We start from the raw sequence: 230,686 nt of genomic DNA on the forward strand, positions 1-230,686 counted from the left end.
AGATGTTGCCGCCCTCGAACCGGCTGAACCGGCCGAGGTCCTTCAGCGGCGCCTCTTCCGCGGCCGGGAACCCCAGCCAGCTGTTCTCGTAGCCGAGCTGCGCGTACTTGCCCAGGATCAGGCCCTGCACCCGGAACACCCCGGTGGCGGGACTGTAGTAGAACGGCCCGCCCTCGAACGCCTGGACCGCGCCGTCCTTGTTCGGCGTCCTGACCTCGGGCGCGGTCGGATAGCCCGCCGGTCCGCGCTCGAAGCCCTGCCTGCCCCACTCGTCGAAGATCGCGCCACGCACCACCTGGGCGCCGGTCTGCGGCGTCCAGTACAGCGCGCCGTGCTGGAAGGGCTGCATGCGCCCACGGCCGTCGCCCAGGTCGCGCTCGCCGCCGGTCGGCAGCCCGAGGGCGCCGCCCGGCCCACCGGCGGCCTGGTAACCACCGCCGATCATGCCGCCGACGGCATGCGCGCCGGTCTCGGCGGAGTAGAACACACGGCCGCCGTGGAAGTCCTGGGCCAGGCCGCCGGGCACCGCGTACTCGCCGGTCAGGCAGTCACCGAGCCAGCCGTTCGCGGCGGCCAGCGCACCGATCGCGCCGCCCGCCGCGCAGGCCGGCTTGTCCGGTTCGACACCGAGCGCGGCCGCGGCCTGCGGCCAGGACTGACGCATCTCGAAATCCCAATAGGGCCAGGAGTGGGTGCCGGACGCGCGATAGTTCACCGTCGCCGGGATCTGGAGTTCGCCCAGCTTGGTCACGAAATTCTGCGAGGTGAGCCTTGACAGGATCTCGAGCCCGGTACCGGCGTAGTTGGTGCTCACCCCGGGGATGCCGGAGGCCTGGTCGAACGGCCCGGTGGTGCCGCTGCCGCTGGAGATGTAGAGGCTGACCCCGCGCAGCTTGTCGGCGAGCAGATACGGGTCGTGCGCCTCCCACTCGGGGCTGGTCGGCGGCCCCCACATGGCCGCGGAGTCGAATCCGCCCGCGTCCCGCATGGCGAACTGGATGGCCTGCGGCATGCCGAGGGTGGTCGTGGTGAGGAAGCCGGAGTAGGACGCGGCGTAGCGGACGAAACCCGGGTTGCGCCCGGCCAGGAACATCGCGGCGGTGCCGCCCATCGACAGGCCCTGCATGCCGCGCACGTCGGTGGCGCGCCACTGGCTCTCCAGCAGCGGCGGCAGTTCCTTGGTGAGGAAGGTCTCCCACTTGTAGTTGCGGCCGTTGTTCGGCTGCATCCAGTCGGCGTAGAAGCTGGACTGGCCGCCCACCGGCAGGACCACGGTGACGTTCTTGTCGGCGAAGAACTCCTCGGCACCCGCGTCCTTCGTCCAGCCGCTCTCGTCGTCGGTCGCGCGCAGTCCGTCGAGCATGATCAGCAGCGGAAACCTGGCCTCCGGCTTGGCATTCCAATCCCGCGCGAGCAGCAGCTGCACCTGCACCGGCGCACCCATCGAGGGCGAGTTAACCCACAGCGCAACACGGCGGTCGGTCAGCCAGATCGCCTGCTGGACGGTTGCGGAGGCGGGTGTCGTCGCGGGCTGTGCCACCGCGGTCGGCACGGCCGGTGTCACTGTGGCGCCGATCGGCACCAACATCGCCGCCGCTATCAGCGCGAATCGGCCGAGCGCCGCCCGGCCGCCCCGTCTGGAAGGCAGACCTGGTTTACCACAAGCAACTCCAGCCACAAGAGGTTTCTACCCCGCTCCAGGCCGGATTCCGGGTAAGGCGCGCCGCGCAGCAAACAACGACGGCCGGGAAAACGAGCGAGGCCGTCGCTTCCGGGCGGAAGCGACGGCCTCGAGGGTGTTACGCGGCGGGTGTCGGGATCACCAGGCGCCGAGCGCGTCCAGGATGCCCTGGCGCGAGTTCCACAGCTGGCCCTCCCAGTACTTCCAGGAGTGGGTGCCGGTGGCCGGGAAGTCGAACTGGGCCGGGATGCCCAGCGACTTCAGCCGCACCTGGAAGGCGCGGGTGTTCACCAGCGACAGGGCCTCCAGCGCCATCGCGTTGCCGGTGTTGAACACGCCGACCGGCGAGTTCGGCCGGTCGTGCTGACCGGGCAGGCCGCTCGCGGCCGAGATGTACATCGGCAGGCCACGCAGCTGCGGCGCGAACACGAACGGGTCCATGCGCAGCCACTGCGGGCTCCACGGGGCCGCCATCGAGTCGACGTTGAAGCGACCGGCGTCCAGCATCGCGATGCGGATGGCCTCGCGCATGCCCGGCGCCGAGATGTTCAGGTAGCCCGAGTAGGAGGCGGCGTACTTGAACTGGTCACGGTGGTAGGCGGCCAGGGCCAGCGCGGCGCTGCCACCCATGGACAGGCCGGCGACGGCGTTGTTGGTCTTCGAGACGCCGTAGCCCGCCAGGAAGTTCGGCAGCTCCTGGGTCAGGAAGGTCTCCCACTTGTAGGTGGTCTTCTGACCGTTGGTGTTGCTGGGCGCGTACCAGTCGGTGTAGAAGCTCGACTGACCGCCGACCGGCATCACCAGGGTGATGTTGTCGTTCTTGAACTGCTCCATCGCGTTGGTCTCGAAGGACCAGGCGTTGCGGTCGTCACGCGCCCGCAGGCCGTCCAGCAGGTACAGCGCCGCGTCACCACCGCGCGATGCCCACTGCACCTGGACCTTGATCGGACCCATGACCGAGGGCACCATCAGTTCTTCGTACCCGCCTGCCGGCGCGCGCAGCACCGGGGCGTGCACGGGAGCGGCCGTAGCGGCGGTCGGGGCCGCTACCCCGGCGGCGATCGGTAGCGCTAGCGCAGCGGCACCGACAGCCAGAATCCGATGACGCCAACCGCGAGGTTCGCCTCGCCGACCCGACTTGACTCTCTTCGGCGCGGCGGCCCTGCCGAATCGCATGAATGTCGCTCTCTTTCTGCTGTTGTGGTGACACCACGCCGAGCCGGCGCGGCACCACCCGTGCTGCCAACGAGACGCACGTCACAATGCGCCGGATCCCGACACTCCGGCGCACAATGACGGCGCTACAACGATCTGGTCACACTTGTGCTCGCGGAAGAATATTCCACCGCGGATTCCCGGGCAAGGCCGAGACATTTCCGTGATCGGGAAATCCCTACGCGCGCGAAGTGTGATCGTGCGGTGACCATACCTTGTCCACGCGGCGATGTCGTCCCGGAGCCCGAGTTCTGGGCATATCCCAACGCGCACACCGGCATCGGCGTCCCGCGGCACTCCGCGAACACGACGAACCGCCGGGTGCCCGAGGGCGCCCGGCGGTTCGTCGACGGCAGCGTGCGCTATCCGATATTCGCCGACAAGTCCGGCATCATCCGGACCGCCTCGTCACGCCAGTTGTTCCAGGCGTGGATCCCGAATGGCGGGAAGGAATACACCGCGTTACCGCCGCCCAAAGTCGCCATACGCACCTGGAACGCGCGGGTGTTGGCCAGCGCCAGCGCCTCGAGCCCCATGCCGTTGAGGGTGTTGAAGCTCGGCGGATCGGTCGAGGTGGGCAGGCCGCTCGCGGCGGCGATCCACAACCGGGTGCCGTTGCGGATCAGGTTGGGAGCGAACACGAACGGGTCCATCCGCAGCCACTGCGGGCCCCACGGCGGCGCCATCGCGTCCACGTTGTAACCACCGGCGTCGAGCATGGCGACGCGAATCGCCTCGCGCATACCGGGAGCGGAGATGTTCAGATAACCGGAGAACGATCCGGCGAAACTGAACTGGTCCGGGTGGTAGGCGGCCAGTGTCAGCGCGGCCGAACCGCCCATCGACAGACCGAACACGCCGTTGCGATTCGGATTGAACCCGAGCCGATCGCGCAACGCCCAGCGCAGCTCATTGGTCAGGAAGGTTTCCCACTGGTAGCGGTAGCTCTTGCCGGGACCACCGGTGAAGGCGTTCAGCGCGCCGGAACCCGAACTCGAACCCGAACCGGCGGGGATGCCGAAGAATTCGCTGGGCGCGTTCCAGTCGGCGTAGAAACTCGACATACCGCCGACCGGCATGACCACGTTGATGTTCCAGCTCGCCAACAGGGCCGGAACGTCGGTCTCGATTTCCCAGCCGTTGAGCGTCTCGGGTGCGCGCATGCCGTCGAGCACATAGACCACACGATTGGTGTTGCCGTCGGCCGCGCGCAGAATGCGGGATTTGATGGGGCCCATTCCCGAATCGACCCAGAAGTCGAAGGCCGCGGGGTCGAACGCTGCCGACGCCGTCGCACCGGTGCCCGCGACCGTGACGCCCAGGGGCACGAGTACCGCGGTCGCGACGGCCAGTGCCGCCCTGCGGGTCCAGGACTTGGCCCCGGACGCTCTCGTCGGCCTGCGTTTCCAGCGGAGACTTCGCATTCAATCGACCTTTCCTCTGGACGACCGGCTACTACGGAGCTATCCGACCGGTCTCCTCATCGGGGCACGAAGACCTGCCGTCCGGCAAGAATCGGACGTTTCGACCTCAGTGCATGCTCACGGTGTATCAATCGGGAACGAATGCCTACATGTTGCTGGAAAGTGATCCAGCCCACAAGAAGACGCCGCCTCCGCTATTGATTCGTTGCCGAAAGCACCGGGGACACCCTCCGGTCACGGGCAGGAAAAAACCGCCCGCGGCGACGCGCCGCGGGCGGTTCTCCTCGACTCGTGCCCGGTGTTAGCCAGGCGGCCGCTGATGGGGCTCGGGCGGTATCCGAGCCGGCTCAGCCGATGTTCGCCGAGAGGTCCGGGATCATCCGGTAGACCTCGGTCTCCCAGTAGCGCCAGTTGTGCACACCCACGGCGGGGAAGTCGTAGGTGACGTTGTTGGCGCCCAGCGTGGCCATGCGCACCTGGAAGGCGCGGGTGTTGGCCAGGGCGAGCACCTCGAGGCCCATCGCGTTCACGGTGCCGAAGTTGAAGCCGTCGGCCGGGCCGGGCAGGCCGCTGCCCGCGGAAATCCACAGGCGGGTGTTGTTGGCCTTGAGCCGCGGCGCGAACACGAACGGGTCCATCCGCAGCCACTGCGGGCCCCACGGCGGTGCCATCGCGTCGATGTTGTAGCCGCCCGCGTCGATCATCGCCACGCGCAGCGCCTCACGCATACCCGGCGCCGAGACGTTCAGGTAGCCGGAGTAGGAACCGGCGTAGCTGAACTGGTCGGGGTGGTAGGCGGCCAGCGTCAGCGCGGCCGAACCGCCCATCGACAGACCGAACACGCCGTTGCGATTCGGATTGAACCCGAGCCGGTCGCGCAACGCCCAGCGCAGGTTGTTGGTCAGGAACGTCTCCCAGGTGTAGCGGGTGCTCTTGCCCGGACCACCCGCGAACATCTGCAGCGCGCCCGAGCCCGAGGACGAGCCCGACGCCGAGCCGCTCGACCCGCCGCCGATACCCAGGATGGTGCTCGGGGCGTTCCAGTCGGCGTAGAAACTCGACATGCCGCCGACCGGCATGACGACGTTGATGTTCCACTTGGTCAGCTCGCGCGCGACCTCGGTGTCGATCTCCCACCCGCTCAGATCGTTGCGCGCGCGCATGCCGTCGAGCGCGTAGACCACACGGTTGGTGTTGCCGTCGGCGGCGCGGAAGATCCTGGACTTGATCGGACCCATGTCCGAATCGACCCAGAAATCGAAACCGTCGGGGTTGAACGCCGCCGAGGCGGTGGCACCGCCGCCCGCCACCGTCACGCCCAACGGCATCAGCACGGCCATCGACAACAGCAGCGCGCGCTGGAACCAGCCGCGGGCTCTTCGACCTCGCATCGTTATTTTCGGCCTTTCCTTCGAGCGGCCGGACTCGACCGCGTCCGACGCCGGATGGCCGCCGGAATGTACAAAGTCCAGTAGACGCCCGCGGGCGTACCGGATGAGCCTAACCTCTCCCCGACGCGCCGACGTTACCGAATCGAGATAAAGCGGCGCAGGCCACTACCGCGATGCGACCACTGAGCCAAGCGTGCACGCCTGTGGCCGGTGTGACAACTCGAAGAGGTTTCATCGCGGCGGCTGTGGGAACGGATCGACCAATCCGCATCGCTGGATCTCGTACTTCGGCACCCGATCGATCCGGTACTTCGCGAAGTCCAGGGCGTTGCGGAGGTTGTGCCGGAACCGCTCGAAGGTGAGCGGGTCACGCGAGGAGATGAGCAGCGCCTGGGTCTGCGGGCACGACATCGCGACCCTGGCCTGGGTCACCCACTTCTCGTCGAGATACCACGGCATCCACGGTTTGCGGTCCACCATGCCCGCGTCCACGATCACCCAGTCCGGGTAGAGGTTCTTGTCGTGGCCGATGCGCCCGTTCTCCAGGCGGTCGGTGTGCGCGGCCAGCGGATACGCCAGCCCCATCTGGTCGATGACGCGCACCTCCAGCGGCACGTTCATGCTCGTCATGCCCAGGTTGAGGAAGAACACCGTGTGCCCGGCCCCGCCCGGCGGGATCGGCTGCGGCGGCGGCGCCACGTACCAGAACATGAACGACGGCGAGTTCAGCAGCAGGCCGCCGTTGGGGTTCTCGGCGATGTTGTTCACCATCGCCCGCATCCGCGGGTAGTCGAGGTAGTCCTCGGCCCGGATCGGGTGGTCGTGGCCGGTGTTGAGCACGTAGTAGACCCGCTCGTCGACGATGCCCGACTCGCTGATCTTGGTGCCGGTCTTGATCGCGGTGGTATCGGCGGCGAACAGCGCCCAGCCCATCGCCCCGGCCCAGGCCAGCAGCACGGCGGCCAGGGTGCGCTGCCCGGCCACCGAGCGCGGCACCGGCAACCGCACCGGCAGCACGGCGACCGGCAGCAACAGCAGGAACAACTGGGGCAGCAGCATCCGTCCGTGCATGAAGTCGCCGCCGACGCGCAGCGCGTAGACCGTCAGCAGCAGACCGCTGACGAGCACCAGCGCGACCACGGCGGCCGGCGAGCGCAGCCACCGCCGCACCCGCAGCAGCCGCGACTCCCCGGCACCGCCGGGCGCTTCGCTACCGTCGCCCGCGGGCGACCAGGCGGGCAGACCGCCGCCACGCACCGCGACGATCGCGGCGGCCAGCAGGATCAGCAGCGGCAGCCACAGCAGGTAGGGACCGACCAGGTCCCACAGATAGGTGAAGCCCTGGCTCCACTTCGCCCCGCCGGCGTCCTTGGCCACGGCGGTGTTCGGGTAGGGCAGGCCGTAGTAGCCCATCCGCCAGATCTGGTAGCCCAGCGGCACTAGGCCCGCGACCGCCACGATCAGCGCGCGGGTCGCGACCGGGCCGAGCCGCCACTGCGGCATCGGGGCGAAGAAGATCATCACCAGCGCGAGGCCGCCGACCAGCGTCATCTCCGGCCGGATCAGCGGCGCGAGCCCGGCCAGGAAGACCAGCCCGGCCAGCGCGCCCGGCCGCACCCGCTCGGCCCGCGCCCAGCGCATCAGCGACCACCACAGGACCGCGAGCCAGCAGATGACCAGCCCGCTCTCCAGCCCCGAGGTCGCGTAGTCCCGCGCGGGCGGCACCGCGATGTAGACCAGCACACCGGCGGGCAGCAGCAGCGCGGTCCGCGGCCCGCCCCACAGCCGCGCCGCGCCGAGCATCGCGAAGACCATCGCGATCAGCGAGAGGGTCAACGCCACCGCCAGCACCACGTACTCGAGGCGCATCTGGGTGAGCCAGCTGAAGAACCAGACGATGTAGGTCCAGGCGGCGCTGGTGTTGGTCTCGACCCGCTCGTCCATGTTGAACACCGGGCCGTTGCCCGCGAGCAGGTTGCGCACGGTGCGCAGCACGATCAGGCCGTCGTCGGCGATCCAGCGCCGCTGCCAGGCGCCGATCGCGAACAGCACGACGGTGAGCACGATCCCACCGACGAAGGTGGCCGAGGACAGCCGTAGCGACGACGAGGCGGACCGCGCCCGCTCGGCAGGGCGGTCCGCCTCGTCTTCAGTTCGCTCCGCTGTATCGACCAACGCTTCGTCAGGTGAGATAGACAGCGACACCTACCGCTCCGATCCAGGCGATTGCGAGGAACTGCAGCACGCGGTCCCCCAGGGCGATCTCTTCGGGTTCACCGGCCTCGCCGCCATCGACGTCGACCGCGTATCGCAGGATTGCGATGGTAAACGGAATCATCGAGATCGCGAACCAGGTCGTGTCGTTGTCGCGATCCTGCTCGAACGCCCACAGGCCGTAGAAGACCACGACGGCGGTGGCCGCCAGCGTCCAGATGAAGCGCAGGTAGGTCGGTGTGTAGTACTCGAGCGACTTGCGGATCTTGGCGCCGGTGCCCAGCGCGATCTGCAACTCGGCGTAGCGCTTGCCCGCGGCCATGAACAGCGAGCCGAACGCCATGATCAGCAGGAACCACTGCGACAGCGAGATGTCGGCCGCCGCACCGCCGGCGACCGCGCGCAGCAGGAAGCCCGAGGAGACGATGCAGATGTCGAGCACCGCCTGGTGCTTGAGCCCCAGGCAGTAGGCCAGCTGGATGCCGATGTAGACCGCCATCACCACGGCCAGATTCCACGAGGCGAGGAAGGAGACGAGCACCGAACCGACCAGCAGCACGGTCGCGAGCACGTAGGCCAGGTTGACCGGCACCACGCCCGCCGCGATGGGCCGGAACCGCTTGGTGGGATGGGCGCGGTCGGCCTCCACGTCGAGCGCGTCGTTGACCAGGTAGATGCCCGAGGCAGCCATGCAGAACACCACGAAGGCGATGGCCACGTGGCTGAGCACGGTCAGGTCGCTGACGGTCTCCGGGCCCGCGGCCAGCGGCGCCGCGAGCACGAGGACGTTCTTGACCCATTGGCGCGGCCGGACCGCCTTGATCAGCCCGCCGGCCAGGGTCTTGGGCGGCCCCTTGACGACGGCTTCGGCCAGATCGGCGCCGGTCGGCTCTTCACTCATCTCACCCAAGGCCTTTTCTTCTGCGGTCACTGTCTCTGCGGTGCGGTGCGCCCGGTCCCCGACGTGGCTGGGCACGCTATCGCCTCCGGGCCCGCCGCGCGGCCCGCCGCTTCTCGGCGGCCAGCACGACGCTCGCGGACGCCGCGCCGAGCGCCGACCCGGCGAGCACGTCGGAGGGATAGTGCACCCCCAGCACGACCCGGGAGAGCAGCATCGGGGGGACGAGCACCGCAGGCAAGGGTAGCCCGGTGAGTCTGCCGAGCAACACGGCCGCCGCCGTGGTGGAGGTGGCGTGCGAGGACGGGAAGCTCAGCTTGCTCGGCGTTCCCACGTTGACCTGCACCGACGGATCGTTCGGGCGCGGGCGCCGCACGACACGCTTGATCACGATGGAGGCCGCGTGCGCGCCGACCGCGCCGACCGCGACCCCGGCCCATTGCCGCCTGCGCGGCTTGTCGACCAGCCAGCCCGCCGCGGCGATGCCGACCCAGCCGAGCGCGTGCTCACCGAAATGCGACATGCCGCGTGCGGCCGAGATCACCGCCGGGTTGGCGCCGATGCTGCCCTGCACGGCGTTGATGACGGCGACCTCGGGCGGCCGGGTACCGGTGTCGCGCAGGCTCGGGTTGACGGCGTTCACGGGCGCTCGCTTCCGGTCTGTTCGATGCCGAACGCGTTCTCCCAGGCGGCGGCGCCGGTGAGCCGCGGATGGGCGGCCCGGTAGCGTTCGCGCAGCTCGGGGAAGCGCGCGGCGAGTTCCTTGCGCAGGCGCATCGCCTCCTTGAACAGGCCCCAGGCCTGCCGTGGATCGCGCTTGCGGTACACCACGCCACGCCCGTCGGCGGTGGTGACGGTGACGCCGTCGACCTGCGAGAGCAGGAACCATCGCGCGTCCAGGGTCGGCACGTTCAGCTGCGGGGTCTCGTGGTGTTCGGGGCGGGCCGGGCGCAGGTTGTGCACGATGCCCTTGGCCAGTCTGCCGATCTTGGACACCGGGTTGGCGGGCTCGCCCACCGCGCCCACGTCCAGGTGGCTGGCCAGCGGCAGTTCGGTGGAGGAGGGCAGGATCACCGCGTCCGGGTACTGCTTGCGCAGTGCGTGCACCGCGCCCAGCGCCGAGGGCAGCAGCTGGAACAACCGGTCCGGTCCGGCCAGGAAGTCGCGGATCGCCAGGTTCTGGATGGCGACGGTCGAATACTCCAGGCAGAGCAGGTGTTTCAGGGTCGCCTTGACGGTGTTGACGATCATGCCGCGGCCCTCGCCCGGCAGGTGCAGCGCCGCGACGACCAGGCGGTTGCGCAGGTGGAAGTAGGCCTGCCAGTCGATCGCGTCGTCCTTGTCGCTCCAGGCCATGTGCCACACCGCGGCGCCGGGCAGCGTGACCGTCGGGTAGCCGGCTTCGCGGGCGCGCAGGCCGTACTCGACGTCGTCCCACTTGAGGAACAGCGGCAGCGGCTGGCCGATCTGCTCGGCCACCTGGCGCGGGATCACGCAGGTCCACCAGCCGTTGAAATCGACGTCGATGCGCCGGTGCAGCAGCTTGGAGTTGTCGCGGTCGCGCAGCGGGTACTTGGCGAAATCGTGGTCGTACTCCACGTTCGGCGCGGCGGTCCACATGAAGATCGACCGGTCGACGACCTCGCCCATGACGTGCAGGTGCGAGCGTTCCTGCAGGTTGAGCATCTGCCCGCCGACCAGCACGGGCGACTTCGCGAAGCGGGCGAAGGCGAGCGCGCGCAGGATCGAATCGGGCTCGATCTCGATGTCGTCGTCCATGAAGACGATGTACTCGGCGTCGGTGGTCTTCAGCGCCTCGTACATCACCCGGCTGTAGCCGCCGGATCCGCCGAGATTGGGTTGGTCATGGATGGCGAGCCGGTCACCGAGCACCGCCGCGGCCTCGGCGAACCCGGGTTCGTCGACGACCTTGCGGGTGCCCTGGTCGGGGATGATGACGGCCGCGACCTTCTCCAGCACCAGCGGGTCGGCGCCGAGCGCGGCCAGCGTCTTCACCGCGTCGGTGGGCCGGTTGAAGGTGGGCATGCCGACGGCGATGCTGCCCTCCCCCGGCGCTTCCAGCGGCGCGTACCAGCCGCCCGCGAGCAGCGTCACCGCGGTGTCGGTGGTGATGTCGAACCAGATCCAGCCGCCGTCCTCGAACGGCGCCAGCTCGGTCTCGAACTCCACCGTCGTGGACTCCGCACCGGCGGGCACGGAGAACTCCTTGCCCTGCACGTGGATTCGCGAGCCGTCGGCCTTGGAGCGGTAGACGTCCACCCGCCCGTGGCCGGCCAGCTCCAGCCGCAGCACCACGGAGGTCAGGACCGTCCAGCGCCGCCAGTAGCTGGCGGGCAGCGCGTTGAAGTAGGTGCAGAACGACACCTCCGACTCCGCGCCGATCGAGAGCGAGGTGCGGGTGGCCGCGTGCGCGCGGCGGGCGTTGGTCGCCGATTCCTCCAGATAGAGCGTGCGCACGTCGAGCGGTTCACCCGGCCGGGGCAGGATGATGCGCTGCAACAGCGAGGTCGCGCGGGTCTGGGTCGTCATGTCTTCCACTATCGACTGGGTCATCGTCGGCTTTCGGTGTTGGCGCGCCTGGTCAAGGGCCTCAGTCCTGCTCGTCGACGAGCGCCGCGCCCGCTTCCAGGTGCGGACGCAGCACGTTGTCGAACATGCTCAGCGCCGAACCGATCGCCATGTGCATGTCCAGGTACTGGTAGGTGCCGAGCCTGCCGCCGAAGAGCACCTTGGCCTCGGCGGTCTCCCGCTTGGCGCGCTCCCGGTAGGCCAGCAGCTTGGCGCGGTCTTCGGGGGTGTTGATCGGGTAGTACGGCTCGTCGCCGGTCTGGGCGAAGCGGGAGTACTCCCGCATGATGACCGTCTTGTCGTTCGGGTAGTACTCGCGCTCGGGGTGGAAGTGGCGCGGCTCGATGATGCGGGTGAACGGCACGTCGGCGTCGTTGTAGTTCATCACCGAGGTGCCCTGGTAGTCACCGGTCTGCACCACTTCGGTCTCGAAATCGATGGTGCGCCAGCCGAGTTCGCCCTCGCTGTAGTCGAAGTAGCGGTCCAGCGGGCCGGTGTAGACCACCGGCGCGTCCGGATTGGCGGCCCGGATCTCCGCACGCACCTCGAACCAGTCGGTGTTCAGACGCACCTCGATGAGCTCGGAGGCCGCCATGTTCTCCAGCCACTTCGTGTACCCCTCCTTGGGCAGGCCCTCGTAGGTGTCGTTGAAGTAGCGGTTGTCGAAGGTGTAGCGCACCGGCAGGCGGGTGATGTTGCCCGCGGGCAGTTCCTTGGGGTCGGTCTGCCACTGCTTGGCGGTGTAGTCGCGGATGAACGCCTCGTAGAGCGGGCGGCCGATCAGCGAGATGGCCTTCTCCTCGAGGTTCTGGGCGTCCTTGGTGTCGATCTCGGCGGCCTGCTCGGCGATGAGCTTGCGCGCCTCGTCCGGGGTGAAGTAGCGACCGAAGAACTGCGAGATCAGGCCGAGGCCCATCGGGAACTGGTAGGCCTGCCCCTTGTGCATCGCGAACACCCGGTGCTGGTAGCCGGTGAACTCGGTGAACTGGTTGACGTAGTCCCACACCCGCTTGTTGGAGGTGTGGAACAGGTGGGCACCGTACTTGTGGATCTCGATCCCGGTCTCCGGTTCCGGCTCCGAGTAGGCGTTGCCGCCGATGTGGTGGCGCCGGTCCAGCACCAGCACCCGTTTGCCCAGCACATTGGCCGTGCGCTCGGCGATGGTCAGCCCGAAGAAGCCGGAGCCGACGACGATCAGATCGAACTGTGCGTTGACGTTGGCGGAGTTACCGGAGGACGATGCGACGGTCACGGGAGCCCAGAGTATCGGAAGTCCCGACCGGGGCAGGGTGCAGTCATACCCTCGGCCCGGCCGCCCCCGACAGGTCCGGTTTTCCCGCTGGTGAGCGGATCGGGGCTGGTTCCGGGCACGGCCGGGGTCACCGTGGATGCGGGTTTCCGCCGTACCCGTGCGGCACGCCCGGACCGGGCTGTGGATGAGCGGGGTGCGGGGGATGAACGGTCCCCGCACCCCACCCGGGAACCACCGGACCGGGCGCGACGGACGGATGGGCCGGGCCGCGCCATCCATACGGTGGCGGGCCCGCGGGGGCAGGCCCCGGATACCGAGCCGACGTGCGGTTCCGCCCCGCATCGACCCAGCGCATCGTGGAGCGGGCCGCGGCCAGGGACAGCACCAGTGTCGCCAGGCCGAGGCCGACGGCACCGCTCCCGACGGCGACCGGCGTGCCGCTACCGAGCCCGACGGCGAGCCCGGTCGCGCTGCCGATCACGCCGAAGAAGGAGACCACGATCAGGATCACCCGCCCCGCGTTGACACGGGCGGCCAGCATCGCACCGCCGAGGAACCACGTGCCCGCGCCGATCAGCTGTGCCCAGCCGAGCAGCCAGAGCCATTGAGCACTCTCGCGCGCGGCCGCCCCTGCCCGGCCGTGCCCGGCGTTGTCCAGCTCGACCGCCGCGTGCAGGGCTAACCCGGCCGCGGTGCCTGCCAGCACCGCCAGGACCATCGCCAGCACGGCCGCGGTCCGCGCGGTCGCGCCGCTCGGCAGGGGTGCGGGTGGGTTGTTCGGGCGGCCGTACTGCGGCGCTGCCCACGGAGGCTGATGACCAGGCGGGTACACCGCAGTCGAGGCTCCAGCGCGTCAGGAGGTGGGCGCGGTGGCGAACCAGCGGGCCGTGGCCGGGACGGCGGCGACGGCCGCGATCACCAGTGGCACAACCGAACCCACCAGGCACGGCAGCCAGTCGCCGTGCACGAAGGCGGTGACCACGCCGGGCAGGCCGGTGGTCGCGGTCGCGATGTCCACCCCGGTGCCGCCTTCGGTGGACCAGTGGATGCCGTAGTCGGATCGGTACCCGGTCAGGGCGGCGAGCAGGCCGAGGGCGGCGAAGGCGAGCCAGGCGCCCGACGCGAGCAGCACCATCCAGCGCCCCTCGTCCGCGCGCCGGAGCATCTGCAGCGCACCGTATCCCAGCGCGACCGCCAGCAGCGCGGCCCCGAGCGCCGTGGCGACGGCCAGTGAGTTGTCGTAGCGGCCCGGGTCGGACACGAACGACGCACCCAGGATGAGCAGCCCCAGCACGTTGGCCGCCGCACCGACGGCGGCGAACCCCGCGCTCACCGTGGCGGTGACGCTCGCGGTGGTGGTGGCACTGCCTGCCCTGACCTCGGGGGCGCTCATGGTTCCTCCTCGTGCGCGCGAACGACACGCCAAGTATGCGCAGCGCCGACGCCGGATGCGCGACGGCGCCCGCGCGGATCGCTCCACGCGGGCGCCTGTCCGAGATCGGCCTACCGGAGGTTCGCCTCGGCGTAGACCTTCATCGCGTCGCGGACGTAGGCCGCGGTGCCCTCGCCGTGCACGTCGTAGTTGGCCGCGAAACGCGGGTCGGCGACGTACATCTCACCGAGGTTGACGAAGGCGTCGGCGGTGACGGGCTTGCCCTGCCAGCCGAGCGCGATCCAGTCGCGGTGCCGGGCCGCGATGGCCTGCACCTCGTCGCTGTCGACGGGCAGGCCGGCCGCGTGCGCCCGGCCGTAGTCGGCCGCGATGTCCAGGTGGGTCTGCCCGAACTCCTTCTTCTGCTCCTCCGACAGCGAGCGCCACCACTTGTCGCCCCTGTCGTAGGCGTCCTTGCCCCAGCGCTCGATCACCTCGTCCTTGTACTGGGAGTGATCGAAGCCGTCGAAAACTTCTGCTGCCACGAGCTGTTCACCTCTTTCCGTCTTCTGCAGCGTGGTTCGTACCGACTCGATCAGCCGCCGGATCCGGTCCTGTTCCTGCGTCAGCAGGTCCAGGTGCGTGCGCAGCGCTGCCGCGGTGTCCTGCTCGCCCGCGAGGACCTCGGCGATGACCGGGAGGCCGAGGCCGAGTTCGCGCAGCAGCAGGATCCGTTGCAGGCGCAGGAGGGAGTCCTGGTCGTAGTATCGGTACCCGTTGGCGCCGATCCGGCTGGGTGGCAACAGCCCGAGCTGGCCGTAGTGGCGCAGCGTCCGGCTGGTGGTACCGGCCGCCCTGGCCAGATCCTGGATGGACCATTCACCGGTGCGGGTACCCGACGTCATGACCGGTTCTCCTTCCGCGTTTCTCATCGGTGAGACCAGTCTGCAAGTTGACGTTACGTCAAGGTCAACAGTCTTTTTCCGCGGTTTCGGGCGGGGTGCTCAGGCGGGCGCGGCCCCGGGCGGCGGGACGGGGGCGGGCACGTCCGCCGGCACCACCGGATCCGCGAGCGGCGGCATGGGAAGGCCGGCCGGGTGCCGTGGCAGCGCCTCCACCGGCGGCGCCCCGCCGGGCGGCACGGTTCCCGGTGGCACGGACTCCGAAGGCGCCGTCTCCGAGGGCACGGTCTCTGAGGGCACAGTGTCGGTGGGCACGGTCTCCGTGGGCAGGGTGTCCAATCCGTCTGTGCCCGGGATCAATTCCATCAGTGTCGTGAAATCGACGACCTGCGCGCCCAGCGTCGGCGTGGCGATGATGACGCCGTTGGTGAACAGCCGGTAGGTGCCCGCGTTCTGCGGCAGCCCCCACTCCGGGCCGAGCGGGGTACCGAGCGTGCTGTTCGCCCCGCCGATCCGCTCGTATTCGACGTCGATCGCCGACGGCGTCTCGGCGGCCCGGGTGCGCGGATCGGCGGGCGGACGGGCCACCTCCAGGTCGGCCGGGCGCGGGCCGACCTCGAAGGTCTGGATGTCGGCGGGCGCGCCGCCGTCGGGGGCCGCGGAGTATTCCGAGCGCAGGATGTGCCCGTCGCGCAGCAGCACCTGCCCGGCGGTCGAGGCGACGGCGGCCGCGGTGCGCGGGTCCTCCTTCTCGGTGCCCGGATACACCTGGCAGTCGGTGGTGTCGCAGGTCTGGGCGTAGGGGTAGCGCTGTTCGGCGAGCGCGTAGGAGCGCGCGGCGACCGCCTGCGCGCGCAATGCCTCGCCGGCGCCCTTGTCGGCCCAGTTGGCCTGCACCTCGGCGGGCACCACGCCGAGCAGGTAGTCCTCGACGTCCACGCGGTTCACCGTCCGGAAGGCGCCGTCCTCGGTGGCGACGCCGAGCGAGCCGCGGTATGCGCGGCCGTTGCACAGCGTGAGGTGTTCCTCGGCCGGCCTGCCGGGATTCGGGTCGAGGGGATAGATCCACGGGTCGGCGGTCGAGGTCTGCCACAGCACGTCGCCGTCGCAGCCCAGGGTGACCACGACGTTGGCGCCGCCGTCGGCGAGCGGGGTCAGATGCGCGACCTGGCCGGGTTCGAGGGTGCGGCCTGCCACCCGCGCGCCCGCGTCGGCGTAGGCGTCCAGCACCGCGTCGTCCTGATCCATCAACCGCACCGCGAGGGTGGTCGGCGGGACCGTCCCCAGGGTGGCCCCCGGGTAGTAGTGGGCGAGGATGCGTTCGGCGAGCCAGCCCTCCTGGGCGCTGTCGAACGCGCCGACCTGGCTCATGCCGCGTCCGTGACCCGGGCCTGCCAGGGGTTCGTATGCGCGGTCGACGGGCCACTGGGTGTAGGCCAGGGCGCCGCCGACCAGCAGGACGGTGCCGCCGGTGGCGAGGACGGGGCGCAACCGGACCTTCGGTGGGCCGACCCGGTTCCTGATCCGCAGCCGGATCCGGCGCCGGGTCCGGCGTAGGCCGGCGTTGTCGCTGTCGTCGAGCTGGCGCTTGCGTTGCATGGCTCACTCCCACTTGTCGGCATGTCTCCCGGACCGGCCGCGCTCCGAGGGCTACATTCGAGCAATCACAGGTCTAACCCTAAACCAGAGGTTTATATTTGTGATGGATGTGAACTAGTGTGATGGCTGTTGCATCAGGAAGCAAGCCTGATCTGCGCACCTGATCACCGTTCGACCTGATGGGAGATGCTCGTGCCGCAGCGCAAGCCGAAACGTTCGTTCGTCCTACCGATGGTGACCACCCTCGCGGTTGCAGCTCCCCTCGCGGCGTTGACGATGAGCGACTCGGCCGATGTCCGCTCGACCAACGAGTCGGCCCTGGCCGCCGTGCCCGCACAGCTCGCCGAGGTGGTGCTCACCCAGGCACCCGACATCACCCTGCCGCTGCGCGAACTGACCGGGCTCAACCTGCCCGACCTGCGCCTTTCCGATCTGCGCAAGCTGCCGATCCCGCCCTCGATCCACATTCCGGAGGGGTTGCCGGTGCCGCCCGGCATCCAGCTGCCCACCGAGATCCCGCTGCCGCGATTCGATTCCGGCACCCCGACCACCACCCCCGCGCCCACCCCGGGCGCGGCCCCGACCACCACCGCGCCGGCCATGCCTGCGCCGGTGCCCGGCCAGCCGGTGCCCGCGCCCGCGACGGCGAGCCCGGTCCCCTCCCCCGCATCGACGAAATTCATCGCCGACCCCGGCGCGTTGCCGCCCGGCACGACACCCGACACACCGGCGCTGGCGCCCGGCGCGCTGCCGCAGGAACTGCTGGATCAGGTCGGCGCGCAGGTCAAGGAGCTGTCGCGGGACACGCCGTTCAGCATGGTCGCGCTCACCGCGGCGGATCTGGCGAACACCACCGCGATGGTGCGGGCCCGCCAACCCGACGGCAGCTGGGGTCCCTGGTACGAAGCCGCCGCGCTGGACACCCGACGCGACGACCGCACGCCCGCGGGCCCGACCAACGGCACCGAGCCGATCTACGTCGGCGAGACCACCGCGGTCCAGATCCTGGTGACCCGCAAACCGGCCGCTACGCAGCCGCAAACATCAAGCGCCGCAGCGCAATCCGGCGGGATCGCGGCCATCGCCGAGGACCCCGCGCACACGCCCGACCTCACCGCGGTGCTGATCGATCCGGGCCGTGGACCGCTGGACGGCGCGCTGTCCGACATCGCCACCGCGCTGCCCGGCGGCGGCCCGAACGTCATCACCCGGGCGCAGTGGGGCGCCGACGAATCCATCAACTGCCAGGAACCGACCTACGACGACGGCCTCGGCGGCGTCACCGTGCACCACACCGCGGGCCGCAACGATTACAGCAAGGCCGAGTCGGCGGGCATCGTGCGCGCCATCTACACCTACCACTCGCAGACCCTGGGCTGGTGCGACATCGGCTACAACGCCCTGGTCGACAAGTACGGCCAGATCTTCGAGGGCCGCCGCGGCGGCCTGGACCGGCCGGTGCAGGGCGCGCACGCGGGCGGGTTCAACGAGAACACCTCCGGCGTGGCGCTGATGGGCAACCACGAGTCCGAGGCGCCGACCGACGCCGCCATCGACGCGATCGGCCGATTCATCGGCTGGCGCACCCGGATCGCCGGACTCGATCCCAAGGGCTACACCACCATGTACTCCGAAGGCACCGAGTTCACCCCGTACGCCGAGGGTGAGGAGGTGCGGTTGCCGATCGTCTTCGCGCACCGCGACGTCGGCAACACCAGCTGCCCCGGCGACGCCGCGTACTCGATGATGGACCGCATCCGCGACATCGCCGCGGGCGCGCCGGGTAGCTCCGGCTCCGAGGCGCCGCGCCGCACCCAGTCGGACCTGGCCGCGCTGGCCGAACTCACCGCGCGCCTGCTGAGCATGGTCAACGACAACCTGATCGCCAAGCACTACGCCGCGACCGGTGGACCCGAGGGCCCGCTGGGCGCCGCCCAGTCCGAGCCGCTGCCCGCCGCTCAGGGCCAGCAGTACGCCAAGTTCGTCAACGGCTACGTCTACACCTCTCCGCAGGGCCAGGCCGTGGAGGTGGTGGGCGCCATCCTCGAACGGTTCCTGCAGCTCGGCGCCGACGCCGGCATTCTCGGTCTGCCGCTGAGCAGCCCCTACCCGGTGCCGGACGGCCTGCGTTCGGACTTCCAGAACGGATCGCTGATCCTCAACAACCTCACCGGCATCGTCACCACCGTCTGGAAGACCTACAACGACACCTATCAGGAGGAGATGCGCCGCAACGAGGTGGCGGCGCCCGGTCAGGTGCCGGGAGCGCCCGCGGACCCGCAAGCCCTGCCGCCCGCGCCGGGCGCGGCCGGGCCCGCATCTCCCGCGCCGAACGCCCCGGCCGATCCCGCGGCACCGGCCTCTCCGGCTCCGGCTCCGGCTCCGGCTCCGGCTCCGGCTCCGGCTCCGGCTCCGGACGAGCCTGCCGCCCCGGCACCGGTACCGGCCTGATCACCCGCCCGGCGCCCCACGGGACGTCCGGGCGCCGCAGCCGAGGCGAGCGCCCCACAGCACCGGCCGAGCCCTCACCCCCACCAGCGCTCGAGCACGCGCGCCACGCCGTCCTCGGAGTTGGTGGTGGTGACCTCGTTGGCGGCCGCGATGGCTTCGGCGTGCGCGTTGGCCATGGCGACGCCGTGCCCGGCCAGTTCGAGCATGGGCACGTCGTTGGGCATGTCGCCGAAGGTGATGAGGGTGTCCGGTTCGACGCCGAGCCGCTGCGCCACGGTCCGCAGGCCAGAGGCCTTGGTCACCCCGGGGGCGGACAGTTCGACGAGCCCGTGATCGGTGGAGTAGGTGATGTCGGCGCGATCCCCGACCAGCGGGGCCAAGGCGTTGCGCATGTCGCCGCTGTGCGCCCCGGGTAGTCGGATGAGCATCTTGATCGCGGGCGCGTCGACCACCTCGTGCCGGGCGACGGCGGTGTCGTCGGGGTTGAGCCAGGCGTGTTCGTACTCCGGCGAGCTCACGAACTGGGGCGTGGCCGCGTCGTGCGCGGACTCGCCGACCCGCTCGGCGGCCAGCCCGCAGCCGGGCAGGGCGTGTTCGGCGATCTCGGCCAGCCACTCCAGAGTCGCCACGTCGAGCACGTGCCCGGCGAGGATCTTGTCGGCCGCGCTGTCGTAGATGACCGCGCCGTTGGCGCACACGCACAGCGGCGCGTACCCGAGCCCCTCCACGACCGGGTCGACCCAGCGCGGCGGCCTGCCGGTCGCCAGCACGAACGGCACGCCATCGGCGACCAGGGCGGCGACGGCCGCGCGGGTACGGGCACTGACGCGCTCGTCGTGGTCGATGAGCGTGCCGTCCACGTCGGTGGCGACCATCTTCGGCTTGGGCAGGTGCAGGCGTGTCACCTATCCATCCTGCCGGATGACCGGCCCGCCGCGGTCGGGAAGTGACGCAGCCGCGGCCGGGAACCCCCGCAGCGGGGACATGCCGAGCCCGGACGAGTGCCGCACGCGCCCGCGCCCGCCTCCCTATGATCAGGGTCCGATACCCGTATGCCCGGCCCCCGCCGGAGGACCTGAGGACTGATGATCGGCTTCCTGCTACGACGCGCCGCGAATTACGTCGTGCTGTTGCTGCTGGCCTCGTTCCTGACCTTCGCCGTCGCCGGACTCACCTTCCGGCCGCTGGACAGCCTCGAGCAGCGCAACCCGCGGCCGCCGCAGGCGGTGATCGACGCCAAGGCCGAGCAACTGCACCTGGACGAACCGATCCCGCAGCGCTACCTGACCTGGGTGAGCGGCGCGGTGCGCGGCGATTTCGGCACGACACTGGCGGGCCAGCCGGTGAGCGAGGAACTGGGCCGCCGGATCGGGGTGAGCCTGCGGCTGCTGGTGATCGGTTCCGTGCTCGGCACCGTGCTCGGCGTGCTGATCGGTGCGGCAGGGGCGATCCGGCAGTACCGCTTCAGTGACTACTTCACCACGATCGTGTCGCTGGTGCTGCTGAGCACGCCGATCTTCCTGCTCGCGACACTACTGAAATACGGTGCGCTGGAGATCAATTCGCTCACCGGTCAACGGATCTTCCTCTACACCGGGGAGACCTCGGCGCACCGGATCGAGGGGCTGTGGCCGCAGTTGCTCGACCGGCTGCAACATCTGGTGCTGCCGACCCTGGCGCTGGCGCTGGGCGGCATGGCGGGCTACAGCCGCTACCAGCGCAACGCGATGCTGGACGTGCTGCAGAGCGATTTCATCCGCACCGCCCGCGCCAAAGGACTCACCCGCGGCCGGGCGCTGTACAAGCACGGGTTGCGCACCGCCCTGATCCCGATGGCGACGCTGTTCGCCTACAGCCTCGGTGGTCTGATCACCGGCGCCACCTTCACCGAGAAGATCTTCGGCTGGCACGGCGTGGGCGAGTGGCTGGTCGACGCGGTGAACGCGCAGGACATCTACGTGGTGGTGACGGTGACCGTGTTCACCGGTCTGGTGGTGCTGGTCTCGGGCCTGCTCTCCGACATCGTCTACGCGATCCTGGACCCGCGGGTGCGGGTCGGATGAGGCGCGGGGGGAGGCGGTCATGACCGAAGCCGAGATCATCGTCGCGGGCGCACCGGAGTCCGCGACGGGCAGGCGCGCGCTGGTGTGGCGGCGGTTCCTGCGCAACAAGCCCGCGGTGGTGGCGGCCGTGGTGTTGCTGCTGCTCGTGCTGGCCAGTTTCGTGCTGCCGCACTTCCTGGCCTTCGACTACCTGGACCAGGACCGCACCGCCCTGCGCCAGCCACCGAGCCCGCGTCACCCGTTCGGGACCGACCCGATCGGACACGACGTGCTCGCCCAAACCCTGCGCGGGGCACAGAAATCACTGATCATCGGCTTCTGCGTCGCGATCTTCAGCACCGCGATCGCCGCGATCGCGGGGTCGGTGGCGGGCCTGCTCGGCGGCTGGACCGACCGGGCGATCATGTGGCTGGTCGACCTGCTGCTGGTCGTGCCGAGCACGATCGTCATCATGCTGTTCGCGCCGCGGGTCAAGGGCGGCGGCGGCATCGTGCTGCTGGTGGTGTTGCTGAGCGCCTTCGGCTGGATGATCAGCGCGCGCATCGTGCGCGGGTTGACGATGAGCCTGCGCGAACGCGAATTCGTGCGCGCCGCACGCTATATGGGCGCGCCGACGCGCACCGTGATCGCGACGCACATCATGCCCAACATCGCCTCGATCCTCATCATCGACACCACCCTCACCGTGGGTGCGGCGATCATGGCCGAAACCGGGCTGAGCTTCCTGGGTTTCGGGGTGCAACCGCCGGACGTCTCGCTGGGGACGCTGATCCGCGACGGCACCGCCTCGGCGCTCACCTACCCCTGGCTGTTCCTGTTCTCCGGCGGATTCCTGATCACGGTGGTGCTGTGCGCCAACCTGATCGGCGACGGGTTGCGCGACGCGTTCGACCCCGGCGCCAAGGGTGCGCGGAAGCGGAAGCGGGGGAAGGCATGACGGACGGGCGGACGACGGGCGAGCCGCTGCTCGAGGTCGCCGGGCTGACGGTGACCTTTCCGAGCGAGGAGGGCCGCATCGAGGCGGTGCGCGGGGTGGACTACACCGTCGCCGAGGGCGAGGTGCTGGCCATCGTCGGCGAATCCGGTTCGGGCAAATCGGTGTCGGCGCTGGCGGTGATGGGGCTGCTGCCGGAGCAGGCGCGGATCTCCGGTTCGATCCGGCTGCGCGGACGCGAGCTGCTCGGCCTGGGCGACCGGCAGCTGTCCAAGCTGCGCGGCCGCTCGATCAGCATGGTGTTCCAGGATCCGCTCTCGGCGCTGACCCCGGTGTACCGGGTGGGTGACCAGGTGGCCGAGGCCCTGCTCGCGCACGGCAGGATGGGCCGCAAGGAGGCGGCCGCGCGCGCGGTGGAGCTGCTCGAGCTGGTCGGTATCCCGGACGCGGCGGTGCGCGCCAAGGCGTTTCCGCACGAGTTCTCCGGCGGTATGCGCCAGCGGGTGGTGATCGCGATGGCCATCGCCAACGATCCGGCCCTGATCATCTGCGACGAACCGACCACCGCGCTGGACGTGACCGTGCAGAAGCAGATTCTGGATCTGCTGCGGCAGGCGCGCGACATCACCGGTGCGGGCGTGGTGATGATCACCCACGACATGGGCATCGCGGCCACGCTCGCCGACCGGGTGGCGGTGATGTACGCGGGCCGGGTGGTGGAGACCGCGACCGCGGCGGAACTGTTCGCCGAACCTCGGATGCCCTACACGGTCGGCCTGCTCGGCTCCATCCCGCGGCTGGACGGCCCGGCCCGTGCCCCGCTGATCCCGATCGCGGGCGCCCCGCCCGCCATGCACGCCCTGCCACCGGGTTGTTCGTTCGCCCCGCGCTGCCCGGTGGCCGTCGACGCCTGCCGCGCCGCCGAACCGCCCTTGGCACCGACCGGGCCGGCGCGGGCCGCGGCCTGTATTCGCACCGAGGAGCTGGGGTCGGCGGACCTGTTCGCCGCCTACCGTCGCGAGGTCGAATCCGCCGCCGCCCCCGCCGGCCCCGCGAGCGCCGCCGAACCGCCGGTGGTGCTGCGGGTCACCGACCTGGTGAAGACCTTCCCGATCACCTCCGGGGTGATCCTGCGCAGGCGCACCGGCGAGGTGCGCGCGGTGGACGGCATCGGTTTCGAGGTGCGCGCCGGGCGCACACTGGCGCTGGTCGGCGAATCCGGGTCGGGCAAGTCCACCACGCTCACCCAGATCCTCGACCTGGTACCGCCGCAGGGCGGCCGCATCGAGGTGCTCGGACACGACGTCGCCACGCTCACCCGGGCGCAGGCCAGGCAGCTGCGCAGGAAGATGCAGATCGTCTTCCAGGACCCGACCGCCGCGCTGGACCCCCGGCTGCCGATCTCCGACGTGCTGGCCCAGCCCTTGCGCATCGACGGGCGCCCGCGCGCCGAGATCGCCCGTCGGGTGCCGGAGCTGCTGGAACTGGTCGGGTTGCGGCCCGAGCACGCCGAACGCTATCCGGCCGATTTCTCCGGCGGCCAGAAGCAGCGCATCAGTATCGCGCGGGCGCTGGCGCTCGACCCGGAACTGCTGGTGCTCGACGAGCCGGTGTCCTCGCTGGACGTCTCCATCCAGGCCGGCGTGCTGAACCTGCTGCGCGAACTGCAGGACGAGCGCGGGCTGTCGTATCTGTTCGTCTCGCACGATCTTTCGGTGGTGCGCAACCTCGCCCACGACATCGCGGTGATGCACCGCGGCCGAATCGTGGAGTCGGGGCCCGCCGAGCAGGTGCTCGGCGACCCGCGGCACCCGTACACGCGGGCGCTGATCGACGCGGTGCCGATGCCGGCGCTCTCGCGGTAGGAGGAAAGCCATGCGGATCCGTTCGGCCACAGCGCGACTGGTGATCGGGTTGCTCGTGTGCGGGCTGGTCGGCTGCTCGGCGGCGGACCGCTCGGCCGATGGCCTGTCCGATGCGCTCGGCACCAGCAGCGACATCAACCCGGTGCCGCGCGAGCAGGTCCGCGAGGGCGGCAACCTGCGGCTGTCGGTGTCGGCTTTCCCGGCGAACTGGAACACCCTGTCGATCGACGGCAACGAGGGCGACATCGCCGATATCGAGCGGCCGATGATGCCGCGCGCCTTCCGCATCGACGCAGCGGGCAAGCTCACCGTCGATACCGACTTCTTCACCGATGTGGCGCTGACGAACACCAACCCCCAGCAGGTCACCTACACGATCAACCCGAAGGCCGTCTGGTCCGACGGCACCCCCGTCACCTGGGCGGACATCGCCGCCCAGGCCGCGGCGCTGAGCGGGCGCGACACCCGCTACCAGATCGCGATGACCAACGGCTTCGACCGGGTCGCGCGGGTGGACCGCGGCGTCGACGACCGGCAGGCGGTGCTCACCTTCGAGCGTCCGTACGCGGAGTGGCGCGGCCAGTTCGCGGGCAACGCCGCCCTGTTCCCGAAATCGGTGACCGGTGACCCCGATTCGTTCAACAGCGGGCTCGTGGACGCGATGGGACCGACCGCGGGCCCGTTCCGGCTGCAGTCCACCGACCGCGCCCAGGGCCGGATCGTGCTCGAACGCAATCCGCTGTGGTGGGGTACGCCACCCAAACTCGACACCATCACCTTCAGCGTGCTCGACAGCGCCGCCCGGGTCGCCGCACTGCAGAACGACGAACTCGATGTCACCCCGCTGACCAGCATCGACGAAGTGCTCACGGTGCGGGAGAGTGCGGGCCTCGAGGTGCGGCGGGCGCCGGGGAGCCGGTTCCGGCATCTGACCTTCAACGGCGCGCCCGGCTCCATCCTCGCCGACGCGGGGGTGCGGGTGGCGATCTCGAAGGCCATCGACCGGCAGGCGATCGCCTCGGCGCTGCAGAACGGCCTGGTCGAGGACCCGAAGCCGCTGAACAACCACATCTTCCTGCAGGGCCAGGAGGGCTACCGGGACAACAGCCTGCCCTTCGACCCGGCGGCCGCCGAGCGGGAACTCGACGCGCTCGGCTGGCGCCGCGAGGGCGATGTGCGGGTCAAGGACGGGCGCAGGCTGGTGATCCGCGATGTCATGTACGACGACCGGACCTGGGTGCAGATCGCCCAGATCATTCAGCGCAATCTGGCCGACATCGGGGTGGGCATGCAGATCGACACCCGGCCGGGCGCGGGCTTCTTCACCGATGTCATCCAGCCCGGCGATTTCGACGCCGCGCAGTTCATCTTCCAAGGGGACGCGTTCCCGCTGAGCAGCATCCCGCAGGTCTACGGCTACTACCCCGACGACCTGCAGGGCAACTTCGGCCGGATCGGTTCACCGGAACTGAACGAGCTGATCGAGCGTACGCTGTCCGAACTCGATCCCCAGCGGGCGATCGAGCTGGCCAATCAGGTGGACCGGGCCGTGTTCGAGGAGGGTCATTCGCTGCCGCTGTTCCAGTGGGACGGCAGTTACGGTGTGCGCGCGGACCTCGCCAACTTCGGCTCGCCGGGGCTGGCCTCCTACGACTACACCGCGATCGGATTCGTGCAGTGAGCGCGACCAGGAGGGAACGACGATGAGGATTCGGGCGGCCACGCGCATCGCGGCTCCGGTGCTCGCGCTGGGCATGGTGCTGGCGGCATGCGGCGGCGACAGCGGGCAGCTGACCGGGGAGAACACCATCGGCGCGAGCAGCGACATCAACCCGCGCGAGCCGGGCGAGCTGCGCGACGGCGGCAATCTGCGCCTGGCGCTGACGTCGTTCCCGGCCACCTTCAACACCCACCACGTCGACTCCGACGGCGAGGTCTCCGAGGTGCTGGCGGCGACGCTGCCCGGCACGCTGGAATCCGACGCCGCCGGTGAACTCACCGTCGACCACGACTACTTCACCGACGTCCAGCTCACCGGAACGAATCCGCAGCAGATCACCTACACCATCAATCCCGCGGCGGTCTGGTCCGACGGCACGCCCATCACCTGGGAGGATCTGCGCGCGCAAGCGACGGCGCTGAGCGGTCGCGACACCGCCTACCAGGTGGCCGCGACCCAGGGCTACAGCCGGATCGAGAAGGTCGAACGCGGCGTCGACGACCGGCAGGCCATCGTGACGATGGCGCAGCACTACGCCGAATGGCAGGGGTTGTTCAACCCGCTGTACCCGAAGGCCACGAACGAGACACCGGAGGCGTTCGAGAACCTCGATCGCGAAGCGCCGCGGGTCTCGGGCGGGCCGTTCATGGTCACCGAGATCGACCGAGCCCAGCAGCGGATCGTGTTGAGCCGCAATCCCCGCTGGTGGGGCGAGACGCCGAAGCTGGAGACGATCACCTACAGCGTGCTGGATTACGCGGCCCGGCTGAACGCGCTGCAGAACAACGAACTCGACTCCGCGGACGTCTCCGGCCTCGACGAGGTGCAGGCGGCCTCGCAGACGCCCGGACTCGTCGTGCGCCGTGCCCCCGCGCTGCGCTTCTCGCACATGACGTTCAACGGCGCGCCCGGTTCCATCCTGGAAGACCCGCGGTTGCGGGTGGCGATCTCCAAGGCGATCGATCGCCAGGCCATCGCCTCGGCGCTGCTCAACGGCCTGGTCGCCGATCCGAAGCCGCTGAACAACCACCTCTACCTGGAGGGGCAGAAGGGCTACCAGGACAACGCGCAGGCCGTGGCCTACGACCCCGAGCAGGCCGCCGCCGAACTCGACGCGCTCGGCTGGAAGCTCAACGGGGACGTGCGGGAGAAGGACGGGCGCCCGCTCGAGATCCGCAATGTGATGTACCAGCAGCAGAACTGGGTGCAGATCGCCCAGATCGCCCAGCAGAATCTCGCGCAGGTGGGTGTGCGGTTGAAGATCGAAACCTACCCGGGCAACGGCCTGTTCACCGACGTCATCGATCCGGGTAACTTCGACATCGCCAACTTCGTGTGGATGAAGAGCATCTTCCCGCTCGGCGCGCTGCCGCAGATCTACGCCTACGACCCGGCGAATCCGCTGAGCAACAAGGGCCGCATCGGCTCGCCGGAACTCAACGACCTCATCGAGCGGACCATTTCCGAACTCGATCCGGACAAGGCCATCGAGATGGCCAACGAGGCCGATCGGATGATCTTCGAACTGGGCTTCTCGCTGCCGCTCTACCAGTCGGCGGGCATCGTCGCCCAGCGCGAGGACCTGGCCAACTGGGGCGCGTTCGGATTGCAGTCGGCGGACTACACGAAAGTCGGCTTCCTGAAGTGAGTTCCGGGCCGGGCGACCGGTTCCGGCCGCTCGTCTACCCGGGCGCGGTGACGGTGGGCGCGCTCGCCGTGTGCGCGGTGCTGCTGCCGTTGGCCGACGCCGACCAGCTGGCCGCGCTCGCGACCGTGATGCTGGTGATCGTCGGGTACAGCGGCGTGCGGGCGGCGCGGGCGCTCGGGGTGGTGTCGACCGGGGTGCCCGCGGGCGAGCGGCTGTCGGCGCGGCGGGTGCGTCAGCAGCATCGGCTGGTGAGCCGCTCGTGGCTGGAGATCACCGCGGGTGATCGGCGGTGGTGGGTGCCGGTGTATTTCGCGCCCGAGCTGGTGGGGCTCACGGTCGCCGAGGTGCACTGCGCGCAGGCGGGGTCGGAGGGACGTTCTCGGTTGCGGTTCGCCGGGAACCGGTTGTCGCTCCGCGAGTTCGAGACCGGCGCAGCCGGCGGGGCGGCGACCGGCGCGGTCCGGCTGCGGGTGTATCCCTCCGGGCGGGCGCGCACGAGCGAGCCGCCGGGTCGCCTGATCGACAATCCGGTGCGCTCGGCCCCGGACGCCGACGAGCGGGCCCGGGTCGCCGCCCGGGTGCTCCGGCGCCTGCTGCTCGACGCCCAGCCCGCCGTGGCCGCGCCGGTCGCGGCGCTGCTGTGGGTCTACCTCGACGGCGGCGGCCTGCCCGCCTTCACCGGGGCCCTCGTGGTCGGGGCGGCGGCCGCGGTGTGGCTGACGGCGGTGCGGGGGTCGGACCCCAGTTGAGGGCAGGGTCCGGCGGCCGGGAAGTTCGCCGACCAAATTGGTCTTACCACTTGACCAGCTGACCAACGCGGCGCACAGTAGTACCCATGGCGTTGCAACCTGTGGTCAAACGGTCGGTATCGGCGGATGTGTTCGAGCAGATCGCCGCGGAGGTGCTCAGCGGTGAACGCGCACCCGGCTCGGCCTTGCCGAGTGAGCGTCAGCTCGCCGAAGCACTCGGGGTCTCCCGGCCCGCCGTGCGCGAGGCACTGCAACGCCTCGCGGCGGCGGGACTGGTCGCGGTGCGCCAGGGCGACACCACCACCGTGCTGGACTACCGCCGTGGCGCGGGCTTGGAGATCCTGCCGCGCCTGCTGATCCGCCAGGGCACCCTCGACCCGACCGTGGCCCGCAGCATTCTCGAGGCCCGATTGCACAACGGACCGAAGGTGGCCGAGCTGGCCGCGGCCCGGGCGGGCGATCGGGAGGCGCTGCGCCACGAGCTGGACCGCTGCCTCGACGCGCTGGCCCGCGAGACCGAGCCCGTCGCCCTGCAACGACACGCGCTCGCGTTCTGGGACCACCTGGTCGACGCCGCCGACTCCATCGTCTTCCGGCTGATGAACAACATGCTGCGCGCCGCCTACGAACCGGCGCTGGAGGCGCTGGCCCCGCTGATGACCGCCGAGGTCGGCAACGTCGCGGGATATCGCGCCATCGCCGAGGCCGTGCTCGCCGCCGATCCGCCGGCCGCGACCGCTGCGGCCCGGGCCCTGCTCGAACCCGCCACCACCGCCTTGATCGCCGCCCTCGACGCGGCCGCGGCGACATCGAACACCGCTTCCGCGACATCGAACACCGCCGCCGAGGCGACACCGAACACCGAGGAACCATCATGACCCGATCCACCGTCCGCCGCGGAATGACGCTCGGCGATGCCTTCCGCGAATTCCTGCGCCATCCCTCGCCGTGGATGATCGCCACCACCCTGGTGTGCGTGCTGGCCGCCCGGCTGGTCGTCGGCGACTGGCAACCGACCGACGCGCTGGTGCCGCTGGTGATGGTGGCGGTGTTCCCGGTTTTCGAATGGGTGGTGCACGTGCTCGTGCTGCACTGGCGGCCGAAGCGGCTCGGGCGGCTGACCCTGGACAGCGAACTGGCCCGTAAGCACCGCGAACACCACATCGACCCGCGCGAGATCCCGCTCATCTTCATCCCGACGCGATCGCTGGTGATCGTGCTGGTGGCACTGCTGCTGATCGCCGCGTTCGCCTTCCCCCGGCCGGGCCTGGGGCTGACCTTCCTGCTCACCGTCACGGTGCTCGGCCTCGGCTACGAGTGGACGCACTACCTCATCCACACCGACTACAAGCCGCGCCGCGCGCTGTACCGCGCGGTGTGGCGCAACCACCGCCACCACCATTACAAGAACGAGCACTACTGGTTCACCGTCACCAGCTCCGGCACCGCCGACCGCCTGTTCGGCACCTGTCCCGACCCGGCCACGGTGGCCACGTCCCCGACGGCTCGCAACCTCCACGGCGCCCACTGAGCGGGCAGGCGAGCCGGTTGACAAAGTACCCTAGGGGGGTATGGTAGGTGGCATGAACGCCGCCACCAAGTTCACCGGTTTCGCCGTCGGGCTCGCCGCGATCTTCGGCATCGCGCTGGGCGTCGGCGCGCTCGTCGGCCCCACCGACTCCCCACCCGCCGAGCACGCCGAGCACGACACCGCCGCCGACGCCCCCGCGGCCGACCACCTGCCCGGCGGACTGCTCGTCACCGACCGGGGCTACACCCTCGAGCTGGCGGACCCCCAGGTCAGCGCGGCCCCGGAGGTTCCGCTGCGGTTGCGCATCCTCGACGCGAGCGGCGCGCCCGTCACCCGGTACACCACCAGCCACGACAAGGATCTGCACCTGATCGTGGTCCGCCGCGACCTCACCGCCTTCCAGCACGTGCACCCGGTGCTCGGCGCCGACGGCACCTGGAGCGTGCCGCTGAATCTCAGCCGGGCCGGGGACTACCGCGTCTACGCCGACTTCGTCCCGGAGGGCGGCGAGAACCTGACGCTGGGCGCCGACCTGCGGGTCGCCGGCGGCTACGATCCCCAGCCGCTGCCCGCCCCGGCCGGCACCGCCGTCGTGGGCGACTACACCGTCACCCTGACGGGCACCGTCACCGCGGGCGCGCCGTCGACGGTGACCCTCTCGGTCGCCCGCAACGGACAGCCCGTCACCGACCTGCAGCCCTACCTGGGCGCCTACGGCCACCTGGTCGCGCTACGCTCGGCAGATCTGGCCTACCTGCACGTGCACCCCGAAGGCCACCCGGGTGACGGCGTGACCGCACCGGGACCGGGCATCACCTTCGCGATGACCGCGCCCAGCCCCGGCGACTACCGCCTGTTCCTGGACTTCCAGCACGAGGGCGTGGTCCGCACCGCCGAATTCACCGTGACGGTGCCGCGCGACGGCGCGACCGCCACCGCACCCGCCCCCGCGCCACACGACGACGGCCACGGCCACTGACGCCGACCGCACGCGGGCCGCACAGAACGGAGCACCCCATGACCACCGCGCTGAACCAGCCGGTCGCCGGCCGGATCGAACTCGAGATCGGCGGCATGACCTGCGCATCCTGCGCCAACCGCATTGAGAAGAAGCTCAACAAGCTCGACGGCGTCACCGCCACGGTCAACTACGCCACCGAGAAGGCGCGCGTCGACTTCACCGGCGACATCGCCCCCGAGGACCTGATCGCCACCGTCGAGGCGGCCGGTTACACCGCCGCGCTGCCCGCGCCGGCCACGACCGGCGAACCGCAATCCGCGCGGGTCGAGGCCGATCCCACCGCCGCCCTGCGCACCCGGTTGCTCGTCTCGGCGGTGCTGACGGTGCCGGTGATCGCGATGGCGATGGTCCCGGCCCTGCAGTTCACCAACTGGCAGTGGCTGTCGCTGACGCTGGCCGCGCCGGTGGTGGTGTGGGGCGCGCTGCCGTTCCACCGAGCGGCCTGGACCAATCTGCGCCACGGCACCGCGACAATGGACACCCTGGTCTCGATGGGCACCCTGGCCGCGCTGGGCTGGTCCCTGTACGCGCTGTTCTGGGGCACCGCGGGCACGCCGGGCATGACCCACCCGTTCGAGCTCACCATCGCCAGGACCGACGGCACCGGCAACATCTACCTCGAGGCCGCCGCGGGCGTGACCACCTTCATCCTGGCCGGGCGGTATTTCGAGGCCCGCTCCAAGCGGCGGGCGGGCGCGGCGTTGCGCGCGCTGCTCGAGCTCGGCGCCAAGGAAGTCTCGGTGCTGCGCGGGGGTGTCGAACAGCGCATCCCGGTCGAGCAGCTCGCCGTCGGCGACCGGTTCGTGGTGCGTCCCGGCGAGAAGATCGCCACCGACGGTGTGGTCGTCGAGGGCTCCTCGGCGGTGGACGCCTCGATGCTGACCGGCGAATCGGTGCCGGTGGAGGTCGGGGAGAACGACGCGGTGGTCGGCGCCACGGTCAACGTCGGCGGCCGGCTCGTGGTGCGGGCGACCCGCATCGGCTCCGACACCCAGCTGGCCCAGATGGCCCGGCTGGTCGAGGAGGCGCAGACCGGCAAGGCGCAGGCCCAGCGGCTGGCCGACCGGATCTCGGGCATCTTCGTGCCGATCGTGATCGCGCTGGCGGTGGCGACCCTCGGCTTCTGGCTGGGCACCGGCGGTTCGGTGGCGGCGGCGTTCACCGCGGCGGTCGCCGTGCTCATCATCGCCTGCCCCTGCGCACTCGGCCTGGCCACCCCGACCGCGCTGATGGTCGGCACCGGGCGGGGCGCGCAGTTGGGTGTGCTCATCAAGGGCCCGGAGATCCTGGAGTCGACCCGGCGGGTGGACACCATCCTGCTGGACAAGACCGGCACGGTCACCACCGGCACGATGACCCTGCTCGACGTGCACGCCGCCGAGGGCGAGGACGCCGACCGGGTGCTGGCGGTGGCGGGCGCGCTGGAGCACTCCTCCGAGCACCCGATCGCCCGCGCCATCGCCGAGGCCGCCCGCGCGCGCGGCGAACTCGCCCCGGTGCGCGACTTCGCCAATCTCGCCGGCCTCGGCGTGCATGGCACTGTCGACGGGCACGAGGTGCTGGTGGGCCGGCCGCGCCTGCTCGCCGAACGGGGTCACCCGATGCCGTCCGGCCTGGCCGAGGCGGTCGACGCGGCCGAACAGCGTGGCGGCACCGCCGTCGCGGTGGGTTGGGACGGCGCGGTCCGCGGCGTGCTCGTGGTCGCGGACGCGGTGAAACCCACGTCGGCGCAGGCCATCTCGCAGTTCAAGGCGCTCGGCCTCACCCCGGTGATGGTTACCGGCGACAATGCCGCGGCCGCCCGTACGGTCGCCGACCAGGTCGGCATCGACGAGGTGATCGCGGAGGTCATGCCCGAGGAGAAGGTGGCCGCGGTGCGGCGGCTGCAGGAGCAGGGCCGGGTCGTGGCGATGGTCGGTGACGGCGTCAACGACGCCGCGGCGCTGGCCCAGGCCGATCTGGGCCTGGCGATGGGCACCGGCACCGATGTCGCCATCGAGGCCAGCGACCTCACGCTGGTGCGCGGCGATCTGCGCGCCGCCGTCGACGCGATCCGGTTGTCGCGCCGCACGCTCGGCACCATCAAGGCCAACCTGTTCTGGGCCTTCGCCTACAACGTGGCCGCGATCCCGCTGGCGATGGCCGGACTGCTCAACCCGATGCTCGCGGGCGCCGCGATGGCGTTCTCGTCGGTGTTCGTGGTGAGCAACAGCCTGCGGCTGCGCCGGTTCACCGCGACGGCGAGCTGAGGTCCGGTCGGCGAACGGGTCGGACGATCAGCGGGGCGGCCGGTGCCCGTCGGCCCCCGCGGGTCGTCCGGCCCGTTCGTGCACGGTCAGCAGGACGTGATCGAAGCGGGTCCGCAGCCCGGCCCGGTTCGCGTCCAGCCCGCGGGCGTCGCGCACCAGCTGGGCGGCCAGCTCCCGCAGTTTCACGTTCGTCTCCTGCGAACGCCAGCGCAGCACCGAGAACGCCTGGTCGGCGCTGATGCCGTAGACGACGGTGAGCACGCCCTTGGCCTGTTCGATCGGCGCGCGGGCGTCGACGAGTTCGGGGAGCACCTCGTCGACGACGTCCTTGCGCTCGCCCTCGATGGTGTCGGTGAGGTCGATGTAGTAGCCGGTCGTGCCGACGACCGCGCCGTCCTCGTCGGTCTGGTAATCGCCGATGACGATCACCTCGTGGACCTCACCGGCGGTGTCGACGATCCGATGGCGGCTGCAGAACGGCTCGCCCGTCTCCACCCGCGACAGCGCCGACTCGACCTGCTCGCGATCCTCGGGATGCTTGTGCGAGAGCAGCAGTTCGGTGGTCGGCTGCACCTCCCCCGGCTCGTAGCCGTGCATGCGGGCGACCTCGTCGGACCATTCCCAGCGCTGGTCGGCGAAGTGGAAGCGGAACTCACCCGCGTTGGAGCACGAGTCGGTGCCGATCACGCTGCCCAGCGCGTCGATCACCTGCGGGCTCGGTCTGCTGCCTTCGATCACCAAGCCAGTATCCGCCCGTGTCCGGGCTCACGTTCGCTCAACCCGAGGTTTGCCCGGCCGACCTAGCCGGTAGGGCGGCCGTGCGCGAGCGGCAGGCGCATGTCGACGGTGGTGCCGCTGCCGGAGATGGTCACCTCGACTTCGGGGATGAGCGCGCGGATGATGGCCATGCCCCGCCCGCGCATCGGGTCCGGGCTCGGGTCGGGGGCCTTCCACCGGCCGTGATCGGCGACGGTGATGCTCAGGTGGGCGTCGTCGCGCACCGCCCGCAGCCGGATGGTGCCGCCGTCGCCGCGGTGTCCGTGCTCGATGGCGTTGGTGCACGCCTCACCGACCGCGAGCAGCACGTCGTACGCCTGGCGTTCGTCCAGCGGGCACTGCGCGAGCCAGCGCTGCATCGTGTGACGTACTTCGGCGAGTTGGTCGGGCGTGGCCGGAAAGTCCAGCTCCAACCGACTCGCCGGACTTTCCAGCCCCGACGGGCGGGTCGTCGTCACCTCAGCTGCCTCCCGGTAGGTCTGGACCGAACGACACGCAGACCGCGCAACGCTGCGTGCTCGCCGATAGCCATACCCATTCGACCACGCCACATGCCGGTTCCCGGCTGTGATCATTCCCAGGCGACCGTTTCCGGCGCGGCCGGTCAGTCGCGCAGCGCCTGTTCCCGCAGGCTCTTGAGCGTTCGCGACAGGATCCGCGAGACCTGCATCTGCGAGCAGCCGATCTGCTGGGCGATCTGCTCCTGCGACATCGAGTGGAAGAACCGCATCACCAGCACCCGTTGTTCGCGCTCGGGCAGCGCCGCGATGAGCGGCTTGACCGCCAGGTAGTTCTCCACGGTCCCGAACTCGGGGTCCTCGGCGCCGAGGGTGTCGGCCAGCGCGGGCGCGCTCGACTCACCGTCGTCGCCGCTCGAACCGTCGATGGAGGAGGTCTGGTAGGCGTTGCGGGCCACCAGGGCCTGGGTGACCTCGGCGATGTCGACGCCGAGTTCCTCGGCCAGTTCGCGCGCCTTGGGCATGCGACCCAGCCGCTGGGTCAACGTCTCGATGGCCGGGTTGAGGGTGGCCTGCAGTTCCTTGAGCCGGCGCGGCACCCGCACCGACCAGGTGTGGTCGCGGAAGTGCCTGCGCACCTCGCCCATGATGGTGGGCACCGCGAAGCCGAGGAAGGGCGCGCCCTGGGTCGGGTCGAAACGGTCGACCGCCGCGACCATGCCGACGCGGGCGATCTGCAACAGATCCTCGAAGTTCTCCCCGCGGCCGCTGAACTTGCGGGCGATGTGCTCGGCCAGGGGCAGGCAGCGTTCGATCAGTTCCTCGCGCAGCGCGCGTCTGCGCGGGTCGTCCTCGGCCAGCGCGCGCAGTTCGACGAAGTGGGGCTCGAGATCCTGGTACCCGCCCGCCGCCGCTCTGGTGGAACCGCCCGTCACCTCCTCACGCATCGGCGCCGCCGCGCGACCAGCGGAACTGCACGACGGTGGGATGACCGCCTGCGGTGGCGTCGCGGGGCCCGGTCGAGGTGGACACCGAGTCGGTGAGGGTGGAGACGATGTGCCAGCCGAAGCTGCGCTGGTCGGGGCCGGTCTCGGAGACGGTGACGGCGGACACGGTGATGTCCATCGTGGTCTCGTCGTAGCTGAACGCACAGTCCAGCTCCGATCCGGGGACCGCGTCCTGCAGCAGCGCCGTGGCGACCTCGTCGAGGGCCAGCCGGATGTCGGCGACCTCGTCGATGCCGAAATCGGCGATCAACGCCACGGTTTCGGCGAGCGCTCGGAGCATGATCAACTGCTCGTAGACCGCGGGCACGCGCACCCCGATGGTGTTGGTCCGCGTCGACGACGAGGGGAAAACGTTCTCGCCCTTACCCATTACGAATGCTCCTGAGTGCGATGCTGTCAAGCCCGGACCTCGAGCGTACCTGGCCCGGTTCCGGCGCAGCGGCCGGGCGGCCGGTCCGAACGCCCATGATTACCGATCCTCCGATCGGGTAAGTTGACTGCGGAGATCGCTCACAGCCTCGCACCGCGGTGCGCGGGGCGGGACTCGATGCTGCAGAGGTGGAAAGTGGCGAATTGCGAGCTGGGAGGTCAGCGGTGAGCGGCGAAGGCGCGTCCCGCGTGCTCGACGTGCAGGTGCGCAGCGAGAACGGTACCGAGATCGTCACCGTGCACGGCGAGGTCGACATGGCCTCCGCGCCGCAGCTGCAGGCCGCCCTCGAGGACGCCCAGCGCGGCGGAAACCCGCTGGTCGTCGACATGTCCGACGTCGGTTTCCTCGGCTCGGCCGGCCTGAGTGCCCTGCTGGTGGTCTCCGAGGCCGCCCAGCCGCAGCGGCTGCGCGTGGTGGCCTCCGACGCGGTGCGCAGGCCCATCGAACTGACCGCGCTGGACAAGCTGCTCGCGGTGTACGACACCCTCGACGCCGCGTTGGCCGAGGGCACCGGCACCTCGGCCAACTGAGTCGCCCGCGCCCCGCGCCTACCGGGTGCGGGGCAGCCGGACGACCTGGACGAAGAACTCATCGATCTGCTTGATCGCGGCCACGAACTGGTCGAGGTCCACCGGCTTGGTCACGTACGCGTTGGCGTGCAGCCGGTAGCTGCGCAGGATGTCCTCCTCGGCCGCCGAGGTGGTGAGCACCACCACGGGAATGTGCGACAGGTCGGGGTCGGCCTTGATCTTCTCCAGCACCTGCCTGCCGTCGTACTTGGGCAGGTTCAGATCGAGCAGGATCAGATCGGGGCGCGGGGCGTGCGCGTACTCGCCCTGGCGGTAGAGGAAGTCCAGCGCCTCCTGCCCGTCGTGGGCGACGTGCAGCGCGTTGCCGATCTTGTTGTCCTCGAACGCTTCCCTGGTCATCAGCTCGTCGCCCGGATCGTCCTCCACGAGCAGGATGTCGATCGGCTGGCCCGGCACGGTCATGCGTTGGCTCCTTCGGCGGATTCCACCACGGCGGTGGGCGTTTGGGTGGTGGGGGTGAGTCCGGCGCCGCGCAGGGTGAAGCAGATCCTGGTACCGCCGGTGTAGTCGGTGTCGATCCAGATGCGACCGCCGTGGTACTCGACGATCTTCTTGCACACGGCCAATCCGATACCGGTGCCACTGTATTCGTCGCGGGCGTGCAGACGCTGGAAGATGACGAACACCTTCTCCGCGAATTCCGCCGCGACGCCGATGCCGTTGTCGCTCACCGAGAACAGCACCCCGTCGGCCTCGCTCACCCGGGTGCTCTCGATCCGCACGACCGGCGCGGCCTCGGGACTGCGGAACTTGATGGCGTTGCCGATCAGGTTCTGCCACAACATCGTCAGCAACGTGGGCTCGCCCACGATCTCGGGCAGATCTTCGGGGCGCTCGATCTCGGCGTCGTTCTCCTCGATCATCGCCGACAGGTTGTGCAGCGCCTTGTCCAGCGGCTGATCCAACCGCACCGGCTCGGCGCCCTCACTGACGCGTCCGACCCGGGAGAAGGTGAGCAGGTCGTTGATGAGCACCTGCATGCGCTTGGCGCCGTCGACGGCGAAATCGATGTACTGCTTGCCGCGTTCGTCGAGCTGGGAGCCGTAGCGCTTCTCCAGCAGCTGGCAGAACGAGGCCACCTTGCGCAGCGGTTCCTGCAGGTCGTGGGAGGCTACGTAGGCGAACTGCTCGAGCTCGGCGTTGGAGCGGCGCAGCTCCTCGGCCTGCAGATCCAGGTCGGCCTTCTGCTGTTGCAGCAGAGTGCCCTGCGAGCGCGAGGACCCCAGCTCGGTGACGATGCGCCTGCGCATGTCCTCGACCGCCTCGGCGACCTGGGCCACGTCGGCGGGGCCGTGACCGTCGATGTGATGGTCGAAGTCGCCGTTGGCCACCCGCCGTGACGACTGGGTCAGCGCGGCCAGCGGGTGCACTACCAGCCTGCGCAACAGCACGGTCAACACCGTGCCGGTCAGCAGGAAGACCGCGACCATGCCGACGAGGACCACGTTGCGCAGGAAACGCGCGTCCGCCAGCGCCTCGTTGTCCGCCGCGACGGCCGCCGCGAGCCGCTCGTTCTGGATGGTGAACGCCGCGCGCAGCTCGTCGAAGACCTCTTTGGCCCGCACCGTCGTGTTCGCGGCCAGCTCCCTGGCCGCGCCGGGAGACGCCGTCGCGGCGAGTGGATCGGCGTACTCGGTGCGCCACTGCTGCGCCGTGCGCTCGATGAGGTCGAGGTCGGCGAGCAGGTCCGGGCGGCCGGCCAACAGCTCGCGCAGCCGCTGCACGGCACGCTCCTGCTCCTGCCTGCCCTCCACGTAGGGCTCGAGGAACTGGGGGTCGGCGGCGATCGCGTAGCCGCGCAAGCCGGTCTCCTGGTTCACCAGCGTGCTCTGCAACCGGTACGCCTCCGCGGAGGCGGGAAGCGTCTGTTCCAGCAGGCGGTCGGTGACCCGGTTGGTGTTGCCGATCACCTGCGCGCCCGCGACGGCGCCGAGCAGCACCACCAGGATCATCAGCGCGAAGACCAGCTGGAACCACACCTGCGCGGTGAACCGGCCCACCAGCGGGGAGTCGGTGTTCTTCATCGATGGTCACTTCCGTGCGCGGCATGCCAGCGCAGATAGATGATGGCGAGATCGTCGTCGAGGCCGCCCGCGTCCGCGGCGAGATCCTCCACCCGTCCGATCAGCTCGTCGACGAAGATCTCCGGACGGGTGGCGGGCACCGCACGCGCCACCTCCAGCAGGCCGCCCTCACCGAGCCGGGCACCGTCGCGCCCCACCTTGCCCTCGAACAGGCCGTCGGTGAACAGCATCAGGCCCGCGTGCTCGGGCAGTTCGATCTCCTCGTCGGGCCACTCCGCGCGACCGGGCAGGAAACCGAGCGCGGCGCCACCGGGCACCTCGACCCAGTGCGGCTCGCCGTCGATGTAGCGCAGCATGCCGGGATGGCCCGCGCGGCGCACCCGCACCCGGCGGGTCGCGGGATCGAGCAGCAGGCTCGTCGCGGTGGCGAAGGTCTGCCGGTCGGTGCGTTCGGCCAGCAGCACCTGCTCGAGCAGGCGCAGCTGACGCGACCCGGTGACGCCGCTGAGAACCAATGTGCGCCAAGCCAATCGCAGCGCGACCCCGGTGGCCGCGGCATCGGGACCGTGACCGGAGACATCGCCGATGATGGCATGCACGGTGCCGTCGGCGTCCTGCACCACGTCGTAGAAGTCGCCGCCGAGCAGCGAGTGCGCCCGGCCGGGCCGGTACCGCGCCACCACATCCACGGGGGCGTCGGCGCCGAGCAGCGGGGTCGGCAACAGCCCCCGTTCGAGCCGTGCGTTCTCCTGAGCGCGCATCTGGCTGGCCTGCAGCGCCGCGCTGGTGCGCTCGGCCTGCTTGCGCTGGATGGCGTAGCGCACCGCGCGGGCGAACAGCTCCGGCTCGACGCGGCCTTTGACCAGGTAGTCCTGCGCGCCCGAGGCGAGCGCGGCCAGGCCGGCGCGCTCCTGGTCCAGCCCGGTCATCACGACCACGGCGACCTGATCGTTGCGGGCCCGGATCCTGGCCAGCGCCTCGAGGCCCTGCGCGTCGGGCAGGTGCAGGTCGAGCAGCACGCAGTCGGGTACGGCTACCCGCAGCCGCTCGGCGGCCTCGGCGACGGTGCGCACCCACTCCAGCCGCAGGCCCGGTGCGGCGTCGGCGACCAGTTCCTCGACCAGCAGGGCGTCGCCAGGGTCGTCCTCGACGAGCAGGACGAAGGGCTCACGTTCGAACCAGCCGGCATCCGCGGCCAGCCCGATATCCGCGTCGAAAGCGTCACTGCGCACGGCCACCGCCGACCATTTCGCCGGTATCCACCGACATCGGCCTCCGATCACACAAGGAAGCGGCGGCGCCCGTGGCGCACGCCAACTGACTCAGCGGCCGGTTGCTGGACCGAGAGGCAGCAGTGATGTTAGCGGATTCGGACAACGCCGCGCACCACGCCCGGAGCGGGCGGCACGCCCGCGATTGGGTGGGCGCGGACCGGGTAGCACGGCCGGGGAGACGGTTCGACGGAAGGAGCGACGATGGCGACCCAGGTGGCCGACCAGGTGCTGGCGCGACTGCGGGAATGGGGTGTCGACCAGGTCTTCGGCTATCCCGGCGACGGCATCAACGGGCTGGTCGCGGCCTTCGGGCGGGCCGGCAACACGCCCCGGTTCGTACAGACCAGGCACGAGGAGATGGCCGCCTTCGCCGCGGTCGCCTACGCCAAGTTCGGGGACCGGGTCGGTGTGTGCACCGCCACGTCCGGGCCCGGCGCGATCCATCTGCTCAACGGGCTCTACGACGCCAAGCTCGACCATGTGCCGGTGGTCGCGATCGTCGGCCAGACCGCCCGCAGCGCGATGGGCGGCAGCTACCAGCAGGAGGTCGACCTGCAGGCATTGTTCAAGGACGTCGCCTCGGACTATCTGGTCGAGGTGAACGTGGCCAGTCAACTGCCCAACGCGCTGGACCGGGCGATGCGCACCGCGCTCACCCGGCGCGCGCCCACGGCGCTGATCATCCCGGCCGACCTCCAGGAGGAGGACTACGAGCCGCCCGCGCACGCGTTCAAGCAGGTGCCCTCCAGCCCGCCGCACGACCTGACCAGCACCGCGGTACCCCCCGCCGAGCACCTGCGCCGAGCCGCCGAGGTGGTGAACGCCGGCGACAAAGTGGCGATCCTGATCGGCCAGGGCGCCCGCGGGGCCGCGGCCGAGGTCGAGCAACTGGCCGAACTCACCGGCGCGGGCGTGGCGAAGGCCCTGCTGGGCAAGGACGTGCTCTCCGACGAATTGCCTTATGTCACCGGATCGATCGGCCTGCTGGGCACCAAGGCCAGCTGGGAGTTGATGCAGGACTGCGACACCCTGGTGATCGTCGGCTCCAACTTCCCGTATTCGCAGTTCCTGCCCGAGTTCGACCAGGCGCGAGCGGTCCAGATCGACCGCGACGCCACCCTGATCGGCATGCGGTACCCCACCGAGGTGGACCTCGTCGGCGATGCGAAAGCCACGCTGCGCGAGCTGCTTCCGCTGGTGGAACGCAAGACCGACCGGGCGTGGCGGGAATCGATCACCGAACAGGTGCGGCGCTCGTGGGAGATCACCGAGGCACAGGCGATGGTGGACGCCGAGCCGGTGAATCCGATGCGGGTGGTGTGGGAACTCTCCCGGGTTCTGCCCGAGAACGCCGTCGTCACCGCCGATTCCGGCTCGTCGACCAACTGGTACGCGCGCTGCCTGCGGATGCGCGGGCAGATGCGTGGTTCGCTGTCGGGCACGCTCGCGACCATGGGCTGCGGCGTCCCCTACGCACTCGGCGCGAAGTTCGCCCACCCCGACCGGCCCGTCGTCGCCCTGGTCGGTGACGGCGCCATGCAGATGAACGGCCAGGCCGAGCTGCTGACCATCGCCCGCTACCGGGAGCTGTGGTCCGATCCGCGACTGGTGGTGTGCGTGTTCCACAACAACGACCTCAACCAGGTCACCTGGGAGCTGCGGGCAATGGGCGGTTCGCCGAAATTCGAGGAGTCGCAAGCGCTTCCGGACGTCTCCTACGCCGAGCTGGCCCGCGTGATGGGCCTGCAGGCCGTCGAGATCCGCGATCCCGCCGAGCTGGCTCCCGCCTGGGAACGCGCCCTGACCGCCGACGGCCCCGTCCTCCTCGACGTGCACTGCGACCCGGAGGTACCGCCGATCCCACCCCACGCGGAATACGACATGGTCAAAGACCTGGGTAAATCGATCCTCCAGGGTGACCCGAACGCGTGGCACCTCCTGGTCCAAGGCGTCAAGAGCAAAGCCAAGGAATTCCGCCGCTGAGGGGACTCGTGGAGCGGATGACGGGATTCGAACCCGCGACCCTCACCTTGGCAAGGTGATGCGCTACCAGCTGCGCTACATCCGCGTGCCCGGCGCCTGGCCGTGCGAACGGAAACTCTAGCTGGCCGGGCGGCCCGGACCAAAATTGCTGGTCAGCGGGCCTTGGCCCGGCGGGCTTCGAGTTCGGCGCGCTCGAGATCGGCGGCCTGTTCCAGGGTGGGCGCGGTGCCGCCGAGGCGGGCGGGCAGCCAGCGGGCGCCGGGCGGGGCCGGGTAGTTCTGCTGCGCGGCGGCCAGACGCGCGCCGAGCTCGGCGCGCAGGCGGGCGGTGAGCTCGGCGGGGCTGCCCGCCGGGGGGATGGGCGCGCCGATCCGGATGTGGATCGGAAAACGGTGCCTGCCCAGCTGTTTGGGGATGTCCTTGGTCCAGATCCGCTGGGCGCCCCAGATGGCGATCGGGATGATCGGCACGTCCGCCTCCAGCGCCATCCGCGCCGCGCCGGACTTGAACTCCTTCAGCTCGAAGCTGCGGCTGATGGTCGCCTCCGGGTAGACCACGACCAGCTCGCCCGCGCGCAGCGCCGCCACGGCCTTGGCGTAGGACTCCGCGCCCGCGGAGCGATCCACGCCGATGGCCTTGCACTGCTTCATCAGGAAACCGACGATGCCGCGTTCGAGCTCGGCCTTCATCATGTACCGCACATTGCGGCCGCTGCGCCTGCCCACCAGCCCGACCTCCATGAAGTCCAGGTACGCGGTGTGGTTGACGGCCAGCACCGCCCCGCCGACGCGGGGGATGTGCTCCTGGCCCTCGATATCGATGCGCAGGCCCTGCGCCCAGAACAGTGTGCGCACCAGACCGGTGAGCAGGTCGTAGACCGGTTCGCGCGCCATCCGCGGCCCCCTCCTGATCAGTCCTCCGGTGCCGCCGCTCGTTTGGCGGCCCGCTCGGCGGCCTCCGCGGCGTCCATCGCGTCGGCCTCCGCCAGTGTGGGCGCGCTGCCGCCGAGCCGCGCGGGCACCCAGTAGGCGCCGGGCTCGTGCTCGTAGTCGCGCTGCACCTCCTCGAGCATGCGCTGCATCGTCGACCGCAACTGCGCGGTGAGGTCGGCGGCGGGCTCGTACGGCGCGATCGGCTCGCCCACGGCGATCGAGATCGGAGTGTTGGTGCGGCCCAGCCGCTTCGGGTAGCCCTTCGTCCACACGCGCTGTGCGCCCCAGATCACGATCGGGATGATCGGCACGTCCGCCTCGATGGCCATGCGCGCGGCGCCGGACTTGAACTCCTTGATCTCGAAGCTGCGGCTGATGGTCGCCTCGGGATACACCCCGACCAGTTCGCCGCGCCGCAGATAGTCCACCGCGGCCTGGTAGGAGTCCGCGCCCGCGGCACGATCCACCGGAATGTGTTTGAGGGCGCGCATGATCGGGCCGGAGATCTTGTCGTCGAAGACCTCCTTCTTGGCCATGAAGCGGATATAGCGCTTCACGCGCCGCACCGGCAGGCCCGCGTAGGTGAAGTCCATGTAGCCGGTGTGGTTGACCGCGAGCACGGCACCACCCCTGGCCGGAATGTGTTCGGCACCGGTGACGGTGAACTTCAGGCCTTGTACGAAGAAGACGGTCCGGGCCAAGCCGATGATCGTCCGGTAGACGGGTTCCACAATTCCGCTAGCGTAGTCGCAGCATCGCCCGTCCGGCAGTGCCGCGCGGCAGCCCCGCGCCCGCACGCCGGATCCGCACCGGCCCCCGCCCGTCCATCCAGGAAAGAGGATCGTCGAAGTGGAACGCGCCCGCCCGCACGAGAGTGCACGCGACCGGAGAGCATCGAGCCGCGGGCGGGGTGCCCCCGGCGCCCGGGCGCTGGCCGCCGGCGTCGCGGTGACGGCCGCGGTCCTGCTCGCGGGCTGCGACTCGGTGTCGGGTATCCCGGGCGACGAGCCGGTGGCCGCCGCCGAGCCGGTGGTCACCGAGCCGGTGCCGTCCTCGGCCACCACCGCACCCGCGCCGCCCCCGACCAGCACCCTGCCCCCGCCGCCCGCCGACGCCCCCGAGGTCGGCGCGGTGCCCGGCGTGCCCGAGGCGGCGACCGCGGTGCGCCGGTGGGCCGCCGACCTGGAGACCGACACGATCGCCGAACTCCAGGACAAGTGCTGGACGCTCCCGCCGGGCACGGTGGCAGACATGTACGCCCAGCCGCAGACCATCCTGGCCGCGCTGGCCCGCCCCGGCACCGCCACCGCCGACACCGTCACCTGGAAGAGCGCCGCCGCGACCGTGACCGTCGAGCGCGCGGCCATCGCCACCGGCTACGCCTGCCCGCGGGTGTACGGCCCTGGCGAGACCATCGGATACGACGACGCCGACGCCAGGCACACCGTCCGCCGCTACCTGTCCCGCCTGGTCGGCGAGCCGTTGGATCCGGCCGACACCGAGGACGCCCACCCGCTGCTGTGCGCGGCCTCCCCCCCGACCTGGGACCCGACCGGCAGCGGCCGCAAGGTTCCCGCTCCGCTGGCCGCGAACCCGGGCAAGCTCACCGGCGTCACCGCCTTCGACGGCGACGAACTCACCTCGCAGTGGCTCTCGGCCGGCTACATCACCGTCGACGTCCCGGTCACGAACGCCGCGGGCACCACGACGACCCGCACCTTCACCCTCGCCGAGGGTGACGAGGGCTACTGCCTCGGCGATGTCACGCGCTAGCCACCCGCGGCCCGCCCGGGCAGCGAACAGCGCTCACCGGCCAGCCACTACCCTGGTTGGCTGGTAACGGTCAGGAGGAACAGCTCGTGCAGATCATCAGCGTCGGACACGCCGGATTCCACATCCGCACCGCGGCCGGGTCGATCCTTTGCGATCCCTGGGTCAACCCCGCCTACTTCGGGTCGTGGTTCCCGTTCCCCGACAACACCGGCCTGGACTGGGACGAGCTGGGCAACTGCGACTTCCTCTACGTCTCGCACCTGCACCGCGACCACTTCGACGCCAAGAACCTGGCCGAGCACGTCAACAAGGACGCGACCGTGCTGCTGCCGGACTACCCGGTGCCGGACCTGCGCCGCGAGCTGGAGAAGCTGGGCTTCCACAAGTTCTTCGAGACCGAGGACTCGGTCAAGCACACGGTGACCGGGCCGGGCGGCGACCTGGACATCATGATCATCGCCCTGCGCGCCCCCGCCGACGGCCCGATCGGCGACTCGGGCCTGGTGGTCTCCGACGGTGAGACCACCTGCTTCAACATGAACGACGCCCGGCCGGTGGACATGGACGTGCTGCACGAGGCGTTCGGCCACATCGACATCCACCTGCTGCAGTACTCGGGCGCCATCTGGTACCCGATGGTCTACGACATCCCGGCCCGCACGAAGTCCAACTTCGGCAAGCAGAAGCGGCAACGCGGCATGGACCGGGCGCGCAGCTACATCGAGCAGGTCGGGGCCACCTGGGTGGTGCCGTCGGCGGGCCCGCCGGTGTTCCTCGACCCCGAACTGCGCTACCTCAACGACGACCGCGGCGACGAGGGCAACATCTTCCCCGACCAGATGGTGTTCCTCGAGCAGATGCGCATCCACGGCAACGAGGGCGGGATCCTGATGATCCCGGGCTCGGTCGCCGACGTGCGCGGCAAGGAACTCGACCTCACCCATCCGTTCGACCCGGACCGCATCTACGGCGACAAGGCCGCCTACATCGAGGACATGGCCCAGCGGATGGCGCCGGTGCTGGCCGCGGAGAAGGCGACCTGGGCGCACGGCGAGGGCTCGCTGCTCGAGCCGCTCAAAGAGCTGTTCGAGCCGATCATGGCGCAGAGCGACCTGATCTGCGACGGCATCGGCTACCCCGTCGGCCTGGTACTCGGCGAGGAGACGGTGGTGCTCGACTTCCCCAAGCGGGTGGTGCGCGCGCCGATCGAGGGCGAGGGCCGCTACCGCTACGGCTTCCGCATCGCGCCCGAGCTGGTGCGCACGGTGCTGCGCGACAACGAGCCCGACTGGGTGAACACCATCTTCCTGTCCACGCGTTTCCAGGCCTGGCGCATCGGCGGCTACAACGAATTCCTCTACACCTTCTTCAAGTGCCTGACCGACGAACGCATCGCCTACGCCGACGGCTGGTTCGCCGAGGCGCACGACGATTCGGCCTCCACCGAGATCGCGGGCTGGGAGATCCAGCGCCGCTGCCCACATCTCAAGGCCGATCTGTCGAAGTTCGGCGTGGTCGAGGGCACGACCCTCACCTGCAACCTGCACGGCTGGCAGTGGGATCTGGAGTCGGGCCGCTGCAAGACCTCCAAGGGCCACGAGCTCCGCTCACGCAAGCTCTGACGCGCACCGTCGGAGCGCCGCCGGTCATCGCCAGGGGTGCAGCGACTCCGCGGCGGCGGTGGCGATCGTCTCGGCGACCAGCGCGAGCGCGGGCACGTCGAGCTTCCACTGTTGCCAGTACAGCGGAACATCCGCCCAGCGCCCCGGCACCGCCGTGGTGAGCTGCCCGCTGCGCAGCAGCGGCGCCGCCTGGGGTTCGGGGATCAGCCCCCAGCCGAGGCCCGCGGTGACGGCGTCGCAGAAGCCTTCGGAGGTGGGGATGTGGTGGCGCAGTGCGCCCGCGGCCGCCCGGCCCGCGGTGAGGGTGCGCACGAAGCGGTCCTGGAGTTCGTCGCGGCGGTCGAAGACCACGACCGGGGCGTCGGGCAGGCGACGATCCGGCTCCCCGCGCAGGTGGCGCTCGGCGAAGGCGGGACTCGCGACCGGCAGATAGCGCGCCGCACCGAGCGGGCGGGCGGTACAGCCGGGCACCGGCTCGGCCGCGGAGGTCACCGCCGCCATCACCCGGCCTTCGCGCAGCAGCATGGCGGTGTGTGATTCGTCCTCGCGGTGCAGGTCGAAGCAGATCGGTGGATCCTGCGGGACGCGGGTGAGCGCGGGCAGGAACCAGGTGGCCAGCGAGTCCGCGTTGACGGCGATGGGCAGGTAGGTGGCATCCGAGCCCGCGGCGATGCCCAGTTCCCGCTGGGTGTCGCGCTCCAGCGCGGCCAGTTGCCGCGCGAATCGCACGAGCACCTGCCCGGATTCGGTGGGACGGACCGGCTTGGTGCGCAGCACCAGCACCCGCCCGGTCCGCTGCTCGAGCGCCTTGATGCGCTGACTCACCGCGGACGGCGTCACGTGCAGGGTGGCGGCGGCCGCGTCGAAGGTGCCGGTGTCGACGACGGCGAGCAGCGTGCGCACCTGGTCGAGCGGCAAGTCGATCATCACGACAGCTAATGGTAGCTAAGAAACATTAGCTGTACTGAATACGCGGCGGTGCCTACCGTCGGGAGCCGTGACCACGCAGATGCTCACCGCCGCGGTGGCGGGATTCGGTGCGGGACTGTCGCTGATCGTGGCGATCGGCGCGCAGAACGCCTTCGTACTGCGCCAGGGCGTGCGCGGCCAGGCGGTGCTCGCGGTGGTCGGCATCTGCGCGGCCTCCGACATCGTGCTCATCGGCCTGGGCGTGGCGGGGCTCGGCGCCGTCGTGGCGGCCTGGCCCGGCGCGCTCACCGCGGTCGGGCTGGCCGGCGGCGTCTTCCTGCTCGGCTACGGCGTGCTGGCCGCGCGTCGCGCGCTGCGACCGGACGCCGCCGCGCTCGGCGATTCCGGCGCCGCGGCGGGCTCGGTGCGGGCCGCCGTGGTCACCAGTTTGGCGCTGACCTGGCTCAACCCGCACGTCTACCTCGACACCGTGCTGTTGCTCGGCTCCATCGCCGCCGATCGCGGCTCGCTGCGCTGGATCTTCGGCCTCGGCGCGATGCTGGCGAGCACGGTGTGGTTCACCGGGCTCGGCTACGGTGCGCGATTGCTGAGCCCGGTGCTCGCCCGGCCCGCCGCGTGGCGGGTGCTGGACGCCCTGGTCGCCGTCACCATGGTCGCGATCGGGGTATCGCTGCTCGCGCGCACCTTCTGATCAGCCCACCATCTTCAACCCGACCACGCCGCCGATGATCATCGTCAGGAACAGGATCTTGGTCCAGGCGATCGGCTCGGTGCCGGTGGCCATGGCGTAGGCGACGGTCCCGACCGCCCCGATGCCCACCCAGACCGCGTACGCGGTGCCGACCGGCAGATCCCGCATCGCCCACGCGAGCCCCGCCATGCTCCCGGCCAGCGCGACGAAGAACACCACCGACGGGACGAGCCGGGGAAACCCTCGCTCCGGCCCAGCGCGGTCGCCCAGACCGCCTCCAGCACCCCGGAGATGACCAGCAGCAGCCACGACATGTCAGCCCTCCTCGGGCCGTCTTGTCGCACTCCGGGTACGGCACCCCTCGTCCGGGAGCCCGCGCACCGGGCTCGTCTCCACGGTCGCACATCGGCTACGGTGCGGCAAACCACCTGATCAGGCGCGGTTCGGCTCGGTGGCCAGGGCGATCGCGACGAGCGTGAGCAGACAGCCGAGCAGCGACCACGGGGAGAGACCCGGGCCGGCGGGGACGAGCGTGTCGAGCGCCACCGAGGCGACCAGCTGCCCGGCCACCGAGGTGAGTCCGAGCAGCAGCACGCCGATCCAGCGCACCGTCAGCGCGGCCAGCGCGATGAACGCCACCCCGATCACCCCGCCCAGGTACAGCCACGGCTCGGTGGGGAACGCCCCGAGCCCGCGCAACGTCAGCACCACCACGAATTCCACGCCGAGCAGGACCGCGAACCCGACGGCGAAGTTCACCAACGCCGCCGAGCCGGCCCCGCCGACCGCCCCGACCCGTCCGTTGACCGCCTGCTGCCAGGCCAAGCCGATACCCGCCAGGGCGGGCAAGGCGATCAGCACCGGGTGCGGCACCTCGCGCACCGATTCCGGCAGCGCGAGCCCGGCCTGTCCGGCGTCGGTCCGGGTGCTCGTGGCCAGCACCACCGCGCCGATCGCGAGCACCGCGCCACCGGCGCGTCGCGGGGTCACCGGGGTCCGCCCGCTCGGGGCGAGCCCGGCGCGGTCGACCGCGAGGCTGCTCAGCAACTGCCCCGCGACGGCCGCAACGGTGAAGGCCGTGACACCGATCGCCGCCACGGTCAGCCCCTGGCTCGCGACGAAGAACGCCCCGAACAACCCGCCGAGCAGCTGCCAGCCACGCAGCTGCCCTTCGCCCAGCGCCCGCCGCACCGCCGCCAGGCCGGCCCGCAGCCGCCCGCTCACCGCGAACGCCGCCGCCAACACCACCAACCCGGTGCCGAAACTGACGGTGGCGGCGGCGATTCCGTCGTGCAACCGCATCCCCAGCGCGCCGTTGATCCTGGCCTGCACCGCCACCCCCGCGCCGATGCAGAACCCGAACACCAGCCCCAGCCTCATCCGCGCGGTCACGTCCGCACGGTACCGCCCGCGGCGAGGTGGGCGATCGAAGCGCGCTGGCTCACCGCCCGTCGACGGTGGCCGGATCGGCGGCGGGGCGCGGCAACCACGACGGGGTCAGTGCCGCGACGCCGAGCATGAGCGCGCCGAGCACGGCGAGGGTCACCGCCATCGACAGCCAGGTCCCGGCGAGTGCGGCGAGCCCGAAGACCGCGAGGGCGACGACTTCGGCGAGCAGTCCGGACACCGAGGTGACGGTGGCACGGGCCGTGCCTTCGATGGCGTCCTGGAGGCGGGCATCGGCGACGATCTCGGCGTTGAGCACGGCGCCGTAGCCGACGCCGAGGGCGATGAAACCGGCCGCGGTGAGCGGGTACACCCAGCCCGGGCGGCCGGCGGCCAGCCCAGCGACGAGGGCGCCGGCGACGAACAACAGGCCGCCCACGGCCACCATCACCGCCAGCCTGGGCCCCGGCCACCCGCTGGTGCGCCCGGCCAGCAGCGTGCCGGTCATCGAACCCACCACGGTCACCCCGATCAGCACCGGCACCACCGCCGTCGGCACACCCACCGACTGCGCGAGCAGGGCGAAGTACTCGTCGTAGGCGGTGATGCCGAACAGCATCGAACCCAACAGGACGGCACGGCGGATCCGGGGAGTCCGCACCGTCTCGCCCACCCCCGCCCGCAGCATCCGCAGGTACCGCGCGGCCACCCCGTCACCGCCCGCTACCGTCGTCGCGTCGCCATCGGCAGCCACCGCCCGCGCGGGCGGCCCCGAATCCGCGTCGGCCACCCGACGCACCCACCGCTCGCCCACGCTGTGCTCGGTGGCGCGCGGTTCACCGCGCACCGGCGGGTGACCGGGCACCACCGGCTCGGGTGCCGCGTCGATCTCGGCGACCGATCCGGCCTTCGGCACGCTCGGCAGCCCGCACGCGAGGGCGGTGTGGGCCAGCGCGATTGCCACGCTCAACCATCCGACCAGCCCGTATCCGCCGAGCGCGTACAGCGGCGCGGCGGCGAGGATCGCCACCACCACCGCGCCTTCCGCGGCGGCGCGGGCGTATCCCATCACCCGCGCGTACTCCCCCGCCCGCTCGCGCGCGGCCAGGTCGTCGTAGATCAGCGCCTCGAAGGTGCCCGATTCCAACGCCCCCGCCACACCCCACAGCACGAAGCCGAGAGCGAAACCGAGGTAGGACGGCGCGGCGGTCCAGACCGTGAACGCCGCCGCGACCAAGGCACCGCTGAGCACGAGCAGCCCGCGCCGGGACACCGTGTCCGCCCAGGCGCCGGAGGGCACCTCCAGCACGAACGACGTGATCGACCAGAGCGCGAACAGCGAAGAGATCTGTGCGGTGGTCAGGCCGTGGTCGGCGAACAGCAGCGCGTAGAGCGCGTAGAGCGGAACGAATTCGCGCGAGCCCTTGAAGAGCACCGCGCGCCACGCCAGCCCCCGGACATCACGCGGTGTGCGGACGCCGGGCGAGAATCAACAGCCACTGAAGAGGATCGCCATGCGACCAGACTGGTCCGAGCCGCCCCGCGCCGTCAAGAGCATTTCCGGCCGGGCCGTGGTCCGCCCGGATCGTGGTCAGCTGAGCGGCACCCAGCCGTTGGATGCCACCGTGTCCGCGCGCTCGGACTGGCCGGAACCGACCCGGCCCTGGCCGTAGTTGAGGTCGTTGATCAACTCCGACACCGGATGCGAATCGCTGTAGTGATAGCCCTGCGCCAGCGCGAACCCGAGTTCGGTGAGCACCGCGGCCTGGTACTCGGTCTCCACACCCTCGGCGATCACCTGGAGATCGAGCGCGTTGCTCAGCGCGGCGATGACGCCGAGCAGCGGCGGAGCGGGCGAGTCGGAGCGGATCGCGGCGACGAAGGACTGGTCCACCTTGAGGATGTCGCTGGGCAGGGTGGCCAGTCGGCTGAGCGAGGAGTAGCCGGTGCCGAAGTCGTCGATGGCGATCCGCACGCCGCGCTCGCGCAGGGTGTGCAGGTTGGCGATGGCGGTCTGGGATTCGGCGGCCAGCTCGCTCTCGGTCACCTCGAGCACCAGCTGGTCGGCGGGCCAGCCGGTGGCGGACAGGATGTCCGAGACCCGGTCGGCGTACCCGGCCTCCGCCAGTTCCAGTCCGCTGACGTTGACATTGAGCGTCAGGTCGAGCTGGGCGAAGGTCTCCTGCAACCGGGCCGCGTCGGCGCAGGCGCGGCGCAGCACCAGCTCGTCGAGGTCGGCGATGAGGTCGTACTCCTCGGCCACCCGGATCAGGCCCTCGGTGGTGACGTCGGGCTGCGCGCTCGACGACCAGCGCAGCAGTGCCTCCACGCCGACCGCCTTGCCGCCGCCCTCGGTGAGGCTGACGATCGGCTGGTAGTGCACGTCCAGCGCGCCGCGGTCGATGGCTTCGCGCAGTTCCACCGCCAGCGGCAGCTGCCGCGAGGACTCCAGCACGGTCCGGTTCCGGCCCGCCTGCTTGGCCCGGTACAGGCCGACGTCGGCGCGACTGACCAGCAGCGACCCGGACTCGCCCGGCTGCCACGAGGTGACGCCCGCCGAGCAGCCGGTGGTGACCGCCGCGCGCAGCTGCTCGGTGAGCAGGATCGCGGCCTGTTCGGTGGTGTTGGGCAGCAGCAGCGCGAAGGCGTCGCCGCCGTAGCGGGCCAGCCGCTGGTCCGGGGCGAGCAGTTTCGACCAGGTGTCGGCGACCCGTTGCAGCACCGCGTCACCGGCGCGGTGGCCGAGATGGTCGTTGATCTTCTGGAAGCGGTCCAGGTCGACCAGCACCAGCGCCAGGCCCTGCCCGCTGCGGGTGGCGTGCTCGATGGCGGTGTTCAGCGCGCGGTCGAAGCCGCGGCGGTTGAGCAGGCCGGTGAGCACGTCGATGTCCGCCTCGGAGGCCATGCGCGTGAGGATGCCGACCACGACACCGACGCCGAACGTCACGCCCGCCGGGATGATCCCCGACCACCACGGCAGGTCCCTGGTCGGCAGCGACCACAGGCACAGCACCACCGCGAAGGCGATGTGCGCGGCGGCTTGCGGCCAGCGGAAGAACAATGCGGCGTCGCAGGCGATGAAGACGTAGAAGGCGGCCAGGCTGATGGCGCCGACGGTGTTCGGGAACGCGTAGACCGCGATGGTGATCAACACGGTCGCGATGGCGACGTACCCGTGATGGATCCCGTGTGGCAACCGCGGACCCCAGGCGAGCAGCGTCAGGCCCAGCGCCAGCGCGATCGCCGCCGCCGTACCGACCAGCGGCCGATTACCCTCGTCGCCCGGAGCGACCGCGGTGATCACCAGGCCGAGCACGCCACCCATGACGTAGAACGCCCCGGTGGTCCTCGCCATGACCATTGCCGTCGCCAGCGCCGATGCCGCCCGCACCCGGGTTCGGGTATCGCCGCGCGCCCCGATTCCTCGCACGGAGAACAGCCTAGACACTGCGCATCACCGGAGTTGCCACATCCCGCAATTCGGGCAGGGCGAACGCTCGGCTATTGTCCGCCGCTCGAGTGTCCGCCGCTCGAGTGTCCGCCGCTCGGGTGTCCGTCGGTCAGGCCGGTGGCCGCAGCACATCGGTGCCGACGAACGGCACCAGCGCGGCGGGCACCCGCACCGACCCGTCGGCCCGCTGATGGTTCTCCAGGATCGCCACGATCCACCGGGTGGTGGCCAGCGTGCCGTTCAGGGTCGCCGCGATCTGGGGTTTCCCGTTCTCGTCGCGGTAGCGCACCGACAGCCTGCGGGCCTGGAAGGTGGTGCAGTTGGAGGTCGAGGTCAGTTCCCGGTAGGTCTGCTGGCTCGGCACCCAGGCTTCGCAGTCGAACTTGCGCGCCGCCGAGCTGCCCAGATCGCCCGCCGCGACGTCGATGATGCGGTAGGGCACCTCGATCGCGGCCAGCATTTCCCGCTCCCAGGCCAGCAGCCGCTCGTGCTCGGCCTCGGCCTGGTCGGGCGTGGTGTAGACGAACATCTCGACCTTGTCGAACTGATGCACCCGGATGATGCCGCGGGTGTCCTTGCCGTAGCTGCCCGCCTCGCGGCGGAAGCACGACGACCAGCCCGCGTAGCGCTTGGGACCGGCGCTGAGGTCGAGGATCTCGTCGGCGTGGTAGCCGGCCAGCGGCACCTCCGAGGTGCCGACCAGGTACATGTCGTCGTCGGCGAGGTGGTAGACCTCCGCGGCGTGCCTGCCGAGGAAGCCGGTGCCCGCCATCACCTCCGGGCGCACCAGCACCGGCGGGATCATCATGGTGAAGCCGTTGGCGACCGCCTTCTGCGCGGCCAGTTGCAGCAGGCCCAGTTGCAGCAGCGCGCCGTGGCCGGTGAGGAAGTAGAAGCGCGAGCCGGAGACCTTGGCGCCGCGCTCCATGTCCATCAGGCCGAGCGCCTCGCCGAGTTCGAGGTGGTCCTTGGGCTCGAAGTCGAACTCCGGCGGGGTGCCCACGGTCTCGAGCACGACGTAGTCGTCCTCGCCGCCGGCCGGAACGGCGGGCAGCACCACGTTCGACAGCGCGCGATGCGCGGCGTCGAGATCGGCGTCGGCCGCGTGCTGGGCGGCTTCGGCCTCCTTGACCTTGACCGACAGCTCCTGCGCGCGCGCCAGCAGCGCGGATCGCTCCTCCTTGGGCGCCTTCCCGATCTGTTTGCTCATCGCCTTCTGCTCGGCGCGCAGATTGTCGGCGGTGGCGACCGCCGCACGCCGGGCCGCGTCCGCCTCGAGCAGTGCGTCGACGAGGGCGGGGTCTTCGCCGCGGGCACGCTGCGAGGCGCGCACCGCGTCGGGGTCCTCCCGCAGGAGTCGGAGGTCGATCATGGGCAGTCAGCCTAGTCGGCGCCGCGTGAGCCAGTCACACCGATATTCCGCCAGGTCGTGGCACCGCATGGGAGCTGCTGCCATGATGGAGCGCGATGTCCTCCGATGATGTGTCCCAGGATGATGTGTCCCAGACACCGCAGCAGCCCCGGCCGGGGGCGGGCAGGCCGGCGCGCGCACGTCGGTCCCGCGCAGGCTCGGGGAACGATTCCGCCCTGGCCCGGGTGCGCGAGGTGCGCCTGTCGGCGCCGAAACTGCGCTGGGGGCTGCTCGCCGCGGCCGCGGGCGCGGTGGTCGCCGCGCTGGTGACGCTGTTCGTCACCGGCTTCGAGAACGAGAAGGGGCTGGAGGCCCACAATCCCGCCGCACCCGCGCACACCGTGCTGGACAAGGAGTTCGGCACCGCCTCCGCCGGCGACTGCCTGACCTGGAGCAAGCCCGACCGCAGCGACCTGATGAAGGTCGCCTGCGACAACCGGCACCTGTTCGAGGTGGCCGCCGATATCGACATGAGCCGTTACCCCGGAGTGGAGTTCGGCCCGGGCTCCCGCTTCCCGGATTCGCTGCGCCTGACCGAACTCAAGGAGGAGCACTGCGTGCCCGCGGTGCAGCGGTACATGAACGGCAAGTTCGACCCGCGCGGCCGCTACGTGGTCGGTCTGATGTATCCGAGCCCGGAGGGCTGGAAGAACGGCGACCGCACGCTGCGCTGCGGCCTGCAGTTCTCGGCCAGCACCGGCGCGCCGCTGCCCACCACCGGCAGCGCGGCCACGCAGGACCAGTCCAAGGTCTTCGCGGCGGGCACCTGCCTCGGCATCAACCAGAACCTGCCCACCGATCCGGTGGACTGCGCGCAGGAGCACGCGGTGGAGATCGTGTCCACGGTCGATCTGGGCACGCACTTCACCGGCGGCCCGCCCGCCAAGGCCGATCAGGACAAGTTCGTCGAGGAGCAGTGCACCACGGCGGTCAACGACTATCTCGGCTCGCCCGACGCCATCCGCAACAAGACGCTGACGCTGTTCTTCGACTACGTCGACGCGCGCAGCTGGCTGGCGGGCAGCCGCAAGCTGGACTGCATGATCGGCAAGGGCACCGACCGGGAGGGCTTCGCCCCCATCATCGGTTCCGCCCGCGGCGACATCCTGATCAACGGGCAAGCCCCTGTGCCACCGCCGAATTCGGGCCGGTCCACCCCCACCCCGCTGCCCGGCGCCGCCCCGCTGCCGCCGCAGCCGCAGCCGCGGTAGGCGCATCGGCACATGGCGGTCTCCATGTCCGAGGACCGGTTCGAGGAGCTGGTCTCCGATGCGCTCGACCTCATCCCGCCCGAATTGACCGGCGCCATCGACAATGTCGTGGTGCTGATCGAGCCACGCGACCCCGACGACCCGCACCTGCTCGGGCTCTACCGCGGCATCGCGCTGACCGAGCGCGACAGTCATTACGGCGGTGCGCTTCCCGACACCGTGACCATCTATCGCGACGCGATCCTGGAGATCTGCGCCGACGAGGCCGAGGTGGTCGAGGAGGTCGCGGTGACCGTGATCCACGAGATCGCGCACTACTTCGGGATTGACGAAGAGCGGCTGCATCAGTTGGGATGGGGTTAGAGGGGATTCGATGGAACCGATCGCGTGGCTGTCGCGTCCTATCACTCGTAGGGGGAATTCTTGTGGTTCCGCCCATAGCCGCCACTAGAAGGAGTCGAGTCATGGTTGGCCACGTATCGATCTCGCCCGAGCTCATTCTCGCCGCCGCCGCCGAGCTGGACCTGCTCGCCGAGCGGCTGGCCGCGGCCGCCACGCTGAGCGGCCCCGCCACCCACGTGCTGCCCTCCGGTGCGGAAGAGGTCTCGCTCCTGGCCGCCCAGCACTTCAACAAGGCGGCCGCCACCCACGATCATTCGATCGCCCAGGGCATCCTCGAACTGCACCACGCGGCCAACGTCCTGCGCATGCAGCTGGCCACGCACGTCGCGGAGGACGTCGTCAAGGCGGGTGTCATGAACAGCGTCGCCGGAACCATCGGGGCCTGATCCGCGCCATCGCGCGTGATCGACGAACAGGGGAGAAAACATGACCGCAGGTATCACCGGGGTGTTCTGGCTGCCCCGCATGGCCGAAGCCAATTCCATCGCGCTGAACGCGGGCGCGCACGCCGTCCCGATCTCGGCGGCGGCCACCGCCTGGGGTGCGCTCACCGCGGCCTGGGTGGACGCGACCGCCACCGTCACGCGGGTGATGGCCGAGCTCGGCGTCGGCATGCAGGGTGTCAACGGCATCGCGGCGCTCTCGCGGCTGGTCGGGTTCACCGGCTGGGCCGAGCAGCAGGGCGTCATGGCCGCCGCGATGGGCTCCAAGGCCGCCGCCAACGCCACCGCCTACACCGTGGCGTCGCTGGCGATGCCCAGCCTGCCCGAGATCCTCGCCACCAACGCCGCCGTGGTCGCCTCGGCCAACCCGGCGGGCGCGGTGTCCGGCGCGTTCGAGGCCGCCGAGCTGGCCAAGCACGCGATGGACCTGCGCGCGGCCCTGGTGATGGAGACCTACGAGGCGGCCACCACCGCCGTCGTCACCACGCCCGGCGAGTTCCAGGCGCCGCCGCCGATCGCCGACGGCGCGGGCACCGCGTCCCCGGCGCAGTCCGCCGAGACCTCGTTCCAGGGCGATCCGGTGCAGACCGCGCTCGCGACCGCCGCGTCCGTGGTGAACAACCCGGCCGTGGTCAGCGCCGCCACCCAGGCGGCCAACGTCGCGGGCACCGTCGCGACCTCCGGCGTCAGCACGGTCGGCAACCTCGGCGCGAGCGCCATCGCCGCCGCCACCGGCGCCGCACCGGCGGCCCCGGTCGCCGCGGCCCCGGCCGCCGTCATGGGGGCGGGTCCGGCCGCGGGCGGTGCGGGTGCGGCGGCCACCCGGTCGGCCACGGTCGGCCTGGGCGGTTCGGTCAACCTGCAGAACGGTTCGCTCAAGCTGCCGGAGGGCTGGGGCTCGGGCCTGCAGTCCGCCGCACCGGCGGCGACGCCGGCCACCGAGGTGGTCGCCCGGGTGGAGACCGCGCCCGCGCGCGCCGCCAACGCACCGGGCAGCCCGCTGCTCGGCCGCACCCAGTCGGCCGAGGACGAGGAGACCGAGCACAAGGCCGCGGACTACCTGCGTGGCGATCACTTCGGCGACGGCCGCTACGCCGCGGACGGGGTGATCGGCGCCGATCCCGCCGGGACGGCTCGGTGACGATCCTCGGTGCGGGCCGCGGTCCGTCGATGCTCGGCGGCGTCACCCTGGCGCTGGACGAGATGCAGTTCCTTCTGGAGAAGCTGGAGTTCGACGAACTACCGGTCGTGCTGCAGGCGGTCGGCCGCTACGACAACCAGGCCGACCACGACGCGGCGATGCAGGTCGCCGAGAACTCCCTCGTCGAGCGGGATCTTCTGATCGACGGGGTGGTGCACCGGGAACTCGAGGACCGGTTGCGCACGCTCTACCGCCCGCACTGGGTGCTGGCGTTGCGCCTGGTCGTCGAGGGGCAGGTCAGCAGGATGTGCCTGGCGCAGGGCGACGACATGGCCGTCGTCGCCCTGCGCGGGCCGCAGTCCTACGTGGTCGACGAGGTGGACGAGGACCTGCCGGGTCCGCTCGTCGCCGCGCTCGGTTCGGCCGAGCCGCTCGAACTGGAGAGCATGAACGCCCAAACCGAGTTGCTCGCCCCGATTTTCGGCGACGCCGGGGACTCCGCGGCCACCGCGAATCGGCTCGCCAAAGTCTGCCAGCCCGCCCGGGACGTGCAGACCCTGGCCTCCGCGCTGGTCGAGATCCGTTCGCACACCCAGATTTCCGGGGTGGTCTACGGCGACGGCACCCGCGAGATCGCCGACAGCCACGTCGCCGTGTTCGACACCAGGGGCGGCCGGATCGTGTTGACCGCCAGCGTCGCCGACGACGGCACCAAATGGACCTCGATCAGCAGCGGCACCACGGCCCGGCTGCGGACCGCGATCCAAGATCTCATCGACTCGTTGCCCGAGCGCGAGAAGTTCCCGCCGGTCGTCACCGAACCGATCTGAGCCGCGGCCCACTGCCGCGGCCGATCAGCCCGTCGGATCCGCTCAGCCCGTCGGAACTGCTCAGCCCGTCGGAACTGCTCAGCCCATCGGATCATCGGCGGTCGGCGACACCTCGTACCCGAACGGTGGCACGAACCTGCCCCACCGCACGCATTCCCAGCCGCCGTCCAGACGCGGCACCAGCTCGATGGTCTCGGTGTTGTCCAGGTGGTTGTTCGTGGTGAACGGCGGGCCGACCCCGGTCAGCGTGCGCGCGACCAGGCGCATGGCCGCGCCGTGGTTCACCAGCAGCACATCGCCGGTGTTGGCCTCCGGATCGAGGAAACGCTGCCGCAGGTCCTCGATCACGGGCAGGAACCGGTCCAGTACGTCCGCGCCGGATTCGCCGCCGGGCACCGCCACCTTCAGATCACCTTCGTGCCAGGCCCGGTAGATGCGCTGGAAGGTACGGTGCGCCTCTTCGTCGTTGAGGCCCTCCAGGTCACCGGCCTGCACCTCGTGCACACCCTCGAGCACCGACGCGGCCACTCCGGTCGCGGCCTCGATGAAACTCGCGGTCTGCCTGGCTCGCAGCGCCTCCGAGGTGAACAGCACCCGCGGCGGCGTCAGCAGCGTCGAGCCGAACGTCTTCGCCTGCGCCGCACCGCGTTCGGTCAACGGCAGGCCGGGCACCCTGGTGTCCAGCAGCTTGGCCACGTTGCCCTCGGTCTCGCCGTGCCGGACCAGGATCAGCCTGCCCGCGGAACCCGCCCCCGTCATAGGTCCGCCACTCCCTTCCGTAGCTGCGTCAGCCACTGCGCCGCCTCCTCGTCCGAGGGTGGTGGCGTGCCGGTCGCGGAGGTCGCGGGCCACGAGCCGAGGAACCGGATGCGCGCGGTCCGGTGCAGCGCCTTCAATGCCTCGGCGACCGCGGCGTCGTCGATGTGGCCGACGCAATCCAGATAGAACCGATAGGTGCCCAGACCCGTTCGGGTCGGCCGCGATTCGATGCGGGTGAGGTCGATGCCCCGGGTGGCGAACTCGGCGAACGCCCGCATCAGCGAGCCGGGCACGTTCGGCAGTTCCAGCACGATCGAGGTGCGGTCGGCGCCGGTGGCGGGCGGTGCCACGCAGGGGCGGCGCACCAGCACGAAGCGGGTCACCGCCTGCTCGTAGTCGACCACTTTCGAGGCCAGCGCCACCAGGCCGAGCCGCTGGCCGGCCAACGCCGTCGACACCGCCGCCTCCGCGTGCCCGGCCACCACGTCCTCGGCCGCCGCCGCGTTGGACGCCGAGGTGTACATCCGCACCTGCGGCAGCGTGCGCTCGACCCACATCCGCACCTGCGCCGCCGCCACCGGGAACGCCGCCAGCGTGCGTACGTCGGCCAGCGTGGTGCCCGGCCTGGCCAGGATCTCGAAACTGACCTCCAGCTCGGTCTCGGCCACGATCTGCAGCCGCGGGCCGATCGCCAGCGAATCGAGGGTGGCCGAGATGGAGCCCTCGATCGAGCTCTCGATCGGCACCACGGCGCCCTCGACGGCGCCGGATCGGATCAGATCCAGCGCCGCCGGTTGCGACGGGGCGGCGACCCGCTCGACGGGGCCATCGAAATGGCCGGAGGATTCGAGCTCGGCCAGGGCCATCTCGGTGAACGTTCCGGTGGGTCCGAAGTAGGCGATACGCGGCACGACTACGACTGTATTGAATTTCTGTGACCGCGCGCCCCCGCTTTCCGCGACCGGGCCGCGAACGGCCGCGTTCGCGCGCTTCCGTTCAGGGTTCCAGGACCGCGAGTGCGGCGCGGACCGCCTCGGGCTGCTCGGTCTCCACCGCCAGCAACACGCCGCGGACCGCCTCGATCGCGGGCGGTTTCAGGGCGGTCAGGAAGGCGAGGTCCGGCGCGGCGAGGGCGGCGCGGATGTCCTCTCCGCACAGTGCGGCGGCGGTGGCGGCGACCACGGCCAGCGCGCGCGGGCCGCTGTCGGTGCGGGCGAGGTAGCCGGTCTCGGCGTGAGCGATGGCGGCGAGGAAGTCGGCGACCTCGGCGTCGCTGCCGTCGGCGTGCAGAACGGGAGCCTCCGGTCGCGGCGTCACCGGGCGGACCAGTCCCGCCACGAGGCTGCGACGGGCCGGGGTGCTGAGGGTGACGAGGACGGGCTCGTGCGGCGGGTTACCTGCGGGAGTCGGTGCATCGGCCACCCGGCCACGGTATCCCCCGCGGCGTCGCCGCTCGGCGGCGGTGCGGACGCGGCCGCGCGTAAGGGTTGCAGATCACACCTTCCTCACTTAGCTTAGGTTTACCTAAATCGCCGCCGCATCCTTCCGGAGGTCCGCATGCCGAATCCCGTCCTCGCGCCGAGCACTGCCGAACGGGTGCGCAGCGCCTGCGCACACGCGGAACAGGCCGTGCTCGCCCTGCCCGGCATCGACCCCACGCCGACCTCGGTGCATCACCTGCGCCAGTGCGGCGACGTGGTGATCGCCGTGCCCGCGGGGTCGGTGGCCGCCGTGCTGACGGCGAACTCGGGGCCGGGTGGCGCCGCGGCGGTGCTCGAGCTCACCGATCACGCGCCGCTGCCGCTGCGCGAGCCGGTGCGGGCGCTGGTCTGGCTGCGCGGTGCGGTGCGCACGGTGCCGCAGTCGGCGCAGCGGGCGTTGGCCGGCGAGGTCGCCAAGGAGTTCCCGCACCCGGAACTGCTCGACGTCGGCCACGGCGCCACCCTGCTGCGGCTGGTGATCGACACCGCGGTGATGGCCGACGCGACCGGCGCGGAATCGGTGCGCGTGGAGGAACTCCGCTCGGCCCAGCCGGATCCCTTCTGCCAGATGGAGTCGGCCTGGCTGCAACACCTCGACGCCGACCACCCCGACATCCTCGAGCAACTGGCCCGGCACCTGCCGCCGCGCTTGCAGACCGGCGCCGTGCACCCGCTGGCCATCGACCGCTACGGCCTGACCCTGCGCGTCGAAGGCCACGACGGCGACCACGACGTGCGGTTGCCGTTCACCGCGCCCGTCGACGACGTCGAGGCGCTGAGCCGGGCGGTGCGGGCGCTGGCCGGCTGCCCCTTCCTCAACGGATTGCGCCGGATCTGACCATCGCACCGGGCACACGGCCCCGACTTGCCGCGCCGCCCGGATTCCGCGCCGCCTAGATTCGAGGGCATGCCAGCCGAGTCGCCCGCGCGCCGCGAGGAGTCCGAGCCCACCGACCGGGAGCGGTCGGCGATCCGCCTGGAAATCGCGATCGTCCTGGTGGTCACCTTCGGGCTGAGCGGATTCGGCGCGGCGCTCGCGCTGCTGGACAGCGCCCTCTCCCCGGAGGGCGTCGGCGGCCGGACGGTGGCGCTCAATGCCTCCCGCTCGAGCAATTCTCTGCTGGACCTGCTCTTCCAGCTCGTCGGCGTGCTGCGGCTGGCCGCGTGGGCGGCGCTCGGGCTGTATCTGCTGTGGCGCAGCGGGATCGGACCCAAGCTGATCGGGCTCGGCCGCCCGCGACCGCGCGTCGATCTGCCGCCGGGGCTGGTGCTGGCGGCGGTCATCGGGCTGCCCGGGCTCGGGCTGTACCTGGTCGCGCACGCGATGGGGGTCAGCGTGACCATCGTGCCGAGTTCCCTGGACGAGCACTGGTGGCGGCTGCCGGTGCTACTGTTGTCGGCCTGCGCGAATTCGGTCGCCGAGGAGGTGCTGGTCGTCGGCTATCTGCTGACCCGGCTGCGGCAGCTGGGCTGGTCGGCCAACTCGGCCTTGCTGGCCTCGGCGCTGCTGCGCGGCAGCTACCACCTCTACCAGGGGCTCGGCGGCGGGCTGGGGAACCTGGTGATGGGCCTGATCTTCGGCCGTTACTGGCAGCGGACGAACAAGCTGTGGCCGCTGGTGATCGCGCACGCCACCATCGACGCGGTGGCCTACCTCGGATACGTGGCGTTGCGCGGACGTGTGGGCTGGCTGCCGTGAGCGGGCGGGCGGTCTGCGACCAGTCCCCTTTCCGCACCGCCGGACAGTAGAGTCGACGGGTGATGAACGGCGACGACCCCCGCAACGCGCGGACGCGCCGGGTGCCGCCGCCGCAGGGCCGCCCCGGCATGCCGCACCAGCGTGATCCGCGCGCGGCCGACCCGGGCCACGGCGCGCCCGGCCACCGGCCCGCTCCCCCGCCGCGCCCCGTCGAGCCGACGAAGAAGCTGTACCGCGACGCCGCGCCGCACCAACCGCTGGCGTACTCGCAGGTACCCCAGGAACCGCCGCCCCGGCTGCGCCGGACCGACTACGCGCCCACGCAGACGCCGGAGCCCTTCGAGGATCCCCGCGCGCACCGGCCGCCGCGCAGGCACGTCCCGCCGCCACCGCCGGCCGCCCCGCCGCGCAGGCGCGACCCGGCGCCGCGCCCGCCGCGCCCGCGCCGCAAGCGGCACCCGTTCCGCTGGTTCCTGATCTTCCTGCTGGTGCTGGTGATCGGTTCCGTGGCCGGTGTCATCCACCTGGACGGCAAACTCACCAGGATCGACGCGCTGGCCGGGTATGCCGATCGGGTCGGCGACACCCCCGGCACGAACTGGTTGCTGGTCGGCTCCGACGGCCGCGGCGGACTGACCGCCGAACAGGAACAGGAGCTGGCCACCGGTGGCGAGGTGGGCCCGGAGCGCACCGACACGATCATGCTGGTGCACATCCCCCGCTCCGGGAAGACCACCCTGGTCAGCCTGCCGCGCGACTCCTACGTGAGCATCCCGGGCCACGGCCGCGACAAGCTCAACGCCTCGTTCGCGCTCGGTGGCCCGCAGCTGCTGGTGCAGACCGTCGAAATCGCGACCGGATTGCGCATCGACCACTACGCGCAGATCGGCTTCGCCGGTTTCGCGAACGTGGTCGACACCCTCGGCGGCATCGAGGTGTGCCTGCCGCAGGCGATCGACGACCCGCTGGCGGGCATCGATCTGCCTGCGGGCTGCCAGGAGCTCGACGGTCCGCAGGCGCTCGGCTTCGTGCGCACCCGCGCCACCGCGCTGGCCGACATCGACCGGATGAACAACCAGCGCCTGTTCATGTCCGCCCTGCTGGAGAAGGCCACCAGCGCCTCGACCCTGGCCAACCCGTTCACGCTGTGGCCGTTGGCGTCGGACATCGCGCGGTCGTTGAAGGTCGACGAGGGCGATCACCTGTGGGATCTGGGCAGGCTCGGCTGGGCGATGCGGGGCGACACCGTGGCGACCACCGTGCCCGTCGGCGGCTTCGACGACGTCTCCGGCAGCGGCAACGTGGTGTTGTGGGACAAGAACCGGGCCGGGGCGTTCTTCGAGGCACTCGCCGACGACAGGCAGATTCCGGACGACCTGCTCACGCGGTAGCGTCGGAGCATGAGCGGAAGTGAAGTCGCCGAGGCGTTTCCGGCATTGTTGAACGCACAGATCCGGCGCGGTTTCACCGTCGCGCAGCAGTACCTGGCGGGCGCGGTCTACTTCGACGTCCGCCGACTGCCCCGGCTGGCCGGCCACTGTTATCTGCGCCACGAACACCACCGCGGGCACGCCCTGCGGATGGTCCAGTACCTGCTCGACCGCGACCTGCCCGTCCGGGTCGGCGGGCTCGACGGTGTGCAGTCCGACTTCGACTCCGAGCGGGAGGCGGTCGCGCTGCTGCTCGCCGCCGAGCGCGCCTACACCGACGAGGTGACCGCGCTGACCGCCGCCGCCCGGGATTCGGCGGACTACCTCGGCGAACAGTTCATGCAGTGGTTCCTGCGCGAGCAGCTGGACGCGGTCGCCGGAATGACCACGCTGCTGTCGGTGCTGGAGCGCCGGGGCGGAAATCTGTTCGATGTCGAGGAGTTCGTGGCGCGGGAACTGAAGCCCGGGAAAGGCGCCGACCCCACCGCTCCGAAAATGGCTGGGGCAGGGCACATTTAATTAGGCAATACTATCCTCAATTAGGGTGTACTTGGATGACAAGCGCTCTGACCAGCGTTAATGTCGGGAACATGTCCAGTCATCCGGAGAACCCGCGCAGCAAATTCCACAGCCTGCTTCACGACCAGATCCGGCATGAATTCAATGCCGAACACCAGTACATCGCGATCGCGGTGTGGTTCGACAATGCGGATCTGCCGCAGCTGGCCAAGCGTTTCTACCGCCAGGCGGTCGAGGAACGCAATCACGCCCTGATGATCGTCCAGTACTTCCTGGACCGCGATATCAGCGTCGAGCTGTCCGGCATCGATGCGGCAAAGTCGCATTTCGAGACCGCCCGCGAGCCGATCGCCCTGGCGCTGGCGCAGGAGAAGACGGTCACCGAGCAGATCATCCGGCTCGCCAGCACCGCCAGGGAAGAAGGCGATTACCTCGGCGAGCAATTCATGCAGTGGTTCCTGAAGGAGCAGGTCGAGGAGGTCGCCAACATGACCACCCTGCTCAACATCGCCGACCGCGCCGGGTCGAATCTGTTCGACCTGGAGGATTTCGTGGCCAGGGAGATGAGCGGTCCGGCCGACGCGTCCTACGCCCCGTCGGTCGCCGGTGGCTCGGTGTAATTCCGGCCGCCGTAACCGCGGGAGCAAACAGGCCCGGCTCGTTCGAGGACGAGCCGGGCCTGTCGCATCGTGAAACCGTCCGTCACTCAGCGCTCAGGGAGCTGAGCAGCGTGGTGAGCAGCGCGAGAATGGCGTCCATGATGTTCCTACTTTCCTCATCAGCCGGGTCGGGTTTCCCGTCCCGGTGTCACCTCGCGGCGACGGAACGAACCTAACCCAGGCCGGATCAGAAAGAAGGCGTTTTCACAAACTTTTCGCCACTGATTTCTCAGCGCAGGGTGACCTGCCGCGAGCGCAGTCCGTCGCGGGAACGCCGCTCGTCGGCCGTCAGCGGAGTGTCCACGGCGAGGGCGTCGGCCAGCCGGACGCCGAATTCCCGGGCCGGCTCCACCCATTCGCTGGGATGCCGCTCGGGATCGAGGTCGAACACCGGCACGAGCAGCCCGTGCGTGCGGAACGACCCGGCGAAGCGAGAGCCCTCGCCCATGTGCAGCCCACCGGCGGCGTGCACCCGGGCCAGCGCCAGCATCAGCGCGTCCTCGTCCTCCGGGCGGACCCAGCGCACGTGCGCCTTCTCCCCCGCGTCCACCCACCAGGCGGCGCCGACGACGTCCGCGCCGAGGTCCAGCCGCGCCGAGGGCATGATCGCCTGCTTGGCCTGCTCGATGGTCGCGGCCACCTGCGGGTCCGGGGTGACGCCTTCGGGCACCCACCAGTCGAAGTCCTGCTGCACGGTGAGGTCGAGGGAGGCGTTCGGGTCGATCACGTCGGTCAGGCGCGGCCCGCCCGCGATGCTCTCGACCGAGGTCAGCGAATCCCCCGCCTCGGCCGACTGGGTCCACAGGATCGCGGCCGCCAGGTCCGCACCGGCGTCGGCACCCTGGAACTGCACCTGCGCGCCCACGTAGCCGACCGGCGGTTCCCCGGCGCGCACCAATGCCGCCACGGCACCGGGCAGCACCGTGCCGAGCACGACCTCGCGCTCGGGGGCCACGCCCGGCTGCAACGGCAGCGTCGCGGTGGCCGACGGCACGAACTCACGCAGGGCGACCAGATCGCATTCGGCGGCCAGACCCTCGAACGGCCGGGTGACGACCTGGGCGGCCTGCTCCAGCGCGGCCTTGCGCTCGGCGAGACGCTGGGCCCGGTTCCCTCCGGGCTTCGGACTGTTGCGCTTGCTCTTTCCCACGAGCGCACAACCTACACGGGGCCGATGGCCACACCCGCAACGCGCCCGGCGCGCCGATCAGGCCGCCGCGAGCAGCGCCTTGGTGCGGCCGGGATGGTTGGTCGCGACCCAGCTGACGCCCAGATCGGCGCACAGCCGCACGTCCGCGGGTTCGTCGACGGTCCAGCAGTAGGTGGCCCGGCCCGCCGCGGCCGCCTTGTCCACCAGTTCGGGGTGTTCGCGCAGGGTCTTCACCGAGGGGCCGACGGCGGTGGCGCCGACGGTGGTGGCCGCGCCGCCGCCCAGGTACCGCGACGACTCCCCGAGCAGGACGGTCGGCAGCAGCGGGGCCGCGCGCCGGATCCGCCACACCGCGGTGGCCGCGAACGACATGACCACGGCGCGGGAGTGATCGGCCGAGGCCGGGGTGGCGATGCCGTAGCGCTGTAACTCGGCCAGCACCTTGTTCTCCACCAGGGCGCCGTAGCGCACCGGATGCTTGGTTTCGATGAACAGCTTGGTCGGCCTGCTGCGCCAGTCCAGCACCAGTTCGATCAGCTCGCTGAGGGTGAGCACCGAGGCGGGTGTGCCGTCGGCGCCGAAGTCGAGGGCCTTCAGCTCGGCCAGGGTCATCTCGCTGACCGGGCCGGTACCGGAGGAGGTGCGGTCGACCGTGCGATCGTGCACGCAGACCAGGTGGCCGTCCCTGGTGAGCCGGACATCGCACTCCACGCCGTCGGCGCCCTCCTGCAGCGCGAGTTCGTACGCCGCGAGAGTGTGCTCGGGCAGCGCCGCCGACGCTCCCCGGTGCGCGACCACGAACGGTGCGCGATTGCCCTGGCTCACTTGGCCACAACCTCCTCCTGCGCACGGTCCTCGGCGCCGTGCGCGATCTGTCGATCCTCGGTCACCCGATCCTCGGTCACCCCGGCGTCGTCCGCATCCCGGGCCGCCGCGGCGGCAGGCTCCGCCTCCCGGCGGGCACCGCCCGGGTGCACCGGTTCGATCACCGGCACCGCGGGGTCGGTGGCGACCACCCATCGCCGCGCCATCCTGGCACGTCCGCGCAGATCCCGGCCATCGAAGAGCCGGACCACCGCCAGCGTGAGCACCGCGACGGCCGCCGCGACGGCGTCGGTGAGGGCGGTGAACGCCACCCCGTCGGCCTGCGCCTGCAGGGAGTCGGCGGTCCGCCACAGCAGCGCCGCCGCCACCAGCACACCGTTGCCCACCCAGGCGCACCACCAGATCCGCACCGCCCGCTCGGCGCGCGGATCACCGGTCGCGGTGGCCAGTTCGGCCAGGTAGACCCCCGGCCACAGCAGATTGACCACGGGCACCAGGCAACCGAGCAGGATCGCATACGGCGCGCGCGGATCGGCGTGACCGGTGCGCGCGTAGGTCGCGCGGCGGGTACGGATCAGCCAGCCGGCCAGGGCCACCGCGGTGCCGAGGGCGAAGACGACCGCGGCCAGGCCGGTGGCCCAGACGAAGACATCGGAGAGCGTCAGCACGAACGGGTGGATCAGCCGCGTGCGGTTGCGCAGCAGGATCAGATACCGCAGTACCTCGGCCAGGGCCGCCAGCCCGAACAGCCACGCGGTGAGTATCAGCAGGCGTTCGGTGTTGGACGCGAAATCGTCGAGCCGGGACCGGGCCGCGGCGGGTGCGGGCGGTGGCAGGTCGTGCAGACCCCAGCGCGGGATCTCCCGATAGCGCGGGGTGGGTGTCGGCGCGGCCGGGCCGGTGCCGCCGGGCTTGCGGACGCGGTGGTCGGGCTTGCGGGCGACCCATCGATAGTTGCGGCGCTGCGGTGGCGCGTCGATCGGGCCGGGCGAGAGCAGCACGCCGCGGCAGCGCGGACACCAGTGCAACGGTGTCGACTGGACCGCCCATCGTGCGCCGCATCGCGCACACGGCTGCACCACCGTACTCACCCGTGCACCTCGCCCTTCGTCGTCAGTAGATCTTCGCCTGCCGGTCGCCCTCGGCCACCAGCGGGCGGCCGGTCCGCTGCCAGGCCACCATGCCACCGCTGACGTGCACGGCTTCGTACCCGATGTGGGTCAGGTACTTGACCACCTCGATCGAGCGACCGCCCTGCCGGCAGATCACATAGACCTCGGCGTCGTAGTCCAGCTCGTCGGTGCGCGCGGGCACGTCGGCCATCGGGATGTGAACGGCGCCCGGCGCGTGACCCTGCTGCCATTCGTCGTCCTCGCGCACGTCGAGCAGGATCGCCCCCTCCGGGCGGCCCGTGTCGAACGCACCGGGGACCTCGTCCACCTGCACCGACGGAATTTCGGAGCTAGTCACGGTTTCGATCCTGCCATGCGTGCCACGGCGCCGGGGAGTACCGGGGCAGGGCATGACCAGCGGTAGCGGGACATCCGCCGTACCGGGCCGCGAGTACGGTTACCCGGACGATAGCCGGGCCGTGCCCCGTTCCACCGGACCTGTGCATATCTCCGTCGAAGTTATCCACATAATCCACAACCTGATCCACAGGCGGCCGCTATCGCGGCCCGGCCATTCACAGGATGGAACTATAAGCAAACACGCGGCGAACGACGACGGACGTGCCGGGGAGATCGGGACCCACGCGACCCGGTGAAGCGGGCGTGGCGGACGACCGATCCGGGACTCCCCTCCTGAACATCCCGGAGCGATCATCCGTCGCCGCCTCGGAACCGCGGTCGTGCGGGTCCCGACATCTACTTGGACGCCGGTACCGCCGGTTCGGTTCCACAAAAAAACGAGAACCGTAGCGAATATCGGAAATCCCGGATCGGAGCCGCTGCTCTGGTTAGCCTGGCGCCATGAACCGGAGCAGGGGGTCACGCGATGGATTCGACGCACAGGGACTCAACACCGCGCTGGCCGAGGCCGCCTGCCTCGGCGCCGAGGTCGACACCGACCGCGCCCGGCTCTGCCTCGACCTGTCGGTACTGACACTCGCCGAGGACGAGGCCGCGCCGCACGAACGCCGGGTCCGGCTCACCTTCACCGGCGTCAGCCGGATCGCGGCCTCGCTACGGGTACACGCCTGGGGCGACGTCCCGCCGCAGGTGCTGCCGCTGCGCCTCGAGGAACTGGCCGAGGCGATCCGCAGCTTCGGCGGCGCCCGGCTGCACGGCTGGGAGTACATCGACGTCGACGACAGCGGCTGGGCGCTGTGGCGCGAGCTGCTCAGTTTCGACACCACGATCGACAACCGGATCAGCCCGCACGTGCTGGAGTTCTCCCAGGAGGAGGGCATCGACCCGCGCGAACTGGACGTGCGGGTGTGGTTCGACGCGATCACCATCCACGACCCGGACGGCACCGAGATCCCGCTGGCGGAGTTCATCGCCTGCGGCACCCGGTGGTGGCAGGCGCACGACGCCGCCGATCCACGCACCCTGCAATCGGGCATCGTGCCGCAGCTGTAGTCCCGCCCGGCCCGGCCCCGGTGCGATTGACATCGTGCGCACCGCGAACCAAGATCGGCGAGAATTCGTCGGCCGTACCCGGAACACGGGGGCGAGCGGGCGAGTTGGTACCGAGCGGGTGTACGAATGATGGTTGGAAGCGCTCATAATCCGGGCGCCACAGCCCGACATCGAGGAAGGGACATCGTGGCTGAGTACACGCTGCCAGATCTGGACTACGACTACAGCGCTCTGGAGCCCCACATCTCCGGGCAGATCAACGAGCTCCACCACTCCAAGCACCACGCCGCCTACGTCGCCGGTGCCAACCAGGCGCTGGAGAAGCTGGAGGCCGCCCGGGAGTCCGGCGACCACAGCGCCATCTTCCTGTACGAGAAGAACCTGGCCTTCCACCTCGGTGGCCACGTCAACCACTCGATCTGGTGGAAGAACCTGTCCCCGAACGGCGGTGACAAGCCGGTCGGTGAGCTCGCCGCCGCGATCGACGACCAGTTCGGCTCGTTCGACAAGTTCCGCGCGCAGTTCACCGCCGCGGCCAACGGCCTGCAGGGCTCGGGCTGGGCAGTGCTGGGCTACGACACGCTGGGCCAGAAGCTGCTGACCTTCCAGCTCTACGATCAGCAGGCCAACGTGCCGCTCGGCATCATCCCGCTGCTGCAGGTCGACATGTGGGAGCACGCCTTCTACCTGCAGTACAAGAACGTCAAGGCCGACTACGTGACCGCGTTCTGGAACGTGGTGAACTGGGCCGACGTGCAGGATCGCTTCGCCCGCGCCGTGAACCAGGGCAAGGGCCTGGTCTTCTGACCCGGATCCGCTGACAGCTCGACGGTCGCGGCCGCCCCGGCATCGGGGCGGCCGCGACCTTTCGTTTCCCCGGCCCCGGCTGGCACTCATTGGTACTTGTGTGCCAAATGACCTCTGCGTCATTCTCTGAATCCACGGAAAACGGGCAACCACGGAAAACGGGCAACGGCCGCCCCGGTTCGACACCAGTTCGGGAGGCAGACATGACGACCAGCGACACCTCGATCGGGATCACCCCCTTCCACTCCCGCGGCTCCCTGCGCGGTTTCGTCATCTCCGGACGCTGGCCCGACACCACCAAGGAGTGGGCCCAGGTGCTCGTGCTCGCGGTGCGAGTCGCCTCGTTGCCCGGCCTGCTGCCCACCACCACCGTGTTCGGGGTGCGCGAGGAACTGCCCGACGATCCCCAGCCGGGCACGGTGGGCCTGGTGATGGCCGAGGGGCCGGTGCTCGGCGAGGAAGCCGTCGAGCCGGGCCGTTTCGCCGAGCATGTGCCGCCCGCCCTGCTGATGCTGCACCCGCCGTCGGAGACGCGCCCCTCGCTGCCGGAATGTGCCGGCGCCGCGTCGGGCTGCGTGCTGCTGCCCGGTGTGCCGCATCTGGGCCTCGAGCACCGAGCCGCCTGGGCCGAGGCCGAATCCGACGGTACGGTGACCTCGCTGGTGAGCCGGGTCGGGCTGGACCCGATCAGCGACCCGGACACCGCGGTGCTCGCCATGTTGCTGGCCGCCTGACGGAAACCGCACGGGGCGCCGATGCGGACCGGCGTGCACGCCTAATCGACAGCGACACAGCGTTTTCGGTACTCCCGCCGAGTTTGCGCAAGGGTTACCCGGATAGCCTGTGTCGGTCGAAAGGAACACGGCACACATGTCCGCACATCCGTTCGCGGCACCGGAACCCTGGGATCTGGTCGCCGACGGCTATGCCGAAACCACACACGCTCTGCTGGAACCGTTCTCGGCGCGCGCCCTCGAACTCGTGGCGCCCGGCCCGCACGCGCGGGTGCTCGACGTGGCCGCCGGTCCCGGCACCCTCAGCCTGCCCGCCGCCCGCCAGGTCGCCGAGGTGGCGGCCATCGATTTCTCCGAGGAGATGGTGCGCCTGCTGACCGCGCGGGCGCGCGCGGAGGGAATCGACAACATTCGCGCCACCGTCGGTGACGGCCAGCGCCTGCCGTTCACCGACGCCCGGTTCGACGCGGCGTTCTCGATGTTCGGCCTGATGTTCTTTCCCGACCGCCGCAAGGGTTTCGGTGAGATGTTCCGGGTGCTGCGGCCCGGCGGGGTCGCCGTGGTGTCGAGCTGGGCGCCGGTACTGGAATCGACGCTGATGCGGATGGTCTTCGCGGCACTGCGCGCGGCCGACCCGTCGATCCAGGAGCCGCAGCCGAACTACCTGAACCTGGAGAACCCGGAGGTCTTCGCCACCGAGATGCGCGAAGCGGGCTTCGCCGGGGTCTCCATCCAGCGGCACACCCACTCGGTGGCCTACGCCGACGGTGCCGATCTGCTCGCGCAGATGGTGCGCGGCAGCGCGCCGCTGACCCTGTTGCGTCGCGAGGTCGGCGAGCGGGAGTGGGAGCGGCGGGCGGCGATCATGCGCGCCCACCTGGACGAGCACTACCGGCCGAACATGCCGTTGACGACCACCGCCCTGCTCGGCATCGGCCACAAACCGGCGGCCTGACACGACGACGGCCGTCGCCGAAGGAAATCGGCGACGGCCGTCGGTACGAGCGATGCTGCCCGGACGAGAGATCAGCGCGGCGCCATGCGCAGCGCGCCGTCCATGCGAATGGTCTCGCCGTTGAGGTAGTCGTGCTCGACGATGTACTGCGACAGCTGCGCGTACTCGTCGGGACGGCCCAGGCGCGAGGGGAAGGGCACACCCGCCTCGAGGCCCTTGCGGTACTCCTCGGTGACACCGGCCAGCATCGGGGTGTCGATGATGCCGGGGGCGATGGTGTTCACCCGGATACCGAACTGGGCGAGGTCACGCGCGGCAGGCACGGTCATGCCGTGCACGCCGCCCTTGGACGCGGAGTACGCGATCTGGCCGATCTGGCCCTCGAAGGCGGCGACGGAGGCGGTGTTGATGACGACGCCGCGCTGGCCGTACTCGTCGACCGGGTCGGTCTTGGCGATGGCGTCGGCGGCCAGGCGCATCACGTTGAAGGTGCCGAGCAGGTTGACCGTGATGACGGTGCGGAAGAGCTCGAGGTCGTGCGGGCCGTTCTTGGACAGGATGCGTCCGGCCCAGCCGACACCGGCGCAGTTGACCACGATGCGCAGCGGCGCACCGGACTCGACGACCTGCGCGACGGCGGCGGCGACTTCGTCGTTGCTGGTGACGTCGGCCGGGATCAGGGTGACGCCGGCGGGCACGTTGTCACCCGCACGCTCGATCGAGGCGGGGATGTCCAGGCCGAAGACGGTGGCCCCCAGCTCGGCGAAGCGCTTGGCGGTGGCGGCGCCCAGGCCGGATGCACCTCCGGTGATGATGGCGGCGGAACCCGAAATCTCCACGATGGTCCTCTCGTTCGTGACAGCCAATTGGCCCTTCGTCAATGGCACCCTAACCCGTGCCTCGGCCGCCCCCGCCCACGGCTCCCTCCAACCGTCCGGTGAAAATCGACCCATGCAGCGAAAGGCAGGCAGCGCCAGGCAGCTTCCCCGCGGACGCCACGGGCTGCCGCGGGAACAGGTGATCGCCTCACAGCGCGATCGGATCCTGGACGCGATGGCCGACGCGATGGCGGCCGAAGGATATGTGGGCACCTCGGTGGCGGCGGTGCTCAAGCGTGCCGGAGTCTCCCGGGAGACCTTCTACGAGCAGTTCCGGTCCAAGGAGGACTGTTTCGAAGCGGCCTACGAGCGCGCCGTCGAGCGGCTGGTGGCGCGGATCGCGGCGGCGGCGCAGCGGCGCGCCGACGCCCCGGTGGACCGGCCGGATCTCGAGCGCATGGAACGCTTGCTCGACGCCTACATCGAGGGACTTGCCGAGGACCCGGCCTATGCCCGGCTGTACCTGGTGGAGGTGTACGCGGTCGGCTCCAAGGCGCTGGCCAAGCGGGCCCAGCTACAGGCCTCCTTCGTGGAGCTGATCGCGGAGGTGCTCGATGCCCGCACCGACGCGCAGCGTTTCGCCTGCGTGGCGTTCGCCGCCGCGGTGAGCGCGATGGTGACCGCCCGGATCGCCGCCGATGATCTGGACGGGCTGCTGCGGCTGCGCGAACCGCTGCTCGACCTGGTGCTGCGCGGCGGCGCGGTGTACGGCGGCGCGCCGGGCTGAGGGCGCCGAGGCTGCCGCCGGCCGGGTCGCGCGTGGCCGCGGCGGACTACTCCGGGCGCGGCACCGCGAGCGGATCGGGCTCGCGGCCGGCGCCGGCGGCGGCCCGCCTGCGCTTGCGGATCAGCATCGCGGCGCCCGCTGCCGCGGGCAGCAGCGCCGCCAGCGCGAGGCCCGCGACCGCGGACAGCGCGGGCGCCAGCGCCGACAGCAGCGTGGCACCGCCGAAGAGCAGGAACAGCAGGCCCGCGGCGATACCGATGATGTGCTCGGGCAGGTGCTTGCCGAGCAGGATGCCCAGCGCGATGGCCAGGCCGTCGGCGGCCACCATGCCGACGGTGGAGCCGATCCACACGCCGAACCAGTGGTTGTCGGTGGCCAGGGCTGCGGTCGCGAACATGGTGCGGTCGCCGAGCTCGGCGAGCAGGAAGGCCGACAGCACCACCAGGAACGGCGCACGGCTGCTGCGCGGGGCGGGCGGTGCGTCCTCCTCACCGCCGACCAGGTGCTCGCGCAGGGTCCACAGGCCGACAGCGAGGAAGGTCAGCGCGGCCACCAGGGCGATGGCGCGGGTCGGCAACGCGGCACCGAGGAAGTGGCCGACGGCCACCGAGAGGATGTGCACGCCCGCGGACGCGGTCGCGATCCCGCCGAGCACGACCCACCAGCGGTAACGCAACGCGAAGGTCAGCGCCATCAGCTGGGACTTGTCACCGAGTTCGGCGAGGAACACGATGCCGATGCTCAGCGCGATGGTGGTGATCATGAGTGTGCGTTCTCTTCCGGGTCTCCGGCCCGCCGGCCGGGACGCGGGGCGCTCCGGCCGACAACGGGGTGGTTGTCAGGGCCGAAGGTCTCGCCCACCGGCCTCGGCCGGTTCGTGCGACCGGACCCGTGCCCTGCCGGGCGGCGGATCAGTATGTCGACCGCACGATTGGGGGCTACTCCCCTTCGCTGTCTGCGACCCTACCTCGAGCAACCCGCCCGCGCCAGCGAGCCGACATCGAAAAGCCAATGCGCACAATAAGTTTGGCGGCCCAGCCCACGGAGTTCGGTAACCCTTACGCAATTGTCGGCAAACCCCGGCGGGCGTCGTCCGGGCGACACGAAAAGGCCCCCGTCCACCGGAAAGTGAACGGGGGCCGAGCTTTTCGGGTGCCGCCTACAGCGTGCGGGTGAGCCGATCGGTGAGGATGTGCGCGAAACGCGCCGGATCCTTCAGCTCGCCGCCCTCGGCGAGCACCGCGGTGCCGTAGAGCAGCTCCGCGGTCTCGGTGAGCTCGGGCACCTTGCCCTCGTCGGCGTCCTGCTTGCGCTGGTCGTAGGCGTCGCGCAGGCCCGTGACCAGCGGATGCGTCGGATTCAGCTCCAGGATCCGCTTGCTGACGGGCACCGGCTGACCCGACGCGCGGTACATCCGCTCCAGCATCGGCGTGAAATCGAACACATCCCCCACCAGGCAGGCGGGCGAGGTGGTGAGCCGGTTGGTCAGGCGCACCTCCTTGATGTTCTCCTCCAGCGTCTTGCCCAGCCAGCTCAGCAGGTCGGCGAACTCCTTGTCCTGCTGTTCACGCAGCGCCTCGGAGGCCTTCTTCTCCTCCTCCGACTCCAGGTCGACCTCCCCCTTGGCGATGGACTGGAACCGCTTGCCGTCGAACTCCGGCACCGAGCCGACCCACATCTCGTCGACCGGGTCGGTCAGGATCAGCACCTCGCGACCCTTGGCCTTGAACGCCTCCATGTGCGGCGAACTCTCCACCTGCTGGCGGGATTCGCCGGTCATGTAGTAGATGGCGTCCTGCCCCTCGGGCATCCGCTCGACGTACTGCGCCAGCGTGGTGAGCTCGGAATCGGAGTGCGTCGAGGCGAACGAGCTGACCTGCAGGATGGTCTCGCGGTTGTCGAAGTCCGAGAGCAGGCCCTCCTTGAGAACCCGGCCGAACTCGCGCCAGAAGGTCTGGTACTTGCTCTGGTCCTCGGCCTGCTGGAGATCCTTGACGGTGGCGAGCACCTTCTTGACCAGGCGCTTGCGGATCATCTGGATCTGGCGGTCCTGTTGCAGGATCTCGCGGGAGACGTTGAGCGAGAGGTCCTGCGCGTCCACCACGCCCTTGACGAAGCGCAGGTACTCCGGCATCAGCTCTTCGCAGTTGTCCATGATGAACACCCGCTTGACGTAGAGCTGCACACCGCGCTTGTGCTCGCGGGTGAACAGGTCGAACGGCGCCTGCGAGGGCAGGAACAGCAGCGCCTGGTATTCGAAGGTGCCCTCGGCCTTGAGCGGGATGATCTCGAGCGGCTCGTCCCAGGCGTGGCTGACGTGCTTGTAGAACTCCTTGTACTCCTCGTCGGAGACCTCACCGCGCGGGCGCGTCCACAGCGCCTTGCGCGAATTGAGGGTCTGCTCCTCGACGATGGTCTTCTCCTGCTTGTCCTCGCCCTCGCCCTCGGTGACGGTGCGCTCGACCTGCATGCGGATCGGCCAGGCGATGAAGTCGGAGTACTTCTTGACGATCTCGCGGAGCTTCCACTCCTGCGTGTAGTCGTAGAGGTGGTCTTCCTCGTCGGCGGGCTTGAGATGCAGCGACACCGCGGTGCCCTGCGGCGCCTCGGCCAGATCCTCGATGGTGTAGGTCGAGGACCCGGCGCTGGACTCCCAGCGGGTGCCGCCGGTCTCGCCCGCCTTGCGGGTGGTCAGCGTGACCTTGTCGGCGACCATGAAGGTCGAGTAGAAGCCGATGCCGAACTGGCCGATCAGTTCCTCGGCGGCGGCCTCGGACTTGGCTTCGGACAGCTTGCGGCGCAACTCGGCGGTGCCGGACTTGGCCAGGGTGCCGATCAGGTCCACGACCTCGGCGCGGGACATGCCGATGCCGTTGTCCCGGACGGTGAGGATCCGGTTGTCCTTGTCGACCTCCAGCTCGATGTGCAGGTCGGCGGTGTCGACGTGCAGATCCTTGTCCTTGAAGGACTCCAGCCGCAGCTTGTCCAGCGCGTCGGACGCGTTCGAGATCAGCTCCCGGAGGAAGGTGTCCTTGTTGGAGTAGACGGAATGGATCATCAGCTCGAGCAGCTGATGAGTTTCTGCCTGGAACTCGAGTTGTTCGACGTGCTCTGTCACGTCGCGATGGTACCGCCGCGACCGAGCGAACCGGCTGCCGGTCGCGGGCCGGCGGCGGCCTCCGCGCCGGCCGCGCCGCCCAGGTCGGACCGCCGGGCGAAGTCGGCGAGCGAGGGCACCTCGAGCGCCGCGCAGTGCGGGTCGGGCACCCGCGGCGACATCCACTCGCGCAGGGTCATGGTGGCGCGCACGTCGTCCTCGTTGTATTCCAGCAGCCGGGTGCGCTGGCCGAGGTCCGGCGCCGCGTCGTAGCCGACGGCCAGCCGGTACCAGCTCATCGACGCCTCACCACTCGCCTCGGGATCGCGCCAGGCGAACCCGGCGACCGGAGCGATCTTCTTCAAGCCCTTGCCGTTGGGGCAGATGAACTGCTCGGTGACGGCCTGGAACATGTCCACCCATTCCGGGCCGTCCACGAAGGCGCGCACCTGCTCGACCGTCGGCACGCCCGGCCTGCCCGCGAACCGGCGCGCCGACTCGTAGAGCCACTTGTCCTCGGCGGTGCGCGAATAGCAGTAGGCGGCGAAGGTCTTGCCCGCGGCGTGGGCCTGCGCGCGCACCGTCATCAGCCAGGTCCAGAACTCGCCGAAGGAGCGGCCCTCGTCCTCGGTGGGCAGCGGGTCCCAGGTGACGAACGGGCGGTACTGCCCGTCGAGCAGGGTGCCCCACAGGTAGGCGCCGTGCTCCTGGTAGCTCTCCAGGTCGACGTCGACCTCCACATCGGCGCGGCGGACCCGGACCTGCTCGAAGCGGCGCACCAGCGGCGCGCCCGCCAACCACGCCCGCGCGGTGACCACGGCCTCGTCGAACGGCCCGTGCTGCCAGTCCTCGGGGTCGGGGCCGGTCCAGTCGGCCAGTTCGTCGATGGTGGTGACGCCGTGCGCGCGCAGCACCTCGGCGCGGGAGCCCGGCGCCACCAGGCTCACGTCCCGTCGCTGGATCAACCACTGCTCGCAGCTGGGGCCGCCCATGCCCCTGGTCCACCACGGGCACTGCCTGCACTCGGGCACCTTCGCGGGAACGGTGGGCACCTGCCCGCGCACCACCGCGATGCGGTCGGCGTAGCGGCGGTCGTATTCGGCGAGCAGGGGGGCCACGTCGTGCACCAGGATCCGGTCGAACTGCAGGCCGATGACGCCACCGAGCAGGCCGGGGCTGGCCAGGCCGTGCCGTTGCAGCATCCGGTACAGGTGGGCCAGGCGTTGCTGGTCGCGCGGCTGCTGGCGCAGTTTGCGGGCCGGATCGGGTTGCGGATCCCAGTGGAACGGGTCGGAGGTGGTGGGGTGGAAATCGGCGGGCTCGGGCCTGCGCGGATCGGTGACCTTGTGATTGACCACGATGACCGGGATGTAGCCGCCGCGGTCGGCGTCGCGCAACAGGATCTCCACACCGCCGCGCCGTCCGGTGTCGGGTTCCTGCGGCAGCAGCGCGCCCCAGATGCGTTGCGCCCCCGCGGCACAGGCGCGCACGGTGGCTTCGGCGCGGTCGGCGGCGCGCAGCGCCGGGTCGATGATCACCCACTGCTCGGGCGCGGCGGCGACGAGCAGATCGCGCACCCTGGCCCGGTGCGCGGCGGCGGCCTCGCGGCGCTGACGCACCCCCGCGTCCTCGGTGACGTCGGCCAGCGCGCCCGGATGCGCCGAATCCATGTGCAGGCGGTGCCTACAGCCGATCAGCGCCCGCGCGTCGAGGTATCCGGCGGACGCGGCGGTGGCGGCCGACCGCTGCCCGGTCGAGCCGTCCTCGTCGTGACCGTCGCGGTCGCCGCTGCCCGAATGCACGTAAGCAGTATGGTCCAGACCCCCGACACGTCCGCGAACCGCACTCACCCGGCCCGCCACCGCCAGCTCGCCGCGCGGCGCGGGCGCGACGGGCTCGCAGCCCGGCGGCGCGACCCGATAAGGTGGGCGCGAACCGCGAGGTACCGGGGCAGACAGCAGTGACGGAGGGCCTTTTCGATGGGGTTGTTCACGAAGCGCACACGGCGCCCTAGCCGCCGAGCCGAGGCCAAGGCCCTCAAACACAAGGCCGGGCTGGAGGCCAAGCTGGCCGCGAAGAACGAGCGCAAGGCCCGGCGGGTGGAGGCGCGCACCCAGCGCAAGGTCGCCAAGCAGCAGATCGCCACCCTGAAAGCCGAGGAGAAGGCCGCCGTCAAGGCCGCGGCCAGGGCCGAACGCGATCCGTTCAGCGCCGGGCAGGTCAAGAAGTACATCGGCGTGGCCCGGGTGCTGGTGCCGGTGCTCGCGCCGCTGGCCTACCGCGGCGCCACCTACCTGCGCGGCCAGCTCGACACCCGGCGCGCCCAGCAGCTCGGCATCGGCGTGCATCAGCTCGCCGACTACAGCGGGCACGGCGCCAAGCTGCAGGCCCGCATCGCCAACACCGAGGCCGCGCTGGGCCGGGTCGAGGACAACGGCGAGGAGACGCGCACCTTCGTCGCCGCCACCCGCGACCGGCTGGCGAGCCTGGACACCGCCGTCCGCACCGCCGAGCAGATGCCCGCCGGGCGCAGGCGCGCGGTGCACGCCTCGATCTCCCACGAACTGTCCGGCATCGAAGCCGACGTGCTCGCCCGCCTCGGCGTGCGCTGAATCGATGTCCTCCGGCCCGAGTCCCGGCTGGCCGCGCGGCGGTCTGGTCGGGGCCGTGGTCGGCCTGCTCGGCGTCGCCGCGCACGGTGCGGCGGGCGGCGGGTATCCCACCGCGGAACTGGCGCTGCTGCTGATGGTTTCGGCGGCGGTCGGGGCAGCGGCGGTGCCGCGTGCCCAATCCGCCGCCGCGCCGGTGCCGGTGCCGGTCCTGCTCGCACTGGGGCAGTTCGCCGCGCACGTCGTGCTCAGCGGGTTGTCCGGCCATCCCGCGCACGGCACCGCGCCGACGGCCGTTCCGTCCGGCTGGATGATCACCGCGCATGTCGTGGCGACCGTGGCCTGTGCCGTGCTGCTGGCGAGTGCGGAACGCCTGTACCGCGCCGCGTCGGGCACGGTACGCGCCTTGTTCGGCGCCCCGCGGCCACCCGCTCCGGTGGCAGTGCTCCCGGTGCCCGCCGTGGGCCGGCGCCACTACCGCAGTGTTCCGAAGGGCGTCGCCGCGCCGCGCGCGCCGCCGGTGTGGTCGTCGTGAACCCACCATTCCCCTTCGGACAGAGAGCTTTTCCTCATGCGTAGTTCCCTTTCGCGCGCCTGCGGTACGGCGGTGGCCGCCGTGGGCGTCGTGCTGCTCACCGGCGGCACCGCCGCGGCGCACGTCACCGCCGACGCGCCCGGCGCCGCCCAGGGCGGGTACTCGGTGGTCACCTTCCGGGTGCCCACCGAGTCCGAGACCGCCGCCACCACCGCGCTGACGGTGACCCTGCCGAACGTGCGCAGCGCCCGCACCGAACCACTGCCCGGGTGGACGGCCCGGGTCGACCGCAACGACAAGTCCGAGGCGGTGTCGGTCACCTGGACCGCCGACCCGGGCAACCCGGGCGTGCAGCCCGGGCAGTTCCAGCGCTTCGTCGTCTCGATCGGCCCGCTGCCGAGCGCCGAGACCGTGAGTTTCCCGGCCGAGCAGACCTACAGCGACGGACGAGTCGTCGCCTGGAACCAGCCGCCCGCCGCCGACGGCAGCGAGCCCGAGCACCCCGCACCCACTCTCACCCTGGCCACGGCGCCCGGTGATACCGCCGCCGACGGCCACCACGTCGGCACCGAGGCCGCACACGCCGACGACGCGAGCGACGAGACCGCCCGCTGGCTCGGCGGAATCGGCTTGGCGCTCGGCCTGTTCGCGGTCGCGCTCGGTCTGGGCACCGTCATCCGAGGACGGCGCGCATGACCGCCCGCCTGCTCCGGATCGTCCTCACCGCGTTGTTTGCGGTCGGGCTCGCACTCACGGCGGGCGGCGTGGCCGCCGCGCATTCCAGCGCGGTCGGCAGCGTGCCCGAGAACGGCGCGCGCGTCGACAAGGGCCCGGAGCGGATCAGCGTCACCTTCAACGAGGACCTGCAGCCCAACTTCCCCTCGCTCACGCTGGTCGGCCCCGACGGAAACCTGTGGTCCAGGGGCGAACCCACGGTCGAGGGCAAGACGGTGAGCGTCGCCGCCGGCGAGCTCGGCCCGGCGGGCGAGTACACCATCGCCTTCCGCGTCACCTCCGCCGACGGTCACCCCGTCAGCGGCACCCGCACCTTCACCCTCACCACCCCCGGCACCGGGACGCCCGGTGACCGCGCCGACGCAGCGGCGGAGTCCGCGAACGGTGACGGCGGTGTGCCGCTGTGGGTGTTCGTCCTGGGCGCCGTGGCGCTGTTCGGCGCGGGACTCGCCGTGGCGCTGTTCGGCTTCCGGGGCCGGGGTCGCGGCTGAGCGGGCCCCGGTGAGCGCACCGACGACCGGGCGGGACGCCGCCGCGCTGCTCGCCGTCGTCCCCGCCGGACTGCTCGGGGTCGGGCTGGCCTGGCTGCTGGCCCGCCCCGATCCGGCTCCGGTCGCGGGTGTCGTGCGGGTGCTGGCCGATTGCGCGGGCGCGACCGTGCTCGGCCTGGCCGCGCTGCCCCGCCTGCACGACCGGTTGCGTCCGCCCTGGCTGGCGCTGGCGGTGCTGGGCGGCGTGTGGTGGGTCGCCGAAGGCGCGGTGCTGCTGTTCGAAGCGGCCGACGTCGTCGGCGTGCCGGTGGGCGAGCTGGACCCGCGGCGCTTCGGCACCTACCTCACCGGGGTCAGCGGCGGCCAGATCGGCGTCGCCGTGCTCGTGGGCACCGCCGTCCTCACCGGGTACGCGGCCCTGGCCTACCGCCGCGGCGACGACCCCTCCCCCGACCTGGTCCTGGTGTTCGCCGCGGTCGCCCTGGCGCTGCGCCCCGTCACCGGCCACATGTCCCAGCAGCCGCTCGGCTCGATCCTGGCCGCCGTGCACGCCCTCGCCGCGGGCACCTGGTTCGGCGTCCTGGTGGCGCTGGCCCTGGTCGTCCGCGGCCGGCGCGAATGGGCCGCGACCCTGCCGCGCTACTCCGCGCTGGCCGTGCCGCTGGTCGCGGTGGTCGGGGTGACCGGCATCGTCAACGGCCTCATCCGCCTCGGTGGCCTCACCGCGCTGCTCGACACCGGCTACGGCCGCATCCTGCTCGCCAAGGCGACCCTGCTGGCCGTCCTGCTCGCCCTCGGCTGGTGGTGGCGCCGGGACTGGGTCCGCCGCGCCGCCGACCACCGAATGGACGCCGCCGCCTCCCTCCGCCGCGCGGTGCTGGAGGTCGCGGTGATGGCCGTGGCCTTCGGCTTGGCCGCCGTCCTCGCGGTCACCGCCTGACCGCTTCGGCTGTCCCGGCGGAAACTGTTGAAAACCATTACCATCAGTGCGTGGCTCAGGACGATCGGTTCACCCGTGCATTCGACACCGCCGGAAGCGATTTCGATCGCCTCGGCGTCCATCTGTGGAACCCCATCGGGTCCGCGACGGTGGCGGCCACCGCGCCCAGGCCCGGCGAGCGGGTGCTGGATGCGTGTTGCGGCACGGGTGCGTCGGCGCTGCCCGCGGCCCGCGCGGTCGGGGCGGGCGGCCACGTCGACGCGGTGGACCTTTCGGCGGCGTTGATCGGCGAACTCGCCCGTCACGCTGCGGCATTGCCGCAGGTACGCACGCATGTGGCCGATGCGACCACCTGGCCGCACGACGGCTACGACGTGGTGCAGGCGGTGCCGAGCGTCTTCTTCTTCCCCGACATGGCCGCGGGCACCGAGCACCTGATCTCCCGGGCACGGCCCGGCGGCCGGGTGGGGTGCACGATCTGGCGACGTGGGTCGATGGTGCTCGCGGGCAAACATCTGGGAAACGCGATCGCTGCGGTCACCGGCACGCCGGTGCGGGAGCGGCCCGAGCATCCCGTCGATCGGATCGACAACGCCGAGGCCTTCGGGTCGTGGCTCACCGAGCGGGGACTGACCGATGTCACCGTCGTCGAGCACCCGCTCCGACTGGCACTGACTCCCGAGCTCGCCTGGCTGATCGTCACCGGCTCGGGCTTCGTCGGCGCGTTGGCCGACCTCGACCCCGACCAGGTCGCCGCCGTACACCGCCGCTACCTCGACTCGCTGGCTGCCGCCGGCGTCACCGACATCGACGCGACCACGCTGATCGGTGTCGGTACTCGCGTTGCGGCAAACCCCCCGCGTACCAGGGCCGATACAGTGGCCTCATGACCGTTGTGAAGATCGTCGGCGATTGCGCCGCTTCGGCCGAGTCGGCGTTCCGGTATGTGAACGACTACCGCAACCTGCCGCGGTTCCTGCACGGCATCCAGTCGTTCACGCCGGTGGGGAGTCGGACCGAAGGGGTGGGAGCGGTGTTCGACGGGACGATGAAGCTGGGCCCGGCGACGCTGCACTCCCGGGTCGAGGTGGTGCGCTGGGAGGAAGGCGCGGCCATCGGCATCAAGTCGATCAAGGGCTTCGACCTCGAGTCGACGTTTCTGTTCCATCCGCGCGGGGAGGACCGCTCGACGGTCGACGCCATCGTGGACTACCGGGTGCCCGGCGGGCTCGCGGGCAAAGCGCTCGGCCGCACGATCGAGCCGTTCGTGAAGATCGCGGTGAAACACACCAACGACAACCTGCTCCGCCAGATCGCCGAGTTCCACGCCCACGGCGCGGCCTGAGCCGGTGATGGGATGCTGTCCGGTATGAGCGGACGCACCTCTCCGAACCCGGCGCAGCGCCTGGCCTACATCTGCGGCGCCACGCTGCCGCCGTCGATGTCGGAGTGGGTGCTCGCCGATCTCACCGGTCCCGGCGCCACCCGCCGGTACCTCACCCGCATCCTGCTGCCGATCATCCCGGTGCTGTCGCTGTTACTGCTGCTGCCCGGGCCGTTGTGGATGGGGTTGGCGATGATGGCGCTGCTCTACCTGCCGCTGATCTACTTCACGATCGCGTTGATGTACGTCTACCGCAGGCACCGGTTGCTCCAGCACGGCCTGGACCCGGCGCTGGCCGACGCGGACGTGCGGGCCAGGGGCGCCGCCGAGCGACTGGCCTACGAACGCAAGCACGGGCGGGCCTGATCGGAGCCCGCCCGCGCCACGCTGTTCGGTGCGGCCGATAATCGATCCATGTCCGACCCTGTCGACGTCCCCATCACCGACGACCTGATCAAGCTCGGCCAGTTCCTCAAACTGGCCAACCTGATCGACTCCGGCTCGGAGGCCAAAACGGTGATCGCGGCCGGATTGGTGCGGGTGAACGACGAGGTCGAGCTACGCCGCGGCCGCCAGCTGCAGGTCGGCGACGTCGTGGTCCTCGCCGGTCACAAGGTGCGGGTGGCGGCCGCCTGAGCGGCGGCGCCTCACTCGGCCCGCACCACGATCCCGTCGTGGTCGCTGTAGAGCATCTCGCCGGGCACGAAGGTCACGCCGCCGAACTCCACCGGCACGTCGCGCTCGCCGCTGCCGGTCTGGGTGCTCTTGCGCGGGTTGGTGCCCAGCGCCTTGATGCCGATGTCGAGGGTGCGCAGGATCGCCGAGTCGCGCACGGCACCGTTGACGATCACGCCCGCCCAGCCGTTGTCCACGCCGCGGCCGGCGATGATGTCGCCCACCAGAGCGGTGTGCACGCTCGCGCCGCCGTCGACGACGAGCACCTTGCCCTCCCCCGGCTCGCCGAGGGTCTGCTTCACCAGCAGGTTGTCCTGGAAGCAGCGGATGGTGGTGATACGGCCGGCGAACGCGGCGCGCCCGCCGAATTGGATGAACTGGGTGTCGCAGCTGCGGATCTCGGGGCCGATCTCGTCGGCGAGATCGGCGGTGGCGACGACGGTTGACTCGGTGTTCGCTGGTTCGGGCATACGCCGATTCTCCCCGCGCCGGGTGCGCGTCCGCGCGCGACCCCCGTCCACGAAGTGGACAACCCGCCGCCGACCGGCGTGGCACCCCGGCACTTACCGCCCGGCAGCGTCCACACTGGGAAGGTGACTGCCTCGCTGTCCCATCGACGTCCCGATTCCGTTCAGGACGCACCGCCCGCTCCGGTGCCGCATCGCGCGCACGGCAGGCTGCGGGAGGTTCCGCACATCGCGGGACTGGTGCTCGGTGTGTTCGCGGTGGCCTGCCTGCTGTGGAGTCTGTCGCCGGCGCTGCGGTTCCTGACCGGGCCGCCGCGCCGCTTCGTCGACGACTACTACTTCGACGCCCCCGACACCAACGTGATGTGGGCGCTGATCGTGGGCCTGCTCGCCGGCGCGATCGCCAGCCGCAAGCGGATCGCCTGGTGGTTGCTGGTGGGCTATCTGACGCTGTTCGCGGTGGCCAACGGGTTGCGCTTCGCCGCCGAGCAGAACATCAACGCCCTGGTGGCGATGATCGTGCAGGTCGGCGTGGTCGGCCTGTTGATCGCGGCGTGGCCGGAGTTCTACACCCGGGTGCGGCGCGGGGCCGGCTGGAAGGCGCTGGGCGTGCTGGTCGGCGGGCTGGCGATCGGCTGCCTGCTGGGCTGGGGCCTGGTGGAGGTGTTTCCCGGCTCGCTGCCGCCGGGCTGGCAGCGGCCCGGCTGGGCGGTGTACCGGGTGACCGCGGCGATCCTGGTGGAGAACGAGCATTTCGACGGGCACCCGCGCCCGTTCGTCAACGTGCTGCTCGGCCTGTTCGGCGCGATCGCGTTGCTGGCGGCGGTGCTCACGCTGCTGCGCTCCCAGCGTGCCGCCAACGCGATGACCGGCCTGGACGAGTCCGCGATCCGCGGCCTGCTGGAGCATTCGGACGTGGAGGACTCGCTGGGCTACTTCGCGACCCGGCGCGACAAGGCGGTGGTGTTCGCGCCCAGCGGCAAGGCGGCGGTGACCTACCGCGTCGAGCTCGGCGTCTGCCTGGCCAGCGGCGACCCCGTCGGCGTGCGCGAGGCCTGGCCGCACGCGATCGACGCCTGGCTGCGGCTGGCCGACCGGTTCGGTTGGACACCGGCGGTGATGGGCGCGAGCGAGGAGGGCGCGACCGCCTATCGCCGCGCGGGCCTGTCGGCGCTGCGCCTCGGCGACGAAGCCGTGCTCGACACCCGCGATTTCTCGCTGGCCGGTCCCGAGCTGCGGCAGGTGCGACAGGCCGCCAACCGGTTGCGCAAACAGGGTGTGCGGGTGCGCATCCGCCGCCACCGCGAGATTCCGTCGGCGGAGTTCGAGCAGATCATGGCCCGCGCCGACGCCTGGCGCGACACCGAGACCGAGCGCGGCTTCTCCATGGCGCTCGGCCGCCTCGGCGACCCACTGGACGCGGACTGCCTGCTGGTGGAGGCCGTGGCCGCCGACGACCGCGTGCTGGGCATGCTCTCGCTGGTGCCGTGGGGCCGCACGGGGGTGTCGCTGGAGTTGATGCGCCGCGATCCGCAGGGGCCCAACGGTGTGATGGAGCTGATGATCTCGCAGCTGGCGCTGAACTCCGAGCAGTTCGGCATCACCCGGGTCTCGTTGAACTTCGCGGTCTTCCGCTCGGTGTTCGAGGAGGGCGGGCGGATCGGCGCGGGACCGGTACTGCGGTTGTGGCGCGGCGTGCTGTTGTTCTTCTCCCGCTGGTGGCAGCTCGAGGCGCTGTACCGGTCCAATGTGAAGTACCAACCGGACTGGGTGCCGCGGTTCTTCCTGTTCGAGGAACGCAGGCAGCTGCCGCGGGTGGCGGTGGCCAGCGCCCTCGCCGAAGGCTTCCTGCCGCGTCTGGGCAAGGATCCCGACGCGAGCGCGCACACCGGTGCGCAGAGCGCGGTGCCCGACACGCTCACCGGCCTGCACGCCGACGGCAGCCCACCGGACTGGCCGAAACCCGACCTCCTCGACAGCGGCCCGCGCAGGCCCGAGCAGGTCCGGGTGCGCATGGCGAAGCTGGACCGGATGACGGCAGCGGGTGTGGATGCCTACCCGGTGGCCTACCCGCCGACCCACACCGTCGCCGCGGCCCGGCGTTCGCCACGCGGGACCACCGTGCGGGTGTGCGGGCGGCTGCTGCGCATCCGCGACTACGGCGGCGTGGTGTTCGCGCTGCTGCGCGACTGGTCCGACGACATCCAGCTGGTGATCGACCGCGAGCGGGTGGGGGCGGCGCGCAGCGCGGAGTTCGGCGAGTACTTCGACCTGGGCGATCTCATCGAGGTCAGCGGGCAGATCGGGCGCAGCCGCAGCGGCGAGCTCTCGCTGCTGGCCGCGGACTGGCGGATGCTGGGCAAGTGCCTGCACCCGCTGCCGGACAAGTGGAAGGGCCTGGCCGACCCGGAGGCGCGGGTGCGCCAGCGCTACGTCGACATGGCGATCAACCCGGAGACCCGGGACGTGCTCGCCAAGCGCAGCGCGGTGGTCCGCTCGCTGCGCGAGTCGCTGAACTCCTGGGGCTATCTCGAGGTGGAGACACCCATCCTGCAGCAGGTGCACGGCGGCGCCAACGCCACCCCGTTCACCACCCACATCAACGCCTACGACCTGGACCTCTACCTACGTATCGCGCCCGAGCTGTATCTCAAGCGGCTGTGCGTGGGCGGCATGGAGAAGGTGTTCGAACTGGGCCGCACCTTCCGCAACGAGGGCGTGGACTTCAGCCACAACCCCGAGTTCACCATCCTCGAGGCCTACGAGGCGCACAGCGACTACATCCGGATGATGCACACCTGCCGGGTGCTCATCCAGAACGCCGCGCTCGCGGCGAACGGCTCGATGGTCGCGATGCGGCCGGGCGCGGACGGCGCGCTGGAACCGGTGGACATCTCCGGCGACTGGCCGGTCAAGACGGTGCACGGCGCGGTGTCGGCAGCCGTGGGCACCGAGATCACCCCGCGGACCGGCGTCGCGGAACTGCGCGAACTCTGCGACCGGGTCGGCGTGCCGTATCAGCACGGCTGGGACGAGGGCCAGATCGTGTTGGAGATGTACGAGCACCTGGTGGAGGCACGCACCGAGGAACCGACCTTCTACGTCGACTTCCCGACCTCGGTCTCGCCGCTGACGCGGGCGCACCGCAGCACCCCCGGCGTCACCGAACGCTGGGATCTGGTGGCCTGGGGCGTCGAACTGGGCACCGCCTACAGCGAACTCACCGACCCGGTCGAGCAGCGGCGCAGGCTCACCGAACAGTCGGTGCTCGCCGCCAACGGCGACCCGGAGGCGATGGAGCTGGACGAGGACTTCCTACAGGCGCTCGAGCACGCCATGCCACCCACCGGCGGCCTCGGCATGGGGGTGGACCGCATCGTCATGCTCATCACCGGCCGCAGCATCCGCGAGACACTGCCGTTCCCGCTCGTCAAGCCCCGCTGATGCGAATCCCGCTCGGAGCCCGGTGTTTCCGGGCGGGGTTAACGAATCTCCGCGCACGGCTATAACCTTGGAGACTCGGCCGGGAGGAGCCGAAACCAACGAGAAACGGGACGGGGGATTCATGTACCTCGACGTGCTTTCCGGAGCGAGCGTGCTGGACCATTCGGTCTGGGCGAGCCCGGACACGCTGCTGGCGTCGGACACCTACGCGCAGGCGATCGAACACCTGGCCAAGCGGCGCAGGAACCGGGGCAGCGGAGGCGGCGGCGGCCGCGGCGGCCTGATCTTCGGCGCGATCTGCTGTGTGCTGGTGGTCGTGGCCATCGGCGTCGGCATCTACCTGATGACCAAGCGGAAGAAGAACAACGACCAGGGCGGGCAGGCACCGTACGGCCGGCCGGGCGGCCAACCACCCTACGGGCAGGCCGCGTACGGGCAGGCGCCCTACGGGCAGACCGGCGATCAACCGCTGTACGGCCAACAGCCCTACGGCCAACCGCCGTACGGCGCGCCCGGCGGCCAACCGCCCTATGGCGGGCCCGGCGGACAGTCGCCGTACGGTCACTGACCCGTTTCACCTATCCGACAACGGGCATGCCCCCATCGCTATACCGTGAAGATTCGGCCGGGGAGCAGCCGTGACCATCGAGGACGGGACGGGACATGTACCTTGACCTGCTGACCAACGCCAACCTGCTGGACCACGCGGTCTGGGCGAGCCCCGACACCTGGGGCAGCACCGACACCTACACCCAGGCGATGGAACACGCCGCGCGTCGGCGCCGCCGTGGCGGTGGCGGCCTGGTCTTCGGCGCCATCTGCTGCGTGGCGGTGATCGCGGCCATCGGCGTCGGCATCTACCTGATGACCAAGCGGAAGAAGAACAACGACCAGGGCGGGCAGGCACCGTACGGCCAGCCGGGCGGCCAACCGCCCTACGGCGCACCGGGCGGCGGCCAGCCGTACGGGCAGGGCGGTGAATCGGGCGGCCAGACCTACGGCCAGTCCTACGGCGCGCCGGGCGGCCAACCGCCCTACGGCGCGCCCGGCGATCAGCCGCCGTACGGCGCACCGGGCGATCAGCCGCCGTCCGGTCCGAGCGGTCCGCCGCCCACCGGCAAGTCCTGACATCGCGCACGGGGCCGGGAGCCTTCGCTCCCGGCCCCGTCGCATGTCCGCCCACCGAACCGGTGCCCGGTGGCGTGTCGGCCGCCCCGCCCGAGCCCGACGCGCACGCCCGCTTCCCCGTGCGGCACAGTGAACGGGTGCAGTTGATTCTTGTCCGTCATGCCCAGCCGCTCCGGGTGGTCGACGCCGCGGGCCCCGCCGATCCCGACCTGTCGGAGATCGGCCGCGAGCAGGCGGAGCGGGTGCCCGCCGCCCTGAGTCACCATCACCGGATCACCCGGGTGCTCAGCAGCCCGCAGGCGCGGGCCCGCCAGACCGCGGCCCCGACCGCGGCCAAGCTCGGTCTGCCGGTCGAGATCGTCGACGATCTCGCCGAGTACGACCGCGACCTGCCCGCCTACATTCCCATCGAGGACGCCAAGCTGGAGTTCCGCGACGCCTACGAGCGGATCAAGGCCGGGCACCTGCCCGAGCAGATCGACGGCCCGGCCTTCGTACGCCGGGTGCTGGCCGCCGTCGACACCGTGGTGGCAGGCACCGAGCCGGAGGACACCGTGGTGGCGTTCGCGCACGGTGGTGTGGTCAATGTGCTGCTCCAGGACGTGCTCGGCCTGGCGAGACCGTTGACCTTCCCCATCGACTACTGCTCGATCACCCGGGTGTTGTTCTCGCGCACCGGTCGCCGCAGCGCGGCCACCGTCAACGAGAACGGCCACGTCTGGGATCTGCTGCCGCGCAACCGGGACCGCTGACTCACAGCGAATTCCCCGGCTCGTCGCAGCGTGGCCCCAGCCCCGCCGCCTTTCCTGGAGAGGTGCCGCCCCACCGGCGCGGCGCCCACGCAGAGAAAGGACATCCGTTGACTTCCCAGAGGTTCTCGCTCTCCCGCACGTCCCTCCGCCGCGGCTCGGCCCGGGTCGCCCTGGCCGGTGCCCTCGCGCTGGTACCGCTCGGCGCGCTCGCGGCCACCGCCTCCGCGGAAGCGCCCGCCGACGACGCGGTGGTGGTCCAGGAGGCCGCACCGCAGGCGGCCGACATCAGCAGGCCGTTCGATCGCGACCGTCCCGGGCCGGGACCCGACCGCGTCATCTTCCGCGACGAACGCGATCCGCGCGGCGACGGCCCGGTCGTGCTCGAACGCCGCCTGCTGCCGCCCACCGGCTCCGCGGGCTGAGCCGACGAAGGCCCGCCGCCCCCATGCGGGGCGACGGGCCTTCGTGAGGTGTTGCCGCTCAGGCCATTCCGGCGATCCAGTTGTGCATCCAGGAGATCGCGGTCTGACCGCCACCGACGGAGTAGCTGCCGTACACGGTGTGCGCCTGCGAGCGGTAGAAGCGCTCGAGATCCTTGGCGCGCTTCTGGTTCGCCGATTCCGAGAGCTGCGCCTGCAGGGTGGGCATGCCGCCGTGCGCCATCAGGTCGTTGATGATGGCGCCCGCCTCGAGCTGGTACCGCCAGATGTTGGCGGGGTTGGCGTCCGAGCTCTGCGCGAGGAAGCCCGCGAAGCGGGTGACGAAATCGTCGGGGGCAGTGGCGCAGTAGAGATCGTCGACCGCGCAGATGGTGCGGACCCGGTCGCTGACCCAGCCGAAGCCGCCCGGCCGCGGGCCGCTGGCGCCCGCACCGGGCGCGGGCGGGCCGACCTGCACGTCGGTGGGCGAGCGCCGCGGGTCGGAGATCAGGCCGACGCCGGCGAGCCGGTCCGGCGGCACCACACCCAGGCCGGTGCCGATCTCGGCGGCGAGATCACCGGCGGCGTCGGCGCCCTGGCTGTAGCCCACCAGGGCCATCCGGGTGCCGCCGCACCGCTGGGCCATCGCGCCGATCAGACCGCGGGCGGCGGAGACGGCCTCCTTCTTGGAGTTGCCGTACACCTCACCCTCCCACGGGAAGGCGGTGGCCGCGTAGGTCACGTAGTCGACGTCGACGTTGCGCGGCAGGCCGCGGGTGACTCCGGAGAGCATGCCGGGCTGCGGCTGCTTCTCGTGGCCGGTCTCCCAGGTGCCCGGGATGGCCACCACGTAGAGGCTCGGGCAGTCGTCGGCCACCGCCGTGGCCCCGCCGCCGAACACCAGGCCGGAGGCAATCGCCGCCGAGGCGCCCAGCCCGGCGACCACCTTCTTCCACCGCATACCGCTCCAGTTCGAACCCGTGCCCCACGCGGGAGCAGATCCCGACAAGTTTGCGCTGATCATGCTGAACCCTGCGGATGTCGCGTCAGTGCACGCTCGGTGAACTCCCGTTACCACCCCGAGATCCCAGCACGACCGAGATCACAATAGGGCGACCGCGGCCCGAACGCCATTCGAGAGCGATATCCGGCCGGAATTCGAAAGCCGGTGGGGCGGGTGGACGCACGAAAAGGCGCCCGTGGACGAGTTGTCCACGGGCGCCCCGAGTTTCGGTACGGGCAGGGTCAGCGCTGGGCGACCATGGTGGGCGTGATCGGCGCGGGCAGCGCGGTCTCGCCCTCCAGGAACTGGTCGACCGCGGCGGCCGCGGCCCGGCCCTCGGCGATGGCCCACACGATCAGCGACTGACCGCGCCCCATGTCACCGGCGACATAGACACCGGGCACGTTGGTGGCCCAGTTCTTGTCCCGCTGCACGTTGCCACGCTGGTCGTAGCCGACACCGAGATCGGTGAGCAGGCCACCCTTCTCCGGGCCGACGAAGCCCATCGCCAGCAGCACCAGATCGGCCTCGAGGGTGAAGTCGGTGCCCTCGACCTTCTCGAAGCGGCCGTTGACCATCTTCACCTCGTGCGCCTCCAGGCCGGTCACCTTGCCGTCCTTGCCCACGAAGCGCTCGGTGTTCACCGAGAACACCCGCTCGCCGCCCTCCTCGTGCGCCGAGGACACCCGGTACATCAGCGGGTAGGTCGGCCACGGGGTCGACGCGGCGCGCTCGGCGGGCGGGCGCGGCATGATCTCGAACTGGTGGACGCTGGCCGCGCCCTGCCGGTGCGAGGTGCCCAGGCAGTCCGCGCCGGTGTCGCCGCCACCGATGATGACGACCTTCTTGCCCTTGGCGTGGATCGGCGGCAGCCCGTCGGCGTCGGTCACCGGGTCACCGAGCTGCACCCGGTTGGCCCAGGGCAGGAACTCCATCGCCTGGTGGATGCCGTCCAGCTCACGGCCGGGGATCGGCAGATCGCGCGCCTGGGTGGCGCCACCGGCCAGCACGATCGCGTCGTACTGCTCGCGCAGTTCGTCGGCGGTGATGTCGACGCCCACGTTCACGCCGGTCTTGAAGATGGTGCCCTCGGCCTCCATCTGCGCGAGCCGGCGATCGATGAAGCGCTTCTCCATCTTGAACTCGGGGATGCCGTAGCGCAGCAGGCCACCGATGCGGTCGGCGCGCTCGAACACCGTCACCGTGTGACCGGCGCGGGTCAGCTGCTGGGCCGCGGCCAGGCCGGCGGGGCCGGAGCCGACCACCGCGACCTTCTTGCCGGTCAGCCGGGTCGGGTAGACCGGAGCCACCCAGCCCTCGTCGAAGGCGTTCTCGATGATCTCGACCTCGACCTGCTTGATCGTGACCGGATCCTGGTTGATGCCGAGCACGCAGGAGGCCTCGCACGGCGCGGGGCACAACCGCCCGGTGAACTCCGGGAAGTTGTTGGTCGCGTGCAGCCGGTCGATGGCCTCGCGCCAGCGGTCCCGGTACACCAGGTCGTTCCACTCGGGAATCAGGTTCCCGAGCGGACAACCGTTGTGACAGAACGGGATACCGCAGTCCATGCAGCGGCTGGCCTGGGTCTGCAGGGTCTGGTGGGAGAAGTTCTCCTCGTAGACCTCTTTCCAGTCCATCAACCGCAGCGGAACCGGACGCCGGTCGGGCAGTTCCCGCTTGGTGTGCTTCAGAAATCCCTGGGGGTCAGCCACGTGCGGCCTCCGTCTTCCTACCAGTCGTCATGTCGGTCACGCGCTCACCCACGAGCCGCCTCCATGATCGCCTCGTCCACGTCCTTGCCGCTCTTCTCGGCTTCGGAGATGGCGAGCAGAACCTTCTTGTATTCGCGCGGCATGACCTTCACGAAGTGGTTCACCTGCTGCGACCAATCGCTGAGGATGCGATCGGCCACGGCCGAACCGGTCTTGTCGCGATGCTCGGCGATGATGTCGCGCAGCCAGGTGAAGTCGTCACCGGCGAGCTGCTCGAGCGCGTCGCGCTGCTCCGGGTTGACCCGGGCGGCGAAGGTGCCGTTCGGGTCGTAGACGAAGGCGACGCCGCCGGACATACCGGCGCCGAAGTTGCGCCCGGTCTCACCGAGGATGACCACCCGGCCGCCGGTCATGTACTCGCAGCCGTGGTCGCCCACGCCTTCGACCACCGCGGTGGCGCCGGAGTTGCGCACCGCGAACCGCTCGCCGACCACGCCGCTGATGAACGCCTTGCCGCTGGTCGCGCCGAACAGGATCACGTTGCCCGCGATGATGTTCTGGTCGGCCACGAACTCGGCCGGCGCGTTGGGCGCCGGGCGAACGACCAGGTGGCCGCCCGAGAGACCCTTGCCGACGTAGTCGTTGGCATCGCCCTGCACCCGCAGCGTGATGCCCGCGGGCACGAAGGCGCCGAAGCTGTTGCCCGCCGACCCGGTGAAGGTGATGTCGATGGTGTCGTCGGGCAGGCCCGCGCCACCGTAGAGCTTGGTCACCTCGTGGCCGAGCATGGTGCCGACCGTCCGGTTCACGTTGGTGATCTTGGTGTCGATCTTCACCGGCTTGCCGCGCTCGAGCGCCTCGCGCGCCTCGGTGATGAGCTGCTGGTCCAGTGCCCGGTCCAGGCCGTGGTCCTGGCTCTTGGTGCAGCGGCGATCCTGGAACATGAACGCCGTCTCGATGTCGTCGAGGATCGGCGAGAGGTCCAGCTTGCTGGCCTTCCAGTGCTGCTTGGCCTTGCTGGTGTCGAGCAGGTCGACCCGGCCGATGGCCTCGTCCAGCGTGCGGAAGCCCAGCTGCGCCAGCAGTTCCCGGACCTCCTCGGCGATGAAGAGGAAGAAGTTCTCCACGAACTCCGGCTTGCCGGTGAAGCGCTCGCGCAGCACCGGGTTCTGGGTGGCGACGCCGACCGGACAGGTGTCGAGGTGACACACCCGCATCATCACGCAGCCGGAGACCACCAGCGGCGCGGTCGCGAAACCGTACTCCTCGGCGCCGAGCAGCGCGGCGATCATCACGTCGCGGCCGGTCTTCATCTGGCCGTCGACCTGCACCACGATGCGGTCGCGCAGACCGTTGAGCAGCAGCGTCTGCTGGGTCTCGGCCAGGCCGAGCTCCCACGGACCGCCCGCGTGCTTGAGCGAGGTCAGCGGCGAGGCGCCGGTGCCACCGTCGTGGCCGGAGATGAGTACCACGTCCGCGTGCGCCTTGGACACACCGGCGGCGACGGTGCCGACACCGGGCTCGGCGACGAGTTTCACGTGAATCCGCGCCTGCGGGTTCGCGTTCTTCAGGTCGTGGATCAGCTGCGCCAGGTCCTCGATCGAGTAGATGTCGTGGTGCGGCGGCGGCGAGATCAGGCCGACGCCGGGCGTCGAGTGCCGCACCTCGGCGACCCACGGGTACACCTTGTGCGCGGGCAGCTGACCGCCCTCGCCCGGCTTGGCGCCCTGGGCCATCTTGATCTGGATGTCGGTGCAGTTGGTCAGGTAGTGCGCGGTCACGCCGAAGCGGCCGGAGGCCACCTGCTTGATGGCGCTGCGCCGCCAGTCGCCGTTCTCCTCGACCTCGAAGCGGGCCGGGTGCTCGCCGCCCTCACCGGAGTTCGAGCGGCCGCCGAGCCGGTTCATCGCGATGGCGAGGGTCTCGTGCGCCTCGGCGGAGATGGAGCCGTAGCTCATCGCGCCGGTCGAGAAGCGCTTGACGATCTCGCTCGCGGGCTCGACCTCGTCGATCGGGATGGGCGCGCGCTCGCCCTTCTTGAACTTGAACAGGCCGCGCAGCGAGGCCAGCCGCTCGGACTGGTCGTCGACCAGCTTGGTGTACTCCTTGAAGATCGAGTACTGGCCGGTGCGGGTGGCGTGCTGCAGCTTGAACACCGTGTCCGGGTTGAACAGGTGGTACTCGCCCTCGCGCCGCCACTGGTACTCGCCGCCCACCTCGAGCTCGCGGTGCGCGCGCTCGTTGCGGTTCTCCAGGAAGGCGATCCGGTGCCGGGCCGCCACGTCGTCGGCGATCTCGTCCAGGCCGATGCCGTCCAGGTGCGAGCGCAGGCCGGTGAAGTACTCGTCCACCAGCTCCTGCGACAGGCCGATCACCTGGAAAAGCTGCGCGCCGTTGTAGGAGGCCAGGGTGGAGATGCCCATCTTGGACATCACCTTCAGCACGCCCTTGCCCGCGGCCTTGATGTAGTTGGCGACCGCCTTGCGGTAGTCCGAGGCCAGGTCGCCGGTACCCAGGTCGAGCGCGCCGCGCTCGAGCATGTCCTCGATGGTCTCGAAGGCCATGTAGGGGTTGATGGCGCCGGCGCCGAAGCCGACCAGCATGGCCATGTGGTGCACCTCGCGGGCGTCACCGGCCTCCACGATCAGGCCGACCTTGGTGCGGGTCCGCTCGCGCACCAGGTGGTGGTGCACCGAGGAGGTGAGCAGCAGCGACGGGATCGGCGCCAGCTTCTCGTTGGACTCGCGGTCCGACAGCACGATGATGCGCGCGCCGCCCTCGATGGCCGCCGAGACCTGGGTGTTGATGGCCTGCAGGGCCTTGCGCAGGCCCTTGCCGCCCTTCTTCACCGGGTACAGGCCGCGCACGACCACCGACCGCAGGTCCGGCTGGGAACCGTCGTCGTTGATGTGCACGAGCTTGGCCAGCTCGTCGTTGTCCAGGATCGGCTGCTCGATGGCGATCTGCTTGCACGACTCCGGGCCGGGGTGCAGCAGGTCGGCTTCCGAACCCAGGTTGCGCTTGAGGCTGGTGACGACCTCCTCGCGGATCGCGTCCAGCGGCGGGTTGGTCACCTGCGCGAACAGCTGGGAGAAGTAGTCGAACAGCAGCCGCGGCCGCGAGGAGAGCACCGCGATCGGGGTGTCGGTGCCCATCGAGCCCAGCGCCTCGCCACCGGTCTTGGCCATCGGCGAGATGAGCAGGCTGAGTTCCTCGGTGGTGTAGCCGAAGATCTGCTGGCGGATCAGCACGCGGTCGTGCGACATGTGCACGTGCGGGCGGTCGGGCAGGTCGGCCAGCCGGGTGACGCCCTCGTCCAGCCACTGCTGGTAGGGGTGCTCGGCGGCGAGCTGGGTCTTGATCTCGTGATCGTCGACGATGCGGCCCTGCGAGGTGTCGACCAGGAACATGCGGCCCGGCTGCAGGCGCGCCTTGCGCACCACCTTGGCGGGGTCGATGTCGAGCACGCCGACCTCGGAGGCCATCACGACCAGGCCGTCGTCGGTCACCCAGATGCGGCTCGGGCGCAGGCCGTTGCGGTCGAGCACGGCGCCGACGACGGTGCCGTCGGTGAAGCACACCGAGGCGGGGCCGTCCCACGGCTCCATCAGCATCGAGTGGTACTCGTAGAAGGCGCGCAGCTGCGGATCCATGCTGTCGTGCCGCTCCCACGCCTCGGGGATCATCATCAGCACGGCGTGCGGCAGGCTGCGCCCGCCCAGGTGCAGCAGTTCCAGCACCTCGTCGAAGCGCGCGGTGTCGCTGGCGCCCGGGGTACAGACCGGGAAGATCTTCTCCAGCCGGTTCTTGCCCGCGGCATCGGTACCGAAGACGTCGCTGTTCAGCAGCGCCTCGCGGGCCCGCATCCAGTTCTCGTTACCGGTGACGGTGTTGATCTCACCGTTGTGCGCGACGCGGCGGAACGGGTGCGCCAGCGGCCAGGACGGGAAGGTGTTGGTCGAGAAGCGCGAGTGCACGATGCCCAGCGCCGACTCCACCCGGTCGTCCTGCAGGTCCAGGTAGAACGCCCGCAGCTGCGGGGTGGTGAACATGCCCTTGTAGACGAAGGTCTGGCCGGACAGGCTCGGGAAGTACACGGTCTCGCGGCCGGTGGCGCCCTCGCCGGCACCCTGGGTGCCCAGTTCGTGCTCCACCCGCTTGCGGATGACGTAGGCGCGCCGCTCCAGGTCCATGCCCGAGAGCTGCTCGGCGCCGTTGCGCGGCGAGGCGATGAAGATCTGCCGGAAGGTCGGCATGGCGTCGCGGGAGAGAGCGCCCAGCGACGAGTCGTCGATCGGCACCTCGCGCCAGCCGAGAACCTCGAGGCCCTCTTCCTTGACGATCTTCTCCACGCCGTAGGCGGCCCGGGCCGCTTCGCGCCGCGCCTGCGGCAGGAAGGCGATACCGGAGGCGTAGGAGCCCTCGGGGGGCAGCTCGAAGTCGACGATGGCGCGGAAGAAGCGGTCCGGAATCTGGATCAGGATGCCCGCGCCGTCGCCGGAATTCGGCTCGGCGCCGGCGGCACCGCGGTGCTCCAGGTTCAACAGGGCCGTGATGGCCTTGTCGACGATGTCGCGGCTACGGCGGCCGTGCATGTCGACGACGAATGCGACACCACAGGCGTCGTGCTCGTTCGCCGGGTCGTAGAGACCGATGGGTCCAGGTGACCTGTGGCCAGGAAGTTGCGTCATGCCTCTGCCTTCAAGAAAGTGGCCTTCGAAGAAAAACGGCCTTTCGTCGAACGCCTCCGTCAAGACTGCGCCCGTACGGTCCGGAAACCAGCCGCGCTGATGGTCTTCGGCGTGCAGTCACGTCTCCAGTTGTCCACCCGCTGGGAATACGAAGTGGGTGCTCGGCGGTAACGGAACGCTGACGTGTTCCTTACCTCCGCGCGGGTGCTCGCCCGCTACTCTGGGCACCGGCTTCGTGAGCCCGAGCAGGCGAGGTGCCGACCGTTTGTGCGTTCGGCGTAAGAGCAAACGATAAGTCAGGTCCGGGGCCCAACCAACTTAGGTAGTACTAATAACCTGGTCTAGCTGGGCTTCTGCATTTCGGTCCTCCACGTGTGCGCGTTGTCCAGTGTAAAGCAGCGGTTGGACCCCGATCGATCCCCCGGCACCCCGCACCGACGGGTGGACAACGGATGCGCCCACGGCCTCCGGCGGGCACGGCCGAGCTCCGGAATCCGCCGCCACCTGCATCGAAGATGATTTCCCAGCCGCGTCCAGCGGCAAACCCGCGGGCGTGCGGCTAACCGGACAGCCGTACGGTGAGATGTTCGCGACACCGGTCGTGACAGGCCATTCACTCGATCCGACCGTCCGGGTTCTTTTTCCGCTGTGGCTTTCAGCACACCTCTGGCAAACCTTGCGGCGAGGGACTTTTTTCGGCGTCGGGCCGCCCGGTCTCACGCCGATCGCAGGGGCACCCCTCGCGCTCGGCCCGGCCGGGCGGTCCGGGCCGGATCGTCGGTGGAGAACACAGCCCCACCCGGCCGTCGCGAGGCGTCGAAATTCACCGGTGTGAGGCTGACCACATCGCGTCGCCGACTCTCGGTGTGTCGGGTTCGGGCCTGTCACTCTGTCAACGAAATCCGCCCGCGGCCGCAGGCCGAAGCTTCCGGAGGAAGTGGGGATCCATGTCCGTCACCGGTGCGTTCACCTGGCTGGGCGGTGCGCGTCCGGGGGCGGTCGACGAGCCGCACGAGCGCGCGAGCTATCTGCTCACCGGTGCGGCCGTCGCCCTGTTCGCCCTGGCGACCGGCGGTATCGTCACCGCGGCCGCCGCGCGGGCGTGGCCGCTCGCCGCGGCGATCGCGGTGGGTGCGGTCCTCGCGGCCGCGGCGCTGCTCGTCGGCCGGGCACTGGCCACCCCGCGGGTGGGCCCGATGTCCGACCGGTTCGGCGTCGCGGGCCGGGCCACGGCCGCGGTGCTGATCGGTGTGCTGGTCGCCGAGGCGGCGACCACCCTGCTGTTCACCGCGGGCGTGGACCGGGTCCTGGACGAAAAAGCGCACGCGGCAGCGGAATCCGCGCCCGCCGTCCGCGCCGCCCGCGCCGGATACGAGCGGGCGGTCGCGGACCGCGCGGGGCTGGACCGCACGATCGCCGAGGCGAAGGCCGAGACCGATCGCGCGCTGGTGACGGCCCGCTGCGAATACAACCCCGCCCCCCAGTGCCCGCCCACCAGGATCACCGGCGTACCGGGCGACGGACCGGAGCACCGGACCGCACAGGAGATGCTCGCCGAGGCAAGGGCCCGGCTCGCGGCCGCCGAGGCGCGGGTGCCGGGCCTGGACGCGCGCGTGGCCGAGGCCGAGAAGAGCACGGCGGCAGCTCTTTCCGACGCCCACACCGCGGGTGACCGAGGCGTCGGCGCCCGCTGGGCGGCGATGCACGACCACACCACCGATTCGATGGGGGCGCTGCTCCCCCGGCTGGCGACCCTGCTCGCCTGCCTGCTGCTGGCCCTGCTGCCGCTGCTGCTGCGCTGGTGGCGGGGAGTCACCTCGGTCGACCGGCACGCCGCGGCGCGGGCGGTCATCGACGAGGCCGACCGGGATGCCGAGGCCGCCATCGCCGTCACCAGGGCGAACCTGCGGGCGGCCACCGCCGAGCTGCGCGCCGAACAGGAACTCACCGCCGCGCGGCTGGCCGCCGAGGCCGACACCGCCATCGACCGGGAACGCCAGCGCACCAGGATCATCGCCGCCATCGGCGGGTTGGAGATCGGCATCACCGAACCGCCCCGCACCCCGATCCGTCCGGCGGCCGGACAGCCCGAGCTGCCCGCCGCACCGGTCCCCCGAGAGGACACCGCCGTGCCCGAGACCCCGAATCTGCCCGCCCGCACCGCCGACGAGCGGCCCGGCAGCGGACTGGAGTTGCCGATCATCGGCACCGTCCCGTTCACCGACACCGCCGCCCGCTGGATCCGGCCGCTGGTGCCCGGCTTCGTCGCCGACGCGATCGACACCGCCACCCACCCGCTGCGCACCGCCCGCCAGGCGTTCGAGGAGGTGGAGGAGATCACCTTCACCTTCCGCCGCACCCGAAAGGTCACCGTCGACGACTCGGCCTCGTCCCGGTCGTACCCGGCGGCCGATCCGTGGTACGCCCAGCGCGTCGCCGCGGCGGTGGTGGACGTGCCCGTGCGGGAAGCCGCTGCCGCACAGCCGAACCCGGGACGAGCCGCGCTCACCACCGCCGAGCCCACCCCCGCCCTCCTCGACCGCGACCAGCCCGCCGTATCCCAGCGGCAGGGACCGCCCGCACTCCCGCCCGCCCACTGATCGTCCGCGGAGTCCGTGCACCGAATCAGGCTGCCGTAGCGGCATCGCAGCCCGGGCGACCACCGGCCACCACGGCCCCCACTCGCACGCGCCCGCACCGCCGCTCGCCCACCGATCACTCGCAAAGTCTGTCCACCGAGGCAGGCCGCGCCGGCCACCAGCCGCAGCGGCATCGCAGCCCAGGCCACCGCGCGCCCGCACTCGCACGCCCCCGCGCTCCCGCCCGCCCCTCATCCGCCGCGGCATCGGTGCCCCGGACGAGCCGCGCCGGCCGACAAGTCGCGGCGGCATGGTGCGGCCACCGGATCTTCCTGATGCGAGATCTTCCCGCTGCGAGACGGAACTCCGACCGGGCAAGCGACCACGCTTGTCGCGCCCGCGCGCCGACGACTGCCCGCCGCCGCACTCCCCCGGCGTCCCGGTCCGTTTCCATTAGACTCCGAACCGTGTTGCCAGCCGCTGACCCGGCCGGTGTCGTCGGGGCGGGGGATGATCCGGTGCCGGGGTCGCCCGGACCGGTGGTCCCGATCCGTCCGCTCACCTTCCGCGAGCTGCTCGATCTGCCGTTCGCGCTGATCCAGGCGAATCCCGCCGCGCTGGCGGCGCTCGGCGGCGGCGCGGTGCTGGTGGCCGAGGTCGTGGTGGTGCTGCTCACCGCGAGCGTCGCGCGACTGACCGACGACGCCGATGCGGCGATCGCGTGGACCGCGGTGCTCACCACCCTGAGCTGCGCGTGGCTGGTACGGGTGCTGCTGCGCGCCACCGTGGTGCCCATCGCGCTCGCCGCGGCGTTCGGCGGCCGGACGGGTGTGCGCGCCGCCGTGTCCCACGCGAGCCACCTGGCCGGGCCGGTGTTGCTCGGGCACGCGCTGTTCACCCTGGTCGGTGTCGGTGTATCGGTGCTCGGGATTCTGCTGATCACCCTCCCGTTCGTCGTGGTCTGGCTGGGATATCTGCGCGGCACACAGTTCCCCGCGCCCGTCGTCCTGTTCGCCGAGCCCACCACCCACCGCCAGAGCGTCGCGCGCGCCAAGCTGCTGACCGAGGGCACGCGGTGGCGGCTCACCGGGCTGTGGCTCGTGCAGCGGACCCTGTTCACGCTGCTGGCGGTCCCGCTGTTCGGCGTCATGCTCTTCGTCTCCGACATCACCGGCACCCACCGCTGGCCGGTGATCGTGTTGTTCACCGTGACGGGGCTGGTGCTGGCCGCGTTCGGGGAGATCGTCGAGTCGTGCGCGCGGGTGGTCTGCTACGTCGACCTGCGCTGCCGCCGCGAAGGCATGGACATCGTGGTGCCACGCGGCGGACAGGCTCGCGGAGGATCGGCATGACCGAGCCCGACCCGATCGCTCCCGACACCCCGAAGCTGGGTGCCGCGGCCGAGCATCGCGCCCGCGCCGAGGAGGCGGCCGCGCGCCGGGATTTCGATCGCGCGCTGCGTGAACGGTTCCGCGCGGTGCTGCGCGGTATGGAACAGCAGGGCGTGCTCGAGCCGCGCCGCTCGCGCACCGCGGACGAGACCGTCGACGATGCGTCGACGGTGCTCGCGCCGGAGATCACCACCGAATTGCAGCCCGCGGCACGCAGCTTCGACGAGGTCGTCTACGGCGGCAGGCGGGCCACCGAGGACGAGTACCGCAGGCTCGAATACGCCGACAGGTTCTCCGGATCCGCGCCGCCGCCCGCGGCCGAACCGGTCGAGCGGGAGGTGGCCGAGACCGCGCCGCGTGGACGACGCACCCTGCCCGCGCTGCCCGCCCTGCTGCGCGATCCGAAGTTCTGGGCGGGGCTCGCCGCCCTGCTGGTGCTGGGTCTGCTGCTCTACGCCGCGCTGAACTCCTGCGGCGCGCCGACCGCGCCGAAACCGCCCCCGCCCGAATTCCCGCCACCCGGCGACGGCGGCAACGGCGGCGACGTGGACCTGCCGCCGGTCGGGCCCGGCGAGGATTCGCTGTTCTCCCGGCTGCCCGCGCCGGTGGCCTTCGGCGGACTGCAGTTCCTCGTCGCCGCCGCGCTGCTGGTGTGGTGGCGGGCCCGGCGACGCGGCGCTCTGGTGCGCGAACCACGACCGGTGGAGGTCGCGGCCAACGAACTGCTCACCGGCCAGGCCGCGCTGTATCGCCGCAGCGGCGACCACGATCACGTGGCGGCCAAGCTCCGGGCGGCGACGCTGCGGCGGATCCGTCCGGAACTCGGCGTCGCCGCCGACGGTGGCGCCGACCGGATGGTCGCGGCGGTGGCGGCCCGCACCGGCCTTGACCCCGGGCTGGTGCACGACGCGCTGTTCGCCCCCGTGCCCGACGCGGCCACGCTGCCCGTGATCGCCGCCCAGCTGGAACTGATCGAGACGGAGGTCCGATGACCACGGACATCACCCACGCCCCCACCGCGCAGGACGCGCACGCCGCGCTCACCGCGTTGCGCGCCGAGATCGGCAAGGCGGTGGTCGGTAACGACAACGCGATCATGTATCTCGTGCTCGCGCTGCTGTGCCGGGGCCACGTGCTGCTCGAGGGCGTGCCGGGCGTTGCCAAGACGCTGCTGGTACGGGCGCTGGCCACGGCGCTGGATCTCGAACACGCCCGGGTGCAGTTCACGCCCGACCTGATGCCGGGCGATGTCACCGGTTCGCAGATCTACGATCCGCATTCGGCCGAGTTCACCTTCCGGCAGGGTCCGGTCTTCACCAACCTGCTGCTCGCCGACGAGATCAACCGCACGCCCCCGAAAACCCAGTCGGCGCTGCTGGAATCGATGGAGGAGCGGCAGGTCTCCGTCGACGGCACACCGCGACCGCTTCCGGATCCGTTCGTGGTGATCGCGACCCAGAATCCGATCGAGCAGGAGGGCACCTATCCGCTGCCGGAAGCGCAGCTGGACCGCTTCCTGTTCAAGGTCGACATCCAGTTGCCCGGCCGCGACGACGAATTCCGCATCCTGCAACGGCACGCGGCCGGTTTCGACCCCCGCGATCTGGCCGCGGCGGGTCTGCGCCCGGTCGCCGGGGCCGCCCACATCGCCGCCGCCCGCAACGCCGTCGGCGGTGTGACCGTCAGCCCGGAGGTGCTCGCCTACACGGTGGACCTGTGCCGGGCCACCCGCAGCGCGCCCGCCGTCCAGCACGGCGCCTCCACCCGCGGTGCGACCGCACTGATGGCCGCGGCCCGCGCCTTCGCCTGGCTCACCGGGCGCGGCTTCACCACCCCCGACGACGTGAAGACGGTCGCGGTCGCCGTGCTGCGCCACCGGCTGCAACTGCGTCCGGAGGCGGAACTGGACGGCGTCACCGCCGAGGGCCTGCTGACCGGGCTGCTGCACGCGGTCCCGGTGCCGGTGTAGTCGTGGTCGTCAGCGGTCGGCTGGTCGCGCTCGCGGCGCTGCTCGCCCTGGGGGTCACCGTGCTGCTGCCGTCGGTGACCGGGGTCGTGCTCGCCACGCTCGTGCTGGTCGCGGCGGTGCTGGCCGATCTCGCCGCGGTGGCGCGCCCACGCGATCTGCGGCTGGAACGCCCGGCGCTGACCACGGTCCGGCTGGGCCGTCGTACCGAAGTCGAACTCACCGTGGTCAATTCCGGTTCCCGGACCGCCCGTGGTGTGCTCTGGGACGACTGGCCCGCCGGCGCCGGGGTCGAGAACCGCACCCACGCCATCGATCTCGCCCCGAACACGAAGGTGCGCCTGCGCACCGCCCTGACCCCGGTGCGCCGCGGTGACCGGACCGCGGGTCCGGTGACGCTGCGGCTGTTCGGCCCGCTCGGACTGGCCGGCGTGCAGACCCGGCACGCCGTGCCTGCCCGGGTGCGCGCGCTGCCCGCCTTCCGCAGCGAGTACCTGCTGCGTTCGAAGGTGCAGCGGCTGCAACATCTGGAGGGCCGCAACGTCGCCAACACCCGCGGCCAGGGCAGCGAGTTCGACTCCTTCCGCGAGTACGTCGCCGGTGACGACGTGCGCGCGATCGACTGGCGCGCCACCGCCCGCGCCACGGATGTGCTGGTGCGCACGTGGCGTCCCGAACGCAACCGGCATGTGCTGATGGTGCTCGACAGCGGCCGCGTCGGCGCGGGCCGCGTGGGTGCGGGCACCCGGCTCGACGCCGCGATCGAGGCCGCGCTGTTGCTCGGCGGGCTGGCCGCGGCGGCGGGCGACACCGTCGACCTGCTCGCCTACGACCGCACCGTGCGCACCGAGGTGCGTGGCATCGCAGGCAACCGGTTGCAACCGCAGTTGATGCACGCGCTGGCCGGGCTCACCCCCGCGCTGGCCGACACCGACGCGGCCGGACTGGTGCGCGCCGTGCTGGAGCGGGCGCGGCGGCGCTGTCTGGTCGTGCTGTTCACCGGACTCGACGCCGCCGTGGTGGAGCAGAATCTGCTCCCGGTGCTGCCGGTGCTGACCCAGCGCCACCGCGTGCTGGTCGTCTCGGTGGTCGACCCGGAGATCGCCGCCGCCGCCGCGACCCGCGACACCCTGGCCGACCTCTACACCGCGGCCGCCGCCGAGTCGGCACTCGCCGAGCGGGACCTGGTGCGGGAATCGTTGCGCCGCAAGGGCGTCGCGGTGGTGTCCGCCGCCCCGGACCGCCTTCCGGGCGCACTGGCCGACGAATATCTGGAACTCAAACAGTCCGGCTCGCTGTGAGCAGAAGGCGGCGCCTCCGGCCGCTGACCCACTCAGGGGGTACGCAGCAGTCCACCCGGTGCGCTCGGTGCGAGCGCGCGGCGTTGGCGTTCGGCGACGACCGCGCCGAGGATCTGCACGGGCGGACAGTTCGGCGGCGCGGGCACGCCGAGCCGGGCGCACACCGCCGCGACCAGTTCGCGGCCGAGCCCGTCCTGGGCCTGCGGGGTGAGGGTGCGCAGCCGGGTGAGGTACTGCCGCACCGCCAGCGCGAGATCCTCCGGAATGCCCGACAGGTCGAGCCGGGTGGCCCACTCGATCAGCCAGGGCGGTGCGACCGCCAGCGCGGGAGCGGGCAACGCGGCCTCGGCGTGCACCACCACCGTCCCGGCGAGCACGTCACCGACCCGGCGGGCGGTCGGCGAGCACAGCGAGGTGAGCACGGCGATCGCGCCGAAGCCGCCGAGTATCCAGAAATCGACGATGGTGCCGGCGAGACCGCGGGTCAGCGCGTGCCGGAAGTCGATCGGCCCGCCGTCGGTGCGCAGCACGCGCAGGCCGAGCACGAGCTTTCCCAGCGTGCGACCGCGGCTGAGGGTTTCGCAGGCGACCGGGTAGCCGACGAGCACGCTCACCATGGCGAGCACGACCGCGGTGTCCACCCAGGCGGTGTCGGCGCCGGTCTGCAGCAGCAGCACCCCGATCCCCGCCATCAGTCCGACCGCCAGCCCGATCTGCACCACCAGGTCGATCAGGAACGCGGCGGCGCGGGTCGGGATGCGGGCGATCGGAAGCTCGAGGGCGACCGCTTCGCCGGTGGTGAACTCTGCCATCTCGTTAGCATTCTTTCGACCGGCGGTAGTGGGAGGCAACCGACATGGACGTAGACGCATACAGTTACGCACACCGACGGTCCTGGCAACGACTCGACCAGCTGGCGCGGCAGCGCAGACTCACCGGCGCCGAGGCCGACGAGCTCGTCGCGCTCTACCGGCGCACCTCCCAGCAGCTGGCCCGCCTGCAATCCCACAGCCCCGACCCGCAACTGGTGGCGGGTCTGAGCGCGATCCTCACCCGGGCACGCGCCCGGGTGCTCGGCACCAGATCCGACACCTGGGCGCAGATCGGCCGCTTCTACACGCACACCTTCCCCGTCGCGGTCTACCGTGCCTGGCCGTGGTGGGCCGGTGTCGCCGCGGCCTTTCTGCTGGTGTCGGCCTGGCTGGCCATCTGGGTACAGGGCTCGGGCCGCGCTCGCGAAGTGCTGGGCATCCCGGACGACAACGACTACCTGACCGCGCCCGGCGGTGCGTTCGAGACCTACTACACCGAGCATCCCGGTGACGCCTTCGCCGCGCAGGTGTGGACCAACAACGCCTGGGTGTCGGCCATCGCCCTGTTCACCGGCGTGCTGATCCTGCCCGCGGTGTACCTGCTGTTCATGAACGCGCTCAACCTCGGCATCACCGCCGGCCTGATGGCCGAGGCCGGCCGGCTCGAGCCGTTCTTCGGCTTCCTGCTCCCGCACGGGACGTTGGAGTTGACCGCGGTGTTCGTGGCGGGCGGTGCGGGCCTGCAATTGGGCTGGACGCTGATCGACCCGGGCGGGGCGAGCCGGGTGGCCGCGGTGGCGCGCCAGGGCCGGGCCACCGCCGCGATCGCGCTGGGGCTGGTCGCCGTGCTGTTCGTCTCCGGCCTGCTGGAGGGCTTCGTCACGCCGAGCGGACTGCCCGCGCCGGTGCGGGTCGGGATCGGGCTGCTCGCCGAAGCGCTGTTCCTCGGGTACGTCGTCGGGCTCGGGCGGCGCGCGGTCCGCGAGCAACACGACGGGGAGGCCGGGGCGATCGCAGCGCTCGGAACGGCGGACGTGTCGAGCCGGGTGAACGAACAGCCAACGGTGAGCACACCCGCGCCACGCTGACTCCGGTCAATGAACAGCAACCGTGATGTCCGAGATCGGTTGCGGTATCCCCCATTTGAGTTCCGCTGGCCGCAGCGAGTCCAGCTCAGCTGCGGCCAGCGTTGCCGATGACTCTACACAATCGTTATGCCCGCGCAACCCCTGCGCGCCGATGTCAAGCGTATAAATCGCAGCCCAGTTAACCCCGATCCGCGGCCGGATCGACGGGCTGCCAGCTAACCCCTGGCGGACTCTGCTGGCAATGATTGTCAGCCCGGAAAAGGCCTCGGGAATCTCTGTGCGGCAGCTCGACCGAACGGTTCCATAGACCCCTCGATGGCGATCGGATTCGGTAGCTGCGGCCGCTCGGAAATTTCGGTATGTCCAGCAGAAAGACGCTACTACCTGGTCTTTTGCTACCCATCGAACGGTAGCTGGACATTTCGTGAACAAAAAGAGACTTCGAGTATGTTTACCCCGGAATATCCCTGATACACATACCGCTCCGTCGGTCGGCGGACCGCGTGTGCCGTCGGTTCGGAAAGATAGCCAGAGCTGAGGAAATGGCTGTCCGGGCGCGGCTCGACACCGACGCCGGCACCGTCGGCGCAACCCAAAAAATGCGGTGTGATCTTCGCCTCACCACCACCGCGACCTGCGGCTTCCGGCCGCCGAGAGGGTGAGTACCCCCGCGCCGCCCGGTCAAACACGACGGGTCCGGCCGGTCGGAAACCGGCCGGACCCGAGGGCCGCGACGTCCCGGCGTCAGGCCTCGGCGAGACCGAAGCGCCGGTGCACCACCCGTAGCGGGCGCGGGGCGAACCAGGCCGCCGGGCCGAGCAGCCGCATCGCGACCGGCACCAGCACACCGCGCACCAACGTCGCGTCGATCAGGATCGCCAGCCCCGCACCGAGCCCGAAGAACTGGATGAACCGCACATCGCTGCTCACGAAGGCGAGGAAACTGATCGAGATCAACGCCGCCGCGGTGGTCACCAGCCTGCCGGTGCGCGCCACGCCCTCGATCACCGCCGTCTCGGTGTCCGCGCCGCGATCGTGCACCTCCTTGATCCGGCTCACCACGAAAACCTCGTAGTCCATCGACAACCCGAACGTGATGCAGAACAGCAACAGCAACATCGACACGTCCAGCGGAGCGGGGGTGAAGCCAAGCAGGCCGGACAGGTGACCGTCCTGGAACACGAACACCATCAGTCCGAGCGTCGCGGCCAGGCTCAGCGCGTTGGACAGCAGCGCGCGCACCGGCTGGACCACGCTGCCGGTGAACAGGAACAGCAGCACGAACGTGGTCGCCACGATCCAGCCGACCGCGATCGGCAGCCGGGAACCGATGGCGGACAGGCTGTCCCGCAGTTCGGCGACCTGCCCGCCGACCAAGGCGGTGGCACCCGCGGGCTCGGGTACCGCGCGCACCCGGTCGACCAGCTCGCGCGCCTCGGTGGAATTGCGGTCCAGGCCGGTGTGCACCTCGAGGCGTTGCGCGTCGGGCCGGGCGAATCGCAGGTCCGCGGGCGAGGTCGCGACGGGCCGACCGGCGACGAACGTGCCAGCCGCCGAGTCGACCCGGGTCACGTGCTCCACCCGCGACAGCTGCGCCGCGTAGTCGGCCAGCGGCTGCGCGGGCACGGCCGCGCCGATCACCACCGACAGCGCATTCGCTTCGCCCCCGCCGAACTCGGTGCGCATCGCGTCACCGACCTGGCGGACCTCGGTGGTGGTGGGCAGCACCCGATCGTCGGGCGTGCCGAACCGCACCCCCAGCAGCGGGGCGGCGGCCAGCAGCAGGATCAACACCACGGGCACGCCGGTCAGCAACGGCCTGCGGGTGGCGGTGCGGGCGACCGCCGCCCAGAACGGCGCCGCGTCACCGCGGATGCCGCGCACGCCGCGGATGCGCCAGGCGTCGGACCGGTCACCGAGCACGGCCAGCAGCGCGGGCAGCGTCAGCACCGCGGCCAGCGCCGAGATCGCGACGACGCCGATGCCGGCGTAGGCGAACGATCGCAGGAAGTACTGCGGAAAGATCACCAGCGAGGACAGCGCGGCCACCACGGTCGCGGCGCTGAACACGATGGTGCGGCCCGCCGTGGCGACCGCACCCACCACGGCCTCGTCGCTGGTGGCGCCGGCCGCGCGCCGCTCCCGGAACCGGGCGACCATGAGCAGGCCGTAGTCGACGGCCAGACCGAGGCCGAGGGCGGTGGTGAGGTTCACCGCGTAGATCGACACGTCGGTGAGCGAGCCGAGGACCGACAGCTCGGCGAAGGTGCCCAGGATCGCGATGCCGCCGGTGAGGAGCGTGAGCAGAGCCGCGACCACATTGCCGAAGGCGAGCACGAGCAGCGCCAGGATCAACGGCACCGCGATGCCCTCGGCCAGGCCGAGATCCTTGCCGATCTGCTCGGTGATCGCCTCGAAGGTCGGGTCGGTACCGCCCACCTGGACCTGGGCCACCGGGCCCGCGGACCGGTAGTCGGCGATGATGCCGCTCGCCGCGGAATGGTCCTCGGTGTCGGGGTCGGCGTTGCCGGCCAGGATCACCGCGGCCGTGCCGTCGGCGGCGCGCATCGCCGGCGACCCGGTGTCCCAATAGGACACCACGTCGGCCAGCCGGGGATCGGCGGCGAGCCGGGCGGTGAGGTCGCGCCCGAAGGCGGCCGCGGCCTCGTCGTCGATGCTGCCGCCGGTGGCACGGACCAGGAACAGATAGTCGGTACCGGAACCGAACTTCTCGCGCAATTGCGTTGCCGCCAGGCTGGATTCGGCACCGGGGTCGTCCTGGCCGCCGGATTGCATCTTGCCGAAAGCGGTGACGCCGAGCGCGGCGCCCGCGACGAGCGCCAGGACGCTCGCGACGAGGATCCAGCGAGCGCGCCGGACGATGAATCCGCCGAGTACGTCGAACATGGGGGCCTCCCGGTCGAGCATGTTTACACACGCAAACTTTGTGGGTGTTAACTTGCCACCGATGTGTGCAGGTGTCAACATCGGGCAGATGACGACTTCACAGCGGCCGCGCCGGTATCACCACGGGGATCTCCGCAACGCACTGGTCCGCGCGGCTGCGGAACTCGCCGAGACGGGCGGGCCCGAGGCGGTCACCGTGCGCGCGGCCGCCCGCTGCGTCGGGGTCACGCCCACGGCCGCCTACCGGCACTTCACCAATCACGAGCAGTTGCTCCGCGCCGCTCAGGAGCAGGCACAGCACAGCCTCTTCGCGGCCATGCAGGAGGCGCTGGCCCTCCTCCCGCCCGACGCCGCCCCGGTGGATCGGCTCGCCGCCGTCGGCCGCGGCTACATCACCTTCGCCCAGCGCGAGCCCGGGCTCTTCCGCACCGCGTTCTGCCCGAACGAGGAGAACAGCGGCCCGCAGGACTGGCAGGCGCCTGCCTTCCAACTGCTGTCCAGCCTGCTCGACGAGCTGGTGGAGGTGGGCTACACCGACCCGGCCCAACGACCCGACGCCGAATACGCCGCGTGGGCGGCGGTACACGGCATGGCCGGGCTCATCGTCGACAAGGCGGTCCGACACCTCGGGGCTCAGGAGCGGGAGGTCGCGATCGACCGCACGCTGGAGGTGGTGCGACTCGGGCTGGCGACCGGGCCGAAGGCCACGCCGCGGAATTGAGCACCGAGGCAGCCACACCATCGAGGCAGCCACAAGCGAGAAGCTGGGCGCGCGGCTCGTGGCCGGAGAAGCGAGAAGGCCCGCGTTCCGGGGAACGCGGGCCTTCTCGTCGGAGTGGGCGAAGGGGGACTTGAACCCCCACGTCCTTTCGGACACTGGCACCTGAAGCCAGCGCGTCTGCCATTCCGCCACTCGCCCGAGCGACTCGAAGACAGTAACACGCCGGTGCACGAGACAAAAAATCGGCAGCTCAGCGGCGGTTGTGATGTGCAATGGACATCACGGGAACCCACTGGCGTTTCCGAGAGTTACAGGTGTAGACGATCGCGGATATCATGCAAAGGACGTGGTCGTTCGACGACACGCCATGCGCGTGTGTCGTTGTTATGAAGCTGGGAATGACGTAGGAAGACGCTCACCGAAGGGAGGCCGAGATGGGCATCGTTTCACGGTTCGAGCGTCGCCTGCAGGGCGCCGTCGGTGATGTGTTCGCCCGGGTCTTCGGGGGCAGCGTCGTGCCCCAGGAAGTCGAGGCGGCGCTGCAACGCGAGGCCGCCGACAACGTGCAGGACCTCGGTGGCGGTCACCTGTTGGCGCCCAACAGTTATGTGATCACCATCAACTCTTCCGACCACCAGCAACTGGACGCCGATCACGACCTCACGACTCGCGCGTTCGCCAAACACCTCCAGGACTACATCCGTGATCAAGGGTGGCAGACCTATGGCGAAGTACACGTAGCGTTCGAGGCATCACCTACGCTGCACACCGGACAGTTCAGGGCGAGCGGCCGCGTCGATCCGGACGTCGGCCGTCGGGCCACCCCGGCCCGGAGCCCAGAACCCACGCCACCACGACCTGCAAACCCGCAACCAGGAGCTGGCCCCATGACGCAGAACTCTGGCTACGACCCGAGCCGTGAGCCCGCGGAGTCCGATCCACGCAATCGCGGGTACGCTCCGCCGCCCGCGGGCCGTCCCGCCGCTCCGCAGAACGGCGCCTACCGCGACGAGTACGCCCGCGGCGGCGCGCCCTATCCGGCCGGCTCGGACTACCGCGCGCCGGAGTCGCAGCAAGGGTACGGCGACTACCAGAACGGCTACGACTACCAGCAGGGCGCGCCCGGGTACGGCCAGCCCGGCTACGACCAGCAGGGCGGCTACGGCAGGCCGGGGTACGGCGAGCCCGGCTACGACCAGCAGGGCGGCCAGCAAGGGTACAGCGATCAGGGTTACGGGCAGCCCGGTTACGGCGAGCCCGGGTACGGCCAGCAGGGCGCGGGCTACGGCCAGCCCGGCTACGACCAGCCGGGTTACGGCCAGCAGCCCGGCTACGGTGACCAGGGCTATGCCGAGCCCGGCTACGGCCAGCAGGGCTACGGCCAGGCGGGTTACGGCCAGCAGGGCGGCAGGCAGGGTTACGCCGAGCCGGCGTACGGCGAGCCCGGATACGCCGAGCCCGGGTACGGCCAGGACGAGCAGGCCGGCTACGGCCAGGGCTACGCGCAACAGCCCGGCTACGGTCAGCAGCAGCCCGGCTATTCGGCGCCCGCCTACGGCGGCGCGGCCACCGGCTCCGGCTATTCGGCCACCCTCCAGCTCGACGACGGCAGCGGCCGCACCTACCAGCTGCGCGAGGGCAGCAACATCATCGGCCGCGGCCAGGACGCGCATTTCCGCCTGCCCGACACCGGTGTGTCGCGGCGCCACATCGAGGTGCGCTGGGACGGCCAGACGGCCATGCTCTCCGACCTCGGCTCGACCAACGGCACCTTGGTCAACGGATCGCCGGTCCAGGATTGGCAACTCGCCGACGGCGACGTGATCCGGGCCGGGCATTCGGAGATCCTGATCCGAATCGTCTGATCCCGTAAGCTCGCGATCATCGAAATCGGCTGACCGCCCTATGATGCTGCCTACGCGCGGCTCCGCCCGGAGCCGACGTGGCCAGCAGCTGTGGGGGTGGGTCGATCCGCACCGACGGCACCGACGTACCCATAACGGCCGAACAGGAGGTGGAACGCCGTGCAGGGTTTGATCCTGCAATTGACCCGTGCGGGGTTCCTGCTGCTGTTGTGGCTGTTCGTCTGGGCGGTGCTGCGGACCTTGCGCAGCGATATCTACGCGGCATCCGGCATTCGGATCCAGCCCAGGGCCGCGCGCGGTTCCGCGGTGCTGCCATCCTTGCGTCGAGGCCAGAAGGGCGCCAAATATCTTGTGGTGACTCAAGGTTCACTCGCCGGCACCCGCATCACGCTCGGCACCCAACCGGTGCTGATCGGACGTGCGGACGATTCCACGCTGGTGCTCACCGACGATTACGCCTCCACCCGACACGCGCGGCTCTCGCCACGGGGTGACGACTGGTACGTCGAGGATCTCGGCTCGACCAACGGCACCTATCTCGACCGCGCGAAGGTCACCACCGCCGTCCGTGTTCCGCTCGGCACCCCCGTCCGGGTCGGCAAGACAGTGATCGAGCTCCGATCGTGACACTTGTTCTCCGCTACGCAGCGCGCAGCGACCGCGGTCTCGTTCGAGGCAACAACGAAGATTCCGTGTACGCGGGCGCCCGGCTGCTCGCCCTCGCCGACGGCATGGGCGGACACGCCGCGGGCGAGGTCGCCTCGCAGTTGATGATCGCCGCGCTCGCCCATCTCGACGACGACGAACCCGGCGACGACCTGCTCGGCAAGCTCGACCGCGCCGTGCGCGAGGGCAACGCCGCCATCGCCGACCAGGTCGAGGAGGAACCCGAACTCGACGGCATGGGCACCACGCTCACCGCCATCCTGTTCGCGGGCAAGAAGCTCGGTCTGGCCCACATCGGCGATTCCCGCGCCTATCTGCTGCGCGGCGGCGAGCTGACCCAGATCACCCGCGACGACACCTTCGTCCAGTCGCTGGTCGACGAGGGCCGCATCACCCCCGAACAGGCGCACACCCACCCGCAACGGTCGCTGATCATGCGGGCGCTCACCGGCAACGAGATCGAGCCGACGCTGATCATGCGCGAGGCCCGCGCCGGGGACCGCTATCTGCTGTGTTCGGACGGACTCTCGGACGTGGTCAGCGACGAGACCATCGCGAACACGATGCGCGAGGGCAGCACCGACGAGTGCGCCGACCGGCTGATCGAGCTGGCGCTGCGCAGCGGCGGGCCCGACAACGTCACCGTGGTGGTGGCCGACGTCATCGACCTGGACTACGGGCAGAGCCATCCGATCGTGGCGGGCGCGGCCTCCGGGCAGGACGACGACACGCCGCCGCCGAACACCGCCGCGGGCCGGGCCGCCGCCATGCGCCCGCCGCGGGCCACCCCGCCGCGCCGGGCCGCCGCCGCCGAGCCGCCGCCACCGGCCAAATCGCACAAACTGCGCTGGATCCTGCTCGCGGTCGCGCTGATCGGAGCTGTCGCGGTCGGCCTGGTGGTCGGCTACAAGATGATCCGCAACAACTACTACGTCGGTGCCGACGACGGCCGGGTCGTGATCCTGCGCGGACTGCCGGGCTCGCTGCTGGGCTACTCGATCCACGAGGTCTACACCGTCGGCTGCGTCGACCGCGGCGGCAGCCTCACCACCCTCGCGGCGAGCGATCCGCTGCCGTCTGGGTGCAAGGAACTGCGGGTGAGCGACCTCGAGCAGACCGGCCGCGACAAGGTGGAGGCGGGCTTGCCGCCCGGTTCACTGGACAAGGCCCAGGAGCAGATGCGCGTGATCGCCCAGCAGGAGCTGCTGCCGCCCTGCCCGGCCAAGGTGGCCACGCCCGCGCCCGGGACAACACAGCCCAGCGCGGCGCCCACCGGTTCGCCCGCCGCCCCCGCGCCGGGCGAACCAGTGCCCGCGCCCGCCCCCACCGGGGAACCGGCGCCGCCCGCGGGCAATCCGCAGCCCGCGCCGCTGCCCGGTGGCGAGCCACGCGCGCCCGAGACCGGTACCGCGTCGCCGGCGGTGCCGACGACGACGCCGGCGCCGAGCCCCCAGACCGCGGGGGAGAACTGCCGGGTGACGGACTGATGTCCGCGCCGGCACCGCCGTCCGCCGGGGCCTATCCGAGTCCACCCGGTGGGTTCGCACCCGCACCGCCGCCCTCGACCCGCCGCAACGTCGAGTTGCTGCTGCTCGGCTTCGCGGCGCTGCTGACGACGGTTTCGCTGTTCCTGGTCGAAGCGTCCCAGGAACAGTCGATCACCTGGGACATCGCCAAGTACGGCCTGGCCTTCCTCGGGCTGTTCGCGATCGCGCATCTGGCGGTGCGCCGCTTCGCGCCGTTCGCCGACCCGCTGCTGCTGCCGATCGTCGCGGTGCTCAACGGGCTCGGCCTGGTCCTGATCCACCGCCTCGACCTGGGCGCCGAGCAGAACGCGGTGTTCAACTCCGCACCGATCCCCTCCCCCGACGCCAACCAGCAGATCCTGTGGACCGCGCTGGGCATGGTGGTGTTCGTGGCGGTGTTGATCGTGCTGCGCGACTACCGCACGCTGGCCCGTTACGCCTACACCCTCGGGCTGGTCGGCCTGGTCGCGCTGATGATTCCCGCGCTGCTGCCCAGCAGCCTGTCGGAGATCAACGGTGCCAAGATCTGGATCCGGCTGCCCGGGTTCAGTGTGCAGCCCGGTGAGTTCGCCAAGATCCTGCTGATCATCTTCTTCGCCTCGGTGCTGGTCGCCAAGCGCGATCTGTTCACCACCGCGGGCAAGCACATGCTGGGCATGGACTTCCCGCGGGCGCGCGATCTCGGCCCGATCCTCGCGGTGTGGGTGATCTGCATCGGCGTGCTGGTCTTCGAGAAGGACCTGGGCACCTCGCTGCTGATCTTCAGCACCGTGCTGGTGATGCTCTACATCGCCACCGAGCGGGTCGGCTGGCTGATCATCGGCGTCAGCCTGCTCGCGGTCGGTTTCGTGTTCGCCTACCAGGCCTTCGGCCATGTGCGGGTGCGCATCGACACCTGGCTCGACCCGTTCTCCGACTACAACAACACCGGTTATCAGATCTCGCAGTCGCTGTTCGGCCTGGCCACCGGCGGCCTGGCGGGCACCGGACTCGGTAGCGGCAGGCCCAACCAGGTGCCCTTCGCCAAAACCGACTTCATCGTCACCACCATCGGCGAGGAACTGGGTCTGATCGGCCTGACCGCGGTGCTGATCCTGTTCCTGGTGCTGGTGGTGCGCGGACTGCGCACCGCGCTGGCGGTGCGCGACAGCTTCGGCAAGCTGCTCGCGGCGGGCCTGGCCTTCACCCTGGCGATCCAGGTCTTCGTCGTCGTCGGCGGCGTCACCAAGCTGATCCCGCTGACCGGTCTCACCACGCCGTTCATGTCCTACGGCGGCTCCTCGCTGCTGTCGAACTACGCGCTGCTCGCGCTGCTGATCAAGGTCTCCGACGCGGCTCGCGCCCCGGCGCCGGTCCGCAAGAGCGGCGCAGCGGCACCGCCGATCGCCGAGGCACCGACGGAGCTGCTGCGCCGCTCGGAGACGAGGCAACCCGAATGAACACTCCGCTACGACGTGTCGCGGTCGCGGTGATGGTCATGGTCGTCGCGCTGCTGGCCAACGCCACCTACGTGCAGGTCTTCAAGGCCGACGACTACCGCAACGACCCGCGCAACACCCGCGTGCTGCTCGACGAGTACTCCCGCCAGCGGGGGCAGATCTCGGCGGGCGGCACCGTGCTGGCCTCCTCGGTGGAGACCGAGGACCGCTACAAGTACCTGCGCACCTACCCCACCGACCCGCAGGCCTACGCCCCGGTCACCGGGTACTACACCATGCAGAACGGCAGCGGCGGGCTGGAGCGCTTCGAGGATCCGCTGCTCAACGGCTCGGACAGTCAGCTGTTCGGCCGCAGGCTCATCGACCTGGTGTCCGGGCGCGACCCCCGCGGCGGCAACGTGCTGACCACGTTGAACCCGGTGATGCAGCAGGTGGCCTACGAGCAGCTGACCGCCAAGGGCTACACCGGTTCGGTGGTGGCCATCGAGCCGAGCACCGGCAAGATCCTCACCATGGTGTCCACGCCCAGCTACGACCCGAACGTGCTGGCCGGCCACGACGCCGCCGAGACCACCGAGGCGCTGGAGGCGCTCAACAGCGATCCGGACAAGCCGATGCTGAACCGGGCGATCTCGCAGACCTACCCGCCGGGCTCGACGTTCAAGGTGGTCGTGACCGCGGCCGCGCTCGCCAACGGGGTCGCCACGCCGGAGGACCAGTTCACCGCCGCGCCGAACATCACCCTGCCCGGCACCGCCACCACGCTGGAGAACTACAACGGCAGCTCGTGCGGCCCCGGCCCGACCGCGTCGCTGACCGACGCTTTCCGGTTGTCCTGCAACACCGCCTTCGTCGAACTGGGTCAGCGGGTCGGGGCGGCGGCGCTCAAGGACACCGCGGCGGCCTTCGGAGTCGGCCCGCACAACGGAATCCCGATGCCGGTCGCCGAGAGCACGGTCGGGCCGATCCCGGACAACGCCGCGCTCGGCCAGTCCAGCATCGGTCAGCGCGACGTCGCGCTGACCCCGCTCGACAACGCCGTGATCGCGGCCACCATCGCCAACGGCGGCGTCCGCATGGAGCCCTACCTGGTGGACCAGCGGCAGGGGCCGGACCTGAGCGAGCTGTCCAAGACCAAGCCGGTCTCGGTCGGCCAGGCCGTCAGCGCGCAGGTGGCCTCTCAGCTCACCGGCATGATGATCGCCTCGGAGGCCAACACCGCGGGCGGCAACCGCGCCGGCTACACGATCGCGTCCAAGACCGGCACCGCCGAGCACGGCACCGATCCGCGCAACACGCCGCCGCACGCCTGGTACATCGCCTTCGCCCCGGCACAGAACCCGAAGATCGCCATCGCGGTGATCGTGGAGGACGGCGGCGACCGGGCGTTGGCGGCGACCGGCGGCTCGGTGGCCGCGCCCATCGCCCGAGCCGTGCTGGACGCCGGTCTGCAAGGGGGCTGAAGGATTTGAACGTGCGAGGAGAGGTACGGGGGCCCCGATGCTGACCAACGGTGCGATGATCGCCGACCGCTACCGACTGCAACGCCTGATCGCCACCGGTGGCATGGGCCAGGTCTGGGAGGCGCTGGACACCCGGCTCAACCGCCGGGTCGCGGTCAAGGTGCTCAAGGCCGAGTTCTCCGCCGACCCGACCTTCCGGCAACGGTTCCGCACCGAGGCGCAGACCACCGCACAGCTGAACCACTCCGGTATCGCGGGCATCTACGACTACGGCGAGACCTACGACCCGAGCGCCGGGGAGACCTCCTACCTGGTGATGGAGCTGGTGCAGGGCGAGCCGCTCAACGCGGTGCTCTCCAGGCTCGGCAAGCTCTCCGTCAACCAGGGCCTGGACATGCTCGAGCAGACCGGACGGGCGCTCGAGGTCGCGCACGCGGCGGGCGTGGTGCACCGCGACGTCAAGCCGGGCAACATCCTGGTGACGCCCACCGGGCAGGTGAAGATCACCGACTTCGGCATCGCCAAGGCGGTCGACGCCAGTCCGGTCACCAAGACCGGCATGGTGATGGGCACCGCGCAGTACATCGCGCCGGAGCAGGCCGTCGGCGAGGACGCCACCGCGGCCAGCGACGTCTACTCCCTCGGCGTGGTCGGCTACGAGGCGCTGGCGGGCAAGCGGCCGTTCAGCGGCGACGGCGCGATCACGGTGGCGATGAAGCACGTCCGCGAGACGCCGCCGCCGATGCCCGCCGACGTGCCCGCCAACGTGCGGGAACTGATCGAGATCACGATGGGCAAGGATCCGCAGCTGCGCTACGCCAGCGGCGGCGAGTTCGCCGACGCGGTGGCGGCCGTGCGGGCCGGGCACCGTCCGCCGCCCCCGATCGGCGCGGCCGCGGCCGGGCCGATCGCCGAGGACGCCACGCACGTGCTGCCGCCCGGCCCCACCGTCGTGCTGCCCGCCGGGCAGGGCGAGGGCCCGACCGTGCGCTACAGCCGTCCCGCCGCGGCCGCCGTGGGAGCAGGTGCGGCGCCGACGGCCGCCGGCGCGCCCGCGACGATGATGAACGAGCACGGCGGCGCCACCGCCGTGCCACCGCAGGGCGGCAAGAAGCCCTGGACCACCACGCAGAAGGTGCTGGCCGGGTTGAGCGCGGCCGCGGTGCTGCTGGCCGGCGCGGTGCTGTGGCTGCTGTTCGGCGGCGACACCGATCCCGAGCCCGACCGTCCGCCGGTCACCACCACCATCGCGCCGCAGCCGCCGCTGCCGCCCACCACGCAACCCACGACCACGCGGTACGTGCCGCCGCCTCCGCCGCAGACCAGCGAGCCGGAACCGACCACGACGCAACCGCCGACGACGACGCCGGAACCCACCACGGCGGCGCCGACCACCACGCCGGAACCGACCACGACGGCCCGGCCGACCCGGACGCAGCGCCCGACGACCAGTCGCACGTTGTTCCCGACGTTCGACTTACCATTTCCGGAGGATTCCGGTGCCCGAGGCCCCTCGGGCACCGTCAGTGCGCCCACCACTTCTCCGCAAGGACAACAATGACGACCCCGAAGAATCTCTCCGCCCGCTACGAGCTGGGCGAGATCATCGGATTCGGCGGGATGTCGGAGGTGCACAAGGCCCGCGACCTGCGGCTGAGCCGCGACGTGGCGATCAAGGTGCTGCGCGCCGACCTGGCCCGTGACCCCACGTTCTATCTGCGGTTCAAGCGGGAGGCGCAGAACGCGGCCGCGCTGAACCATCCCGCGATCGTGGCCGTCTACGACACCGGCGAAGCCGAGATCGAGGGCGGGCCCCTGCCCTACATCGTCATGGAGTACGTCGACGGTGAGACGCTGCGCGACATCGTGCGCGGCAAGGGCCCGCTGCCGCCGCGCCGCGCCATGGAGATCATCGCCGACGTCTGTGCCGCACTGGATTTCAGTCACAAGCACGGCATCGTGCACCGGGACATGAAGCCGGCCAACATCATGATCAACCGGTCCGGCGCGGTGAAGGTGATGGACTTCGGCATCGCCCGCGCGCTGGCCGACAGCTCCAACCCGATGACGCAGACCGCCGCCGTCATCGGAACGGCCCAGTATCTCTCGCCGGAGCAGGCGCGCGGGGAGACCGTCGACGCGCGCTCGGACGTGTACTCGGTCGGCTGCGTGCTCTTCGAGATCCTCACCGGCGAGCCGCCGTTCACCGGCGACTCCCCCGTCGCGGTGGCGTATCAGCATGTCCGGGAGGATCCGCGGCTGCCCTCGCACGTGCACCACGGTGTGCCGCGCGAACTCGACTCGGTCGTGCTCAAGGCGATGAGCAAGAACCCGGCCAACCGGTACCAGACCGCGGCCGAGATGCGGGCCGACCTGATCCGGGTGCTCGGCGGCCAGAAGCCGAGCGCGCCGATGGTGATGACCGACGAGGACCGCACCACTTTCATGGGCGCCGACGAGCCGGGCCCGCGCACCTACCGCGCCGTCGAACGCGACGACGACACCGCCGAGCAGGAACCGGCCGAGCCGAACAGCGGCAGGCGCACGGCCTATCTCGCCTTCGGCGCGGCCGCCGTGCTCGCGGTGGCCTTCGCGCTGTTCTGGGTGTTGATCGGGCCGGGCAGCAAACCGGACCAGGTGGCCGTCCCCGACCTGTCCAACAAATCCGCCCAGCAGGCCCAGGACACGCTGCAGCGGCTCGGCTTCACCGTCGCCATCCAGCAGAAACCCGACAGCAAGGTGGCCGTCGGCAACGTCATCTCCACCCAGCCGCTCGGCGGCTCGCGGATCGACAAGGGCAGCACGGTCACCGTGCAGGTGTCCTCCGGACCCGCCCAGGTTCAGGTGCCACGGCTGGACGGGCTGTCGGTGCAGCAGGCCGAGCAGGAACTCAACGCCGTCGGCCTGCGGATGGACCCGAACGTGGAGCGTCGCGAGTCCAGTGCCCAGGATCTGGACAAGGTGATCGGCACCGAGCCGGGCGCCGGTGCCCGGGTCGACGTCGACCAGGCCATCGTGGTCTGGGTCGGCAAGGGTCCGGAGAAGGTCCGGGTGCCGAGCGTGGTCGGCCAGGACATCAGCGTGGCCCAGCCCAACCTGGTCGACAGCGCCGGCTTCAAGATCGATATCGAGGAGGTGGCGTCCTCGCGGCCCAAGGGCGAGGTGGTGGCCACCAGCCCCGCGGGCGGCAGCAGCGCCGACCGCGGATCGACGGTCACCGTGCAGGTGTCGGCAGGCGACGAGATCACGATGCCGACCCTGGTCGGCCTGACCCCGTCGCAGGCGGTGGAGCGGCTGCGCCAGAGCGGCTGGACCGGCAACGCCGGCCAGATCAATCAGGCCACCACGGGCACTTTCGAGGCGGGCAGCGTCGGGCGCATCCTGCAGCAGCAGCCGCAGGCGGGCTCGTCGATCTCCAAGACGGCGACCATCACCATCACCGTCGGCACCCTCGGCCCACCCTGATCGATCGTTACCGGAACGACGCGGCCACCCGGTGTCCCCGGCATGAGAATGGGCAGTGCTCCACCCGAACCGACCAGGACGAGGAGGCAGCTCATGACCACAGCCAGGGACATCATGAAGCCCGGCGCGCAGTGGATTTCCAAGCAGGACACCGTCGAACGGGCCGCGCAGCTGATGGCCGATCTCGGCGTCGGCTCGCTGGTCGTCGCCGACGAGAACGAGCGGATGTGCGGCATCGTCACCGACCGCGACATCGTGGTGAAGTGCGTGGCGCACGGCGCGAATCCGGCGACCACGCCGGCGGCCGAACTGTGCGAGGCGACGCCGCGGTGGGTCGCGGCCGACGCCGACGTCGAGGAAGTGCTCGACGCGATGGAGAACCACCGCGTCAAGCGCATGCCGGTCATCGAGAACAAGCGCCTCGTCGGCATGATCAGCGAGGCCGACCTGGCCCGGCATCTCGACGACAATCAGCTCAGCGAGTTCGTCACCGCCGTCTACGGCAGGCCCTGACGCCTCAGCTCAGGTCGAGGTGGCGATTCATCGCCGTCGCCGCCTCGGCCAGCTCGGGCAGTTCCACCACGTCCACGCCGTGCTCGCGCAGCTTCTCCACGCCGACGCAGTTCACCACGAAGGTCGACGGCTCGCGCCAGGCGATGACCACGCGCGGGATGCCCGCGGCCAGGATGCGGTCGGTGCACGGCGGCCGTCCGGCCGTGGCCCGCTGTGAGCACGGCTCCAGCGTGCTGTAGATGGTCGCCCGGGACAGACGCGGATCCCGTGGGTCCAGCTTGTTCAGCGCGGCTTCCTCGGCGTGCACCTTCGGGTCGTTCTCCCGCGAGTATCCGGTGGCGATCTCGGCGCCGTCGGCGACGATCACCGCGCCCACCGAGAACGCGGTCGGACTCGGCGGGCTGGCGTGGGCGAGTTCGATCGCGCGGCGCAGGAAGCGGCGGTCCCGCTCGACCGCGGACTCCGGACGCAGCAGATAGCGCAGCACCGCCATGTCGCCCACCCGGGACACCTCCGCCAGGGTCAGCCGCCGGTCCGGGAAATCGGCCGGGTCGACGAACCGCGGCGCGCCCGCCGCGCCGACCAGGAGCGGCGCCACCGCCAGCTGCAATTCGTCGGCCAGGTCGGCGGCCAGGAACGCGGTGTGCACGCGGGTGCCGCCCTCGACCATGAGCCGCTCGACACCGCGGGCGCCGAGGTCGTCGAGCAGCGCGCCGAGATCGATCGTCTCCCCCAGCACCACGACCTCGGCCAGACCGGTCAGTGTGTCACCGAGCGCGGCGGCGCCGGCCGCGGTGGTGTAGACGAGTTTCGCGCCGCCCTGGTGCCACACCCGCAGCCCGGCGTCCAGCCGTCCGGTCGCGGTGACGGTGACTTTCAGCGGATGTTCGGGCTTGCCGGCCGCGACCCGGGCGGCGCGACGCGCCTGGTCGGCGACGAGCAGGCGCGGGTCGTCGCGTCGCAGGGTCTGCGCGCCGACCAGGATCGCGTCGGATTCGGCACGCACCCGGTCGACCCGGTCGAAATCGGCGGCATCGGACAGCCGCAGGCGCTCGGGGCCGACGTCATCGAGGTGGCCGTCCAGGCTCATGGCCGCGGACAGCAGGACGTAGGGCCGCCCGCTCACTGCGGCACCAGCGCGGCGACCTCCGACTCGAGCATCTCGACCAGGCCCTCCGGCGGACGCGAACCGCACACCCCGAGCCAGTTCGCCAGCATCCGGTGCCCGCCCTGGGTGAGCACCGACTCCGGATGGAACTGCACGCCGTGGATCGGCAGCTCGCGGTGCCGCATGGCCATGACGATGCCGGATTCGGTGCGGCCGAGCACCTCGATCTCCGCGGGCAGGGTGTCTTCGAGCACGGTCAGCGAGTGGTAGCGGGTCGCGGTGAACGGATCGGGCAGGCCGGCCAGGACACCCGCCCCGGCGTGGAACACCGAGCTGGTCTTGCCGTGCAGCAGTTCGGGAGCGCGGGTGACCGTGGCGCCGAACGCCTCGCCGATGGCCTGGTGGCCCAGGCACACGCCGAGCAGCGGGGTCGCCGTCCGCGCACAGGCACGCACCAGATCGATGCTGGCGCCCGCGCGATCCGGGGTGCCGGGGCCGGGGCTGATCAGGATGCCGTCGAAATCGGCGGCCACGGCGTCCGGGTCGGCGAGGTGCTGATCGTCGTTGCGCCAGACGACCGCGTCGGTGCCGAGCTGGCCCAGGTACTGCACCAGGTTGAACACGAAGCTGTCGTAGTTGTCGACGACCAGAACACGCATGGTTCGAGATTACGTGCCGGTTCAGCCGACTGCCGCATCGATTATCGGGTGGGATCACTGGGTGGGATAGCCTGGACACACACCGGAGGGCGTCGGCAGCCCCGCCCGGGCTTCCGGTGCCACTTGCACGCCGATAACGAGGACGTCATGCCCAAGTCGAAGGTCCGTAAGAAGACCGACTATACGATCAACCCTGCCAGCCGCACCCCGGTCAAGGTGAAGGCGGGGCCGTCGCCGGTCTGGTATGTCGCGATCATGCTCGGCTTCATGCTCGCCGGGCTGCTCTGGCTGCTGGTGTACTACCTGGCGGCCGAACAGATCAGCTGGATGAACGACCTCAACGCCTGGAACTTCCTGATCGGCTTCGGGCTGATGGTCGTCGGGTTGATCATGACGATGCGGTGGCGCTGACCGGCGCTGACGTGCGCGGCAGCGGGATTACATGCGTGTCATTCATGCACACCTGTGGATGACCCTGTGGACAACTCGAGGACCGATTGGGGAGAGCGTCGCGTGAATCCGGAACCCTCCGCCTCGCCGTCGCTGTCCTGGGCCACTCCCGCGCCCGCCCTCGTCGCCGTCGGGCTCGGTGGCGCGGTGCTCGCGGTCGCCGCGTTCTTCGCCGGTGATGCCCCGAGCCGGTTGCTGGTCGGCCTCGCCGCGGCGGGCCTGCTCGGCCTCGCGGTGCTCGGAGCACGGCAGCGCCCCCGGCTCGAGGTCCGTCCCGGCTCACCTCCGGTGCTGGTCGTGCGCACTTTCCTGGGGCCGACCGAGTACCGGCCCGAGCAGATCATCCGAGCCAGGATCGTCTCCTACCGCCGGTTGGGCCGACGCAGCCCCATGCTCGAGATCGACGTCCGCCACCACGACGGCGAGCGGCTGCTCATCTTCGGCCGCTGGGATCTCGGCACGAATCCGGAGGACGTGTTCGACGCGCTGGTCGTCCACCGGCTGGCGTTCCTCCCGAAGGACTGACCAGGGCGTTCGCCGGGCTTAAGCGTCCCCCGAATGCCCACCGCGATCGAAGTTGTCCACAGGTTGTCCACCGTTCGCGGGTCACTTCCCGCGTGGTTTCACGTGAAGCAATCCCCGGATTCACAGCATCGCCGCCGCGACGGCGATCGCCGCGACCGACGCCACGCCCACCGCGGCGATGGCGGCCCAGCCGACCGTGCGGGCGGTCTCCGATGTCCGCACGCCCAGCCACTCCGGTAGGAACAGCACGCCCAGCGTCGCCAGGGTGCCCGCGAGGAGCCCGCCGAGATGCACCCACAGCGAGATCCCCGGCAGCGACAGGCTGAGGAAGACGTTGATCCCGATGACCACCAGGATCTGCGTCGGATTCAGCCGCAGCCGGAAGATCACCACCGCGATCGCGCCGAACATCCCGTACACCGCGCCGGAGGCGCCCGCACCGATCGTGTTCGCGGGTTCCAGCAGCATGCCGCCCGCCGACCCGCCGAGCAGCGCCACCAGGTAGACCGCCAGCAGCCGCCACCGGCCGAGCACCGGCTCCAACTGGATGCCGATGATGTAGAGGGCGAACATGTTGAGCGCCAGGTGCAGCGGCCCCCAGTGCAGGAAGCCCGACCCGATCACCCGGAGCCATTCACCGTCGGCGACGTAGGCCGGGATCAAGGCCAGCCGGAAGAACAGCGGGGACTGGAAGTTGTCGACGATGCTGCGCGCCTGCACCGCGGTGATGGCGAAGAACACCAGGTTCACCGCGATCAGGCCGTAGGTCACCAGCGGCGTGGCCGATCGGGCCACCGGGGCACCCGCGACGGTGCGCACCGGGCGGACACCGGCGCTACCCTCCCGGACACAGTCGACGCAGTGCTGCCCCACGGCGGCGGGCCGCAGGCATTCCGGACAGGCGGGCCGCCCGCACCGGGTGCACGCCAGGCCGGTCGCGCGGTCGCGGTGGCGGACACAGGTGGGCGGTCGGTCGTTCATCACCTTCGCCATGCTATCCAGCCCGGTCGGGGATGCCGGTTACCAGCGGTTACTGCATGATTTCCCCGGCTGTGCGAGAGTGGTCGAATGACCTTGGGGCGTCTGCACGTATCCGCACGTTCTCGTAACCGGCTCATCGCCGCGACCCTCCTCGGCCTGGCGGGCGGGGCGGCCTGGCTCATCCGCAGCAAGCGGCCGTTGCCGCCGGAGCCCGCGCCGGAGCCGCCGCGCATCGGCTACTCCCGCAACGGCTCCGCGCCGACCCCGCACGCGGGGGCCGACGCGAAGCGCTGAGCGGGCTCAGCGGCTCACGGCGCGCTTGTACTGCCGCAACGCCAGCGGGACGAACACCACCAGGATCACCACCACCCAGATCAGGGTCGTGGCGATCGGGTGACGCATCGACCAGGCGTCGGATTGCGGTCCGAGCGCGCCGGTGTTGCCGAACAGCTCGCGGGTGGCGAGCGTGAGCGCCGAGACGGGGTTCCACTCGGCGAACACCCGCAGCACCGTCGGCAGCTCCTCGATCGGCACGAACGTGTTGGCCAGGAACGTCAGCGGGAACATCACCATGAAGCTGGCGTTGTTGAACACCTCCGGCGACCGGACCAGCAGGCCGACCACGGCCATGATCCAGGACACCGCGTAGGCGAACAGCAGCAACAGCACATAGGCCAGCACCGCGTCGAGGAACGAACCCCGGATGCGCCAGCCGACCAACAGGCCGGTCACCGACATCACCACCAGGCTGACGAGGTTGATCACCACATCGCTGACCGTGCGCCCGACCAGCACCGCCGAGGGCGCCATCGGCAGCGAACGGAACCGATCGATGATGCCCTTCTGCATGTCCTCGGCCAGGCTCGCGCCGGTGAACGAGGAGCCGAACACCACGGTCTGCGCGAAGATGCCCGCGATCAGGAATTCGCGGTAGCCGCCCTCCAGGCCCGGGACCTCGATCGCCGTGCCGAAGACGTAGGCGAACAACAGCACGAACATGATCGGCGACAGCGTCGAGAAGATCAGCACGTCCGGAACGCGCTTGATCTTGATGACGTTGCGTTTGGTGACCGTGATGGTGTCGGAGACGACCATGCCCAGCCTGCTGCCCAGGCCCGGGTCCGCCGGAGTGTCGAAGGTGGTGGTGCCCGCGGTCATCGGCGGCTTCCTTCCGAGGTGTCGAGGCCGGACTCGGCGTCGTCGGCGAACTGCTCGGCCTCGCGGCCGGTGAGGGTGAGGAACACGTCGTCGAGCGAGGGCCTGCGCAGCCCGACGTCGTGTATCTGCACGTCGCCCGCGGTGAGCAGCCCGATCGCGTCGACCAAGGCCTGCGAACCGTTGCTCACCGGGACCGTGATGCGGCGCAATCCGGGCTCGAGGTGGATGTCGCCGTCGGCGAGCGGTTTCAGGACCTGCTCGGCGACGGCGAGCTTGTCGGCGGTCTCGACGGTGAGTTCGATGCGGTCGCCGCCGACCAGGGTCTTGAGCTCGTCGGCGGTGCCGCGGGCGATGACCTTGCCGTGGTCGATCACCGCGATCGCGTCGGCGAGCCGGTCGGCCTCCTCCATGTACTGCGTGGTGAGCAGCAACGTGGTGCCGCCCGCCACGAGCTCGGAGATGACATCCCACAGGTCGAGCCGGGCGCGCGGGTCGAGGCCGGTGGTCGGCTCGTCGAGGAACAGCACCGGCGGATTGGCCACCAGCGCGCCGGCCAGGTCGAGCCTGCGCCGCATACCGCCGGAGTAGCCGCGGACCGGGCGGTCGGCGGCGTCGGTGAGCCGGAAGCGCTCGAGCAGTTCGCGGGCGCGTTCCTTACTGCGCTTGACACCCATGTGGTACAGGCGTCCCACCATCTCCAGGTTCTCGAAACCGGTGAGGTATTCGTCCACGGCCGCGTACTGCCCGGAGGCGCCGATCCGCGAACGCAGGGCCTGCGGCCTGCGCAGGACATCGATGCCTGCGACGGTGGCGCGGCCCTCGTCGGGAACCAACAGCGTGGTGAGGACACGGACGGTCGTGGTCTTGCCCGCCCCGTTGGGGCCGAGCAGGGCGGTGACGGTGCCCTCGGGCACCGTGAGGTCGAGGCCGTCGAGGGCGACCAGCTTGCCGTAGCGCTTGACCAGACCCTCGGCGACTATTGCGTCGGGCATTCTTCTCCTGACGTCGAACGGGAACTCGAGTTCGGATACGGGCCGGCGCGCCGGACTGCGCACCGACATGTCGCCGGGATTCGGACGGCGCCCCTGTCGCCTGGCCAGTATCGGCCGTGCCGGGCGCGGTCGCAGCTCGTTTTCGCACGCCGCGCCGTACGCGCCGCCGGTCGCCTCCCGCTCGTCACGCGGGCATCCTCGCACCGGGGTGTGACACATTTCGCAGTCCGGGACCGGGGCGTAACCGGCCGAATGCCGGGACCGCGGGCGGCGCGCCGAGCCGCCGTCCCAGGCCGCGGCCGGGCTCGATCCCGCGCAGGTAAGCCAAACCGAAAAACTCGCCGAAATTCGCGGCGCCGCTGCACGCACAATCGCGTCTTATCGCGTAGGATCGTTCACGTCGGCCCCTCCCCCCCGGGCCGACCTTACGCGGGCCTCGGCTAACTCCCCCCCTTCGCCGAGGCCCGCTCCATGTCCAGGGTCGGTCCGGCCCATCCGAGGTCGGCCCGCATCGACATTCGCGGACCGACCCGGGGCCTCACTCCCCCGGCTCTCCCACCGCTCGCCAGGCGGTTGCCAGCCGCTGCGCCCTGACCCGTCCGGCGACCGAGAGCAGCGGGCGGTCGCGCTCCCAGCGCGACCGGGTCGACTCGTCGACCGCATCCCACCGCGGCGCGAGTTCGCCGAGCAGGCGCTCGAATTCGTCGAGCACACCACCGAGCGCCACATGCACCCCGGGCGAGTCCGGCCGCGCCGCGCCGAGCCCACGCAACGCCGCCACGGTCGCCAGCAGGCGCTGCCGGACCGGCGGCGGCCACCCCGCCTCCCGCGCGACCCGCACCAACCAGCCCGCGGCCGCGGCGATCACGTGGATGTCCTCCACCGTCCGGAACGGCTTGAGCACGTCGGCGTACCCGTCCCCGGGCAGCGCGGTCGCCGGGGTGTCGGTGAATGTCACGGTGGCGTGCGGGATTTCGGGAGCGAAGGCGAGCGCGGGCCGATCGGTGACGTGCACGCCCGGCGCCGTCGCGTCCACGAGCATCGCGCGCAGCCGATTGCGTCCGTCCGCCCCGGCGCCCACGCTCGCGATCACCACCAGCCTGCCGGCCAGGCTGCCCAGGGTGGCGAAGGTCTTCGTACCGCTCACCGACCATCCGTCGGCCCGCTCGGTCGCGGTGGTGCGGATCGCCGCGGGATGCCCGCCGCCCGCCTCGGTCGCGGCCAGCGCGAGCGGCCGGTCGCGCGGCAGTTCCGGCAGCAGCGCGGCCACCGCGGCCTGATAGCCGGACAGGAAGGCGTAGCCGAGCCGGTCGGCGGCGAACCCGCCCGCGACGGCCACGTCCACCGTGTCGGTGAAGCGGCGCGCCACGTCCCGATGACGCTCCCACGCCTCGGTCACGGACCCGAGCGGTCCGCCCGGCTCCTCGGTCAGCAGATGGTCGAACACTGTGTCCACCTCTGCACGCTAACCCGGCCGCGCCCGCGGCGGTCACCGCACCGAATCGCCGCTACCCGCGTCCGGAACGACGACAGGGCCCGAACCTCGGCCGACAGGTCGGCGGCGGGTTCGAGCCCTGTGTGGTGGAGCCTAGGGGAATCGAACCCCTAACCCCTGCCTTGCAAAGGCAGTGCTCTGCCAATTGAGCTAAGGCCCCGAGATCTGGGAAATCAGCGGGTGGTGACCTCGTGCCAGAGATCGGCCTCGTCACGCTTGCGCAGCTTGGTGATTCCGATGAGAACCGCGAGCACGACACCAACCGTGAGAAGAATCTTCATGGTTCCCACCCTACTGTGGTGATGATCGGGAGTGGGCCTAGGAGGACTTGAACCTCCGACCTCTTCGTTATCAGCGAAGCGCTCTAACCGCCTGAGCTATAGGCCCGTGTGGGTCTCGCACCGTTCGGGCGAACCGAGGACAAAGGTTACCCGACGCGACCGGAAACGACCAAAACGGCTGGTCACGGCCCCGACAGCCGGACGGAGCCCACAACCGCCGACGGCCGGCACCGGCCCTCGCGGGCGGTACCGGCCGTCGCCGAGATCCGGCTGGTCCGGGTGGCCGGCTAGTCCGGGTCGGCCAGGGTCACCTGGATGCCGCCGACCAGGTCGCAGCACTGGTTGTAGATGAACGTGCCGACGGTGCCGAGCGCGGTGAACAGCACGACGTTGATCAGACCGATCACGCCCGCGTAGCCGAACACCGTGCCGGCATCGATCAACCCCGCCGAACCGCTGTCCTGCGACACCATGTCGGTGAAGGTGTTGTTCAGCCGCTCCCACACGCCCATGCCCTCGAGCACGATGTAGAGCAGGCCGACCGCCAACATCCACACGAAGAACAGCGCCACGCTGATCACCAGCGAGATCTTCAGCGTCGACCAGGGGTCGATGCGGCGGATCTGGACGGTGGCCCGCAGCGGCTCGCCGCCCGCCACGGCGGCGGCCACCGCGACCGGCACCGCGGGCGAAACCGCCTGCTGCGCGCCGGTATTGCTCGTCTTGTCCGAGGGCGGCAGCGGATGCCGGATCTCGGACAGGTCGGGCATGTCCTTGATCAGCTCGGGCCGGGCGATGCTGCGGGTCGGACCGTCGATGCCGACCGACTTCACCATCGCGGCCTCCTTGCGCGCCGCCTTGGCCGCCAAGTCGGCGGTGGTGCGCGCGTTGGAGACGCCGCCGTTGAGGCCGACGCCCCCGCCCGAGGGCGGCCGTCCCGCCACCGGGGACTGGCCGGGCCGGTACAGGTTGGACTGCGGCTCCCGCTGCGGCAGCTGCGACCAGCCCTCCTGGTAGCGATCCTGCCCCTGCGCCTGGCCGCCCTGTTGGCCCTGTGGCTGAACGCTCTGTTGGCCCTGCGGCTGACCGCCCTGCTGCTGACCGTTCTGCGGACCGCCCTGACCACCCTGCGGCTGACCGCCGGGTGCGGTGTCGGCGCCCGGCTCCTGACCACCCTGCGGCTCGCCCGCGGCACCGCCCATCCGCACGGTCTCCTGGTCGGACGGGCTGCCGGGCTGCTCCGCACCGGGCGCGAAATCGCCCTGCCGCTGCGGGTTTTCGGGCGACTGCCCGCCCGGCCTGCCCCCGCCCTGCGGTCCGGATTCGGCCGAGCCGGGCCGGGGCACCGGCCGCGGCGGAATCGGGGACGGTGCGATCCGCTCGGTCACACCGTTGGTCTGGTGCCCGTCATTCGGCTGATTCGGAGTGGTCAATGGGAATCCTTAGATCCGTTCGTTGCCGCCGCTGTGGAGGGTTACTGCTGGGAGGAACCGGTGTCGTCGCCACCGTCGACCGCATCGGGCTCGTCGGCGTTACGCGCGATCGCAAGCAAGGTATCGCCCTCGCCCAGGTTCATCAATCGCACGCCCTTGGTCTGACGCCCCGCCTTGCGAACCTGATTCGCCGCGGTGCGGATGACGCCACCGCCGGAGGTGATCGCATACAACTCGTCGTCGTCGTCGACGATGAGCGCTCCCACCAGCGTGCCACGCCGGGCATCGAACTGGATAGTCAACACACCTTTACCGCCGCGGCCCTGCGCGGTGTACTCCTCGATCGCGGTGCGCTTGGCGTACCCACCCGAGGTCGCGACCAGCAGGTAGGTGCCCGGCCGCACCACGTTGAGCGACAACAGCTCGTCTTCGGCGTTGAACCGCATGCCCTGCACGCCGGAGGTGGCCCGGCCCATCGGCCGCAGCGCCTCGTCGGTGGCCGAGAAGCGGATCGACTGGCCCTGGGCGGAGACCAACAGCAGGTCGTCGTCGGCCGAGCAGAGCACCGCGCCGACGAGTTCGTCGTTGTCACGCAGGTTCACCGCCACGATGCCGCCGCTGCGGTTGGAGTCGAAGTCCGACAGCCGCGACTTCTTGACCAGGCCGTTCTTGGTGGCGAGCACCAGGTACGGGGCGTCCTCGTAGGTCTTGATCTGGATGATCTGGGCGATCTTCTCGTCCGGCTGGAAGGCCAGCAGATTCGCCACGTGCTGACCGCGCGCGGTGCGGTTGGCCTCGGGCAGCTCGTAGGCCTTGGCCCGGTACACCCGGCCCTTGTTGGTGAAGAACAGCAGCCAGTCGTGGGTGGAGGTCACGAAGAAGTGCTTGACGATGTCGTCCTGCTTGAGACCCGCGCCCTGCACACCCTTGCCGCCGCGCTTCTGCGAGCGGTACAGATCGGTCTTGGTGCGCTTGGCGTAGCCGGTCTCGGTGATGGTGACGACCACGTCCTCGCGGGCGATCAGGTCCTCGTCGGCCACATCGCCATCGGCCGACACGATCTGGGTGCGCCGCTCGTCGCCGTACTTCTCCACGATCTCGGCCAGCTCGTCGCGCACGATCGCGCGCTGACGCTCCGGCTTGTCGAGAATGTCCTTGTAGTCGGCGATTTCGGCTTCGATGCGGGCCAGATCGTCGATGATCTTCTGCCGCTCCAGCGCCGAGAGCCTGCGCAGCTGCATGTCCAGGATCGCGGTCGCCTGGATCTCGTCGATGTCGAGCAGCTCCATCAGCCCGGTGCGCGCGGTGTCGGTGTTGGCCGACCGCCGGATCAGTGCGATGACCTCGTCCAGCGCGTCGAGCGCCTTCACCAGGCCGCGCAGGATGTGGGCGCGCTCCTCGGCCTTGCGCAGCAGGTACCTGGTGCGCCGGATGATGACGTCCAACTGATGGTTGACGTAGAGCCGGATCATCTGGTCCAGCCGCAGCGTGCGCGGCACGCCGTCGACGATGGACAGCATGTTGGCGCCGAAGCTGGTCTGCAGCTGGGTGTGCTTGTACAGGTTGTTCAGCACGACCTTGGCGACCGCGTCGCGCTTGACCGTCACCACGATGCGCAGGCCGACCCGGTCGGAGGACTCGTCGTGGATGTCGGCGATGCCCGCGATCTTGCCGTCCTTGACCTGCTCGGCGATCGCGTTGATGAAGTTGTCGGTGTTGACCTGGTAGGGCAGTTCGGTGATGACGATCGTGGTGCGCCCGCGATTGTCCTCCTCGATCTCCACCACACCGCGCATCTTGATCGAGCCGCGGCCGGTGGTGTACGCGTCGTGGATGCCCTGGGTGCCGACGATCAGGCCGGCGGTCGGGAAGTCGGGGCCCTTGATCCGCTCCATGCACGCGGCGAGGGTGGTCTCCTCGTCGGCGTCGTGGTTGTCCAGCGCCCAGTAGATCGCCTCGGCCAGCTCGGTGAGGTTGTGCGGCGGGATGTTGGTCGCCATGCCGACCGCGATGCCGTTGCTGCCGTTCATCAGCATGTTCGGCACACGGCTCGGCAGGACGACCGGTTCCTGGGTCTTGCCGTCGTAGTTCGGGATGAAATCGACCGTCTCGTGGTCGATTTCGCGCAGCATCTCCATCGCCAGCGGCGTGAGGCGGCACTCGGTGTACCGCATGGCGGCCGCGCCGTCGTTGCCGCGGCTGCCGAAGTTGCCCTGGCCGTCGACCAGCGGGTACCGCATGGCCCACGGCTGCGCCATGCGCACCAGGGTGTCGTAGATGGCCGAGTCGCCGTGCGGGTGGTAGTTGCCCATGGTGTCCGACACCGGGCGGGCGGACTTCACGTAGCCGCGATCGGGGCGGTACCCGTTGTCGTACATCGCGTAGAGGATGCGGCGGTGCACCGGCTTGAGGCCGTCGCGCACCTCCGGCAGCGCGCGGCCCACGATCACGCTCATCGCGTAATCGATGTAGCTGTTCTGCATCTCCTGCTGGATGTCGACCGGCTCGACGCGGTCGCCCGCGCTCTCCGGTGGCAGGGTGATGTCGGTCATGAGGTCTCCTTGTACGGGCTGACGTGCGAGAACGGCCGAGCGCCCGCGAGTCGCGCGGGCGCGTCAGGCGGCTACACGTCGAGGAAGCGGACGTCCTTGGCGTTGCGGGTGATGAAACTGCGGCGGGCCTCCACGTCCTCGCCCATCAGCACGCTGAACAACTCGTCGGCCGCGGCCGCGTCGTCCAACGTCACTTGACGAAGCACCCGGACACTGGGATCCATGGTGGTCTCCCAGAGTTCCTTCGGGTTCATCTCACCCAGACCCTTGTAGCGCTGGATGCCGTCGTCCTTGTTGATCTTCTTGCCCGCGGCCAGGCCGCGCTCGAGCAGGCCGTCGCGCTCGCGGTCGGAGTAGGCGAACTCCGGCTCGCTGCGCTGCCACTTCAGCTTGTACAGCGGCGGCTGGGCCAGGTACACGTGACCGTGCTCGACCAGCGGGCGCATGAACCGGAACAGCAGCGTCAGCAGCAGCGTCGAAATGTGCTGGCCGTCGACGTCGGCGTCGGCCATCAACACGATCTTGTGATAGCGCAGCTTGCTGATGTCGAACTCGTCGTGGATGCCGGTGCCGAACGCGGTGATGATCGACTGGACCTCGTTGTTCTTGAGGACCTTGTCGATGCGCGCCTTCTCGACGTTGATGATCTTGCCGCGCAGCGGCAGGATCGCCTGGTACATCGAGTCGCGGCCGGACTTGGCCGAGCCACCGGCGGAGTCGCCCTCCACGATGTAGATCTCGGACTTGCTCGGATCCTTGGAGCGGCAGTCGGCCAGCTTGCCGGGCAGCCCGCCCAGGTCGGTGGCCGACTTGCGGCGCACCAGCTCGCGCGCCTTGCGGGCGGCCACGCGCGCCTGCGCCGAAGACACCGCCTTCTGCACGATGGTCTTCGCGTCGGCGGGGTTGGCCTCGAACCAGTGCGTGAGGTGTTCGTTGCAGGTGCGCTGCACGAACGACTTCACCTCGGTGTTGCCGAGCTTGGTCTTGGTCTGGCCCTCGAACTGCGGCTCGGCGACCTTGACGCTCACGATCGCGGCCAGGCCCTCGCGGATGTCGTCACCGGTGAGGTTGCCGTCCTTCTCCTTGAGGAGCTTCTTGTCCTTCGCGTACTTGTTGACCACCGTGGTCAGCGCCGCGCGGAAGCCTTCCTCGTGGGTGCCGCCCTCGTGGGTGTTGATGGTGTTGGCGAAGGTGTGCACCGACTCGGAGTAGCCGGAGTTCCACTGCATCGCGACTTCGAGCTCGTGCCCGGTGCCCTTGCCGGTGAACGAGACCACCGAATTGTGGATGGCCTGCTTGGTCCGGTTGATGTGGCGGACGAAGTCCTCCAGACCGCCCGGATAGTGGTAGGTCCGCGTCTTGACCTTGTGCTCGGAGGCTGCTTCGCCGGTCGGTTCACCGTGCTTGGGCGCCTCGGCGGTCTCGCTGACGATTTCGTCGGTGACGTCGGACTCGGAGACCCGCTCATCGGTCAGGGTGATGGTGAGGCCCTTGTTCAGGAACGCCATCTCCTGCAACCGCCGGGCGACGGTCTCGAAGTTGTAGGTGGTGGTCTCGAAGATCTCCGGGTCGGCCCAGAATCGGACCGTGGTGCCGGTGCGGTCGGTCGGCTCCCCCTTGACCAGCTTGGACGGCGTGGCCTCCTTGTAGGTCTGGCTCCAGTGGTAGCCGTCGACGTCGATCTCCACCTCGACCCGCGAGGACAGCGCGTTCACCACGGAGATACCGACACCGTGCAGGCCACCGGAGACCGCGTACGACTCGGAGTCGAACTTGCCGCCCGCGTGCAGCTGGGTCATGACGACCTCGACGGTCGGGATGCCCTGGGCGTGCATCTCCACCGGGATGCCGCGGCCGTCGTCGACGACCTCGACGCCGCCGTCGGCCAGGAGGGTGACGTCGACCCGGGTGGCGTAGCCGGCCATCGCCTCGTCGACGGAGTTGTCGACGACCTCCCAGATCAGGTGGTGCAGACCGCGCTCACCGGTGGAACCGATGTACATACCGGGACGCTTGCGAACCGCCTCGAGGCCTTCGAGAACGGTGATGGAGGAGGCACCGTAGTTCGTCGACTTGGAGCCCGATTCGTTGGAGTGCTTGGCAGCCACTGGTCGGTAGCTCTCCTTACTTGCTGACCTCCGCGTGGCGATCGCACAACACACCTGCGGCCCGAGGTCCGACTGGTCGAGATTACGGGCCCACCGTGGGGCTGAGCGGAACGCGCCGAAGGTTCGCCGCTAGTTACCTCTCCATCCTACTGGTAGGCCCGAACCAGAATGCACCTCCGACACCCCTGACAGGTCCGTGAGTGCGAGAAATCGATCACCGGCGGGTCCGCTCCGCCTCCCGGCCGTTTCCGGCACTCTCAGCTGGGCTCAGACTGCCCCGGCCGAGCAGTGCCGGTGCCGGCTCGCGCGGTGATCGCCTCGATGTAGTCGGCGGTGCGCCCGGCCACCTCGTCCGGATGGGAGAGCGGCGACCAGTGCCGCGCCCGGATCTCGGTGCGGGTGAGGTCGCGCACCCAGCGCTCGGCCTCCTCGTGCACCACCGGACGCACCGCACGGTCACCGGTGGCGATGAGCACCTGCACCGGCACCTCCACCGGGCGCGGACGCGGGTGACGCAGGCGCGCACGGATATTCGCGCGGTAGAGCTTGAGGTTGTTGATCATGTCGGCGGGCAGCGTCGGCGCGGCGGGCACCGCGGCCGCGTCGAGACCGTCGAAGAAGGCCAGGAAACGCGGCCAGCGGCGCGACAGCAGCCGCATGACCGGGACCGGCAGCCCCGGGATCTGGAAGGCGACCGTGTAGGCCGACGCCACGCCCTGCTCCAAGGCCCCGCGCAGCCGCCGCGCGGAGACCGGCCCGCGCAGGTAGGCGCCGAGGAAGTCCAGGTTCGGCCCGGACAGCGAGGTGAACGAGGCGATCCGCTCGGCCGCGCCGGGCGTGCTCACCACCTCCCAGCCGATCACCGAACCCCAGTCGTGACCGAGGATGTGCACGCGCTCGCCCGGGACCACCGCGTCCAGGACGGCCCGGACATCGGCGGCCAGTTCCTCGATCCGGTACGCGGCGACCTCGGCCGGCACCGTGCTCGCGCCGGCGCCGCGATTGTCGAAGGCGATCACGCGGAAACGGCCGGCGAGCCGCGCGGCGACCTCGTTCCAGAGCAGGTGCGTGTCGGGCCAGCCGTGGATCAGCAGGAGCGGCGGCGCGGCGGGATCACCGCACTGGAAGACGGCGAGCTCGATATCGCCGCGGCGGACGACGGTGCCCGAGGCGAACGGGCTCTCGGCGCGGGTTGCGGTCATGGCTGCGGCACTCCTGCTGGTCGGCGACCCCGGCGCGGTCGACACGGCGGCGGGTCGGGCGTTCCACGTGAAACTCGGAGCCTCACGAGCGAGGCGAAAGTTACCGTAACACCAAGTACTAGCTACTTCTACGGGTCAGCCGTAGGTATCGCGCGGGCCCCGGCCTTTGATGTGCCGCTCGCCCTTGCGCCAACTGGGCGCGGCCGGGCCGGTGATCTTGAGCTGGCGCACCACCCCCTGCCCGACCGCGGCATTGATCTTGGCCAGGATCTGCGGTTGCAGCAGGCGTAGCTGGGTGGCCCACGCCGTCGACTCGGCGGCGATGCTGAGCACACCGTCCTTCAGGGTGACCGGGGTGGCGTGCGCGGCGATGTCCTCCCCGACCACGCCCGCCCAGCGCCCGAAGACCGTGCCCTCGGCGACCTTGCCGTCCCAGCCCCGGCTCTTGGCGATGCGAGTGGCCAACTGCGAGAGCAGCTGCGGATCGCGGTCGTCGGGCCGGGCACCGGACCAGCCGCTGCGGCGCCGACCACCGGCGCGCAGCTTGCGCACCGGGGACGCGCGGCCCTGGCCCACCGACTTCCCGCTCGCCCGGGCGGCGGCCCTGGCCTCCTCCAGCGCACGGCGAGCCAGGTCGACACCGCGCAACGGCGGTTCCTGGGGTGTTCCCGCCCCACCCGGGGTCTGGTCGGATTCCTCGCTCATCGGCTTCCATTCTCCACCGGCGCCGGTTTGTCCCCAGTTCTACCCGAGTTGTCCCCAGCCCCGCGGGCGTGTCGGGAGTTCCGCGACGCGGGTGACGACAGCGCAACCCCGGGTGATCGAACGCCTGTTCGTGGGCCTTTTCCGGGTGCGTTCCGGCCGCAGCGCCCCGACCTGGGCAATCACCGGCATCGTCAAGTTGTCCACAGGCCCTGTGGATGACCTGATGACGGCACGATCACAGTTCGGACGCGAGCAAACGCCGTGCCGGGCGAGCGCACCGGCCATCCTCCCCGTCCGCAGTCGCATTACCACGGGAAAACCGGGTGAGTGATCACCGTTCCAGACAACTGCGCAGGTCACGACGGGGAACCGAGCCGATTCCCAGCTATCGATGTCGAACCTGTGGATAACTATGACGATTCTGTGTACAGCCGGAACCGAGCTGGTCAGCCGGTGGCGATGTGCGAGGTGCGGTGGCCGGCCTCGCCCGCGGTCGCCACCCTGATCGGCGTCGCGGACAGCTCCGCGGGCACGTCCTCCGGGACCGCCGCGGTGATCAACACCTGTTCGGCGTCGGCCGCCACGGCGGCCAGGGCGGTGCGCCGGCGCCGATCGAGTTCGGCGAACACGTCGTCGAGCAGCAGTACCGGTTCGGCCGAGGTGCTGCGCAACAGATCGAAGGAGGCCAAGCGCAGCGCCAGGGCGAACGACCACGACTCGCCGTGGCTGGCGAACCCCTTGGCGGGGGTGTCGCCGAGCATCAACTCCAGCTCGTCGCGGTGCGGGCCGACCAGGCAGACGCCCCGCTCGAGCTCCTTGCGCCGGGCCGCCGCCAGTTCCCGCAGGATGATCTCCTCGAGCGCCGCGGCGTCGTCGTCGCGCGGCGCGCGCGCCGGGTCGAGCAATTCGCCGGGCAGGTACGCGCTGCGATAGCCGATGGCGGCCGGTCGCGATTCCGGGGCCAGTGACCGGTAGGCCTCGGCCAGGTACGGGAACAGATCGTGGACCAGGCGCAGCCGTTGCGCCACCAGCACGGCGGCGTGACCGGCCAGATGCCCGTCCCAGACATCGAGGGTGCTCAGATCGGCGGTCGAGCGGGCATGGCGGCCCGCGGTTTTCAACAGGGCCGAGCGTTGCCGCAGCACCCGGTCGTAGTCCGCGCGTACACCGGCCAGCCTGGGGAGCCGGGCTGTGCACAACTCGTCGAGAAACCGGCGCCGCTCGCCCGGATCACCCCGCACGAGCGCCAGATCCTCCGGCGCGAACAACACGGTCTGCAATATCCCCAGGACTTCCCGGGTCCGGCGCACCGGGGAGCGGTTGATCTGCGCGCGATTGGCCGAACCCTGGTTCAGCTCCACATCGATGCGCAGTTCCCGGCCCGCGTTGACCACGTTCGCCCCCACCCGGGCGCGCTGGGCGCCGGAACGGATCAGCGGTGCGTCCGCCGACACCCGGTGCGATCCCAGGGTCGCCAGATACCCGACGGCCTCGAGCAGATTCGTCTTGCCGTTGCCGTTCGCCCCCAGGAACACCGTGCGTCCTGTGGACAACTCCAGCTCGACGTGCTCCCAGGAGCGGAAATCGCGCAGCGACAGCGCCCGGACGAACATGCGCTACCGCGCCCCCGTCGACCGACGCGGCGAATTCGGTGCCACCACGCGCGCGATCAGCCCGGCAGCCGCACGGGCATCAACAGGTAGGTGTAGTTGCCGGTGAGGGCGGCGAACGCACCGGAATCGAGCGTCTGCGGCTCCTCCTCCGATGCGGGCAGCAGGACCGCGGGCCTGCTGGGGGTGGTGAAACCGAAGGTGACCCGGTCGGCGTGCAGCGCGGACAGCCCATCTACCAGGTAGCCGGGATTGAACGCGATGGTCAGCGGCTCGCCGCGGAAATCGGCCTCCAGCCATTCCTCGGCGCGGCCCGCGTCGTCCCCGCCTGCGGAGAGCAGCAGGCCCTCGGTGGAGAACTCCAGCCGCACCTGCGCGCCGCGCTCGGCGACCAGGGCGACACGCTTGATGGCCTCGGTGAGAGCCGCGACCGCCAGCGTCGCGACCGAGGTGTGTTCCTTGGGGAGCAATTGGCGGAACTTGGGGAATTCCGCATCGAGCAGCCGCGTGGTGGTGCGGCGGCCGGCGTTGACGATCCCCAGCAGTCCGTCCGAGCCCGCGCCGGTACCCAGCGAGAGCTGGACGGGGGCGTCGGAGGCGCCGAGCGTCTTGGCCGCCTCGGACAGGGTGCGGGCCGGAATCAGCACCGCGGTCTCGATGTCAGGGCGCGCGGGGGTCCATTCGATGTGGCGCACGGCGAGGCGGAAACGGTCGGTGGCCGCCAGCACCACCTGCGAGCCCTCGATCTCGACCCGGATACCGGTGAGCATCGGCAGGGTGTCGTCCCGACCCGCGGCGACGGCGACCTGGCCGACGGCCTCGGCGAAGACATCCACACTCAATTCACCGGTCTGCTGCGGCACCTCGGGCAGCTGGGGATAATCCTCCACCGGCATGGTCGGCAGCGAGAACTTCGCGCTGCCGCAGGTGATCAACACGCGGGTGCCGTCGACGGAGACGTCGACCGGCTTGTTCGACAGCGCCTTGGTGATGTCGGCCAGCAGGCGACCGGACACCAGGACCTCGCCGGGGCCCGCGACCTCGGCGGCGACGCGCATCTGCGCGGAGACCTCGTAATCGAATCCCGAGACGGTCAGCCCGTCCTCGTTCGCGACCAGCAGCACCCCGCCGAGCACCGGCACGGGCGGCCGGGACGGCAGGCTGCGTGCGACCCACGCGACGGACTCGGCGAAATCCTCTCGGGCGACCCGAAACTTCATGCTCGAAAGCTCCATCGCCCGATCTGTCCTCTCCCGGTTGGCGTGTTCGACGTCGGTAGGCGGTTCTCGACCGTGTGGTTGTCGCCCCCGTGGGTAGCCCGTGGACGGGTACCGCTGCCGGGGTCCGCGGCGCCCTCGCAGTCTCGCAAGGGTGACCGACATAAAACCGTACCCCGCCCGCGCCGGAGGAACCTAGCCCGGCCCGTCGCCCGGGCGTGTGCCGTACGGAGGGCCCGCCGAGAGTTCGGCCGGAGTTCCACACCTCCGCTCCCTGCCCTGTGACGGCCTCCCTCGTCGGCCGAGCCGCCGCACCCGAGTTTCCACACAGCCTTTTTTCAAGAGAGATCTCCTAGAAGAAGAACCGAAGTAGTAGTAGGCGCTGTGGATTCTGTGGAATCGGCCCATCTGCGCAGGTCAGCAGGCGTGGTGTGGTGGGGATGGACATCGGGTGACCGGTGGATGAACGGGGGACGTCTGTGGAGACTCCGAAGTTGTCCCACATCCATCCACCGTTCGTCCTCGAGTTGTTCCACCGGATTCACCCACTTGTCCACCCGTGTGCACCGAACCGTGGAAAAGCGGTGGATTCCTCGAGGACTCCACACGAAGTCCTCGAGGAATCCACAGGCATGCACAGCGCTGTTGCCTGGTCAGTGCCTGTGGGTGAATCGGGGTGTGGAAGCTGTGGACAACCCCCTGTGCACGGTGCCGCGATCGTCCGGCGGCGAGCCTGTGTACGAATCGGTGGACAAACCGGTGGATTCCTCGAGGACTCCACAGGGATTCCTCGAGGAATCCACAAGGCGCAAAAAAGCACCGCCCCTGGTCAGGGGCGGTGCGAGGGTGTGGAGGACGCTCAGCGCGAGCGCTGCTTGATCCGGGCTGTGAGTTCTTGGACCTGGTCGTAGACGCGGCGCCGCTCGGTCATCTCCTTGCGGACCTTTTTCTCCGCGTACATCACCGTGGTGTGGTCGCGACCGAACGCCTGGCCGATCTTCGGCAGCGACAGGTCGGTGAGCTCCCGGCACAGGTACATCGCGATCTGCCGGGCCTGCGCCAGCGGCCGCGCCTTGCCCGGCCCGGTCAGTTCCTCGAGCGTGGTGTTGAAGTACTCGGCGGTGACGGCCATGATCGTGGCCGCGTTGATCTCCAGCGTCGCGGTGTCGGGCATCAGGTCGCGCAGCACCACCTCCGCCAGCGAGAGGTCCAGCGGCTGGCCGTTGAGCGAGGCGAAGGCCGTCACGCGGATGAGGGCGCCCTCGAGTTCACGGATGTTGCGCTCGACGCGGCTGGCGATCAGCTCGAGCACGTCGTGCGGCACGTCCAACCGGTCCATCCGCGCCTTCTTGCGCAGGATGGCGATCCGCGTCTCCAGCTCGGGCGGCTGCACATCGGTGATCAGGCCCCACTCGAACCGGGTCCGTAGTCGCTCCTCGAGCGTGGCGAGCTGCTTGGGCGGCCGGTCGGAGGAGACCACGATCTGCTTGTTGGCGTTGTGGAGGGTGTTGAAGGTGTGGAAGAACTCCTCCTGGATGCCTTCCTTGCCCTCGATGAACTGGATGTCGTCGACCAGCAGGATGTCGGTCTCGCGGTAGCGGCGTTTGAAGGCGACCTTGCGGTCGTCGCGCAGGCTGTTGATGAAGTCGTTGGTGAATTCCTCGGTGGAGACGTACTTGACGCGCATGCCCGGGAACAGCCGCTGGGCATAGTGCCCGGCCGCGTGCAGCAGGTGGGTCTTGCCCAGGCCGGAGGCACCCCAGACGAACAGCGGGTTGTAGGCGCGGGCCGGCGCCTCGGCGATCGCGACCGCGGCCGCGTGCGCGAACCGGTTCGAGGCGCCGATGACGAAGGTCTCGAAGGTGTATTTGGCGTTCAGGCTGGCCGAGGAGTTCGCCGGGGCCGGGGTGCTCTCCTGGTTCTTGGCGAAGTACGTCGGCCAGGAATCGCGGATGTTGACCACGGGCTCGTCGTCGCGCTCGACGGGGCCGTCGGACTCGCGCACGTCGTGGCCGGCCGCCGGTTCCCGCAGCGGTCGGTCGGTGTCGCGCAGCGGCCGGTCGCCGGGCTCGGGGGTGAACAGCGCTTCCTGTCCGGGTGGCGTCGCATCCCGGCGCGGGCCGGGCCCGTCGCGACGCGGGGTGGAGATCTCGGGAACGCCGCCGGGGCGCCCGTCGCCCGGCGGTTCCGCGAACCCGCCCGGCGGGAGACGGAAGACGGTCGTCGGGTAGTCGTCCGCGCCCGGGTAGTCGGTCGTCGGGGTGTACTCCGGTTCGGGGCTGTACTCGGCAGCGGGCGCGTACTCGGCCGCCGGCGCGTATTCGGCGGCCGGCGGGTATTCGGGGGTGGGCGGGTAGTCGCCGCCGGGCGGGTAGTCCGGGGCAGGCGCGGGGTAGTCGCCGGGGCGGGAGTGGTCTTGGCGCGCCGGGTACCCCGGGGCGCTCTCGGCGGACTGGCTGTAGCGCGGCAGGGTCTCGGGCCGGTCCACCGCCTCCTGGCCGGGAAGGCCCGGAACTTGCCGCTCCCCCCGTGGGCGCTCCGGACGGCTGGTCATCCGGGCGTGGCGCGGATTCGCGGCGGCACGCTCGGCGGTGGGGGTGGCCGGCGCGGCGATCCGCACGCCGAGACCTTCCACCTGCGGGCCGAGCCTGCGGCCGAGGGAACGCAGAATGGGTTCGCGCAGATCGCGCTCGATGGCCTCCTGGGCCAGCGACGAGGGCACCGACAGCAGCGCGAAGCCCTGCGCGACGGTGATCGGCTTGACGAGTTTGAGCCATGCCTGCTGTGCTCTGGTGACCGCGGGAATGCTCCCGTCGGCCGATCCTGTGGTGAGCTCGGCAATCACCTCGGGCCACACGGTGGCCAACACGTTCTGCTCGTCGTCCATGCAGTGTCCTCCCCGGAAAGTAGGTCGATAGGAGCAGACGGCCGGGGCACGCGAGCATCGGCGAGGATGGGTTATCCTGTGATCCCGCGTACGTCCGTCGCCGGTTCGGACGCTGCCCGGATCACCCCCGTTCCCGGGGCAGCGGCGTGGCACCGTCGGCCCTACGAATATGCCACTCCAGGGGTCTTTCCACACAATTATCCACAGATGTGGAAAACCCTGGGGAAATCTGAAACGACGGTGGATTCGGCCTGGATAGGGCGTCGACCAGGGATTCTTCGGCAAACAATCGGCAAGCGCGGTCGGCGGCGTCGCTCGCCCCCGGGTAGGGGTGTGGACGAACTCACCCGCCGAGGCCGGCCCGTGACCGCCCCGACGACCGCGCGCCGACAGCAACCGGGCAGGTCGGAACGGGTCCGGGCACCGGGGGCGCGGTTTGACCCGTTCTGAACGGATCAGTACTCTCTTACAGTCACCCCTTGGTGCGGTGAGCGGTCCTGTGCTGACCGCGTCCGGTCGTCACCGACCGCTGTGCGCCAGGGACGTATCACCGAACAGCTTCGGGTACCGAACGGTGCCCACCTACTCGAGGAGTGTTGACCGTGGCCAAGGGCAAGCGGACGTTCCAGCCGAACAACCGTCGTCGGGCGCGCGTTCACGGCTTCCGTCTCCGGATGCGCACCCGTGCCGGTCGCGCCATCGTCTCGGCGCGCCGCCGTAAGGGCCGCGCTACCCTCACTGCCTGATCCTCGCCCTCGGACGCTCGGGTGTTGCCTGAGCCGTATCGGTTGCATCATCGTGCCGACTTCTCCCGGACGGTGCGCCGCGGCCAGCGAATCGGGAGGCGAGATCTCGTCGTACACGCATTCGTGCACACCTACGACGAGCTCGCGCACGCGACAGAACGACACGGCGACCCGGTAGCCGCCGGGTCGTTCGTTCGCGTCGGCGGACCGAGGTTCGGATTGATCGTCAGCAAGGCGGTGGGCTCCGCGGTGGTTCGCCACCGGGTGGCCCGCCGCCTGCGTCATATGTGCGCCACCCTCGTCGACGAGGTGCCCGCCGATGCCGACGTCGTGATCCGCGCACTGCCCGGCGCGGCGACCGCCGACAGTGCCGAACTCGCCCGGCAGCTGCGCAGCGGACTGCGCAAACTCGGCGTCACCCACGGCGGCGGTCGCTCCCCCGCACCACGTGCGCACTCCGGTGCGCGGCCACGGACGGACGCCCGGTCGTGAGATCCGCAGCTGCCGCCCTCCACCGGTTGCCCGCGCGGGCGCTGATCTTCCTGATCGAGCTCTACCGGACCTATGTCTCCCCCACCCGAATGCCGGTGTGCCGGTTCACCCCCACCTGCAGCGAGTACGCCGTGACCGCGTTGCGCACCCGCGGCCTCGTCGTCGGCCTCGGATTGACGGCCGTGCGCCTGGCCAAATGCGCGCCCTGGCACCCTGGTGGGTGGGATCCCGTTCCGCAGCGCCGTCCGCGCCGCCGGGACGCGGCAGCCGCCGACGCCGCGATGTCGGCGCCACACGCTTGTAAAGGATCGCCGCACGCGGTGGTCGGCGACACGAACGACGGGAGTACATAGAGCCGTGCTCGACTTCATCTATTGGCCGGTGTCCTGGATCTTGTGGTTCTGGCACCGGGTGTTCGGGTTCGCTTTCGGCGCGGACAACGGTCTCACGTGGGCGCTGGCGGTGGTGTTCCTCGTGTTCACCCTGCGCATCGTGCTCTACAAGCCGTTCGTCAAGCAGGTGCGCACGACCAAACAGATGCAGGAACTGCAGCCCCAGATCAAGGAGCTGCAGAAGAAGTACAAGAACGACCGCCAGAAGATGGCGCTGGAGATGCAGAAGCTCCAGAAGGAACACGGCTTCAACCCGCTCATGGGCTGCCTGCCGGTGCTGGCGCAGGTGCCGGTGTTCCTCGGTCTGTTCCACGTGCTGCGTTCCTTCAACCGCACCGGCCACGGCTTCGGTCAGCTCGGCCTGACCCCGGAGCAGAACGCCAACACCGCCAACTACGTCTTCAACGCGGCCGACGTCCAGTCGTTCCTGAGCGCGCGTATCTTCGGTGCGCCGATCTCCGCGTTCATCACCACGCCGCAGGCGGAGTTCCTGGCGTTCGAGGACTACGGCGGCATCCCCAGCCGGTTGAGTATCGCGTTGGTCGCCATCCCGCTCATGGTGATCGCCGGCCTGGCGACCCACTTCAATGCCCGTGCCTCGGTCGCGCGGCAGACCCCGGAGGCCGCGGCCAACCCGCAGGCCGCGCTGATGAACAAGCTCGCGCTGTGGGTGTTCCCGCTCGGCGTGCTCGTCGGTGGCCCGTTCCTGCCGATCGCGATCCTGCTCTACTGGGTCTCGAACAACATCTGGACCTACGGGCAGCAGCACCTCGTCTTCGGCCGCATGGCCAAGGAAGAAGAAGCCAAGAAGCAGGCCAAGCTCGAGCAGCGGGCGCAGAACGCGCCGAAGCCGGGCGCGAAGCCGGTGAACACGAAGAAGAAGCCGGCCACCGCCGCGTCCGCCGAATCCGCGGACGACACCGGCCAGCCGACCGAGCCGTCGACCAATGGCACCCCGAAGCCCGCCAAGGCCGGGCAGCGGAAATCGGGTGGGCAGAAGCGCAACCCCAATCGGGGCAGGCCCAACCAGAAGCGCCGCCGCTGACCGCCACCGCCACCCGTGAGATTGAGGAAACCAGATGACTGTTGAAACCGACGGAGTGAACGCCGATGCCGACGACCTCGTGAGCGATGCCGAGGAAGCGCTGATCGAAGAGGGCGAGATCGCCGGCGACTATCTCGAGCAGCTGCTCGACGTGTTGGATTTCGACGGCGACATCGATCTGGACGTCGAAGGTGATCGCGCGGTCGTGAGCATCGACGGCGGTCGGGATCTGTCCAAGCTCGTGGGCCGTAACGGCGAGGTGCTCGATGCGCTCCAGGAGCTGACCCGGCTGGCCGTCCAGCAGGTGACCGGTGTGCGCAGCCGCCTGATGCTCGACGTGGCGGGCTGGCGAGCGAAGCGGCGCGAGGAGCTCAGCGCGCTGGGCACCGCCGCCGCCCAGCGCGTGCGGGAGTCCGGCGCTCCGGAGGCGCTGGAACCGATGACCCCCTTCGAACGCAAGATCGTGCACGACGCCGTGGCCGCGGTCGAGGGTGTCAGCAGTGAGAGCGAAGGCGTCGAGCCCAACCGGCACGTCGTCGTCGTGCCCGCCTGACGACGCGCGGGTTTCCCACACCGGGACACCGGGTGATTGGATAGGCCTCTGGTCTTCGGACCGGGGGCCTTCTCCATGTCACGACCCACTCCCCCGGCCGGGCGAGCCTCGCCGCACCCGGACCTTGTCGGACTCGAGCACGGAAGGACGTTTCACGTGGAACCAGATCTCGGTGGAAGCGCCGCGCCGCCGCCCGAGTCGGATCCGCCCGCCGCAGCCGCCCTGGTCTTCGGCGACCGGCTCGACGTCGCCCGCCGCTACTACGACGCCCTCGCCACGGCGGGCGTCGAACGCGGACTCATCGGCCCCCGCGAGGTGCCGCGCCTGTGGGACCGCCACATTCTCAACTGCGCCGTCGTCGCCGAACTGATGCCCGAGTCGGCCACCGTCGTCGACGTCGGCAGCGGCGCGGGCCTGCCCGGCATCCCCCTCGCCATCGCCCGCCCCGATCTGCGCATCACCCTCGTCGAACCCCTGCTGCGCCGCACCGCCTTCCTCAGCGAGTTCATCGACGCGGCCGGCCTGGACATCACCGTCGTCCGCGGCCGCGCCGAACACTCCGGCGTCATCAAGGAAGCCGGCGGCGCCGACGTCGTCACCTCCCGAGCCGTCGCCCCCCTCGCCAAGCTCGCCCAGTGGTCGCTGCCCCTGCTCCGCGACCACGGCCGCATGCTCGCCCTCAAGGGCGCCAGCGTCGCCGAGGAACTCGACCGCGACGCCGAAACTCTCGAAAGACTGGGCGCCGGGAAATTCGAAGTACTCGAATGCGGAGTAGGGATCGTCGCCATCCCGACCGTCGTGTTCAGCGCCGAACTCCTCCCCCGCGGCGAACGCCCGTCCCGCCACCGCGAGAAGAAGCCCCGCAGGCAGGCGGGCGCTCCCGGCGGACGCGGTGGTGTCGCCGGCAAGGTGCGGAGGCGGGGGAAGAGCGAGCGGTAACCGGTGCGGGCCTCCTCCCGACCATCGAAGTCGCGGGCGCGTCATCGGGCGTTGTGCCCGGCGGGCGACATCGACTTCGGAGTTCGGAATGCGAGCTGTCCGCTCGAGTCGGCGCGTCCACGCGCGCTGAACGCCACCGGTCACGAGTGGTTCTCGGCGCCGAGGGAACGACGCACCGAGGCACGACTACTGTCGGCCGCTCCCACCGAGCGGTTGAGCTCTGAGGCGAGAATCCCCGCGTCCGAACGGCTCAGGCTGCGTAGCCCTGGTGCCGTCACGTGACTGTCTGCGGTACGGCCCCATCACCGGCGGTGGGCAATGAACCGCCGGAGGTCCCTCGGTCAGCACTGCGACCAGATCCGCGAGGCACCCCACCGGCGCAATCCGATGAGCGTCCTTTACCTCGATCGGCCCCGCTCGGCCGGACCCTCGGGCGGAGTCGGACCCGATGATTCTCGACAGCCACCACACCGGCGATCGCCCCGGCTCGTCGAGGCACCGCGGGTCGCAACGGCGGCGCTCGACCGGAGGTATCGCAATCGCGTGACGTGCCGGGCTTGGGTTGGTGGGCGCGGTCAGGCCGGTGTCGCACAGCTCCGGCCAGTGGCTGCGCGTCGGATACCGGAAGCCGTGAATAGCGTGAATAGAACGTCGACGGAACCACCAGGCAGTCGGCTGTGCGCTCGACCGCCGGGATTCCGCTGACACCATGATCTCGCCCCCACTGGCAACCGCTCGACAGCACGACCACGTCGACTCGCGATGCTCTTGCGCAATTAGTCCCGCAGGGGTTGCCGACGCGGCGCTCGACCTACGGCCACGATGCAACTGTCGCCCGGATTCCCTCCGGGACAGGGCAGTCGACGGCGCAGCGGGTCGAGCCTCGCGCGTCGTTGGGTTCGTGTCGGCTGCAGATGGTCCGGTTCGCGCTTGCCTACGCGTGGGCCGATTCGCACGGTCACCACACCTGCGGAAACGGAGCGCCCACGAGCCGCACAGTACCCACGCCGAAGAAGGCGACGGTCGCCGCTCAGGAGACCCGAACTGGTTAAGGGTGGGGCCACTCTCGCCCTTATGGGTTCGACTGGTGGTCGCTTCGCGCCCCATCCCCTCGGCTGTGACCTCGCTTCGACTGGACCGATCATGTCGTCCGCAGCGGCACACCCGAGCGCCAGGTCCGTGATGGTCCCCGCGAGTCGGTCTCGTTCGGAGTCCGCCGGGCGCGGCCAATCCCCTACGCGAGCCGAGCAGGTCTCGACCCTGCCTATTCGTGGGCTGGGTCTCCTACTCGGTGCGCGGCCGGCGCTCACGATCCTCGCGCTCTCGGTGAGGTGAGCACATCCATTACTGAACAGCGACGTCTTCGGTACCGATGCCGCGGGCAAGAACCGGCTGGAGTTCTTCCCGGTCTGTACCCCGGGCGCCAGCGACACCGCGCGCACTCGACCGCGGGGTGGAGAACCCTGCCCGCGCCAAGTCCCCACCGAGTGGGACCCGCCCGGTGAGTCTGGTCGTCATGCCCCGGTGCTCTCGGCAGCCGTGGCGACGGCCGAGCGGGAGCTGGCGTCCAACGCGGTTCTCAGGTCGCCCGGTTCGCCACGGTCGGCGATCGAACTCGCCCGCCGGCAGGCCGCCGAGGACGTCGACGCCTCGCGGGTTGAGGACGCCGAGGACGCTGACGCCTCGCGAGCGAAGGCCGCCACCGAGGGACACCACCCGTGGCTGGCAGCAGCTTGCCGTGATGGTCGAGCCCGGACAGCACGTCATGTTGACTCGCTGGCGGGATTCACAACGATGGCGAGCGCAGCAGTGGTGACGAATGCGGCAGCGGTGACCGCGAGGGCAAGGTGGCGGAAGAGCGGAGAATGCCGACCCGGGTACTCGCTGACGAAGTGCCCCGGTGCGGTTGCCGGTAGTCCATCTCGCCAGCGGTACCTCACGCCCGGGCAGATGCTGGGACCCACTCGCACCGGTGGTCCGGCCGCGGGCAGTAGCCGCGCAGCCGCTGACCGTGCTCGGCAGACGTGTTGCCCGGCACTGGCCCCTGAGCCCCACGATCGATTCTCGGAACAGACCGGCGCCCGCTGGACCACGCTGCCGACGCCGGGACCGGCGACCGAGTGCGGGCGCTGATGTCCGAGTCCGACCGGCTGCGGTTCGTCGAGCCCCAACTGGTGGGTGGGCGTGGACTGGTGGGTGGGCGCGGATTCGTGGGTGGGCGTGGACTGGTGGGTGGGCGCGGATTCGTGGGTGGGCGCGGACTGGTGGGTGGCGGCGAACTCGTGGGTGGCGGCCAACTCGTAAGTGTGCGCTGGATGGGTGGCTGAGCACCGACGTGCAGCTGAGCACGGACGGGTGGCTGTGGCGCGATGGTCGGCAACCGGCGGCGGCCGCGGTGGCGGGATCGGAATCGACGGTGACGGTGCCTGCGTCGCGGCGATCAGGATCTGCGCGCCCGGCGGCACGTCGTCGAGACCGTCGACCGTGACCACGCACGGGATAGGACCGGCGGCTGAGCGCGGGCCGGCGGCTGAGCGCGGGCCGGCGGCTGAGCGCGGGCCGGCGGCTGAGCGCGGACCGGCGGCTGAGCGCGGACCGGCGGCTGAGCGCGGACCGGCCGCTGAGCCCGGACCGGCCGCTGAGCCCGGACCGGCACCTGAGCCCGACCAGTGCTCGACCATGGAATCGAAAGGGCGCCGAGGCGGTGCGCGAGCCGGCGGAATTTGTGGGGCGGAACCGTCTGTCGGGGGTGACTCGGAGATGTCATGGTTGGACGTGCTCGTGATCGGCCCGGTCCGATCAGCGTGCTCGACTGACCGCAGCCGCGCGTGCCGGTAACCGCAATCCGAGGTACTCCCCGGTCGCTGGCGCTGGCGGGGGGGGCGAATTAGTTCGTCATCCGACCACCTGCCGGGAGTTGAGGATCAGTGGGATTCGCCGACTGGAGGCCGAGCCCTCCGTTGCACTCTTCGTCGAGTTCGCAGCGGCGACGCGGGCCATGATGGTCGCTCCCGCCTTGGAGCCGCCGCGCCGGAACCCATTCCGCTCCGCACTCTACGAACCGCACTGGTCGTCGGGTTGCGGCCATGGCGCCGCAACCCCGGAGCCCGCCCTTGGCCGCTGCGAACCCGGAGCCCGCGGATGCCCGCTGGGAACCCGGAGCCCGCGGATGCCCGCTGCGAACCCGGACCCCGCGGATGCCCGCTGCGAACCCGGACCCCGCGGATGGCCCCCGGGAACCCGGACCCCGCGGATGGCCCCCGGGAACCCGGACCCCGCCGATGGCCCCTGGGAGTCTCGTAGGCCACCCCTGTCCGCTGCGACCTCAAGCGCCGCTCGCCCGGAGGGCGCTACCAGCCCGGGTGGCCCGCCCACAGCCGCTGCGATCTCGACCGCTGCGGACGCGAAGCCGCAGGGGTCTGTGCCCGTCTTGCTACCGCGCATCGAGAAGGCGGCGGCGAGATGTGGCAAAGTGCGGCGCGCGAACGGCCCCGCCCGAGGTCGGCGCAGCGGCCACGGCACAGCCGCGGTCCGCCGCGCTGCGACCCACCGATTCGCTACTGGCTCGACGAATGAGCCGGCTTCGTCGTAGGCGCCCTCGCCCTGGCCGCCCCGGCGTCGGACCACAGCTCCGTGTGCGCAGCGGTATTGCGCCAGGCCGCGATGTTTCATGTGAAACATCGAGCCGACCACTGAACTCCAGACACCTCACCTGCCGACCCGAACCGCGCCCGCACCCAGCAAGGGACAGGCGCGCCCTACCCCCATCCGTCAGCAGTGCGACGGCTGCCAACGCGAACAGCCTCGCGCCCCGCAGAACGACCAAAGCCGCCCCGCCGCAGCCGCAGTCGGAACCCCACTCCACCCTCCCCCCGCGTTTCACGTGAAACGAAACGGTGTCGATCCGCGTGTCCTCTGCGCCGCACCGCGATTCAACTTTCCTCGCGCGCTCAGTGCTGGCAAGCTAATGGGCGTCGGGCGTGAGCGTAGGTGCCACGGAGGGAAACGGGTGTGCGGGGCGAGCTCCGCTCGGAGGAATCGGGCGCAGTCCGCCCACGATGAAGCATCATGTTCGATCCGACACAGCGGTTTACGACACGGCGTCGGCGTTCGGCCGGTAGCGCGTGGTCTGAAGTTCTCGGGTTAGGAGCTGTCTATGTCGAGCGGTCCGGCGAATGTTTCACGGGAAACAACGTCGCGCGTGCCGGGGATGCTGGACTCCAGCAACTTCGATGCGGACGCATTCGGAAGCACACCGTTCGGGCACATCTCCCCCAGTGAGACCCCGATCGCTGCCGAGGCTCAGCGGGCAAGTCAGATACTGCATCCAGGAAAGGTGACTGTGCCGAAACCTCGCGAGCAACGGATCATCACCATCGCCAACCAGAAGGGCGGTGTCGGGAAGACGACGACCGCGGTGAATCTCGCCGCGGCTCTCGCGCATCAGGGCATGAAGGTGCTCGTGATCGATCTCGATCCGCAGGGGAACGCGAGTACCGCGCTCGGCATCGATCACCATTCCGGTGTCCCCTCCAGCTATGAACTCCTCATCGGTGAGGTCACCGTGAAGGATGCGATTCAGCAGAGTCCGCACAACGAGAATCTGCTGTGCATCCCGGCGACCATCGATCTGGCCGGCGCCGAGATCGAACTCGTCTCGATGGTCGCGCGGGAAGGTCGTCTGAAGGCGGCGATCCAGGAGGCGAATATCGCCGGGTACGACATCGACTACGTGATGATCGACTGCCCGCCGTCGCTGGGCTTGCTCACGGTGAACGCGCTCGTCGCCGCCAAGGAGGTGCTCATCCCGATCCAGTGCGAGTACTACGCGCTGGAGGGGGTGGGTCAGCTGATCCGCAACATCAGCCTGGTGCAGGCGCACCTCAATCCCGAGCTGCACGTCTCCACGGTGATCCTGACCATGTACGACGGCCGGACCAAGCTCGCCGACCAGGTGGCCGAGGAAGTACGCGGACACTTCGGTGATGTGGTGCTGCGCTCGGTGATCCCCCGCAGCGTGAAGGTGTCCGAGGCGCCGGGCTACGGCATGACGGTGCTCGATTATGATCCAGGCTCCCGGGGTGCGATGAGCTATCTCGATGCCGGGCGGGAGATCGCGCAGCGCGCGATGGCCCGTCAGATCACGAGCGGTACGGAGTGACCCGGGTCGCGGTGACCCGGTTGTGGCGGAACGAGGGAAGGGATCGGTAAGCCGATGAGTCAGGCGAAGAAGGGCGGACTGGGACGCGGTCTTGCGGCGTTGATCCCGACAGGACCGGACACCATTCCGAACGGACTGACCACCCCCACCGCCCCGCCCGGGACAGCCAAGCCCAAGGGACTGGTCACGCCCAACGGGCTCGGCACCGCGGCCGCGAACGTGATCATCGGCGTGGACCCGGCCGGGGCCACGCCCGCCTCCCCGCTCCGGTCCGACACCCAGGCGGAGGAACTGACCTCGCCCAGTGGCGCGGTCTATCGCGAAATTCCGCCGGATCAGATCGAGCCGAATCCCAAGCAGCCGCGCCAGGTCTTCGAGGAAGACGCCCTCGCCGAGCTGGTCCACTCCATCCGCGAGTTCGGTCTGATGCAGCCGATCGTCGTGCGGCGGCTGGAGCCGGGTGTCGACAAGTACCAGCTCGTCATGGGCGAGCGGCGCTGGCGGGCATGCCAGGAAGCGGGCCTCGAGGCGATTCCGGCGATCGTGCGCGAGACCGCCGATGATGCGCTGCTCCGCGACGCGCTGCTGGAGAACATCCACCGGGTCCAGCTGAACCCGCTCGAAGAGGCGGCCGCCTATCAGCAGCTGCTGGAGGAGTTCGGCGTCACCCACGAGGAACTCGCCGCCCGGATCGGCCGGTCCCGCCCCGTCGTCACCAACATGATCCGGCTGCTGAAACTACCCATTCCCGTGCAGCGTCGGGTGGCGGCGGGCGTGCTGTCCGCCGGGCACGCGCGGGCGCTGCTCGGGTTGGAGGCCGGACCGGACGCGCAGGAGGCGTTGGCCGCGCGGATCGTCGCCGAGGGGATGTCGGTGCGGGCGACCGAGGAGGCGGTGACGCTTGCCAATCGCGAGCCGGACTCCGCCGCCACTCCCCCGGCACCCAAGCGCAAGCCCATCCACATGCCCGGTCTGCAGGACGTCGCGGAGAAGCTGTCGAACTCGTTCGACACGCGCGTGACGGTGAGCCTGGGCAAGCGCAAGGGCAAGATCGTCGTCGAATTCGGGTCGGTGGAAGACCTCGAACGGATCGTCGGTCTGATGCAGCAACAGCAGCTTCAGATGTCGTCCGAGTGACGAAATCAGCACTGATTTCTCGATAACCAGGGACCCGGCGCCGAAACGTCACTGTGACGGCGCGTTCGATCGCGGTCCGGTGTGCGCTGTTCGCCGGAAAGTCGCCGCGGTCGGGCCTCCTGATCAACAGCACAGCGACGTGGAATGAGGCAGGTTCTAAGATGATCTGTGATGCGGCGTGAGCGTGGATGAATCGGACAGCTGGAGGCTGAGCAGAGCGGTGTCGACCAGCGTCACAGCACTTACCCTCGACGGGTTGGACAAGCTGCCCGCACACGCCAGGAGGTGTGTGTTCTGGGAGATCGATCCCGCCGTCGCCGCGGACTCCCACGGATTCAGCGACCCGGTCTTCGAGAAGGAGGCTTGGCTCTCCACGGTCATGCTGGAGTGGGGGTCCTGCGGTCAGGTCGCGCACGTGGACGGTAAGGCAGCCGGCTGCGCGCTGTACTCGCCGCCGACCGCGGTGCCCCGGGCGACGCTGTTTCCCACCTCCCCGGTGAGCCCGGACGCGATTCTGTTGACGACGCTGTGCACCGAGCCCGCGCACCGCGACGACGACATCGCCCACCGCCTGCTCCAAGCCGTCGTCTCGGATCTGGTGCGGCGCGGCGTCCGGGCGCTCGAGGCGTTCGGCATCCGGTCCGGGCCCGCGTCGAAACCGTTGTCGGACCGGCTCGCCGGGTCGATGCGGCTGATGGAGCGGATCGGCGGGCCGGTGCGCGGCAAGTCGGCGCCGTCGGCCGACTGCTCCCCCGAGACCTGCATGATCGAGGCGGATCTACTGGAGGACTTCGGCTTCGAAGTCGTGGCGCCGCACCACCGGTTCCCGCGGCTGCGGCTCGAGCTCGACTCCGATCACGGCTGGAAGGAAGACGTCGAACGCGCGCTCGACCAGCTGCTGGCGGCGGCGTCGCTGACCGTGCCGACCCGCGCCGGAGCACGCTGACCCAGCGCACGAGAAAGCCCCCGTCGAATCACGGTCGACGGGGGCTCTTTCGGTGGTTCAGGAGCGGTCGGCGGCGGCCAATTCTTCGGCGAGCAGCTCGGCGAAGGTGTAGGTGCCGGTGGGCTGGTCGTCCTGGCCGAGCAGGTAGAGCCGCTTCACCGAGATCAGGATGGCCTCGGCGATCACGTCGCGCATGCGTGGGTTGGTGAGCACCGACGCGTCGTATTCGTTGGTCAGGTATCCGATGTCGACCTGGACGGTCGGCATCTTGGTCAGCCGCAGCAGATCCCAGGTCCGCGCGTGCGTGCGGCAGTCCTGCAGCGATGTGCGCGCGACCACCTCGCGCTGGATGAACCCGGCCAGCACCTGACCGATCATCGAGACCGACCCGTGCGAGTTGCCGAAGTGGAAGCTGGCCACGCCGTTGGCGGATGGACTGGGATTCGTCGCGCAGCGCAACGAGATCATCAGATCGGCGTCGAAGGCGTTGGAGGTCTCGGCGCGTTCGGCATCGGTCGGGTTGGACCCCCACGGCCGCGACAGGAAGGTCTCCATGCCGGTGGCTGCCATCCGGCCCTCCAGCCGGCTGGCCAGATCCCAGAGAATCTCCGACTCGTACACGTCACCGAACTCCGACGGCACGGCGTAGCCCTTGTCGGGACCGCCGAGACCGGGATCGATGACGATGCGCTTGCCGGTGAGCTGCGGTCCCGCGCGGTGCACGACCTCTTCCTCGGCGATCCGGTGCGGATTGCCGCCGGTGACACGGGCACCGAGCAGTTCCAGCGAACGCAGCGTGTCGGGGCCGCAGATGCCGTCGGCGGACAGGCCGATCTCGCGCTGGAACGCGGTGAGCGCGTCATGGGTGTGCGGACCGAAGTAGCCGTCCACCCGGTGCACGTAGAACCCGAGATCCTGCAACTTGCGCTGCAAGGTCGCCACGTCGTCGCCGTAGAGCGGCGCCGAGAGCTGATAGATCAGGGTGCGGGCGCCGAGCCGGTAGGACGCCTCCTTCAGCGCCCGGTACGTCGCCGGGCCGACCACACCGTCGACCAGCAGCCCGCGATGTTGCTGGAACGCGCGGACCGCGGAGTCGAGGTGATGGTCGAAGGAGGCCTCGGTGTCCTTCCAGTACTCGGGCGACTGCGACTCGTCCGAGCCGGCGTGTGCGTGCAGGAATCCGAGACTTGCCAGGGTGCTCCGGACCTCTGCTACAGCTGGGCCGGTGTCGCCGTGACGAAGTCGGTGCATGCGTGAGAGCCCTTTCCTTCCGTCAACCCGGGTACCCACTCATGCGATGGCGCACACACCCTCGCACGACCGGAGCGTCGGTCGATTGTCTCAGACCTGGCCCGGAATTCGGCAATTACCGGGTGCAGGCATCCTACGGCGCGTCGTGATCTCCCGGCGTCAGATGACGCCGTCCAGTTCGCGCAGGAGGGCCGCTTTGCCCTTGGCGCCGACGATCTGCTTCACCGGCTTACCGCCGCGGAACAGCATCATAGTGGGCAGCGACAGGATCTGATAATCGCGGGCGGTGGCGGGGTTGGCGTCCACATCCAGCTTGGCGACGGTCAGCTTGTCGGCGTGCGTGCCCGCGATCTCCTCGAGCACCGGGGCGACCATCTTGCACGGGCCGCACCAGTCCGCCCAGAAGTCCACCAGCACGGGCTTCTCGCTCATCAGGACGTCGTCGGCGAAGGACGCGTCGGTGACGGTGACCGTCTTGCCGTTCTCGGACATGGGGTATCTCCTTGCTGTCGTGCTCGAAGCGCTGTCGTGCTCGAAGCTGTTCGGCGACGAAATCAGTTGGCGTTCACCGCAACCGGCTCACCGGCGTTGTCCAGGGTGTTGTCGGTGATGTCGCCCTGTTCGGCGAGCCAGCGCTCGGCGTCGATCGCGGCGCGGCAGCCGGTGCCCGCGGCCGTGATGGCCTGGCGGTAGGTGTGGTCGACGAGGTCGCCCGCGGCGAAGACACCGGGGATCTTGGTCGCGGTGGTGGGGTGCTCGACCACCACGTAACCCTCGGCGTCCAGCTCGACCTGGTCGCGCACGAGTTCGCTGCGCGGGTCGTGGCCGATCGCCACGAACAGGCCGGTGGCCGCGAGGTGCGAGGTCTCGCCGGTGCGGGTGTCGCGCAGGGTGAGGCCGGTCACGGAGGTGTCGCCGTGCACCTCGGTGACCTCGGCGTTCAACACGAACTTGATCTTGCTGTTGGCCTTGGCGCGCTCGAGCATGATGCGCGAGGCGCGGAACTCCTCGCGGCGGTGCACGATGGTGACGCTGCTGGCGAACTTGGTGAGGAAGGTCGCCTCCTCCATGGCCGAGTCGCCGCCGCCGACCACGACGATGTCCTGGCCGCGGAAGAAGAAGCCGTCACAGGTGGCGCACGCGCTCACGCCGCGTCCGAGCAGGCGCTCCTCGCCCGGGACGTTCAGGTAGCGGGCCGCCGAGCCCATCGCCAGGATCACCGCGTAGGCCTCGTAGGTCTCGTCGCCGACGGTGACCTTCTTCACCGGGCCGGTGAGGTCGAGGGCGTCGACGTCCTCGGTGCGGATCTCCGCGCCGAAGCGCTTGACCTGCTCGCGCATCTCCTCCATGAGGTCGGGGCCCATGATGCCGTTGCGGAAGCCGGGGAAGTTCTCGACCTCCGTGGTCGTCATCAGCGCGCCGCCGAACTGGGTGCCCTCGAACAGCAGCGGCTTCAGCTCCGCGCGGGCCGCGTACACGGCCGCGGTGTAACCGGCCGGGCCGGAGCCGACGATGATCAGGTCGCGAACTGGCGTGCTCATGAGACCCTTCCGAAAGATCTGCGGGGAACGTGACGATCAACAACAGCCTAAACGCTGTTGTTCCCGGGCCGGGTCCGCCCGCGGCGGGTCAGCCGATGTCGGTGATGTTGCGCACTTGCGGATCGCCGGTGGTGCAGCCCGGTCCGACGACCAGCGCGGTGATCTTCGGCGTGGCCGGTCCGCTGAGCAGGATCAGCACCGCGTTGTCGCCGCGATAGGTCATGTTCATGGCACCGAGCACCGGTCGGTCGAGCCCGGCGGCCTGTACGCAGCGGTCCAGCGCGGCGTCGTTGGCGAGGGGGCCGGTGACGTCGTGACGGCCGAGTGCGGCCAGCGCGGCGGTGGCCGTGAGTTCGTCGCCGATCCGGGCCGTCGAGGTCGGTTGCGCGACCGGCGGACCCTCGGTGACCGACGTGAGCCGCAGGCCGATGCCCGCGCCGGCGAGGATGGCCACGGCGGCGGCCGCGGCGGCCGCCCACCGCAGGGCACCGCGCCGCCGCGGGCGTATCGGGGTGACGGTCCCCGGCGCGTCGGCCGGGTCGACGGGTGCCGGGAAGCCGGTCACGCCGAACGGAACGTCACCGAAATCGCCCGCGCCGACTGCTTCGGCATCCGGAATCCGAGGCATGGGTGACTCGGAATGCGTTGGGCCCCAGCCGTTTGCGTTCGTCGGCGCACCATTCGATGCCGCGGACTCCGCGCCGCTGTCGAGGGCGTCGACGAAGGCCGCCAGCCGTTCCGCCACGTCGGCGGGCATGGGGTGGATGATGCGGTCGTCGGTGCCCAGCGCGCGGACGCGGGCGCTCACCTCGTCCAGGTCGTGTAGGTAGCGCGACGCGCTCGCGTCGGCCCGGACGACCGGCCGCAATTGCGCGCCGAGTTCGGGATCGATGTTGTCGGCGTGCAGGTCGGCCAGCAGCTCCGCCGAGAAGGGAGGCTGCGGTACGGACCGGGTCGCCATCGCACCTCCGTTTTTCCCATTCGACATCTGTGTCTCGTCGTCCGACGTCACGGTCGCTGGTCTGCGATCGTCACGTACATTCGTGCGGCCCCTGGTCGGGGGTCACGTTGTGAACATCGCCAACTGGCTCGTCACTATTAATGACGCACCACGATTACTTCCGGTTCCCCGGATCACGCAGAAATTCCAAACGTTCCTGCAGCCGTTGCCTGGCCCGGGCGCACCGGCTCTTGATCGTCCCCTCCGGCACGCCGAGCATCGCGGCCGCGTCGGCCACGCTATACCCCTCCAGGTCCACGGCGACCAGCGCGGTGCGCTGATCGGGCGGTAGCGAGAACAGCGCGCGGTCCACCACCAGCGACATCTCCAATTCGGCGAAGGCGTCGCGTTCCTCGGTGCGTTCGGGCAGGCTCTCCGGCGCGAAGGAGACCGCACGCCGGGTCTTGTTGCGGCGGATGCGGTCCAGGCAGGCGTTCACCACGATCGCGTGCAGCCAGCTGCGCACCTCCGCCTCGGCGCGGAACGTGCCCGCCGTGCGGTGCGCCGAGAGCAGCGCGTCCTGGAGCGAATCGGCGGCGTCCTCGCGGGTGTAGGAGGTGCGCAGGGCCGTCTGCCACAGATGATCGTTGTGCCTGCGCAACAGCTCGGCGAAGGCATGCCCGCGCCCGGCCGCGTGCGCCTGCAGCAACTCGACGTCGGAGAGTTCGTGGAGCGCGAACGAGCGTTCGCGGGCCGTGACCGGCCGCGAACTTCCCCCTCGGGAATCCTCGTTCAATTCCGACGACAAAACCAACCCCTTGGACGGCGCTCACCTGACGACAGCCACCGTCGACCGTCATCGAGAATTCTTCGCAGCATCCGGGATCGCGACACCAGAACCCGGGAAGCTCCCCTGCTGAGAGCGCCAGCCGATCATATCGGCAGTGCCGAACGGGCAGCAACCAGACCAGGTTTGGATCCGGGGCCCGCCGGGTAGCGGGGTGCCGTCAGGGCGCGGCGTCGAAACGCAGGTCGGCGATGGCCGACTGGAATTGATTGCCCGTGTTGCCCAGGCCGGTGATCCACACCAGCACATAGCGGGCGGATTGATCTGTGCTGACCGGAATTTCGGTCACACCCGCACCGAGCTGGGCGGTGCCGATCAGCTGCGTCTGATCCAACGTCGGCGAATTCGTCGGCGAGGTGCGAATTTCCACCGAAGTACCCGGCGTCGGCGAATTGATCGACACGTTCGTCAGTTTCGCCGGGCTCGGCAGCGTGGCCATCAGGCCGACCCCCTTCTTGAGGGCCGGGAACTGCTGGAAGTACTGATCGGTGCGCCACACCGTCGCGGGGTCGTTGTCCAGCACCGCGTTCACCGAGTTCACCCCGTCCGGTGTGCCCTGCGGGGAGAAGACCGTGACACCGGTCACCGGCACCGGGACACCACCGGCCACCGGGTTGTTCGGCACCGCGCCGGGCGCGGCGGGGGTGGGCGCCGGGGTGCTGTTGGTGGTCAGGCCGATGTTGCGCTGCTCGTCCAGCGGTGCGTCGGAGGCGCCGGGGGCGAAGATGCTCACCAGCCACCAGATCACCACGCCGACGACCAGCGCCGCCAGCACACCGAGGCCGACCATCACCCAGACCATGCGCTGCGAACGTTCCCGTTCCTGCGCCAGCAATTCCGGGTCGGCCAGCGAATCGTCGCCGGGCGGCTGGGCACGCTGCCCGAGCCGCAGCACCGGGATGAAATCGGTCTTCTGATCCACCACCGACGCCTGCTCGAGCACGTGCTGCACGGTGGCGGCGGTACGGACACCCTTGTTCGACTCGAGCGAGCGCACCGCGACCGCCGAGATCTCGAACGGCACCTCGGGCCGGATCTGGCGCGGCTCCACCGGCGTGCCGTCCGGGCCGAAGTCGGCCAGGCGCAGTCCGCCGACCGTCGCGGCGCTGCCGCTCACCCCACCCGGCCGGATCGGCCAGCGCGCGGTGATCAGGGCGTACAGCATCGCACCGAGACCGCGCACGTCGGACTGGGCGTCGGAGTCGGCGAGTGTGCCGGGGAAGGCGAGCACCGCGTCACCGGACGCGCTGATGCGGATCCGGTCGGGGTGATCGATCGAGAGCGAGCCGCCGCCGCGATGGGCCAGTTCCGCGGCCGAGGCCAAGGCGCGGATCGCGCGCGCGGCGCCGATCGGCGACGGCACGGTCTCGGCCATCTCGCGCAGTGAGCGGCCCGGCGTCCATTCGGCGACCACGATGCCGCCGGAGCTGCCGCGCACCACGTCGAGGACACGGGCCAGGCCGGGCGAATTGATGCGGCCGAGCCGCAGCGTGCGCGACAGGATCGCCTGCGGGCCGTCGTGGCCGGAGTTGTCGCCGGCCTTCTGGTCGGCGTCGACGAAGGTGAGCGCCACCTCGCGGTCGAGCTTGATGTCGAGCGCCTGCCAGAACTTCAGCCCGCGGGCGCCACCGTGGCTGGCCAGCAGGCGGTACCGGCCGCCGGCCACCGAGGCGCCGGGGATCAGCTTCGGACCGCGCGGCACGCGCCGGGTGGGATCCTCGGCGGCGGGCGGGGGCACCTGCCGCGGCGGGATCGGGATCATGCCGGTGTCGTACATCGGATCGCGCGGGGGCGCGTGGCGATCCTCGCGCGGACCCGGCGCGGGCTCGGCTGCGGCGGCACCGGTTTCGTGCCCGGCTTCCGACGGCTTCTCCGCGGCGGGCGGTTTGTCGGTCGACACGCCGGCCGCCGGCGTCGCAGAAGAATCGGCGGCTGGGACGCCGCCCACCGCCGCGTCGTCGCTCACCCTCATTCCTCCTTCGCCAAGATTGGTCGCTTCGCCCTGATACGCCGAACTGCCGGCGAACTCGCCACTTGTGCTCTTCTGCCGAACAGGGTACGGGAACTGAACTCGGCCGGTGGCGTCAACAGCTTCGGGGCGGATCACGGGCAGCACCATCGTCTGGGCATCCATGACCGGGTCGAAGCCGGAGTACATGTAATGATCGGGCCTGCGCAGGACCTGGGTCGCATATTCCTCCTCGACCGGGCCGTCGAGATCGAGATCGGGCGCCGGCGGGGTGATCCCGAGCCGGCGCGAGATCGCGACGGTGATCGCGACGATCTCCGGAATGCCCGCCAGCCGCATCAGCCCGAACGCGACGGCGAACAGCACGATGCCGTCGATGGCGACGCGGATCAGCGAGCCGGGCCCGCCGAGCGAGTCCGACAGCCGGTTCAGCCCGAGCACGATGTCGACGATCAGCATGACCGCGCCCGCGGCGACCGAGGACAGCACCACCCGCGTCACGGTCCGGCCGACGTTCGCCATCCGCAGATCGCCCAGGCTGCGGTGCAGCAGGTATCCGCCGATGCACGCGCCGACGGCGAAGCTCACGCCGTTGACGACGCCGAGGACGATGACCACCTGCTCGTCGGATCCCGCGAGGTAGGGGGCGAGCGCCGAGAGCACGATCTTCACGCCGGTGATGCCGAGGATGATCCAGGTCGGCGTCCACGCCTGCTCCCTGGCGTAGAACACCCGCAGGTGGATCAGCACCAGCGCGTACGGGATCAACGAGAAGGCCGACCAGCTCAGCGCGTGACCGAGCCGCTCGGCGTCGCCGGAGAACCGCGCGTAGCCGAACAGCGCCTCGCCCACCTGGGGGCCCGCCAGCGTGAAGAACGTGACGACCGGGACCAGCGCGATCATGGTCAGGCGGGTGGCCACCGACAGGTCGTCCACCACCGCGGGCGTGTCGTCGGCGGCGGCGTTGCGGCTGAGCCGGGGCATGATCGCGGTCAGCAAGGTGACGCCGAGGACGCCGTAGGGCAGCTGCAGCAGCAGCCAGGTGTAGGAGTAGATCGCCGGACCGGCCTGGTCGGCCTGCGAGGACACATGGTTGGCGAAGATGAGGCCGATCTGGCTGATCAGCACGTACAGGATGATGGCCGCGCCCATGGTGCCGAACTGCTTGAGGCGGTCGTCCACACCCCACAGCGGCCGCAGGTCGATGCCCTCGCGACGGATCGCGGGCAGCAGCACCAGCGCCTGGGTCACCACACCCAGCGTGACACCCACACCGAGGACCAGCAGTTTCGGATCGCTCATCCGTACCGGGTCCAGCGTGATCTCGCCGGGGGTCAACGCGTAGGTCGCCAGCACCACGAGCACGACCACGTTGTTCAGCACCGGTGCCCACGCGCCCGGCTTGAAGTTCTGCCGGGTGTTCAACACCGCCGTGAACAGCGCCGACATGCCGTAGAAGAGGATCGCGGGCACCAGCAGGAAGGTCAGGGCGGTGGTGAGCGCGGTGTCCACCTGGCCGTCGGCGTCGACGAAGACGCGACTGGCCAGGATCGGCGCGGCGGCCGTGGTCAGCACCGTCGCGGTGGCCAGGACCACGAACGCCGCGGTGACCAGTCGCCGGACGAAGGCGGCGCCGCCGTCCGGGTCCTCCTGCTCCGCGCGCACCAGCGTCGGCACCACGATGGCGGTGAGCACCGCGCCGAGCACCAACTCGGCGATCATGTTCGGGATCAGGCTCGCCGAGGTGAACGCACTGGCGATCTGGGGGCCGAGCACGGCCGCCAGCATCAACACCTTGGCGAAGCCGGTGATCCGGCTGACCAGGGTCGCGATGGCGATCGATCCCGAGTCGCGCAGCAGCCGCGCCGCGGCGCTCTGCTTGGGCTGCTCGGCCGACTCCTCGGGCTCGGTTTCCCATTCCTGCGTGCTCGGCCGGGCGTCGCGAGGTCGCGGCGGTGGCACCACCCGGCTCGCGCCGACGGGTTTACCGGCCGCCGCGGGCACCGGCTCGGGAATCCGCTCCGGAGCGGCGACCGGCCGCGCGCCGTGCGCGGGCGTCGGGAACGGCCTGCCCGGTGGCGGGGTGCGGTCGGGGCGCTGCGGCGGGATCCGGGTGGGCTGCGCGGGACGCGGTGCCTCGGGCGGCAGCGGTGGCACGGGGCGCTGACCGTGGCCCGGGGTGGGCGTCGGGGCGCCGCGACGGGGTGCCGGTCCGCCGGGCGGCACGGGGCCACGCCGGGGCGAAGCGTCGTCGGGTGCGGACGGATAGCCCGGTGCCGGGCCGGGGGTCCGCTGTCGGCCGGGCGGCTGATCGGACGCGGGTGGTACCGGCGGCCTGCCGGGTGCGGGGACGCGCCCCGGCGCGTCGGGGGCGAAGCCCGCTGCGGGTGGCGCGACGCGCTCGGCGCCGGGCCGCTGACCCGGCGCGTGGCCGGGACCGAAGTCCTGGCCCGCGGCCGGTCGCCCGTGCCCGGGCTGGGGACCAGGAGCAGGCACCGGGCCGGGAGCGTGGCCGGGGTGACGAGGGTTTCCGCCCGGCACGGGTGCGCGCCCGGGCGTCGGCTCGGGTCCGGTAGGGCGGCCCGGCGCTGCTCCACTGCGGGGCGGCACGGGTCGTCCCTCCGGTGCGCGCTGGGTGGGCAGCGGACCCGAGGGCGGGGGCATCGGCGCGGTGGGCGGACCCATGCGACGGCCCGGCGGCACCTGCGGACGGCTGACCTGAGGAATTCGCGGTGGTCCGCCTTGGGGATCGGGACGGTTCATCCCCGGCTCCTCCTGCGGTCCGCGCCCGCGTTCCCAGGGCGCGGACGGCGCCCGGCGGACCGGGGGCATCTCGGGCCGGTCGTCGGGTCCTGGCCGATGAGCGGAGAGATCATCGTCGCTCATCATGCCTCCTGTGTCGTACCGGACCCGCGCCCCGGCCTGCCGGAACGGCGTTTCGCCCACCGGGCTCCCCCGCAGGCCTCCGCCGCACGGACCGATGCGGGCGCGACCGTGACGCCGCTGCCGCTGCCGGCCCGTGCTCGTCTGCCCCTCGATTGTCCCCCACCGGGCACACCGGACGAGCCCCGGTCACTCGTTCCCCGCGTGCTCCGCGCTCAGCAGCTGTTTGCGCGCGCGCCGGTAGCGGCCGAGCCGACGTCGCGCGACGGCGTCGAAACCCTCGTCGGCCGGATCGGGCTTGCCCCGGAACCGGTGCCACAACCGGCGCCCGGCCAACAGGAACAGCAGCAATCCGGCACATGCGGTCATTATCGCCAGTGTCTGGCCGTAGGCGTTCGAGCGCACCGACACCGACGTCGACTCCCCGAGCAGCACACCGTCGGCGGTCGTCATCGAGATCGGGATCACCAGTTTGCGGCTGTCGTTCACCTGGGTCGGCACCCGGAACGAGCGGGTGCCCTTGGGCGGCAGCTGCTGTTCGCCCAGGTCGGTGATCTCCGCACCGTCGGGCACCTCGATCCGGAACCGGATCCGGATGGCCACCGGCAGGTCGTTGCGGGCCACCAGCAGCAGCGGACTCTGCTCGGTCGCCAGCGTGTAGGCACCGCCCGGCGGCAGCACGGTCACCGAGCGGTACAGGTTGTCGACGGTGCGGGTGGTCTGGTCGAGCCTGCGCTGCGCCCAGGCGTCCGGCTGCCCGGAGTTACCGGTGCGGCGATCGGAGAGGCTCAGCACCCGCAGCAGGTCGTCGCGCAACGGTGTGACGAACTCGCGCGGGCTCGGCTGGATCTCGGGCACGTCGACCATCGACCGGAACAGATCGGTGATCCGGCGCCCCTGCTCGCGGATCGGTTCGACGAAACGGACCGGTGCGCCGTCCGTGGTGGCACGCGGCAGCAGATCCAGTTCGTAGGGTTCGGGATCCGGCGGCTGGGCGAGCAGATCGGTGAACGCCCGCGGCGTCGCCAGCCCGGCACGCATCAGCGACTCGACCTGACGCAGCAGCTCGGTCGCCTCGTCCGCGTTGACGCCCCACTGCTGGGGCGGCATCACCAGCAACGACCGCGGACCCGGCGCCTGCGGGTTCAGCGCGCGCCACGAGACCGCGCCGAGGGCGTCCTGCAGGCGGGCCGACCGGGAATCGTTGGTCACCTCGTACCGCACACCCGACGGGGTGAACGACGGCGTCGGCGGATTGGACCCCACCGCGGCCAATGCCGTGGCCGACCAGATGTCGAACGTCGCCACCCGCAGCGCGGGATCGGGCGCGGCGGCGGGCGGCTCGGCGGGAGCGCCCGCCACCACCGACGTGGCACCCGCGGGCGCGGGTTCGGACGCCGGCGCGCCGTGCTCGGGCGCCTGCGGAGCGGTCACCTCCGGCAACCGCACCAGCGCCGGCGCGGGCGCGGTGTCGGGCGCGGTCGTCTCGCCGTCGGCGTAATACCCCTCGTCCAGATCGGCGGAGGCGCCCACCGTGCCCAGCGGCGCGGTCGCCGAATCGGCCAGCACCGCGGTGGCGAAACCGTGCCGGCGCAGGAGCATTCCGGCCGCGGTGTCGATCGTCCCGGCATCGGGCAGGCTCACCCCGCGCACCGAGCGCACCCCGAGCACCGAATCCACGATCTCCGCCGGGGCGTCCAGGGCGCGCGCGGACAGCTCCGGGTCGTTCACCGCGGCCAGCGCCGTGACATCCACCTGACCGAACGGCAGCGCCACCGTGCACAGCGAGGGCGCGATCGCGCGCAGCCGGTCCAGCCACGCCGTGGCCTGCTCCGCGCCGGTGCCCTCCCTGGTCGCGCCGTCCGGATCCGACGGGCTGGCCAGCACCCGGTAGCCGTTCGTCATCGCCTGCACCGTCACCAGCAGATCGGGATCGACGGCCAGGCAGATCGACGACGCCAGCTCCCGGTTGCGCGTCGGGCCCGAACCCAACACGGCCTCCAGCGAGCCGAGCAGCTGGTCCAGCCTGCCGCCCTTGCCGAGCGAGGCCGCCAGCTCGTCGTCGGTGAGCTCGACCTGCCCGTCCACCGAACCCGGCGCGCCCGCGACCAGCCGGGGCCGATCCGCCAACGGCCACAGCATCGTGGTGGCCACCGGTGCGCCCGCGGGCGGCGGGACTGGCGGGTGCCCCTCGGTGGCGGTCTGCGGCAGGCTCAGCACCGGCAGCAGGAACCGGGCGTCGTCCAGCCTGGCCTGGCCGCCGTAGGCGGGCACCCCGTTGACGTTCAACAACACCGGGTACACCCCGGGCTCGGTGATCTGCAGCGAGGCCGCCGCATCCGAACGCAGCGGCAACGTCACCGTGAACTGGCGCCGCTGCCCCGGATTCAACTGCGACACCACGTCCTCGAACGGACCCGCGATCTCGTAGTTCACCTGATCCAGCTGCAACGCCGACCGCAACTCCGACGGCGCGGACACCGCGGCCGCGCGCTGTAGGCGCACACTGACGTCCTCCACCACGCGGTCACCGATGTTGGTGACCGTTCCCGCCACCGTCAGCACCGGATCCGACGAGGCCGTCACCGTCGACGGTGTGACCGAATCCACCGACAGCTTCACGAACTTCGGCGCCGTCGTACTCGACCCGTTCGGCTGGGCCACCGCCTGCGGCGCGGGCGCCCCCGTCACCATCGCGACCGAACCCAGCAGAGTCAGGACCGCCACGAAGAACCGGAACAGCCCACGCGTCATCGCTTACCGGTCTCCATCCGGTCGATCAGCCGATTCGCCACCTCGGCCAGCCGTCGCTCGTCCGCGTACGCCAACCGGGAATTCAACTCCGTCAACGGAACCCACGCCACCGACGTGACCTCCACATCCGCGTCGGACAACTCCCCACCGACCGAACGCAGCAGGAAATGATGCACGGTCTTGTGCACCCGGCGGCCCTCCGTGACGAACCAATAGTCGATACTGCCCAGCTCGGCCACCACGACCCCCTGGATGCCCGTCTCCTCGGCCACCTCACGGATCGCGGTCTGCTCCGCCGTCTCCCCCTCCTCGATATGCCCCTTCGGCAACGACCACAGCAGGCGACCGCGACGATCGGTACGCCCGATCAGCGCCGCACACCGCAGCTCGCTCGGGCCGTCCAACCCGTCGACCACCAGCCCCCCGGCCGACGTCTCCCGCACCGTGCGCATACGCGGCTTGGCCGCATCGGCCGCCGAACCGCGGCGCCGCGGCTGGCGGCGTCGACTGTTCGCGCGATCGGCCGGAGACACCTGGCAAGCTTACTGTGTTGGATTGCCGCTCCTTCGTCGCGGCGGGTCGGGGCCCCCTTGTGTCTCCCGGGTGTGGGGCCGTGGGGACGGGGTGTGGTGGGGGGTCGGCCTCTATATACAGTTCCGTTGTGGTTTCGCCCGAGTCCGAGGATGTTGTCGTGTCCGATACAGCTCCGCTTCCCTCCGAGGATCGGCGTACGCGGTTGCTTGCTTCGGCGGCGGTGACCCTCGGGGCGCTTGCCGACGTGCTCACCCCGCTCGGTGGGTTGTTCGCGGCGCGCGGGCACGAGTTGTACCTGGTGGGCGGCAGTGTGCGGGACGCGGTGCTCGGACGGTTGGGCACCGATCTGGATTTCACCACCGACGCGCGGCCCGAGCAGGTGCTCGAGATCATGCGCGGGTGGGCCGACCATGTATGGGACACCGGGGGCCTGGCCTTCGGCACGGTGAGCGCCGCCAAGGCGGGGCAGCAGCTCGAGATCACCACCTTCCGCAGCGACACCTACGACCGGGTCTCGCGGAACCCGGAGGTGACCTTCGGCGACACGCTCGAGGGTGATCTGGTGCGCCGGGACTTCACCGTCAACGCGATGGCGGTGCGCATCGCGGCCGACGGTTCGCTGGAGTTCGTCGACCCGCTCGGCGGAATGGACGCCCTGCTGGCGGGGGTGCTGGACACCCCGGCCTCGCCGGAGGACTCCTTCGACGACGATCCGCTGCGGATGCTGCGGGCGGCGCGGTTCGTCTCGCAACTCGGCTTCGAGCTCGCCCCGCGGGTGCGGGCGGCGATCGGCCGGATGGCCGAGCAGATCGACCGGATCACCGCCGAGCGGGTGCGGGTCGAACTCGACAAGCTCATCGCCGGCGACCACCCGATCGACGGCATCGACATCATGTGCGAGACGGGCCTGGCCCAGCGGGTGCTGCCGGAGGTGCCCGCCATGAAGCTCGAGATCGACGAGCACCACCAGCACAAGGATGTGTACCGGCATTCGCTGACCGTGCTCGAGCAGGCCATCGACCTCGAGGACGGCGACCCCGACCTGGTGCTGCGCTGGGCGGCGCTGCTGCACGACATCGGCAAGCCCGACACCAAGCGCAACGAGCCAGGCGGCGGCGTCAGCTTCCACCACCACGAGGTGGTCGGCGCGAAGATGGTGCGCAAACGGATGCGCGCGCTGAAGTACCCGAAACAGTTCACCGAGGACGTGGCCCGCCTGGTGTTCCTGCACCTGCGCTTCCACGGCTACGGCAAGGGCCAGTGGACCGATTCGGCGGTGCGGCGCTACGTCACCGACGCCGGTGACCTGCTGCCCCGCCTGCACAAGCTGGTGCGCGCCGACTGCACCACCCGCAACAAGCGCCGCGCCAGTGCGCTGCAGGCCACCTACGACGAGCTGGAGGAGCGCATCGCGCGGCTCCAGCAGGAGGAGGACCTGGCCAAGGTCCGGCCCGACCTGGACGGCAACGCCATCATGGAGCTGCTCGGCCTGCCGCCGGGGCCCGAGGTCGGCCGCGCCTGGCGGTACCTGAAGGAACTGCGCTTGGACCGTGGTCCGCTCACCCGCGAGGAGGCCGAGGCCGCCCTGGTGGAGTGGTGGAAGAGCCAGAGCTGACGCTCAGAAGACGATCAGCGTGGTGCCCGCCACCACGGCGTCGCGGATCTGCGCGAGGTCGAACGAGGCCGTCGTCTCCGGCAGTTCCAGCTCGAACCGCACCAGGTCGCCGTCCAGGGCCGCACGCACGATGCGCAGGTCACGCGGGAGATCGCGCAGCGGCAGCACCGGCGGGTCCACCAGGCGCCGCGGCAGCGGGATGCCGCGCCAGCGGGCCCGCCGCACCCGTAGCGTCAACCGGTTGTCGGTGACCGCGCCGTCCACCAGGGCGGTCAGCGCGTGCCGCCGATGACGTGCCCGCACGTCACCCTCGGCGGTCACCTCGAGGTGCCAGGCCAGCGGCAGCGTGTTCAACCAGGCCACCAGCGCGGCGAGGGTCACGGTCCCGGACACCTCGAGCCGGGCGGTGCGCACCCGGCTCGGTACGCCCGGGATCAGCCGCACACCGTGCGCGATGACGGTCACCGTCTCGAGCGGGTGGTCGTCCCAGCGCAGCCGGGACAGCACCGTCTTGGTCTGGAAATGCGCGCCGCGCCTGCGCACCTTCAACACCTGCAGGGTCGCGTGCAGTTCGTGACCGACCAGCGTCACGGTGATCTCCTGGCCGCCGAACCGGCTCAGGATGCCCTCGCTGAGCACCGTCATCAGCACATCGGGCAGCAGCGCGGTGACCGTGCCCGACCCCAGGTCGACCACCGGGTCCATCCACGCGGCGGTGGTGGTGAGCCACTGCTCCAGCCAGGACTGCTCGAACAGCCGCCTGCCGATATCGATGGCCCGCAACGGAGACCATGACGTCGGATCGAAATACGCGGCCATGACCGTTCCGAGCGTACTGGATCGGGGTACCGGTCCGCGCGTACCGGATTGGCCGGCGGGCACCGGCCGACGACAATGGAACCGCACGCGCCGCAGCGACGGGAGGAGTCACGATGCCGCTGGATCTCAACAGCGATCTGGGCGAGGGCTTCGGTTCGTGGACGATGGGCGACGACGCGGCCATGCTCGACCTGGTGACCAGCGCCAACATCGCCTGCGGCTTCCACGCCGGTGACCCCTCGATCATGCGCCGCACCTGTGCGCTGGCCGCCGAACGCGGCGTCCGCATCGGCGCCCACGTCGGCCACCGCGACCTGGTCGGTTTCGGCAGGCGCCGCATCGAGATCGACCCCGCCGATCTGCGCGACGAGGTGCTGTACCAGATCGGCGCCCTGGACGGTTTCGCGCGTGCCGCGGGCAGCCGGGTGAGTTACGTGAAACCGCACGGGGCGCTCTATCACTCGGCGGCCGCGCGCCGCGACCTCGCCGACGCGGTGCTGGCGGCGATGACCGACCTCGATCCGAAGCTGGTGTTGCTGGGCCCGGCGGGTACCGAGCTCGAGCACGCCGCGACGGCGGCGGGCGTGCGGTTCGTCGGCGAGGGCTTCGCCGACCGCGCGTACACGCCGGAGGGCCGGTTGGCTCCCCGCGGCCGGGCGGGCGCGGTGCTCGACGCCGACGCGGCGGTGGCGCAGGCGGTATCGATCGCGACCGAGGGGCGGGCTCGGGTGGTCGAGGGCGGCGCCGTCGAGGTGGGCGCGGGCAGCCTGTGCGTGCACGGCGACACCCCCGCCGCGGTCGAGATGGCGCGGCGGATCCGGGACGCGCTGGCCGCCGCCGGTGTGGTCGTCGAGGCGTTCGGGTGAGCGCGCTGCGGGCGTGACGGGGACCGGTGCCGTGGCGAAGGACGCCGAACAGTGGTGGATCCGGGCCGCCGGTGACCGCGCCTGGCTGCTGTATCCCGGGAGTGCGATCACCGCGGCGCGCGTTGCCGCGCGGCTGCGTGAGCGGCCGATCGAGGGGGTGCAGGATGTCCTGCCCGCGGCGGAAACGGTGCTGGTGACGGTGCTGTCGCCCGCGCACGCCGAGCCGGTCCGGCGCGAGTTGGCGGCGCTGCTGACGCCGGGCGGCGCCGTTTCCCGTGAAGCAGTCGGCGTGGCAAGTCTTTCCGACTCCGAAACGGCACCCGAGCCGGTCGAGATCCCGGTGCGATACGACGGCGCCGACCTCGCGCACGTGGCCGAACTGCTCGGTACGACCGTGCCCGCGGTGATCGAGGCGCATACCGGCACCGTGTGGCGCTGCGGATTCGTCGGCTTCGCACCGGGTTTCGGCTACCTGGAAGCACCGGACGGCCGCCTGACCGTCCCGCGTCGCGACCGCGCCCGCACCGCCATCCCGGCCGGCGCGGTCGCCCTGGCCGGCGGGTACTCGGCGGTGTACCCACGCAGCACTCCGGGCGGCTGGCAGCTGATCGGGCACACCGACGCCGTGCTGTGGGACGTCGATCGCGATCCGCCCGCGCTGATCCGCGCGGGCTCGGCGGTCCGCTTCGTGGCGGTCGGCCGATGATGCGCGTGCTGGCGGTCGGTCCGGCGGCCACGGTGCAGGACCTCGGCAGACCCGGGTGGTTCCATTCCGGGGTCGGTGTGGCGGGCGCCGCCGATCGCGGGGCGCTGCGGTTGGCGAATCGGCTGGTCGGGAACCCGGAGGACGCGGCGGGCATCGAAGTACTGCTCGGCGGTCTGGTCGTACGCGCCGAGCAGCACCACACCGTCGCCGTCACCGGCGCGTCGGCGCCGGCAACCGTGGACGGCGTCCCGGTCGGGCACGCGAGCGTGCTCGAACTCGCGCCGGGAGCGACCCTGCGCCTCGGTCTCGCCTCCCACGGACTGCGCAGCTACGTCGCGGTGCGCGGCGGCGTCGACGTCGCGCCGGTGCTGGGCTCGCGCAGCCGCGACACGCTCGCGGGCATCGGGCCCGAACCATTGCGCGCCGGTGACCGCCTGCCGATCGGGCCGCCGCCGCGCACGCTGCCGCTGGTCGATCTCGCACCGGTCGCGCCGCAGCCCGACCCCGTGACGGTGCACGCCTTGCCGGGGCCGCGCGCCGACTGGTTCATCGACCCCGACGCGCTGTTCACCGGCCTGTGGTCGGTCACCACCGACACCGACCGGGTCGGCGCCCGGCTCGCGCGGGTGGCGGGTCCGCCGCTGCGCCGCGCGGTCGCGGGCGAATTGCGCACGGAGGGCATGGCATCGGGCTCGGTGCAGGTGCCGCCGAGCGGCGAGCCGGTGGTCTTCCTCGCCGACCATCCGATCACCGGCGGCTATCCGGTCGTCGCGGTGGTGCTCGACGCCGATATCGATCTGGTCGCCCAGATCAGGCCCGGCGGACGGTTGCGGTTCCGCCGGGCGGACCGATCAGCGTGAGCGCACCGGCGAGCGCATGAGATAGACGTTGTAGCTGTCCCAGGCCGACATGGTGAAGTACAGCTCGTCGCCGGTGGACCAGGGATGGATGAAGCCGCCGTAGGCCTTCGGATAATCCGAGGTCGACACCAGCGGCACCCCGTCGGTCCATGCGCCCTGCGGGGTGGTCGCCTCGCGCAACACGATCGCGCCGCGCGCGGAGTCCAGGTAGACCATCTGCCAGCGTTCGGTGCCCGCGTCGTAGCGCACCGAGAGCTCGCTGGCGATACCGAGGAACAACGGCGTGGCCTGGTTCTCCGCCGCGGGAGCCCAGTCACCGTTCACCCAGTACTGGTAGGCGGACTTGTTGAGCACGTGCTCCTTGGGCACCCTGGCCAGCCCCACCACACCGACCCGCCCGTTCGGGGTGCCGAACATGTAGACGTAGTCGCCCTGCGGCACCATCGCGGCGACCTGGAACCGGCCGAGCCCGAACAGGTTGTCCCACTTGGCGTGCTGGTCTTTCACCCAGGTGGAACCGTTGTCGTCGGAGTAGGCGATGCCGCCGTAGTTGGTCCACCACATGCCGGGGATGCGGCTCCAGCGGTTCACCGACATGTAGCTCATGTACTGCCGGTCGCCGAGGGCGAAGCCGGAGGTCGGGATGACCGTGGTCTCCCAGTTCTTGATCTTGCGGCTCGACAGCAACTCGGCCGCGTGGCACCGGCTGTCCTGCACCATCCGGTCGATGCGCACGCCGTCGGAGAGGTCGGTGTCGGTGCTGTAGGCGAGCGCGTTGCTGCGCCAGTCCGATCCGCCCGCGCCGCCGTACTCCCAGCCTTCGCCGAAGGTGTCGCCGAAGACCATCGCCACCTCGCCGGGCTTGGTCTCCCACATGATGCCGAGGTCGGTGCCGTTGATCGCCCAGCGCACGTCGGTGCGGTTCTCCGAACCGTGCCCGGTCACCTGCTCCACCAGCTCCGCGGTGTCGACCACGGGGGCGGCCGGGGCGGGCGCGAGCGGTCCCGGCTCGACCGGATGCACGACCTCCGGCGGCGCCGGCTGCGGATCCTGTTGCGGCCCACCGGGTACCGGGATGGGAATGGGCTCGATCTCGGGGCGGATGCTGATGCGCGGCACCTGCACCCCGGCGAAGCTGCTCCCGCTGTCGCCGCTGCCCGCCGAGGAGCCGCTACCCGCCGAAGAGCCGCTGCCGGTGTCCGCCGACCCGGGCACGTCGACCGACAGTTCCTCCTCCTCGGGAGTCTCCTCGGTGCCTTCCTCGGCCTTCGTGTCGTCCTCGGCCGGCGGGGCGGTCTCGGGCTCCACCGGTTCACGCAGGTCCGGGCACGGGTCGCCGCACGGGTCCTTGGGCAGCGGGTCGGCGGCCACCCGGGTGTAGTCCGGAGGTGGGTCGGGCACCGGGACCAGCGTGAGTTCCGGGATCGGCACGGGGATCTCGATCTCGGAGGGGATCTGGACGGGCGGCGGCGCGGGCTGCCCCGGCATCGGCAGCCGGGCCAGCGGATCGAAACCCGTTTCGCCGCAACTGTTCACCGGTGCGGGCATCCAGGGATGGGGCGCGGCCGCCGCGGTCGGCGCCGGAATCCCCACCAGACCCGCGACGAGAACACCGAAGAACGCGGAGGTCTCCAGCTTTCTCGGTACACCCATGTCGGTCGGCTCCCCGGTTCGTCGCGGTCGGGTGATCAACTTACCGGACCGTGCTGCGCGGGCCGGTGATCCGGCCGGAACCGAATGGCACAGGGCCGCGTCCAATCCCATATGAACGAGATCGGGTACTCCTTCGGCACCGGCGACGGCGAGGTCCACCACTGGTCCTCCCCCGCCGACCTGGACCTCGCGGGCACCGGTGCGCTGGACGCGGTCTGCCTGGATTTCGACGGCGACGGCCTGGCCGACGACGCGCTGTGGGAAACCGGCGGCGAGTACCCGGTTCCGCAGGCCGGGCCACCCGACGGGTTCGCCGGCCTCGACCCGGTCGTGCTCGACGACATCGGGCGGCTGGCCGATCAGCGTCCCGACCGCGCCGCCGGTGTGCCACCGAGCCCGCCGTCCGTGCCGTGGGCGGGCTGAGCGGCTACGGCGGGTCCGGCGCCGTCCCGGCGTCCGCGAGGTGGCGGTTGACGCGATCGAGCAGTGCGAACAACTGGGCGCGCTCGTCGGGGTCCAGCGGCGCCAGGATGTGCTGGTCGACCTGTTCGAGGACGCGGTCGAGCTCATCGAGGCGGCGTGCGCCCGGCTCGGTGAGGGTGATGACGTTGCGGCGCCGGTCGGCCGGGTCGGGCGCCCGGCGCACCCAGCCGCCCGCTTCGAGGTCGTTGAGGACGGCGACGAGGTCGCTCGTGAAGACATGGCTGCGCGTCGCGAGCGCCGCCTGGCTCGCCGGTCCGAACTCGGCGAGCGCGGCCAGCACGACGTAGTGATCCTTGTGGGCTCCCACCGCGCGGAGCGCCGTGCGTGCCGCGCGGGTCATCTGGGCGGCCGTCATCGCGGCAAGGCGGGATATCCGCCTGGTCAGGCGCTCGGGGGTGTCCGCGCCGCGGTCGAACCGCAGTTCTTCGCCGGTCTCCATGTCGGCAGCCTACCGCTATTGCATTAGTACTTCTAACGGTCTATTTTTGTTAGTACTTCAAACATTAGTTTTACTAACAGAATGGGAGATCGTCGTGACCGGCACTCCAGCTCTCCTGCGTGACCTCGCCGACCGCGCCGAACTGTCCGAGCTCGTCGCCCGGCACAGCGTGTGGGTCGACGAAGGCTTCGCCGACACCGACCGGCTCTTCACCGCGGACGTCGAGGTCAGTTCCCCGCGCGGCGAAGCGCACGGCATCGCCGAACTCGACGCGCTCGTGCGCAAGGGTCACGCGGTGTACGCCCGCACCCTGCACACCAAGGGCAATCTCGTCATCGAGATCGACGGCGACACCGCGACGGTGCGTGCGCACGACCTCGCCGTCTTCGTCATCGACGACACCACCGAGGCCGTCGCCGCCGGAATCCACCACTACCGGGCACGCCGGACCGCCGAGGGCTGGCGCTTCGACCGCCTCGTGGTCTCGCCGGTCGCGCTCACCGAGGCGCTGGGCCGGGCCCGCTAGCGCGCCTGGCCGGTGCGCCGGGAATTGACGGCGACGAGGACGACACCGAGGCCGTAGCCCGCCGCACCGGCCAGCACGACCGGGAGTGAACGGCCGTCCGCCGGGACCACCAGCGCGGTGAGCGCGATGGCGGCCACGAAGGCGAGGTTGAACACGGTGTCCTGCAACGCGAACACCTGGCCGCGGCGGCGGTCGTCGATATCGATCTGCATCGCCGCGTCCCCGGTGAGCTTGATGGTCTGCCCGGCCAGTCCGAACAGGAAGGCTCCGACGAGCAGGAGCTGATGGGCGCGGTGCCCGGCGGCGCCTGCCCCGGCGAGCGCGGTGGGCGTGACGAGCAGGAGTTGCACGAGCATCGCGCCCACCAGCCCGACCACCACGGTGCGTGGTCGGCCGAGCCGTGGGATGACCAGCGGCGCCACCACCGCGGCCACCAGCATCCCGGCCGCCGTCGCGGCGATCGCGACACCGAAGCCGATCAGCCCGGCGCCCAAGGCCGACCCGTCGGCGGGCTGACGCAGCACCAGCACCATGATCAGCGTGTTCGCCCCGAACACCACCCGGTGGGTGCCGATGCCGATCATCGCCGTGGTCACCGACGGCGCGGCCCACACCGCCGAGGCCGCCGTCCGCAGCCCGGCCGCGATCGCTCGCACGGTGCCCCGGTCGGCGCCCGCGGTCTCGCTGCCGGTCGCAGCGCCGTCGTCGGCCCGACCGGCGTCCGCCGTCTCCCCCGACGCCGCGCGACCGCTCGTATCCGCGACGGCCACGTCGGCACCCGCCTCGGTGCGCCGACGATCCGCTCGTGCGGCCGGGCCGGGCCCCAGCACCCCGGCGCGGAATCCGACCGCCAGCACCGCGCCGATCACCGACCCCACCGCGCTGCCCGCCACCGCCACCGCCGACCCGGTATCACCGGCGCCGACCACGCCGATCACGGCCACGGCAGCGCCCGCGCCCACCCCCGCGCACCCGGAGGCGACCGTCGCGAGCGCCGAGTTCATGGCCACCAGCCAGTGCTGATCCAGCACCCGCGGCAGCGCCGCCGACACCCCGGCCTGGACGAACCGGCTCACCCCCACCACGGCCAGCGCCAGCAACAACAGCGGCGTCTCACCGATGCCCGCGAGCAGGCCCGCCGCGGCGATCCCGATCAGCACCGCGCGCACCACGTTCGCCAGCAGCAGCACCGCGCGCCGATCCCAGCGGTCCAGCAACGCGCCCGCGTACGGGCCGATCAGGGAATACGGCAGGAGCAGCACCGCGAAACCGGCGGCGATGGCCAGCGGATCGGTATGGCGTTCCGGATTGAACAGGATGGCGCCGGAAAGCGCGGCCTGGAACATGCCGTCGCCGAATTGCCCGGCGAACCGCACCACCGCCAACCGCACCACGCCGGGGCTGTCCCGCAGCGCGGTCCGCAACGACGGTGGTTGCGGGGCGGCGGGGCAATCCGGGGGGTAACCGATCGACACCGCCCCGATTGTGCCGTGTCCGCGGCCAGGGCCGGGCCACGGCCGTGCCTCAGTCGGGGTGAACCAGCGCCCGCACCGCCGTGCGCGTGTCCGGTGCCATCGGCAGGTCCTCCAACGCGCCCGCGTCGATCCAGGCGAACGCGTCGTGCTCGCCGGGCGCCAGCGCGACCTCACCCGGCTCGGCCTCGACCAGGAAACTGAACTTGCGCACTCGCGGTTTGCTGCGTGTCGCGTAATCGATCGCGCCGAGAAACCGCTCGATGCTGCGCAGCCGCAACCCGGTCTCCTCGAACAACTCTCGGGCCACGCATTCGGCGAACGATTCCCCCGTTTCCACCCCACCGCCCGGCAATTCGTACATTCCGCCGTAATAGTCGTCGGGCACCCGGCGGACGACCAGCAACCGGCCCTCCCGGAATACCGCGATTCCCACCACGAAATCGGTGATGCCCTGCGCACGCGCTTGTTCGCGCAACTGTTCCTCGACGCGAGCGAGCGCCTCCGGTCGCATCTGCTCGTCACCTCCGGTTGGCATTGTGGCCCACGGTGTTTCCCCGCTCGTAATCCGGTACTGCTCGCCTGCCGTTCACCGGCGCGACGCTCGCGTAAAATGCCGAATGCGGGACAATTTACTAGGAATGTGGCGCACCGCGAGGTGAGGTGCGCCCCCGACCATCGATGCACGGCCGCAGAGAGGAGGACCGATGTCCACACTCGCGACGCCGCACATCGATGTCCACCGGGGCGGCGACCGGATGAAAACACGCGTGTCCTGGCTGGATTCCAAGCATTCGTTCTCCTTCGGCGCGCATTACGACCCCGACAACACCCATCACGGCCTGCTGCTGGTGAACAACGAGGACATCGTGTTGCCGGGGCAGGGCTTCGACACCCACCCGCACCGGGACATGGAGATCGTCACCTGGGTGCTCGGCGGCAGCCTGGTCCACCAGGACTCGCTCGGGCACAGCGGCGTGATCTACCCCGGTCTGGCCCAGCGGATGAGCGCGGGCACCGGCATCCTGCACTCGGAGAAGAACGACTCGTGGCGGCTGGACAACAGCGCCGAGCACGACGAGCCGGTGCATTTCGTGCAGATGTGGGTGGTGCCCGACGAGCCGGGTGGCGACCCGGGCTACCAGCAGCTCGAGATCGATGACGAGCTCGCCTCCGGCCGGCTCGTCACCGTCGCCGCGGGCCTGCCCCGCTACCGCGACCGCACCGCCATCGCGATCGCCAGCAGCCATTCGGCCCTGCACGTGGCCAGGATGCCGGGTGATCCCGCCGCCCCGGTGCACCTGCCCGAGGCGCCGTACCTGCACCTGTTCGTGGCCCGTGGCGAGGTGGAGATGGAGGGCGTGGGTCCGCTCTACGCCGGGGACGCGGTGCGGCTCAGCCACAGCGGCGGCCAGCGGGTGACCGCGCACGGCCCGGCGGAGATCCTGGTCTGGGAGATGCACGCGCGCCTGGGCGGGCAGTGAGTTCGGCACGCTGAGGGCCGCGCTCGTCCCGGGCGTGGCCGGTTCGTCCGATTAACATCGGGGATCAGGGAGCGCGATCAGGTGTGGACCGTCGCGCGCGAGCGCCCGTCCGAGCGATGAGAGGAAGACTCATGTCGCAGTACCCGCCCCCGGGCCAGTATCCGCCTCCCGGCCAATACCCGCCGCCGCCCGGACAGTATCCGCCCCCGGGCGGTCAGTACTGGCAGGAGTCGCCGCGGGGCAAGGGCATGGCGATCACCGCGCTCGTCCTCGGCATTCTGGCCCTGATCAGCTTCGTCACCGTCTTCGGCGGCTTCCTGTTCGGCCTGTTCGGCCTCATCTTCGGCATCATCGCGCTGGTCAAGGCGCGCAAGGGCACCGGAGGCGGCACCGGGATGGCGATCACCGGCCTGGTGCTGAGCGTGCTCGGGCTGATCGGGGCGACCCTGGTGGCGATCGTCGGCTGGAGCTTCTTCGTCGACACCGGCGGCAAGGACCTGGTCGACTGCCTGAACAAGGCGGGCACCGACCAGGCCAAGATCGACGAGTGCGAGCGCAAGTGGACCGAGAACGTCGAGGACCGCTTCAGCATCACGCTGACACCGGCGCCGACTCCCTGATCCGCGCTCAGTACGCCGCGCGCTGCCGCGGTGTGGTGGCGGTGGTGCGGGTCGCACCGATCACCTCGGCCAGCTCCGGCCGGTAGTCGCCCTCCGGCGCCGAGACCCAGGTGCGATAGCCGGTCTGCTCGTCGGCCGGTGAGGGCAGCACGATCCGGCTGCCCGGCAGCGCGACCGACGCGCACACCCGGAACAGGTCCGCGAACAAGACCATGTCCAGGTAGGAGTTGTCGTTCGGCCCGGTGAGGAAGGTCCACCGGTCCGAGCGCGGGTGCGCGATGATCGGGCAGCGCGGCGGCCCGCCGAGCAGCTCGCGCACCTTCGCGCCGAGCGGAGCGGGCATCACCACCGCGCCGACCGCGCCCACTTCGAGCATGATGCGCCCGAGCGCGGGATCGACGACGGCGAAGAGCCGATGATCGGTGCGGTAGCGGCGACAGCGGACGAAAGCGTCTTCGCGGAGCGGAGTGCGGCCCGCGGCCGAGCGCGGTGACCGCGGCTGCGCGGTGTCGAGCGAACGGTGACTGCCAGAACCAGTGCGGGACGTGCTCATGACGAACCTCGCCTCGGTGCGGAGTGGACCTTTCGGGTGTAACCAACCGCTGTCTCGACAGTAGACCCGGGCAACTGCGCTGACAATAGTCACCGCCGATGCGGTGGTCACGAAGTAGCATCGCCTGGCATGGCACCCGTCTCGCCGACCGTCGCGCGCTGGGAGCTGGTGTTGCGGCTGCGTGAGCTGCGCGAACAGCGCGGCTTCGATTCCGCGGGATTCGCCCGCCGGGTCGGCTTCACCCCGGCCAACTGGTCGCACGTGGAGAACGGCAGGCGAGTGCTGACCGCACGGACGATCGGCCCGGTGCTCGACGTGCTGGAGGTGCCCGACGACGAACGCGCGGAACTGCTGGCGCTGTTGCAGGCGGGCAAGCAGCGCGGCTGGTGGAGCCGGTCCTCGGCGCTGATCGGCCCGGAGTTGCAGCGGTTGTACGGGATGGAGTACGGCGCGCAGAGCATCCGCAGCTACGACAGCCTGATCGTCCCGGGCCTGTTGCAGACCGAGGACTACGCGCGTGCCCTGATCAGCGCGGACGTGATGATCCGTCCGGTGCAGGTCGACCAGCTCGTCGCGATCCGCCTGCGCCGCCAGCAGCGGCTGCGCGGACCCGACCGCGTGGAACTCACCGCGATCGTCGGCGAGGCCACCCTGCGGCAGCAGACCGGCGGCCCGCAGGTGCTGCGCGGGCAGCTCGAGCATCTGGCCCGGCTCGTCGACGAACTCGACACCCTGGAGGTGCGGGTCATCCCGTTCACGGCGACGGCGGGCGCGATCCTGGGCGGGTCCAGCTTCCATCTGCTCGACTTCGCAAGCGAGCAGCTACCGACGTTCGGCTGGGCCGAGAGCGCCGTGTTCGGCGGCCCGGTGGAAGATCCCGAGCTGGTGCGCGATCTCGGCTTCGCCTATCTACGCGCCCTCGACCAGGCACTCTCTCGCGCCGACTCCGCAGCGCTGATCAGGCGTTACGCTTCCGGAGTAGACTCCTGATCATGGCCACCACCGCGGGGGCCCGGTCGGGTGACACCGGCTGGTTCACCTCGAGCCGTTCGAACAACGGCAACCAGTGCGTCGAGGTCCGCTTCGACGGCGAGGCCGTGCTGATCCGCGACAGCAAATATCGTCGCGACCCGGCCGCCGATCCCGCCGCCGAGCCGGTGATCACCGTGCCCGCGACACTGTGGTCCGACTTCCTGGGTGCCCTGCGCGCGGGCCGCCCCCATCCCGGTCTCGGCACCGAGCCCACCGCCGACGGCGGCATGTTCCTGCGGCACGGCGCGATCACCCTGCGCTACACCGCCGCGGAGTGGCAGGCGTTTCTGGCGGGCGTGCACGACCGCGAGTTCGACCGCGCGCTCGCCGCACCCGGCCGCTGACCCGGCCAGGTGGGCATACTGGACTGCGTGACCTCCGAACTGACCAGTCCCTCCGGTATCGATCTTTCCCATCTCGACGAGTCCGTCCGGGTGCAGGACGACCTGTTCGCGCACGTCAACGGCAAGTGGCTGGCCGACCACGAGATCCCCGCCGACCGAGCGGTCGACGGCGCCTTCCGCGCGCTCTACGACCAGGCCGAACTCGATGTCCAAGCGATCATCCAGCGCTGCGCGCGTGACGATCAGGACGACGCCGACGCCCGCCGGATCGGCGACCTCTACGCCAGCTTCATGGACACCGACACCGTGGCCGCGGCCGGGCTCTCGCCCATCTCCGCCGAACTGGCCGCCGTGCGCGACGTGACCGACCGCGGTGCCTTCGCCGCGCTGCTGGGCAGGCTGGCGCGCACCGGCGTCGGCGGCGCGGTCGGCTGCTACGTCGACACCGACGACAAGGATTCCAGCCGCTATCTGGTGCACCTGACGCAGTCCGGCCTCGGCCTGCCCGACGAGTCCTATTACCGCCAGGACGAATTCGCCGAGATCCGCACCACCTACATCGCGCACATCGGGCGCATGTTCGCCCTCGCCGCCGCCGACCCCCGCATCGGCGCGCTGTTGCCGCAGGATCCGGACACGGTGGGGCAGCGGATCTTCGAGCTCGAGCGCAGGCTGGCGGCAGGCCACTGGGACGTGGTGCGCCGCCGCGACGCCGAATTGAGCTACAACCTCACCACGTTCGACGCGCTCGTCGCCGAGCAGCCCGAATACGACTGGGCCGCATGGACCTCCGCACTGGCCGAGGGCGTGGATCGCGACGGGCCCGAGCTGTTCGCCGAAGTGGTCGTCCGCCAGCCCGATTACCTGCGCACCTTCGCCCGTCTGTGGGCCGAGGCCGACCTCGCCGACTGGCAGGCCTGGGCCGCTTGGCGCATCCTGCGCGCCCGCGCCCCGTACCTCACCGACGAGCTGGTCGAGGAGAACTTCGCCTTCTACGGCCGCACGCTCACCGGCGCCACCGAGAACCGGGAGCGCTGGAAGCGCGGTGTCTCGCTGGTGCAGGAGCTGCTCGGCGAGGCCGTCGGCAAACTGTACGTCGCCGAGCACTTTCCGCCCGCGGCGAAGGCCAGGATGCAGGAACTGGTGGCGAACCTGCAGGAGGCCTACCGGCGCAACATCGCCGAGCTCGACTGGATGAGCCCGGAGACCAGGCAGGCCGCGCTGGCCAAGCTGGAGAAGTTCACGCCCAAGATCGGGTACCCGGACCGCTGGCGCGACTACTCGGGCGTGCGGATCGATCCCGCCGACCTGGTGGGCAACTACCGTCGCGGCTACGCCGCCGAACACGACCGGGACCTGCGCAAGCTCGGTGGCCCGGTGGACCGCGACGAGTGGTTCATGACCCCGCAGACGGTCAATGCCTACTACAACCCCGGCATGAACGAGATCGTCTTCCCGGCCGCGATCCTGCAGCCGCCGTTCTTCGACATGAACGCCGACGACGCCGCGAACTACGGCGGTATCGGTGCGGTGATCGGGCACGAGATCGGCCACGGGTTCGACGATCAGGGTGCCAAGTACGACGGCGACGGCAACATGGTGGACTGGTGGACCGACGCCGACCGCGCCGAGTTCGCCAAGCGCACCAAGGCGTTGATCGAGCAGTACAACGTGCTCTCGCCCAAGGACCTGCCCGACGAGCACACCGTCAACGGCGAATTCACCATCGGGGAGAACATCGGCGATCTCGGTGGCCTGTCGATCGCGCTCGAGGCCTACAAGATCTCGTTGAACGGCGCCGAGCCGCCCGTCATCGACGGTCTGACCGGGCTGCAGCGGGTGTTCTTCGGCTGGGCGCAGGTGTGGCGCACCAAGGCTCGCGCCGAGGAGGCGATCCGCAGGCTGGCCATCGACCCGCACTCGCCGCCGGAGTTCCGCTGCAATGCCGTCGTGCGCAACATCGACAGCTTCCACGAGGCCTTCGACGTGCGCCCCGGCGACGCGCTGTACCTGGACCCGGCCGAACGGGTCAAGATCTGGTGATCGAACGCGAGACGCCGACCGCGCACGCTGCGCGATCGGCGTCTCGTTCGTTCGGGTCGGGCGATCAGTTCCAGTCGCCGAGACCGTCGCGGGCGTTGAGGGTGCCGCCCGCGGTGTTCTGCACGATGACCGGGTCGCCCTTCTGCGCGTTCTCGAAGAACCAGCGCGCGTCCTCGGTGCTGACGTTCAGGCAGCCGTGGCTGACGTTGGCGACACCCTGCTGGCCCACCGACCACGGCGCGGCGTGCAGGAAGATGCCGCTGTTGGAGAGCCGGGTGGCGTACTCGACGTCGAGCTTGTAGCCCTCCGGCGCGTCGATCGGCACACCGTAGGTCGAGGAGTCCATCACCATCTGGCGGTGCCGCTCGCCCACGATGTAGGTGCCGTTGGGGGTCTCGTGGCCGGGCTTGCCCAGCGAGGTCGGCATCGTCTTCACCACTTCACCGTTGCGGGTGATGGTGATGGTCTTCGTCGCGTCGTCGGCGGTGGTGATCTGCGCGTCGCCGATGCGGAACGAGCTGGTCGTGCCGCCCGCCTCCACGCGGACATCGGTGTTGGCGGGCCAGAAGTCGTTCGGCCGCCAGCGCACCTGCTTGTCGCTCCACCAGTAGAAGTGGCCGGGCGCCTCGTTCGAGGAGGTGATCTTGATGGCCTTCTCGGCCGTCGCGCGATCCTCGATGGGCTCCTTGAAGGTGATGATGATCGGCTGCGCCACGCCCACGGTCTCACCGTCGGCGATGTTGATGTTCGGCGGCGCGAAGTTGGCCTGCGGCGTCGGCTCGGTCACCGCGGACGCGGATCCGGAATCGAGACCCGGGAAGAGCGGCTCCGCCTGGGCGGGCGCGACGATCACGGCACCGGCCGCGGCGATCGCCGCGGACAAGAGGACGCCCCGGCGTAGCCGGCGGGTCAGCCGGTCGTGCGTGGGCATCGGCCTGTCGTTCGAAGCGGCATGCATTGGTTTCTCGTCCATTTCCATCTCCCGCGCGCACGCAGCGGGCGAGACATTTCATCGGCGTGTAGTGACGGCCCCCGACCTCGTCCATTCCTACCTTCCGCACACCGCTCGGGGCCAGTCGTCCCGATCGGTGATAGGCAACCGGAGCCGGTAGTGACTGCCATCACAAAAGGGGTTGTGCGCGGCGGCCTTTCGTGAAAGTCGCCGGTCACGCCACTGCCCGGCAATCTCGTGGCCAACAGGCCGTCCGTCCGGTTTCCCCGGCTGCCAAACCTGCTGTGAGCTAAATCACCCGATCATGGTGAAGCTGATTCCGCGCCACGGCCCGGTGGCGATGTTGTGCGGGACCGCGCGCGGTGTCGGGCCGTACCGGTAGCGCGGGGTCAGCCGCAGTCGCGCCGCGCCGAGCACGGTGTCGAGCACGACGCGCAGTTCGAGCTCGGCCAGCGCCGCGCCGGGGCACCGCCGGTGTCCGCCGCCGTAGGGCGCGAACTCGAACGGTCCGTAGCCGCGCTCCCGGAACCGCTCGGGACGAAACCGCCACGGGTCGGGCCAGAGCTCCGGCTGCGAGTGCAGCAACGGTACGGCGACCCCCACCGTGTCCCCGGCCGCCAGCGGTGTGCCGAACAGGGTGCGTGGCTCGCAGAGGCGGCGCAACACGATGGGAACCGGCGGATGCAGCCGCAACGTCTCCTGGCAGGCCGCGTCCAGCCAGGCGGGCTCGCCGCGCACCCGGTCGAGCGTTCCGGGGATGCGGTGCAGGTGGTAGAGCGCCCAGACCAGGCTCGTCGCGGTGGTTTCGTGACCGGCGACCAACAGCGTGCGCAGCTGATCGCACAGCTCGTCGTCGGTGCGCCCGGCCGCGATCAGCGCGGCGAGCAGATCGCCCGACGGACCGCGGGTCCGGCGGCGGACCACGTCGGCGCGGATGAGGGCGTCCAGGCGGGTACGCGCGGCCAGGAAGCGGTCCCACGGCGCCCGTCTCCCGCATCCGCGCCGCAGCGCCGGTACCAGCAGCAACGGACCGGAGAAGGCGGTGAGGAAATCCGTGACCGCCGCGCGGTAGGTCGCGTGACGGGCTGCGTCGTCCGCGCCGAACACCACGGCCAGGATCACCCGCAGGGCCACCGCCCGCGCAGCCGCACGGGCATCGATCCGCGTGCCCGGCCGCCAGCGGGCGACCTCCGCCGCCACCGCGGTGCGGATCAGTTCCGCGTATCCGCGCGGTCCCACGGCGCGGAGTACCGGGGTGAGCAGCGCGCGGTCGGCCCGGTGCCGCTCCCCCGCGGCCAGGATCAGCGACCCGGGCCCGACCATCGGTTCGATCGGGTTCGGCCGCGGCGGTCGGACCGCGTGGGCGGGCAGCCGGAACACCTCCCGCGCCCCCGCGGAGCTGCCGGTGAAGACGACCGTCCCGAATCCGGGAAACCCCACGACGAAGGGATCGCCGGTCCGCGCGCGCCGCCACCGCAGGTACCGCTGGAAGTCGAGCCCGGCGGCCACGGCGTGCAGCATGCCCGGTCCCGGTGCCACCGGTCCCTCGCACGTCATGCCGATGCCACGAACCACGGGCGCGCCCGGTTCGATCCGGGATCGCAGCGCGGTGTAGCCGACCGGGCCCGGCGGGTCGTGCGGCTCGGGGCGCCTGCCGGGCTCCTCGCGCCGGGCGGCTGTCGTGCGGGCCTGGTCTCAGCTGCGATCGGCGGCCGTGACCGGCAACGTCGGTTTCCAGCTGCCGAACGGTGTGGTCAGGCAGGTCGCCCCGCTCTGCATGTTCCACGCGATCGCCCCGGAGCCGAGGCACACCACCGACCCGTCCGGCGTACCGCCCACTTCCGCCCGTGAACCCTGGAACGCGATCGCCACCGCCATCGCCGGACCGGCGGCCGGGTCGGCGGCGATCATGCTCAGCGCCATCGCGTCGGGCCCGACGCCGACCGCGATCGGGATGCCGCCGGTGCCCTCGCTCGCTCCGACCCCACCGGCGGCGCCCACGCCGAGCGCGGCCGCGCCCTGGCTCGCACGGGCATACCCCACCCCGTCGTACCCGGCGGAGCGAGCGTGGCCCGCCGCGTCGCTGGCCGCGCGGCATCCGGTGCTGCCCTCGATGACGGTGATGTCGGCCCCGCCCTCGGCCGTGCAGTGCACGGAGGTTGCTGACGCCACCCCCGGGATCATCAAGGAGCCGCCCACCGCGGCGGTCGAGCAGAGAATCGCGCTGATCAGGTTCATGGACTGCCCCTTTCGCACCGTGCTTCCCACCATACCCAGCCCGGTTGCTGGCGGTGGTCGCGCACGGTCCACCCTGTCCAGTGTGCCCACCGAGCGCCGACCGACTCGACGGTTACCGGCCCGGTGGTGTATGCATGGCTTGGTATTTCAAGCTCAGCTCGTCAACTGCGGGTCTACCGGCCGGGTGTGAGTTCGGAGCGTTACAGCTCGGGAGGACTGTACGTGTCTCGTCAATTGGTATCCGGCCTCGCGCTCGCGGTGGGCGCCACCGTCGCCGCGTTCACCCTGTCGGCCTGCTCGTCGACCATCGACGGCCGCGCGCAGCCGGCGATCGACGGCACCATCGACGCCGTCACCACCAGCACGCCGAAGCCCAGCTCGCCGCGCTCGAGCAGCAGGCCGTCGCCGACCAAGGAAGAGGGCGACACCGATTTCGAGGCCGGCATCGGCGATTGCGTGACGCTGGGCGGCACCACCATGAACGCCACCATCGAGAAGGCGTCCTGTGGGAGCCGCGCCTCCAATTACAAGATCATCGCCAAGACCGCGACCAGCTCGTCCTGCCCCAGCGATCGCGACAACTACTACGCCGAAACCCTGAACGGGATCGAACAGGGTGCGTACTGCCTCGACATCGACTGGGTGGTCGGCGGCTGCATGGATGTCGGCGGCGACGACCCGAAGCGGATCGACTGCACCGAGCGTGGGCTGCAGGGCGTGCGCGTCACCGAGATCGCCGAGGGCGCCTCGGACGCAGGCGCGTGCGGCTCCGGGCTGGGTTTCGAGTACCCGGAGCGCCGGTTCGTGGTCTGCGTCGAGGAGCTGTAGCGCGCGCGTCGACCCGTCGTTGTCCCGGTGCGGCCGCGCCGGTCCGGTTACCGTGGACCGGTGAGTACCCCGGCGGAGCTTCCACGGTTGCACTCGGCCACCGGCCGCTGGATCCTGCTCGCCACCATTCTGGGGTCCTCGGTGGCCTCGCTCGACGCCACCGCCGTCAACATCGCGCTGCCTCGCATCGGCGAATCCCTCGACACCGATGTGGCGGGCCTGCAATGGACGCTCAACGGCTACACCCTCACCCTCGCCTCGTTCATCCTGCTCGGCGGCTCGCTGGGTGACCGGCTCGGCCGCCGCCGGGTGTTCGTCTGGGGCACCGTGGGATTCGCGGTCACCTCGGTGCTGTGTGGGCTCGCGGTGAACATCGAGATGCTGGTGGCGGCCCGCGTGCTGCAGGGTGTCGCGGGTGCCATGCTCACCCCGGGCAGCCTGGCGCTGATCTCCTCCTCGCTCGACGAGCGCGACCAGGGCGCGGCGATCGGCCTGTGGTCCGGCTTCGGCGGGGTGGCGGGTGCCCTCGGGCCGTTCCTCGGCGGCTGGCTGATCGACTGGGCGGGCTGGCAGTCCATCTTCTTCATCAACGTGCCGCTGGCGCTGATCGTGGTCGTGGTGGCGCTGAAACATGTGCCGGAGAGCCTGGATCCGCAGGCGCGCGGCAAGCTGGACGTGCCCGGTGCGCTGATCGTGGCCGCCGCGCTCGGCGCGCTCACCTTCGGCCTGATCGATGGCCTGCCGCTGTTGACGGTGGCGGGTGTGCTGCTGCTCGCGGTCTTCGTCGTGGTCGAACGGCGCAGCGACCACCCGTTGGTGCCGCCCGCCCTGTTCACCGGTGCCTTCCCCGCCGACCGGCCCGGTGCCGCCGCCGCGAGCGGGCGGGTGTTCACCGCCGCCAATCTGGTGACGCTGGCCGTCTATGCCGCGCTCGGCGGCGTGTTCTTCCTGCTGGTGCTGGAATTGCAGCTGGTGGCCGGCTTCTCGCCGATGGCATCGGGCCTGGCGACGGTGCCCATCACGCTGATCATGCTGGTGCTCTCCGCGCCCGCGGGCCGCTGGGCGCAGCGGCACGGCGCCCGGGTTCCGATGACCGTCGGCCCGCTGCTCGGTGCCCTGGGCCTGGTGCTGCTGCTGCGCATCGGCGAGGAGGCGAACTACCTCACCGATGTACTGCCCGGCGTGCTGGTGTTCGGTCTCGGCCTCGCCGCCCTGGTCGCGCCGCTGACCGGCGCGGTCCTCGGTGCGGTCCCGCCGACCGAGGCCGGCGTCGCGTCCGGGGTGAACAACGCGGTCGCGCGGACCGCGCAATTGCTCGCCGTCGCGGCCCTGCCCGGCCTGGCGGGGATCTCCGGTTCGCTCACCGACCCGGCGGCCTTCGACGCCGGTTTCGAGACCGCGATGTGGATCTGCGTGGGCCTGCTGGTGGTGGGCGCCCTGCTGGCCGCGGTGTTGCTGCGGCCGGTGCGGCGGGCGCCGCGGCTGGACGAGGTGGACTGCCTGCCGCAGTGCGGGGTCACCGGCCCGGCACTGTCGCCGACGCGCCCGGGTGTCGTGGGTGAATCACGCGAGAAGTGACTCGACAAAAGAAATAAGGAGCGGGCCGTTCGCTGCCCGCTCCTCGTCTTCCGCGCCCGTCGATCAGATCGGGACGTACCCCGAGCCCACTCCGCCGCGCGCGTTGAGGTCGTTCATGATCGCGGTCATGTTGGTGCCGACCTCGGGGCCGAAGCAGGCGATGGCCAGGTAGGCGTTGACCATGCCGACCAGGGTCGAACCGACGACCACCGGCGCGCCGGAATCGCCCTCGACCACGCACATCTGCGCCCAGGTCTCGACGTTGGTGCCGAAGACGTCGCCCCAGGCGACACCGCAGGTGTTGCCGGTGGTGCGGCCTTCCTTGCACACGATCATCGGGAACTGGGCCGGGCCGCCGAGCCCGGTGATGGTGACGTTGCCGATCCGGTTGACCGGCGTAATCGCGCCGGGCTGGAACTGGATGACGGCGTAGTCGAGTTCGTGGTTGGAGTAGACGAACCGGCCGACCACGCCCGCACCACGGTCGGCCTCGGAGTACACCTCCGCGCCGGGCTCGCCGCAGTGCCCCGCGGTCAGCCCGACGAGCCTGCCCGCGCTGTCGTGGCCGACGGTTGTCACGGTGCACTCGTACATGTCGTCGACGATGATGCCCGAACCGCCACCGATCACCGGCGCGCCGGGATCCGCGACCGCGGCCCCCGCGCCGGTGCCGAGCAGCGCCGCGCCCAGGGCGACGGCGAGGACGGCGTTGGCCGCCTTGGCGAGTGTGCTGAACATGTCCCTCCAGATGTCGGAAGCCCGCACGATATCAATGTGTCGCATTCATCGTGTCAGTATTCGGTCTCGGTAGCGTCTCGTACTGCGGTCGGCTCGGCATGCCGCGCGGGTCCTCGCATAGCGGTCTGCTATCGAACGGGCGGGCCGGGCCGGTATCTTTAACGTTTCCAATCGGTGGCGAACTACTCCCACCGGATTTCGATACGGCAGCAATTTTAGATGATTTCTTTCCGCCCAAATGCGGCGCGCGAGCCGTCAGCAGCCCTTATGAACGGCCTGTTTCTGCAACATGTTCTAAATTTCGGCCGCCGTTATTGGGTTTCGCAACAGCGTTCGTGTGGCTTCTCCTAGCATTTTCCCCGAAGTGCTCCCTATCTATGACTGCGATCACATGTCGGTGGTGTGTTCCGCACTACCCCGTAGTAAGGTGCGTCAAGCAAACAAGTCGTCGGGGTACGCAACCGGCGTCGAGAGGGGTTAGCCAGTGCAGTCGACCAAGAGTCCTCCCCGAGGATCCCGCATAAGTGAAGCGGTCGATTGGACGAGGGCCTATTGGGACGACCATCCGAAGCGCTCGCTGGAGACCTTCGGACGTCAGATCACCATGGGGATCTCGGCGGTCGCCGAGCTGTTCATCGCCATCTTCCGGCGGCGGTTCCCGTTCGACGAATTCGTCCGGCAGTGCGCCTTCATGGCCAACGTCGCCGCGGCGCCCACGCTGCTCGTCGCCATCCCCATCGGCGTCATCGTCTCGATCCAGGTCGGCGCCGTCGCCGGCCAGGTCGGTGCGACCTCGTTCATCGGCGCGGCCAACGGTCTCGGCATCGTCCAGCAGGGCGCCCCGCTGGTCACCTCGATCATGATCGCGGGCGCGGTCGGCTCGGCCATCTGCGCCGACCTCGGCTCGCGCACCATCCGCGAGGAGATCGACGCCATGAAGGTGATGGGCGTCGACCCGATGCGCAGGCTGGTCGCCCCGCGGCTCGGCGCGGCCATGCTGGTCAGCGTGCTGCTGTGCGGCTTCGTGGTGTTCGTCGGCTTCCTGACCGGCTACATCTTCAACATCTTCGCCCAGGGCGGCACCCCCGGTTCCTACATCGGCACCTTCTCCTCCTTCGCCGTCACCCGGGACCTGCTCGTCGCGCTGGTGAAGTCGTTGATCTTCGGTCTGCTGGCCGCGATCATCGCCTGCGACACGGGCCTGAACACCCGCGGCGGCCCCGGCGGCGTCGCGAACTCGGTCAACTCCGCTGTGGTGAGCTCGGCGATCATGCTGTTCGGCGTGAATCTCGGGATCACGCAGATCTACAGCGCCCTATTCCCCCCACAGGTGGTCTGAGCCGGTGTCGTCAACGTATGTGCCGCCGCTGCTGCGGCCGCTCCAGCAGCTCAAGCGATCGGCGCAGGCGCCGGTCGACCTGATCGCGCGCATCGGCCATCAGGTGTTCTTCTTCCTGCGCTCGGTGGGCTCGATCCCGTTGGCGCTCAAGCAGTATCCCAAGGAAGTCTGGCGCCTGCTCACCGACGTCACCTGGGGCAACGGCAACCTGGTCGTCGGCGGCGGCACCATCGGCGTCGTCGTCATCCTCAGTGCCTTCGGCGGCATGACGGTCGGCATCCAGGGCCACACCTCGCTGAACCTGCTCGGGCTGAGCCCGATCACCGGCGCGATCTCGGCCTTCGCCACCACCCGCGAACTCGGCCCGCTGCTGGCCTCGTTGGCCTTCGCCGCGCAGGCGGGCTGTCGCTTCACCGCGCAACTGGGCGCGATGCGCATCTCCGAGGAGATCGACGCGCTGGAGTCGGTGGCCATCCGCCCGCTGCCGTACCTGGTGAGCACCAGGATGTTCGCGGCGATCGTCGCGATCGTGCCGCTGTACTGCCTCGGCCTCGCGGTCGCCTACATCTCCTGCGCGCTGACCGTGCAGTTGGTCGGCGACACCGCCGAGGGCACCTACCAGCACTACTTCTACCAGTTCCTGATACCGACCGATGTGCTGTACTCGCTGCTCAAAGCGATCTTGTTCGTCGCGATCACCACGTTCATCCAGTGCTATTACGGATTCTTCGCCTCCGGCGGCCCGGAGGGCGTCGGTGTGGCGGCCGGTCGCGCGATCAAGATGTGCATCATCCTGGTCGTGTTCGCCGACCTGTTCATGACGTTGGCCATCTGGGGAGTCAATCCCGGAATCCGGATCTCGGGGTAAGGGCAGATGATCATCGATCCCAGTGGGCGTGGACCCACGATGCGGCAGTTGCTGATCGCCGGCGTGTGCGGACTGTTGGTCTTCGCGGTGGTGCTCGGCTTCCTGATGGCCCGCTACCAGGGCTACTTCGTACCGAAGGTGAACGTGGTCGCGAATCTGACCACCACCGGTGACGGCCTGCCCTCCGAGGCGGACGTCAAGTTCCGCGGCGTGCTGGTCGGCGCGGTCGACGAGGTCGAGGTGGCCGCCAAGGGCGAGTTGCAGAAGGTGCAGATCGAACTGAAGCCGGAGTACGCCAAGAGCATCCCGGCCAACGTGACCGCCCGCGTGGTGCCGAGCAACCTGTTCGCGGTGACCTCGGTGGAGCTGGTCTTCAACGGCCCCTCCGACACCTACCTCAGCGAGGGCTCGGTGATCGAGGAGGACCGCAGCAAGGGCACCATCGCGCTGCAGGACACGCTGACCACCGTCCGCAACATCCTGGACAAGATCGATCCGGTGCAGTTCGGCCGGGTGCTCGGCACCCTGTCGCAGGCACTCGACGGCAGCGGTCGGATGCCCGGCTCCACCATCGAGCGGATGGACCGCTGGGTGCAGTCGGTCGACGACGCCATCCCGGATCTGGGCGTGCTGCTGACCGATTTCTCGAATTCCTTCGCGGCGCTGAACGAATCGGCTCCCGAACTGGTCGACGTGCTCGGCAGCTCGGTGTTGACCGCGCGTACCGTGGCCGATCGCCGCAGCGAACTGGTCGCGTTGATCACCGGGACCGGCGGCACCGTCGACGCGGTGAACAACCTGTTCGCGCGCAATCCCGACGTCGGCAAGCAGGTCACCGCCGGAACCGCCGACGCATTCGGCGCGCTCGCGTCCGACCCGCAGGCGATCACCCGGTCGCTGCTCAACCTGAGCGAGTCGGTGCGCAAGCTGAACACCACCTTCCACTGGGGTCCCTCGCAGCAGATGGTGTGGGACGCGGGCATCACGCTCACCCCGTACAAGCCGTACACGGTGGCGGACTGCCCCCGCTACGGCGAGATGGCCGGGCCGAGCTGCTTCACCGCCCCCGCGGTGAACGAGCTGCCGCCGCTGCCGGAGAACCTGCGCCCCCGCGCGCTGGAGTCGGCGAAGGGGCTGCCGCCGGTGGTGCCGATGCCGGGCTTCCCGCTGATCCCCGGCGTCACCACGCCGGACCCGAGCCAGGCCGCCGCCGCGCAGTCGCCCGCCGCGCCGTCGCCGTTCGCGGGCACGCCGCTGGAAGGCCTCGTACCTGCGCTGCCGTCGCTGCCCGGTCTGCCCGGTCTGCCGGGCCAGGCCGCGCAACCGCAGGCCGCCCAGCCGGGCGCGACACCGGCCGCGGCGACCAGCACCCCGCAGGCGGGCGCGATCTCCTACCGCGGGGACGACGCGATCACCGCGCTGCTCGGTCGCAAGCCGACGGCCGCGGAGTACCTGCTGCTGAGCCCGATCCTGAAGGGCGGAACCATGACCGTGTCCGAGAGCGGGGCGAGCTGATGAGCATCCGCAAGCCCCTGATCGGCTTCTCCATCTTCGCCATCGTCTCGATCCTGGTGACCGTGCTGGTGTGGAACACGTTGGCGCGCACCGTGAGTGGCGGCACCAACACCTACACCGCGGTCTTCACCGATGTGCTCGGGCTGCGCGAGGGCGACGACGTCCGGATGGCGGGCGTGCGCGTGGGCAAGGTCGACAAGATCGAACTGGCCCGCGACGACCGCAACGCCTCCGTCGCCGAGGTCACCTTCATCGTCCAGCGGGATCAGACGATCTACGAGGACACCAAGGCGCTGGTGCGGTACCAGAACCTGATCGGCCAGCGCTATGTGGCGCTCGAGCCCGGCGAGGCGACCGCGCCCGCCGCGCTGCCGAACAAGGGCACCATCCCGGTCGAGCGCACCGAGCCGTCCTTCGACATCTCGGCGCTGCTCAACGGCTTCCAACCGCTGTTCCAGGTGCTGCAGCCCGAGCAGGTGAACCGGCTCTCCGAGACGTTCATCCAGGCGCTGCAGGGCGACGGGGTGTCGCTGAGCTCGTTCATCGTGCAGGCGGCCCAGCTCGCCACCGATTTCCAGCGGCGCGACGCGATCCTGTCCGATGTGATCGCCAATCTGTCCGGCGTGATGGCGGGCCTGGCCAAACGAGGTGAGGAGTTGGAGACCCTGGTGACCCAGACCCGCGCACTCATCGGCGGACTCTACGAGCAGGGCCAGTCCCTGCTCGGGTCCACCGAGCAGATCGCGAGCGCGACGACCTCCCTGGTCGACATGGTCGACCGGATCCAGCCGGGCCTGCAGCAGGCACAGAACTCGACGACCGCCGCGCTGAACATGCTGCTCTACAACGGCGCCAAGCTCGACCGGGCGGCCATCGACGTGCCGAACCTGATCTCCGCGGCGGGCAGGCACACCTCCGAGGGCGCCTACGCCAACGCCTACCTGTGCGGCCTGGACGTCTCGCTGTACGGCGTGCTCTTCCCGCGCGGTCTGTTCTCCCAGATCGGCGGCAACTCCCACTCGGCGGTGTGCAGGCCATGATCGCGAAGATGAGAAGGCGTTTCGACAGCAACCGCTACTTCTGGCTCGGCGTCCTCGGCGCCATCCTGGTCGTGGTGCTGCTGGCGGTGTCCAGTGTGTTCCGGCTCCTCGGCGTCGGGCAGCAGGAGATCAAGGCCGAGTTCGTGCAGGCGGCGGGCATCAAGGTCGGCGACAAGGTGAACGCGGCCGGTGTGTCCATCGGTACCGTCTCCGGCGCCGAGATCGAGGGCGACCACGTGCTGCTCACCCTCAACGTGGACAAGAGCGTCGAGCTGGGTCCGGACGCGAAGGCCTCGATCAAGATGGCCACCCTGCTCGGGGCCCGCTACGTCGACCTGGTGCCCGGTGACGGTTCCGGTCTGCCGGACGGGCGGATCCCGGTGTCCAACACCACCGTTCCCTACGACCTGGCCGACGTGGTGCAGATCGGCACCCCGAAGTTCGAGGAGCTCGACACCGCCAAGCTGGCCGAGTCGCTGAATCTGATCAACCAGCAGATGGGTGACTCCCCCCAGCTCACCGCGCAGGCGCTCGACAGCGTCGGCGCGCTGGCGAAGATCATCGACACCCGGCGCGAGCAGGTCGACACCCTGTTGAAGGACCTGGACCGGGTCACCGGGATCCTGGCCGACAACCGCAACAGCGTGCTGCTGGTGATCACCCAGGGCGAGGCCATCGCCAACCGGGTGATGGAGCGCCAGGACCTGCTGCGCCAGCTGCTGGACAACATCGCCACGCTCACCCGCCAGCTGCAGCAGATCGGCGCCGACAACAACAACCAGATCGGCCCGACCATCGACCAGCTCAACACCATGGCCGAGGGCCTGCAGAAGAACAAGGACAACCTGGACCGGCTGTTGTCGATCCTGCCGCCGTCGCTGCGCTACCTGTCCAATTCCTGGGGTGGCAACGGCCCCTACGGCGATGTGGCGGTGCCGTGGCTGTTCCCGGACAACTGGTTGTGCTTCGCCCAAGTCATCGAGGGGTGCCAGTGAGGATTTCCGTGCCGACGACGAAGATCAGGGCCGCTGCCAAGGCGGTGGTGATCGGCGCCGCCGCGCTCACCCTGGGCAGCTGCTCACTGCTGCCCGACTCGGTGAGCCTGCAGGACAAGACCAGGATCACCGCCGATTTCGAGAACATCGCAGGCATCTACGAGGGCAACCCGGTGACGGTGCTCGGGCTGGAGGTCGGCACCGTCGACAAGATCGTGCCCAAGGGCACCCTCGTCGAGGTGCACATGACGATCAACGGCGACGTCAAGATCCCCGCCGACGCCGAGGCCGCGATCGTCTCGCCCTCGATCGTCACCAACCGGCACATCGAACTCACCCCGGTCTACACCCAAGGTGCGGAGATGGCCGACGGCACGCACCTGCCGAAGGCGCGGACGAGGACGCCGGTCGAGCTCGACACGCTCATCAAGACCATCGACCAGTTCGCCGCGGCGCTCAAGCCGCAGGAGGGCTCGGAGGGGCTCGGCCCGCTGTCGGGCCGGGTGCTGTACCCGATGCTCGACGGCAACGGCGAGAAGATCCGCGACACCCTCAACGCGCTCTCCGGCGCGCTGAAGGTCGGCGTCGACAACAAGGACGCCATCTCCAACATCATCGTCAAGCTCAACGAGCTGACCACGATGCTGGCCGAGAACGACCAGTCGGTGCGCGACTTCAGCAACCGGGTCACCCAGATGAGCGGCCTGCTCGCCGAGCAGGCGCCCGGCCTGCAGGCCACGCTCGATCAGCTCAACGCGTTCCTGGTGAACACCTCGACCACCTTCGCCGAGCACCAGGACGAGCTGCAGGGCACGCTGACCGGCCTCACCAATGTGACCAACCAGCTGCGCGCGAACGCCTACGGCCTCACCGAGGTCGTGGACGTGGCCCCGCTGGCGTTGCAGAACATCGACCGCATCGTCAGCCGCGAACACGGCTGGGTGCGCCTGCACGCGCTGATCGGCACCGCGCTCAACGGCGAGATCGTCAGCCTGTTCTGCGAGCGGATCCAGATGCGCGCCGACGGCTGCCGAACCGGGAACATGCAGGACTTCGGGCCCGACTACGGGTTGACCGCCGCACTGCTCGGACTGACGAAATGACGAACCGCATGAGGATCAAGGCACGCCGGGCACTGATCGCCCTGGCCGCGGTGACCGCCGTCGGCACCACCTCCGGGTGCGGCCTCACCGTCGAGGACCTGCCGCTGCCCAAGCCCGGGCAGGCCGCGGAGACCTACACGCTGCACGCGGTCTTCGAGAACGCGCTGAACCTGCCCGATCAGGCGAAGGTGAAGATCGGCGGTTCGGACGTCGGCGTGGTCACCAACATCACGACCAAGAACTTCCAGGCCGTGGTCGACCTGAGCATCGACAAGAACATCGAGTTGCCGCGGGGCAGCACCGCCGAGTTACGGCAGGCGACCCCGCTGGGCGATGTGTTCATCGCGGTGTCCAAGCCCAAGGCCGAGCCGGGTGCGGCCATGTTGCAGGACGGCGACACGCTGACCCTGGAGCAGACCTCGGCGGGTGCCACCGTCGAACAGCTGCTGATCTCGGTGTCGATGCTGTTCAACGGCGGCGGCGTGGCCGCGCTGACCAAGCTCGGCTCCGAGCTGGACGCCATCGTCGGCGGTCGCGGCCCGCAGCTGGCGCACCTGATCACCGAGCTGACCGGCGTGGTGGGCAGCCTCAACGAGAACTCCCAGCGGGTCGACGCGGTGCTCGGCGAATTCCACACCCTCGCGAACACCATCGAGAGCAAGCGCGGTGAACTCGGCGAGGTGGCCGACACGCTGCCGCAGATGATCGGCGCGGTCGCCGAGAACAACCGCGCCATCGGCGACATGCTCACCAAGCTCTCCACCGCCAGCGCGGCCATCGGCGACTACTCCAACACCTCGAGCGAACAGCTGCAGAGCCTGCTGGAGAACACCCATCAGCTGATGAACGCCCTCGCCGCCACCGGCAGCGATTTCGAGGTGCTGCTCGACCGGCTGCACGAGATCCGGCCCAAGGTGGACAACACCTTCCGCGGCCGCAGCTTCGCCGTGTACGCGACCGCGACCAACCTCGACATCAGCGCGCTCACCGATCCGGCCAACGCCGGCCTGTGGGACCTGCACGACCTGCAGGACTTCGCGGGCAGCCTCATCCAGGTGCTGCAACTGGTGCAGAACCGGGTGGAGGGGGGCCACCGATGAAGAAGCTCTCGCGCAAGCAGCTGCTGTCGGCGCTCGGTCTGGTGCTGGTGCTGGTGGTCGGTGCGAGCTACCTGCTGGTGTACGTGATGCGGGTGAATCCGCTGCGTGCGGAATACACCGTCACGGTGCAGCTGGATCGTTCCGGCGGTCTGCAACCGGGCAACGACGTCACGCTGCGCGGGTACCGCGTCGGCAAGGTCGACTCGATCGAACTGATCGACCGCGGCCAGGCCATCGCCGCCACCGCCAGGATCGACCAGCGGTACCGGATCCCGGTGGACACGATGGTCTCGGTGCAGGCGCTGTCCGGCGCGGGCGAGCAGTACATCGACTTCCGCCCCGCCACCGAGGACGGCCCGTACCTGGCCGACGGCGCGGTCATCGAGTTCGACAGCGAGCGGGTGAAGACGCCGACGCCGGTGTGGTCGGTGCTGGACAACTCCAGCGCGCTGATCTCCCAGATCGATCCGGACAAGTTCAGCGTGATCCTGGCCGAGCTCGACATCGCGCTCAGCGGCGGCCCGGACCAGCTGCGCGGTCTGATCAACGGAATCAGCCTGGCGATGGCGGGCCTTGACTCGCTGCTGCCGCAGACCACCAACCTGATCACGAACCTGCGCACGATCGCGAACACCACCTCCAACGCCCAGCCGGACCTGGCCACCCTCACCGCCAATTCCGGGGCGCTGTTCGAGCAGTTCAACAACGCCAACGCCGAGGTCCAGCGGATCCTGGACGAGGCGCCGGGCCAGCTGGCCAGCCTGGGCGCGGTGCTCGACACCACCACCGACCCGATGACCAGCCTGGCGACCAACTTCGTCGCCATCACCCGGGCCGCGCAGCTGCGGCTGCCCGCGATGCGGGCGCTGTTCCCCTCGCTCGCCCTCGGTGCCGAGGCACTGGGTGTGCCGGCCTACGACAACGAATTCCACGCCATGATCGACATCTGGCCGCGTCCGTACTGCACCTACGACACCCCGGTCTACCGCAACGAGGTGGTGCAGGACGGCGCGATCCCGAAGTGGAACTACTGCGTGAATCCGCCCCCGGGGCAGCAGATCCGTGGCGCCGCCAACGCGCCGCGACCGGACGTGCCGAACAACGGCGCGCAGATGCCGCCGGGCGTGGATCCGAACGAACGGACCCTCCCGCCGGTCCGCTGAGTTGCCCCGGGCCCGGGGAGTTCACCCCGGCCCGGCATACTCGCCGCCAGAACGCGCACGGTTCCGCGCAGGGACCGGCCAGCCGAGCGGTGCGTCCGACGCGCCGGGAAAGTGCAGGTTTTTATCGATGGCCACCGACGACGCCGACACCAGCAAGGACGCCGAGATCACCGACAGCGTCGAACTGAAGAAGGACACCTCCGCCGCGGCCGCCGCGCAGAGTGACGCCGCGAAGACCGACGCGCCGCAGGCGGACAAGGACGCGGGCAAGGACACCGCCGGTAAGGACCCCGCCGACAAAGCCGAGGACGCCGCGGCGGGCAAGGCCGGCGGCGGCGCCACGGCGGTGGGCGAGCGGCGGTCCTCGTCGCTGCCCCTGATCGCCGCCTTCGTGGCCGGCGTCCTGCTGGTCGGCGCGATCACCGCGGTGGTGGCCTTCTACCTGATGGCCGATCGGCGGGGCGCGGAGCTGTCCGCGGTCGACGACGCCACCCGAGCGGCCTGCGACTTCGGCCGGACCGTCTCCGAGTACGACTACGCCAACAACCTCGAGGGCTACTTCACCAAGGTCAAGGACAACGCGACCGGTGAGTTCCGGCAGGAGTTCGAGGACGCCAGCCAGGCGCTCACCGACGCGATGGTGCAGGCGCAGGTCAAGTCCTGGGTCGACGATGTGCAGTGCGGTTTCCAGAACGGTGACACCGAGCAGGCCAAGGTGCTGGTCACCCTGACCCAGTTCCGCACCAACTTCAGCCAGCAGACCCCGGATCGCCAGTACGTCGTGGTGATCGCCGATCTGCAGAACGAGGACGGCCGCTGGAAGGTCGCCAAGCTCGACTCCCCGATGCTCAAGGGCACGGGCACCGGACTGCCCGGTGGCGCGCCCGCGCCGGTCGAGCCGCAGCCCGGCGGCGAGCAGCCGACCGAGCCGCAGGAGCCGGCCGAGCAGCCGCAGCCCGGTAACTGACCGCCTGCGCCACAACCGAATACACCTCCGGCGGTGGGACCGAAGTCTCCACCGCCGGAGGTCTTTCGGGCGGACCTACCGCGGTCGCCCCGCGGGCTCAGAACAGCGTGAGCGTCTGAGCCGCCGAGGCGACCGCCTTCCCCGAGGTCCGCGCGTCCTGGGGCACCGCGACCGGGGCCGCGGCGATCTCGCTCGCGGGCTCGGCGGGTGCGGCGGCGGCCTTCCTGGCCGCTTCGCCGGCGAGCGCGTCGGCGCGCTCGTTGAAGTAGTTGCCGACGTGGCCGCGCACCCAGCGGAACCGCACCGGGCCGGGACGCCTGGCGATGGCGCGGTCGATCTGCTTGATGAGCTCCACGTTCTTCACGGGGCCGCCGCTGGAGGTGCGCCAGCCGTTGCCGCGCCAGCCGTTGATCCACTCCGAGGCGCACTTGATGGCGTAGAGCGAATCGCTTTCGATCAACAGGGGTTCCGGGCCGGGATGGGCGAGGATCGCCTCGAGCACGGCGCGCAGTTCCGCGATCTGATTGGTGCCGGTGGCGGCTCCCCCGCTGTGCGAGGCGCCGCCCTGATGGGCGACCCACGCCCAGCCGATGGCGCCACCGGGGTTGCGCAGGCAGGATCCGTCGGTGCTGACGATGATCATGGCAGGCACCCTACGCAATCCGGCCGACAAGATCGGTACCGTGGAATTCTTCGATCTCCCTTCGCAATCGCGACTCGGTGCGCCGCAGTGCCCGTCGCACCGCGGATTCCACCAAGCCCGCGCACATCCGGCCGAACAGGCCGCGCGGTGCGGAGTAGTCCGCTTCCGACGTCAGGACCGACCTGCCGTACCCGAGTGGGTCGAAGCGCAGGGTCAGCGTCCCCGAGAGGCGCCCACGCAGCGTATACCCGATCACCGCGTTACGGCGGTATTCGGTGATCTCGCAGGACAGCCGCGTCTGCCACACCGCGAGTCGCACGGTGGTCGCGTAGCGGGCGCCGAGGCCCTGTTCGGTCTCCCCCGTCGGTTCGAAGGCGCTGACGCCGAACATCCAGTCCGGCACGAACAGATGGTTGTCCGTGTAGGTGAAAGCGACCTCGACGGGTGCGCCGACGTCACTCGCATATTTGATGTGGCCCATAGGCCCTCCCTGATCCACGGCTGCGACAAAAGTACTACAGCAGTCCTCTTTATTCGAGGGTTGCTCGCGAATCCGTGGTAGCGAACGGGCGTTCGCGACCGGGCGGTCGCTTGCCGGTCAGAGCTGGTCGACGATGTGTTCGGCGATCGGCATCGCCGAGGTCGCCGCCGGTGAGGGAGCGTTGAGCACATGCACCGAGCGGGGTGTGCGTTCCAGAAGGAAGTCGTGCACCAGCGTGCCGTCCGGGAGTACCGCCTGTGCGCGGATACCGGCGGGCCGCGGCCGCAGATCCGCCGGCCGCAGTTCCGGGCAGTAGCGGCGGCATTCGGCCAGATAGCCCCGCTTGAACAGCGAATTGCGCAGCTCGCGCGCACCCGTGCGCAGGTGGGTGCGGGCGACGCGGCGCATCCCGCCGAAGCTGAGGATGTCGAGCGTGTCGCGCAGATTCACGCTGCCCTTGCGGTAGCCCTCCCTGGCCAGGCCGAGCACGGCGTTCGGGCCGACGGTGAGGGCGCCGTCGACGGTCGGGCTGAGGTGCACGCCGAGGAACGGCAGGCTCGGATCGGGGATCGGGTAGATCAGCGTGCGGACGAGATCGGCGCGAGCGGGCGGCAATTGGTAGTACTCGCCCCGGAAGGGCACGATGCGCAGGTCCACCGGCAGCCCGGCCAGTCGCGCCATCCGGTCGGCCTGCAGGCCGGCGCACACCACCAGCGTGCGGGCCCGCCAGCTGCCGGCCGGACCGGCGACGGTCACCGCGGTGTCGGTCTCGGTGATGGTGGTGATCTCGGCGCCGAGCACGACCGTGCCCCCGCGGCGGCGCACCTGTGCGGCCAATTCCTCGGTGACCGCGCGGTAGTCGACGATGCCGGTGCTCGGCACGAACAGCGCGCCGACGCCGCGCACATGTGGCTCGCGGCTGCGCAGTTCGGCGGCGTCGATCAGCTCGACCTCGACGCCGTTGGTCACCGACCGCCGGTGGAGGGCCAGCATCCGCTCGTGTTCGACCTCGTCGGTCGCGACCAGCAGCTTCCCGCAGATCCGGTGCGCGATCCCGTGGGTGCCGGCGAATTCGGTGGTCCACGCCGCGCCCCGGCGGCACAGTCGCGCCTTGAGGCTGCCCGGTTCGTAGTAGATCCCGGAATGGATGACGCCGCTGTTGTGCCCGGTCTGGTGGACGCCGAGGCGCTCGGCCTTCTCCACGAGCACCAGGCGGGCGCCGGGATTCCTGGTCAGCAGCTCATGGGCCGTGGCGACGCCGACGATGCCGCCACCGACCACACAGAAGTCGTACACGTCGGCCACGTTAGTGCGGCGCCGGACCCGACCGCGCGGGGCGTCCGTCGTGCGCGACGACTCAGGCGACGGTGTGATCGGGGCCGACGGTGTGTTCCGGGCCGAAGGTGTGATCGGCGCCGACGGTGGTGGGCGCGGTGGTGGCGTCGGAATCCCGTGCCTCCGCGGCCATTCGGGCATCGGCGGGTGAGGCGACGGCGGGTGAGGCCACGGCGGGTGAGGCCACGGCGGCCGGTGCGTCGACCGGGCGCGAGGGCGTTCGGCCGCGCTGGAATTCCATCGTGTGCTCACCGAGCGCCGGATCGCTGAAGGCGACCGCGATTTCCCCACGGCGGGTATCGATCTCGGTGCTCAGCCGGGTGGTGCCCGCGGTCGCGCCCGGTTCGGCCAGCACGTCGAGCAGTGTGGCGACGACGTTGGTGTCCACGGTGACGGCGATCGTCCCCGGATCGCTGGGTCGCACCTGAGCGTCCACGTAGGCACCGGCCAGCCCGAGACGGCCACCGAGACCGGAGCTTTCGTTCGCCGAGGCGGGGTTCACGACCGGCGCGGCGGCGGCCCCCGGGATCGCGACGACGGGAGGAATCGGCGCATCGGCGGGGAAGACGGCCGCCTGGTAGGTGGGACGAGGCCGTTCGACCGCGACCGGTTCGACCGTCGTCACATCCGGGAACGACGGCGCCGGACCCGATGCGCGCGAATCGGGCGCGGCGGGAGCATGATTCGATTCCGTGCGGGACCCGTCGACGGACATCTGACCGACGATGTAGGCGCCGGAAGCGACGGTGAGGGTGAGACTGGCCGCACCCGCCACCACGATCGCGGTGTAGCGCGCGACCTGAGCCGGACGGTGTGTGGGCACGATGCGTTCCTTTCCTCCACTCCCCGAGCGTCCACTCCTCGAGCATCCACTCCTCGAGTGTTCCACTCCCCGAGCGTCGGCCCGCATCGTCGAAAGCCGGACGCCTGTCCAGACTACGGTACCCCTGTCGACCGACATCGTCCTGAGGGCCGGATCACAAATCTCTCCGTCGCGCGGGTTTCCGCGCGGTGGCCGGCGGGTAAACCGCAATGAGCAGGCGAGCGCCATTCTCGACTGCCATCGAGACCCCCGGCCAACGGCGTCCGGCCGTCGACACGAAACGGCGCACCCAAGTTTGGCGCTCGCCCGCTCCGACTTCCCGGGTGGTCAGGCGAATTGACCGGCTTCCCGGCCCGCGCCGGTGGGACCGGCGAAGGCCTGCGCGATCGTCAGCCATTCCGCCGCGTCCTGCCCTTGCGCGCGCACGGCCAGATCGTCGGGGTGGCGTCGCTGGGTGACCAGCAGGCAGAAATCGACGGCCGGGCCGGTCACCCGCTGCGCCGCGTCCGCGGGACCCCAGGTCCACAGGCTGCCGTCGGGTGCGGTGAGTTCGACCCGGAATTCCTCGGCGGGCGGGGTCTTTCCGCGCACCGAGTAGGCGAAGTTCCTGGTGCGGACGCCGATGTGGGCGACGCTGCGCAATCGCATGGCCGGTTCCCGGGTGACGCCGAGCGCGTCGGCCACGTCCTGCCCGTGCGCCCAGGTCTCCATCAGCCGTGCGGTGATCATCGAGGCCGGGCTCATCGGCGGCCCGAACCACGGCAGTTTGGTGCCCGCGGGCACCTCCCGCAGCGCCGTCACCAGGGCTTCGCGTCCGGTGCGCCACCGGCGCAGCAGGTCCGCGGGCGGCTGGGTGGCCGCTTCCTCGGCGGCCTCGTCGACGAAGGTCAGCGCGCGCGGTCCGGCCTCGGCGACCATCCCGGCGAACTTCTCGGCGTCGGTGGCGGCGACGGTGGCCACCTCGTCGGTCCAGGCCAGGTGCCCGATCTGGTGGGCGATGGTCCAGCCGGGCGCGGGCGTCGGGGTGGCCCACTGCGCCTCGGACAGCGGGGCGACGAGTCGTTCGAGGTCCGCGCATTCCTCGGCGTAATCGCCGAGCAGCGCCTCCAGGTCAGCCATGGTTCCCCTTGCCGGTCGCGGCACACCGCGGCGTGTGCCAGGTGGGCCCAGCATCGCAGTGCGCGGAAGCAAATGCAAGCACGCGTGCTTGTTTATCGCCTCACCAGCCGAACAGCACCAGGTGGATCCCGCCGACGGCCAGGCCGAGCACCGCTCCGTGCAGGTAGAGCAGCCACGCGTCCTGCTCCACCGAGGCGTAGAACATCTCCATGAACTCCCCCGGACTGAGCATGCGCAACTTGCGGGTGGCGAACTCGTCGATCTTCTTCGCCTGCTCGCGGGCGAACTCCTCGTCCTCGACCAGGCTCGGCGCCAGCCCCACCGCCGCACCGGCGGCGCCAACGGTCAGGTTGTCGAACTGCCGTCTGCCGAAGGCGGCCCGCACCACCGAGTGGGTGGGGCCCAGCTGGCGGTGGATCTCGTCGGCGATCAGGCGCTGCACCAGCTGCCTGGTCTTGTCGCCGTTGGGTCCGTCGAGCAGCTCGGCGGAGAGATTCGGCAGCGTCAGCACCTGGTAGGCCAGGATGTGCGCGAGGTCGGTGGCGGCCTGCGGCTGGCGTTTGGCCAGCAGGGCCTGGCGCCACAGGTACTTGTAGCGCGGTTGCGGTTCGCCGGGCTCGAAGACCATCTTCACCGCGATGACGTTGACGATCACGCCGATCGCGGCCGAGGCCAGCAGGACGACCACCCACGCCGGGATCCAGCCGAGCACCGGGATGCCGCTGTGCACGTGCAGGTACAGCGCCATCAGCAGGCCGAACGGCGCGCCGAGCAGGCCGATGCGGACCATGAACTTCAGCTCGGGCTCGGCGATGGTGGTGGTCAGGTCCTTCAGGATGGTCGGGTTCTCGCGCAGGTAGCGGATGACGAAGGACTTGATGTCGATGAGCTGGTCGATGTTGTCGCCGAGCGAGTCGAACGCCCGTCGGCACAGGCTCGGCAGCTGCGCCTCCACCCGCTGGTAGACCACCTGTTTCACCTGCCGCGGCACCGCCCGCCACAGGTCGGGATTCTCCCGGTACATCACCTCGTCGACGATCTGCTGCACCTGGGCGCGGGCCAGCTCGGCGATGTAGTCGGCGACACCGTCGAGGTCGAGTTCGTGGATGAAGTCACGTGGGCTGCCGATCCGCAGCAGCGCCTTGTCCACGCAGATGCTGGCCATCTTCTCCGCACGCGCCGGGATGAAACCCTGGAAGCCGAGGCGCCTGCCGTCGCCGGAGAAGGTCGGCAGCACCTGCACCCGGCGCGGCAGATACGGGTAGAGCACGTGCAGGCCGGGCACGCGCACGCCACGGAACTGCACCGGCCAGAACAGCATCAGCACGCCGGTCCAGTTGGTGAGCCAGCCCGCGGCGGCGGCGAAGATCGGGAAGGTCACCAGATCGACGATGAACTTGGACTGCCCGGTCAGGTTCTCCCAGTCGATGAACACCCCTGCCGCGAGTGTCGCCATCGTGGGAGCCCCCTCATGCGAATGCGTTGGACGAAGGCCCTCACATTCTCACTGCGCTGAGCAGGGTGTCAACGCGCCCCGCGACCGCATGCCGCGAGCCTGGGATTCGCCCTCGGCGAACGCCGGATCGGTGCGGAACAAACACGGTAACCCCCGGGTTGAGTAGGTATCGCTCAACTTTTGGAAGGGTCGAAGACGTGACTACACCTCGTGATCTGCCGGTGCTGTTCCTGACCGATCCGATCGTGCTGCCGGGCATGGTCGTGCCCATCGAACTGGACGAATCCGCGCAGGCGGCGATCGACGCCGCCCGCGCCGCCGGGACCGACGCCGTGCTGCTGGCGCCCCGCCTCGCCGAGGGCTACGCCTCCTACGGCGTCATCGCGACCATCGAACAGGTCGGCCGGATGCGGGGCGGCGCGCCCGCGGCCGTGCTGAAGGCCGAACGCCGCGCCAAGATCGGGCACGGCGTCACCGGCCCCGGGGCGGCGCTGTGGGTCGAGGCCGAGCCGGTCGAGACCCCGCCCGCCGACGGCCGCACCAAGGAGCTGGCCGCCGAATACAAGAAGCTGGTCGTCTCGGTGTTGCAGCGCCGGGAGGCCTGGCAGCTGGTCGACGCGGTCAACCAGCTCACCGACGCCTCCGCCATCGCCGACACCGCGGGTTACGCGCCGTACCTGACGGCCGAGCAGAAGCGCGAACTGCTGGAGACCCCCGACGTGGCGCAGCGGCTGACCGTGCTGATCGAGTGGACCAAGGCCTACATCGCCGAGGCCGAGGTCACCGAGAAGATCAGTGACGAGGTCCGCGAGAGCATGGAGAAGAGCCAGCGCGAGTTCCTGCTGCGCCAGCAGCTCAACGCCATCCGCAAGGAACTCGGCGAGGACGAACCCGACGGCGCCGACGACTACCGCACCCGCGTCGAGCAGGCCGACCTGCCCGAGGCGGTGCGCGAGGCCGCGTTGCGCGAGGTCGGCAGGCTGGAACGCGCCAGCGACCAGAGCCCGGAATCGGGCTGGATCCGCACCTGGCTCGACACTGTGCTGGAACTGCCCTGGCAGGTCAAGACCACCGACAGCACCGACATCTCGGCCGCCCGCGCGGTCCTGGACGCCGACCACCACGGCCTCGACGAGGTCAAGGACCGGATGGTCGAGTACCTGGCCGTGCGCGCCCGGCGGGCACAGCGCGGTCTGGAGGTGGTCGGCGGACGCGGGTCCGGCGCGGTGCTGGTGCTGGTCGGCCCGCCCGGCGTCGGCAAGACCTCGCTGGGTGAGTCGGTGGCGCGGGCGCTCGGGCGCAAGTTCGTGCGCGTCGCCCTGGGCGGCGTGCGCGACGAGGCCGAGATCCGCGGCCACCGCCGCACCTACGTCGGCGCGCTGCCCGGCCGGATCGTGCGCGCGATGAAGGAGGCCGGGTCGATGAACCCGGTGGTGCTGCTCGACGAGATCGACAAGGTCGGCTCGGACTTCCGCGGCGATCCCGCGGCGGCCCTGCTCGAGGTGCTCGATCCCGCGCAGAACCACACCTTCCGCGACCACTACCTCGACCTCGACCTCGACCTGTCCGACGTGCTGTTCATCGCGACCGCCAACGTCATGGACACCATCCCTGGCCCGCTGCTGGACCGGATGGAGCTCATCACCGTCGACGGATACACCGAGGCCGACAAGGTGGCCATCGCGCGTGACTTCCTGGTGCCCCGGCAGCTGGAACGCAACGCGCTGACCGCCGAGGAGGTGCGCATCACCGAGGCGGCGCTGCGCGAGATCGCGGCGAACTACACCCGCGAGGCCGGTGTGCGCCAGATGGAGCGGCTGATCGCCAAGGCGCTCCGCAAGGCGGCCACCCGGCTGACCGAGAGTGCGTCGGGCCCAGCCGATTCCGACCCCACGGTGACGCCGATCCGCACCGGATACGATCCCGAACTCGGCTACGACGAGGTGGTCACCGACCGCGGACAGGCGCCGCTGACGATCGACGTGGGCGATCTGAAGGAGTACCTGGGCAGGCCGCGTTTCACCCCCGATTCGGTGGAGCGGACCGCGGTGCCGGGTGTGGCGACCGGGCTCGCGGTGACCGGCGCGGGCGGTGACGTCCTCTACATCGAGGCCAACGCCGCCGAGGGTGAGCGCTCGCTGACCCTCACCGGCCAGTTGGGCGATGTCATGAAGGAATCGGCGCAGATCGCGCTGACCTACGTGCGTTCGCACCTCGCGGAGATCGGTATCGAGCCGTCGGTGCTGGATCGCAACATCCACATCCACTTCCCGGCGGGTGCGGTGCCCAAGGACGGTCCGTCCGCCGGCGTGACGATGGTGACCGCGCTGGTCTCGCTGGCGCTGGGCCGCCAGGTCCGCGCCGATGTCGGAATGACCGGTGAGGTCACCCTGAACGGGCGGGTGCTGCCGATCGGCGGGGTGAAGCAGAAGCTGCTCGCCGCCCAGCGCGCGGGGTTGAAGACCGTGTTCATCCCGGCCCGGAACGAGCCGGATCTGGACGAGGTCCCCGCCGAGGTGCTGGCCGCGCTGGACGTGCGTCCGGTCGCCGACGTGGCCGACATCCTGGCCTACGCGATCGAACCGGTCGCCGAACCCGCCGCCGACGGCAGGCCGCTGGCCGCCACCGCCTGACGGCGCACGCGAAGGCCGGGCACGAACCCTCGTGCCCGGCCTTTCGCCTACTCACCCGAGGGCGCGGTCCACCGCTCGGGTGGTGCCCTGCGCGACGGCGCACAGCACCGGCGCGGCGCCGCGGGTTTCGAGACCGTCGGCTGCTCCGGGCTCGGATTCCGCGTAGATCTCGCAGTTCACCACGGCCTGGCGGCGGGTCGAGCCGGTGACCCTGGCTTCGGCGCGCAGGCGCTCGCCCGCGGCGGGCCGCAGGTAGGTGATGCTGAAACCGCCGGTGAGGACGTTGGCGCCGAGCACGGTCCCCGCCGCGAAGGTGAGCGCGTTGTCGGCGAGGTAGGACAGCACGCCGCCGTGCACGTAGCCGAACTGCTGGCGCAGTTCCGGCCGGATCGGCACCACCAGGGTGGCCGCGCCGTCACCGAAGGCCGTGAGCTGTGTGCCGACCAGTTCGGCGAAGGGCTGGGCGGCCAGCACCTGGGCGGCGGTGCCGTAGTCGAGGGCGAGGGAGTCGGTCATCGGGTGCCTTCCTGCGTGGGGTGCGCCGGCCCGGCCAGGACCTGCCAGGCCGCGGCCGCGAGCTCGTCGGCGATCTCGGTGGGGGCGACCGGGACGGCGCCGCCCAGCCATTGGCGCGAGTACTCCTGGGCGGGGCCGAGCCACAGCGCGTAGAGCACGTCGAAGTCGAGCGCGCGCACCGCGCCGTAGCGTGCGTGCGTGCGCCACCAGCGGTTGACGTCGGCGAGGAAGGTGCGGTTGCTCTCGCTCTCGCGCACTCCCGGTGGCCGCGCGGAGAGCAGAATGGTTGCCCGCGAACGATTCTCGGTGACCCATCGCAGGTGCGCGCGCACCCCTTCGGTCACCCCGGTGCGCGCGTCGACGCTCTCCCCGACCGCCGCCCAGAACCGGTGTTGGTAGTCGACCAGCGCGTGCGCCCACACCTGGCGGTACAGGTCCGCCTTGTCCGGGAAGTGGTGGTACAGCGCGCCGACGCTGGCCCCGGCCGCCTCCCGGATCCGCGCCAGCGTGGCGTCGAGCGCGCCGTGCTCGGCGAATTCGCGCTCGGCCGCCAGCAGCAGCCGATCTCGAATCTTCATATCCAGAATCTAGTTCTGTTTTCCGGGTGTGGCAAGAGAAGGAACCGCGGCGCGTGGTGGCGGATGGGCTGAGGCGGCGCGGTGGGGTAAGACGGAGAGGTGGCCAGATGGCTGTTGCACGTCGATCTCGACCAGTTCCAGGCGGCGGTGGAGTTCCGGCGCCACCCGGAACTGCGCGGCCGTCCGGTGATCGTCGGTGGCAACGGTGACCCGCAGGAACCGCGCAAGGTCGTCACCTGCGCGTCCTATCCGGCACGGGCGTACGGGGTGCGGGCGGGCATGCCGTTGCGCGCGGCGGCCCGCAAGTGCCCCGACGGCGTGTTCCTCCCGTTGGACATGGCCGCCTACGAGGAGGCCTCCGACGAGGTGATGGCGGTGCTGCGCACGTTTCCGGGCACCGTGGAGGTGTGGGGTTGGGACGAGGCGTTCCTGGCCGCCGACACCGACGACCCGGAACTGCTGGCCCGCGAGATCCGCGGCGCGATCGCGGAGCTGGATCTGGGCTGCGCGATCGGTATCGGCGACAACAAGCTCACCGCCAAGCTGGCCACCGGCTTCGCCAAGTCGGCGGGTAAATCCTCCGCCGCACCCGTCGACGACCCCGGCGCGGCCACCGGCACCTTCCGGCTCACCGCCGCGAACTGGACCGAGGTCATGGGCCACCGCCCCACCGCCGCGCTGTGGGGCATCGGCAACCGCATCGCGGCCCGGCTGGCCGGCCTGGGCATCGAGACCGTCGCCGACCTGATGGCCGCCGACCGGCACCGGCTGGCCGCCGAGTTCGGGCCGAGCACCGGCCCGTACCTGTGGGTGCTCGGGCACGGCAGAGGCGACACCGAGGTCAGCAGCGAACCACGAGTGCCGGTGGGCCGCAGCCGATCCGAGACCTTCCCCCGCGACCTCACCGACCCCGCGGAGATCAGGGCGCAGGTCGCGCGGATCGCCACCGCGGTCGCCGAGGAGATGGCCGAGGCCGGACGGATCACCGTCCGGGTCTCGGTCACGGTGCGGACCAAGACCTTCTTCACCCGCAGCAAGCAGACGAAGCTACCCGAACCGACCGCCGACGTCGCCACCATCACCGAGGCGGCGTTGCGGGTGATCGACCGGTTCGAGCTCGACCGCCCGGTCCGATTGCTCGGCGTGCGACTGGAATTCGCGCCCTGAACCCGGTGCTGGTCAGCGGCGCTGCAACCAGACCGAGGCCAGCGGATACGGCAGGATCACCGGCGTATCGGCGACGTTCACCGTCCCGGTCCACATGCCCTGGCGCGGATCGATGTCGCGCAGTGCGAGCCCGAGCGGCACGCCATCGAACACGACGTAGGTCTCGTCCGGGCCCACCGGCCGCTGTCGCCCGCCGAGCGCGAAGGCCGGGCAGGCCAGCCGGACGGACGTGCCGTTGTCCGCGACCTGCAGGTCGCAGCCTTCGAGCGGGGTGGGCAACACGTTCGACGGGCCGCGCCCGATCCGGTAGTCACCGGCCGGGATCACCCCGTTGCGCGGGAACTCGGGGTCGTCGGCGTGGGCAACAGCGGGGGCCGCGCACAAGGCCGCGCCGATCAGCGCGGCGGTCGCGGCGAGCCTGCGCAGTGTCATCGTGGCTCTCCTGTCGTTCGAATTGTCCACCTGCACGGTAACTGCCGCGGAGCGCGAACCGCCCGTGACGGGGCCGATGGCCCGGCATCGCCCCCGGCCGCCCGGCTCGGCTCGTATGCTCGACCGCATGGAATTCCGCGCGATGGTGGCACACGAATCGGACAGCGGGATCGTGCTGACCCGGCAGGAACTCGACGAGAATTTCCTCGGCCAGGGTGCGGTCACGATCAAGGTGCACTTCTCGAGCGCCAATTACAAGGACGCACTGGCCATCACCCCGGGCGGTGGCGTCGTGCGCAAGTACCCGATCATCCCGGGCATCGACCTCACCGGCGAAGTCGTCTCCTCCGACAGCGCGGAGTTCGCGCCGGGCGACCAGGTCGTCGCACACGGCTACGACATCGGTGTGGCCCACCACGGCGGCTTCGCCGAGTACGCCAGGGTGCCCGCCGAGTGGGTGGTGAAACTCGACGGGCTCAGCACCCGCGACGCCGCCGCCATCGGCACCGCGGGCTTCACCGCCGCCCTCAGCGTCCAGGCCCTGCTCGACCGCGGCCTCACCCCCGACGACGGCGCCATCCTGGTCACCGGCGCGACCGGCGGCGTCGGCAGCGTCGCCGTCGACATCCTGTCCGGACTCGGCTTCGAGGTCATCGCCTCCACCGGCAAGACCGACGCGGGCGACCTGCTGTCGGAGATCGGCGCCAACGAGGTCATCGGCCGCCTGCCCGAAGACCCGGACGCCAAGCTGCGCCCGCTGTCCAAGGCCCGCTGGGCCGGCGCGGTCGACAGCGTCGGCGGCCGCTCGCTCGCCTACATCCTCAGCAGCATCGGATACGGCGGCACCGTCGCGGCCAGCGGCCTCACCGGCGGCCCCGAGCTCCCCGCCACCGTCATGCCGTTCATCCTGCGCGGTGTCGCCCTCATCGGCATCGACTCGGTGGCGTACCCCATCGAGAAACGCCGGGCCCTCTGGTCCCGCCTCACCACCGATTTCCGCCCCCGCCACCTCACCCAGCTGGAGAACCACGCCCCGGTGACGGACGCGGAGCGGGTCCTGCACGCGATCAAGAACGGCACCCACTCCGGCCGCACGGTGCTCGGCGTCGCGGGCGAATTCTGAGCATCGACGGTCGAATCCCCCCCGGGACATCACGGGGGATTCTCGTTCAGCCCCGGTCGAATTCCCCCGCGCGCACTCCGGCGAGAAAGGCGCGCCATTCACTCGCGGTGAAGGTCAGGGCCGGCCCGGTGGGGTTCTTGGAGTGACGGACACCGACCGCGCCGTCCTCGAGGAACGCCACCTCGACGCACTCCGTCGACTGACTGAATGTGCTCTTGAACCACTGGGCGGGGCTAGGTTTTCCGTTCACGCCAGATACTCCTTGGCCATTCTCCGCAGCAACGTTCTGCTGCCTGCTTCGTCCAGCGCCGTCTTGTGCCGGATACCGCGCTGCGGCAATCTCTTCCGGTGCGCGTTCGTAGATCTCGCACAGCTGTTGAACAACGCCGAGTCGTACCTTGTTCGCCTGTCCTTTCTCCAGTCGGTGCAGCGTGGTCGTGCCGATGTCGACCAGCCGCGCGGCTTGGGCCAAGCTCAGCCCTACTTCGTCTCGGTAGCGGTGCAGGAGGCGCCCCAGTTGGCGGCGGGGCAGGGTGCTGTCGTCGTCGGCCATCGATCGTTTCCCCTCGTGGGCGGAACGGTGGACAGCAGGGAGCGGGAGACAGTGTGGCACGGACGGGGAACACGACAAGGGCGAATGCGCGAGATTCCCGGGTGATCCGCTCGGCGGACGCGGTGGGGGCCGCGCGATGGTGTCCTGGTGTCGGCCGGTATCCGGTGTGCAGGGAGCTGATTCGCCCGCGACGTGTGACGCCGAACACGTCCGCGGGGGGAATGCCGGATGCCGCGCCATCTGCGAAAACCACCCATCACCAGGAGGAGGCGCCGATGCGTCCGGCATTCGAACCATGTGGCACACGCAACAAACCGGCTCGGCGCCCCGAGCACGCGCTCCATCAACGTTTTCCGCGCCGGATCGGTGGCACCCCGATCACGGGAAAATCGGACCCGCTCCCCGCCGAGGTGGTGGCGCGCTTCGCGGTGGCGATGCGCGGGTGGGTGTGCGAGGGGTCCGGGACAGCTTCCCGGTGCCGGGATGTCGCGTCTCCCGGCACCGGGGAGAACCAGTGAGAGGAGGGCTCGGATGCGCCGGAACCCGTTGCGCACCACGGAGACGAGAACGGGGAAGGTGGCGGTCTGGCAGATCGTCGATCGCAATGTGCGGGTGGTGCGGCTGCGGGTGGCCGCCGACGCCACCCCCGCCTACCTGTATCCACGGACTCCGCTGCCCGCGGTGCAGCCGGGCACCGTCGTGTTCGACAATGCCCGGCTGCCGGATCTCGCGCAGGTCAGGGAGTGGTTCCCGCGGCACGAAGACCTCTGGAACGCCGTGCGCGACGATTACTGGTCGGCCCTGCTCGAACAGGTCGAGGTGCGCCGGGCCCACGGGTGACCCGGCGCACCGCTCACGCCGCCAGCTCGACCGGGTCCGCGAATTGGGTGCGGTACAGCTGCGCGTACCGGCCGTCGGCGGCGAGCAGTTCGGTGTGCGTGCCCTGTTCGACGATCCGGCCGTGCTCGAGCACCACGATCTTGTCGGCGGCGCGGATGGTCGAGAGCCGGTGCGCGATCACCAGCGCCGTGCGACCGTCCAGTGCCTCGGTCAGCGCTTCCTGTACGGCGGCCTCGGAGGTGGAGTCCAGCGAGGCGGTGGCCTCGTCGAGGATCACCAGGCGCGGCTGCTTGAGCAGCAGGCGCGCGATGGTCAAGCGCTGGCGCTCGCCCCCGGAGAGCCGGTAGCCGCGCTCGCCGACCACGGTGTCGAGCCCGTCGGCCAGCGACTCCACCAGGTCGGCCAAGCGGGCCCGGCGCAGCGCGTCCCACAGCTCTGCCTCGTCGGCCTCGGGCCGCGCCAGCAGCAGGTTGGCCCGGATGGTGTCGTGGAACAGGTGGCCGTCCTGGGTGACCAGGCCGACCGTCTCACGCAGCGACCGCGCGCTGATCTCCCGCACGTCCACCCCGTTCAGCCGCACCGCACCGGAGTCCACGTCGTACAGCCGCGAAACGAGCTGGGCGATGGTGGATTTCCCGGCGCCGGAGGAGCCGACCAGCGCCACCATCTGTCCCGGCTCGGCCCGCAGCGAGATGTCGTGCAGCACCTCCACGCCGCCGCGGGTGTCGAGCGTGGCGACCTCCTCGAGCGAAGCCAGCGACACCTTGTCCGCCGACGGGTACCCGAAGCGGACCCCGTCGAGTTCGAGATCGACCGGGCCGTCGGGCACGGGGACCGCGCCCGGCGCGTCCTCGATGAGCGGTTTCAGGTCCAGCACCTCGAAGACCCGCTCGAAGCTCACCAGCGCCGCCATGATCTCCATCCGCGCGCTGGCCAACGCCGTGAGCGGGGTGTACAGCCTGGTCAGCAGCAGCGACAGCGCGACGACGGCACCGGCGTCGAGCCGCCCGACCAGCGCGTACCAGCCGCCGAGCCCGTAGACCAAGGCCACCGCCAGCGCCGACACCAGCGTCAGCGAGGTGACGAACACCGTCTGCAGCATGGCGGTGCGCACCCCGATGTCGCGCACCCGCCGCGCCCGCACCGCGAACTCGTCGGACTCCTGCTCGGGGCGGCCGAACAGCTTCACCAGGGTGGCGCCGGGCGCGGAGAACCGCTCGGTCATCTGCGTGCTCATCGCCGCGTTGAGCCGGGCGGCCTCGCGCTGCATGGCGGCGAGCCGGTTGCCCATCCGGCGGGCGGGCAGCACGAACACCGGCAACAGCAGCAGCGCCAGCAGGGTGATCTGCCAGGAGATGCTCACCATCACCGCCAGCGTCAGCGCCAGGGTGACCAGGTTGGTGACCACCCCGGAGAGCGTGTCGCTGAAGGCGCGCTGCGCCCCGATCACATCGTTGTTGAGCCTGCTCACCAGCGCGCCGGTGCGGGTACGGGTGAAGAACGCGACCGGCATCCGCTGCACATGGTCGAACACCGCGCGGCGCAGATCCAGGATCAGACCCTCGCCGATGCGCGCCGACAACCACCGGATCACCAGTCCGAGCCCGGCGTCGGCGACCGCGAGCAGGCCGATGGCCGCGGCCAGCAGCACCACCGTCCGCGGCGGCGAGGCGCCGACGATGCCGTCGACCACCCGGCCCGCCAGCACCGGTGTCGCCACCGCCAGCAGCGCGGCGACCACGCTGAGCAGCAGGAACACCCCGATGCGGCGGCGGTGCGGCGCCGCGAACCGCAGGATGCGTTCGGCGGTGGCGGCACGGAACGGCCGCTGCTCCTCCGGCGCGTTCGCCTGCCGGTACATCTGGCTCCACGCCACCGATTCGATACTCACGTCAGCTCCCTCTCGACCCCGCCCATTCCACTCCTGGCCACCGACACTAAGACCTCAACCAAAGTTCAGGGCAAGACGATTCCGCGACCTTTCGCTGTCCGCCGTGGGCGAACACCGCCACCCCTCGCTCGCTAGGCTGACCGGGATGACCGAGGAACGGCTCCTGGCTGCGCTGCGCGCCCGGCTCGACGGCGAGGTCGACGCCTCCGAGCGGCGCCGCGCCGAGTACTCCTCCGATGCCTCCAACTACCGGGTGCCGCCGGCCGCGGTGGTGTTCCCGCGCAGCGCCGAGGACGTGGCGGCCACCCTCGTGTTCGCCCGGGACAACGGCCTGCCGGTGACCGCCCGCGGCGCGGGCACCTCGGTGGCGGGCAACGCCGTCGGCACCGGACTGGTCCTGGATTTCAGCAGGCATCTGCACCGCGTCCACGCGCTCGATCCGGACGCCGGGATCGCCCGCGTGCAACCCGGCGTGCTGCTGTCGGACCTGCAGCGCGCCGCCCGCCCGCACGGCCTGCGCTTCGGCCCCGACCCCTCCACCCAGAACCGTTGCACCCTCGGCGGCATGATCGGCAACAACGCCTGCGGCCCGCGGGCGGTCGCCTGGGGCCGCACCGCCGACAACGTGCGCGCGCTGCGCGTCCTCGACGGCACCGGCGCCGAACGCGTGCTCGCCGCCGACCCCGCCGCCGTTCCCGGCCTGGCCGACTACACCCGTACGCACCTGGCCCTGCTGCGCACCGAACTCGGCCGCTTCGACCGGCAGGCATCCGGCTACGGCCTGGAACACCTGCTGCCCGAACGCGGTTCGGCCGTGGCGAAGGCGTTCGTCGGTACCGAGGGCACCTGCGGCCTGCTGCTGGACGCCGAACTCGACCTGGTGGCGCTGCCCGGTGCGACCGTGCTGACCGTGCTCGGCTACCCCGACATCGCCACCGCCGCCGACGACGTGGCCGCGGTGCTGTCGTGCGCGCCGATCGCGGTGGAGGGCATCGACGCGGGCCTGGTGGACGTGGTGCGTGCGCATCGGGGCACGGTGCCCGAGCTGCCGCGCGGCGGTGCCTGGCTGTTCGTGGAGACCGGCGGCGCCGACCCCGGGCACGCGCTCGACGCCGCGCGCGGGCTCTGCCGCGCCGCGCACGCGCTGGAATCGCGCATCGTCACCGACCCGGCCGTGGCCGCGACCCTGTGGCGCATCCGGGCCGACGGCGCGGGACTGGCCGGGCGCACCGCCGCCGGGCAACCGGCCTGGCCGGGGTGGGAGGATGCCGCGGTCCCGCCCGACCGTCTCGGGGCCTACCTGCGCGATTTCGCCGCCCTCACCGCCGAGCACCGCGTCGAGGGCCTGCTCTACGGGCATATCGGCGACGGCTGCATCCACGTGCGGCTCGACCTGCCGATCACCGACGCGCCCCGCCGGTTCCGTGACTTCCTGTTCGACGCCGCCGAGTTGGTGGTGCGGTACGGCGGCTCGCTGTCGGGTGAGCACGGCGACGGCCGGGCCCGCTCGGAGTTGCTGCGCGTGATGTACTCCCCCGCCGTGCTCGACGCCTTCGCGGAGTTCAAGGCCCTGTTCGATCCGGACGACGTGCTCAATCCCGGCGTCCTGGTCCGGCCCCGTCCGGTCGACGCCGACCTGCGCCTGGCCGGACTCCCCCCGATGCCACAGGCCGGTGGTTTCGCCTTCCCGCGCGACGACGGCGACCTCTCCACCGCGGTCCATCGCTGCGTCGGGGTCGGCAAGTGCCGCGCCGACACCCGGGCCGCGGGCGGGTTCATGTGCCCGTCGTACCTGGCCACCGGTGACGAGAAGGACACCACCCGCGGCCGGGCCCGGGTGCTGCAAGAGGTGGTGCGCGGAGCGGTGGCGATCGACTCGCCCGCCGTCGCGGAATCGCTCGACCTGTGCCTGTCCTGCAAGGCGTGCAGCGCGGACTGCCCGGCCGGGGTCGACATGGCGACCTACAAGTCCGAGGTGCTGTACCGGCGGTATCGCGGCAGGCTGCGGCCCGCGGACCACTACGCACTCGGCATGCTGCCGCGCTGGCTGGCCGCGGCCACCAGGGCCCCTCGACTCGTCAACGCCCTCGCCGAACGAGACCTGCTGCGCCGCTGGGGACTACGTGCGGCGGGTCTGGATCCGCGCAGGCCGCTGCCGCGATTCGCCCGGCGGAGCTTCCGTCGTGACCACCGGCAACCGCACTCGGCAACCGACCGCCCGGAGGTGATGCTCTGGGTGGACAGCTTCACCGACGCGTTCGCCCCCGAGATCGCGCACGCGGCGGTCACGCTGCTGGAATCCCTCGGCTACCGCGTGCGGATCCCGGCCAGGCGGGTGTGCTGCGGCCTCACCTGGATCAGCACCGGCCAGCTCGACGGCGCGCGGGCGCGGTTGCGCGCCACCCTCGACGCGCTCGACGAGCACGTGCGCGCGGGCGGCACGGTGATCGGGCTCGAACCCTCCTGCACCGCGACCCTGCGCGCCGACCTCCCCGACCTGTTGCCGGACGATCCGCGCGCCGCGCCGACCGCGCGTGCGGTGCGCACCCTGGCCGAATTCCTCCTCGACCACCCCGGCTGGCGGCCACCGGACCGTTCCGGGGTGCAGGTGGTGGTTCAGCCGCACTGTCACCAGCACGCGGTGCTCGGCTTCGCAGCCGATCGCCGGGTGTTAGCCGCCGCGGGCGCGCAGGTGCGGGAGATCAGCGGCTGCTGCGGCCTGGCCGGGAACTTCGGCATGCAGGCCGGCCACTACGACATCTCGGTCGCCATCGCCGACACCGCACTCACGCCCGCGCTGCGGGACGCGCCCGAGGCCGTCTTCCTGGCCGACGGCTTCTCCTGCCGGACCCAGGCCGCCCAGCTGACCGGCCGTCCCGGCCTGCACCTCGCGCAGTTCCTGCTGCCCGGCGATGCGGCCGGAGCTCAGAGACCGAACGGCAGCGTGCCGGGCGGAATCTGATAGCCGGAGCTGCCCGCGGAGACGCCACCCCAGGCGTTGAGCAGCCAGTTGAGCGCGTTGGTGATCATCCGGTACCTCCTCGTGGCGAATGCCAGCTGTTTGCCGATCGCTCGGTTATCGACCACACCGGAACGCTCGTTACGCAACGGTGATCTATATCCGTCATATCGAACGGCTATGGCGGGGTGTCCGCGGCCCGCCGCGCGCCGGGCGCGCACAATGGACCGGTGCGCGAACCGATGGCAACAGCGACCGACCGCGGGCGGGTCAGGACGCTCACCGCGGCGCGGCCCGTCGACCTCGCGCACACCCTCGCTCCGCTGCGGCGCGGACCGGGCGACCCCTGCCGGCATCGTGACGCGGCGGGCGGGCACTGGCACGCCTCCCGATTGCGCAGCGGTGCGGTGACCTACCGCCTGGTGCAGGGCGACACCCACACCGTGCACGCGACCGCATGGGGGCCGGGCGCCGAGGAATTCCTCGACGACCTGCCCCGGATGCTCTGCCTGGACGAGGACCTCAGCGGCTTCGCACCCGAGCACCCGCTGGTCCGGGACGCGCACCGGCGCTTCCCCGGCCTGCGGATGCTGCGCACCGGGCGGGTGTTCGAGGCGCTGGTGCCCGCGGTGCTCGAACAGAAGGTGCACACCCGTTCGGCGCGCATGTCGTGGCGAAAGTTGGTGTGCCGCTACGGCGAACCGGCACCGGGCCCCGCGCCCGCCGGCCTGCTGCTGCCCCCCGATGCGGACACCTGGCGCCGGGTGCCGTCCTGGGTGTTCCACCGCGCCAACGTCGGACCGCAGCGCGCGCAGACCATCGTGCGCGCGGCCGCGGTGGCCGACGCGCTGGAGCGCACCGCGGCCGCGGACCCGGCCGAGGCCGCGCGCCTGCTGCAGACGATCCCCGGCATCGGCGTGTGGACCGCCGCCGAGATCGCCCAGCGCGCCTTCGGCGACGCCGACGCTCTCTCGGTCGGCGATTACCACCTGGCCGCGATCATCGGCTGGACGCTGCTCGGTCGCCCCCTCGACGACGACGGCATGGTCGAGTATCTGGAACCGCTACGGCCGCACCGTTATCGGGTGGTGCGATTGCTGGAGGTGAGCGGGCACGCCAGGAAACCGAAGTTCGGGCCGCGCACGCCGCTCACCGATCACAGCTGGCACTGATGCGCTGAGTTCAACCGGCGCTGATGCGCTGAGTTCAACCGGCGCCGGGGTGCTGAACTCGACTGGTACTGCGGCGCTGAACTCACCCGGCGCCGGGGTGCCGCCGCGCGGGCGGTGGCCGGACACCCCTCACGATCCGACTGCGAACCGTGCAGCGAGGGGGCGAGTCATCGGACCCGCGCGGCGGCGAGCGGCATCAGATGCGGAGCGCGCGCTCGTCGAGCACGCATTTGCCCGCCTCGACCAGGGTCGCCCTGGCCCGTCTGCGCACCAGGCAGCGGTCGACGGTGCAATCCAGGTGGAGTTGCATCGCCGAATGTGCTTGCGCGGTGGTCATCACGCCGGGATCGCTGCCGCAACTGAGCAGCCCGGCCGTCCACATTCCCTGGTTCGCGATCTGCATCAGGCCACCGCCGCATCTCGGATCACCGGCGGCGACGCTATGACATCCACAGCCATGACTCCTCGGGCTCATCCCCGCACGCGGGGAACGGTTTTCACGGTGCTCGTCCCCGCAGGCGAGCGGGGAGCACACTTCCAGCACACCATCGCTACGGCGCGTCGGCGGGCGGCTCGCGGGATATCCGCGAGATTTCCCGCGAATCCCCAGCACGGCATCCATCCCGGGGTGCAGGATTTCCCATATTGGATGAACACGTCGGTAGCACGAGCACCCGAGCGACGTCGCGGCGAATGAGCGTGCGGGTTCGCCCGGCTCGCCCCTCCCGCCGGGGAGGAGCACAGAACGGAGCGATGACGTTGGCACCGAGTTCCACACGCACAGCAGTGAAACCGGCCCGCGCGGCCGGGACGGCTACCGCCGCGGGCGCGGGTCCGGCGGTCGCCCGGCGGCAGCTGGGCCGCTACCTGCGCGACTGGCGCACCCAGGCCGGTCTCACCATCGCCGAGGCGGCGCGGCTGATGGAATGGGGCGCGAGCACCTTGCAGCGCCTGGAGAAGGGGCAGGCCGACCGGATCCGCAGCCTGGACATCCAGGAACTCTGTCGCATCTACGGCATTCCGGACGACCTGCGGGATGCGCTCACCGGCCTGGCCCAGCAGAGCCCCGGCCCGAGCTGGTGGCACGCGCACGGCGAGGTGATCCCGGAGGACTTCGACCTCTATCCGGGCATCGAGGCGATCGCAGCCGAGTTGTCTTGCTACCAGCCAGAACTCGTGCCACCCCTGCTGCAGACGCCGGATTACGCCCGGGCGCTGCTGCGGCTCGCCCGGCCCTCCGCCGACGACGTCGAACTCGACCACCGTGTCCAGGTGCGCGTGCAACGCCAGGCTGTACTGACCAGGAAGTCGCCGGCCCGGCTCACGGCCGTGGTCCACGAAGCGGTGCTGCGCCGCATCGTCGGCTGCCCCAAAATGATGGCCGCACAGCTGCGTCAACTCGCCGACACCGGTACGCGTCCGAACGTGACCGTGCTGGTGCTGCCGTTCGCCGCGGGCCTGCCCGTGGGCGAGCAGACCGGCGCGTTCACCGTGCTCCGCTTCGGTGCGGGCGCGGGGCGCACCGTCGAGCCACCGTTGGTGCACGTCGCCGGCTTCACCGGGGACCTGTATCTGGAGCGGCCGCAGGACGTGGCCCGCTTCGAGGCCGCCCACGACTGCCTGCGGCACTACGCGCTGGATGCGCAGGCCAGCAGGCGCATGCTGCGGCAGGCGGCCAAGGAGTACGCCGCCCAGGCCGGGCACATCGGCAGGTGAGGGCGCGAAACGCCGGGGCGAAGATCACGAATGGACGCACATTCGGCAACGAAACGGGGTTTATGTCCGGACCGCCTCGGGTAACCGGAATACATGGACCGTGGGTTGAAGAATTACCCGCCACGGTACCGGAAACTGCGGCCGAGCGACTGGGTGGAATGGCTCATCGTTGCGCTGCTCTTCGCGGTGTCGACGGTGGGCGTGTACGTCCTCACCAGCGCGTTTCTTCCCGCCCTTTTCGTGGGCCTGCTGGTGTGGGCGGTCGCAGTCGGCGTGGTCGCGACACTGTGAATGTCGCGCCGCAGGAGTGTCGCGCCGTAGCCGACGCGTGCTGACAGGGGTGCGCCGACCGGCCGGGTGCCACCCGGCCGGTGCCGGCCGGATCAGCGCCGAAACAGCTTGTTGCCCAACCAGACCAGCGGATCGTACTTGCGATCGGCCACCCGCTCCTTGAGCGGGATCAGCGCGTTGTCGGTGATCTTGATGTTCTCCGGGCACACCTCGGTGCAGCACTTGGTGATGTTGCAGTAGCCCAGGCCCTGGTCGTCCTGCGCGAGCTGCCTGCGATCGGCGACATCGAGCGGGTGCATTTCCAGTTCCGCGATCCGCATCAGGAATCGGGGGCCCGCGAACGCCTGCTTGTTCTCCTCGTGATCACGCACGACGTGACAGGTGTTCTGGCACAGGAAACACTCGATGCATTTCCGGAATTCCTGCGATCGCTCGACGTCGACCTGCTTCATCCGGTAATCCCCCGGCTTCAACTCCGGGGGTGGGGTGAACGACGGGATCTCCCTGGCCTTCTCGTAATTGAACGACACATCGGTGACGAGATCCCGGACCACCGGGAACGTGCGCATCGGCGTCACGGTGACGAGCTCGTCGCGGGTGAAGGTCGACATCCGGGTCATGCAGAGCAGCCGCGGCCGACCGTTCACCTCCGCCGAACACGAGCCGCACTTGCCCGCCTTGCAGTTCCAGCGCACCGCCAGGTCGGGGGCCTGGGTGGCCTGCAGGCGGTGGATGATGTCGAGCACCACCTCGCCCTCGTTCACCTCCACGGTGAAATCCTGGAGCGCGCCACCGGTCTCGTCTCCGCGCCAGACGCGGAATTTGGCGTCGTAACCCATGGTCAGGCCTCACCTTCCGTGGCCGGTCCCGCGCCGGCGGGATGCCCCGCGAGTTCGGCCGAGTGGTAGTACTTCTCGAGTTCGGCCAGGTCGAAGAGCGCGAGCAGGTCCGGGCGCATCGGCGTCTGATCCTTCGGCGTCACCCGCACCCGCGGCACGACGGCCTCGGCGTCGTCCGGATCGACCGCGCACACCAGCAGCTTGTTGCGCCAGGCCGGGTCCATCGTCGGGTAGTCGTCGCGGGTGTGCCCGCCGCGGCTCTCGGTCCGCTGTAGTGCCGCCTGCGCCACGCATTCGCTGACCAGCAGCATGTTGCGCAGGTCGAGCGCCAGATGCCAGCCCGGGTTGAACTGCCGATGGCCCTCGACGGTGACGTTGGCGAAGCGCTCCCGCAGCTCGCCCAGCCGCTCGATCGCCTGCTCGAGTTCGTGCTCCTTGCGGATGATGCCGACCAGGTCGTTCATCACCTGCTGCAGATCGGTGTGCAGGGTGTAGGGGTTCTCCCCGCGCCCGTCCGCGGGCGGATCGAACGGCGCGACGGCGGTACGCGCCGCCGCGGCCACCCCCGCGTCCGAGACCTGCGGCCGCGCGTCGAGCTGCTCGACATAGGCGGCGGCGCCCAGCCCGGCGCGCCGGCCGAACACCAACAGGTCCGACAGCGAGTTGCCGCCGAGCCGGTTGGAACCGTGCATGCCGCCCGAGCACTCACCGGCCGCGAACAGGCCGGGCACGCTCGCCGCGCCGGTGTCCGGGTCCACCTCGATACCGCCCATGACGTAATGACAGGTCGGCCCGACCTCCATCGGCTCCTTGGTGATGTCGACGTCGGCCAGCTCCTTGAACTGGTGGTACATCGACGGCAACCTGCGCTTGATCTCCTCGGCGGGCAGCCGCGAGGCGATGTCGAGGAACACGCCGCCGTGCTCGGTGCCGCGCCCGGCCTTGACCTCTTCGTTGATCGCCCGGGCGACCTCGTCGCGCGGCAGCAGGTCGGGGGTGCGGCGGGCCGAGTCGTTGTCTTTCAACCACTGATCGGCCTCGGCCTCGGTCTCGGCGTACTGGCCCTTGAAGACCCCCGGGATGTAGTCGAACATGAAGCGCTTGCCCTCGGAGTTCTTCAGCACCCCGCCGTCGCCGCGCACGCCCTCGGTGACCAGGATGCCCTTGACGCTCGGCGGCCAGACCATGCCGGTCGGGTGGAACTGCAGGAACTCCATGTTGATCAGCGTCGCGCCCGCGCGCAGTGCCAGCGCGTGCCCGTCACCGGTGTACTCCCACGAGTTCGAGGTGACCTTGTAGGACTTGCCGATGCCGCCGGTGGCCAGCACCACCGCGGGCGCCTCGAACAGCACGAACTTGCCCGACTCCCGCCAGTACCCGAACGCGCCCGCGATGCGGCCGGAATCGGTCAACAGCTCGGTGACGGTGCATTCGGCGAAGACCTTGATCCGCGCCTCGTAGTCGCCGGTCGCGGCGTGGTCCTCCTGTTGCAGCGCCACGATCTTCTGCTGCATGGTGCGGATGATCTCGAGGCCGGTGCGGTCGCCCACGTGCGCCAGGCGCGGGTAGGTGTGCCCGCCGAAGTTGCGTTGGCTGATCCGGCCGTCGGCGGTCCGGTCGAACAGCGCCCCATAGGATTCCAGCTCCCAGACCCGGTCCGGCGCCTCCTGCGCGTGCAGCTCGGCCATGCGCCAGTTGTTGAGGAACTTGCCCCCGCGCATGGTGTCCTTGAAGTGGGTCTGCCAGGTGTCCTTCTCGTTGGCGTTGCCCATCGAGGCCGCGCAGCCGCCCTCGGCCATCACCGTGTGCGCCTTGCCGAACAGCGACTTGCACACCACCGCCACCGACAGGCCGCGCTCGCGCGCCTCGATGACCGCGCGCAGGCCCGCGCCGCCCGCCCCGATGACCACCACGTCGTAGTTGTGCCGTTCCACTTCTGGCATTGCCGCGAATACTCCTGAAGCTGGGGCGGGTCAGTTGATGAACCGCAGGTCCGAAATGGTGTCGCTGGCGACCAACATGACGTAGAAGTCGGTCAGCACGAGGGTTCCGAGCGTGGTCCAGGCCAGTGCCATGTGCCGGGTGTTGAGCTTGGAGACCTGGGTCCAGAACCAGTAGCGCACCGGGTGGGCGGAGAAGTGCTTGAGCCGTCCGCCCGCGATGTGCCGGCAGGAGTGACACGACAGCGTGTAGGCCCACAGCAGGATCACGTTGCCGAGCAGCACGATGTTGCCCAACCCGAACCCGAAACCCCCGTCGGCGCCGTGGAAGGCGACCAGCGCGTCGTAGGTGTTGATCACCGAAACCACCAGCGCCACATAGAAGAAGTAGCGGTGGGCGTTCTGGACGATCAACGGCAACCTGGTCTCGCCGGTGTAGCGCCGGTGCGGCTCGGCCACCGCACAGGCGGGCGGGGAGAACCACACCGAGCGGTAGTACGCCTTGCGGTAGTAGTAGCAGGTCAGCCGGAAGCCGAGCAGGAACGGCAGCACCACGAAACCGAGCGGGATCCACATCGGCAGTTCCGGGAACGGCTGGCCGAAGTGACTCGAGCCCGGCACGCAGGAAGCGCTCAGGCACGGCGAGTAGAACGGCGTCAGGTAGTGGTACTCGGGAACCCAATAGGCCGTTCGCACAAAGGATCTGATCGTCGCGTAGACGACGAAGGCGCCCAGGCCGAGCACGGTGATCAGCGGTGGCAGCCACCAGCGATCGGTGCGGAGGGTGCGCTCGGCGATGCGGGCTCGGGTCTTGCTGAATACGCCCGTCCCCGCCTCGGGGACGACGGTCGGTGCGGCACTCACGGGAGAACGCCTCGCTGTTTCGCTCGGCGGGCGGGTATCGATGCCGTCCGCGATCTTATGTGATGCACAGCACCTTACGTCACCGCGGCTATCGCATGAGTGCGGTCTCGCCGATCTACCCGGGCGGTCGGAGGGGTGATTTGCGCCACATTTCGCCACGGGGATGGCGGGTGATCGTCGCCGCGCGGGCGGCGGTTCGGCCGCGGGCAGATGTTCTCGGGTCTTCGTCGACAGGGGGATGGGTGGCGGCACCGACCGGCACGTCAACTGGCCGAACTCGGTCGCCGTCGACGCCGAGGCTGCGTTCCGTCTCCGACCACGCAGATGCCTCCGACCACGCAGCGTGCATCCGACTGCGCAGATGCATCCGACCACGCAGGTGTTCGGCGCGTGCGGAGCCTGCCGCGGACCGGCGCCGGACGGTGGCGGCCCACGACGGGGTGGTCCGGTGTCAGGTGGTGCGCGGGCGGGAGTGGAAGCCGAGCCCCTCGTCCTGGGCGCCCATCCAGGCCGCTTCGTCGGACTTGCTGTCCGGGACGTAGATGGTGTCCTGCGGTCTGCGGCGGATCTCCGGCGGCGGCGCCTGCTCGAACTCGTCGGCGTCGATCATCAGCCGCTCGAGGTCGTTCTCCAGTCGGCGCACGGTGTTCGCGTCGCCGTAGTGGGTGCGCAGTGCGCCGATGGATTGCCGGAGCTGGTTGACCGCGTAGCGCAGTTCGGCGATATCGCTGCGTGTCATCGTTACCTCCTGTGTTCCTGGCGGACGTGCGGACCCGGCCGCGGACCGGATCGGACGAATCTGCCCAGGCCGCGCATGACCGAGTCGTGTGACCCACCACACAACGTGATCTACAACACAGTACAGAAGGAATCGCGATCAGTCTCGTGGAATACCGGGCGCGACGATTGCTTGGTGATTGCTCACAGGCGTTGGGTGCCGCGCGCTGGGAATGCTCCGCAACCGGGTGCGTCGGCTGAAGCGTTGTGGTACAAGCAAATTCGGCGTGGTGGTGATCTTGCGCCTCGTTGCGGGCGGGGTTACCGAGCGATAGGTGGGGGTGAAGGCGGCCCGGGGGCTGCGAGCATCTCGTTCCCCGTCGAGAAATTTCTATTGAATTCTAGCTTCAAGACTAGATGAGGGAAGATTTAGGAATCATCGGCAGCGCGGTGGGAAGGAACCGCGTGCCGACGGCCGGAAGGACCGGAACGATGGCACCGGAAAAGATGTTGGCGTGCTCGTCCCGCGCTGCTACGTTTCGGGGGCCGTGCGAGCGAACGAGGAGGTGGTACCCGGTGAACGAATCGACATGGGTGCTCCCCTGCGGGGTCACGGTCGGACGATAGGTCGTCCGGGAGCGCCGCTCGACTGCACTCCCGAAAGGCACGACCGTGCAATTCACTTCCGAACAGCACCTCGATTCCGCATCCGGCCGCGGCGGCGTCCTCGAACGCAGATTCGTCCTCGGCGACATTCCCGGAATCCTCTGGACGCCCGGCTTCGGGTCGGCACCGGCCCCGCTCGTCCTGGTCGGTCATCCCGGCGGCCTGCCCACCATGTATCCGCGGCTGGTGGCCCGGGCGGTGCACGCCGTGGCGAACGGCTTCGCCGCGGCGACCATCGAACTCCCCGGCTGCGGTGAGCGCCCCCGTTCCGTCGCCGCCGACGAGGCCAGGGCCGAGCTGCGCGAAGCGGTCGCGGCCGGGGCCCCGGTCGCCGACGAGATCGTCGACCGGCTCGTACTCCCGCTGGTCGAGCAGGCCGCCCCGGAATGGCGGGCCGCCCTGGACGCGCTGCTCGCGGTGCCCGGCATCGGCGGACCGGTCGGCTACTCGGGCGGGGTGTTCGCGCTCGGCATCCGGCTGGCGCTGGTCGAACCGCGCATCGCGGCAGCCGTGCTGTTCGCCGGGAGTTACGTGCCGCGCGTCATGCTCGACGAAGCCCGGCAGGTGCGGATTCCGCTGCTGGTCCTGCTGCAGTGGGACGACGAGGGAAACGACCGGCGACAGGCGCTGGAGGTGTTCGACGCGCTCGGATCGCGGGAGAAAACCCTGCACGCCAACATGGGCGGGCACACCGGAGTCCCGTGGTTCGAGGGAGACGATGCGAACCGGTTCTTCGCCCGGCATCTGAAGTCGGCAGACTCTACAGATGTCTAATAATCCGGCTAGATCGCGGAAGATTCCTCGACAGATCCGCGGGCGCGGTGAATCCATGCCGCTTTCTCGGTATGTCTTGGATTGGAGCTAGAAATGAGTAGAAAGGGCTGATCACACGCTCCGCAGGTAGCGGCCGAAGTGCGGCACCGTGAACCCGATGGTGCCGCGCTCGGCGGAGTAGATCAGCCCCTTCTTGATCAGGCCGTCCCGCGCGGGCGAGAGCGAGGCGGGTTTGCGGCCCAGCTCGGCCGCCACCGCCGAGGTGGCCACCGGCCCGTCGTCGCCGGCCAGATCCGCCATCGCCCGCATGTACTCGCGCTCGGCCGGCGTGGCCCGCTCGTAGCGGGAGCCGAAGAAGCCGACCGCCAGCTCCTCCTCCGCCGCGGGGGCCGCGACCGCCACGTCCTCGGCGGTGATCGGGCTCTCCGGCGCCTGATCCCAGGTGGCCTTGCCGTAGGCCTGCACGAAATACGGGTAACCGTCGGCCTTCTGGTAGAGCGCGGCGAGCGCCTCGGGGGTGAACGTCACGTCCTCGCGTTCGGCCGGTGCGATCAGTGCCTGGTCGGCGGACTCGCGATCGAGCCGGTCGATGCGGTGGTAGCTGAACAGCCGCTCCGAGTAGCTCTTGGAGGCGGAGAGGACCGCGGGCAGGTGCGGCAGGCCCGCGCCCACCACGATCAATGGCGCACCGTCCTGGCTGAGTTCGTGGCAGGCACCGCAGATGGCGGAGATGTCGGCGGCGCCCAGATCCTGCATCTCGTCGATGAAGATCGCCATCCCGACGCCGATGTCGCCGGCGAGCGCGGCCGCCTCCTTGAGCAATTCGACCAGGTCGATCTCGATGTCGCCGGAATCGGCCCGGCCCGAGACCGCGGGCACGTCGATGCCGGGCTGCCACCGCTCCCGCATCCCCTTGTCCGCGGTGGCGCGCAGGGCGAAGGCCTTGAGGATGCCGAGGAAATCGTCGACCCGTTCCTGGTTGCGATGCGCCATCGCCACCGCCCTGGTCGCCATGTGCAGCGCCGAGGACAGCGGCCTGCGCAGATCCTGGTCGGGGCGGGCCTCGATCTTGCCGGTGCCCCAGCCGCGCGAGATGGCGGCGGAGCGAAGTTGGTTGAGCAGCACGGTCTTTCCCACGCCGCGCAGACCGGTGAGCATCACGCTGCGCTCGGGGCGGCCCCGGGCCACCCGCTCCAGCACGATGTCGAAGGCCTGGAGCTGCTTGTCGCGTCCGGCGAGTTCCGGCGGGCGCTGACCCGCTCCCGGGGCATACGGGTTGCGCACGGGGTCCATGCCCCGACACCGTACCGCGTGACCATCGAGAAATCTTCCGATGTATTTGGCAAGTCGTAGATTTGGCTATCGTTGATGCGGGTCCGCCACCCGAGGTGGCTACCATCGGAGCTCATGTCCGAGGAGCAGGTCCCCGCCACCACCGCCGAGGTCGTCGCGGGCTGGGCCGTGCCCGCCGGTGCCCGGAAGGCGAGTGTCATCAAGGCCGCCCTGCTACAGGCGCTCGAGGACGAGGATTTCCAGGCTCCGGAACTCGTCGCCGATCTCGTCGTCGGTCCGCTGCTCATCGCGGTGGGCGAACTGGAGGTGGCACTCGGCGACGCGCAGCGCCGGATCGCCGTTCTCGAACGCGCCCTCGCCGACCGATTGCCGCCTGAACAGCGCTGATCCCGATCGGGGTGCCAGCCGGAAACGCCGCGTGGAGCGGGCGATATCGAAGTGTTATGTAACGGTCTCCCAGCGGTCTCGGCGGCTGTCCAGGGAATTTTCACAGCGTCGCGAAATCGCAGGTCTGTGCGCTGGACAACAGGGTCGCGACGTCGTAATCTTCTCGTGACTTAGTGGAGGGTGTCGCTTCGGAAGAGGAGGGCGCCACTGAGTCACCGCCTTAACGGCTGTCGGGGCCAGTGTGATCTCGGCTGCCGTGCCGGGGATACCCACAGCGCACTGGGGTGAATCCGCGCCAGGTCGACAGCCTGCGCGGTAGGGCCGATCTTCCCGGCCCGAACCCGTCGGGTGAACCGGTCGGCGGGAGAGCAAGGAAGATCGGAGACTCAGCTCGGTGGGTAAACACAGCTTGCAGCGGGAATCGCGGCTGCCGAATTCCGTGAAGGGTGCTCTCGTCATGGGCGCAGTTGCTGCGACCGGCGCGATGCCCGCTGTTCCCGCGATGGCCGCCACGGTCAACATTCCCGGCCTCGGCGATTTCGACGTCCCGGTGCCGCAGGAGTTCGAACAGCCCGTCCAGCAGCTCAACCAGCAGCTGCAGCAGGCCCTGGCCGCCCCGCAGGGTGGCGTGCAGCAGGCGCCGCTGGCCGCTCCCCAGTTCCCCAGCTTCCAGATCCCGGCGCCGTTCCAGCAGACGACGCCCGGTGACATCGCCCTCGACGCCGCCAAGACCAAGGTCGGCGCCATGTACTCGTGGGGCGCGGCGGGCCCGTCCACCTTCGACTGCTCCGGCCTGGTGAAGTGGGCCTACCGGCAGGCGGGTATCGAGCTCCCCCGCACCAGCTTCGAACAGTCGCATGTCGGTGCCCCGGTCGCCTTCGAGGACCTGCGCCCCGGTGACATCGTGGTCACCAACGGCGGCGGCCATGTCGGCCTGTACGCCGGTGACGGCAAGCTCCTCAACGCGGTGCAGTCCGGTCAGCCGGTGTCCTACACCCCGCTGCGCCCCGACATGGTCGTCACCGCGCGCCGCATCGCCGACTAATCTGGATCGGGTGCCGCACCGAGAACACGACGCACCGACGCAGGCCAGGGTCGATTCCTGGACGTGGTCGGTGCGGCTGTTCAAGACCCGGTCCGCGGCAGCCGAAGCCTGCCGCGGTGGTCACGTCCGAGTCAACGGGGCCACCGCGAAACCGGCGCAGCCGGTCCGCCCGGGTGACGAGGTGCGTATCCGAGTCGGCGGCACCGAGCGCATCGTGATCGTCGAGCGGATCGTCACCAAACGGGTCGGTGCTCCGATCGCCGCCCAATGCCTGATCGACCGCAGTCCGCCGCCTCCGCCGAAGGAACTCCTCGCCGCCATGCCGCGGCGCGACCGCGGGTCCGGTCGGCCCACGAAACGGGAACGCCGCGAGACCGATCGCCTGCTCGGTCGCCGCGACTCCTGAATTTCCTCATTCGATCTCCCCGCTCCCGATCAGCAGATGCGGCACGCGGTGGCGCAGCGCCGCCCCGAGCAGCTCCGCACCGCGCCGAACGGCCGCACCATCGAGGTCGGCGGGTTCGCCACCCGGCTGCCGCCGGATCTCCCAGCCGAGAGCGAGCACCCGGCGTCGCCCGCCCGCGAGCGCATCGGCCGCTGCCGACGCGGCGGCATAGGCGGCGCGGCCCGGCGCGCCGAGGGTGCCCGCCGCCGAGGTGAACAGCAGGACGAAGTCGGTCGGGTCGTGCGCGGTGAGCGCCAGGAGGTGCCGCGCGGCGGTGACCTTCGGCTCGAACAGCCGGGTGAGCTGCCCCGCTGTCACCTCGGCGAACGCCGCGGTCTCGAAAACCTCCGCGGCGTGGACGAGTCCGCGGATGGTGGCGCCGTCCTCGCGGATGTCACCGAGCGCGGCCGCGAGTTCGGCGCGATCGGCCACATCGCAGCGGACCACCACGAACCGATCCTCGAGGCCGTCGAGGGGCGCGGGCACCGGCCGAGGCGCCCGGGTGAGGACGACGACGTCACGCGCGCCCGCGTCGAGCAGCCAGCGCACCGCGACCGCGCCGAGTCGCCCGAGCCCACCGGTCACCACGTAGGTGCCGCCCGGATCGATCCGGGGCGCGGGCAACGGATCTGCCGGTACGGCACGGAGCCGACGTGCGGTGACGCCGTCGGCGCCGATACGTAGTTCCGGGTCGTCGAGTATGTGGCGTCCGGTGAGCAGGTCGGCGAGGCGCGCGAGCGTGGGCGGGTCGTCGTCGGCCCACACCACGCGCACCGGGGTACCCGTTTCCGCGCGCAGGGTGCGGGCGAGGGCCGCTGCGGCCCAGGCGGATTCGGCGTCCGCTCCGCCACGGAGGGCGGGGCGGGGCAGGACGAGGGTGAGTTGTCCGCGACAGCGTTCCCGGAGACGCCGCAACACGTCGAGGGCGTGGTGGGCGGCCGCGGCGGCGGTGGCGTCGGTGCCGTGCGGCCAGACGAGCACGGCGGCCGTGTGCCCGGCGTGGTGGTCGGGCGCCGCCGGTTCCGGGGTGGCGCACAGGTCGGTGCGGATCGTCCGGTCGGTCGCCCGCGCGAGCCGCGCCGCCGTCGCGGAATCGCCCACCACCAGCAGCCGCGCCGGTTCGCCGTGGCCGGCGCCGGGAGCCGGGGTGACCGGCAGCCACACCTGGGTGCGGAAGGGCGCGCTCTCCGCGGGCCGGACCGTCGCGGCGTCGTCCCCTTCGCGGAACCGGATGCGGACGTCGCGCAGCGCGAGCAGCGGCACGCCGTCCCGGTCGGTGCCCACGACGTCACCGGTCAGTGCGTGCGGTGCGCGTTCCCGGACGGTGGCGTGCGCCTCGACGGCCGCGCCGCCGTCCGGAGCCAGCCACACCGTGCCGATCGCGGACACCTCCGGAACGAGCTTGCCGGTCAGCATGTCGCGCGCGGCGGCGACCACCAGGTGCAGGCACTGTTCGACCGCGATCGATGCCTCGCCGTCGGTGCTCAGGACGCCGAAGGTGCGGCCACCGCCGGTCTCGATCCGTTCCGGAATCGGGAATCGCGGGCCGTACTCGACGCGGTGGCGTCGCAGCGACGTGTAGTAGGCGCCGGGGCCCAGCGGCCGGAGGCGGCGCCGGGCGGTTCGGCCGTCGTCCACGAGCCGCATCCAATCGACGATGTCGGCGGGCGTCGGCCCCGGCACCGGCCGGGCCACGGCCACCGTACCGTCGGGGCCGGTACCGTCGGCCGCCGTACCGTCGGGCACCGTGACCCGGAAGCCACCCGGGCCGTCGTCCCGGAATCGCGCCTGGCGCAAGTCATCTGGTGCGACGAGACGACCGAGCGCCAGATCGGTCAGCATCTCGCTCGCCGCGTGCCGCCGGGCCAGGTGCAGCAACGCGCTCACCCAGTATCCGACGGGCACGGCCGGACGGCCGCCGTACAGGTGGTCGATCACCCCGGGATGATCGAAATCCGGTTCGGCTCCGGCGATCACGGCCGGTAACGGTGAGCCGACGGCGGTGTGCCGCCAGCGGCGCCGTGGCGGTG

203 protein-coding genes, 4 tRNA genes, 2 pseudogenes and 2 riboswitches (2 of these 211 running past the window's edge) are annotated in these 230,686 nt (G+C 70.5%); of the genes and pseudogenes, 106 read left to right on the plus strand and 103 right to left on the minus strand.

From position 1 onward, the window contains the following. The 13 genes from AMO33_RS19710 to AMO33_RS19770 form a co-directional block, all read right to left on the minus strand. Window positions 1-1,588, minus strand: the 5' portion of a protein-coding gene (locus tag AMO33_RS19710) for an alpha/beta hydrolase-fold protein (RefSeq protein WP_060593845.1). Its footprint begins 197 nt before the window's first position; the window shows 1,588 of its 1,785 coding nt (coding positions 1-1,588); the start codon lies at window positions 1,586-1,588; its stop codon lies off the left edge, out of view. Window positions 1,589-1,819: 231 nt separating this feature from the next. Next, window positions 1,820-2,857: an alpha/beta hydrolase gene (locus tag AMO33_RS19715; RefSeq protein WP_011206712.1), complete on the minus strand. Its 1,038-nt coding sequence runs from the start codon at window positions 2,855-2,857 to the stop codon at window positions 1,820-1,822. Between the two features lie 401 nt (window positions 2,858-3,258). Next, entirely contained in the window at window positions 3,259-4,320 is a 1,062-nt protein-coding gene (locus AMO33_RS19720) for an alpha/beta hydrolase (protein WP_011206711.1), read from the minus strand. Between the two features lie 347 nt (window positions 4,321-4,667). After that, window positions 4,668-5,711, minus strand: coding sequence for an alpha/beta hydrolase (locus AMO33_RS19725; protein ID WP_011206710.1), 1,044 nt, complete (start codon window positions 5,709-5,711; stop codon window positions 4,668-4,670). Between the two features lie 231 nt (window positions 5,712-5,942). After that, window positions 5,943-7,886: a flagellar motor control protein ZomB gene (gene zomB, locus AMO33_RS19730; RefSeq protein ID WP_011206709.1), complete on the minus strand. Its 1,944-nt coding sequence runs from the start codon at window positions 7,884-7,886 to the stop codon at window positions 5,943-5,945. Between the two features lie 7 nt (window positions 7,887-7,893). Then, window positions 7,894-8,826 carry a decaprenyl-phosphate phosphoribosyltransferase gene (locus AMO33_RS19735; protein WP_060593846.1) on the minus strand — a complete coding sequence of 311 codons (933 nt, stop codon included), beginning with the start codon at window positions 8,824-8,826 and terminating at the stop codon, window positions 7,894-7,896. A 76-nt stretch (window positions 8,827-8,902) separates the two neighbouring features. Beyond that, the gene (locus tag AMO33_RS19740; protein WP_373368908.1) at window positions 8,903-9,406 is read right to left on the minus strand and encodes a phosphatase PAP2 family protein; all 504 of its coding nucleotides are present in this window, start codon (window positions 9,404-9,406) and stop codon (window positions 8,903-8,905) included. Window positions 9,407-9,462: 56 nt separating this feature from the next. Continuing rightward, window positions 9,463-11,397: a glycosyltransferase gene (locus AMO33_RS19745; protein ID WP_060593847.1), complete on the minus strand. Its 1,935-nt coding sequence runs from the start codon at window positions 11,395-11,397 to the stop codon at window positions 9,463-9,465. A gap of 37 nt (window positions 11,398-11,434) precedes the next feature. Continuing rightward, a complete protein-coding gene (gene glf, locus AMO33_RS19750) occupies window positions 11,435-12,664 on the minus strand; it encodes a UDP-galactopyranose mutase (protein WP_011206705.1) in 1,230 nt (409 codons plus the stop codon). Between the two features lie 127 nt (window positions 12,665-12,791). Next, on the minus strand, window positions 12,792-13,496 hold the full coding sequence (locus AMO33_RS19755) for a hypothetical protein (RefSeq protein WP_139337525.1): 705 nt from the start codon (window positions 13,494-13,496) through the stop codon (window positions 12,792-12,794). Between the two features lie 21 nt (window positions 13,497-13,517). Further along, complete coding sequence (locus AMO33_RS19760; protein ID WP_060593849.1) at window positions 13,518-14,057, minus strand: hypothetical protein; 540 nt, start codon at window positions 14,055-14,057, stop codon at window positions 13,518-13,520. Window positions 14,058-14,167: 110 nt separating this feature from the next. Further along, complete coding sequence (locus AMO33_RS19765) at window positions 14,168-14,941, minus strand: MerR family transcriptional regulator (protein ID WP_060593850.1); 774 nt, start codon at window positions 14,939-14,941, stop codon at window positions 14,168-14,170. 99 nt (window positions 14,942-15,040) lie between these two features. Next, entirely contained in the window at window positions 15,041-16,537 is a 1,497-nt protein-coding gene (locus tag AMO33_RS19770; RefSeq protein WP_060593851.1) for a SpoIID/LytB domain-containing protein, read from the minus strand. Between the two features lie 186 nt (window positions 16,538-16,723). Here AMO33_RS19770 and AMO33_RS19775 point away from each other — a divergent pair, with 186 nt between their 5' ends. Next, on the plus strand, window positions 16,724-18,988 hold the full coding sequence (locus AMO33_RS19775; RefSeq protein ID WP_076573715.1) for an N-acetylmuramoyl-L-alanine amidase: 2,265 nt from the start codon (window positions 16,724-16,726) through the stop codon (window positions 18,986-18,988). Between the two features lie 74 nt (window positions 18,989-19,062). Here the strand turns inward: AMO33_RS19775 and AMO33_RS19780 are convergent, their stop codons facing one another. Beyond that, a complete protein-coding gene (locus AMO33_RS19780) occupies window positions 19,063-19,863 on the minus strand; it encodes a Cof-type HAD-IIB family hydrolase (protein ID WP_050768195.1) in 801 nt (266 codons plus the stop codon). Window positions 19,864-20,073: 210 nt separating this feature from the next. Between AMO33_RS19780 and AMO33_RS19785 the strand changes: the two genes are divergently transcribed. From AMO33_RS19785 to AMO33_RS19830, 10 genes are all read left to right on the plus strand, one after another. Next, on the plus strand, window positions 20,074-21,051 hold the full coding sequence (locus AMO33_RS19785; RefSeq protein ID WP_011206698.1) for an ABC transporter permease: 978 nt from the start codon (window positions 20,074-20,076) through the stop codon (window positions 21,049-21,051). A 19-nt stretch (window positions 21,052-21,070) separates the two neighbouring features. After that, window positions 21,071-21,988: an ABC transporter permease gene (locus tag AMO33_RS19790; RefSeq protein ID WP_011206697.1), complete on the plus strand. Its 918-nt coding sequence runs from the start codon at window positions 21,071-21,073 to the stop codon at window positions 21,986-21,988. Further along, complete coding sequence (locus AMO33_RS19795) at window positions 21,985-23,850, plus strand: ABC transporter ATP-binding protein (RefSeq protein WP_060593852.1); 1,866 nt, start codon at window positions 21,985-21,987, stop codon at window positions 23,848-23,850. Before AMO33_RS19790 ends, AMO33_RS19795 begins: the two co-directional genes overlap by 4 nt. A gap of 10 nt (window positions 23,851-23,860) precedes the next feature. Then, window positions 23,861-25,531 carry an ABC transporter family substrate-binding protein gene (locus tag AMO33_RS19800; RefSeq protein ID WP_060593853.1) on the plus strand — a complete coding sequence of 557 codons (1,671 nt, stop codon included), beginning with the start codon at window positions 23,861-23,863 and terminating at the stop codon, window positions 25,529-25,531. Window positions 25,532-25,553: 22 nt separating this feature from the next. Beyond that, window positions 25,554-27,218: an ABC transporter family substrate-binding protein gene (locus AMO33_RS19805; RefSeq protein WP_060593854.1), complete on the plus strand. Its 1,665-nt coding sequence runs from the start codon at window positions 25,554-25,556 to the stop codon at window positions 27,216-27,218. Then, window positions 27,215-27,967, plus strand: coding sequence for a hypothetical protein (locus tag AMO33_RS19810; RefSeq protein WP_060593855.1), 753 nt, complete (start codon window positions 27,215-27,217; stop codon window positions 27,965-27,967). Before AMO33_RS19805 ends, AMO33_RS19810 begins: the two co-directional genes overlap by 4 nt. An 86-nt stretch (window positions 27,968-28,053) precedes the next feature. After that, window positions 28,054-28,845, plus strand: coding sequence for a FadR/GntR family transcriptional regulator (locus AMO33_RS19815; RefSeq protein WP_060593856.1), 792 nt, complete (start codon window positions 28,054-28,056; stop codon window positions 28,843-28,845). After that, window positions 28,842-29,498, plus strand: a complete 657-nt coding sequence (locus AMO33_RS19820) for a sterol desaturase family protein (protein WP_060593857.1) — start codon at window positions 28,842-28,844, stop codon at window positions 29,496-29,498. The genes AMO33_RS19815 and AMO33_RS19820 overlap by 4 nt, the downstream gene beginning before the upstream one ends. A gap of 52 nt (window positions 29,499-29,550) precedes the next feature. Further along, a complete protein-coding gene (locus AMO33_RS19825; protein WP_060593858.1) occupies window positions 29,551-30,477 on the plus strand; it encodes a hypothetical protein in 927 nt (308 codons plus the stop codon). 38 nt (window positions 30,478-30,515) lie between these two features. After that, window positions 30,516-32,768 carry a heavy metal translocating P-type ATPase gene (locus AMO33_RS19830; RefSeq protein ID WP_060593859.1) on the plus strand — a complete coding sequence of 751 codons (2,253 nt, stop codon included), beginning with the start codon at window positions 30,516-30,518 and terminating at the stop codon, window positions 32,766-32,768. Window positions 32,769-32,795: 27 nt separating this feature from the next. Here AMO33_RS19830 and AMO33_RS19835 read toward each other — a convergent pair whose 3' ends face one another. From AMO33_RS19835 to AMO33_RS19850, 4 genes are all read right to left on the minus strand, one after another. Next, on the minus strand, window positions 32,796-33,509 hold the full coding sequence (locus AMO33_RS19835) for a PAS and ANTAR domain-containing protein (protein WP_060593860.1): 714 nt from the start codon (window positions 33,507-33,509) through the stop codon (window positions 32,796-32,798). A 59-nt stretch (window positions 33,510-33,568) separates the two neighbouring features. After that, on the minus strand, window positions 33,569-34,003 hold the full coding sequence (locus AMO33_RS30535) for an ATP-binding protein (RefSeq protein ID WP_159005384.1): 435 nt from the start codon (window positions 34,001-34,003) through the stop codon (window positions 33,569-33,571). A gap of 146 nt (window positions 34,004-34,149) precedes the next feature. Next, the gene (locus tag AMO33_RS19845; RefSeq protein WP_011206686.1) at window positions 34,150-34,950 is read right to left on the minus strand and encodes an RNA polymerase sigma factor SigF; all 801 of its coding nucleotides are present in this window, start codon (window positions 34,948-34,950) and stop codon (window positions 34,150-34,152) included. After that, a complete protein-coding gene (locus tag AMO33_RS19850) occupies window positions 34,943-35,380 on the minus strand; it encodes an ATP-binding protein (protein ID WP_011206685.1) in 438 nt (145 codons plus the stop codon). The genes AMO33_RS19845 and AMO33_RS19850 overlap by 8 nt, the downstream gene beginning before the upstream one ends. Window positions 35,381-35,604: 224 nt before the next feature. On the opposite strand from AMO33_RS19850, the gene AMO33_RS19855 reads away from it, so the two are divergent. Continuing rightward, on the plus strand, window positions 35,605-35,970 hold the full coding sequence (locus AMO33_RS19855) for an STAS domain-containing protein (protein ID WP_011206684.1): 366 nt from the start codon (window positions 35,605-35,607) through the stop codon (window positions 35,968-35,970). Window positions 35,971-35,988: 18 nt separating this feature from the next. On the opposite strand, the gene AMO33_RS19860 is transcribed toward AMO33_RS19855, so the two are convergent. Genes AMO33_RS19860 through AMO33_RS19870 form a run of 3 tightly spaced genes read right to left on the minus strand, consistent with a single transcriptional unit; the run spans window position 35,989 to window position 39,286 of the window. Then, window positions 35,989-36,432, minus strand: coding sequence for a response regulator (locus AMO33_RS19860; protein ID WP_060593862.1), 444 nt, complete (start codon window positions 36,430-36,432; stop codon window positions 35,989-35,991). Continuing rightward, window positions 36,429-38,054, minus strand: a complete 1,626-nt coding sequence (locus tag AMO33_RS19865; protein ID WP_060593863.1) for a sensor histidine kinase — start codon at window positions 38,052-38,054, stop codon at window positions 36,429-36,431. The genes AMO33_RS19860 and AMO33_RS19865 overlap by 4 nt, the downstream gene beginning before the upstream one ends. After that, window positions 38,051-39,286, minus strand: a complete 1,236-nt coding sequence (locus AMO33_RS19870; protein ID WP_170916142.1) for a PP2C family protein-serine/threonine phosphatase — start codon at window positions 39,284-39,286, stop codon at window positions 38,051-38,053. The genes AMO33_RS19865 and AMO33_RS19870 overlap by 4 nt, the downstream gene beginning before the upstream one ends. Window positions 39,287-39,529: 243 nt before the next feature. On the opposite strand from AMO33_RS19870, the gene AMO33_RS19875 reads away from it, so the two are divergent. After that, the gene (locus tag AMO33_RS19875) at window positions 39,530-41,311 is read left to right on the plus strand and encodes a thiamine pyrophosphate-requiring protein (protein WP_060593864.1); all 1,782 of its coding nucleotides are present in this window, start codon (window positions 39,530-39,532) and stop codon (window positions 41,309-41,311) included. 9 nt (window positions 41,312-41,320) lie between these two features. Here the strand turns inward: AMO33_RS19875 and AMO33_RS19880 are convergent. From AMO33_RS19880 to AMO33_RS19890, 3 genes are all read right to left on the minus strand, one after another. After that, window positions 41,321-41,396: transfer RNA gene (locus AMO33_RS19880), tRNA-Gly, on the minus strand. A gap of 67 nt (window positions 41,397-41,463) precedes the next feature. Continuing rightward, entirely contained in the window at window positions 41,464-42,204 is a 741-nt protein-coding gene (locus AMO33_RS19885; RefSeq protein WP_060593865.1) for a lysophospholipid acyltransferase family protein, read from the minus strand. Window positions 42,205-42,221: 17 nt separating this feature from the next. Next, window positions 42,222-42,974 carry a lysophospholipid acyltransferase family protein gene (locus AMO33_RS19890; protein ID WP_060593866.1) on the minus strand — a complete coding sequence of 251 codons (753 nt, stop codon included), beginning with the start codon at window positions 42,972-42,974 and terminating at the stop codon, window positions 42,222-42,224. Window positions 42,975-43,092: 118 nt separating this feature from the next. On the opposite strand from AMO33_RS19890, the gene AMO33_RS19895 reads away from it, so the two are divergent. Both AMO33_RS19895 and AMO33_RS19900 read left to right on the plus strand, forming a co-directional pair. After that, complete coding sequence (locus tag AMO33_RS19895; protein WP_060593867.1) at window positions 43,093-44,016, plus strand: hypothetical protein; 924 nt, start codon at window positions 43,093-43,095, stop codon at window positions 44,014-44,016. 86 nt (window positions 44,017-44,102) lie between these two features. Next, window positions 44,103-45,638: an MBL fold metallo-hydrolase gene (locus AMO33_RS19900; RefSeq protein WP_060593868.1), complete on the plus strand. Its 1,536-nt coding sequence runs from the start codon at window positions 44,103-44,105 to the stop codon at window positions 45,636-45,638. A 24-nt stretch (window positions 45,639-45,662) separates the two neighbouring features. Here the strand turns inward: AMO33_RS19900 and AMO33_RS19905 are convergent, their stop codons facing one another. Continuing rightward, on the minus strand, window positions 45,663-46,565 hold the full coding sequence (locus AMO33_RS19905) for a LysR family transcriptional regulator ArgP (RefSeq protein ID WP_060593869.1): 903 nt from the start codon (window positions 46,563-46,565) through the stop codon (window positions 45,663-45,665). Between the two features lie 82 nt (window positions 46,566-46,647). On the opposite strand from AMO33_RS19905, the gene AMO33_RS19910 reads away from it, so the two are divergent. Then, the gene (locus tag AMO33_RS19910; RefSeq protein ID WP_011206674.1) at window positions 46,648-47,259 is read left to right on the plus strand and encodes a LysE/ArgO family amino acid transporter; all 612 of its coding nucleotides are present in this window, start codon (window positions 46,648-46,650) and stop codon (window positions 47,257-47,259) included. On the opposite strand, the pseudogene AMO33_RS19915 reads toward AMO33_RS19910, so the two are convergent. The 5 genes and pseudogenes from AMO33_RS19915 to serS form a co-directional block, all read right to left on the minus strand. Next, window positions 47,260-47,573 (minus strand): annotated as a pseudogene (locus AMO33_RS19915) (DMT family transporter). 10 nt (window positions 47,574-47,583) lie between these two features. Then, window positions 47,584-47,650, minus strand: a riboswitch (guanidine-III (ykkC-III) riboswitch). 41 nt (window positions 47,651-47,691) lie between these two features. Further along, window positions 47,692-48,639, minus strand: coding sequence for a DMT family transporter (locus tag AMO33_RS19920; RefSeq protein WP_060595057.1), 948 nt, complete (start codon window positions 48,637-48,639; stop codon window positions 47,692-47,694). A gap of 61 nt (window positions 48,640-48,700) precedes the next feature. Further along, window positions 48,701-50,080, minus strand: coding sequence for an MFS transporter (locus AMO33_RS19925; protein ID WP_060593870.1), 1,380 nt, complete (start codon window positions 50,078-50,080; stop codon window positions 48,701-48,703). Between the two features lie 156 nt (window positions 50,081-50,236). Next, window positions 50,237-52,000, minus strand: coding sequence for a putative bifunctional diguanylate cyclase/phosphodiesterase (locus AMO33_RS19930; protein ID WP_228786790.1), 1,764 nt, complete (start codon window positions 51,998-52,000; stop codon window positions 50,237-50,239). Window positions 52,001-52,205: 205 nt separating this feature from the next. Beyond that, entirely contained in the window at window positions 52,206-53,468 is a 1,263-nt protein-coding gene (gene serS, locus AMO33_RS19935) for a serine--tRNA ligase (protein WP_011206669.1), read from the minus strand. 110 nt (window positions 53,469-53,578) lie between these two features. Between serS and AMO33_RS19940 the strand changes: the two genes are divergently transcribed. The 5 genes from AMO33_RS19940 (at window position 53,579) to AMO33_RS19960 (ending at window position 57,534) form a co-directional block, all read left to right on the plus strand. Further along, the gene (locus AMO33_RS19940; RefSeq protein WP_371392070.1) at window positions 53,579-54,718 is read left to right on the plus strand and encodes a septum formation family protein; all 1,140 of its coding nucleotides are present in this window, start codon (window positions 53,579-53,581) and stop codon (window positions 54,716-54,718) included. Window positions 54,719-54,730: 12 nt separating this feature from the next. After that, a complete protein-coding gene (locus tag AMO33_RS19945; RefSeq protein WP_011206667.1) occupies window positions 54,731-55,081 on the plus strand; it encodes a metallopeptidase family protein in 351 nt (116 codons plus the stop codon). A 101-nt stretch (window positions 55,082-55,182) separates the two neighbouring features. Continuing rightward, a complete protein-coding gene (locus tag AMO33_RS19950) occupies window positions 55,183-55,506 on the plus strand; it encodes a PE domain-containing protein (RefSeq protein WP_011206666.1) in 324 nt (107 codons plus the stop codon). Window positions 55,507-55,546: 40 nt separating this feature from the next. Then, window positions 55,547-56,704 carry a PPE domain-containing protein gene (locus tag AMO33_RS19955; protein WP_060593871.1) on the plus strand — a complete coding sequence of 386 codons (1,158 nt, stop codon included), beginning with the start codon at window positions 55,547-55,549 and terminating at the stop codon, window positions 56,702-56,704. Next, window positions 56,701-57,534 (plus strand): ESX secretion-associated protein EspG, encoded by an 834-nt coding sequence (locus AMO33_RS19960; RefSeq protein WP_060593872.1) that lies wholly within the window; start codon window positions 56,701-56,703, stop codon window positions 57,532-57,534. Before AMO33_RS19955 ends, AMO33_RS19960 begins: the two co-directional genes overlap by 4 nt. Window positions 57,535-57,612: 78 nt before the next feature. On the opposite strand, the gene AMO33_RS19965 is transcribed toward AMO33_RS19960, so the two are convergent. The 3 genes from AMO33_RS19965 to AMO33_RS19975 form a co-directional block, all read right to left on the minus strand. After that, window positions 57,613-58,293, minus strand: coding sequence for a histidine phosphatase family protein (locus AMO33_RS19965; protein ID WP_060593873.1), 681 nt, complete (start codon window positions 58,291-58,293; stop codon window positions 57,613-57,615). Then, window positions 58,290-59,204 carry a prephenate dehydratase gene (pheA, locus tag AMO33_RS19970; RefSeq protein WP_011206662.1) on the minus strand — a complete coding sequence of 305 codons (915 nt, stop codon included), beginning with the start codon at window positions 59,202-59,204 and terminating at the stop codon, window positions 58,290-58,292. Before pheA ends, AMO33_RS19965 begins: the two co-directional genes overlap by 4 nt. A gap of 85 nt (window positions 59,205-59,289) precedes the next feature. Next, a complete protein-coding gene (locus AMO33_RS19975; protein WP_011206661.1) occupies window positions 59,290-59,715 on the minus strand; it encodes a hypothetical protein in 426 nt (141 codons plus the stop codon). Between the two features lie 135 nt (window positions 59,716-59,850). On the opposite strand from AMO33_RS19975, the gene AMO33_RS19980 reads away from it, so the two are divergent. The 5 genes from AMO33_RS19980 (at window position 59,851) to AMO33_RS20000 (ending at window position 64,042) form a co-directional block, all read left to right on the plus strand. Further along, complete coding sequence (locus AMO33_RS19980) at window positions 59,851-60,612, plus strand: DUF2470 domain-containing protein (RefSeq protein ID WP_060593874.1); 762 nt, start codon at window positions 59,851-59,853, stop codon at window positions 60,610-60,612. A 69-nt stretch (window positions 60,613-60,681) separates the two neighbouring features. Next, complete coding sequence (locus tag AMO33_RS19985; RefSeq protein WP_060593875.1) at window positions 60,682-61,473, plus strand: CPBP family intramembrane glutamic endopeptidase; 792 nt, start codon at window positions 60,682-60,684, stop codon at window positions 61,471-61,473. A gap of 62 nt (window positions 61,474-61,535) precedes the next feature. Then, window positions 61,536-62,864, plus strand: coding sequence for an LCP family protein (locus AMO33_RS19990; RefSeq protein ID WP_060593876.1), 1,329 nt, complete (start codon window positions 61,536-61,538; stop codon window positions 62,862-62,864). A gap of 9 nt (window positions 62,865-62,873) precedes the next feature. Continuing rightward, window positions 62,874-63,422, plus strand: a complete 549-nt coding sequence (locus AMO33_RS19995; RefSeq protein WP_011206657.1) for a ferritin — start codon at window positions 62,874-62,876, stop codon at window positions 63,420-63,422. 71 nt (window positions 63,423-63,493) lie between these two features. Continuing rightward, window positions 63,494-64,042 (plus strand): ferritin, encoded by a 549-nt coding sequence (locus tag AMO33_RS20000; RefSeq protein WP_011206656.1) that lies wholly within the window; start codon window positions 63,494-63,496, stop codon window positions 64,040-64,042. Between the two features lie 268 nt (window positions 64,043-64,310). Here AMO33_RS20000 and AMO33_RS20005 read toward each other — a convergent pair whose 3' ends face one another. The 4 genes from AMO33_RS20005 to AMO33_RS20020 are packed head-to-tail and all read right to left on the minus strand — an operon-like array spanning window position 64,311 to window position 67,526. Then, entirely contained in the window at window positions 64,311-65,231 is a 921-nt protein-coding gene (locus tag AMO33_RS20005) for a DUF5926 family protein (RefSeq protein WP_060593877.1), read from the minus strand. Between the two features lie 57 nt (window positions 65,232-65,288). Continuing rightward, window positions 65,289-66,056, minus strand: a complete 768-nt coding sequence (locus AMO33_RS20010) for a glycerophosphodiester phosphodiesterase (RefSeq protein WP_011206654.1) — start codon at window positions 66,054-66,056, stop codon at window positions 65,289-65,291. Then, window positions 66,053-67,147 (minus strand): DUF4328 domain-containing protein, encoded by a 1,095-nt coding sequence (locus AMO33_RS20015; RefSeq protein WP_060593878.1) that lies wholly within the window; start codon window positions 67,145-67,147, stop codon window positions 66,053-66,055. The genes AMO33_RS20010 and AMO33_RS20015 overlap by 4 nt, the downstream gene beginning before the upstream one ends. Before the next feature lie 22 nt (window positions 67,148-67,169). Beyond that, window positions 67,170-67,526, minus strand: coding sequence for a rhodanese-like domain-containing protein (locus AMO33_RS20020; protein WP_011206652.1), 357 nt, complete (start codon window positions 67,524-67,526; stop codon window positions 67,170-67,172). 503 nt (window positions 67,527-68,029) lie between these two features. On the opposite strand from AMO33_RS20020, the gene AMO33_RS20025 reads away from it, so the two are divergent. The 4 genes from AMO33_RS20025 (at window position 68,030) to AMO33_RS20040 (ending at window position 71,137) form a co-directional block, all read left to right on the plus strand. Then, window positions 68,030-68,641 carry a hypothetical protein gene (locus tag AMO33_RS20025; protein WP_060593879.1) on the plus strand — a complete coding sequence of 204 codons (612 nt, stop codon included), beginning with the start codon at window positions 68,030-68,032 and terminating at the stop codon, window positions 68,639-68,641. Window positions 68,642-68,827: 186 nt separating this feature from the next. Beyond that, the gene (locus tag AMO33_RS20030; RefSeq protein WP_011206650.1) at window positions 68,828-69,448 is read left to right on the plus strand and encodes a superoxide dismutase; all 621 of its coding nucleotides are present in this window, start codon (window positions 68,828-68,830) and stop codon (window positions 69,446-69,448) included. Between the two features lie 203 nt (window positions 69,449-69,651). Further along, the gene (locus tag AMO33_RS20035; RefSeq protein ID WP_011206649.1) at window positions 69,652-70,182 is read left to right on the plus strand and encodes a hypothetical protein; all 531 of its coding nucleotides are present in this window, start codon (window positions 69,652-69,654) and stop codon (window positions 70,180-70,182) included. Window positions 70,183-70,318: 136 nt separating this feature from the next. After that, window positions 70,319-71,137, plus strand: coding sequence for a class I SAM-dependent methyltransferase (locus AMO33_RS20040; RefSeq protein ID WP_060593880.1), 819 nt, complete (start codon window positions 70,319-70,321; stop codon window positions 71,135-71,137). A 71-nt stretch (window positions 71,138-71,208) separates the two neighbouring features. Here AMO33_RS20040 and AMO33_RS20045 read toward each other — a convergent pair whose 3' ends face one another. After that, window positions 71,209-71,976, minus strand: coding sequence for an SDR family NAD(P)-dependent oxidoreductase (locus AMO33_RS20045; RefSeq protein WP_011206647.1), 768 nt, complete (start codon window positions 71,974-71,976; stop codon window positions 71,209-71,211). 112 nt (window positions 71,977-72,088) lie between these two features. On the opposite strand from AMO33_RS20045, the gene AMO33_RS20050 reads away from it, so the two are divergent. After that, window positions 72,089-72,742, plus strand: a complete 654-nt coding sequence (locus tag AMO33_RS20050; protein WP_060593881.1) for a TetR/AcrR family transcriptional regulator — start codon at window positions 72,089-72,091, stop codon at window positions 72,740-72,742. A 46-nt stretch (window positions 72,743-72,788) separates the two neighbouring features. Here the strand turns inward: AMO33_RS20050 and AMO33_RS20055 are convergent, their stop codons facing one another. The 3 genes from AMO33_RS20055 to AMO33_RS20065 all read right to left on the minus strand — a co-directional run bounded on the left by AMO33_RS20055 (window position 72,789) and on the right by AMO33_RS20065 (window position 77,509). Next, window positions 72,789-73,505 carry a TMEM165/GDT1 family protein gene (locus AMO33_RS20055; protein WP_060593882.1) on the minus strand — a complete coding sequence of 239 codons (717 nt, stop codon included), beginning with the start codon at window positions 73,503-73,505 and terminating at the stop codon, window positions 72,789-72,791. A gap of 396 nt (window positions 73,506-73,901) precedes the next feature. Then, complete coding sequence (htpG, locus tag AMO33_RS20060) at window positions 73,902-75,860, minus strand: molecular chaperone HtpG (protein WP_011206644.1); 1,959 nt, start codon at window positions 75,858-75,860, stop codon at window positions 73,902-73,904. Next, complete coding sequence (locus tag AMO33_RS20065; RefSeq protein ID WP_228790013.1) at window positions 75,857-77,509, minus strand: TM0106 family RecB-like putative nuclease; 1,653 nt, start codon at window positions 77,507-77,509, stop codon at window positions 75,857-75,859. Before AMO33_RS20065 ends, htpG begins: the two co-directional genes overlap by 4 nt. Window positions 77,510-77,818: 309 nt before the next feature. Between AMO33_RS20065 and AMO33_RS20070 the strand changes: the two genes are divergently transcribed. The 9 genes from AMO33_RS20070 to AMO33_RS20110 are packed head-to-tail and all read left to right on the plus strand — an operon-like array spanning window position 77,819 to window position 83,169. Next, window positions 77,819-78,451 carry a DUF6474 family protein gene (locus tag AMO33_RS20070; protein ID WP_011206642.1) on the plus strand — a complete coding sequence of 211 codons (633 nt, stop codon included), beginning with the start codon at window positions 77,819-77,821 and terminating at the stop codon, window positions 78,449-78,451. 4 nt (window positions 78,452-78,455) lie between these two features. Beyond that, window positions 78,456-78,983: a hypothetical protein gene (locus tag AMO33_RS20075; RefSeq protein WP_060593884.1), complete on the plus strand. Its 528-nt coding sequence runs from the start codon at window positions 78,456-78,458 to the stop codon at window positions 78,981-78,983. 36 nt (window positions 78,984-79,019) lie between these two features. Then, window positions 79,020-79,679, plus strand: coding sequence for a YcnI family copper-binding membrane protein (locus tag AMO33_RS20080; RefSeq protein ID WP_011206640.1), 660 nt, complete (start codon window positions 79,020-79,022; stop codon window positions 79,677-79,679). Then, entirely contained in the window at window positions 79,676-80,209 is a 534-nt protein-coding gene (locus AMO33_RS20085) for a copper resistance CopC family protein (protein ID WP_060593885.1), read from the plus strand. The genes AMO33_RS20080 and AMO33_RS20085 overlap by 4 nt, the downstream gene beginning before the upstream one ends. A 10-nt stretch (window positions 80,210-80,219) precedes the next feature. After that, the gene (locus AMO33_RS20090; RefSeq protein ID WP_011206638.1) at window positions 80,220-81,149 is read left to right on the plus strand and encodes a CopD family protein; all 930 of its coding nucleotides are present in this window, start codon (window positions 80,220-80,222) and stop codon (window positions 81,147-81,149) included. Window positions 81,150-81,199: 50 nt separating this feature from the next. Then, window positions 81,200-82,039 (plus strand): class I SAM-dependent methyltransferase, encoded by an 840-nt coding sequence (locus AMO33_RS20095; protein WP_060593886.1) that lies wholly within the window; start codon window positions 81,200-81,202, stop codon window positions 82,037-82,039. Further along, complete coding sequence (locus AMO33_RS20100) at window positions 82,036-82,494, plus strand: SRPBCC family protein (protein ID WP_060593887.1); 459 nt, start codon at window positions 82,036-82,038, stop codon at window positions 82,492-82,494. Before AMO33_RS20095 ends, AMO33_RS20100 begins: the two co-directional genes overlap by 4 nt. A gap of 24 nt (window positions 82,495-82,518) precedes the next feature. Then, entirely contained in the window at window positions 82,519-82,899 is a 381-nt protein-coding gene (locus AMO33_RS20105) for a DUF5313 family protein (RefSeq protein WP_060595058.1), read from the plus strand. Between the two features lie 48 nt (window positions 82,900-82,947). Then, window positions 82,948-83,169 (plus strand): RNA-binding S4 domain-containing protein, encoded by a 222-nt coding sequence (locus AMO33_RS20110; protein ID WP_060593888.1) that lies wholly within the window; start codon window positions 82,948-82,950, stop codon window positions 83,167-83,169. A gap of 11 nt (window positions 83,170-83,180) precedes the next feature. On the opposite strand, the gene rraA is transcribed toward AMO33_RS20110, so the two are convergent. Beyond that, window positions 83,181-83,678, minus strand: coding sequence for a ribonuclease E activity regulator RraA (gene rraA, locus AMO33_RS20115; protein ID WP_060593889.1), 498 nt, complete (start codon window positions 83,676-83,678; stop codon window positions 83,181-83,183). Between the two features lie 123 nt (window positions 83,679-83,801). Between rraA and lysX the strand changes: the two genes are divergently transcribed. The 5 genes from lysX (at window position 83,802) to AMO33_RS20140 (ending at window position 89,421) form a co-directional block, all read left to right on the plus strand. Then, the gene (gene lysX, locus AMO33_RS20120; RefSeq protein ID WP_060593890.1) at window positions 83,802-87,119 is read left to right on the plus strand and encodes a bifunctional lysylphosphatidylglycerol synthetase/lysine--tRNA ligase LysX; all 3,318 of its coding nucleotides are present in this window, start codon (window positions 83,802-83,804) and stop codon (window positions 87,117-87,119) included. Between the two features lie 121 nt (window positions 87,120-87,240). Continuing rightward, window positions 87,241-87,687 carry a hypothetical protein gene (locus AMO33_RS20125; protein ID WP_060593891.1) on the plus strand — a complete coding sequence of 149 codons (447 nt, stop codon included), beginning with the start codon at window positions 87,241-87,243 and terminating at the stop codon, window positions 87,685-87,687. 95 nt (window positions 87,688-87,782) lie between these two features. After that, window positions 87,783-88,247 (plus strand): hypothetical protein, encoded by a 465-nt coding sequence (locus tag AMO33_RS32880; RefSeq protein ID WP_060593892.1) that lies wholly within the window; start codon window positions 87,783-87,785, stop codon window positions 88,245-88,247. Between the two features lie 137 nt (window positions 88,248-88,384). Then, on the plus strand, window positions 88,385-88,999 hold the full coding sequence (locus tag AMO33_RS20135; RefSeq protein WP_041560537.1) for a histidine phosphatase family protein: 615 nt from the start codon (window positions 88,385-88,387) through the stop codon (window positions 88,997-88,999). Between the two features lie 107 nt (window positions 89,000-89,106). After that, the gene (locus AMO33_RS20140) at window positions 89,107-89,421 is read left to right on the plus strand and encodes a hypothetical protein (protein WP_060593893.1); all 315 of its coding nucleotides are present in this window, start codon (window positions 89,107-89,109) and stop codon (window positions 89,419-89,421) included. Window positions 89,422-89,479: 58 nt separating this feature from the next. Here the strand turns inward: AMO33_RS20140 and AMO33_RS20145 are convergent, their stop codons facing one another. The 3 genes from AMO33_RS20145 to gltB all read right to left on the minus strand — a co-directional run bounded on the left by AMO33_RS20145 (window position 89,480) and on the right by gltB (window position 96,824). After that, complete coding sequence (locus tag AMO33_RS20145) at window positions 89,480-90,379, minus strand: cutinase family protein (RefSeq protein WP_060593894.1); 900 nt, start codon at window positions 90,377-90,379, stop codon at window positions 89,480-89,482. A gap of 284 nt (window positions 90,380-90,663) precedes the next feature. Then, on the minus strand, window positions 90,664-92,133 hold the full coding sequence (locus AMO33_RS20150; protein ID WP_011206626.1) for a glutamate synthase subunit beta: 1,470 nt from the start codon (window positions 92,131-92,133) through the stop codon (window positions 90,664-90,666). 44 nt (window positions 92,134-92,177) lie between these two features. Next, window positions 92,178-96,824 carry a glutamate synthase large subunit gene (gltB, locus tag AMO33_RS20155; protein WP_060593895.1) on the minus strand — a complete coding sequence of 1,549 codons (4,647 nt, stop codon included), beginning with the start codon at window positions 96,822-96,824 and terminating at the stop codon, window positions 92,178-92,180. Between the two features lie 947 nt (window positions 96,825-97,771). Here gltB and AMO33_RS20160 point away from each other — a divergent pair. The 5 genes from AMO33_RS20160 (at window position 97,772) to AMO33_RS20180 (ending at window position 104,061) form a co-directional block, all read left to right on the plus strand. Beyond that, the gene (locus AMO33_RS20160) at window positions 97,772-99,424 is read left to right on the plus strand and encodes a DUF4407 domain-containing protein (RefSeq protein WP_060593896.1); all 1,653 of its coding nucleotides are present in this window, start codon (window positions 97,772-97,774) and stop codon (window positions 99,422-99,424) included. Between the two features lie 446 nt (window positions 99,425-99,870). After that, complete coding sequence (locus tag AMO33_RS20165) at window positions 99,871-100,755, plus strand: hypothetical protein (protein ID WP_060593897.1); 885 nt, start codon at window positions 99,871-99,873, stop codon at window positions 100,753-100,755. Next, entirely contained in the window at window positions 100,752-101,786 is a 1,035-nt protein-coding gene (locus tag AMO33_RS20170) for a DUF4129 domain-containing protein (RefSeq protein WP_060593898.1), read from the plus strand. Before AMO33_RS20165 ends, AMO33_RS20170 begins: the two co-directional genes overlap by 4 nt. Further along, window positions 101,783-102,763, plus strand: coding sequence for an AAA family ATPase (locus AMO33_RS20175; RefSeq protein ID WP_011206621.1), 981 nt, complete (start codon window positions 101,783-101,785; stop codon window positions 102,761-102,763). The genes AMO33_RS20170 and AMO33_RS20175 overlap by 4 nt, the downstream gene beginning before the upstream one ends. Window positions 102,764-102,765: 2 nt before the next feature. After that, the gene (locus AMO33_RS20180) at window positions 102,766-104,061 is read left to right on the plus strand and encodes a DUF58 domain-containing protein (RefSeq protein WP_060593899.1); all 1,296 of its coding nucleotides are present in this window, start codon (window positions 102,766-102,768) and stop codon (window positions 104,059-104,061) included. 32 nt (window positions 104,062-104,093) lie between these two features. On the opposite strand, the gene AMO33_RS20185 is transcribed toward AMO33_RS20180, so the two are convergent. After that, window positions 104,094-104,873: an RDD family protein gene (locus tag AMO33_RS20185; protein WP_060593900.1), complete on the minus strand. Its 780-nt coding sequence runs from the start codon at window positions 104,871-104,873 to the stop codon at window positions 104,094-104,096. A 44-nt stretch (window positions 104,874-104,917) separates the two neighbouring features. Between AMO33_RS20185 and AMO33_RS20190 the strand changes: the two genes are divergently transcribed. Beyond that, window positions 104,918-105,961: a stage II sporulation protein M gene (locus tag AMO33_RS20190; RefSeq protein ID WP_060593901.1), complete on the plus strand. Its 1,044-nt coding sequence runs from the start codon at window positions 104,918-104,920 to the stop codon at window positions 105,959-105,961. A gap of 744 nt (window positions 105,962-106,705) precedes the next feature. On the opposite strand, the gene AMO33_RS20195 is transcribed toward AMO33_RS20190, so the two are convergent. Continuing rightward, complete coding sequence (locus AMO33_RS20195) at window positions 106,706-108,868, minus strand: MMPL family transporter (protein WP_060593902.1); 2,163 nt, start codon at window positions 108,866-108,868, stop codon at window positions 106,706-106,708. Window positions 108,869-108,956: 88 nt separating this feature from the next. Between AMO33_RS20195 and AMO33_RS20200 the strand changes: the two genes are divergently transcribed. Continuing rightward, window positions 108,957-109,589, plus strand: a complete 633-nt coding sequence (locus AMO33_RS20200) for a TetR/AcrR family transcriptional regulator (protein ID WP_060593903.1) — start codon at window positions 108,957-108,959, stop codon at window positions 109,587-109,589. Between the two features lie 115 nt (window positions 109,590-109,704). Here AMO33_RS20200 and AMO33_RS20205 read toward each other — a convergent pair. Further along, window positions 109,705-109,787, minus strand: a tRNA-Leu gene (locus tag AMO33_RS20205). A gap of 236 nt (window positions 109,788-110,023) precedes the next feature. Here AMO33_RS20205 and AMO33_RS20210 point away from each other — a divergent pair. The 8 genes from AMO33_RS20210 to AMO33_RS20245 all read left to right on the plus strand — a co-directional run bounded on the left by AMO33_RS20210 (window position 110,024) and on the right by AMO33_RS20245 (window position 120,526). Continuing rightward, on the plus strand, window positions 110,024-111,454 hold the full coding sequence (locus tag AMO33_RS20210; RefSeq protein ID WP_060593904.1) for a DUF3662 and FHA domain-containing protein: 1,431 nt from the start codon (window positions 110,024-110,026) through the stop codon (window positions 111,452-111,454). Window positions 111,455-111,613: 159 nt separating this feature from the next. Beyond that, window positions 111,614-112,081, plus strand: coding sequence for an FHA domain-containing protein FhaB/FipA (locus tag AMO33_RS20215; protein ID WP_011206614.1), 468 nt, complete (start codon window positions 111,614-111,616; stop codon window positions 112,079-112,081). Next, window positions 112,078-113,607: a protein phosphatase 2C domain-containing protein gene (locus AMO33_RS20220; RefSeq protein WP_060593905.1), complete on the plus strand. Its 1,530-nt coding sequence runs from the start codon at window positions 112,078-112,080 to the stop codon at window positions 113,605-113,607. The genes AMO33_RS20215 and AMO33_RS20220 overlap by 4 nt, the downstream gene beginning before the upstream one ends. Further along, window positions 113,607-115,085: an FtsW/RodA/SpoVE family cell cycle protein gene (locus AMO33_RS20225; RefSeq protein WP_011206612.1), complete on the plus strand. Its 1,479-nt coding sequence runs from the start codon at window positions 113,607-113,609 to the stop codon at window positions 115,083-115,085. Before AMO33_RS20220 ends, AMO33_RS20225 begins: the two co-directional genes overlap by 1 nt. Continuing rightward, window positions 115,082-116,548, plus strand: coding sequence for a peptidoglycan D,D-transpeptidase FtsI family protein (locus tag AMO33_RS20230; RefSeq protein WP_011206611.1), 1,467 nt, complete (start codon window positions 115,082-115,084; stop codon window positions 116,546-116,548). Before AMO33_RS20225 ends, AMO33_RS20230 begins: the two co-directional genes overlap by 4 nt. A 37-nt stretch (window positions 116,549-116,585) precedes the next feature. Continuing rightward, complete coding sequence (locus AMO33_RS20235) at window positions 116,586-118,109, plus strand: serine/threonine-protein kinase (RefSeq protein ID WP_060593906.1); 1,524 nt, start codon at window positions 116,586-116,588, stop codon at window positions 118,107-118,109. After that, entirely contained in the window at window positions 118,106-120,013 is a 1,908-nt protein-coding gene (pknB, locus tag AMO33_RS20240; RefSeq protein ID WP_060593907.1) for a Stk1 family PASTA domain-containing Ser/Thr kinase, read from the plus strand. The genes AMO33_RS20235 and pknB overlap by 4 nt, the downstream gene beginning before the upstream one ends. A gap of 93 nt (window positions 120,014-120,106) precedes the next feature. Beyond that, complete coding sequence (locus AMO33_RS20245; RefSeq protein WP_041559734.1) at window positions 120,107-120,526, plus strand: CBS domain-containing protein; 420 nt, start codon at window positions 120,107-120,109, stop codon at window positions 120,524-120,526. Window positions 120,527-120,530: 4 nt separating this feature from the next. On the opposite strand, the gene AMO33_RS20250 is transcribed toward AMO33_RS20245, so the two are convergent. Together AMO33_RS20250 and AMO33_RS20255 are read right to left on the minus strand one after the other, a co-directional pair. Further along, complete coding sequence (locus AMO33_RS20250) at window positions 120,531-121,652, minus strand: dihydrofolate reductase family protein (protein WP_076573723.1); 1,122 nt, start codon at window positions 121,650-121,652, stop codon at window positions 120,531-120,533. Beyond that, window positions 121,649-122,293, minus strand: coding sequence for an aminodeoxychorismate/anthranilate synthase component II (locus tag AMO33_RS20255; RefSeq protein ID WP_060593908.1), 645 nt, complete (start codon window positions 122,291-122,293; stop codon window positions 121,649-121,651). Before AMO33_RS20255 ends, AMO33_RS20250 begins: the two co-directional genes overlap by 4 nt. Window positions 122,294-122,440: 147 nt before the next feature. Between AMO33_RS20255 and crgA the strand changes: the two genes are divergently transcribed. Both crgA and AMO33_RS20265 read left to right on the plus strand, forming a co-directional pair. After that, entirely contained in the window at window positions 122,441-122,704 is a 264-nt protein-coding gene (gene crgA / locus AMO33_RS20260) for a cell division protein CrgA (RefSeq protein ID WP_011206605.1), read from the plus strand. A 102-nt stretch (window positions 122,705-122,806) separates the two neighbouring features. Beyond that, entirely contained in the window at window positions 122,807-123,268 is a 462-nt protein-coding gene (locus tag AMO33_RS20265) for a PH domain-containing protein (protein ID WP_060593909.1), read from the plus strand. A 120-nt stretch (window positions 123,269-123,388) separates the two neighbouring features. Here the strand turns inward: AMO33_RS20265 and AMO33_RS20270 are convergent, their stop codons facing one another. Then, complete coding sequence (locus AMO33_RS20270; RefSeq protein ID WP_011206603.1) at window positions 123,389-124,249, minus strand: rhomboid family intramembrane serine protease; 861 nt, start codon at window positions 124,247-124,249, stop codon at window positions 123,389-123,391. Between the two features lie 87 nt (window positions 124,250-124,336). Here AMO33_RS20270 and AMO33_RS20275 point away from each other — a divergent pair, with 87 nt between their 5' ends. Further along, window positions 124,337-124,543 (plus strand): hypothetical protein, encoded by a 207-nt coding sequence (locus AMO33_RS20275; protein WP_060593910.1) that lies wholly within the window; start codon window positions 124,337-124,339, stop codon window positions 124,541-124,543. A 6-nt stretch (window positions 124,544-124,549) separates the two neighbouring features. Here AMO33_RS20275 and AMO33_RS20280 read toward each other — a convergent pair whose 3' ends face one another. The 14 genes from AMO33_RS20280 to dnaA form a co-directional block, all read right to left on the minus strand. After that, window positions 124,550-125,344: an ABC transporter permease gene (locus AMO33_RS20280; protein WP_041560533.1), complete on the minus strand. Its 795-nt coding sequence runs from the start codon at window positions 125,342-125,344 to the stop codon at window positions 124,550-124,552. A 59-nt stretch (window positions 125,345-125,403) separates the two neighbouring features. Further along, the gene (locus tag AMO33_RS20285) at window positions 125,404-126,399 is read right to left on the minus strand and encodes a daunorubicin resistance protein DrrA family ABC transporter ATP-binding protein (RefSeq protein ID WP_011206600.1); all 996 of its coding nucleotides are present in this window, start codon (window positions 126,397-126,399) and stop codon (window positions 125,404-125,406) included. A 538-nt stretch (window positions 126,400-126,937) separates the two neighbouring features. Next, window positions 126,938-127,855 (minus strand): acyl-CoA dehydrogenase family protein, encoded by a 918-nt coding sequence (locus AMO33_RS20290; RefSeq protein ID WP_060593911.1) that lies wholly within the window; start codon window positions 127,853-127,855, stop codon window positions 126,938-126,940. A gap of 123 nt (window positions 127,856-127,978) precedes the next feature. After that, a tRNA-Ala gene (locus tag AMO33_RS20295) sits at window positions 127,979-128,054 on the minus strand. A 13-nt stretch (window positions 128,055-128,067) separates the two neighbouring features. Next, window positions 128,068-128,175 (minus strand): DLW-39 family protein, encoded by a 108-nt coding sequence (locus tag AMO33_RS32360; protein ID WP_211152678.1) that lies wholly within the window; start codon window positions 128,173-128,175, stop codon window positions 128,068-128,070. Between the two features lie 32 nt (window positions 128,176-128,207). Continuing rightward, a tRNA-Ile gene (locus tag AMO33_RS20300) sits at window positions 128,208-128,281 on the minus strand. Between the two features lie 181 nt (window positions 128,282-128,462). Beyond that, on the minus strand, window positions 128,463-129,608 hold the full coding sequence (locus AMO33_RS20305) for a DUF3566 domain-containing protein (RefSeq protein WP_060593912.1): 1,146 nt from the start codon (window positions 129,606-129,608) through the stop codon (window positions 128,463-128,465). A 41-nt stretch (window positions 129,609-129,649) separates the two neighbouring features. After that, window positions 129,650-132,160, minus strand: a complete 2,511-nt coding sequence (gyrA, locus tag AMO33_RS20310) for a DNA gyrase subunit A (RefSeq protein ID WP_011206536.1) — start codon at window positions 132,158-132,160, stop codon at window positions 129,650-129,652. A 71-nt stretch (window positions 132,161-132,231) separates the two neighbouring features. Next, the gene (gene gyrB / locus AMO33_RS20315; RefSeq protein WP_041559719.1) at window positions 132,232-134,268 is read right to left on the minus strand and encodes a DNA topoisomerase (ATP-hydrolyzing) subunit B; all 2,037 of its coding nucleotides are present in this window, start codon (window positions 134,266-134,268) and stop codon (window positions 132,232-132,234) included. A gap of 257 nt (window positions 134,269-134,525) precedes the next feature. After that, a complete protein-coding gene (locus AMO33_RS20320) occupies window positions 134,526-135,470 on the minus strand; it encodes an alpha/beta fold hydrolase (RefSeq protein ID WP_060593913.1) in 945 nt (314 codons plus the stop codon). A 135-nt stretch (window positions 135,471-135,605) separates the two neighbouring features. After that, window positions 135,606-136,175 (minus strand): DUF721 family protein, encoded by a 570-nt coding sequence (locus AMO33_RS20325; RefSeq protein WP_011206533.1) that lies wholly within the window; start codon window positions 136,173-136,175, stop codon window positions 135,606-135,608. A 446-nt stretch (window positions 136,176-136,621) separates the two neighbouring features. Next, entirely contained in the window at window positions 136,622-137,788 is a 1,167-nt protein-coding gene (gene recF, locus AMO33_RS20330; RefSeq protein ID WP_060593914.1) for a DNA replication/repair protein RecF, read from the minus strand. 56 nt (window positions 137,789-137,844) lie between these two features. Further along, entirely contained in the window at window positions 137,845-139,020 is a 1,176-nt protein-coding gene (gene dnaN, locus AMO33_RS20335; RefSeq protein WP_041559718.1) for a DNA polymerase III subunit beta, read from the minus strand. Window positions 139,021-139,861: 841 nt separating this feature from the next. Next, window positions 139,862-141,889 (minus strand): chromosomal replication initiator protein DnaA, encoded by a 2,028-nt coding sequence (gene dnaA, locus AMO33_RS20340; RefSeq protein WP_060593915.1) that lies wholly within the window; start codon window positions 141,887-141,889, stop codon window positions 139,862-139,864. A 602-nt stretch (window positions 141,890-142,491) separates the two neighbouring features. Between dnaA and rpmH the strand changes: the two genes are divergently transcribed. The 9 genes from rpmH to AMO33_RS20380 all read left to right on the plus strand — a co-directional run bounded on the left by rpmH (window position 142,492) and on the right by AMO33_RS20380 (window position 153,300). Next, window positions 142,492-142,635, plus strand: a complete 144-nt coding sequence (gene rpmH, locus AMO33_RS30540; protein ID WP_011212207.1) for a 50S ribosomal protein L34 — start codon at window positions 142,492-142,494, stop codon at window positions 142,633-142,635. Between the two features lie 21 nt (window positions 142,636-142,656). Beyond that, a complete protein-coding gene (gene rnpA, locus AMO33_RS20345) occupies window positions 142,657-143,127 on the plus strand; it encodes a ribonuclease P protein component (protein WP_076573725.1) in 471 nt (156 codons plus the stop codon). Beyond that, entirely contained in the window at window positions 143,124-143,480 is a 357-nt protein-coding gene (yidD, locus tag AMO33_RS20350) for a membrane protein insertion efficiency factor YidD (RefSeq protein ID WP_011212205.1), read from the plus strand. Before rnpA ends, yidD begins: the two co-directional genes overlap by 4 nt. A gap of 4 nt (window positions 143,481-143,484) precedes the next feature. Beyond that, window positions 143,485-144,564 carry a membrane protein insertase YidC gene (gene yidC, locus AMO33_RS20355; RefSeq protein ID WP_011212204.1) on the plus strand — a complete coding sequence of 360 codons (1,080 nt, stop codon included), beginning with the start codon at window positions 143,485-143,487 and terminating at the stop codon, window positions 144,562-144,564. A 34-nt stretch (window positions 144,565-144,598) separates the two neighbouring features. Further along, window positions 144,599-145,117, plus strand: a complete 519-nt coding sequence (locus AMO33_RS20360) for a Jag family protein (protein WP_060593916.1) — start codon at window positions 144,599-144,601, stop codon at window positions 145,115-145,117. Window positions 145,118-145,273: 156 nt separating this feature from the next. Further along, a complete protein-coding gene (gene rsmG / locus AMO33_RS20365) occupies window positions 145,274-146,056 on the plus strand; it encodes a 16S rRNA (guanine(527)-N(7))-methyltransferase RsmG (protein ID WP_060593917.1) in 783 nt (260 codons plus the stop codon). Between the two features lie 4,210 nt (window positions 146,057-150,266). After that, complete coding sequence (locus AMO33_RS20370) at window positions 150,267-151,217, plus strand: ParA family protein (protein WP_228789993.1); 951 nt, start codon at window positions 150,267-150,269, stop codon at window positions 151,215-151,217. A gap of 54 nt (window positions 151,218-151,271) precedes the next feature. Next, a complete protein-coding gene (locus tag AMO33_RS20375; RefSeq protein WP_060593918.1) occupies window positions 151,272-152,354 on the plus strand; it encodes a ParB/RepB/Spo0J family partition protein in 1,083 nt (360 codons plus the stop codon). Window positions 152,355-152,574: 220 nt separating this feature from the next. Further along, a complete protein-coding gene (locus tag AMO33_RS20380; protein ID WP_041560519.1) occupies window positions 152,575-153,300 on the plus strand; it encodes a GNAT family N-acetyltransferase in 726 nt (241 codons plus the stop codon). Between the two features lie 57 nt (window positions 153,301-153,357). On the opposite strand, the gene AMO33_RS20385 is transcribed toward AMO33_RS20380, so the two are convergent. The 8 genes from AMO33_RS20385 to AMO33_RS20420 form a co-directional block, all read right to left on the minus strand. Beyond that, complete coding sequence (locus AMO33_RS20385; RefSeq protein WP_011212198.1) at window positions 153,358-154,551, minus strand: N-acetylmuramoyl-L-alanine amidase; 1,194 nt, start codon at window positions 154,549-154,551, stop codon at window positions 153,358-153,360. Window positions 154,552-154,710: 159 nt separating this feature from the next. Continuing rightward, a complete protein-coding gene (gene trxA / locus AMO33_RS20390) occupies window positions 154,711-155,043 on the minus strand; it encodes a thioredoxin (protein WP_011212197.1) in 333 nt (110 codons plus the stop codon). A 62-nt stretch (window positions 155,044-155,105) separates the two neighbouring features. Further along, on the minus strand, window positions 155,106-156,092 hold the full coding sequence (trxB, locus tag AMO33_RS20395; protein WP_060593919.1) for a thioredoxin-disulfide reductase: 987 nt from the start codon (window positions 156,090-156,092) through the stop codon (window positions 155,106-155,108). Between the two features lie 88 nt (window positions 156,093-156,180). Continuing rightward, window positions 156,181-157,053, minus strand: a complete 873-nt coding sequence (locus AMO33_RS20400; RefSeq protein ID WP_060593920.1) for a hypothetical protein — start codon at window positions 157,051-157,053, stop codon at window positions 156,181-156,183. A gap of 154 nt (window positions 157,054-157,207) precedes the next feature. After that, window positions 157,208-157,741 (minus strand): RNA polymerase sigma factor SigM, encoded by a 534-nt coding sequence (gene sigM, locus AMO33_RS20405; protein WP_050768358.1) that lies wholly within the window; start codon window positions 157,739-157,741, stop codon window positions 157,208-157,210. A gap of 298 nt (window positions 157,742-158,039) precedes the next feature. Continuing rightward, window positions 158,040-161,813: a murein biosynthesis integral membrane protein MurJ gene (locus tag AMO33_RS20410; protein WP_060595061.1), complete on the minus strand. Its 3,774-nt coding sequence runs from the start codon at window positions 161,811-161,813 to the stop codon at window positions 158,040-158,042. A 1,107-nt stretch (window positions 161,814-162,920) separates the two neighbouring features. After that, window positions 162,921-165,485, minus strand: a complete 2,565-nt coding sequence (locus AMO33_RS20415; protein WP_060593921.1) for a DUF6049 family protein — start codon at window positions 165,483-165,485, stop codon at window positions 162,921-162,923. Continuing rightward, window positions 165,482-166,018, minus strand: a complete 537-nt coding sequence (locus AMO33_RS20420) for an NUDIX hydrolase (RefSeq protein WP_011212191.1) — start codon at window positions 166,016-166,018, stop codon at window positions 165,482-165,484. Before AMO33_RS20420 ends, AMO33_RS20415 begins: the two co-directional genes overlap by 4 nt. A 158-nt stretch (window positions 166,019-166,176) precedes the next feature. Here AMO33_RS20420 and AMO33_RS20425 point away from each other — a divergent pair, with 158 nt between their 5' ends. Next, window positions 166,177-167,634, plus strand: coding sequence for a CCA tRNA nucleotidyltransferase (locus AMO33_RS20425; protein WP_011212190.1), 1,458 nt, complete (start codon window positions 166,177-166,179; stop codon window positions 167,632-167,634). A 3-nt stretch (window positions 167,635-167,637) separates the two neighbouring features. On the opposite strand, the gene AMO33_RS20430 is transcribed toward AMO33_RS20425, so the two are convergent. Beyond that, window positions 167,638-168,453, minus strand: a complete 816-nt coding sequence (locus AMO33_RS20430) for a hypothetical protein (RefSeq protein ID WP_060593922.1) — start codon at window positions 168,451-168,453, stop codon at window positions 167,638-167,640. Window positions 168,454-168,566: 113 nt separating this feature from the next. Here AMO33_RS20430 and AMO33_RS20435 point away from each other — a divergent pair, with 113 nt between their 5' ends. From AMO33_RS20435 to AMO33_RS20445, 3 genes are read left to right on the plus strand one after another with little or no spacing between them, the layout of a single operon-like run. Further along, entirely contained in the window at window positions 168,567-169,319 is a 753-nt protein-coding gene (locus AMO33_RS20435; protein ID WP_082668768.1) for a LamB/YcsF family protein, read from the plus strand. Between the two features lie 13 nt (window positions 169,320-169,332). Beyond that, window positions 169,333-170,025 (plus strand): 5-oxoprolinase subunit B family protein, encoded by a 693-nt coding sequence (locus tag AMO33_RS20440; protein ID WP_060593923.1) that lies wholly within the window; start codon window positions 169,333-169,335, stop codon window positions 170,023-170,025. After that, window positions 170,022-170,885: a 5-oxoprolinase subunit C family protein gene (locus AMO33_RS20445; protein WP_060593924.1), complete on the plus strand. Its 864-nt coding sequence runs from the start codon at window positions 170,022-170,024 to the stop codon at window positions 170,883-170,885. The genes AMO33_RS20440 and AMO33_RS20445 overlap by 4 nt, the downstream gene beginning before the upstream one ends. On the opposite strand, the gene AMO33_RS20450 is transcribed toward AMO33_RS20445, so the two are convergent. Next, window positions 170,877-172,538, minus strand: coding sequence for a DUF4185 domain-containing protein (locus AMO33_RS20450; RefSeq protein ID WP_060593925.1), 1,662 nt, complete (start codon window positions 172,536-172,538; stop codon window positions 170,877-170,879). The two genes, AMO33_RS20445 and AMO33_RS20450, sit on opposite strands and share 9 nt — an antisense overlap. 111 nt (window positions 172,539-172,649) lie before the next feature. Here AMO33_RS20450 and AMO33_RS20455 point away from each other — a divergent pair, with 111 nt between their 5' ends. Beyond that, window positions 172,650-172,961, plus strand: coding sequence for a hypothetical protein (locus AMO33_RS20455; protein WP_060593926.1), 312 nt, complete (start codon window positions 172,650-172,652; stop codon window positions 172,959-172,961). A gap of 4 nt (window positions 172,962-172,965) precedes the next feature. Here the strand turns inward: AMO33_RS20455 and AMO33_RS20460 are convergent, their stop codons facing one another. Next, complete coding sequence (locus AMO33_RS20460; protein ID WP_060593927.1) at window positions 172,966-173,460, minus strand: MarR family winged helix-turn-helix transcriptional regulator; 495 nt, start codon at window positions 173,458-173,460, stop codon at window positions 172,966-172,968. A gap of 94 nt (window positions 173,461-173,554) precedes the next feature. On the opposite strand from AMO33_RS20460, the gene AMO33_RS20465 reads away from it, so the two are divergent. Beyond that, complete coding sequence (locus AMO33_RS20465; protein ID WP_060593928.1) at window positions 173,555-173,986, plus strand: nuclear transport factor 2 family protein; 432 nt, start codon at window positions 173,555-173,557, stop codon at window positions 173,984-173,986. Here the strand turns inward: AMO33_RS20465 and AMO33_RS20470 are convergent. After that, window positions 173,983-175,461: an MFS transporter gene (locus tag AMO33_RS20470; RefSeq protein ID WP_082668769.1), complete on the minus strand. Its 1,479-nt coding sequence runs from the start codon at window positions 175,459-175,461 to the stop codon at window positions 173,983-173,985. The two genes, AMO33_RS20465 and AMO33_RS20470, sit on opposite strands and share 4 nt — an antisense overlap. Window positions 175,462-175,510: 49 nt before the next feature. Next, window positions 175,511-175,996, minus strand: a complete 486-nt coding sequence (locus AMO33_RS20475; protein WP_228792242.1) for an NUDIX domain-containing protein — start codon at window positions 175,994-175,996, stop codon at window positions 175,511-175,513. Window positions 175,997-176,165: 169 nt separating this feature from the next. Here AMO33_RS20475 and AMO33_RS20480 point away from each other — a divergent pair, with 169 nt between their 5' ends. Then, window positions 176,166-176,942 (plus strand): pirin family protein, encoded by a 777-nt coding sequence (locus AMO33_RS20480; protein ID WP_060593930.1) that lies wholly within the window; start codon window positions 176,166-176,168, stop codon window positions 176,940-176,942. 131 nt (window positions 176,943-177,073) lie between these two features. Continuing rightward, window positions 177,074-177,562: a DUF4190 domain-containing protein gene (locus tag AMO33_RS20485; RefSeq protein WP_011212178.1), complete on the plus strand. Its 489-nt coding sequence runs from the start codon at window positions 177,074-177,076 to the stop codon at window positions 177,560-177,562. Window positions 177,563-177,569: 7 nt separating this feature from the next. Here AMO33_RS20485 and AMO33_RS20490 read toward each other — a convergent pair whose 3' ends face one another. Then, window positions 177,570-178,115 (minus strand): hypothetical protein, encoded by a 546-nt coding sequence (locus AMO33_RS20490; protein WP_011212177.1) that lies wholly within the window; start codon window positions 178,113-178,115, stop codon window positions 177,570-177,572. A gap of 129 nt (window positions 178,116-178,244) precedes the next feature. Here AMO33_RS20490 and AMO33_RS20495 point away from each other — a divergent pair, with 129 nt between their 5' ends. Genes AMO33_RS20495 through AMO33_RS20505 form a run of 3 tightly spaced genes read left to right on the plus strand, consistent with a single transcriptional unit; the run spans window position 178,245 to window position 181,534 of the window. Next, window positions 178,245-179,105 carry a helix-turn-helix domain-containing protein gene (locus tag AMO33_RS20495; RefSeq protein WP_011212176.1) on the plus strand — a complete coding sequence of 287 codons (861 nt, stop codon included), beginning with the start codon at window positions 178,245-178,247 and terminating at the stop codon, window positions 179,103-179,105. Window positions 179,106-179,107: 2 nt separating this feature from the next. Beyond that, window positions 179,108-179,491, plus strand: a complete 384-nt coding sequence (locus AMO33_RS20500) for a DUF397 domain-containing protein (protein ID WP_060593931.1) — start codon at window positions 179,108-179,110, stop codon at window positions 179,489-179,491. Window positions 179,492-179,518: 27 nt separating this feature from the next. Continuing rightward, on the plus strand, window positions 179,519-181,534 hold the full coding sequence (locus AMO33_RS20505; protein ID WP_229434805.1) for a M13 family metallopeptidase: 2,016 nt from the start codon (window positions 179,519-179,521) through the stop codon (window positions 181,532-181,534). Between the two features lie 64 nt (window positions 181,535-181,598). Here AMO33_RS20505 and AMO33_RS20510 read toward each other — a convergent pair whose 3' ends face one another. From AMO33_RS20510 to AMO33_RS20520, 3 genes are all read right to left on the minus strand, one after another. Next, window positions 181,599-182,465 carry a L,D-transpeptidase gene (locus tag AMO33_RS20510; protein WP_041560516.1) on the minus strand — a complete coding sequence of 289 codons (867 nt, stop codon included), beginning with the start codon at window positions 182,463-182,465 and terminating at the stop codon, window positions 181,599-181,601. A 315-nt stretch (window positions 182,466-182,780) separates the two neighbouring features. Further along, window positions 182,781-184,025: a cytochrome P450 gene (locus AMO33_RS20515; RefSeq protein ID WP_258196655.1), complete on the minus strand. Its 1,245-nt coding sequence runs from the start codon at window positions 184,023-184,025 to the stop codon at window positions 182,781-182,783. A 156-nt stretch (window positions 184,026-184,181) separates the two neighbouring features. Continuing rightward, window positions 184,182-184,724, minus strand: a complete 543-nt coding sequence (locus AMO33_RS20520) for a DUF6764 family protein (protein ID WP_060593933.1) — start codon at window positions 184,722-184,724, stop codon at window positions 184,182-184,184. Window positions 184,725-184,946: 222 nt separating this feature from the next. Between AMO33_RS20520 and lppU the strand changes: the two genes are divergently transcribed. Continuing rightward, window positions 184,947-185,552: an LppU family putative lipoprotein gene (gene lppU / locus AMO33_RS20525; RefSeq protein WP_011212170.1), complete on the plus strand. Its 606-nt coding sequence runs from the start codon at window positions 184,947-184,949 to the stop codon at window positions 185,550-185,552. Window positions 185,553-185,612: 60 nt separating this feature from the next. Beyond that, window positions 185,613-187,130 carry an MFS transporter gene (locus tag AMO33_RS20530; protein WP_086841487.1) on the plus strand — a complete coding sequence of 506 codons (1,518 nt, stop codon included), beginning with the start codon at window positions 185,613-185,615 and terminating at the stop codon, window positions 187,128-187,130. Between the two features lie 63 nt (window positions 187,131-187,193). Here AMO33_RS20530 and AMO33_RS20535 read toward each other — a convergent pair whose 3' ends face one another. Further along, a complete protein-coding gene (locus tag AMO33_RS20535) occupies window positions 187,194-187,868 on the minus strand; it encodes a chymotrypsin family serine protease (RefSeq protein WP_060593935.1) in 675 nt (224 codons plus the stop codon). 484 nt (window positions 187,869-188,352) lie between these two features. Between AMO33_RS20535 and AMO33_RS20540 the strand changes: the two genes are divergently transcribed. The 9 genes from AMO33_RS20540 (at window position 188,353) to AMO33_RS20580 (ending at window position 197,958) form a co-directional block, all read left to right on the plus strand. Further along, complete coding sequence (locus AMO33_RS20540; RefSeq protein ID WP_011212167.1) at window positions 188,353-189,207, plus strand: MlaE family ABC transporter permease; 855 nt, start codon at window positions 188,353-188,355, stop codon at window positions 189,205-189,207. A gap of 4 nt (window positions 189,208-189,211) precedes the next feature. After that, on the plus strand, window positions 189,212-190,075 hold the full coding sequence (locus tag AMO33_RS20545; RefSeq protein ID WP_011212166.1) for an ABC transporter permease: 864 nt from the start codon (window positions 189,212-189,214) through the stop codon (window positions 190,073-190,075). A 39-nt stretch (window positions 190,076-190,114) separates the two neighbouring features. After that, the gene (locus AMO33_RS20550; RefSeq protein ID WP_373862118.1) at window positions 190,115-191,590 is read left to right on the plus strand and encodes an MCE family protein; all 1,476 of its coding nucleotides are present in this window, start codon (window positions 190,115-190,117) and stop codon (window positions 191,588-191,590) included. Next, window positions 191,590-192,630, plus strand: coding sequence for an MCE family protein (locus AMO33_RS20555; RefSeq protein ID WP_060593937.1), 1,041 nt, complete (start codon window positions 191,590-191,592; stop codon window positions 192,628-192,630). Before AMO33_RS20550 ends, AMO33_RS20555 begins: the two co-directional genes overlap by 1 nt. Before the next feature lie 8 nt (window positions 192,631-192,638). Further along, window positions 192,639-193,625 (plus strand): MCE family protein, encoded by a 987-nt coding sequence (locus tag AMO33_RS20560; protein WP_228787419.1) that lies wholly within the window; start codon window positions 192,639-192,641, stop codon window positions 193,623-193,625. 8 nt (window positions 193,626-193,633) lie between these two features. Beyond that, a complete protein-coding gene (locus AMO33_RS20565) occupies window positions 193,634-194,728 on the plus strand; it encodes an MlaD family protein (RefSeq protein WP_229434803.1) in 1,095 nt (364 codons plus the stop codon). 8 nt (window positions 194,729-194,736) lie between these two features. Next, window positions 194,737-195,828 carry an MCE family protein gene (locus AMO33_RS20570; RefSeq protein ID WP_060595064.1) on the plus strand — a complete coding sequence of 364 codons (1,092 nt, stop codon included), beginning with the start codon at window positions 194,737-194,739 and terminating at the stop codon, window positions 195,826-195,828. Beyond that, window positions 195,825-196,991, plus strand: coding sequence for an MlaD family protein (locus AMO33_RS20575; protein WP_011212160.1), 1,167 nt, complete (start codon window positions 195,825-195,827; stop codon window positions 196,989-196,991). The genes AMO33_RS20570 and AMO33_RS20575 overlap by 4 nt, the downstream gene beginning before the upstream one ends. Window positions 196,992-197,118: 127 nt before the next feature. Next, the gene (locus tag AMO33_RS20580) at window positions 197,119-197,958 is read left to right on the plus strand and encodes an EGFR-like transmembrane domain-containing protein (RefSeq protein ID WP_240327269.1); all 840 of its coding nucleotides are present in this window, start codon (window positions 197,119-197,121) and stop codon (window positions 197,956-197,958) included. Window positions 197,959-198,055: 97 nt separating this feature from the next. Here the strand turns inward: AMO33_RS20580 and AMO33_RS20585 are convergent, their stop codons facing one another. The 6 genes from AMO33_RS20585 to AMO33_RS20610 form a co-directional block, all read right to left on the minus strand. Next, window positions 198,056-198,601, minus strand: a complete 546-nt coding sequence (locus AMO33_RS20585; RefSeq protein WP_060593940.1) for a ribonuclease H family protein — start codon at window positions 198,599-198,601, stop codon at window positions 198,056-198,058. A gap of 10 nt (window positions 198,602-198,611) precedes the next feature. Next, window positions 198,612-199,082 (minus strand): SRPBCC family protein, encoded by a 471-nt coding sequence (locus AMO33_RS20590; RefSeq protein WP_011212157.1) that lies wholly within the window; start codon window positions 199,080-199,082, stop codon window positions 198,612-198,614. Between the two features lie 117 nt (window positions 199,083-199,199). Beyond that, window positions 199,200-200,387 (minus strand): L-2-hydroxyglutarate oxidase, encoded by a 1,188-nt coding sequence (gene lhgO, locus AMO33_RS20595; RefSeq protein ID WP_082668772.1) that lies wholly within the window; start codon window positions 200,385-200,387, stop codon window positions 199,200-199,202. A 52-nt stretch (window positions 200,388-200,439) separates the two neighbouring features. Beyond that, entirely contained in the window at window positions 200,440-201,240 is an 801-nt protein-coding gene (locus tag AMO33_RS20600) for a hypothetical protein (RefSeq protein ID WP_060593941.1), read from the minus strand. 327 nt (window positions 201,241-201,567) lie between these two features. Beyond that, the gene (locus AMO33_RS20605) at window positions 201,568-202,359 is read right to left on the minus strand and encodes a TIGR03084 family metal-binding protein (protein WP_060593942.1); all 792 of its coding nucleotides are present in this window, start codon (window positions 202,357-202,359) and stop codon (window positions 201,568-201,570) included. A 100-nt stretch (window positions 202,360-202,459) separates the two neighbouring features. After that, on the minus strand, window positions 202,460-203,815 hold the full coding sequence (locus AMO33_RS20610) for a hypothetical protein (protein WP_060593943.1): 1,356 nt from the start codon (window positions 203,813-203,815) through the stop codon (window positions 202,460-202,462). A gap of 257 nt (window positions 203,816-204,072) precedes the next feature. Between AMO33_RS20610 and lon the strand changes: the two genes are divergently transcribed. After that, entirely contained in the window at window positions 204,073-206,448 is a 2,376-nt protein-coding gene (gene lon, locus AMO33_RS20615; protein ID WP_060595066.1) for an endopeptidase La, read from the plus strand. Between the two features lie 51 nt (window positions 206,449-206,499). Here lon and AMO33_RS20620 read toward each other — a convergent pair whose 3' ends face one another. Together AMO33_RS20620 and AMO33_RS20625 are read right to left on the minus strand one after the other, a co-directional pair. After that, window positions 206,500-206,964: a PaaI family thioesterase gene (locus AMO33_RS20620; RefSeq protein WP_060593944.1), complete on the minus strand. Its 465-nt coding sequence runs from the start codon at window positions 206,962-206,964 to the stop codon at window positions 206,500-206,502. Continuing rightward, a complete protein-coding gene (locus AMO33_RS20625; RefSeq protein WP_060593945.1) occupies window positions 206,961-207,542 on the minus strand; it encodes a TetR/AcrR family transcriptional regulator in 582 nt (193 codons plus the stop codon). Before AMO33_RS20625 ends, AMO33_RS20620 begins: the two co-directional genes overlap by 4 nt. 99 nt (window positions 207,543-207,641) lie before the next feature. Between AMO33_RS20625 and AMO33_RS20630 the strand changes: the two genes are divergently transcribed. Then, entirely contained in the window at window positions 207,642-208,709 is a 1,068-nt protein-coding gene (locus AMO33_RS20630) for a DNA polymerase IV (RefSeq protein WP_060593946.1), read from the plus strand. 12 nt (window positions 208,710-208,721) lie between these two features. On the opposite strand, the gene AMO33_RS20635 is transcribed toward AMO33_RS20630, so the two are convergent. Continuing rightward, a complete protein-coding gene (locus AMO33_RS20635) occupies window positions 208,722-209,141 on the minus strand; it encodes a hypothetical protein (protein ID WP_228792238.1) in 420 nt (139 codons plus the stop codon). 127 nt (window positions 209,142-209,268) lie between these two features. On the opposite strand from AMO33_RS20635, the gene AMO33_RS20640 reads away from it, so the two are divergent. Then, a complete protein-coding gene (locus AMO33_RS20640; protein WP_060595067.1) occupies window positions 209,269-210,264 on the plus strand; it encodes an oxidoreductase in 996 nt (331 codons plus the stop codon). A 46-nt stretch (window positions 210,265-210,310) separates the two neighbouring features. Here the strand turns inward: AMO33_RS20640 and AMO33_RS32645 are convergent, their stop codons facing one another. Both AMO33_RS32645 and AMO33_RS32885 read right to left on the minus strand, forming a co-directional pair. Further along, window positions 210,311-210,514: a DUF397 domain-containing protein gene (locus AMO33_RS32645; RefSeq protein WP_060595068.1), complete on the minus strand. Its 204-nt coding sequence runs from the start codon at window positions 210,512-210,514 to the stop codon at window positions 210,311-210,313. 141 nt (window positions 210,515-210,655) lie between these two features. Next, window positions 210,656-211,114, minus strand: a pseudogene (locus tag AMO33_RS32885) (helix-turn-helix domain-containing protein); the annotation flags it as partial. A 234-nt stretch (window positions 211,115-211,348) separates the two neighbouring features. On the opposite strand from AMO33_RS32885, the gene AMO33_RS20650 reads away from it, so the two are divergent. After that, window positions 211,349-211,657 (plus strand): hypothetical protein, encoded by a 309-nt coding sequence (locus AMO33_RS20650; protein WP_011212143.1) that lies wholly within the window; start codon window positions 211,349-211,351, stop codon window positions 211,655-211,657. Between the two features lie 13 nt (window positions 211,658-211,670). Here the strand turns inward: AMO33_RS20650 and AMO33_RS20655 are convergent, their stop codons facing one another. Then, complete coding sequence (locus tag AMO33_RS20655; RefSeq protein WP_060593948.1) at window positions 211,671-213,548, minus strand: ABC transporter ATP-binding protein; 1,878 nt, start codon at window positions 213,546-213,548, stop codon at window positions 211,671-211,673. Between the two features lie 145 nt (window positions 213,549-213,693). On the opposite strand from AMO33_RS20655, the gene AMO33_RS20660 reads away from it, so the two are divergent. Continuing rightward, complete coding sequence (locus AMO33_RS20660; RefSeq protein ID WP_060593949.1) at window positions 213,694-216,510, plus strand: FAD-binding and (Fe-S)-binding domain-containing protein; 2,817 nt, start codon at window positions 213,694-213,696, stop codon at window positions 216,508-216,510. On the opposite strand, the gene AMO33_RS31665 is transcribed toward AMO33_RS20660, so the two are convergent. Next, on the minus strand, window positions 216,474-216,635 hold the full coding sequence (locus AMO33_RS31665) for a hypothetical protein (RefSeq protein WP_159005588.1): 162 nt from the start codon (window positions 216,633-216,635) through the stop codon (window positions 216,474-216,476). The two genes, AMO33_RS20660 and AMO33_RS31665, sit on opposite strands and share 37 nt — an antisense overlap. A 114-nt stretch (window positions 216,636-216,749) precedes the next feature. Here AMO33_RS31665 and AMO33_RS20665 point away from each other — a divergent pair, with 114 nt between their 5' ends. Then, the gene (locus AMO33_RS20665) at window positions 216,750-217,679 is read left to right on the plus strand and encodes a DNA-3-methyladenine glycosylase family protein (RefSeq protein ID WP_041561489.1); all 930 of its coding nucleotides are present in this window, start codon (window positions 216,750-216,752) and stop codon (window positions 217,677-217,679) included. Window positions 217,680-217,875: 196 nt separating this feature from the next. Here AMO33_RS20665 and AMO33_RS20670 read toward each other — a convergent pair whose 3' ends face one another. Beyond that, on the minus strand, window positions 217,876-218,082 hold the full coding sequence (locus AMO33_RS20670; RefSeq protein ID WP_041560508.1) for a hypothetical protein: 207 nt from the start codon (window positions 218,080-218,082) through the stop codon (window positions 217,876-217,878). A gap of 350 nt (window positions 218,083-218,432) precedes the next feature. On the opposite strand from AMO33_RS20670, the gene AMO33_RS20675 reads away from it, so the two are divergent. Further along, window positions 218,433-219,395: a helix-turn-helix domain-containing protein gene (locus AMO33_RS20675; RefSeq protein WP_240327271.1), complete on the plus strand. Its 963-nt coding sequence runs from the start codon at window positions 218,433-218,435 to the stop codon at window positions 219,393-219,395. Window positions 219,396-219,488: 93 nt separating this feature from the next. Further along, window positions 219,489-219,686, plus strand: a complete 198-nt coding sequence (locus AMO33_RS20680) for a hypothetical protein (RefSeq protein WP_011212138.1) — start codon at window positions 219,489-219,491, stop codon at window positions 219,684-219,686. A gap of 92 nt (window positions 219,687-219,778) precedes the next feature. Here the strand turns inward: AMO33_RS20680 and AMO33_RS20685 are convergent, their stop codons facing one another. From AMO33_RS20685 to AMO33_RS20700, 4 genes are all read right to left on the minus strand, one after another. Continuing rightward, window positions 219,779-220,525 (minus strand): succinate dehydrogenase/fumarate reductase iron-sulfur subunit, encoded by a 747-nt coding sequence (locus AMO33_RS20685; protein WP_011212137.1) that lies wholly within the window; start codon window positions 220,523-220,525, stop codon window positions 219,779-219,781. Between the two features lie 2 nt (window positions 220,526-220,527). Then, window positions 220,528-222,468 carry a fumarate reductase/succinate dehydrogenase flavoprotein subunit gene (locus tag AMO33_RS20690; RefSeq protein WP_011212136.1) on the minus strand — a complete coding sequence of 647 codons (1,941 nt, stop codon included), beginning with the start codon at window positions 222,466-222,468 and terminating at the stop codon, window positions 220,528-220,530. Window positions 222,469-222,498: 30 nt separating this feature from the next. Further along, window positions 222,499-223,329, minus strand: a complete 831-nt coding sequence (locus AMO33_RS20695; RefSeq protein ID WP_011212135.1) for a hypothetical protein — start codon at window positions 223,327-223,329, stop codon at window positions 222,499-222,501. Between the two features lie 451 nt (window positions 223,330-223,780). Beyond that, complete coding sequence (locus AMO33_RS20700) at window positions 223,781-224,068, minus strand: hypothetical protein (RefSeq protein ID WP_011212134.1); 288 nt, start codon at window positions 224,066-224,068, stop codon at window positions 223,781-223,783. A gap of 650 nt (window positions 224,069-224,718) precedes the next feature. On the opposite strand from AMO33_RS20700, the gene AMO33_RS20705 reads away from it, so the two are divergent. Then, window positions 224,719-225,486 carry a dienelactone hydrolase family protein gene (locus tag AMO33_RS20705; RefSeq protein WP_060593951.1) on the plus strand — a complete coding sequence of 256 codons (768 nt, stop codon included), beginning with the start codon at window positions 224,719-224,721 and terminating at the stop codon, window positions 225,484-225,486. Window positions 225,487-225,597: 111 nt separating this feature from the next. On the opposite strand, the gene AMO33_RS20710 is transcribed toward AMO33_RS20705, so the two are convergent. Then, complete coding sequence (locus AMO33_RS20710) at window positions 225,598-226,779, minus strand: ATP-binding protein (protein WP_011212131.1); 1,182 nt, start codon at window positions 226,777-226,779, stop codon at window positions 225,598-225,600. 114 nt (window positions 226,780-226,893) lie between these two features. Here AMO33_RS20710 and AMO33_RS20715 point away from each other — a divergent pair, with 114 nt between their 5' ends. The 3 genes from AMO33_RS20715 to AMO33_RS20725 all read left to right on the plus strand — a co-directional run bounded on the left by AMO33_RS20715 (window position 226,894) and on the right by AMO33_RS20725 (window position 228,617). Beyond that, the gene (locus AMO33_RS20715; RefSeq protein WP_228789923.1) at window positions 226,894-227,166 is read left to right on the plus strand and encodes a hypothetical protein; all 273 of its coding nucleotides are present in this window, start codon (window positions 226,894-226,896) and stop codon (window positions 227,164-227,166) included. Between the two features lie 206 nt (window positions 227,167-227,372). After that, a riboswitch (cyclic di-AMP (ydaO/yuaA leader) is annotated at window positions 227,373-227,544 on the plus strand. Window positions 227,545-227,623: 79 nt separating this feature from the next. Then, window positions 227,624-228,211, plus strand: a complete 588-nt coding sequence (locus tag AMO33_RS20720; RefSeq protein ID WP_050768356.1) for a C40 family peptidase — start codon at window positions 227,624-227,626, stop codon at window positions 228,209-228,211. Window positions 228,212-228,221: 10 nt separating this feature from the next. Continuing rightward, a complete protein-coding gene (locus AMO33_RS20725) occupies window positions 228,222-228,617 on the plus strand; it encodes an RNA-binding S4 domain-containing protein (protein ID WP_011212128.1) in 396 nt (131 codons plus the stop codon). Window positions 228,618-228,623: 6 nt separating this feature from the next. On the opposite strand, the gene AMO33_RS20730 is transcribed toward AMO33_RS20725, so the two are convergent. After that, a protein-coding gene (locus tag AMO33_RS20730; RefSeq protein WP_060593953.1) for an SDR family NAD(P)-dependent oxidoreductase crosses the window boundary here: on the minus strand, window positions 228,624-230,686 show its 3' portion. The gene runs 2,314 nt beyond the window's last position; 2,063 of the gene's 4,377 nt are visible here — the last part of the coding sequence; its start codon lies beyond the right edge, outside the window; the stop codon is at window positions 228,624-228,626.

Source organism: Nocardia farcinica (assembly GCF_001182745.1).
Lineage (GTDB): Bacteria > Actinomycetota > Actinomycetes > Mycobacteriales > Mycobacteriaceae > Nocardia > Nocardia farcinica.

Coding starts and splice junctions, on each gene's coding strand:
- AMO33_RS20500 (WP_060593931.1), top strand. CDS start 179,108: ATGGCCACCACCGCGGGGGCCCGGTCGGGTGACACCGGCTGGTTCACC.
- AMO33_RS19785 (WP_011206698.1), top strand. CDS start 20,074: ATGATCGGCTTCCTGCTACGACGCGCCGCGAATTACGTCGTGCTGTTG.
- AMO33_RS20450 (WP_060593925.1), bottom strand. CDS start 172,538: ATGGGTGTACCGAGAAAGCTGGAGACCTCCGCGTTCTTCGGTGTTCTC.
- AMO33_RS20580 (WP_240327269.1), top strand. CDS start 197,119: ATGGCCACCGACGACGCCGACACCAGCAAGGACGCCGAGATCACCGAC.
- AMO33_RS20245 (WP_041559734.1), top strand. CDS start 120,107: ATGACCACAGCCAGGGACATCATGAAGCCCGGCGCGCAGTGGATTTCC.
- AMO33_RS20455 (WP_060593926.1), top strand. CDS start 172,650: ATGAACGAGATCGGGTACTCCTTCGGCACCGGCGACGGCGAGGTCCAC.
- AMO33_RS19985 (WP_060593875.1), top strand. CDS start 60,682: ATGCCAGCCGAGTCGCCCGCGCGCCGCGAGGAGTCCGAGCCCACCGAC.
- AMO33_RS20415 (WP_060593921.1), bottom strand. CDS start 165,485: ATGACGCGTGGGCTGTTCCGGTTCTTCGTGGCGGTCCTGACTCTGCTG.
- AMO33_RS20285 (WP_011206600.1), bottom strand. CDS start 126,399: ATGCCCGACGCAATAGTCGCCGAGGGTCTGGTCAAGCGCTACGGCAAG.
- AMO33_RS20170 (WP_060593898.1), top strand. CDS start 100,752: ATGACCGAGCCCGACCCGATCGCTCCCGACACCCCGAAGCTGGGTGCC.
- AMO33_RS19825 (WP_060593858.1), top strand. CDS start 29,551: ATGAACGCCGCCACCAAGTTCACCGGTTTCGCCGTCGGGCTCGCCGCG.
- AMO33_RS19805 (WP_060593854.1), top strand. CDS start 25,554: ATGAGGATTCGGGCGGCCACGCGCATCGCGGCTCCGGTGCTCGCGCTG.
- AMO33_RS19905 (WP_060593869.1), bottom strand. CDS start 46,565: ATGATCGACTTGCCGCTCGACCAGGTGCGCACGCTGCTCGCCGTCGTC.
- AMO33_RS20640 (WP_060595067.1), top strand. CDS start 209,269: ATGGAATTCCGCGCGATGGTGGCACACGAATCGGACAGCGGGATCGTG.
- AMO33_RS20445 (WP_060593924.1), top strand. CDS start 170,022: ATGATGCGCGTGCTGGCGGTCGGTCCGGCGGCCACGGTGCAGGACCTC.
- AMO33_RS20065 (WP_228790013.1), bottom strand. CDS start 77,509: ATGGATTCGGCGCATCCGGGCGCGCTGGCCGACGTCACCGAGGACGCG.
- AMO33_RS19765 (WP_060593850.1), bottom strand. CDS start 14,941: ATGACGTCGGGTACCCGCACCGGTGAATGGTCCATCCAGGATCTGGCC.
- AMO33_RS20040 (WP_060593880.1), top strand. CDS start 70,319: ATGTCCGCACATCCGTTCGCGGCACCGGAACCCTGGGATCTGGTCGCC.
- AMO33_RS20710 (WP_011212131.1), bottom strand. CDS start 226,779: ATGGACCCCGTGCGCAACCCGTATGCCCCGGGAGCGGGTCAGCGCCCG.
- AMO33_RS20160 (WP_060593896.1), top strand. CDS start 97,772: ATGTCCGTCACCGGTGCGTTCACCTGGCTGGGCGGTGCGCGTCCGGGG.
- AMO33_RS19830 (WP_060593859.1), top strand. CDS start 30,516: ATGACCACCGCGCTGAACCAGCCGGTCGCCGGCCGGATCGAACTCGAG.
- AMO33_RS20275 (WP_060593910.1), top strand. CDS start 124,337: ATGACCTTGGGGCGTCTGCACGTATCCGCACGTTCTCGTAACCGGCTC.
- AMO33_RS20190 (WP_060593901.1), top strand. CDS start 104,918: ATGGACGTAGACGCATACAGTTACGCACACCGACGGTCCTGGCAACGA.
- AMO33_RS20690 (WP_011212136.1), bottom strand. CDS start 222,468: ATGCCAGAAGTGGAACGGCACAACTACGACGTGGTGGTCATCGGGGCG.
- AMO33_RS20255 (WP_060593908.1), bottom strand. CDS start 122,293: ATGCGTGTTCTGGTCGTCGACAACTACGACAGCTTCGTGTTCAACCTG.
- AMO33_RS20700 (WP_011212134.1), bottom strand. CDS start 224,068: ATGACACGCAGCGATATCGCCGAACTGCGCTACGCGGTCAACCAGCTC.
- AMO33_RS20660 (WP_060593949.1), top strand. CDS start 213,694: ATGACCGAGGAACGGCTCCTGGCTGCGCTGCGCGCCCGGCTCGACGGC.
- AMO33_RS20650 (WP_011212143.1), top strand. CDS start 211,349: ATGCGCCGGAACCCGTTGCGCACCACGGAGACGAGAACGGGGAAGGTG.
- rraA (WP_060593889.1), bottom strand. CDS start 83,678: ATGCCCGAACCAGCGAACACCGAGTCAACCGTCGTCGCCACCGCCGAT.
- AMO33_RS19945 (WP_011206667.1), top strand. CDS start 54,731: ATGGCGGTCTCCATGTCCGAGGACCGGTTCGAGGAGCTGGTCTCCGAT.
- dnaA (WP_060593915.1), bottom strand. CDS start 141,889: ATGGACGACGAGCAGAACGTGTTGGCCACCGTGTGGCCCGAGGTGATT.
- AMO33_RS19775 (WP_076573715.1), top strand. CDS start 16,724: ATGCTCGTGCCGCAGCGCAAGCCGAAACGTTCGTTCGTCCTACCGATG.
- AMO33_RS20085 (WP_060593885.1), top strand. CDS start 79,676: ATGACCGCCCGCCTGCTCCGGATCGTCCTCACCGCGTTGTTTGCGGTC.
- AMO33_RS32880 (WP_060593892.1), top strand. CDS start 87,783: ATGTACCTTGACCTGCTGACCAACGCCAACCTGCTGGACCACGCGGTC.
- AMO33_RS20200 (WP_060593903.1), top strand. CDS start 108,957: ATGACGACTTCACAGCGGCCGCGCCGGTATCACCACGGGGATCTCCGC.
- crgA (WP_011206605.1), top strand. CDS start 122,441: ATGCCCAAGTCGAAGGTCCGTAAGAAGACCGACTATACGATCAACCCT.
- AMO33_RS20535 (WP_060593935.1), bottom strand. CDS start 187,868: ATGTTCAGCACACTCGCCAAGGCGGCCAACGCCGTCCTCGCCGTCGCC.
- AMO33_RS19980 (WP_060593874.1), top strand. CDS start 59,851: ATGCCGAATCCCGTCCTCGCGCCGAGCACTGCCGAACGGGTGCGCAGC.
- recF (WP_060593914.1), bottom strand. CDS start 137,788: ATGTTCGTCCGGGCGCTGTCGCTGCGCGATTTCCGCTCCTGGGAGCAC.
- AMO33_RS20105 (WP_060595058.1), top strand. CDS start 82,519: ATGAGCGGACGCACCTCTCCGAACCCGGCGCAGCGCCTGGCCTACATC.
- AMO33_RS20110 (WP_060593888.1), top strand. CDS start 82,948: ATGTCCGACCCTGTCGACGTCCCCATCACCGACGACCTGATCAAGCTC.
- AMO33_RS20070 (WP_011206642.1), top strand. CDS start 77,819: ATGGGGTTGTTCACGAAGCGCACACGGCGCCCTAGCCGCCGAGCCGAG.
- AMO33_RS19815 (WP_060593856.1), top strand. CDS start 28,054: ATGGCGTTGCAACCTGTGGTCAAACGGTCGGTATCGGCGGATGTGTTC.
- AMO33_RS19920 (WP_060595057.1), bottom strand. CDS start 48,639: ATGAGGCTGGGGCTGGTGTTCGGGTTCTGCATCGGCGCGGGGGTGGCG.
- AMO33_RS19860 (WP_060593862.1), bottom strand. CDS start 36,432: ATGACCGTGCCGGGCCAGCCGATCGACATCCTGCTCGTGGAGGACGAT.
- AMO33_RS20100 (WP_060593887.1), top strand. CDS start 82,036: ATGACCGTTGTGAAGATCGTCGGCGATTGCGCCGCTTCGGCCGAGTCG.
- AMO33_RS20435 (WP_082668768.1), top strand. CDS start 168,567: ATGCCGCTGGATCTCAACAGCGATCTGGGCGAGGGCTTCGGTTCGTGG.
- AMO33_RS19735 (WP_060593846.1), bottom strand. CDS start 8,826: ATGAGTGAAGAGCCGACCGGCGCCGATCTGGCCGAAGCCGTCGTCAAG.
- AMO33_RS20025 (WP_060593879.1), top strand. CDS start 68,030: ATGAACCGGAGCAGGGGGTCACGCGATGGATTCGACGCACAGGGACTC.
- AMO33_RS20720 (WP_050768356.1), top strand. CDS start 227,624: ATGGGCGCAGTTGCTGCGACCGGCGCGATGCCCGCTGTTCCCGCGATG.
- AMO33_RS19910 (WP_011206674.1), top strand. CDS start 46,648: ATGCTCACCGCCGCGGTGGCGGGATTCGGTGCGGGACTGTCGCTGATC.
- AMO33_RS20490 (WP_011212177.1), bottom strand. CDS start 178,115: ATGAGCACGTCCCGCACTGGTTCTGGCAGTCACCGTTCGCTCGACACC.
- AMO33_RS19795 (WP_060593852.1), top strand. CDS start 21,985: ATGACGGACGGGCGGACGACGGGCGAGCCGCTGCTCGAGGTCGCCGGG.
- AMO33_RS20520 (WP_060593933.1), bottom strand. CDS start 184,724: ATGAACCTGATCAGCGCGATTCTCTGCTCGACCGCCGCGGTGGGCGGC.
- AMO33_RS20385 (WP_011212198.1), bottom strand. CDS start 154,551: ATGCACCGACTTCGTCACGGCGACACCGGCCCAGCTGTAGCAGAGGTC.
- AMO33_RS20715 (WP_228789923.1), top strand. CDS start 226,894: ATGTCCGAGGAGCAGGTCCCCGCCACCACCGCCGAGGTCGTCGCGGGC.
- AMO33_RS19875 (WP_060593864.1), top strand. CDS start 39,530: ATGGCGACCCAGGTGGCCGACCAGGTGCTGGCGCGACTGCGGGAATGG.
- AMO33_RS20270 (WP_011206603.1), bottom strand. CDS start 124,249: ATGAACGACCGACCGCCCACCTGTGTCCGCCACCGCGACCGCGCGACC.
- AMO33_RS19865 (WP_060593863.1), bottom strand. CDS start 38,054: ATGAAGAACACCGACTCCCCGCTGGTGGGCCGGTTCACCGCGCAGGTG.
- AMO33_RS20575 (WP_011212160.1), top strand. CDS start 195,825: ATGAAGAAGCTCTCGCGCAAGCAGCTGCTGTCGGCGCTCGGTCTGGTG.
- AMO33_RS20050 (WP_060593881.1), top strand. CDS start 72,089: ATGCAGCGAAAGGCAGGCAGCGCCAGGCAGCTTCCCCGCGGACGCCAC.
- AMO33_RS20635 (WP_228792238.1), bottom strand. CDS start 209,141: ATGACACTGCGCAGGCTCGCCGCGACCGCCGCGCTGATCGGCGCGGCC.
- AMO33_RS19845 (WP_011206686.1), bottom strand. CDS start 34,950: ATGCGTGAGGAGGTGACGGGCGGTTCCACCAGAGCGGCGGCGGGCGGG.
- AMO33_RS20675 (WP_240327271.1), top strand. CDS start 218,433: ATGACGTTGGCACCGAGTTCCACACGCACAGCAGTGAAACCGGCCCGC.
- AMO33_RS20325 (WP_011206533.1), bottom strand. CDS start 136,175: ATGAGCGAGGAATCCGACCAGACCCCGGGTGGGGCGGGAACACCCCAG.
- AMO33_RS20280 (WP_041560533.1), bottom strand. CDS start 125,344: ATGGTCGTCTCCGACACCATCACGGTCACCAAACGCAACGTCATCAAG.
- AMO33_RS20605 (WP_060593942.1), bottom strand. CDS start 202,359: ATGGCTGACCTGGAGGCGCTGCTCGGCGATTACGCCGAGGAATGCGCG.
- AMO33_RS20175 (WP_011206621.1), top strand. CDS start 101,783: ATGACCACGGACATCACCCACGCCCCCACCGCGCAGGACGCGCACGCC.
- gltB (WP_060593895.1), bottom strand. CDS start 96,824: ATGACGCAACTTCCTGGCCACAGGTCACCTGGACCCATCGGTCTCTAC.
- AMO33_RS19850 (WP_011206685.1), bottom strand. CDS start 35,380: ATGGGTAAGGGCGAGAACGTTTTCCCCTCGTCGTCGACGCGGACCAAC.
- AMO33_RS20610 (WP_060593943.1), bottom strand. CDS start 203,815: ATGGCGACACTCGCGGCAGGGGTGTTCATCGACTGGGAGAACCTGACC.
- AMO33_RS19885 (WP_060593865.1), bottom strand. CDS start 42,204: ATGGCGCGCGAACCGGTCTACGACCTGCTCACCGGTCTGGTGCGCACA.
- AMO33_RS19930 (WP_228786790.1), bottom strand. CDS start 52,000: ATGGCGAGGACCACCGGGGCGTTCTACGTCATGGGTGGCGTGCTCGGC.
- AMO33_RS20585 (WP_060593940.1), bottom strand. CDS start 198,601: ATGATCATCGTCAGCACCGACGGATCCTGCCTGCGCAACCCCGGTGGC.
- AMO33_RS20480 (WP_060593930.1), top strand. CDS start 176,166: ATGTCCACACTCGCGACGCCGCACATCGATGTCCACCGGGGCGGCGAC.
- AMO33_RS20570 (WP_060595064.1), top strand. CDS start 194,737: ATGAGGATCAAGGCACGCCGGGCACTGATCGCCCTGGCCGCGGTGACC.
- AMO33_RS20075 (WP_060593884.1), top strand. CDS start 78,456: ATGTCCTCCGGCCCGAGTCCCGGCTGGCCGCGCGGCGGTCTGGTCGGG.
- AMO33_RS20125 (WP_060593891.1), top strand. CDS start 87,241: ATGTACCTCGACGTGCTTTCCGGAGCGAGCGTGCTGGACCATTCGGTC.
- AMO33_RS20360 (WP_060593916.1), top strand. CDS start 144,599: ATGACTGTTGAAACCGACGGAGTGAACGCCGATGCCGACGACCTCGTG.
- trxB (WP_060593919.1), bottom strand. CDS start 156,092: ATGAGCACGCCAGTTCGCGACCTGATCATCGTCGGCTCCGGCCCGGCC.
- AMO33_RS20680 (WP_011212138.1), top strand. CDS start 219,489: ATGGACCGTGGGTTGAAGAATTACCCGCCACGGTACCGGAAACTGCGG.
- AMO33_RS19720 (WP_011206711.1), bottom strand. CDS start 4,320: ATGCGAAGTCTCCGCTGGAAACGCAGGCCGACGAGAGCGTCCGGGGCC.
- AMO33_RS20000 (WP_011206656.1), top strand. CDS start 63,494: ATGTCCAGTCATCCGGAGAACCCGCGCAGCAAATTCCACAGCCTGCTT.
- AMO33_RS20555 (WP_060593937.1), top strand. CDS start 191,590: ATGAGCATCCGCAAGCCCCTGATCGGCTTCTCCATCTTCGCCATCGTC.
- AMO33_RS20145 (WP_060593894.1), bottom strand. CDS start 90,379: ATGCGGTGGAAGAAGGTGGTCGCCGGGCTGGGCGCCTCGGCGGCGATT.
- AMO33_RS19760 (WP_060593849.1), bottom strand. CDS start 14,057: ATGAGCGCCCCCGAGGTCAGGGCAGGCAGTGCCACCACCACCGCGAGC.
- AMO33_RS20185 (WP_060593900.1), bottom strand. CDS start 104,873: ATGGCAGAGTTCACCACCGGCGAAGCGGTCGCCCTCGAGCTTCCGATC.
- AMO33_RS20665 (WP_041561489.1), top strand. CDS start 216,750: ATGGCAACAGCGACCGACCGCGGGCGGGTCAGGACGCTCACCGCGGCG.
- AMO33_RS20670 (WP_041560508.1), bottom strand. CDS start 218,082: ATGCAGATCGCGAACCAGGGAATGTGGACGGCCGGGCTGCTCAGTTGC.
- AMO33_RS20510 (WP_041560516.1), bottom strand. CDS start 182,465: ATGCCCACGCACGACCGGCTGACCCGCCGGCTACGCCGGGGCGTCCTC.
- AMO33_RS20400 (WP_060593920.1), bottom strand. CDS start 157,053: ATGGCGACCCGGTCCGTACCGCAGCCTCCCTTCTCGGCGGAGCTGCTG.
- AMO33_RS19715 (WP_011206712.1), bottom strand. CDS start 2,857: ATGCGATTCGGCAGGGCCGCCGCGCCGAAGAGAGTCAAGTCGGGTCGG.
- gyrA (WP_011206536.1), bottom strand. CDS start 132,160: ATGACCGACATCACCCTGCCACCGGAGAGCGCGGGCGACCGCGTCGAG.
- AMO33_RS20685 (WP_011212137.1), bottom strand. CDS start 220,525: ATGGGTTACGACGCCAAATTCCGCGTCTGGCGCGGAGACGAGACCGGT.
- AMO33_RS20195 (WP_060593902.1), bottom strand. CDS start 108,868: ATGTTCGACGTACTCGGCGGATTCATCGTCCGGCGCGCTCGCTGGATC.
- AMO33_RS20320 (WP_060593913.1), bottom strand. CDS start 135,470: ATGACCGCAACCCGCGCCGAGAGCCCGTTCGCCTCGGGCACCGTCGTC.
- AMO33_RS20375 (WP_060593918.1), top strand. CDS start 151,272: ATGAGTCAGGCGAAGAAGGGCGGACTGGGACGCGGTCTTGCGGCGTTG.
- AMO33_RS19965 (WP_060593873.1), bottom strand. CDS start 58,293: ATGACGGGGGCGGGTTCCGCGGGCAGGCTGATCCTGGTCCGGCACGGC.
- AMO33_RS20370 (WP_228789993.1), top strand. CDS start 150,267: ATGCTGGACTCCAGCAACTTCGATGCGGACGCATTCGGAAGCACACCG.
- AMO33_RS32360 (WP_211152678.1), bottom strand. CDS start 128,175: ATGAAGATTCTTCTCACGGTTGGTGTCGTGCTCGCGGTTCTCATCGGA.
- AMO33_RS20225 (WP_011206612.1), top strand. CDS start 113,607: ATGTCCGCGCCGGCACCGCCGTCCGCCGGGGCCTATCCGAGTCCACCC.
- AMO33_RS19800 (WP_060593853.1), top strand. CDS start 23,861: ATGCGGATCCGTTCGGCCACAGCGCGACTGGTGATCGGGTTGCTCGTG.
- AMO33_RS20485 (WP_011212178.1), top strand. CDS start 177,074: ATGTCGCAGTACCCGCCCCCGGGCCAGTATCCGCCTCCCGGCCAATAC.
- AMO33_RS20620 (WP_060593944.1), bottom strand. CDS start 206,964: ATGACCGACTCCCTCGCCCTCGACTACGGCACCGCCGCCCAGGTGCTG.
- AMO33_RS20080 (WP_011206640.1), top strand. CDS start 79,020: ATGCGTAGTTCCCTTTCGCGCGCCTGCGGTACGGCGGTGGCCGCCGTG.
- AMO33_RS20460 (WP_060593927.1), bottom strand. CDS start 173,460: ATGGAGACCGGCGAAGAACTGCGGTTCGACCGCGGCGCGGACACCCCC.
- trxA (WP_011212197.1), bottom strand. CDS start 155,043: ATGTCCGAGAACGGCAAGACGGTCACCGTCACCGACGCGTCCTTCGCC.
- AMO33_RS19820 (WP_060593857.1), top strand. CDS start 28,842: ATGACCCGATCCACCGTCCGCCGCGGAATGACGCTCGGCGATGCCTTC.
- AMO33_RS20035 (WP_011206649.1), top strand. CDS start 69,652: ATGACGACCAGCGACACCTCGATCGGGATCACCCCCTTCCACTCCCGC.
- AMO33_RS19745 (WP_060593847.1), bottom strand. CDS start 11,397: ATGACCCAGTCGATAGTGGAAGACATGACGACCCAGACCCGCGCGACC.
- AMO33_RS20430 (WP_060593922.1), bottom strand. CDS start 168,453: ATGGCCGCGTATTTCGATCCGACGTCATGGTCTCCGTTGCGGGCCATC.
- pknB (WP_060593907.1), top strand. CDS start 118,106: ATGACGACCCCGAAGAATCTCTCCGCCCGCTACGAGCTGGGCGAGATC.
- AMO33_RS20495 (WP_011212176.1), top strand. CDS start 178,245: ATGGCACCCGTCTCGCCGACCGTCGCGCGCTGGGAGCTGGTGTTGCGG.
- AMO33_RS19790 (WP_011206697.1), top strand. CDS start 21,071: ATGACCGAAGCCGAGATCATCGTCGCGGGCGCACCGGAGTCCGCGACG.
- serS (WP_011206669.1), bottom strand. CDS start 53,468: ATGATCGACCTCCGACTCCTGCGGGAGGACCCCGACGCGGTGCGCGCC.
- AMO33_RS20625 (WP_060593945.1), bottom strand. CDS start 207,542: ATGAAGATTCGAGATCGGCTGCTGCTGGCGGCCGAGCGCGAATTCGCC.
- AMO33_RS20590 (WP_011212157.1), bottom strand. CDS start 199,082: ATGGGCCACATCAAATATGCGAGTGACGTCGGCGCACCCGTCGAGGTC.
- dnaN (WP_041559718.1), bottom strand. CDS start 139,020: ATGGAGCTTTCGAGCATGAAGTTTCGGGTCGCCCGAGAGGATTTCGCC.
- AMO33_RS19995 (WP_011206657.1), top strand. CDS start 62,874: ATGAGCGGAAGTGAAGTCGCCGAGGCGTTTCCGGCATTGTTGAACGCA.
- AMO33_RS20560 (WP_228787419.1), top strand. CDS start 192,639: ATGAGAAGGCGTTTCGACAGCAACCGCTACTTCTGGCTCGGCGTCCTC.
- AMO33_RS20055 (WP_060593882.1), bottom strand. CDS start 73,505: ATGATCACCACCATCGCGCTGAGCATCGGCATCGTGTTCCTCGCCGAA.
- lon (WP_060595066.1), top strand. CDS start 204,073: ATGGTCGTGCCCATCGAACTGGACGAATCCGCGCAGGCGGCGATCGAC.
- AMO33_RS19780 (WP_050768195.1), bottom strand. CDS start 19,863: ATGGTCGCCACCGACGTGGACGGCACGCTCATCGACCACGACGAGCGC.
- AMO33_RS19955 (WP_060593871.1), top strand. CDS start 55,547: ATGACCGCAGGTATCACCGGGGTGTTCTGGCTGCCCCGCATGGCCGAA.
- AMO33_RS20230 (WP_011206611.1), top strand. CDS start 115,082: ATGAACACTCCGCTACGACGTGTCGCGGTCGCGGTGATGGTCATGGTC.
- AMO33_RS19770 (WP_060593851.1), bottom strand. CDS start 16,537: ATGCAACGCAAGCGCCAGCTCGACGACAGCGACAACGCCGGCCTACGC.
- AMO33_RS20235 (WP_060593906.1), top strand. CDS start 116,586: ATGCTGACCAACGGTGCGATGATCGCCGACCGCTACCGACTGCAACGC.
- AMO33_RS19725 (WP_011206710.1), bottom strand. CDS start 5,711: ATGCGAGGTCGAAGAGCCCGCGGCTGGTTCCAGCGCGCGCTGCTGTTG.
- AMO33_RS20210 (WP_060593904.1), top strand. CDS start 110,024: ATGGGCATCGTTTCACGGTTCGAGCGTCGCCTGCAGGGCGCCGTCGGT.
- AMO33_RS20550 (WP_373862118.1), top strand. CDS start 190,115: ATGCGGCAGTTGCTGATCGCCGGCGTGTGCGGACTGTTGGTCTTCGCG.
- AMO33_RS19950 (WP_011206666.1), top strand. CDS start 55,183: ATGGTTGGCCACGTATCGATCTCGCCCGAGCTCATTCTCGCCGCCGCC.
- AMO33_RS19990 (WP_060593876.1), top strand. CDS start 61,536: ATGAACGGCGACGACCCCCGCAACGCGCGGACGCGCCGGGTGCCGCCG.
- AMO33_RS20475 (WP_228792242.1), bottom strand. CDS start 175,996: ATGCCAACCGGAGGTGACGAGCAGATGCGACCGGAGGCGCTCGCTCGC.